Origin of the sequence: Pseudalkalibacillus sp. R45, from assembly GCF_052246725.1 — a bacterium.
In the GTDB taxonomy this organism is placed as follows: Bacteria; Bacillota; Bacilli; order Bacillales; family Fictibacillaceae; genus Pseudalkalibacillus.
Genome location: NZ_JBQQCL010000003.1, coordinates 171,334 through 348,298, shown reverse-complemented (window position 1 = coordinate 348,298; position 176,965 = coordinate 171,334). Strand labels below are relative to the sequence as shown.

The window sequence follows — 176,965 nt, the reverse complement described above, 5'->3', positions numbered from 1 at the left end:
TGTGGACGGGATAAGTGCTGAAAGCATCTAAGCATGAAGCCCCCCTCAAGATGAGATTTCCCATCGCGTCAAGCGAGTAAGATCCCTCAGAGATGATGAGGTTGATAGGTCTGGTGTGGAAGCGTGGCGACACGTGGAGCTGACAGATACTAATCGATCGAGGACTTAACCACAAAAGAAAAGCAAAGACGACTGTCCTGAAACGACAGGCACTGGAGTCATGACGAGGAGGCTGTTGCCGCCACAGGAATGACGAAGTGATTCAGAGTTTCAAGGAGTCGCAGCTGGACATCATTACATCGAAGACGTTTTCAAGAAACACATTATCTAGTTTTGAGGGAATAGTTTCCTTCAAAAGAGTCTGCGCCTGCGTTTTAATAGCAACGCTCTGTCGTATGCTTCCTCGGCGCAAGCTAACAAAGATGAATATTTAAGTAGTACAGCTTGGTGATAATGGCGAAGAGGCCACACCCGTTCCCATGCCGAACACGGAAGTTAAGCTCTTCAGCGCCAATGGTAATTGGGGGCTTCCCCCTGTGAGAGTAGGACATCGCCAGGCTGTAAAAAGGTGAAACGTACATTTATCTGTCGTTTCATCTTTTTTTATTGTTTTAAAAAGTTGAAACCATATTATGTATGCTAAGATTAAAGTACCAAAAATTCCCTAATGATGGTTTGGATGTATCCAAGAAGGTCTTGAAGAATGTATAGTTTTTTTGGGGTAGGAGGATGTCATGAGGTATAAAGCAAAGACACAGAGGGTATTTTTAGTATTTATGCTTGGTATAGCGATCCTATCTATATCAGTCTCAAATCTTGATTTATTTTTTTACTGTCAAATGACTTTCATTGTTTTTCTGTTAATAGCGTTAACGATAAATTATGAAATTGAAGTTAGAAAAGAGCGCATCTCTTATACGATACAACTTGCGAAGATCCAAATTTTCAAGAAAAGTATATTTGCTGACCAAGTAACTCAAATCAAATTTCAACGTTTTGGATGGAGTAAAAAAGGTACGATTCTAAAAGTTAGAAATTGGTTTGATATACGTATTGTGGGGTTAGAACCTGAATATATCTTTAAGGAATTAAATAGATTTGCTGAGGAAAATGGTACGTCAGTTAGTAAGTCTAAGGATTATCTTATTTTAGATAGAAAAATAGTTTCGTAGGCAGAACTATGAGTTTATTTAAGAAGGTGACCAAATGATCAACTATTCAGGAACGCCAAAATTAGAAACGGACCGATTAATCCTTAGAAGGATGGAACTCATAGATGTTCAGAGTGTTTTTGACCATTGGCTTTCAGACGAACGGGTAACTGACAATCGAGTCAAAGCAGCACACAAAACAATTTCAGAAACACTTGAGAGAGTGGCTAAGATTGTTAGTGAATATGTTAGTAATGAATTTTGTTACTGGGCTATTGAGCTGAAAGCTAGCGGTGAATTAATTGGTGAAATCGATTTATATGATTTTGACAAGACCACTGATAACTGTGAAGTAAGTTATTCTTTAGGATACAATTGGTGGAATCAGGGATATGGAACTGAAGCATTACGAGCGGTTGTCGAATTTAGCTTTAGACATATGAACATTCACAAAATATCCGCAGCACATAACATCGACAATCCAGCTTCTGGGAGGATTATGAGTAAAGTCGGGATGGAGCAAGAAGGTATAATCAGACACATGATTCGCAATTCCAAGAATCAATACAAGGACTGTGCTGTTTATGGGATTCTCCAAGAAGATTATCTTAAAAACACCAACAAGGCGAAATCATATATCCTTCAAATACATTGAAAAATTAATTTGTAACTACATGAGAGCACAAATGAAAAAGTTACAAGAGGACAGGTGTTTTGATGAAAAGGCTAGTAATTATTACAGTCGGTAAGATGCTAAAGCGTTAGAACAACAGTTGGACAACTCACTTGTGATTGATCAGGACAATCATGCGGAATTCATCAATACCCATTATAAAACCCTACTACCAAAAGATGGACCCAATACAATCAAATATGCCATTACTCAGACGATTATTGATTATGCTGTTAATCAGACTAACTTTCATCTCATTCTTTGCAACTCAAATCGTGCTCGTAATACTCGGTTAGCTCTGCTCGAACATTTTCATGATAAAGGATTTATCAGCCACCTCGTTAATTTTGATATTCCAGATCATGTTCTTCAAGCCCGAATTGCAAAAAGCCAGCGCAGTACAACGATATTCAGAAGTGCATCTACTTTTAAGGAAGTGCTTATTCGTCAACAGGCTGAGTCTTATAAGGAAGAAATAAAAATGCCAAAAGAGGGAGAAGCCGATCATTTATTTACCATCAAAAGTTCTGATGAAATGCATTTTGTTATTCGAAGAATTATTGATGTTGCTAATAATCTAAAAGGATCTTCTTCTCGTTGATGTTGCTGTATAAGCGAGTAAGGACTATAAGGAGCGGAAATCGTGAAAGATCTAAAGAGAGAATATCCAATACTTAAAGAGGACGAATATCATCGGAAAATAAAAAAGAAAAATAGGGGTCTGTTCATTGATACAATCAATGGTATTTTAAATTTTATACTTAAGTTGATTTTTAGATAGTTGAGGTGGTATTTGGTTTTCAAGAAATACATAAGCAGTTATAGGAAAGGAAGTACGAATGAAATTTTATATTGCATCAAGTTTTAAAAATATTGATAAAGTGCGTTACGTAAGTGAACAGTTAATCACCAAAGGATACATACAGACATTTGATTGGACAAAGCATGAAAAAGCTTCGACATTTGAAGAACTGAAACAAATTGGTGAAAAAGAAAAAGATGCTGTGATCGAATCTGATTTTATCGTGGTCATTTTACCAGCTGGGAAAGGGAGCCATATTGAATTAGGTATTGCCCTCGGACTTAACAAAAAAGTTATCCTTTTCTCTCCAAATAACGAAGTGTATGATTTTTCTGCCACCAGTACCTTTTATCATTTATCAGGCGTTATTCATTTTACTGGGACCATAGATGAGCTAGTGGCTTTTTTACATTTAAAGAAAGAATAAAATACTTTCTTCAATATAAGTACAACTAAGGCTCAGCCTTCGCCTAAGACTTGGCTTTGCCAAGTTTTCTTTAACGAAAAAGAAAAAAGTATGATTAATTAAAAGAAGCATTGCTTAAAAAGGAGTAATGCTTTTTCCTATTAAACGCTTTGTACAGAAGTGTATGATTAAAATGGAATTAAAATAATGAAGGCTTGGGGAGATGTTTTATGAAAATCAAAATAGATGATTTAACTGGAGCTGAAGTGTCTGAATTGGTGAACGGACATCTTCAGGGTATGACACTGCATTCTCCGCCAGAAAGCATTCATGCACTGAATCTTGAAGCATTGCAGCAACCAGAGGTTACATTCTGGAGCGTTTGGGAGGAAGATGTATTAGTTGGTTGCGGGGCTTTAAAAGAACTTGATGATAAACATGGCGAAGTCAAATCAATGCGAACTTCTTCATCACATCTAAGAAAGGGTGTTGCCAAACAACTCCTTGAACACATTATTGGAGAAGCCCAGCGACGGGGTTATCAGCGGTTGAGTTTGGAAACAGGTTCAATGGATGCTTTTGAACCAGCTAGAAAGCTATATAAGCGATTCGGTTTCGAATTTTGTAAGCCATTTTCGGATTATTTGGAGGACGCTAACAGTGTTTTTATGACCAAGGAACTTTGAGTTTACTTATTCTAAAATCATGAAAGGAAGTTTTGGAATGAAGATCATCGAAGGAAACAGATCCTTTAATTTAGATGAATTTCTTAAGAAACCTTTATTTGCTCATCTTTCTACTTTGTCACCGGAAGGACCTAGGGAATCACCTGTATGGTTCTATTGGGAAGATGAAAGAATTTATATTATCGGAACACCGTCTTCAGACAGCTTTCCAGGACGAATAGAAGAGAATCCAGAGTGTGCAATTGGAATAGTGGATCTCGACCATGTAACAGGTAAAGTATTGCACGCAGGGTTTCGTGGACGTGCGACGGTAGAGCCTTTTGATAAACGGATTGCAACACGCTTGCTAGAGCGTTATCTGGGACCTGAAGAAGAAAAATGGGATCCCAGGTTTCAGGGGTTGGGAAACAGTAATATTTTAATTAAATTTGTCCCTGAAACTGTGGTTGTACGAGACCAATCCTTCATCCCGAGTATATAAGGTTGCTCAGTTACATAAGAAGGAAGCCCAGGTGAGTAGTAATAACCTGGGTTCCATGGAGTTCCTTAATTTGTTTGATCTGCAAGTTTAACTAACACATGGGCCATATGTTGACGTTCTTCTTCATTAGCCACGTTCCATAGTTCATTCAGCACTTTTTCTTCACGATTTCGAGGCTCTTCGTGTTTCGCTAAGTAATCTGCGACGCGCTTTGCTCCTTTAGTCAATCCTTCTTCTCCAAGGCCAAGCTTTTCACCCCTGTGAACTTGATCTCCTAGATAATTTTTGAACGTTTCGAAGTTTTGCATGATGTCATCTTTTTTATCTTCGCTCATTTGAGCTGCTGCTTGTTTTGGATCTTTTTCAAACATATTGAAAGCCCTCCTTAAATGGTAGTACATACCTTTACCTTAAAAGAGAACTGTATAAACATCCTTAAAAGCAGCTTAGCCCCCTTCTTGGTATAGGTTCGGTATTTAAGTTCAAACTAAGGGAAAATAGTTTTGGAGGATTTCATAGTGGGAATTTTTAAACCCTTTCACGGACATGAAAAGCTGACCTCAGCTGAAATCGGTAAACTGTGGGTAACATATACAGGCAATACGATGGGGAAATGTGTACTTACTCATTTTATAAAGAATGTTGAGGATGAGGACATCAAGAAAGTTGTGGAGAAAGCGATCGATTTAAGTGAAGAATTCATTCAAAAGATAGAAGACATTTTTATTCCAGAGAATTTTCCGATTCCCGTTGGCTTTACGGAGAAAGATGTTAATCCAGATGCCCCAAGGTTATTTTCAGATCAGTTTTATCTTCATTATTTGAGGTATGTGTGTAAAGCTGGGCTTAGCATCTATTCGATTGCCATCCCTTTGATGTCGAGAAAGGATATAAGGGAATTTTTTACAGATTGTTCAACAAAAACAGCAAATCTTATAAGGGAAGTCAATGAAATACTGATAGCTAAAGGGTCTCTGGCAAAACCGGTTCCGATTCCCATACCTGAAGAAGTGGATTTTGTGGAGAAACACGATTATCTGAATGGCGTCATAGGGAATGTAAGGCCTCTACATGCATTAGAAATTACACACCTTTTCGATAATATCGATAATAATGTGACCAGTAAAGCATTATTGATTGGGTTTAGTCAGGTAGCAAATAGGAGACAGATTCGGCAATATTTATTAAGAGGGAAAAAGATCACCAACAAACATATCGTAGCCAATTCACAAAAGCTGAATAAAGATAATTTGCCTGCTCCGCCCCTGTTGGATCATCTCGTAACGACTTCTACTGTACCGACTTTTTCAGATAAACTTATGCTCGCCCACAAAATCGACATGTTTTCGATGAAAATACGATCTTGTGGCAATGCGATGTCCCTGAACGGAAGACGGGACTTAGGTGGAATGTATGCGAAGATGTTAACGGATATCTCCTTATATGTGGAGGACGGCGCTCAAATCATGATTAATCATGGATGGATGGAAAAGCCCCCTCAAGCGGTCGATCGTGATAAACTTAAAAATGCTGACCAACAATCCAAATCCTCGAAGTAATGAAAGGGCTTGTCTTCCAAGCCTTTTTATTATTTAAAGAAAAGTATAAAAATACTTTCTTCAATATAAGGGCAACTAAGGCTCAGCCTGCGCTAAAGCTTGGTAAAGCCCAAGTTTTCTTTATATGCAATCATGAAACTCCCAAAAGATTCCATGTATTTTTGAAATGGTTTAGCCACTTTCTCTTTTTTTCTACAATAATTTCATGCTATCCTTAGAGTTACAAAAATTGAAAGTTTGTGCTTGGAGGTTTCGCCGTGCTTGAAAATGGTTTGGTGCTTATTGCGATCATCTTGATCATCAATATCGTTTATGTGACGTTCTTTACTTTACGCATGATTTTGACGCTTAAAAATCAACGTTATCTGGCTGCAACAGTAAGTGTTTTTGAAGTCATCATTTATGTCATCGGTCTTGGCATTGTCCTTGAAAACTTGAACGAAATCGAGAACTTGATTGCGTATGCGGTCGGGTATGGAATCGGCGTTATTGTCGGGATGAAAATTGAGGATAAGCTGGCGTTAGGGTATATTACCGTTAACGTGATTACGAAGGAATTCGATTCAAACATTCCGAATGCACTTCGGGATAAAGGCTATGGGGTTACGAACTGGCTGGCGGATGGCCGGGAAGGTCCTCGTCTGATGATGGAAATTCTGACCTCGCGTAAATCAGAACATAATCTTTATAACAGTGTGAAGGACCTTGATCCGAAAGCGTTCATCATTTCGCATGAGCCTAAAGCATTCTATGGAGGGTTCTGGGTCAAGTCGATTCGGAGGTAAAGTCAAATGGATAAAAAGAAGCCGAAAAAGAAGAAGTTCGAAGTATTGGAAAACGAGAGCATAACAAGCTGTCTCGATCGGATGAAGGAAGAAGGCTACATGCCTGTCCGCCGGATGGAGGAGCCTGTTTTTCAGGAAAGTTCCCAGAATGGTAAAAAAGAAGTGGAAGTTTTGCGTCAAAGAGTGATTTTTGAAGGAAAATTACAGTAAAACCCGAACATTAAATATGAATATGAAACTATCGTTCGATTTTTCGTTGACATAGCTGTTTTTCCATTGTTACAATATAACTGGAATTAAGACTCTCATATAATCTTGGGAATAAGGCCCATAAGTTTCTACCCGGTGACCGTAAATCATTGGACTATGAGGGAAAGCGATAGGTATGCTCACGAAATGATAGATGACCGTGCGATGCCCAGGATTTTTTATGCTTTCTCATCATTAAAGAGAAACTTTCAGAATCCTTGGGCATTTTTTACGTTTTTAAAGAGTAATTCACTCCCTTTCAGCGGGAAGGATTTTATAACGACAATCAATTAAGGAAGGTTTGGTGATATGGATGAATCCAAAAATCGGCGTCATCATGGGAAGCACATCCGATTGGGAAACGATGAAACATACATGTGACATTTTAGATGAGTTGGAAATCCCTTATGAAAAGCAAGTGGTCTCAGCACACCGGACACCAGACCTTATGTTCCAATATGCAGAAGATGCAAGAGCACGTGGATTAAACGTCATCGTGGCAGGAGCTGGCGGAGCAGCGCACCTTCCTGGAATGGTCGCAGCAAAAACAACGTTGCCTGTCATCGGGGTGCCGGTCCAATCGAAAGCACTCAATGGCTTGGATTCGCTTTTATCGATTGTCCAGATGCCCGGCGGTGTCCCGGTTGCGACGGTGGCGATCGGAAAAGCAGGTGCGACCAACGCAGGACTTTTAGCAGCACAGATCATCGGTACGACTGATGAAGAGGTTGCGGCACGCTTACAAGCACGTCAGGAAAAGGTCCGTGAAAAAGTACTGGAAAGCAGTGGTGATTTGAAATGAGTCAACCAATCGTCCCTCCAAAAACGATCGGAATCCTTGGCGGGGGTCAGCTCGGCCGTATGATGGCGATCGCTGCAAAAGAGATGGGCTTCAAGGTAGCAACGGTCGATCCGACTGAAGGTTCTCCGTGCGGTTTGATCGCAGACATTGAAATCGTTGGAGATTACGCGAGTGAAGAGGCGCGAAACAAGCTTGCGGAAGTGAGCGACGTCATCACGTATGAATTTGAAAATGTCGATCTTACTACAGCCAGATGGCTTGAGGAGCATCATCATCTTCCACAGGGAAGCAATCTTTTGAAAGTTACACAGGATCGGGCAGAGGAAAAAGCGACGCTAGAAAAAATCGGTGTCCAGGTTGCCCCTTATGAACTGGTTAACCAGAAATCCGAGTTGGAAACGGCACTTGAGAACGTCGATTACCCGGCCATTTTAAAAACGACCCGGGGCGGATATGACGGAAAAGGGCAAGTTGTGCTCGACTCACCTGCCGACTTGAAAAAGGCGATAGAGCTTTTAGATGGTGGCATACCTTGCGTTCTTGAAAAGAAAATCAATTTTATAAAAGAGATCTCAGTGATCGTTTCACGAAATACAGCAGGAGATACCGAGACGTTCCCGGTTGCGGAAAACATTCATAAAGACAATATTTTATATCAGTCAATCGTGCCGGCACGGATTTCCGATGACAATATAGCAGAAGCAGAATCATTAGCAAGAAAGATTGCGGATGGACTTGATCTCGTCGGAACCCTTGCTGTCGAAATGTTCTTGACAGAAGACCATGGCATCTACATCAACGAACTTGCTCCAAGACCGCATAACTCTGGTCATTACACGATCGAGGGATGCATGGTATCCCAGTTTCAGCAGCATATCCGCGCAATTTGCGGCTGGAAGCTCGGCAAGCCGAATTTGGTAAAACCGAGCGTAATGGTGAACCTACTAGGGGAAGACGCGGCGAAAATTTTGGACATCGCACCGCTCTTTGATGATGTGCACCTTCATCTTTATGAGAAAAAGGAAATCAAGGATAAGCGGAAGATGGGGCATTTCACGATTATTGATGAAACATTGAATGAAGCAGTCGATAAAGCAGAAACAATAATGGAAAACTTGCAAAAACCACCAAAACATAAGCTGGAGGAAGTCAAATGATAGAACGTTATACAAGACCAGAAATGGGATCGATTTGGACAGAGGAAAACAAATTCAAAGCATGGCTTGAGGTTGAAATCCTTGCTTGTGAAGCATGGGCAGAGCTTGGTGATATTCCGAAAGAGGATGTCGTAAAGCTTCGCGAAAATGCATCCTTCGATGTGAACCGGATCCACGAAATCGAGGAACAGACACGCCATGATGTTGTTGCTTTTACAAGGGCAGTTTCAGAAACACTAGGTGAAGAACGCAAATGGGTCCATTATGGTCTGACTTCAACTGACGTCGTCGACACAGCACTCTCTTACATGATCAAACAAGCGAATGAAATCCTTTTACGAGATGTTGACAAGTTCATCGAGGTTTTAAAAGAGAAAGCGAAAGAACACAAATATACAGTAATGATGGGAAGAACGCACGGTGTTCACGCGGAACCGACGACCTTTGGCCTGAAGCTCGCACTCTGGTACGAAGAAATGAAGCGTAACAAGGAGCGTTTAGAGCAGGCGGTCGAAGGGATCCGTTTCGGAAAGCTCTCCGGTGCGGTCGGAACGTATGCGAACATCCCGCCGTTTGTTGAAGAGTATGTGTGTGAAAAACTTGGCTTGAACCTTGCGCCGGTTTCGACCCAAACATTGCAGCGTGACCGTCATGCACACTACATTTCAACACTGGCTCTGGTGGCGACTTCGGTTGAAAAATTCGCGACAGAGATCCGCGGATTGCAAAAGAGTGAAACGCGTGAAGTTGAGGAGTTTTTTGCAAAAGGGCAGAAAGGTTCATCAGCGATGCCGCATAAACGGAATCCGGTCGGATCTGAGAACATGACGGGTCTCGCACGCGTGATCCGAGGCCATATGGTGACAGCGATGGAGAATGTATCCCTCTGGCATGAGCGTGATATCTCGCACTCATCCGCTGAGCGGGTGATCATTCCAGACAGCACGAGCCTGTTGAATTACATGCTGAACCGCTTCTCGAACATCGTGAAAAACTTGACGGTGTTCCCTGAAAACATGAAGCGCAATATGACTCGGACATACGGTTTGATCTACTCGCAGCGTGTCTTGCTCTCTTTGATCGATAAAGGCATGAGCCGAGAAGAGGCATATGATCTTGTTCAGCCGAAAGCGATGGAGGCCTGGGAGAGAGGCATCCAGTTCCGCGAGCTGATCGAAGCGGAACAACGTGTTACGGAAATGCTTACACCTGATGAAATTGAGGATTGCTTCGACTATAACTACCATGTCCGTGAAGTGGACAATATCTTCAAACGTGTCGGGTTGGAATAATACTTCGATCCAGTAAGTTGTGATGATGTCGAGATTATACCACTACACGGTTTTTGATATTAAGAGGAGGAACCGAGATGGAAAAACAGGCTTTGCTGTATGAGGGGAAAGCGAAACGGATTTATCAGACGGACGATCCTGAACTCGTCTGGATCGAGTACAAAGATGAAGCCACGGCATTCAACGGCGAAAAGAAGACAACGATCACCGGAAAAGGAAAGCTGAACAATGAAATTTCCTCGCTTTTGTTCGAAATGCTGCATGAAGCGGGCATTGAATCGCATTTTGTGAAGAAGCTTTCCGAGACCGAACAGCTCGTGAAAAATGTCCAGATCATTCCGCTCGAAGTCGTCGTCCGGAATGTAGCAGCAGGTTCGCTTGCTAACCGCCTTGGAATGGAAGAGGGCGAACTTCTGCCGGAAACGATTGTCGAATTCTATTATAAGAACGATGACCTTGGCGATCCTCTGCTGACGCGCGATCACATTCGCGTGCTCGGTCTGGTCGAAGAGACGGAGCTTTCCCTGCTTCGCCAAAAAGGTCTTGCGGTCAATGAGGTTCTTGTCCCGTATTTTAAAAAGCTCAACATCGATCTTGTCGATTTCAAGCTGGAGTTCGGGATTGGATCTGACGGAGTAGTACTGCTTGCCGATGAAATTTCACCGGACACATGCCGGCTTTGGGATTCTGACACGAAGGAAAAACTCGATAAAGACGTGTTCCGCCGCGATCTCGGAAGTTTGACGGAGACATACGCGAAGCTGTTGGAACGATTGACTGTCGCGCGCTAAAGGACGTTTTGTAGTTCGAGAGGCATTTTTGTCGTTATTTTCTCGTTTTTGTAGTTTTTTTCTCATTTTTGTAGTTAAATCCGTATTTTTTGAAAAAAGACCTGAATTTTTGTAGTTCAAAAGTGATTTTTTCTTTCAGGCGTACGTGAGAGTTCACCAAGGCAGAAATTTTTCAATAATGAAGCTTTTTTCACGAAAAAAGCAACAGATTTTCATCAAATCTAAAGAAAACTCGGGGAGGCCGATTTCATGTATAACGTAAAAGTGTTTGTGACTTTGAAGGAGAGCGTTTTAGATCCACAGGGAGCTGCTGTGAAGGATTCACTTCACCGGCTTTCCTATCAATCCGTAGAGGATGTCCGGATCGGGAAGTACATTGAATTGACGCTGAAAAAAGAAGACGGGGACATGGACGCTCAAATCCGTGAAATCTGTGAAAAGCTGCTCGCGAACACAGTAATCGAAGACTTTACGTATGAAATCGAGGAGGTCGTCCCTCAATGAGATTCGCAGTCGTCGTTTTTCCAGGTTCCAACTGTGATGTCGATATGTATCACGCGGTCAAGGATGAGCTTGGCGAAGAAGTCGAATACGTCTGGCATGATGATGAGGAGCTGAGTTCGTTTGACGGAATCCTCATCCCAGGCGGATTCTCGTATGGAGATTACTTACGTGGCGGAGCTATTGCTCGTTTTTCGAACGTCATGAACTCGATCCATGAGGCGAACAAAGCTGGTAAACCGATTCTCGGTGTCTGCAACGGCTTCCAGATCCTGCTCGAAGCGGGGCTGCTCCCAGGCGCGATGCAGCGGAATGAGAAACTGAAATTCATCTGCCGTCAGGTCGAGCTTACCATCGAGAATAACGCAACAGTTTTTACAAGTCTCTATGAAAAAGATGAAAAGATTACGATTCCTGTCGCACATGGTGAAGGAAACTATTATTGCGATAAGGCAACGTATGAAAGATTAGTAGAAAACATGCAGATCGCATTCCGGTATGGCACGAATATCAACGGTTCAAGGCATGATATCGCAGGGATCACCAATGAAAAAGGGAACGTCCTCGGAATGATGCCGCACCCTGAGCGGGCAGTCGACCAACTGCTCGGCAGCAAAGACGGGCTGAAATTATTTCAATCAATCGTGAAAGCTTGGAGGGAAGCACATGTCTTATCCACATGAACCTACTGCACAAATGATCAAGGAACAGAAGCTCTATCAAGAGATGGGCTTGAACGATGAAGAGTTCGCGATGGTTGAATCGATCCTCGGAAGATCGCCGAACTACACCGAAACCGGGCTATTTTCGGTCATGTGGTCCGAGCATTGCAGCTACAAGAATTCAAAGCCTGTTTTGCGTAAGTTCCCGACAAACGGAAAGCGTGTCCTTCAAGGACCAGGTGAAGGCGCTGGAATCGTCGATATCGGGGACGATCAAGCGGTTGTTTTCAAAATTGAAAGCCATAACCACCCGTCTGCGATCGAGCCGTATCAAGGGGCTGCAACTGGAGTCGGCGGAATCATCCGTGACGTCTTTTCGATGGGTGCGCGTCCAGTAGCACTTCTTAACTCGCTCCGTTTCGGGGAGTTGAGCTCAGGCCGTGTGAAGTATTTGTTCGAAGAAGTTGTCGCAGGGATTGCAGGTTACGGAAACTGTATCGGAATTCCGACGGTCGGCGGTGAAGTCCAGTTCGACGCATCGTATGAAGGAAATCCGCTTGTGAACGCAATGTGTGTCGGTGTCATCGACCATAAGGATATCCAGAAAGGCCAGGCGAATGGAATCGGCAACTCAGTCATGTATGTCGGTGCCCGCACGGGTCGTGACGGGATCCATGGTGCGACGTTCGCATCTGAAGAATTGACCGATGCATCTGACGAAAAGCGTCCGGCAGTCCAGGTCGGCGATCCATTCATGGAGAAGCTTTTACTTGAAGCGTGCTTAGAACTTGTCCAATGTGATGCGCTTGTCGGAATCCAGGACATGGGAGCGGCGGGACTTACGTCGTCATCCAGTGAAATGGCGAGTAAATCAGGTGTCGGGATCGAAATGGATTTAGATCTCGTACCACAGCGTGAAACGAATATGACATCCTATGAGATGATGCTTTCCGAATCTCAAGAACGTATGTTGATCGTCGTGAAAAAAGGTCGCGAAGACGAAATCGTCAAGATTTTTGACAAGTGGGGCCTTGAAGCGGTGACGATCGGAAAAGTCATCGAGGAAAAAGAGCTTCGCCTCCTCCACAAAGGTGAAATCGTCGGAAACGTACCGGTCGACGCGCTAGCTGAGGAAGCACCGGTTTATCACAAGCCGAGTGCAGTTCCAGCGTATTATGAAGCGTTCCAAAAACAAGAAGCCTATGTACCGAACGTAGCTGATTATAAAGAAACATTGTTGAAGATGTTGGCTCAGCCGACGATTGCGAGCAAGTCCTGGGTGTTCGATCAGTATGATCATATGGTCCGCACGAGCACGGTCGTTTCACCAGGTTCAGATGCGGCTGTGGTCCGGATTCGCGGCACACGAAAAGCGCTGGCGATGACAACGGATTGTAACTCTCGCTATCTTTATCTCGATCCAGAGGTTGGTGGAAAAATCGCGGTTGCGGAAGCAGCGCGGAATATTGTCTGCTCAGGCGGTGAGCCGCTTGCGATCACTGACTGTCTGAACTTCGGAAATCCTGAAAAACCTGAAATCTTCTGGCAGCTCGAAAAAGCGGTCGATGGTATGAGTGAAGCGTGCCGTGCCCTTTCAACACCGGTCATCAGCGGGAATGTGTCGTTGTACAATGAAACGAACGGAGTGGCCGTTTATCCGACGCCGGTTGTCGGTATGGTCGGGCTTGTCCATGATCTTGATCATGTGACGACGCAATCATTTAAAGAGGCGGGCGACGTCATCTACATGATCGGGGAGACGAAGCCTGAGTTTTCCGGAAGTGAACTTCAGAAGGTGTTGGAAGGGAAGATCTTCGGAAAAGCTCCAGCGCTTGATATTGAAAAAGAAGCAAGCTATCAATCTCAGCTTTTAAAAGCGATCCAGGAAGGTGTCGTCCAATCTGCCCATGACGTAGCAGAAGGCGGCGTCGCGGTTGCAATTGCTGAGAGCATGATGGAAGGCAAGCTTGGGGCTTCGATCACGTTGACTGGAGAGGAAGTCGCGGCGTTATTCAGTGAGTCGCAATCTCGTTTCCTCGTATCGGTCGAACCGGAAAACGTCGAGAAGTTTGAAAAATTAGTAGATGCAACGGAAATTGGTGTTGTGCTTGATCGCCCGGCATTACGCATCGAATCAGAAAGTGGAAGTGAACTCATTTCAGCAACAAAAGAGGAGATTGAGACAGCTTGGAAAGGAGCTATTCCATGTTTGCTGACATCAAAGGTCTAAACGAAGAGTGCGGTGTGTTCGCCATCTGGGGTCACCAGGAGGCGGCTCAACTCACATATTACGGCTTGCACAGCCTCCAGCATCGTGGTCAGGAAGGCGCAGGGATCGCGGTGACAGACGGTGAAGTTGTAAAATTCCATAAAAACAGCGGGCTCGTAACGGAAGTGTTCAACCGTGGAGAGCTTTCTTCGCTGACCGGTAAAGCTTCGATCGGGCATGTGCGTTATTCGACGGCCGGCGGTTCGGAGTTTGCGAATGTCCAGCCGCTTGTCTTCCAATCCCAACGTGGCACTCTTGCGCTTGCCCATAACGGGAATCTTGTGAACGCGAACATGCTCAAGCAGCAGTTGGAAGCTCAGGGAAGTATTTTTCAAACAACTTCCGATACGGAGGTACTCGCGCATCTTATCAAGCGAAGCGGCCTTTTCAACTTACGTGATCAGGTGAAAAATGCCTTGTCTATGATCAAAGGGGCTTATGCGTTCGTGATCATGACAGAAGAAGGAATCATGGCGGCCCAGGATCCAAACGGCTTGCGTCCTCTTTCGTTAGGTAAAATCGGCGATGCTTACGTCGTCGCCTCGGAAACGTGTGCGTTTGATGTGATCGGAGCGGAGTATATCCGTGACGTCCGTCCGGGAGAGCTGTTGGTCATTAATGACGACGGTGTGGAGAGTGACACGTTCACTTCATCGACGAACCGCGCGATCTGTAGCATGGAGTACATTTATTTTTCCCGTCCAGACAGCCATATCGACGAAATCAACATCCATACCGCTCGTAAAAATCTCGGGAAGCGTTTGGCAGCTGAAGCTTTTGTTGAAGCGGACGTGGTCACAGGTGTTCCGGATTCAAGTATCTCAGCAGCAATCGGGTACGCCGAAGCAGCGGGGATTCCGTATGAGCTCGGGTTGATCAAGAACCGCTATGTCGGGCGTACGTTCATCCAGCCTTCCCAGGAGTTAAGGGAGCAGGGTGTGAAAATGAAGCTTTCGCCGGTGCGCGGAATTGTTGAAGGAAAGCGTGTTGTCATGGTCGATGACTCGATCGTTCGCGGTACGACAAGCCGTCGGATCGTGCAGATGCTTCGGGATGCTGGTGCGAAAGAAGTCCACGTGCGAATCAGTTCGCCGCCGATCGCACACCCATGCTATTACGGGATTGACATTTCGTCTAAAGAAGAGTTGATTGCCTCGAATTATTCGGTCGAAGAAATCCGAGAAATCATCGGTGCCGATACGCTTGAATACTTGAGCATCGATGGCATGATGGATGCGATCGGGCGCAACTCGAACGAGCAGAACTGCGGGCAATGCCTCGGCTGTTTTACAGGTAAATACCCGACAGAAATCTACCCAGACACCGTCCTGCCGCACGAAAAAGAACTCGTTTATAAATAATTTATCGTTAATGGACACAGGAGACCTTATTTGGCCAAAACAACAGGGTTTTACAAAGCTAACGGACACCAGAGACCTTATTTGATTAAATCCGATGAAAAAAAGCGGTACTTTACCCAAATAAGGGCGCTCATGTCCGTTAAGTTGTTCGATCGCTGCTTTTTGTCACAAATAACGGCGCTCATGTCCGTTAATCTTCAAATCGTTCAATAAGATCCGAATCTGATCAAAGGTCCAAGGAGGAAAAAGTATGGCACAAGCATATAAGCAAGCTGGAGTCGATGTTGAGGCAGGATACGAAGCTGTCAAACGCATGAAGAAGCATGTCAAAGACACGATGCGGCCGGAAGTTCTCGGCGGAATCGGTGCTTTTGGAGGCATGTTCGATCTATCCAAACTCAACGTCAAGGAACCTGTCCTCATTTCGGGGACGGACGGAGTCGGGACGAAGCTGATGCTCGCGTTCCAAATGGATAAGCACGATACGATCGGCATCGATGCTGTCGCGATGTGCGTCAATGACATCGTTGCACAGGGCGCGGAGCCGCTGTACTTTCTAGATTACATTGCTTGTGGAAAGCTTGAGCCTGAGAAAGTCGAACAGATCGTCAAAGGGATCTCCGAAGGCTGTAAGCAGGCTGGAGCCGCTCTGATCGGCGGAGAAACAGCTGAAATGCCTGGTATGTATGACCCTGAGGAGTATGATCTTGCCGGTTTTACAGTTGGTGTCGCAGAAAAATCGGAGCTCATCACCACTGAAAAAGTAAGCAAAGGCGACGCGCTGATTGGGATTGCGTCAAGCGGCATCCATAGCAACGGCTATTCGCTCGTCCGAAAAGTATTGCTTAAGCAGGCTGGTTACACACTTGATCAAACGTTTGATCAACTCGGAAAAACGCTTGGCGAAGAGCTTTTGACGCCGACGAAAATCTACGTGAAGCCTGTGCTTGAAGTTTTGAACAACTATGAAGTTTCAGGAATCGCCCACATAACAGGCGGTGGTTTCATCGAAAATGTGCCACGTATGCTGCCTGAAGAGCTTAGCGCGGAGGTAGATCTCGGTTCATGGCCTGTTCCTGAGATTTTTTCATTGCTTCAGAAGGAAGGCGGTTTGTCCTCAGACGACATGCTTGGAACCTTCAATATGGGAATCGGCATGGTGCTCGCGGTGAAACATGAGGACGCGGTCCAGGTGATTCGAACACTTGAGTCACAAGGCGAGTCAGCCTTTTTGATCGGCCGGGTAAAAGAAGGAACAGAAGGCATAACGTTTGGTGGAGGAGAATTGAAATGAAAGGCATCGCAGTATTTGCATCCGGTTCAGGCTCCAACTTTCAGGCGATTGTCGATGCTTGTGAATCAGGCAAACTCGATGCGAAGGTGAACCTGCTCGTCTGTGACCGTCCAGGTGCGAAAGCCATTGAACGTGCGGAGAAACATGGGATCCCGACGTTCGTTTTTAAAGCAAAAGAGTACCCGGATAAGGAAGCGTTCGAGACAGAGATTATAAAAAGTTTGAAGGAAGCGAAGATCGAGTTCATCGCATTGGCAGGCTATATGCGGCTGATCGGGCCGACGCTGCTTTCACAATTCGAGGGGAAGATGGTCAATATCCACCCTTCTTTATTGCCTGCTTTTCCAGGTAAAGACGCCATCGGACAAGTGATCGAGGCAGGCGTTTCGGAGACTGGTGTCACCGTCCACTACGTCGACAACGGAATGGACACGGGCCCCATCATAGAACAAGCCTCAGTTCCGGTTGACGCCAGTGATACAGCAGAAATTTTACAACAGAAAATCCATGAGATCGAACATGAATTATATCCGAGAGTCATCCAACACATCCTACACACATCCACGGAGAAAGGGGAGTTCGCATAATGCGCGCACTAGTGAGTGTTTCGAATAAAGAAGGGCTGATCCCGTTTGTCGAAGGTCTGATCGAACAGGGGATTGAAATCGTATCGACAGGCGGCACGAAACGGGCGATTGAAGAGGCTGGACTCAAGGTAACCGGGATTTCAGAGGTGACAGGTTTTCCTGAAATTCTTGACGGCCGTGTAAAAACGCTGCATCCGAACATTCATGGCGGTTTGCTTGCGGTTCGGGAAAATGCCGATCACCAGGCGCAAATCAATGAACATAACATCACACCAATCGATTTCGTCGTCGTCAATCTTTATCCGTTCAAAGAGACGATCTCGCGTGCGGATGTGACGTTCGAGGACGCGATTGAGAACATCGATATCGGCGGACCGAGCATGCTCCGTTCAGCTGCGAAAAACCACGCTTCCGTTACAGTCGCGGTTGATCCAGCTGACTACGGAACGATTTTAGAAGAGTTGAAGGCGAATGGTGCGGTGGCTGATGAAACGAAGCGTCGACTTGCCGCAAAGGTGTTCCGCCATACAGCCGCGTATGATGCACTGATTGCCCAGTACTTGACTGACATGACAGAAGAGGAGCACCCGGAATCCTACACGGTGACGTACACGAAAAAACAAGAACTGCGTTACGGAGAGAACCCGCATCAGAAGGCGGCCTTTTATGAGGTACCGATCGGAGACCCTTCAACGATTGCAAAAGCGAAGCAGCTCCACGGGAAGGAGCTTTCCTTCAACAACATCAATGATGCAGATGCGGCTCTGCAGATCATCCAGGAATTCGATGAGCCGGCAGTCGTAGCGATCAAACATACGAATCCTTGTGGTGTCGGTGTCGGAAAGACGTTGGCGGAAGCGTATCAGCTCGCGTATGAAGCGGACCCTGTTTCAATCTTTGGCGGAATCGTAGCGACGAACCAGGAAGTCGATGCAGAAACGGCTCAAAGGCTGAAGGAGATTTTCCTTGAGATCATCATCGCACCATCGTTCTCTGAAGAAGCGTTAGCAGTTTTGACGGAAAAGAAAAACCTGCGTCTTTTACAAGTTGAACCGAAAACGATTGCGACGCAAGTACAAAAACGGATCCAAACAGTGTCAGGTGGCGCATTGGTGCAACAGGAAGATCACTATGGGTTTGACAATGCTGACTTGAAAGTGGCGACTAAACGGGAGCCGACAGAAGCAGAGTGGGCGGATCTGAAGCTTGGCTGGCAAATCGTCAAGCATGTGAAGTCGAATGCGATCGTTCTTGCGAAAGGGAACCAGACGATCGGAGTAGGAGCAGGTCAGATGAACCGTGTTGGAGCGGCGAAAATCGCGCTCGAGCAGCAAGCGGGAGATAAGGTTACGGGCTCATCCCTGGCGTCAGATGCATTCTTTCCGATGAGCGATACGGTCGAGGCTGCAGCAAAAGCTGGTGTAACTGCGATCATCCAGCCAGGCGGTTCGATCCGTGACCAGGAATCGATTGATAAAGCGGATGAATACGGCATTACGATGGTCCTTACAGGTGTACGGCATTTCAAACATTAATCGAGGGGTGATTAGATGAACGTTCTGATCGTTGGAAAAGGTGGAAGAGAGCATGCGATTGCGTGGAAAATGGCACAGTCAGAGCGTGTGACGCAGGTATTTGTCGCACCTGGTAACGTCGGGATGGCTGATGTTGCGGAGTGTGTCGATCTTGCTGAATCGGATCAAGACGGATTGGTCCAGTTTGCAAAGGAAAAAGGCGTTGATTTGACTGTTGTCGGACCCGAACAGCCCTTGCTTGATGGACTTGTTGATCGTTTTGAAGCGGAAGGTCTGGCGGTTTTTGGACCGGCACGCACAGCTGCTCTGATCGAAGGAAGCAAGACGTATGCGAACGAATTGATGGAGAAATATGCAATTCCAACGGCTTTCTCAACTTCTTTCACTGATTATGAGGAAGCGAAGGCGTACTTAGCCGAAAAAGGGGCGCCGATCGTGATAAAAGCGGATGGTCTTGCGTCTGGGAAGGGTGTTGTCGTCGCGATGACGATGGCGGAAGCGGAAGAAGCGCTCCACAGCATGATGGTTGAAACGAAATTCGGTGAGGCGAGCAGAAAAGTCGTCATTGAGGAATTTTTAGAGGGTGAAGAATTCTCGTTAATGGCATTCGTGAAAGGGACGAAGGTACTGCCAATGGTTATTTCGCAGGATCACAAACGGGCATTTGACGGGGATCTCGGACCGAATACGGGCGGAATGGGCGCGTACTCTCCTGTACCGCACATTTCCGATAAAGTGGTTGAAGTTGCGATTGAAGAAATCCTCCAGCCAATGGCTGACGCGCTAGTAAAAGAGGGTGCGTCGTTTACGGGAATCTTGTATGCGGGACTGATGCTGACGGACCGCGGACCGAAAGTAATCGAATTCAATGCACGATTCGGTGATCCGGAAACACAGGTCGTACTTCCGCGCCTCGAAAGTGATCTGTTCGAAGTTATGACAGGCTTGTTGAATGGAGAGGATGTCGAGCTTGAGTGGTCTGCTGATGAATATGTCGGAGTCGTGTTGGCATCCGGCGGCTATCCGGGATCCTATGAAAAAGGTGTCGCGATCGATGGGCTGGAGACTGTTTCTGCGGATACTCTCACGTTTTTTGCAGGTGTAAAAGGGGACAGTGGACAGCTGGCGACAGACGGCGGACGGATTCTGCTGCTTGCTGCTAAATCTGAGAATCTGGCACGTGCGCAAACCGCCGTTTATCGCGAAATGGCGAAGGTGGAGTGTGTTGAAAGCTTTTACCGAAAGGACATCGGCTCAAAAGCGATCAAGGCTGTCTCCTCCTCCTGAAGATGAAAAACGTCAAAGCGATGATGCTTCCGACGATCATCGCAAGCACAAACATCATATCTGTCATGTATTCCATCAGTACATCAATATACTTCATGTAAAATCACCTCTTTTTATAAGGAAAGCTCCCAAACCGGGAGCTTTTTCATTTTTTATAGGCGTGGGCCGCGGTAATCCGGCCAGTTTGGAGTGTAATCCGGCGGGTTTGATGCATAATCCGGCGGAAATCACACACAATCCGGCCACTTTCAATCCGATTCCGGCCAAAGGTTACTTTTTACACCTTCACGCCTCAAAAAGGAGTGCTTCACCAATCAAAAAGAGTGCTTCACCAATCAAGAAGGATTGATCGGAGAGCCTTCTTTTGTCAAGGAGGCGAGGTCCATGTTCGTCAGCTTTTGACCGTTTTCATAAAGATCAGTCATAGGGCAATATTTTGTAATCCCTTCGCCAACCTTCATCGCACCAAGCATCATCGTGAGCAGATGACTTTGACGGTGCGGTTTACGACCCATTCTCGCTGCCGCATAAGCGACCATTGTCAAACCTACTGTAATTCGGATCAATGCATTCACTGTGCCTATGTTCTGTTTCATATTGTTCTCCTCCTTTTAATGGTTTTTCGGCTTTCCAGACTTTGCCGAGACACAGCTTTACTGCGTTATACTGTAGCGATTTTCCGGGTTATGGTATCATGGTGTACAGAAGATTCTAACAAATAGAAACCATACATACACCGAGGTGATGAAATGTCACAGCATTTAGTGAATTGGTCGAAGCAGCAGCTCCGTACCCATGTCCAAGTCATTCAGGGCGAACAACCGCCCACGCTTGTCTTAGAAAATGCTACATACTTGAACAACGTTTTGAAAAAATGGATCACGACAAACATATGGATTTATGAGGATCGGATCGTCTATGTTGGCAGTAAAATGCCGCAAAACAACACGGGATGCGAGGTGATCGATTGCGAAAACCGATATATCGTTCCAGGTTATATCGAACCTCATGTCCACCCATTTCAACTTTATAATCCCCAGACGTTCGCTTCTTATTCAGCAAAACGGGGGACGACGACGTTCATTTGCGACAATCTGATGCTTTTGCCATTAGAAAAAAAGAAAGCGCTTTCGTTCATGACGGATATCAATGAACTTCCCTATACGTTTTTCTGGTGGTGCCGTTATGATTCGCAGACAAAACTGCAGAATGAAGATGAGATTTTTTCTGAGGAGATGTTCGGTCAGGTCCTGGATCATCCATATACCTTGCAAGGTGGTGAATTGACGAACTGGCCGCAAGTGCTGAAAGGCGACGATAAAACGCTCCATTGGATGCAGGAGACGAAAAGGCGAGGGCTGAAAATCGAAAGCCACTTGCCAGGCGCCTCGGAACGGACTTTAGCAAAGCTGGCTGTGCTTGGGGCAGATTGTGACCATGAAGCGATGACCGGAGAGGAAGCGGTTCTCCGCATGTCGCTCGGCTATACGACTTCGCTGCGTTATTCGTCAATCCGTCCAGACTTGCCAGACATTTTAGAAGAGATGATTGCGCTTGGTGTCGAGAATTTTGACCGCGTGTTGATGACGACGGACGGCTCAACACCGAATTTCCATCGTGATGGAGTGACTGATGTAGTGCTCCGGATCGCTCTTGAAAAAGGGATCCCAGTAGAAGATGCGTATGCGATGGTTTCCTACAATATTGCGCGCCATTATGGGATCGACCATCAGTACGGAATGATTGCCCCTGGCCGGGTCGCGAACCTGAATATTTTAAAAGATCCGAAAGAGCCGACGCCAGAGGCTGTTTTATCGAAAGGAAAATGGGTCACAGAAGAACCGGAACCAGCCTTCAATTGGGCGGATTACGACATCAAGCCTTACAATCTTGATTGGTCGTTAAAGGTAGAGGACCTCGACGTCGTTTCACCAGCAGGGATTGATATGGTGAACTCGGTGATTACGAAGCCTTACAAAACTGAGCATGATTTTACAGTTGACGAACTTGCCCAAGATCATAATGAAAGCTTTTTTGCGTTGGTCGACCGGAATGGAAAGTGGCGGGTTAACGCGATGCTGAAAGGTTTCTCGACGGGCGTGTCAGGGTTTGTCAGCTCATATTCAAATAGCGCCGACATATTATTGATAGGAAAAAGCAAAAAAGATATGGTGACGGCATTCGAACGATTGAAAGAAATCGGCGGCGGGATCGTGCTTGTCGAGAAAGGTGAGGTCATATGTGAAATCCCGCTCACGCTGAATGGTGGCTGCTCCACAGAGCCGATGGAAACGGTCATGGACCAGCAGGATCAACTGGTGAAAGAACTGAAGGATCGGGGCTATACTTTTGTGGATCCGATCTACAGCCTGTTATTTTTTTCATCGACTCATTTGCCTTATATCCGTATCACGCCAAGCGGCATTGTTGATGTCTTGAAAAATGAGGTACTGTCCTTTCCTGTTGTAATGCGTTAAACTAGTAGTAGTTGACGAATGATAAACTGCAAATTTCTTTGTTACTCGGTTTTTCCGGTCCTCAAGTATTATTTATACGTTCCGGTCCTCAAAACCATCGTGCCTCGAACTTTTTGTTTCTAATTCGTCAACAGAAGATTAATCGATGTAGTTGAGAAATTATTAACTGCGAATATTCGACGCACAGGACGTGCTAGTACTGCCGTTGTCATAGGACATGACGTTTTTAGGCAGTGATTGTTACTTGGTTTTTGCGATCCTCAAGTAGGACAGTGAAGCTGCTATACTGCGAAGCAAAAACATTGTGCACCTGCGTCTGCATGGTGATCCTACCGAAGGAGGCTTCCTCGGTGCAAGGCAGTAATGATGTAATGCAAGTTAGTAGCCTTCCTCAAAACCAACGTGCCTCAATCTTTCGACGTACAGGACGTACTAGTGCCGGCGTTGTCATAGGACGTGACGTATTTAGCCGGTGTTGTTTCTAATTCCTCAACTGTTTAAAAGGATTTTTATATTATTCATCATTGTAGTCTTTGAGGACTTTTTATAGGGTTATCGGTCAAGGGTTGTTCTGAGAGGGAATCAGGGAAATACTAGGGGGAGTTTTACTAAATGAATAAAAAAAGGTTGTTTGTTGCGTGTTTCGTAGCATTGATCCTTATGCTTTCGGCGTGTAGTTCGAAGGAAACATCAAAGCCAAGTGATGACGCGGCTTCAAAAGACACTGGCATCGAGAAGAAGGAAGTGGACGACAAGCCGAGGTTTGCGTACACGTTTCCGCTTACAGGTAAAGGGACAGACGAGGCGCTGGCATCAAGAGCGGTAGCGGTCATGGTCAACAATGCACCAGAGGCAAGACCGCAGTCCGGTTTGCATAAAGCTGACATCGTCTATGAAGTTTTGGCGGAAGGGAAAATCACAAGATTGCTTGCCGTTTTCCAGAGTGAGGAGCCTGACGTGATCGGACCGGTCAGAAGTGCGCGTGATTACTACGTGAGACTCAGCAACGGATTCGATGCGATCTACATCCATCATGGTTGGAGTCCATCTGCAAAATCGATGCTGACCTCGGGGAACATCGACTCGCTGAATGGCTTGTATTACGATGGGACATTGTTCAAGCGTGCGAATTTCCGGAAAGCACCGCACAACTCGTATATCACCTACGAAAACATCTTGAAGGAATCCGAGAAAAAGAAGTTCGAATTACAGCAGGAGATTCCAGCGTTTTCATTTTTAAAAGAGGATGAAGTGACAGCAATTGAAGGGGATCCCGCAAGTACAGTGACTGTTTCATACGGTGATCATTATAAAGTTCACTACCGCTATCAATCGAAAAAAGGCACATACTTGCGATATGTGAACAATGAGCAAACTGTCGACAGGGAAACGGAAATACCGATCGAGCTTGAGAATGTGCTGGTCGTCGGTGCCAACCACCAGGTCATTGACAGTGCCGGTCGCCGTAACATCAATCTTGAAAGTGGCGGTGACGCAATTCTATTCCAACAAGGGAAGTCACAAGAGATAAATTGGAAGCATGAAAAAGGACGAATCATTCCAGTAAAAGATGGAGCAGAGGTTCCATTCGTACCAGGCAAGACATGGGTGAATCTGGTGCCTGCGTCAGACCTCGGTCCAAACGTAAGCTGGGAATAGTTTTGGAGGAGTGATTAAGGGATGCAAATTGATAAACTAAGAGGAAAAACATTGGATCAGCTTTTCGATGCGATTCTGACACTGAAAGACCGGGAAGAGTGCTATCGTTTCTTTGACGATCTAGCGACAATCAATGAGATCCAGTCGTTGGCACAGCGTCTGGAAGTGGCGCGTATGCTGCGTGAAGGCTATACGTATCATAAAATCGAAAAAGAAACGGGTGCAAGCACAGCCACGATCTCACGTGTGAAGCGCTGTCTCAACTACGGAAACGACACCTATGAAATGGCGCTCGAACGAGTCCATAACAAACCTGAATAAGATGAAAAGGGGCTGACTTTTGCGAGTCAGCCCTTCCTTATGGAAGAACGACAAAAATAAGAGATTTTCTTCAAAAATTTCGAAAAAGCTACAAAAGTAGCCTTGAGAACTACAAAAAATTGAAAATAACTACAAAAATGGAGAGATTAACAACAAACGCCGATTCAGCTCTGAACGTTTGTTTTTACCCGTACTCTTTTCTGTTATAATCCTTAGAGGAAGTGGTTACTTAGGAGGACAGCCTATGTTTGAATATAAAGAATGGAAGCACGTTTTCAAATTGGACCCGGACAAAGAAATCACCCCTGAAGCCCTGGATCAGATTTGTGAATCAGGGACAGATGCGGTGATTGTCGGCGGGAGTGACGGAGTGACGCTTGAAAATACGATCGATCTTCTATCTCGGATCCGCAAATACACCGTCCCTTGTGTGCTCGAGGTTTCGAACATCGAATCGATCACGCCGGGATTTGATTTTTATTTTGTGCCGAGTGTGCTCAACAGCAAGAACCCGGATTGGATCGTCGGTCTGCACCGGGAAGCGATCAAGGAATACGGCGAGCTCATCAATTGGAACGAGCTCGTGACCGAAGGCTATTGCATCGTGAACGGTGAATCGAAGGCCGCGCAAATTTCAGAGGCCGACACAGACTTGAACGCAGAGGACATCCTCGCATATGCACGGATTGCTGAGCATATGTTCCAGCTGCCGATTTTTTATCTCGAGTACAGCGGGACTTATGGTGATGTGGAAACAGTGAAAGATGTGAGCACGATCCTCGATAAGACACGTTTCTATTACGGCGGCGGTATCAAAAATGTGGAACAGGCTAGAGAGATGGCGCAATTTGCTGATACAATAGTCGTTGGAAACATCATTTATGAAGATTTGGAAGCAGCGATCAAAACGGTGAAAGTCGTTAAAGGATGAATTGTGTTTTCAGATTGCTTCGATTAGAATAAAATATAGGAACATACGTTTGTATAGGTGGTGGGAAATGTGCAACAAATTGTTGAACGGCTGCTCTCGGGGTTGAATCCTGAACAGAAGAAAGCGGTCAAGCATACAGAAGGCCCCCTCTTGATCATGGCTGGAGCGGGAAGTGGAAAGACGCGGGTTTTGACCCATCGGATCGCGTATTTGTTAGTTGAAAAAGGTGTTGCCCCGTGGAACATCCTTGCGATCACGTTTACGAATAAAGCAGCGCGAGAAATGCAATCGAGGGTTGCGACGATTACCGGTCCGGTTGCGGAAAGCATCTGGATTTCGACGTTCCACTCGATGTGCGTACGGATTTTAAGAAGGGATTCCGACCGGATCGGAATCAACCGCAACTTCACGATCCTTGATGCGACGGACCAACTGTCTGTCATCAAACAGGCGCTCAAAGACCTGAACCTTGATACGAAAAAGTTCGATGCGAGAGGAATCCTCGGAACGATCAGTTCAGCGAAAAACGAGCTGAAGACGGCGGCTGATTTCCAGAAGACAGCACAGGGAATGTATGAAGAAGTAGCGGCAGATGTTTATGAGGTGTACGAAAAGCAGCTTCGTAAAAACCATGCCCTCGACTTTGATGACTTGATCATGTCGACGATCAAGCTGTTTCAGCGTGTGCCAGAAGTGCTCGAGCATTATCAGCGCAAGTTCCAGTACATACACGTGGATGAGTATCAGGATACGAACCGCGCGCAATATGTGCTCGTAAACCTTTTGGCTGAACGGTACCGGAACCTTTGTGTCGTCGGGGACTCGGATCAATCGATCTATCGCTGGCGTGGAGCGGACATCGCGAATATCCTCTCGTTTGAGCAGGACTATGCGGATGCTGAAGTGATCTTGCTTGAGCAGAACTACCGCTCGACAAAACGGATCCTCCAGGCGGCAAACGAAGTGATCCAGAACAACACTGGACGGAAGCCGAAGAATCTTTGGACAGACAATACGGATGGGCAGAACATCAGTTACTACCAGGCCGACAGTGAGCATACGGAAAGCTATTTTATCGTCGGAAAAATCAAGGAAATGCTGCTAGGGGAGCGGAAGCCGTCGGATGTTGCAATCCTTTACCGGACGAATGCACAATCGCGTGTCATTGAGGAAGCGCTCGTCAAATCGAACATCGCTTACCAGATCGTCGGCGGTACGAAGTTCTACGATCGTAAGGAGATCAAGGATATCCTTGCGTATTTGCGTCTGATCGCCAATCCGGATGACGATATCAGTCTGAGCCGGATCATCAATGTGCCCAGACGAGGAATCGGGGCTTCGACACTCGATAAAATCGTCCAGCATGCCGCGATGCATGACCTTTCCATCATGGACGCGCTCGGTGAGGTCGAGCTGATGGGCTTGAGCGCCCGTTTCGTGAACGCGCTGACTGAATTCCGCGATCAAGTGATGAACTGGTCGAAAATGCAAGAATATCTTTCGGTCACTGAATTGACAGAAGAAGTTCTGGAGAAGACTGGTTATAAGGATGCTTTGAAAAAAGAGAAGACCATCGAGTCGCAGAGCCGGCTTGAGAACCTTGATGAATTCCTTTCCGTCACACAGGAGTTCGAAAAGCAGAATGAAGATAAAAGCTTGATTGCCTTCTTGACGGATCTTGCCCTGATCGCTGATATCGACAAGATGGACGATGATGAAGAGGACAAGAAGAAGGATGGCGTCGTATTGATGACGCTTCATTCGGCAAAGGGGCTTGAATTTCCTGTTGTCTTTTTGATGGGACTTGAAGAAGGTATCTTCCCGCATAGCCGTTCCCTTTTCGATGACGATGAGATGGAAGAGGAACGCCGTCTAGCTTATGTCGGGATTACCCGTGCGGAAGAAGAGTTGTTTTTAACGAATGCAAAAATGCGTACGCTATACGGGAAAACGACGATGAACGCACCTTCCCGTTTTATAAACGAGATTCCGGATGAGATTGTGGAATCATTGAATGAAGAGCAAGAAACATTGCCATGGCAGAAAACGTCTAATCAGATGCCGACTGCTGGCGCACCCCGCCAGTCACATCGGACGGCTCCTGCTCGTAAAAGCGGCGCATCGCTTGACTGGAGTGTCGGCGATAAAGCGAAGCATGGCAAATGGGGTGTCGGAACGGTCGTCAGCACGAAGGGTAAAGGCGATTCCCTTGAGCTCGATATCGCATTCCCGCAGCCGACTGGCATCAAGCGTTTGCTGGCGAAGTTCGCACCAATCGAAAAAGCATAGAACCTGATCAAGAAAAGAGGTAAAGTGATGACTGAGGAACAAGCGAAGGCCAAAATCGAAGAATTAAGCAATTTACTCAATCAATATAATTATGAATATCACGTTTTAGATAAGCCGTCCGTACCAGACGCGGAGTATGATCAGAAGCTTCATGAGCTGATCAAGCTTGAGCAGGAATTCCCACAGTTTCGTGCTGAGGATTCACCTACCCAGCGTGTTGGCGGAGACCCGTTGGATTCGTTCAAAAAGGTTGAGCACCGTACACCGATGCTGAGTCTTGGCAACGCGTTCAATGAGCAGGATCTCAGGGATTTTGATCGCCGAGTCCGTGATGGTGTCGGCGGGAGAATCCAATACGTATGTGAGCTTAAAATCGATGGTCTCGCGGTTTCGCTTCTCTATGAAAACGGCCGTTTTGTCCGTGGAGCAACCCGGGGTGACGGTACAATAGGAGAAGACATCACGAATAATTTAAAGACAATTCGTTCCATTCCACTTCGTTTGAAGGAAGACGCAACACTTGAAGTTCGGGGTGAAGCCTTCATGCCGAAACCCTCTTTTGAAAAATTGAACGAAGCCCGTGAGAAGGAAGGCGTCGAAGTGTTCGCGAACCCTCGAAACGCCGCGGCTGGTTCGTTGCGGCAGCTCGATCCGAAGATTGCATCACGCCGTAACCTCGATATTTTTGTTTATGGTGCAGGCAATTATGAAGGCCGGAATGTGGAGTCACACAGCGAAAGTCTTGATTACCTCGAGGAGCTTGGGTTCAAGACGAATCCGGAATGGAAACATTGCGAAACGATTGATGAAGTTATTGAATATGTGAATGGCTGGGTAGAGAGACGCCCTGATCTGAACTATGAAATTGATGGGATCGTTATCAAGGTCGATTCTCTTGACCAACAGGATGAGCTGGGTACGACGGTAAAAAGTCCGCGCTGGGCGGTGGCATACAAGTTCCCTGCCGAAGAGGTCGTTACAAGACTTGAGGACATTGAGCTGACGGTGGGACGGACAGGTGTCGTGACGCCGACTGCGATTTTGGAGCCGGTCCAGGTAGCAGGTACGACGGTAAAACGTGCCTCACTCCATAATGAAGATCTGATCCGTGAAAAGGACATCAAGATCGGGGACTATGTCATTGTAAAAAAAGCGGGAGATATCATCCCTGAAGTCGTGAACGTAATTGAAGAGAAGCGTACGGGTGAGGAGCAGGATTTTCACATGCCGACGCATTGTCCGGAATGTGAAAGCGAGCTTGTCCGAATTGAGGATGAAGTCGCATTACGCTGTATCAATCCGAAGTGTCCAGCCCAGATCCGTGAAGGATTGATCCACTTCGTTTCACGGAACGCAATGAATATCGATGGCCTGGGCGAAAAGGTCATCACCCAGCTGTTCAATGAAAATCTGATCAAAGACGTCGCTGATTTGTATGAGCTGAAGCGGGAAGAGCTGCTTCAGCTTGAACGGATGGGCGAGAAGTCTGTTGATAATCTTTTAAAAGCGATTGTAGCATCGAAAGACAATTCCCTTGAGAAGCTGGTGTTTGGTCTAGGGATCCGGAATGTTGGTGCGAAAGCAGCCCGGACATTGGCGGAGAACTTTGAGACGATGGAAAACCTGCAAAAGGCGACCCGAGAGGATATCACGTCGATTCATGAGTTCGGCGAGATCATTGCCGACTCTGTTGTGGTGTATTTTGAAAAACCTGAAGTAACACAATTATTGGATCATTTGCGCGAAGTAGGCGTGAACATGGAATATAAAGGGTTGAAGCGAAGCGAAACCGAAAACATCGATTCTCCGTTCAGCGGCAAGACGATCGTGTTGACGGGCAAATTGCTGCAACTCTCTCGGAATGAAGCGAAAGCAGAAATTGAAAAGCTTGGAGGCAAGGTGACAGGAAGCGTGAGCAAGAGCACCGACCTGGTCATTGCCGGTGAAGATGCAGGGTCGAAGCTTACAAAAGCGGAGAAGCTCGGTATCGAAGTCTGGAATGAAGACACTTTTGTCGGCCAGCTGAATGATTAAGGAGTGTGCAGTTTAGGGGATGTTTAAAAAGCTATTCGTGATACTCAGTGCCTCACTGATCCTTTTGTCCGGATGTATGCCCTTTGATAACCTGAAACGTGATGAAGTCGTGGAAGATGAAGCCAATGAAAATGAACAGGCGATTCCTCTGCGTAATATCAACACGACGGATGACAAGTATTATAAGTCGTTGAAAAATTATGAGCCTGGAGTGGCGCGTGGAGAAATTTCATACGGTGTCGATAATCGGATCGATGTCGATGAATTGGAAACAGGGTTGATGAGAATTTCAAAAGAGACGTTCTCAATCGATGATTATTATTTTCAGAATGGCCAATACTTGTCGAAGGCGACCATCCGGAACTGGTTGAAGCGTACCTCGGAAGAGCCAGGGCAATCCAGTGATAAATTCATTCAAAAGGGTTTGAATCCAGGGATTAATGAGAAAGCCTACAAGAATGCCTCTATAGATGAGAGGAAGGAAATGCTGAAGCAGAATCCGAAAATCCTCTCTTATATTTTGGAGCAGAACTATTTGCAGGACAGTGGGAAGGATTCTGTTAAAATTGCGGGTATTTCACTCGCCTTGTCCTTCCACTCGACCTATTATTTTACCGTTCAGGATGACCAGGGACGCTTGCACCGTGATGAGGTGAAGCTTAATGCCTCTGAAGTGAAAGAGTATGCACAAAAGACGGGTCAGGAAGTGATCAATCGTCTGCGGCAGCATCCTGAGCTTCAGGATGTACCGATTACCGTGGGACTATTCCATGAAGAGAAGCACGGTGCAGTCGTGCCGGGCAACTATTTTGCGAAAACGGTTGTGAAAGGCGGACAGACCAAAGCGAATTGGGAAAACGTCAATGAGAAGTACTACTTTTTCCCTTCTAGTGATGCGGAAGAAGATCACCGCGAGGACCATAACACGTTTATCCAATTTGAAGAGAAAATCAAAGAGTACTTCCCAAACTATATCGGGGTCGTCGGTAAAGCGTTGTACCGCAACGATCGGATTTCGAAGCTGACGATTGAAATCCCGATGCAGTTCAATGGTAAAGCGGAAGTGATTTCATTTACGCAATATGTGAATTACCTGGTGAAGCAATACTTCCCGGATGAGGTCGTCGAGGTCAACATCAAATCCTCGCTCGAACAGAACGAAAGCCTCATCGTATCCGACCCATCTAAAGAAGATTCAGTCGTTCACATCTACTAGAACTTAATTAATACTATGAAAATGACAAAACAGAATGGCCAATCTGCCATTCTGTTTTTTTGGACCTTTAAAACGGTGCCTGGTACACTTTCAGATCCCTTGGGAGAGAAGGGGTTTAGAATTGTTTTTGTATATTTGGTTAATAGGGCAGGGCGGAAATTGAGCGGACCACTTGAAGTAACTGGGTTTGATGCTGTATTTATAATCACTCGCACGAGTAAAAATGAATAGCTCGTGAATGAAATATTCTGACTATTGCTGGATGTTTGAAAGCATAATTTTCATAGTGTAGAATGAGGATGTAATTGAAAACTTTTGTATGCGTTTTCATTACTACTCTATTGCGATATTGGAGGGGTTCATTCTTATGGTAGTACCTTACAAACACGAGCCATTTACTGATTTTTCCGTGAAGGAGAATCGTGAAGCTTTTGAAGAGGCTTTGAAAAAAGTCGAGAACGAATTATTAGGTAAAGACTATGACCTGATCATCAATGGAGAGTATGTCTCTACAGATGACAAGATCGTATCGATCAATCCTGCGAATAAGGAAGAGGTCATCGGTCGTGTTTCCAAAGCGAACCAAGAGCTCGCTGAAAAGGCGATGCAATCAGCGGACACAGCTTTTGAAACTTGGCGCAAGGTAGATCCGGAAGAGCGTGCCAACGTATTATTCCGTGCTGCTGCAGAAATTCGCCGCCGTAAGCATGAATTCTCTGCTTTGATGGTAAAAGAAGCAGGTAAGCCGTGGAAGGAAGCGGACGCTGATACAGCTGAAGCGATTGATTTCCTAGAGTACTACGGACGTCAAATGCTTGAAATCAAGGACGGTAAACCGATCCAAAGTCGTTCGATCGAACACAACCAATACAAATACATTCCTTTAGGTGTTGGAATTACGATTTCTCCATGGAATTTCCCGTTTGCGATCATGGCTGGAACAACAGTTGCACCGATCGTCACTGGTAACACTGTCATTTTAAAACCAGCAAGTGCGACGCCGGTCGTTGCAGCATGGTTCGCGGATGTGATGCTTAAAGCTGGAACTCCAGCAGGCGTATTGAACTATCTTCCTGGAAGCGGTTCTGAAGTCGGTGACTATCTTGTCGATCACCCAAGAACTCGTTTCATCAGCTTCACAGGTTCCCGTGATGTTGGTACACGAATCTGGGAACGTGCGGCAAAAATTCAGGACGGCCAAAAATGGCTTAAGCGTGTAATCGTTGAAATGGGCGGTAAAGATACAGTCGTCGTCGATAAAGATGCTGACCTTGATCTCGCAGCTCAATCGATCGTCTTCTCAGCCTTCGGATTCGCTGGACAAAAATGTTCTGCCGGTTCCCGCGCAGTCGTTCATCAGGACATCTACGACGAAGTTCTTGAAAGAGCTGTCAAGCTTACCAAAGAGCTTAATGTCGGTGAACCTACTGACCACAACACGTACATGGGACCTGTCATCGACAAAGGCGCTTATGACAAGATCATGAGCTACATCGAGATCGGTAATGAAGAAGGCCGTCTTATGGCCGGTGGTGAAGGTGATGACTCTAAAGGATTCTTCATCCAGCCAACGATCTTCGCTGATCTCGATCCGAAAGCACGCCTCATGCAGGAAGAAATCTTCGGGCCAGTTGTCGCATTCAGTAAAGCGCGTGACTTTGACCACATGCTTGAAATTGCGAACAACACGGAGTATGGTCTGACTGGAGCACTTCTTACAAACGACCGTGATAAAATCAAGCGTGCGAAAGAAGACTTCCATGTTGGTAACCTATACTTCAACCGTGGATGTACAGGAGCAATCGTTGGATATCAACCATTTGGTGGATTCAACATGTCTGGAACAGACTCCAAAGCTGGAGGACCAGACTACCTCGTACAACACATGCAACCGAAGACAACATCAGAAGGACTATAAGAAAAATAGATTAAACCCCTGTCGGTCTGCGATAGGGGTTTTTCTGTTTACCCTAAGTATAAGCAAAGTTTATTTCTATTTTTCAGAAAAATGCTGAACAAACCAATTTAATGTTACATAATCCTATGTTATAATAATAATATGTAACATAGGGGGTGACGGCATGAAAACGGTTGAAGCGATTAAAGACGAAGAAAAGCTGCAAACGATGAAACGATATCTCAAGAACAAATCAACACGTGATTATTGCCTGTTCCTGCTTGGTATCAATACGGGCATTCGCATTCATGATCTTCTCCATATCAAAGTCAATGAACTCATGGATGAAGCAGGCAGCATGTTCACCTATCTCCAATCTAATCTATATAACGCCCCCCCTGTTTATTTGAACGATGCAGTGCTACTAGCATTACGTACATGTATCAATGAGCGAGACCTCAAACACTCGGATTTTTTATTCAAATCACGTAAAACGAACGAACCGATCAGCAGACAACAAGCGTATCGAATTATCAATGAAGCATCCAAACACGCAGGCATCACTGGTTCGATTGGAACCCATACTCTGCGCAAAACGTTCGGTTATCATGCCTATAAGAAAGGCATCGCCATCTCACTTATCCAAAAACGATTACAACATCATACTCCCTCTGACACACGCCAATATCTCGGATTGACCACTCAAGCACCTAAGAACCTACAACTGGATGTAAACCTTTAGGAGGGGTTGCACTTTGTTTGAAGATATTTTACACACAGATACCTTTATCTTATTGACGGCGATCCTCTTCATCGTCGGAGTCCTGACAACGAAGTTCTCGGATCGATTGGGCGTTCCTTCACTCGTCCTTTTCATGGCAGTTGGAATGATCATGGGGAGCGATGTATTGAACATCATTTATTTTGACAATGCCAGTACAGCGCAAATGATCGGCATATTCGCACTGATCATCATCCTTTTCGAGGGTGGACTTCAGACGAAATGGAATAAACTTCGACCAGTCATCATGCCATCCCTTTCACTCGCTACAGTCGGAGTGATCCTTACATCAGGCATTGTCGCGGTCTTTGCCAAGTTCATCCTTGGGTTGGGTTGGATGGAAGCAGCGCTATTTGGTGCCATTGTCGGCTCAACGGATGCTGCAGCAGTTTTCGCTGTTTTAAAAGGTCAGAACATCAATGATCGGGTGGGAACGACTTTGGAAGCAGAGTCGGGCTCCAACGATCCGATGGCGGTGTTCCTGACGATCGCTCTCATCGAACTCATTACTCTCCCTGACACGAATATTTTTACGTTGATCGGATCCTTTTTCGTCCAGATGGGCCTCGGGCTTCTCCTCGGGTATCTTTTTGGCAAATTGTCTGTCGCTGCTTTGAACCGTATCAATCTCGATTCAAGTGGACTTTATCCTTTATTCGCCATATCATTTGCATTGCTCACTTATGGAATTACAGCTTTCATGAACGGCAGCGGATTGCTTGCGGTATATGTCCTTGCCATCATCATCGGGAACCAGGAAATCGCCTACAGACATTCGATTTCTCGTTTTTCAGAAGGATTCGCCTGGATGATGCAGATCCTCATGTTTGTAATCCTTGGCTTGTTAGCATTTCCTGCAGAAGTATTTACATGGGACATTACGTGGAAAAGCTTGCTCATCTCTGCGATATTGATGCTTATCGCTCGGCCGATTGCGGTATATCTTTCAACACTGAATATGAAGTTCACGTATAAAGAACTGGCATTCCTGTCCTGGGCTGGGTTGAAGGGAGCCGTTCCGATTGTGCTGGCGACATTTCCCTTACTAGCAAACATTGAAAACAGCCATCTGATTTTTAATGTCGTGTTCTTCGTAGTCCTGACCAGCTGTCTGATCCAGGGTTCTACGATTACAAATGTCGCTGAAAAGCTTAATTTGACAGGACCTAAGAAATCAACCCCGATTCATTCAATTGAGCTGGTTTCTTTACAGAAGGCATCAGCTGAGATGATTGAGTATGAGATGGAGGATGATGCTGAAATAATTGGAAAACAGTTGGTGAACATTCCGTTTCCAGAGGGTTCCTTGATCAATGCCATCATAAGGGACGATAAACTGATTACGCCAACAGGGAATACTGTCATTCATGCCGGAGACTTTCTCTATATCCTTACTTCAAAAAAAGATAAGGAGAAGTTAAAAAAGTTATTGAAAGAAAAAAGACAGCTCCCTGCAAAAGAAGTCAGTGAAAATTCATCTTAACCACAAAAAAACCGTGATCCGCGTTATGGAATCCGGTTTTTTTGAACGTTGTGAAACTGGTTGGTCAATGGATATTCCTTTTCCTGAAACGCCCGCCTTTGACGTCATGGATGTCACCGACTGCTAAAAATGCTGTAGGATCGAGTTCCTCGACAATGCTCTTGAGTTTCGCTTCTTCCAGCCGGGTGATGACACAGAAGATAACCTTCTTCGCATCTCCGGTATAAGCACCTTCACCGTTCAAATATGTAACACCTCGACCTAGTCTGGCATTCAATGTTTCTGCAATCTCTTTATGCCGATCACTGATGATCCAGACAGATTTGGAAGACTCGAATCCTTCGATTGTGATATCGATCATTTTAAAAGCGATGAAGTAAGCAATCAAGGAATACATAGCGCGTTCCCAACCGAACACGAAACCTGCACTTCCTAGAATGAAAAGGTTGAAGAACATGACAACTTCACCGACGGAGAATGGTGTTGCTTTATTGAAAAGGATCGCGAGGATTTCAGTACCATCCAATGACCCGCCATACCGGATGACCAGCCCGACCCCAATTCCTAAAATGATCCCTCCGAAAACGGAAGCAAGTAATGGATCATCCGTCAGTACCGGAACGGGGTGTAACCATAAGGTGCATATGGAGAGAGTGGTGACACCGAACAATGTTGTGAGTGCGAAGGTTTTACCGATCTGCTTATAGCCTATGAAAAAGAATGGAAGATTCAATAAAAGCAGCAGATAGCCGAGTTTGATACCACTCAAGTGTGAGAGGATGATGGAGACTCCTACAATGCCTCCATCGATGATTTGATTTGGAACTAAGAAGATTTCTAACCCGATTGCAACAAGCAATGCCCCTAGTGGCACTAGAATGATCCGTTTTGCAAGCTGCGTTTTCGATAACTTTTTATGTTGAGTTTTTGTTTGTGGTTTTGGTTCAAACAGTCCGTCCAACAATTTTTCCCCCTTAACTTTTAAAAACGACTCCATTATTATTATACATGATAAAGAGCCCATTATATTCCGTTAACTAATTTGGGTTTTATAAATAATCGCTGGTTAAAAAGGCAAGATAAGAGGGTATTTCGTGTTGCAAACTCATTAAATGGTAAAAATATCCTTAAATTAATCTTCATAAATTTTTATGAATAGATATTATTATATACGGGTGAAAAGGCTTACATTTCCAAAATATACGTATAATTATACATAGTGATGCTTAGATTTTAATTATCACAATGTTCTAACATTTATATTGTGTTATGGTCTTTAATGGTGGCAACAAATGCGGGATATTTTGTAAGGCGCGAATGAATTATTTTTGCATAATACTTGCATAAGAAGTTACAGGAGGTGCTCTCGTGGAAGAATTCAGTCTATCAGCAGCAACATGGTTTTGGTTACTAGTACCTATGCCATTAGTCGTCATTTTATCTATCATATCGTACTTTGTTGAATCGAAAGGAGAGAATTAATTTAGATGGGTATTGATACGCCTACGTTAATAACATTTATTATTTATCTAGTAGTAATGCTTGCGATCGGGGTTATTTCCTATCGCTTGACAAGTAACTTATCAGATTACGTATTAGGAGGAAGAAGCCTCACGCCCGGAGTTGCAGCACTTAGTGCAGGTGCTTCGGATATGAGTGGTTGGCTCTTGCTTGGCTTGCCAGGGGCTGTATACGCTGGTGGTATGAGTGCTGCATGGATCGGGATCGGTCTATCAATCGGTGCATATTTGAACTGGCAATTTGTCGCAAAACGACTTCGTCAGTATACGGAAGTTTCGAACGATTCGATCACGATTCCGGATTACTTTGAAAATCGTTTCCGTGACAACTCGAAGGTTTTACGTGTAATTTCTGCAATTGTCATCCTATTTTTCTTTACCGTTTATACTGCCTCAGGGCTTGTAGGGGGAGCTAAACTATTCCAATCTTCGTTTGACATGTCATACACTATGGCATTATGGATTGGTGCAGCGGTCATCATCTCTTACACATTCTTAGGTGGATTTTTAGCAGTAAGTTGGACTGACTTCATTCAAGGGATCTTGATGTTCTTAGCCTTGATTATTGTTCCGATTGTTGCAATCCAAGAAGTTGGTGGCTGGAACGAAACAATCAATCAAGTCGGAGCCGTAGATCCTGGATTTGTTGACATCATGGCAGGTATGGGAGGAATTGCAGGATTCCTTGCAATCATCTCTAATCTTGCCTGGGGACTTGGTTACTTTGGACAACCCCATATCCTGACACGTTTCATGGCTGTCAGATCTTCAAGAGATATTCCGAAAGCTCGTATGATCGGAATGGGCTGGATGGTCATTTCCATGTTCGGTGCACTTCTCACTGGTCTTGCAGGTATTGCGTACTTTGCAGATAACCCGCTTGAAGGTGCAGCTTCGGAAACGGTATTCATCCTGTTCACTCAAGTCTTGTTCAATCCTTGGGTCTCAGGAATTTTGCTAGCTGCGATCCTGGCAGCGATCATGAGTACTGTCGACTCTCAACTGCTTGTATCTTCAAGTGCATTAGCGGAAGACTTTTACAAAGCGATCTTGCGTAAGGATGCGTCTGAAAAAGAGCTGGTATGGATCGGCCGTTTCGCCGTACTTGGAATTGCGTTGATTGCTGTATTCATCGCATCTGATTCAAACAGTAAAGTATTGGATCTCGTAAGTTATGCATGGGCAGGATTCGGTGCCGCATTCGGTCCAGTCGTCATCCTGTCACTATTCTGGAAGCGTATGACTCGTAACGGTGCGCTGACTGGAATCATTATCGGTGCAGTAACTGTTGTCGCTTGGAAGCTGCTTTCAACTCCACCAGAAGGAGCAGAACAAACAGAGGCAGTCATTCCATTCGCACTTTATGAAATCGTACCAGGATTCATCCTTGCAACGCTTGCAATCCTCATTGTAAGCATGATGGGCAAAGGACCAAAACAAGAAGTAAAAGAAGAATTCGTAGAAGCAGTGGAAGAATAAAATAGAGATTTAATTGGAAAACCAGCCTTGAAGGTTCACACCTTTTAGGCTGGTTTTTTATTTTTATTGTGTGCCTGACACCAAATGGGAAGCCTTGGCGCTGTTGGGTTTTGGATCGGTGCCAGGCACCATCTGCAATCCCTTGCCCCGCAACAGTTCGTAAAGTGTACCAGGCACCGAACTGGAAACCTTGGAACATTGGCTTCTTTTTCGGTGCCTGGTACAGTCTTCAGTTCAAATGTTGGAGCGGGTAACTTCGCCGTTCCGGAAGAGCTTCAGCAGGATCGTGCGGTTGGTTAGCAGTACTCCGAAGATGATGAGGAAAGCGCCTACGAACATAACCGGCGACAATGCTTCTTCTAGAAACACGTATCCTACGAATATTGCAATCATCGGGGAGATATATAGCCATGTCGCTGGGAAGACTGGATTCGTCTTTGAGATCAGCCAGTAATAGAGTCCGTGCCCTCCGATCGAACCAATCAGGATCAAATAGACGAGGGAGATCTGAGCGTCAGAATTGGCAATAAGTGAGGAGAAGCTTGGATCCTCGACAAAGAATGAAAATAGTGTTAGCATCACTCCTCCGTAAAACATCTGCACGCCGTTCATAAGAAACGGAGAAAAACGCTGCTCCGTCGCAAAGTACTGTTTGGAAAAGACTGATCCGAATCCGTATCCGACTTCTCCGATCAAGACGACGATACATCCGATCAGCCAAAGGTAGGTAAGAGATTCACTGAATCCTGGCATCGAGATGCACACAACACCGACAAGTGCAATCACCAACCCTACGACTTTTACAAAATCAAGTTCAGCTTCTTTCCGTTGTCTCTGGATCAGTAAGATCATCATAGGGCCTGACGCCGAGAGGACGGCTGCCAATCCAGAAGTGATGTATTGCTCTGCCCAATAGAGGGTCGAAAACGACATGAACGTAATACAGAAGCCGACTACAATCAGCTGTCTCGACATCAGTGCCTCGGCAACTCGGTGTTTTTTAAGCGCAAAATAACCTAAAACAAGCAAACCGGCAATAAAGAAGCGGACGCCGCCAGAAAGAATCGGAGTCGCACCTGCTTCGATCCCCACTTTTATAAACAGAAAAGTCGTCCCGAATATAACACAGACAAAAATGTAATTGATCAAAACCATATGATAACCTCCTTTTCAGTTAAGAGGAGTATAATGGAGCTAGTGTATAACAGTTTGACCGGACGTATAACAGTTGTGTTTGTAAACCTTACCATTTACGTTTTACTTAAAGAAAAAGGAGGGGCGGACTATGAAACTGGTCCTGCAGAAAGGTTTGGCGACACCAATCCATCAGCAAATCTATCATCAGCTTCTTAACCGGATCCAGACAAGAGTGATCACTGATGGAGAGAAGATGCCATCATTGCGGTTGTTGTCAAAAGAGCTGGGCGTCAATTATTTAACGATCAATAAAGTTTATCAGCGTTTGGAGGAGGAAGGGCATATTGAAATTCGCCAGGGGAAGGGTGCCTTTGTGAAAAGCTCGTCCGGACGTGTTTTCTTTCAACAATTGGAGAAGGAGCAGCGCTATTTTCCCCTCAATCTCAAACGTTCGCAATACTTGATGCAGCGTCAGAAATTCCATTACGATTTTTCAAAGGCAGTCGTATCGCCGGGTCTGCTCCCGAGTCATTTCCTTGCCCAACAGACAAAAGTGATTCTTGATCAAAACCCGATGATTTTGACGACATATGGACCGGTAGAAGGGGATGAAGAGCTGCGCCAAGAGGTTTCATCCTATCTCGAAGGCCAACTTGGGTATAAGCAGAATCCTGACGAAATCATTATCACGAGCGGAGTTCAGCAGGCAATCAATATCGTAGCTAACACGTTCCTTTCCCCGACGGATACGGTGGCGGTTGAAAGCCCTTGTTACGGGGCTGCTCTCGATACGTTCATGAACAGGGGGAATGCTATATTGCCGATCTCGATCGATCTTGCTGGAATGAGAACCGACCTTTTGGAAGAAGAGTGCAGGAAAAATCCTCCCAAGGTTGTATACGTAAACCCGACGTTCCATAATCCGACGGGGACATCCATGAGTGAAAAAAGGCGTAAAGAGTTGCTTGAGCTTGCTGAGAGGTATCATTTCATCATCATCGAGGACGATTCGTTCAATGAGATTTATTTCGAGGGTGTTCTCCCGCCGAAACCGATCAAATACTTCGATACGACAGGTCATTGCATCTTTTTAAAAGGATTCAGCAAAACGATGGCGCCTGGAATTCGCTTAGGGGCGCTCATTGCAGACCAGCGTCTATATGAGCAGGTCTTTATCGCGAAGGCATCCATCGATGTAGGAAGTCCGTTGTTGAATCAGAAAGCGATCTTACCGTTCATGAAGACAAAGCGGATGAAGGATCATCTTGAAAAATTACGGATCGCTCTGCAAATACGCCGAGATATGACCGCGGAGATTCTTGAGGTTTATCTGAAAGATCGAATCCGCTTTACGCTTCCGATGGGCGGCTTGAACCTGTGGCTAAAGCTTCCGGAGGAGTTAGATGTTCGTGAGTTGCAGAGGCAGGCGAATGACCAGTCGATCTCGTTCCTCCCAGGCAGTGTGTGCTATGCCACGAGCGAAGCGACTCAAGAAATCCGGCTCAGCTACTCAGGACTCACTGACCGTGAAAACACGGAAGGCATCACTAAACTCGCCGCCCTCATCACCGAGATGATGTAAAAAATGGTGTGCCTGACACCAAATGGGAAGCCTTGGCGCAGTTGACTTCTCAATCGGTGCCAGGCACCATTTCAAATCCCTTCCGCCGCAACAGTTCGTAAAGTGTACCTGGCACCGAACGGGAACCCTTGGTACCATTGGCTTCTTTTTCGGTGCCTGGTACAGTCCTTAATTACTGTCTTTAAAGCTTTAACGTGATTGTTGATATGAGCGGGTTCTTTTTGGTATCATCAGTATATTGCAATAGGTACGATTTTTTGGAGGTGGAAGAAGTGGCCCGAATTACGAAGGAAGAAGTAAAGCATGTTGCGAAGCTTGCGCGACTCGCGGTGACTGAGGAAGAAGCGGAAAAGTTCACGAGCCAGCTTGACGCGATCATCGGTTATGCGGAGCAACTTAAGGAATTGGATACAGATGATGTGGAACCGACAACCCACGTCCTTGATATGAAGAATGTCCTCCGTGAAGACGAGGCGAAGCCTTGGTTGACACGTGAGGAAGCACTCAAGAATACACCGGATACACAGAACGGACTTATCAAAGTTCCAGCTGTTTTAGAGTAGGGAGGGAGAAAACCGACGATGTCTTTATTTGAAAAGAAGATCTCAGAGCTGCATGAGCTCCTACATAAAAAGGAAATGAAGGTAAGCGAACTCGTTGACGCTTCCTTTTCAAGGATCAACGAAGTCGACGACAAAGTGAAAGCCTTCCTCACCCTTAATGAAGAAGGCGCGAGAGCACAAGCGAAATACCTCGATAGCAAAATGGGGACCGACGAAATGCGCGGACTCCTTTTCGGTCTGCCGATCGGCGTGAAAGATAACATCTCCACGAAAGACCTGCGTACGACTTGTGGAAGCAAGCTGCTCGCAAACTTCGAACCGGTTTTCGACGCAACGGTGGTTGAGCACTTGAAAAAAGCAGAAACGATCACTGTCGGAAAGCTGAACATGGACGAATTCGCAATGGGTTCATCCAACGAAAACTCAGGCTTTTTCCAAACACGTAACCCATGGAACACAGATTACGTGCCAGGCGGGTCAAGCGGTGGATCGGCAGCGGCGGTCGCAGCTGGAGAAGTCTTTTTCTCGCTTGGTTCAGATACAGGCGGATCGATCCGACAACCAGCGGCATTCTGTGGTGTCGTAGGACTCAAGCCGACTTATGGTCGTGTTTCCCGTTTCGGACTTGTCGCGTTCGCATCGTCGCTTGACCAAATCGGACCGATCACAACAACGGTCGAAGACAACGCGTTTTTATTCCAGGCGATCAGCGGTTATGACAAAATGGATTCCACATCCGCGAACGTCGAGAACAAAGACTACACAGCGGCACTCACTGGCGACGTCAAAGGCTTGAAAATCGCGGTGCCAAAGGAATACATCGGCGAAGGTGTAGACGAAGACGTCAAGAACCATGTCATGGATGCACTAAAAGTCCTCGAAGGCATGGGTGCTGAGTGGGAAGAGGTTTCACTCCCACACTCCAAATACGGTGTCGCGACTTATTACCTGCTGGCATCCTCTGAAGCGTCCTCCAACCTGGCGCGCTTTGACGGTGTCCGTTACGGTGTGCGCACAGAAAACGCGGACAACCTGCTTGAACTTTACAACCACACGCGAAGCGAAGGGTTCGGTGACGAAGTGAAACGCCGGATCATGCTTGGAACATTCGCCCTGAGCTCGGGCTTTTACGACGCGTATTATAAAAAGGCACAAAAGGTACGTACATTGATCAAGCAAGACTTCGACGAGGTCTTTGAAAAATACGATGTTATCCTTGGACCAACTGCACCGACAACAGCGTTCAAGATCGGTGCCAAAACGGATGATCCGCTCACGATGTACGCGAATGATATCCTGACGATCCCAGTCAACTTGGCTGGGGTGCCAGCGATCTCCGTCCCATGCGGACTTTCCAACGGACTGCCTGTCGGACTACAAATCATCGGAAAAGCGTTTGATGAGAATACGATCTACCGCGTTGCTCACGCTTACGAGCAAGCGACCGATCATCATCAAAACAAACCGCAATTGTAAGGGGGGACGAAAAGATGCATTTTGAAACGATAATCGGACTTGAGGTCCATGCTGAACTGAAAACGAACTCGAAGATTTTCTGTAGCTGCTCCACGGAATTCGGAGCGCCGCCGAACACGAACGTCTGCCCGATCTGTCTTGGACACCCAGGTGTTTTACCTGTCGTGAACAAGCAGGCGGTGGACTTCGCGATGCGTGCGGCAATGGCATTGAACTGTGAGATCACACGTGAAACGAAATTCGACCGTAAAAACTACTTCTATCCGGACAACCCGAAGGCGTACCAGATTTCACAATTTGATAAGCCGATCGGTGTCAACGGCTGGATTGAAATCGAAGTCGACGGCACGAAAAAGAAAATCGGCATCACACGCCTCCATATGGAAGAGGATGCGGGTAAATCGATGCATGCTGACGACGGAACGCATTCCCTCGTGGACTTGAACCGTCAAGGGACTCCGCTTGTCGAGATCGTATCCGAGCCCGACATCCGCACACCGGAAGAAGCGTATGCCTATCTTGAAAAATTGAAAGCGATCCTGCAATATACCGAAGTTTCTGATTGTAAAATGGAAGAAGGCTCGTTGCGTTGTGATGCAAACATCTCCCTCCGTCCAGTCGGACAAGAGGAATTCGGTACAAAGGCTGAGCTTAAGAACCTGAACTCATTTGCTAACGTCCAAAAAGGACTCGCACACGAAGAGGTTCGCCAGGAAAAAGTACTTCTAAGCGGTGGAGAAATCCTGCAAGAGACACGTCGTTTTGACGAACAGTCCAAGAAAACGATTCTCATGCGTGTAAAGGAAGGATCGGATGACTACCGCTACTTTCCGGAGCCGGATCTTGTCGGTCTTTCCATCGATCAGGAATGGATCGACCGTGTAAAATCAGAAATTCCAGAGCTACCGGATGCGCGTAAGCAGCGCTATATCGAAGAGCTGAAGCTTCCAGCGTATGATGCGAAGGTTTTAACACAGTCCAAGAAGATGTCAGATTTCTTTGAAGAAGTCTTGGAAAAAGGAGCAGACGCGAAAGCAGCTTCGAACTGGATGATGGGTGAAGTTTCCGCATACTTGAACGTAGAGTACAAGGAAATTGATGAAGTCGCCCTCACACCAGAAGGACTTGCGAAGATGATCGAACTGATCGAAAAAGGAACGATCTCTTCCAAGATTGCGAAGAAAGTCTTCAAAGAATTGATTGAGAAAGGCGGCGACCCAGAGGTCATCGTCAAGGAAAAAGGACTCGTGCAGATTTCGGATGAAGGCGAGCTTCGCGGCATCGTCACCCGAATTTTAGATGAGAACGAACAATCGATTATCGACTATAAAAACGGTAAGGATCGTGCGCTCGGATTCCTCGTCGGCCAAGTGATGAAGGCGACGAAAGGAAAAGCGAACCCGCCGATGGTCAACAAATTGATCGTCGAAGAAATCGAAAAGCGATAAGATTGGAGAAGCCCTTTACGGAGGGCTTCTTTTCAGGTTAGAAGGCAGCGGAGTGACGCATTTTAAAATGCACGACACGATTCAACTTTATCGCTACAAGATTCCTGAAAATCGCGACACCATCAGAAATTATCGCGACAGATTCCAAAAGAATCACGACATTACGCCCCAAATGGCCTCTTCGAAATTGTCACAGAGTATTGTTTTGCATTTTGGATTTAAGGTCACTATAATAAGATGGACGGTAAAATTAATAGGAAATATTTTACACAAATCATGATCGGAGCATTTGTCTCAATCGAACGCTCTGAACCTTATAGAATAAAATCAGGTGATCTATTATGAAACGAGCACGATTAATTTATAACCCGACATCGGGAAGAGAACAGGTCAAGCGCCAGCTGCCTTATATCCTTGAAAAATTGGAGAAGGCAGGCTACGAGACCTCGACTCACGCGACCTGTGCAGATGAAGGAGATGCGACAAGAGCTGCGAAACTAGCAGTTGAACGTGAATTCGACCTTGTCATTGCAGCAGGCGGGGATGGAACGATCTACGAAGCCATCAACGGTATCGCAGAGCTTCCGAACCGGCCGAAGATGGGTATCATCCCAGCAGGAACAACGAATGATTTTGCACGTGCCCTCGGCGTTCCTCGTACCATTGAGAAGGCGGTTGAGGTTTTATGTGATGGCATTGATATTCCAGTTGATATCGGCCGCGTCAACGGAAAATACTTCGTCAACATTGCCGGCGGCGGAAAGCTGACAGAGTTGACATATGCTGTTCCGAGTCAGATGAAAACGATGATCGGCCAGCTAGCGTATTATCTGAAGGGAATGGAGATGCTTCCTTCGATCCGTCCGACCAACGTCAAAATCGAATATGATGATAAAGTGTACGAAGGAGACGTCATGCTTTTCCTGGTTGCAAACACGAACTCGGTCGGAGGGTTTGAAAAACTTGCGCCACTCTCTGAATTCAATGACGGGTACTTCGACCTCATCATCTTGAAAAAAGCGAATCTGGCAGAGTTCATCCGAGTCGCGACTCTTGCGATCAAAGGTGATCATATCCGCGACGATCACGTCATTTATGAAAAGGCAAGGCGCATCAAGATCCATACCGATGAAAAAATGCAGCTGAACCTCGACGGGGAATACGGCGGCTTGCTTCCAGGCGAATTCGTAAACCTCAGGCACCACCTGCAGATGATCGTCCCGAAAGAACGATTCGAAACAGGAAAGTAAACGTAACTGAACCCGACCCGCAAAGTCGGGTTTGTTTTTTTATAGGGAGGGGGAACTTCATGAAAACGGAAAAGGAAAAGATGCTAGCAGGCGAAATGTATAAACCGGCAGACCCTGCACTTATCAAAGAACGGGAGAATGCCCGCAGATTGACGAGATTGGTCAATGAAACGACCGAGACTGAAACGGACAAGCGGGTCTCCCTTATAAAAGAACTGTTCGGATCGACCGGGGAGGAGATCTTTATCGAACCGAGCTTCCGATGTGATTACGGCTCGAACATCCATGCGGGAGAAAACTTTTTCGCGAACTTTGACTGTGTGATTTTAGACGTGTGCAAGGTGACGTTCGGAGACAATTGCATGCTCGCACCTGGCGTACATGTTTACACAGCGACACACCCGCTCGATCCTACAGAAAGGAACTCTGGCAGGGAATATGGAAAGCCGGTGACGTTCGGCGATAACGTCTGGATTGGGGGCGGTGCGATCATCAACCCCGGGTTGACGATTGGAGATAACGTCGTGATCGCTTCCGGTGCAGTTGTGACGAGGGATATACCAGATAATGTCGTAGTCGGCGGCAACCCTGCAAAAATCCTTAAGGAAATCGATGTTTAATTGCTTTTAAGCGATACTCAGTGTACCGGTTGGTCATACTAGTTCATGTATAGAACAACAAGGAGGTCCATTGGTATGGCGAAAAAAGAAAAACTCAATGAAGAAGCGGCATGGAACAACAACCTGGACGCCGCAACACTCAAGAACGATGTGGAACTGTCAGAAGAATTGCAGGATAAAAGAGTTGAAAAAGATGTGAATCCGAAGAGGATCAAGAGGAGCTGAATGGCACATGGACTGACCGTATAGCAGGTCGGTCTTTTTGCTTTAAGACTCCTTATTGTAGGGATAAAAACGGTTTTCAGAGGTAGTCTAAGAACAAAAAATCCAAGGCAGGTGAAAAAATAATGTTTAAGAAAAAACAACGTAAAATACAGACGTTAAATTTGACCATCATCGGCATGAGCTTCAGTGTTCTGCAAACCTTATGGCTTTATAGCAATATACGAGATATTAAAAACAGATTAAAGTAGTGGTAGGATTTTATGCCTGATTTTACACAGCCTGATTCAAACTCTTCAAAAAAGGATAGAGTAATAAAAGCATCAAAACTAGAGGAGGATCCACATGGCTGTTGAATCCATCAACTCACAAAATCACATTACATATTTTAACCGGAATATATGGTCGGGTTTCCTGTTCGGGCTTGGGCTCGTGGCTTTTATTGACGAAACGATTTTTCACCAACTGTTGCATTGGCACCATTTTTATGACAAAACAACGCTCTCTATGGGGCTGATTTCGGATGGTTTGTTCCATGCGTTCAGCTGGTTTGCCACAATTGGAGGTTTGTTCATGTTAGCCGATTTGAAGCGTCGCGGGGCCTTTGTTTTTAAAAGATGGTGGGGCGGAAGCATGCTGGGCGGCGGTGCATTTCAATTCTATGACGGAATCGTCCAGCACAAAATCATGAGGATCCACCAAATCCGGTACGTAGATAATGTGTACATTTATGACTGGGTTTGGAACATCATTGCGGTCATCATGATTATTGTCGGTGGAATGCTCATCAACCGGACGAGCAAGGAATACCGTAGAAAACTGGAAGGGACACAAGCGTGATGGAAGGGTCAATGCATCAAGAGACAGGAACGCAGCTTGTGTTGATGCTGCCGTTTTTGCTCATGATCGGCGCTTATATTTGGGCTGGAATGATAACGAATCGTCATTATAAAACGTGGCCGGTAACCCGTTATGTTTTCTGGGCAGTTGGAATTCTTTGTGCCGCATCGGCTGTTATCGGTCCCATCGCAAACAGAGCCCATGGGGATTTTACGATGCATATGACGGGGCATCTGTTGCTTGGAATGCTTGCGCCCCTCCTGATTGCGATTGCAGCACCAATCACGCTGATTTTAAGGACATTGAATGTAAAATGGTCGAGAAGGATTTCCCGTTTGTTGAAGAGCCGTTTCTTCCAGGTGGTAAGTGATCCAGTAGTTGCCACCCTGCTCAATGTAGGAGGACTGTGGCTTCTGTATACGACTGACCTCTATATGGCGATGCAACATAGCATTGCTTTGCATGTATTTGTGCATTTGCACGTATTTCTAGCGGGCTATATTTTCACAGTTTCGATGATTTATATCGATCCGACACCCCATCAGAGAAGCTACATCTATCGTGGTATCGTGCTGGTATTCGCCTTGGGAGGGCACGGGATCCTTTCGAAGTATATCTATGCTTATCCACCTGCAGGCATCCCTCAGGAGCAGGCGGAAGCGGGCGGAATGCTGATGTATTACGGTGGTGACGCAATCGATATCGTGCTAATCACGATTTTCTGTTACCAATGGTATAAAGCCTCAAGACCGCGGACCACCTCTACCTATCAACCGCAATATAACTAGAGAAATGTTGCCTTAAATTTGAGGCATGAACTTCGTGATGTCAGAAAACAACTTAAAGGTGCAATTGAATCCTAGAATTAAGTTAATAAAGTTGTACCAAGACAAATGTGCCCAGGCAAATGATCAAAAACCAGTAGAGCATGTCTCGCATAGATTTTCGATAAACCGCAAAGATAAGAGAAACTACCGCATAACCTCCTAAGAGTACAATCATCAGATACGACGCCACCTTTGAGTCTGTCTGCATGTAAATAAACAGGCAGATTGCATAAGCGATCAAGGTGGCTAGTGTTATGTAGGTTCCAAGCTTCACACGCTTCACACTACCCCTCCTAAAAAGATTCGTATTCTTCTGAGGTTTCCTCCTTTGGCTTTGAGTGGTAATAGACTCGCACGATCAACAGTATAAACAGGGAGATCCCCACAATCGTAACACCAAGCCCTCCATATCCCATTCCGGACCAGCCCTTTATGAAAGCGATACTGTATACAATCAACGTGGCGCCAAGCTGGAAAATGGTATAGGGCAGGATGTACCAGCGTAATTTTTTTGAAAAATAGATGACCAGCCAGCTGAAAATAATCCAACTGAAACTGATCAAGGTCAGTAATACGATATCGGTCATAACTGTATCCCCCTAGTCGCTTTTCGCTGTCAGTTTTTTCATATAAAAGGATAGGTTGAATGGAATGAGCGGTGCGAAAGCGATCCACCAAAGGCTGGGTGAACCGAGGAAATACAAGGCAGGCAATAGTAGTGAGACTCCGCTTACCATCATCCAGAAAGAATTCCGAGTCATCACGGAAAAAAGAAATAAGAACAACGATACGATGATGCAGCCCCAAAAGATCAAACCAACCCAATAAAAATCCATCAAAACCGCCTCCTATAATTGACATTATATACCTTCTTCAGAAACTTATCGATAGATGCATAGGGAATTAATTGGCGTAACTCGGGCAACCTTAAGGTGATTCATTTAAAAGAGGTGACTCGATGACGATTACAGAACTTTTCTTAAGATTAACCTTATCGTTTTTCGTATTATTTGTATTGACAAGAATTATGGGAAGAAAAGAAATCAGTCAATTGACGTTCCATAATTTCATTTCTGCAATTGCCATTGGAACGATCGCAGGATCTCTTGCAGTAAATTCAATGTTAAGCATACGAAATGGTCTCCTGGCTTTAGTTGGCTGGACAGTCTTTACATTACTATTAAGTCTTCTTGATCTCAAATCGAAAAAAGCCAGGAAGCTTTTGAGTGGAGATCCAGTCGTTGTAATTAAAAAGGGAAAAATCATGGAAAATTCCCTTAGGAAAACACAGTTAAGTATAGATGCACTCAATGTCATGTTACGGAAAAAAGGGGTCTTTACCCTTTCCGATGTGGATTTTGCTGTATTTGAAACAGATGGCACATTATCCGTCATGAAAAAAGGAAGTAAGCAACCCCTGACAAAGAGTGATATGAACATGTTACAACCGAGTAGGAGCAGTTCAGTCGGCACAGAGGTGGTGTCAGAAGGGAAAATCAATGAAAGCAATTTATCTAAACTGCACCTCGATAAAACTTGGCTCGGCCAAAAACTCCGGGAATCAGGTGTTCAGGAGATCTCTGAAGTCTTTTACGCTGAAGTCCAGCAAGACGAAACACTATACATCGATAAATACGATGACGTCATCCAATAAAACAATAGTGCCTGGCACCGATTTGAAACCCAGATGTACCAGGGGGTCTGAATAGGTGCCAGGCACTTTTTGTAATCCCTTGGGAGACAAGGACTTTTTTCCGGTGCCTGGTACAGAGAAGAGGACAGAGAATCTTTCGACAACATCCGTTGGAGTTCAATCAAGCGTTTGATTAAGCTAGTGAAACCTGTGCTCCAGAGCGTATTTTTATTTCAAACAAACGTTTGATCAAGAGGCAAAATCATATCCGAAAGTGTAAAATTACACCTTTACAACAAGGTTTGCACTGGTTTCAAACAAACATTTGATTAATGAGGTGAACCCCTTGCAATACACCAGAAGCGGATTTCAAACAAACGTTTGAACAATTATTTGGAAGGAATTTTCAGCTCATAGTTGAACTAGTTTAGCTGGGGGATGATAACATGAATGAATTTGTAGTCGATATACATGAATTTAGGGACCGTTCCTATAACATAGGTTATGAACAAGGCCGTTTACTGGATAAAAAGCAATTGTCCGTCTATGAAACTTTTACGAAAGAGTCAATGGATTTGGAAGAAGCAAAAACCGTTTTGAAAGCCTTCGCTCCTCATTTACTTGAGGAAATTCACGGTCTTGCTGACGGACTCAGCATTCCATATGACAAAGCGATGCGCTATTTCAGCGGATACGATATTCCAAAACTCCAGGCTATGGGATGTTCATCGATTGTCACGCAGGATTTTTTGGTCCGAAATTACGGTTTCTCACCACTGATTTACGATCACCAACTTGTATTTGCACGGTCTGAGGAAACCTACGGAAGTGTGGGATATTCGCTTCATTACATAGGCAGACACGAAGGCGTAAATGAACATGGGGTTGCCGCAGCACTTCACTTTGTTAATAATACCGACCAGGTTAAAGGTTTGATGTGCAGCACAATAATAAGGATTCTCGCAGATACTTGTAAAACAACCGACGATTGCATACAACTGTTGAAAGAACTGCCGCATGCATGCTCTTATAACTATTCTATCGGAGACCGTAAAGGAAGGCACGTAGTTGTCGAAGCATCACCAGACAAAATCGAAGTTCGTGAAGCGGAAGAGACGCTAATTTGTACCAATCATTTTCAAACCCCTTCTATGGAAGCTTACAACAGGAAACAACTTGGGCACTCGAAACAACGTTTAGAAGCGATGGTCTCAAAAAACGCTGATGGTATAGAGCTCTTCACCTGGTTCAGTGATCCTGCTTCAGAGATGTTCTTCCATGACTATGAACAGTTTTTCGGTACACTGCATACTTTTGGCTACTTCTTTAAAGAAGACAGATTCATCACTAGAGTGGCTAACGGCAAAGAAACATTAGAGATCAAACTAAATGACTGGATAAACGGAAAACCACTCCTATTAACCAAATTAACAGGAAGTGTACCTGGCACCGATTTCAAACGTTGATGTATCAAGGGTTTTGAATCGGTGCCAGGCACTTTTTGAAAACCCTTGGGGGACAAGGGCGAAATTATCGTGCCAGGCACCCAAAAAATTCATTTGAACTTTTTGAGGGGTTGGTGACTCTAAGGTGTAGTGGAGGAGGGGGAGAGCCTTTGGAGATTGAAAAGCTGGTGCGCAAAGCACAAAAAGGGGATAAAGAAGCGCTGTTACAGCTTGTCTTAGTAGAAAAAGATCAGTATTACAGATTAGCATATACCTATTTACGGCATGAAGAAGATGCGATGGATGCACTAGAAGACATGATCGTCATCCTTTATGAGAAAATAAACACGCTGAAAAAACGAGGTTCCTTTTATAGTTGGAGCAAAACCATCTTAGTGAACCGTTGCCGCGATATCCTGAGAAAGCGGAAAATGACGACGGTTATGGAAGAAATCGATGAACCATCCAACGCACACGAAGGTGAGCGAACCATTCATCAACTGGATGTCCAAAACCATTTAGGCAAATTAAGCATCGATCAACAAGAAGCGATACAGCTTCGTTACTGGCTAGATTACGACTATGAAACGATTGCAAAATTAACCAAAGTCCCAATCGGCACGGTGAAATCAAGAATTTCATTCGGACTGAAGAAGCTAAAGGAACTCCTTGGAGGTGAATACCTATGAGCAACCTGGAAGATAAGATGAAGGAAGACGGAAAAAACATTCAATCTATGAAAGCGCCGGAGGGTCTTGAAGATCGACTCCGAAATAGACTTGAGATGGAACCACCGAAAGAGCCCAAACGCTGGAAGCGGCCTTCACTCATCGCTGCCTCGCTCATGTTCATTCTCCTATTCACCTATCAATTTGACACGATGGCCTACTACGGTAAGAAAATTCTTGGCTTCGACCATGTGCTGACCGATTCCTTGAGTGATCTGAATGAACAAGGAAAAGGCCAAGTGATTGATAAAAGTGCTGAGCTTCCCAATGGCATTCAAGTCACTGTGGACGGACTCATGCTCGATGAGAATCGACTGATCGTCATGTACACCGTTGTTGATCCGAGAAAAAATATTGAACATAAGTTTTCGGATTTTAACATTAGGATGGAAGGTTTATTTGGACAGATCATTGAGACATCAGGTTTCGGCACTGTGAGTGAGGACAATACGAAGATGTCGTTCGTCCAGTCCTTTGAACCACCGAACCCGTTTGTGAAAAATATAGATTTCTACATCCGGATGGATCAAGAACCGTCTCAGGCGGCGACGATTTCGTTCGAGCTGGACCGTTCAAAAGCTTTGATAACGAAATACGACCTGAGAATGAAAGAGACACTCAAGACAGATACAGCGACCTATGAATTCGAAAAGTTGACGGCGACCCCAACACAAACGGTCATCAAAGGTAAAATTAACGTAAAGAACAAGAAAGTATGGAATGAAATGGGGATGGGACATCTGGCGTTTCAATATGTTTTGAAGGCAGACGATAAAACGATTCGACCACAAGGATCCGGCATGACGTCCGGCGTTGGCGGATACACTTTCGACTTGGAGTTCGATCCGCTGCCAGAGGATGTTGAAAACGTGACCCTCATACTTGAAAGAGATTTAAAGATCCATGACTCGAATGAAAAGATCAATCTTGGTGAGAAAAGCATCCAATTAGCAGGCGAAAACGTCACAATTGGAGAGGTCAATGTAAAAGAAGGAAAGACAGAAGTGCTCTTGAACACGCCTGAACACTTCAGTGTTCTTGAAGCTAAGCTAGAGGGGGTAGGGGGTTCTGCATCTCTTGAAACATCCTATGACAAATCGTTCGATAAAACAGAAGACGGTTTGGAAAAGCAGCACGTACTTGTTTTCGCCGGCAAAATAACGAAAGCTGACGTGTTGACGATCACCAAATACGTTACAGCAGAACCATCCGACAAAGCCATTCAAATTTCAGGCCGATAAAGCGATTTTCCTATTTTAACCACCGCTCAAAGGAATTCTATTGTCGATGTCGTAAGGTACCAACAGGAGAAACAACTAGAGGTTGAAAACATCAATACGTCCTGCAAAAAAATTTCAGGAGGAACTGAGATGAATAACACCTTATTGGAAGCAGTGAAAACATTGCTGACAGAAACGTTCGATGGTCCGAAAAAAAACGAAAGCTGGTACACGGAGGCGAAGCCAGGCAGTGGAATCTTCGGGACACTTGATAGGCTGTCGGCAGAGGAAGCGTCCATCCCGATTCAGGGAACGACGATTGCTGCTCAAACGGACCATACCCGTTATTACCTATGGGTGGCGAACACCTACATGAAAGGTGAAAAGCCCAACGCGAACTGGGAAGAATCATGGAAAATCACTTCTGTTGATCAGATGACATGGCAACGATTTAAAAACCAGCTTGATATGGAGTACAAAGCGTTATTAGAAAAAATCGAACGGCTGGATACCATAGATGAAGAGACTGCTAATGGACTTTGCGGTACATTGGCCCACTCCGCGTATCACCTCGGATCCATCCGACAAATGGTCAAAGTCATCAAAGTCCCAAGCGAAACCACAAAATAAAATACTATATTAGAAACACACTCTGTGCCAGGCACGACAATTTAACCCTTGGGTCCCAAGGGATTTAAATTGGTGCCTGGCACCGTTTTTTATACAGATGAAACTTTTGGCTTATTGGTTCGTAGGTAATAGTACTCGAAAAAGGCGGGAGAGATTTGCATGCAAGTGACGACGCAGCAGATTAAACAGATGTTAAAAGAAGATGAGCAGCTGCTCGCAACAAGGCGTTGCTCTTTGATCACCTATATATTTTCGTTCACACCAAGACCTGGGGTACTTGCTGCAACAACTGAACGGCTGATGTTCGTTGGCGATTATCTGATCCAGCCTGGTGAACTGGTTGAAACCTACAATTATACGACGATACAAAAGTTCCAACTGAAGAGCGGTCTTTTCAACAAGCGTTTTTCACTGAAGTTGAAAGGTGACCAGGTACAGTTCAAGTATCTATCAGACAGTCAACCTCAAGCTTTCATCGAATTGGTCAACGCGCAGCGGAAGCATATGATATAAGTTCAACATATGCTTGGAGCCAACAAAATTTAGCTGAAAATTCCTATAAAAAAGTGGATTAACCTTCCTCATTTCAGGGTATAGATACAAGACTTTGTAAAGGAGGAAGGGTTATGTCAACTCTACATACCTTAATCTTAAACTGTTCACTGAAAACGAAAGAGAACATCTCTCATACACAAGCATTGACCAATTATTCACTTGAAATTTTGCAGGATCACGACGTTTCCTTTGAAATGCTATGGCTTGCGGATTATAATATCGGTTACTCGACCAACGATGAACTTGGACTTGAAGATGATTGGCCACAGATTTTTGAAAAAGTGAAAGCTGCGGATATCGTCATTTTCGCGACACCGTTATGGATTGAAGAAAAGAGCAGTATTGCAGCACTTGTCATCGAACGGCTCTATGCAGAAAGCGACAACACGATCGAAAATGGCCCGGCACTATTCTACAATAAGGTAGGCGGTGTACTCATCACAGGAAATGAAATTGGTGCTAAACCTGCTGCCCAGTCGATCCTGTATGCACTCTCCCACATCGGATTTACGATTCCACCGAATGGTGACTCATATTGCATTTGCAACGATTGTGAATCTCCGGTCGATGCAACCGCGATCAAAAAAATGAGCAACAACCTCGTGTATTTCGCCGGGCTTTTGAAAGATTATCCGATCCCGGCTGAAGAAAGTCCGCTCGAGCAAATTTAGAGCAGTATAAGCTCCCGTTTTGGGGGCTTTTTTATACTGTAAGAAAGTATGAATTTTGCCAATGCCACAGGAAAATAGTTTGACTAGCTAAAATTAGAGGACAACTGTTCCTTTATTTGGGTGGAATACCCCCGAATTTTTCTAGTTTCAGGCAAATAAGGTCGCTGGTGTCCTCTAATATTTTCAAGATGGGGGATTTGAAGCTAATAAGGTCTCTGATGTCCTCTAATTTAATTAGTGAAAAATCATTGTACTTTACAGAAGGCACAACTTTCACCAAAGCTCGGCTTTGCCATATTTTCTTTTTATACTTGTAAAAAATCCCACCATCTAGTAAACTGTAGGTATTCTATTTGGAATGAAAGGATACAGGTCACCTTTATGCCAACATACACTTTGTAATGGAAAACATTTTGGATATGGACGCTCTGGAGGCGGTCTTTTTCAAGACTTGCTGAACGGGAGCAGTCTGTCGAAATCCCATTACAAAGGAACGTAACCTATATCTGCAGCATGCATGATACAGGGGTTCCCTTAAGGGTGCCTCTTTTTTGTTTGCTTAAAAACGTCATACTGCAAGACCTCCAAATAGAAGCGTTACGTTTCCTCACATCCAAAAAGAGGTGAAGGAAATGCAGAAGGTCCGATTGACCTGGAAGCTTCAAGAAACGAAGGACAATACCGTAGAAAGACATTGCAGCAATTGTGGCAAGACCGTCCGATTCACAGATACGATGATTCGCCGGCACAACGCGAACGGAAAGAATATCTACCGGTTCGCCATCTACAAGTGTGATAAGAACCACACCTGGAACAAAAAACTCGAAATCTATCAAGCGTACACCGATCACGCGAGAGTGGTGGAGGACCAGCAAGACCAATCCAGCGAGCTCACCACACTCAAGATAAATGACTACCAAACAAACGGTACTGATAAAATCACGATCAAGCTCTCAGACGTACAAGGAAGGTTCCGTCTCGATAAAATCATTGCCGACCAAATTGAAGACTGGAGCCGGACTGAAGTCACCCAACAGATTCAGGAAGGCAGAATCCTCCTCAATGATGAGCCAGCCAAGCCCTCCGCAAGGCTGAAAACAGCGGATCAAATAACAATCGATCTATAAAATAAACAAGCTCCCCAGCTTATCGCTAAGGGGAGCTTTTATGTGTTCTTTCTTTCCTTAGATACTTTCGAATAAACAGGAATATCAAACCATTTAACAACCAATTTCAGAACGCCTCGTCGACAAATCGGGACAGAAGGTACAAGGATATGTAGGTGATTCGGCATAGAATCATATTTTCAGGATGCTGAAAAAGTACTGTGTTCATAATAGATTCACAGGTTCTTACAAGATAGATGGTGATTCAACAAATTTTTTTAATGATAAAATTTTACATAATTCAAAATATTTTAAAATCAGGAGAGGATTGGTATGATGTCGAAGTTGTACTGGAAGAAAATCACGTACGCATTGTTGGCTTTCGTATTGCTATTCTCATTGGCTCCAGCTTCAGGGGTTGCAAAGAAAGACAATCCTGATGAATTGAAAGAATATGATGTCGGTACCCACGGGATGGTATCCACCTCACATACGCTGGCATCGAAAGTCGGAGCTGATGTATTAAAAAAGGGTGGGAACGCAATGGATGCGGCGATCGCGATCCAATTCGCGCTGAATGTCGTGGAACCGATGATGTCTGGAATCGGTGGCGGCGGCTTCATGATGGTTTATGATGCTGAAGCAGATGACGTCACGATCATCAACAGCCGCGAAAGAGCACCAGCCGGAGCCAAACCTGACATGTTCCTTGACGAAAATGGGAACATCATCCCATTTGGAGAACGCTCGAGACACGGTAATGCAGTAGGTGTGCCTGGTACCTTGAAAGGTTTAGAAACCGCTCATGAAAAATGGGGGACAAGACCGATGCAGCAATTGATCACCCCGGCGATCCACCTTGCAGATAAAGGCTTTGCGATCGATGAATATCTAGCGCGCATGATTGCATCGAATGAAGACAAGCTATCAGCCACTGCTGCCAAAGATGTCTTTTTACCAGAGGGCGATCCGCTTGAAGCAGGCGAGTGGCTTCAGCAAAAAGACCTTGCGAAAACATTGAAATTGATCCGTGCACATGGAACCGATGCCTTTTATAACGGGGAAATCGGGCATGCTCTTGCTGAGGTTGTACAGGATTTCGGTGGAAGCATGACGACTGAAGATCTTGCAAACTATGATGTGACAGAAGATGAACCGGTGTACGGTGATTATAAAAATTACGAGATTGCAAGTATGCCACCGCCAAGCTCAGGTGGTTTGACGCTCTTGCAAATGCTTAAGCTGTTGGAAGACTTCGATATCGGGCAATACGGTGAAAATTCCGTTGAAAAATACCACCTGTTATCGGAGGCGATGAAGGTCAGTTACGCGGATCGGGCAGCGTATATCGGGGATCCGGAGTTCGTCGATGTTCCGATGAATGGTATGCTCCATCCTGATTATATCGAGGAGAGACGGACGCTGATCGATCTAGACGAAGCGAACCAGAATGTCGAAGCCGGTGACCCATGGCAATATGAAGATGCTGACCCGGCGATGGAGGTCGTCGAGCAAGCGGATGATAAGGAAATGGGTGAGACGACCCACTTCACTGTCGCCGACAAATGGGGCAATGTCGTATCCTATACGACAACGATTGAACAGGTATTCGGTACGGGAATCATGATCCCAGGTTACGGCGTGATGCTGAATAATGAAATCACAGACTTCGATGCCCGCCCAGATGGAGCAAATGAAGTACAGCCGAACAAACGGCCGATGAGCAGCATGACACCGACGATGGTGCTTGAAGACGGTAAACCAGTCTTGACGCTCGGTTCACCTGGCGGACCACGGATCATCGTTTCCGTCCTGCAAGTATTCCTGAACCTGGTCGAGTATGACATGGGACTGAAAGAAGATCGAGGCACCGAGAATCTATAACTCGCATACTTCAGCCATGAACTGGGAAGAAGGCATTCCATCCGAAGTCCGTTCGGAACTAGCTGCGATGGGTCATAATATCGGATCCCGGCTGACGATCGGAAACGTCCAGAGTATCCAGATTGATTATGACAAAGGTCTGTTCTACGGGGCATCCGATTCCAGACGGATTGGAGCCGCTATTGGAATAAACAAGCCTGGAAAAGGTCATTCGAAATAACAAAAAACCAGCCATAAGCATTTAACGCTTGTGGCTGATTTTTTTCGCATTCTTTACGATCACATGCCGCATGGTCCGATAGATGGCACTTCCGCTGAAAAAGCCGATTGCATAGATGAGCCCGACTTGAAGCCCTTCTTGGGCAAAACCGATTGCGAACCCGACGGCTGCCATGAGCAAGGGGATATAGAGTAAACGCATTTCTGCCTCCTTACAAAAATAGGGATAGTATCTTTATATCCAAATCTTGTCCCAACAAGCCCTCGTTTAAGTATTGTTAAAAGATTCAGATTATTGTACACTGGTACTATCCGAATGAAAAGGAATGTGATGTGGATGCAGGTATACAAAGGTGGAGCTGCCGGACTGAACAGCGTCTTGTTCATCGGCAAAAACTATCGCGTAAAAGCAGTCAATCACAATGGAAAACTTGAAGCAAAAGTACAACCGCTACATAAGGGTGAAGGCAGGCTGGATACCTTCCTGAACAAAATTCCTTTTGTCAGAGGGCTCTGGTCGATCGTCAAAGCGATGATGAATGTGTACAAGCAGCTCGTCCTGGCGTTTGCGGCGCTACTTTTAGTAGGGAAAGCCTTGCCAGGTGGACAGGCAGGCAGCAGTGTGCTTTTAACGGAAAAAGAATGGCTCTTTTCAGTAGCAATGATCGCAATAGCGGGTCTGGTCATCCGGTTCACGAGCATTTCGAAGTATCATGCGGCTGAACATATGGTTGCGCATTGCGAGGACAAAAACCTCCCGTTGACCTATGAAAATGTTGCGAACCAGCCAAGAGTCCATCCGCGCTGCGGGACGAATCTTGTAGTGTTCATCGTGTTCAACACAATACTCCTTTCCTTTTTCATGGAGAGTATGCTCCTCAACATGCTGATTGCGTGGAGCATCGGCTATGAAATGTTCCGTATGAAGAGAAGCCGCTTGAAACCATTCTATAAGCTAGGCTCTTTCCTGCAACACTACTGTTTCACGAGCGAGCCTGAGGAAAAACACCTCAACATCGCAATCGAAAGCATGAACACGTTAAAAAGCGTAGAAGCATAATTTGAGCTCCCGGCAATATGGCCGGGGGCTTTTTTGCACTTAAAGAAAGTATAAAAATACTTTCTTCAATATCAGCGCAACTAAGGCTCAGGCTGCGACAATGGCTTGGCTTTGCCAAGTTTTCTTTAGGAATTTAAATTGGAATAAAATCATTCCAAGGAACGGTTGTAAAACGCTTTCAACTATTTTATACTTTCACTAAACCGATTTACTAAATCGGTTTAGTTTCCACAAAAAGTTAGATTAGGAGTTCTTATATGAAAAGGATCACGATAGCAGAAGTTGCAAAACATGCGGAAGTTTCCAAAAGTACAGTATCCCAATATTTGAATCAGCGTTATGACTATATGGGCGAAAAGACAAAAGAACGGATCAAGAAAGCGATCGAGGAGCTTGGGTACAGTCCCAATATCATGGCAAGGGGACTGAAACAAAAATCATCCACGACAATCGGCGTCATCGTCGCCAACATCTTGCACGTGTTCTCTACCCAGGTCATCCGGGCGATCGAGGATTTCTGTAATGAGAAAGGGTTCCATGTCATCGTCTGCAATGCGGATGATGATCCTGCAAAAGAAAAAAAGTATATCGAAATGCTCTGGGCAAAACAAGTTGACGGAATCATCGCATTTCCTACTGGAGGAAATGTTGATCTGTACAAAAAGTTGATTGATGCCCAGTATCCTGTCCTATTCATTGACCGGATCGTCCCTGGAATCTCGATCAATACGCTCCTCCTTGATAACGAGAAGGCGTCCTTGCTGGCTGTGGAGGAATTTGTGGAAAGAGGCTATGAGCGGATCGGGATTATCTCACCGCCACTCGGAAGAAATGTCACGCCAAGGGTGGAACGGGTCGAAGGGTATAAGAAAGCGTTGGAAAAACATGATAGGCCGGTCAATCCGGAATACATCATCAGCGGGGAAATCAACGACATGCAAGCAAAGATCGAAAAAATGATGAAACTCCCAGAACCGCCAGACGCGATATTCGCCGTTAATGACCGTACCTTATTCGAGGTGCTTGCCTATACGAAAAAGCATCGGATCAAGATACCGGGGGATCTGGCACTGATCAATGTCGATGATGTATCTTTTGCCAGCATATACAGTCCAGCTTTGTCGACAATCATACAACCCGCATTCGAAATGGGGAATAAGGCGGCAGAAATTCTCTTCAACCTGATCATCGACAAAGACAATGGGGATACAGAGATCTACCGTTTTGAACCACAACTGATCGTAAGGGAATCGTGTTGAACTACATAAGGGAAGGTGAGTGTAATGGAAAAGATCATCCAGACAGTTGCTTCAGAAGTACAGGAAGTGTTAGGAAGTGTGGACACCGATGAGGCCATCCGGCTTGCAGATGAATTGAATCAGGTGAAACGGATCTTTGTGGCGGGTACAGGACGTTCCGGTTTGATCGGCAAAGTATTCGCGATGCGGTTGATGCATAGCGGTTTTCCAATCTATGTCGTGGGAGAGACGATCACCCCGAGCATCGAAACCGGTGATCTATTGGTCCTCATCTCAGGTTCAGGGAGTACAGGTTCACTCGTGCAATACGCAGAAAAAGCCAAAGAGATTGATGCAAAGGTCGCTTTAGTGACGACCAATAAGGATTCGGCCATCGGGCGGATCAGTGATTTCTTGCTCACGATACCGGCAGCAACCAAGAAACGCCTTCCATCGGAGCCGGATACGATCCAGCCGCTGGGAAGCCAGTTTGATCAATCGGCTCACCTGTTATTGGATGCAATCGTCGTCTATCTCCTTGAGCAGCAACCGGCAGGGAAGAGCCATTCCAACTTAAACCAAAAACATGCAAACCTTGAGTAGACAGGGGGGATCCAATCCATCCCATTTACGATGAATTGAAAGCGGTCACAGTCTTGCGGACAAGCATTAAACGAAAAAAGACCTCATGTAATAAAAGCATATGACAATCTACAAATGGAGGTATACCAACATGAGCAAAATCAAATACGGCTTCATTTTTCTGATTATTGCAACGATTGCAATCCTTTCCGGTTGCAACACAGACGAAGCGGATCCAAATGGAGATGGGAAGATCAAAATCATTGCTGCCCATAACCAGACCTCTCCTGATAATCCGTTCCAGGTCGGTTTATTGAAATTTAAAGAGGTGGCCGAAAAGGAATCAAACGGATCGATTGAAGTCGAAGTCCATGCCGGTACGATCGGGACGGAGGAATCCCAGCTGGTTGAAAAACTTCAACTCGGTGCTGCAGATGTCGTGCTTGCATCACCTGGTTTCATGACCCAGACAGGGATAAGGGAAGTCGATCTATTTTCCGCACCATATTTGTTCAAAGACTATGACCATTGGTTGAAAACCGTTGATGGGGAAGTCGGAAAAGAAATGGCGGAAATCATCAATGAAAAATCCGATAATTCTTTTAAACTATTAGGCTATTGGACAGCGGGTGTCCGACATTATTACGGAAAGAAACCAATCGAATCAGTGGAAGATCTGAAAGGTGTTTCACTACGGACACAAACATCCGGGATCATTTCAGATTTCTGGAAGAAAACAGGAGCTATCCCATCCAATATAGCATGGGGCGAACTGTACCAGGGCTTGCAGCAGGATGTCGTCGATTCATCTGAAAACGCTTACCCGTTTTTCGTCCAGCAGGCTCACCATACGACTCCGAACGGAAAATATATATCGGAAACAGCCCACGATTATACGACAAGACTATTATTGATCAATGGTGAGAAATTCGATGACTACTCAAAGGAACATCAGGAAATCATCTTGCAGGCGGCAGAGGAATCGGTGAAGGCAGAACGTGAAGAGACCCTCAAACAGGATATCGAATATAAGGAAAAAGCAATCGAAGAAGGGGCGGTCGTCAACGAGATCGATCGAGAACCTTTCATCGAGATCGCCAAGCCGATATTGGATGACTTCGCTAAGGAAATCGAGGCAGAAGACCTATTGAAGAAAATCAGAGAACTAGAATAACAGCTTGGGAGGGAATTCTATGAAACGTTTCGTACAAGTTCTTGAGAGATTGCAAATGACAGTCGCCATCCTATTCTTATCTATTTTCTTTTTCGTCATCATGTTACAGATCATCACGAGGCATTTAGGCATTTCAATCATCTGGACAGAGGAGGTCGCCAATTATTCGTTCATTTGGGCGATCTTCATGGGAGCAGCGATCATGGTCAATCGCCGTGAGCATTTCAACTTTGATTTTATCCTGAAAAAATTGAAAGGGAAGCGGAAAACCTCTTTGAAAATCGTCAATGATCTGGTGCTCATCACGTTCAACGTATTCATCTTCCTATTAGGTGTCCAGGTCGCAGTCGAATTCTGGAATTATACATGGGCATCGATCCCTGATATGAAAATGGGGTATATATGGATGTCCGTTCCGATCATGGCTGGAACGATGATCATCTATTCCTTTTCCCATCTGATCGATCATGTCCAGGCAGCAAAAGTGGATCAAGTCCATACAGGAAAAGCGAAGGAGGTCAATGGATAATGGGATTTCTATTACTTGCACTCTTCATCGTCTTGATGTTGATCGGGGTTCCGATCGCATTCGTCATCGGTATTGTTGCATTAGTCGGGATTTCGGGCATTCCTTACACACCTGAAGCGACGGTTTCGATGAAAATGGTCAATGGCCTCGATTCGTTTGTCCTGTTGGCTGTTCCATTATTCATCCTTGCGGCCAATTTGATGAACTCTGGTAAAATATCCGAGAAGTTGATCAATCTTGCCCTCGCCATCGTCGGTCCGATCCGTGGCGGGCTGGCACACGCGAATATCCTCGTATCAATGATGTTTGCCGGGGTTTCGGGAGCATCACAGGCTGATACGGCTGGTGTCGGGAAAATTCTGATCCCGAGCATGCGGAATAAAGGTTATGAAAAAGAAACGGCTGTAGGTGTCACGTCCGCCTCGTCAACGATAGGTGTCGTCATTCCGCCAAGCATCCCGATGATCATCTTCGCTGGTCTGACCAATGCGTCTATCGGTGCATTATTTCTCGGTGGCATCGTGCCAGGGATCCTGATCGGGCTGGCGATGATGATCATGATGTACTTCATTGCTGTCAAACGGAATTATCCGAAAGCGGAACGGGTAGAATTCAAGCAATTTTTCCGGATGTTCGCTGAAGCATTTCCGGCATTATTAACACCCGTCATCATCATCGGCGGGATCATCTCAGGATTCTTCACAGCGACAGAGGCCGCAGCCATCGCGTCATTATATACACTGCTCGTCTGTATGTTTTACTATAAAACATTGAAACTGAAAGACTTGCCGAAGATTTTGATGGAGACGTTGGCATTAAGTTCCTTATCCCTGTTTGCATTGGCTGCTGCGAGTGCATTGGGAGAGCTGTTGAGCTATTACCGCCTAGGAACGATGGCACAGGAATTCTTTACGAACAATATCGGAGCAGAATGGTTGTTCATCCTGATCATCATCGCCTCCTTCCTGTTCATCGGAACGTTCATGGATGCGATTCCGGCAATGATTTTATTCGTTCCGGTCATCCTACCGACAGCCCTCGAGTTTGGCATCGACCCTGTCCACCTTGGGCTGATCGTCGTCATCACATTAGCCGTCGGTCTGATCACGCCGCCATATGGCTTGTGCCTTCTACTCGCAGCGAAGATTGGCGATATGTCCATTGAACGGTCGTTTGTCGCCGTCATTCCATATATTGCGATCATCCTTGTCGTATTACTGTTCATCGCGTTCTTCCCGGATATCGCATTCTTCATCCCTAAGATGGTGAATCCTGGATTGTTTTAATGGAGGACGGATAAATGACGATCAAGCCATACGTTATAACTGTTACAATGAAACTCGGTAAAATTGAACGAAAAGTGAGGTTTAATGATGAAACTGCAATTGGCATTGGACAGATTGACGAGGGACGAGTGCTTCCGGATCGTTGAAGAAACGAAGGAGAGCATTGATATCATAGAAGTCGGAACAGGTGTCATCAAAGAGTACGGAATGTCGATCGTACGGGAGATGCGGAACCGCTACCCAGATCATGTGATTCTTGCGGATATGAAGACCTGTGACGCGGGGAGGCACGAAGCGCACCAGGTGTTTGAAGCAGGTGCAGACATCGCGACGGTCATGGCCTTCTCTGCTGGCCAGACGATCACGGATACATTGAGGGTCGCAAACGAGGCAGGGAAACAGATCATGATCGATTTGCTGGAGGTTCATTCGAAGGAAAGGATTGCTGAGATTGAGCAGCTCGGCGTCCACCTCGTAAGCCTCCACATCGGCAAAGACAAGCAGACAGAGGGCGACTTCGATACCGAGTTGTTTTCATTGATCAAGGAATTCGATTTTGAAGTAGCCGTGGCAGGTGGTGTCAATCTCGATTCCCTGCCGTTGATCCTACAAGAAAAGCCGGATATCATCATCGTAGGCAGTGCGATCACCGGTTCCGATCAACCAAAGGAAACAGCCGCAAATATGAAAAAGATGATGTCTGACTATAGGGAGAGATAACTGTTAAGCAAGGGGGTACTGACGACCTCCTTGTTTTTGTTATTCGTCTTTCGGATGTGCTACAATCAGATAAGAATTTTACGAGCGGAAGAAGGAAAATCAGATGGCAAAACAAGCCTTACCAGTTCAAAAAAACGATATCGTCAACGTCACATTCGAAGACCTGTCCCATGATGGCGCGGGGGTCGCGAAAGTCGACGGCTACACGCTTTTCGTCCCAAGAGGCCTTCCTGGTGAAGAAGCGAAGGTCAAAGTCACCAAGACGAAGAAAGGCTTCGGGTTCGGAAAGCTTTTGGAAGTGACGAAAGAAAGCGAACACCGTACCACACCGCCATGCCCGATCTACAAGCAATGTGGCGGCTGTCAGCTACAACACCTTACATATGAAGGACAGCTCGAGTACAAACGCAAACAGGTGCAGGATGTCATGGAACGGATCGGCAAGCTGAAGGATGTCAACGTACTGCCTGTCTTAGGCATGGACGACCCGTGGCGCTATCGGAATAAAGCACAAGTCCCCGTCGGTGAGGAAGAGGGTGGACTGATCACAGGTTTCTATCAAAAAGGAAGCCATCGGATCATCGATATGAAGGAATGTCTGATCCAGCAGGAAGCGAATGACCTTGTCGTCCAGACGGTAAAAGAGATCGCGAACAACTATGGCATCCGGGCTTATGACGAACGCTCTCATAAAGGAACGCTCCGCCACGTCATTGCGAAGTACGGTCAAAACACCGGACAGATCATGGTCGTCCTCGTCACGAAAGGAAAAGAACTGCCGAACAAAAAGAATATCGTAGCTGATATCATCGATCAGATTCCGAATGTCAAATCAATCGTCCAAAACATCAATCCGAAAAAGACGAACGTCATTTTTGGAGACGAAACCCGTGTTCTGTGGGGAGACGAGTACATTTATGACACGATCGGCGACATCCAGTTCGCGATATCAGCCCGTTCCTTCTATCAAGTGAACCCAACACAGACGAAAGTGCTTTATGACAAAGCGCTGGAATACGCTCAGCTTGAAGGAAACGAAACGGTGATCGACGCATATTGCGGTATCGGTACGATCTCGCTGTTCCTCGCACAAAAAGCGAAGAAAGTGTACGGTGTCGAGATTGTTCCAGAAGCGATTGAGGATGCAAAACGGAATGCAGAACTGAATGGAATGACAAATGTAGAATTTGAAGTAGGGGAAGCAGAAACAATCATCCCAGCATGGAATGAACAAGGGATCAAAGCCGAGACACTTGTGGTCGACCCGCCGCGAAAAGGCTGTGATGAAACCCTGCTCAACACGATCCTCGATATGAAACCGAACAAGGTCGTCTATGTATCTTGCAACCCAGCAACACTGGCGAGGGATCTTGCTATTTTAGAGGATGGTGGGTATCAAACGATGCAGATCCAACCTGTTGATATGTTCCCGCATACGACGCATGTGGAGTGCGTAGTACAACTTATTTTAAAAGAAGGCAACTAAGCCTAATTAATGGGGACGTTGCCTTTTTTGTTTTTCGAAAAAGATATACGAAGTTGTAATGGATATGTAGATGAAGGTTACTATGTTTACCATTGAGTGTAAGATTTGAGGTATTAAATCCTTTAGAGATTCTGGTGAATGGGTTTTACTTTCGCACTCTTCAAACTTTTCTCTTAATACTCAACTTTGGACATTTTGGGTTCGGCTGTAAGGCAGTTGCGAAACTTATACTCTCATAACTGTAAGTGCCGTATTCCTTGGAGAATGAAGCCATTTTGTTTACTTTTCTTTCTTTATTTACAAAAAAGTAAATAGGTGAGAAGCAGTCTTGTATTTGAAGTTACTATAATAGGAAAGCAGCTCAGATAGAAAAATTCTATATCCTCTGCTTTTTTTGTTTGTGAAAATACCATACAGAACCAAATAAACATTTCGCTCTGTATCATAATTTTCCATAATTTATTAATGTACAGTGTTTTATAATCAGTTAGTAGTCATGATATAAGTGTAAAGGAATATTTTTTACCGGAATTTTGAAGTTGTATCGATAGTGAGAGGATTTGAGCTTAAAATGATAGATAATTTTTGGCGTGATTTACCGCGTCCATTTTTTGTACTTGCACCAATGGAAGATGTGACAGATGTTGTTTTTCGTCACGTAGTAAGTGAAGCCGGTCGGCCGGATGTATTTTTCACAGAGTTTACAAACTCGGATAGCTATTGTCATCCGGAGGGTATGAAAAGTGTGCGCGGCCGTTTGATGTTTACAGAAGATGAACAGCCAATGGTGGCACATATTTGGGGCGATAATCCCGAATATTTCCGTCAAATGAGTATTGGCATGGCAGAGATGGGATTTAAAGGCATCGATATTAATATGGGCTGTCCTGTACCGAATGTGGCATCGAGAGGGAAAGGGAGTGGCCTTATTCTGCGTCCGGACGTTGCGGCAGAACTTATTCAAGCAGCAAAAGCGGGGGGACTGCCTGTCAGCGTGAAAACACGACTTGGCTTCAAGGAGGTAAATGAATGGGAGGAGTGGCTTACGCATATTTTACAACAGGATATTGCGAACCTTTCTATTCATTTACGTACAAGAGAGGAAATGAGCCAAGTAGATGCGCATTGGGAACTTATTCCGGAAATCAAAAAATTACGTGACCGTATCGCACCAAATACGCTGCTAACAATAAATGGAGACATTCCTGACCGTCAAACCGGGCTGCAGCTTGCTGAACAATATGGTATTGATGGCGTAATGATCGGGCGGGGGATTTTTAAAAATCCTTTTGCTTTTGAAAAAGAGCCAAAAGAGCATAACAGTAAAGAATACCTTGATCTTTTACGACTCCAGCTTGAACTTCAGGATCAATATGCGGATGCAGTGCCGCGTTCAATCACAGGGCTTCATCGCTTTTTCAAAATCTATGTCAAAGGATTCCCTGGAGCTGCTGAATTACGAAATCAATTGATGAACACGAAATCAACAGATGATGTGCGTGCATTGCTTGATAACTTTGAAAAGAAAATTTATGGGACTGGACAGTGAAATGATGTAATTCTATATTTAAGATAAAATAAACAAACATTTACGAAAATGGTCAAAGTTAAAATAAAGAATTACGAAAAAAAGAGGGAGAAAGCGGGGCAAAAACCTGCTGACTCCTTCTTTTTATTAGGTTTGAGGAAAAGTTTGATCGTAAAACGATAAAATAAAGTTTTACGAAAAAATCGAGAAAAAGCGTGAAAAAAGCGAGTGGAAAAATCGAGAAAAACGGGATTTTTGATAAGAATTAATTTTAACTGGGAACGAAAGAATGCGGGTTTGTCGTAAGAGTTTATTTTATCTGTACATAGTAGAGTCACTCAGTCCCTGAATCCTATGAAGTATTTTTTTCACTAAATCTTAAATAGTCGTCATAACTCTAAAATAGTTGGCATAACTTGGAGAAGTGTTGCTTTTATTACTATTAAAGGGGAATGTTAATGCCTGATATTATGGTTAAGAAATTGGATATTAAACCGTTAATTGACAAATTAAACTCAGTTACCGTAGAAACCTATTTGACTAAAAGTAGAATGCAGCATCATAAAACAATTTTGGAGTCGTTCGGCATTAACAGTCTATCAGGACTTGGTAAGTTGACTATTAGTGGCAATGTCATTCCTCAGCCCGGATTAACAAAGCCGGATGCAAATGTTATGGAGAGGGAGACGTTATTTCAATCCGCTTTCAGTGCTACTAAAATTGTACGAGATTCATTGATTCTCGAACCAATTGGAGGTCGCGCTAAAGTACTTAAGGCGATTCCTTATCCTCAACAGATTACGGCACCACCGCTAAAACCTACTATTCCAGATCCAAGACCTATCAAATTTTTTCCTACACCTAACAGTCCGAGGATCCCAAAACAATTCCCATCACCTATAAAGCGGACAAATCAAACGTTTAACTTTATTCCGGCACCTGCACCTCCACCAACACCAACTTATAGAGCACACAGCACTACAACCTTTCCAATTGATGTAGCCTATTGGGTTGCCGAGGAAGTATACCTTGAAGATAACACGTCGGTAATTTTTAAATATCCGCAGAAGTATTTGATTATCTTAGCCGAAAAAATTACAGTCGGAAAAGGCGTGACTTTTACTTGGGAGCGTCCAAACATTCAACCACCTCCAAAACTGGCTAAGCTAAAGCAAGAGCAAGTTCAACCTATTTCTACTAAATTAGGCGGTGAAGATGTCAGGGGGGCAGACGGCCAAGCAGGGATTAAGGGAGAACCCGGATTTGATGGAGCCGATGCACCGGAATTAGAAGTGTGGGTACTGGATTTAATCGGACATCCGAGTTTTGATCTTCGAGGGCAAGATGGAACTCAGGGTGGTGACGGACAGGATGGGCAGGATGGCGGTCAAGGAGGGAAGGGAAGAGCTGGTATAGTAGAGGGCGTTTGGTGTAAGAGTGGCTCAGGTGCGGGTGGAAATGGCGGAAACGGTGGTACGGGCGGAAACGGCGGTGATGGCGGCGGAGGAGGTCATGGGGGTAAACTTTCGTTGTATGCTCCGCAATCCGTAATAATGAACTACTTGCAAGGGTTTTACATTACGGTAGATGGCGGCAAAGGCGGACATGGTGGGAACTCTGGAGGTCCGGGGGCGGGCGGACATGGTGGACCTGTAGGAGACACAGTAAAGGCGGCTCTCCAAACATGTGGACCGAATAATGGTAGAAGTGACGGTAAACCAGGAAAGCAAGGGTTATCAGGAAGCCCGGGTAATCCCGGAATCGACGGAGAGAGATATGCGGAACCGGTTAGCATGCAAGTAATCGAGGCTGATGAATTTCGGCGGAAGTTACTTGAACCTGCTATTTTCAACGTATCACCTGAATTTGCGGACTTTGACGAAATGGTATCGATCGATGGAAAACGTTTTACGAAAAACGATGTTGTCCTCGTCGAAGGCATTCCGGCGAAAACAACTGTATACAGCGATACGAAAATGCAGTTTACAGTTCCATCAGTTCAAGGTGGAAGACGTGCAGTGCAGGTGAAGCAAGAAGATAATTCTCTTTCAAACAAAGGGACGTTGTATGTAAAACCCACTCTGGTTGCAGCTTCAAAATCTCGGGTCGAACCGGGTACGAAAGTGCAACTCATAGGCACAGGCTTCGCTGAACGAATTATGGTTAAAGTAAACGATCAGAATATGCCCGACGTAAAGTATATAAGTCCAACACAGGTGGAGTTCACGCTTATTCGACCGGTAACGATTCAGGAGAACTCTACAGGAGAAATAATCCGGGTAAAAGTGATGTTGTCGGACGGTACCCCGTCAAACGAGATCGAACTCGTCTTAGAAACGTTCCAAATGCTCGTCCTTGGTGATTCGATTCAATGGGGTCAAGGGTTATTGGAGCACGAGAAGTTCCATTCGCTCGTAGCTTCCGCTGTTCAGGCGAGTAAAGGGGGCATCGGTTTCTATAAAGAAGTACTGGCACACTCAGGGGCAATCATAGGAGCAAATAATATAGAGTCCCATCTGGGTCTACCAGGAGAAGTACCTTCAAGCTTTCCAACAATACTGCAGCAAGTCGATTTGTTCACCGGTTCACCCGAATTTGTGGATCTTATCCTCTTGGATGGAGGATTTAATGATATCGGCATCAGTAATGTGTTAAATCCGTCGGGACCGGATTTAATGCAGCCGGCAAAAGTTATTTTCTTTGACGATATGAAGAAGTTGCTAGAAAAAGTGACGAGTAAATTCAAAAATGCAAAAATAATTGTAACAGGCTATTATCAGCCACTTTCTGAACAAAGTAACACGGCTGCGATTCTTGCGATATTAACTGCACTTGGGGTTAGTATTGGCGGTGTACCTGTAGCGATAGGTACTACCGTACTCGGAACTGTAGAAATTAACCAGATTATTAGTCGTTGCAAACAAATAATGGAACTGTCAAGAATGCACCTTAAAAATGCAGTCGATACAGTAAATGCAACACCGAATGGAAAGAATCGTATATTTTTTGCCGATCCAAACTTTGGTCCGTCCCACGCGGCTTTGACGAGTGATCCTTTCATTTATGGAATCAACCCAAATTTATCGCCAGAGGATGTGAATGTCGCACCTTTACGCTATGTCGATTGTGTTGCTTCTAAACCAGGTGGGACCTTTGATTTTGAATTGTGTCGCATCGCTTCGGTCGGCCACCCGAATCCGAAAGGCGCACAAGCTTACGCATCCGCTATAAAACCACTGCTATGATCTTGAGATTGTTAGAATAACATAGAAAAACGAAGGACTTGATTCCCGTACGTTGTTGGGGTCAGGTCCTTTTTTCCAAATTAATAGCTTAGTATTTCCTGATTCAATAAATTTATCACCTGATTTTACAATAGACGGTACTACAACGTCTGATTTACATAATCCGTAGAATTAATTCCAAAAACACTGTATGGTTTTTATCAGAGTACGACAAGAATGATAAAAGAGAGAAATATAAAAGCATCATTGAAGAATGTGGTTTTCAAGGGAGTTTCAAAACGGTTAGTATTTAACAGAGCTATTATTCTACAGCTTTTTTTACCGTCTCCAAACTGTCCGGTTATTGTCTAACTTTTTGCCTTAAGTGAAATTAACAGCTGCGTTAAACATGTGCAAATAAAAGAAGCACCTTACCTCATGCCTCTAATTCAGGCATCCAGGTAAGGTGTTTTTTCATCTTTTATTTAACGTTACGCATACATCTCCGATGATTTCTTAGCTTTCAGATCAAACCGATCTGCATTCATCACTTTCACCCATGCTGCTACGAAGTCGTGTACGAATTTTTCTTTGTTGTCGTTTTGTGCGTAGACTTCTGCGAGGGCACGGAGTTCTGAGTTTGATCCGAATACGAGGTCGACGCGTGTTGCTGTGCGTACGACCTTTCCTGTTTTGCGGTCGTGTCCTTCGTAATGGTTGTATCCTGCTGGCTTCCACTCGATATTCATGTCAAGCAGGTTCACGAAGAAGTCGTTTGTGAGTGTGCCGACACGGTCTGTGAATACACCGTGCTCTGTACCTTTGTAGTTTGTACCAAGCACACGCATACCGCCGATCAACACCGTCATTTCCGGTGCAGTAAGACCTAGCAGCTGAGCTTTATCGACTAATAGTTCCTCAGGGCTCAACGTGTATTCCTTTTTCTCATAGTTTCGGAAACCATCTGCCATCGGCTCTAATACATCAAAGCTTTCTGCATCTGTCTGCTCTTCAGTTGCATCACCGCGTCCAGGAGCAAATGGAACGGTCACGTCAAGACCTGCATCTTTTGCCGCTTTTTCGATGGCTGCACTCCCCCCAAGAACGATCAAATCAGCAAGACTTACTTTTTTATCAAGCTGGCTTTGGATCTCTTCATAGACTGAAAGTGCTTTTGTAAGATGTTCAGGCTCGTTCACTTCCCAATCCTTCTGTGGGGCAAGCCGGACGCGTGCACCATTTGCACCACCGCGCATGTCCGTTCCGCGATACGTGCTTGCAGAAGCCCATGCCGTTTTCACTAGCTCACTGACAGATAGGCCAGAAGCCAGGATTTTCGCTTTCAAGTCTGCGACTTCAGCATCGGTCAATTCATAATCAACAGTTGGAATCGGGTCCTGCCAGATTAGATCTTCATTTGGTACTTCAGGGCCAAGGTATCTTGATTTTGGACCCATGTCACGATGGAGCAGCTTGAACCAAGCACGTGCGAAAACATCTGCGAATTCATCCGGGTTCTGATGGAAACGACGTGAGATCTTCTCATAATCAGGGAACATACGCAACGCCATATCGGCTGTCGTCATGAACGTTGGAACTTTTACAGCTGGATCTTCTGCATCTGGTGCGAGATCTTCTTCTTTCGGGTTCACAGGTTTCCACTGATTTGCCCCTGCAGGACTCTTCGTCAATTCCCATTCATAGCCGAACAAAAGGTCATAATAACCGTTATCCCATTGTGTCGGATTCGCTGTCCATGCACCTTCGACACCACTCGTGATCGTGTCACGACCTATACCGCTTCCGTGGGTGCTCTTCCAGCCTAAGCCCTGGTCTTCGATATCAGCGGCTTCTGTTGCTGCGCCAACATGCGCTTCAGCATCACCTGCGCCGTGTGCTTTACCGAATGTGTGGCCACCGGCTATGAGCGCAACGGTCTCCTCATCATTCATTCCCATGCGGGCAAACGTTTCACGGATGTCGCGTCCACTTGCAACTGGATCCGGATTTCCGTTTGGACCTTCAGGGTTGACATAGATGAGACCCATCTGAACAGCAGCAAGCGGATTTTCCAGCTCGCGGTCGCCTGAGTAACGGTTGTCACCGAGCCATTCTGTCTCATTCCCCCAGTAGACATCTTCTTCCGGATGCCAGACATCTTCACGTCCGCCGCCGAAACCGAACGTCTTCAAGCCCATCGATTCAAGCGCGACATTACCGGATAGGACAAGCAAGTCTGCCCATGAAATCTTGTTCCCGTATTTTTGTTTGATCGGCCAAAGCAAGCGGCGCGCTTTATCAAGGTTCGCATTATCCGGCCAGCTGTTCAGCGGTGCAAAACGTTGTTGACCCGTGCTCCCGCCTCCGCGTCCGTCACCAGTACGGTATGTACCGGCTGCGTGCCAAGACATGCGGATAAAGAGTGGTCCGTAGTGTCCATAGTCTGCAGGCCACCAGTCCTGGCTGTCTGTCATCAGGTCATGAAGGTCCTGCTTCAGAGCATCGTAATCCAACTTTTGGAACTCTTCTGCATAATCAAAGTCTTCACCCAATGGATTCGTCTTCGTGTCATGCTGACGAAGAATGTTCAGGTTCAGCTGGTTCGGCCACCAGTCCTTATTGGTTGTCCCGACTTTTGTCGTCGTGACGGCACTTTCTTCCTTCAATTTTTCACCCGTAAAAGGGCACTGGCCAGCACCAGCTTTGCTGTCATGCATTTCGTTCTTGTCCATTAAGCATGCTCCTTTCTTTTATGTGTGAATCAAAAATTATAATCGCTCTTACATTATAATTATAATAAGAAATGGTAGAATATGAAAGTAAGATGAAAGAATTTTCAAAAAATTAATATAACAGCAACAATGGTAGAATCGGATTTACATAGGTTGAGAGGGTAAGGCTCCTTTTCCTAAATACTTTTTCTTGGACTAAAGGTCTGTCTGTTTGCTCTTAACTTCAGCTTGTGACAGGGATCGGCAATTCAAGAAGGGTTTGACCCTGGAAAACTCGAATAAGAAAAGATAAATGATTTGGAGGGATTGGATGTTCGAAGATATAAAGAAGATCATTGAAGAAGAAATTTCAGGAAAACAGGCGTTTCGATATGCAGATCGGATTGGGCAATATCACCGCATTCAAGCCTCTCCAGGGTATAGGGAAGCGGCCGGTGAAGTAATGAGATTATTACAACGTGAGGGCGTGGATGCTGAACGGATATCGTATCCAGCCAGATTTGGGGAACGGTTTTTATCACATTTTTCATTTAAAGAATGGAAGTGTGAAAGTGCAGAGCTCTGGATCGAAACGCCGCAACGGAAAAGGATTGCCAGATTCGAGGAGGAAGAGATCTCAGTTGTGCAAAGGAGCATTTCAACACCAGGAGAGGGATTAGAGGCTGAACTGGTTGTTATTGAAAATGCAGAAGAAGAGAGCAGTTATGACGGTCTGGATCTAGAAGGGAAAATTGCACTTGTAAGAGGAAACCAGTTTATCATTCATGCCTTAGCGGTTGAAAAATATAAATGTGCGGGATTGATATTTGATAATCTTGCCGAATTCAATCCGATCCGAACACGTTGGGATTTACCAGATACACGACAATACACCTCCTATTGGTGGCACCGTGAAAAGGAAGTGAAGTCCTTCGGATTTGTCGTATCACCAAGAATCGGTGAAGAACTTGGGAATCTAGCAAAAAAGCAAACTGTCCGATTGAAGGCAAAAGTGGAAGCTGAACTGGAAGACGGTCAATTTGAAAACATTGAATATTTCATTCCTGGGAAAAAAGAGCAGGAGATTTTACTTGTCAGCCACTTGTGTCATCCGTATCCAGGTGGACAAGATAACGCCTCGGGACCTGGTACATTGATGGAAGTGATGCGGACATTAACACGGTTGATCAAGGAAGGTAAATTGTCAAAACCAGAGCTTGGAATCAGATTCTTGATGATGCCAGAAATGACCGGAACGGCTGCCTATTTTCATCTGAACGAAGGGCGGATTCCGAATACAATCGCAGCGTTGAACCTGGATATGGTGGGGGCGGATCAAACGAAGGGAGGCGGTCCATTATGTGTTGAACAACCGCCAATGGCTGTGCCGACTTTTCTGGATAGGTTCGCCTACAATTTAGTAGAAGATACGTCAAATAACACTACTAATTTTACCGGCACTACGGATTATAGTACAGTGCACTATGTCAGTACCCGTTTTTCAGGCGGAAGTGATCATTATATAATTTCGGACCCCACAATCGGGATTCCGTGCCCAATGCTTATTCAATGGCCAGATAAGCATTACCATACGACATCGGACTCTACTAAAAATCTAGATGAAAACATGATGAAACTGATCGGTACGGTGACCGCCCTATATGGTTACGGTTTAGCAAATGGAGACGAGAGTGAGTGGATTTCGTATACCCTGCACCATATGGGTAAGATCGGTTCACATATGAATGATGCAAAAGAGTCACTGACGAAATCCAACCTATCCAAAAAGCAATTTCATGAAGCATTCTCGTTTTATGTTCAATATGAAGAGGAGACCTTATCTCAGCTCGACCAATATGCGAAGCTTCGTAACTTCAACGACCTGCAAGAGCAAATTGAACAGCTGAAAAATCTGATTGCAAAGCAAGCCGATATACTTTATGCAATAGGAGAGCGGCAATTTTCAGAGAAATCAGAGAAGAAGAAAGAATACGAATGGATCGACGCAATATATGAAAGGAATCATAAAGGTCCAGTCCGGCTGGTGGATGAAATCAGTGTCCTTTCTCTAGAGGAAAGATACCATTGGTTGAAAGAAGTGGAACCAGATATTCCGCTTGGCTATGCTGACTTTATTTTATATTGGATGGATGGGAAGCGAACAGTCCAGGAAGTGCTTGATTTAACGTATTATGAAACAGGTCAGTTCTTACCGGATTATGTAAAAGACCTTTTGGAACTCTATTTGAAACTCGATGTCATAAGTAAAGGTGGAGATGCCTACAATGACGATGGTAACAAGTCTAGACACGCCGACATTGCTGCTGGATTACGATAGACTTATAAAAAATATAAACGAAATCGCAAACTTTTCAGAGGAACATAACCTTTCTTATCGCCCGCATATAAAGACACATAAATCCATTGAAATCGCGAAGCTGCAGCTTCAAGCGGGAGCTGTCGGCATAACGACCGCTACAATTGTTGAAGCTGAAGCAATGGCTGCTGGTGGAATGGATGACATATTGATCGCCTATCCCATTTCCAGTCCGAACCAGATTGGTAGAATGATAAAGCTTTTACAACAAGGTGTTAAACTTAAAGTAGCATTAGATAGCACAGAGCAGTTAGCCTATTTACAAAAGGAACTTGATCATACACCATTCTCTCTAGAAGTATGGATCAAAGTGAATTCTGGGCTAAACCGATGTGGGGTTGAACCAGGAAAGGACGCTTTGGTATTAGCGAAGGAAGTTTTGTCGCACTCCAAGATCAGGTTGGGCGGTATTTTAACCCATGCCGGACATTCCTATGCTGCCTCAACCTATTCGGAAATTGAACAAATTGGAGTTCATGAAGGAAAGGCAGTCGTGGAAAGTGCCGAGAAATGTGAAAAAGACGGGATTCCAATACCAGTAAGAAGTGTCGGTTCCACCCCGACCTATAAAATTGCAGGAAAGGTACCTGGGATCACCGAAATCAGGCCCGGAAACGCTGTGTTTTTCGATGCAATTCAAGTAGGATTAGGTGTTGCAGATATTGAAAACTGTGCATTGACGGTATTGGCTTCTGTAATAGGTGTTTATCAAGATCGGATTGTATTTGATACAGGAAGCAAAACGCTTTGTTTGGATAAAGGCGCACACGGAAATGATACCGTGAAAGGATTCGGTCACATGATCGGCCATCCAGAAATTACGCTGGAACGGTTATCAGAAGAACATGGAATCGGGACATCCACACAACAGAGTTCCTTAAAATTGAATGATAAGGTTAGAATTATTCCGAACCATGCTTGTACAGTAGCAAATCAGTTTGAAGAATATATTTTACATCAAAATGGGAAGGTATTGGAAGCTTGGCAGGTTGATGGATAATTGGCCTGATAGGTATCCAAGAAAAGGATATCTTATTCAGGGCAAACAAGTACCAAAGTTCCCCTAGCTCAATATATGACTAATAAACACGACTCTCATTATGAAAGCCGTGTTTATTTTTTACATTTAAAGAAAGTATAAATACTTTCTTCAATATAAGGGCAATTAAGCCTTAGCGCAGGCTGTTTTTTTTGAGGTTACAACTCTAAAATATGTACAACGAAATTCAAAATTAATTGGATTAAGTAAATGACAATAGTATAATTATAACTTGACAATTAGTCAGGTAATGGTTGTCTTGATATATGAATCGTAGCATTTTATAAACAATAAGTACAACCAAGCCATAAAGATAAATTTTATTCAATATGAGGGGAATACATAATGGAGTCAAAAAAGGCATTACCAATACTTTTTCTTGTCATGTTCATGGTCATGGTCGGGTTCGGCATCATTATTCCGGTCTTGCCATTTCTCGCTGAAGAGGTGGGGGGAAGTCCGTTTGAACTTGGTCTATTGATGGCGGTTTATTCGATTATGCAATTACTCTTCGCTCCGATGTGGGGACGTATTTCAGATCGAATCGGCCGGAAGCCGGTCATGATGCTGGGGATAGCAGGATTAGCGATTTCATTTTTCATCATGGCGATGGCAGATTCGCTATGGGTTTTATTTGCCGCCCGGATTATTGGCGGTTTCCTATCTTCTGCAAATATGCCTACCACCATGGCTTATGCAGCGGATATCACAACGCCAGAGAACCGTGGAAAAGGAATGGGGATCATCGGAGCTGCAACCGGGCTCGGTTTCATTTTCGGACCGGCAATCGGCGGGGTATTTTCAAAAACCAGCCTTTCAATGCCCTTTTATGTGGCAGGAATTTCATCGGTCATCACATTGATTTTGGTGCTCCTATTAGTGAAAGAATCACTCCCTGCAGAGAAAAGAAACGAGTTTTCGAGGAAAAAGGAATCGGTCTGGAAGGCATTCGAAGGACCTCTTTCCATTCTGTTCATTTTACAATTGATCGTCACCCTTTCACTGGCTGGGCTTGAAGCGACGTTCGCCTATTTCGCAGCTGATAAGGCAGGAATCACCACGGTTCAACTTGGCTATATCTTCATGATCATGGGGCTGGGCAGTGCCATTGTGCAAGGAGGATTGGTCGGCCCGATGACAAAGCGGTTCGGTGAAGGGGCGGTCATTCGGGTAGGCATTACTGTCTCGGCGATTGGATTCGTTCTTATCCTGTTTTCACGTGATTTCTGGACAACGACCCTCTTCCTGACGATTTTCGGATTGGGGAATGGCGTGATCCGACCTGCGATTTCCGCCCTTCTTACCAAACGATCGGACACAGGATATGGCGGTGTCACAGGCTTACTCTCATCCTTTGATTCATTCGGCCGGATTGCAGGACCTCCTCTAGGTGGGTGGTTATTTTCGATTACAATCGGTCTTCCATTCATTGCAGGAGCCATCTTATCCATATTTGCGTTGCTCCTCTTCCAGGTTTATCGATTGCAATCGGGAAAAGTAAAAGAAACGGCATAAAGGATAAAGACCCTTGGCAGTCGGCAGAAACGTGTTACATGAGAGGTGCAAACAAGTAAATATCAAAGCAAAACGCACTGATTCATCATTTCAAGACGAATTCAAAGTGCGTTTTTTGTTGTTTTATCAATACTAACCTGAATTATTATTTCTTAATTCAATTTGAATCCACATCAGAGCTTTTGAATTTGCTTTTACGTATGGAAAAAATGATAAATAAAAGTGGTATGTAGCTATATATGAAATAGAAACCTATCTCTGAGGCGAATTTTCCTAGTGCATCTACTTTCAAACGGTCATCAATCAAGATACTGCTAAGCAATATTAATGACATGATCGTATATAATGATTTCCTTGGTTTAATTTTCGTTATTTTCTTTAGAATCCTCGTACAACACCAGATAGGAATACAGACGGCAGGAAGTATAACCAAAAGCCAGGTAAAGATAAAAATAAATTCAAACCGCATGATAAAAGGCATTTCAACAATCTTAGTCATTACCAATGTCGGCCATAATGTATGCTTAAGTTGACCTTGGCTAAAATAAACGAAGGTTAACAATGTAACCAAAAGATATAGGAAAGTTGTATAAGCTAATGCTCCGTGTGCCCATTTTGCAGATTTAGAAGGATACTTAATAAACGGGAAGTAAATCAACAAGGTCTCAAATCCAATATATATCAGGGAAGATGCTTTTGAGGATTGGGCTATTTCAAGGATTGAATGGTTAAAAACCGGCATTAGGTTTCTAAAATTAGCATATTGTAAAGGAAAATATAACGTTAGCAGAAGAAGAGAAGGTAAAACCACTCCCAGGAAGCTTATTCCCGTTAATGTTCGGAATCCTCCGGTAATGATGTAAATGATTAGACATACTAACCCTATGCTAAGCTCCCAGGTTTTGATCATTGGGAATACCCATACATGTATAGCTTCTATATAAGTACGAAATACGGTAAGAGCCAAAAGAAAAAAGTATCCAATAACAATAACCGATAAAAAATTCCCGATTTTATCACCAAACGAAATTTGGTGGATTTTTAACAAGTCTTTTGTGGGGTTACTAACCATTTTTAGTATCATCCATAATATAATATGAAGGCTTAGACCTGTGATAATAACCGAGATCCATGCATCATGCCCAGCATTTTCAAAAATCGTATTCTGAAAGCTCAGAAGACCAATTCCTGTTTGAGATGAGTGAATCAAAAAGAAGACAAAAAAAGTAGATACTAAATATTTTTCATTATTTTTTTGCTCCATTATCTACCCACTCCCGAGAAAGTTCATCTTTGTTTCAATTTCAAATTCTAAATTTGGGTATTGATCATTAAACCTATCTTGCGTCCAATCCCGCTTTTCACTTCTAACTAAATCTCCAAATCCCATTGGATCTACTTGTTCCTCTTTAAACTCTTCCAATAACTTTTCAATTTTTGTGGTTAATTCTTTTTCGATCATTGTAGATAATTTATCTACCTCTTCCTTTTTGGTAAGATCAAGGGACCCTGGGTAATCTTTAATAAGAGCAAACAAATCAAGTGTAATTTTCACCTTTGGCTCTTGACGAGTATTTTTAAGGTAGATTTTTCGTTTTCCATACATAATTTTTAAAGAGATTTTCTCTTTCTGTTCGCTGATGAATTCATAAGTACCACTCATATTTTTGTCTTTAATGATCTTAAAGAGGAACGTTTCTCTATCCTGCAGGCGCATCGCCAATTTGTCACCCTTAAAAATTCCTAAACCATCAACCATTATCTTTTCAGATTCATCAATGATTAAGAACGGTAAGTAAACATCTTGTCCAGTACCAAAATATTGATTTAATGCTGTATGAAGGTTCGTTTGCGGCGTATTCCCATATGTTATATTTTGTTCAATTACATCAGAGAGATAAAAAGGTGGTAATGTCATAGTAAGATTAAGGACTTCAGCAGCATCCTGCTCGGATATTGCCATTTTTGCATTGCTTGCTATGATTGGATCTCTGACAAGCGTACCAATTAAATCTTTAATGCTTTCTTTTGCAAAAGATTCACCCATTAATATTGTTCTTGTTTTTCCAATTTCAACAGGGTGTGGTACTTGTTGTGTAAACCTCGTAAATATTCCATTTGCAGTTTCGGATTCTGCTGTAAGAAGCTTTACTTGTGCCTCTGTTGGTATATCATAATGAACAGAGTAAGCGGCGCTCCCTTTTATTTTGTCACCTTCAAGATCATAGCCTAATGATTCAATCAGTTTTAAATCCTCGACTATTTTGTTTCTTGAACATCCTGTAATTAACAACAGGATGCATAGGATTTTTAAAAATTTCATCATGGCCCACAACCTCTTGAAAGAGAAATAAGTTATTCGTTATTATAGTCATCCTCGATGTCTTTATGCTTTTTGACATTGTACCTAAGCAACTTTAGAGGTCTAAGGAAGGTATAGCGTTTACCCGTGACGCTTAAGGAAGACCGAATAAAACTATCGTTTAAATCTTTGTACCTGAATGGGTATACAGGTGCCAAATAGGGTGTGCCAAGAGATTTCAACCTTATTAGATGGCACATGATAAAAGTAAGACCCAGGGTTACCCCAAAACCTCCCCATATTGCAGCTAAGAGAATAAGTGGGAATCTTAATGTCCGAATCGTATTAGTCATCTTGAAAGTAGGAGTAGTAAAAGAAGCAAGTGCTGAAAGAGCTACGATGATTAATAATATATTACTTGTTAGTGCAGCTTGGACAGCAGCTTGACCAATTACAATACCTCCGACAATTCCCAAAGTTTGGCCTACTTTTGTCGGAAGTCTGGCTCCTGCCTCTCTCAAGAGTTCTATTGCAATTTCTAAAAATAAAGCTTCCAGTATAGGAGGGAACGGGACATTTGCCCTTGACATGATCAACGGCATTAACAGATCTTCCGGAATGATAGCATAATGATGTGTTAATACTGCGACATATATTGGTGTTGCCAAAATTGAAAAGAGGACACCTATAAATCGTATTAATCGAAAGAAAGACCCTACTGACCAAGGTGAGTAATAATCCTCTGGTGATATAAAAAAATTAAATATACTTGTAGGTCCTGCGATAACATAAGGTGAACCGTCACTAATAACGATTACTTGTCCACTTAAAAGCATAAAGGTTGTACGATCCAAACGTTCTGTAGACATGAATAGTGGAAAAGGTGTATTTGAGTTATCAGTAATAATCTCATCTAGAACTGCACTATCGAATATAACATCCATATCTAAATCCTCAATACGTTGTCTCATGGTTTGAATGTGCTGTGGATTTGCAATTCCATCAATATATCCAATCATAACCCGAGTGTTTGAAAGAGATCCTTTAGTAAATTCTATAAAAACAAGATCGTCGGATGTAATTTTCCTTCTCAATAGTCTGAGGTTTGTATCAAGATCTTCGACAAAACCCACCTTTGGTCCGATTACACTATATTCATTTTCAGAATCATTAAAATCTCTATAACCTTTCGTTCCATTCGAAAGATTAACCAAAATACCTTTTTCGGGAGTTTTCGTTAAATGAATCAAAATGTAGCCTTTTGTAAGTTTGTTTATGAATGCTTTAGCATCGGAAGTGATTTCTCGATCTTCTATAGGTATGATATTCATCAAATCCGAAAGCTCTTCAAATTCCTTCTCTTCAGATTGAATATATGGAAGGAGATGATGTTGCATTTTCTTTTCATCAATAAGGCTCTTATAATAGGAAAAATATATGGGTGATCCATTGACGCTAGTAGTGGAAAATTGGTAGAAATCATCGGATTTAGAAACCTTATCAATCAAATCGTGTATTGAATTGTTTTTTTGTTTTTTGAAATTCCACAAGGAACCATCACCTCCCCATATGAAAACAATAAAGTATTATTCTTGGCTAGTTTACGTAATTTCTGGTGTTTTTATTTATTGTGTTCAATGAATACTCAAGCTGAATTGGACACATGAAAAGGGATTTGAAAAACATAGTGAAAAAACGTAAACGTCACATATACAATAAAATACACTCTTTTGGCGAATGATCATTTTGTAAATCAATCCCACCTGAGGGCTTTTCTGCTGACACTTACCTATTAGCAAGTTAATAATGGATATGGAAAATAGAAAAAACAAATCATAAATTTTAGCAATAAAGTTATTACAACAAAAAGAATATGTAGGGTTCAGCTATGATGACATATCTAAATAACTAGGCGTAACCAAGGCAAGTATTCATTATCATTTTGAAAAGAAGGAGGATTTAGGGATTGCCAGAACCGAACGAATTGACAAAAAGCTTGAATACTTTTTGTTATCAATTGAAAATTCATCGGTATCAGCAGAATAGAAGTTAAACACAATTCATTCAACAACAGGCTAGAAGGTTCGAGTGTATCAGTAAATTCGAACTTTCAATTCTCAAAGAAATTGTTGCAGAGGTGAAAAATGAAAAAAGCATAAATGATTTTGATGATATACAATCAGTGGCGGTATATTATCTAGCATCAAGGGAGACCAGTTTAACCGTTTCTTTTAAACCATAAAAACGGTTTATTTTATAAATGAATCTTACTTTCTAGTAAGTAAACCGAATATTTAATTTTACGTCGTTTTCAAGGTCCTTATAAGCAACTTGAATTTATCCCAATTTACCTTTAAAAGAAAATATCTGGTTTTACTTAATGAAACAAAAGTGAATAACTAAAAATCATCCTCGTTGGGATAGAATAGAGTTATATAAAAACAAAGGAGTACTGCCTTATGAGTCAAAGAATTGCCTACTATGATGTTGCCCCCGAGGCTATGAAAATTATGAAGGATATGGAGAAGTATACTAAATTAACGGGGATAGAACGTAAACTCCGTGAACTTATTAAAATTCGTGCTTCTCAAATTAACGGTTGTGCATTCTGTATCAACATGCATACATCCGACGCTCGAAAAATGGGCGAAACTGAACAACGTTTATATTGTATTAGTGCTTGGAGAGAGTGTACATTTTACAGAGATGCAGAAAAAGTAGCTTTAGAGTTGACTGAACATGTGACATTGATTCCGAATAAGCGTGTACCAGATGAATTATATAATCGGATACGGAAACACTTCAGTGAAAAAGAATATGTGGACCTTGTACTAATTATCAATCAAATCAATAGTTGGAATAGAATTTCTATTGCAATGGGGAATACAGCGACTTAAAAAAATAATTATTCTCAACGAACATCTTATGGGTGGTGTTAGAATTTTACTTCGCCTGCGATATACACTTGCCTGTTAGTAAGTTAATGATCTGGAAGACAGAAAAAACAAATCGTAGTTCATGCAATGAAGTTAACAAAAAAAGATTTGTTAGGTTCAGCAGAAGAGAAATTGCTGAAGGGTTTGTATGTACTGAAGTTTGTTCAACCGGGTGATTCTTATAGGATATGCAAAACTAAAATCAGAAGGTGTAAAATATGGGATTTTTAGAAAGAATATTTGGGAAATCAACAAAGGAGATGGATAATATGCCAAAGGTCAAATTAGCAGTAATCTTTTATAGCATGGGTGGAACAAACTTTCAATTGGCAAAATGGGCTGAAGAAGGAGCAAGAGAAGCGGGTGCAGATGTAAAAGTATTAAAAGTAGAAGAATTAGCACCAGAATCAATTATCGAGAGAAATGAAGCATGGAAGGCAACTGTAGAAGCCACAAAAGATGTACCAGTGGCAATATCTGATGACATCGAATGGGCAGATGCTATTATATTCAGTGTTCCTACACGTTTTGGAAATGTACCGTCACAAATGAAGCAATTCCTTGATATTCAAGGTGGCCTTTGGGCGAACGGTAAGACAATTAACAAGGTTGTAAGCGCGATGACCTCTGCACAAAATGCACACGGCGGCCAGGAAGCTACATTGTTATCATTATATACTTCTATGATGCACTGGGGGGCTATTATTGCCGCACCTGGATACACGGATCCAGTACTGTTTGGAGCAGGTGGAAATCCATATGGAACAAGCGTGACAGTCGATCAAAATGGTAAAATGGTCGATGATGTTGAGGGAGCTGTAAAACATCAAGCTAAACGTACAGTTACAGTTGCTGAATGGGTTAAAAATGGAAACCGATGATTGAACTTATATAGGCAGCGCCAATCATACGATTGGTGTTTTTTAGATCCATTTAACAGATAAATAAGGGGGGGAAGGTATCATGACTAAACATCAGATTTATACAATGGGTGTCGCAAGAGACTGTCCCCATTATATTTCGAAAGCAGAGAAAAAAGGGTGCATAATTGGTCAATCAGAAATGACTGGCTGACTTTATAATACGAAGGGGGCTTTAATCAGATAAAAGAATTAGGCTTAGAGGAGATTTTCCTCTAAGCCTTTTTGGATGTGAAGCAAACGATATGATTTGGTCCGTGTTTTTGCATTTTGCACCTTACAAGTGAACCCACTAAGTTGGCAGCCAGAGGTTTTCGTGGCCTATCGTAAATCCGATAAGCCTTTGTTGATGAAATTGTTGAGAATCTCGGCCATTTCTTTGGGTGTTTTATTCATTCCGTTTTCCAGCCACTTCTTGATCACATGAATGCTTCCACTCACAAAAAAGATGGTGATGTATTCAAAGGTTTCTTCGTCAACCTTATTTTCAATCATCAGGTTTTTGAATATGAATTGCTTTGTGATCATCATTCCCTTCTTTTGAAAGTGGATATCGCTGTTCTCACTCAAAAGGGTTTGGCATATCTCGTTTTTCTCCGCAATATACTCAAAGAGCTTTTCTGTCATCTGGTAGGCTTCTTCTTCTTTTGAAAAATTGTACTCATTAAATGTCGCCACCATATCCTCGATAAACGCTTCTTCGATGGATTCAAGCAGGTCGTATTGATCTGCATAATGAGCATAGAATGTAGACCGGTTGATGTCAGCAAGCTCACAAAGTTCTTTAATCGTAATACTGGAAATCTGTTTTTTCTTCAATAATGCCATCAGACTATCCTTCAAAACCATCCGTGTATATTTTTTCCGCCGATCCAATTTATCAGTCAATCGTTATCGATCCTTTCTACCGTTTTCATAAAAAGTTCAAGAAGTTATCCAACAAAGTATGGATTTGTGTCGTGAAACTGACGTAATCAACACAACTGTCTGTTGAATAACCAACACTGTGTTTAATATAATGATAAAGTGAAAATGCGTGAAACACAAGAGAGGTTCAAAAATGTCAAATATAGCAGCACGGATCATAAAACATAAGAAAGCAGTTGTCATTGCATTTGTTACGATTGCGGTCATCTCGTCGGTGGCGCAGTTTTTTGTTTCGGTCAATTATAATATGGTAGATTACTTGCCAGAAGATGCCGAATCGACGCAGGCGATGGCGATCATGGAAGAGGAGTTTACCGGTTCAGTTCCGGATACGAGAGTCATGTTGACGGATGTATCGATACCGGAAGCACTTGAATATAAAGAAAAGCTCTCAGCCATAGACGGTGTTTCAGATGTCATATGGCTGGATGATGTCGTCGATTTGAAGACGCCACTAGAGATGGCAGACGACGACACGGTAGAAAACTACTACAAAGATGGCAATGCCCTGTTATCAATCAGTGTCAACTCAGGGGATGAAGTGAAAGTGACCGATGCCATCTATAACCTGATTGGCGAAGATGGAGCGATTGCTGGGGAGGCCATCAATACGGCAAGTTCTCAAAAGATGGCGGGACAGGAATCAATGAACGCGGCGCTCTTATTAGTTCCTATGATCATTCTGATTCTGGTCATCTCGACGACTTCGTGGGCAGAGCCGTTGTTTTTCCTGACAGCGATCGGGGTTTCGGTCCTGATCAATTTAGGAACCAACATCTTCATCGGAGAGGTATCCTTTGTTACGCAGTCGGTTGCGCCGATTTTACAACTGGCCGTTTCACTCGATTATGCAGTGTTCCTGCTACATAGCTTTTCTGATTTTCGGAAGACCACCGACAGTCCAGAAGAAGCGATGCAGCTTGCGATGAAAAAGTCATTCCCGGCGATAACAGCAAGTGCCGCAACAACGTTTTTCGGGTTCATCGCGCTTACATTCATGAAGTTTGAAATTGGCTCTGATCTTGGGTTGAACCTGGTGAAGGGGATTCTCCTGAGTTTCATCAGTGTCATGGTCTTCTTGCCTGCGTTAACCCTCTTATTTTATAAATGGATGGATAAAACAAAGCATAAGAGCTTCGTTCCCGACTTCACCGGTTTTGGGAAAAAAGTGATCAAACTGAAAGTTCCAAGCTTGCTTTTTGTTTTTGCCATCCTCGTTCCTGCCTTTTTGGCTCAAAGCAACACAGCCTTTACGTATGGTTTTGGAGAAATGCCGGAAAATACGCGGTCGGGAAGTGATGCTGTATCGGTAGAAGAAGCTTTTGGGGAAACGACACCGATCGTTCTCTTAGTCCCTAAAGGAGATATGGCGAAAGAGAAGGAGCTTGTTGAAAATTTAGAAGGGCTCGACTATGTGACAAGTGTGATTGCGTACGTAAATATGGTGGGCGAGGCAATCCCGCCCGAATATCTCGATGAATCGGTCAGGGATGAATTTTACTCTGAAAACTACAGTCGTATCGTGATCAATACGAATCGAGGGACAGAAGGGGATATTCCTTTTTCGATTGTTGAAAAAGTTGAACATTTGGCTGCGGATTATTATGGCGATCAGGCTCACACACTGGGAGAAAGCGTTACGCTGTACGATATCAAAAATACCGTATCAAAGGACAATATCGTGGTGAACGTGTTGACGGTTGTGACGATTGCACTCGTACTGCTGATCACGTTCAAATCAATTTCTATGCCGGTGGTCCTGCTCTTGACGATCCAATCTTCTGTCTGGATCAACTTGTCGATTCCATATTTTACAGATACGCCGCTCGTGTTTGTTGGCTATCTGATCATCAGTACGGTTCAGCTTGCTGCAACGGTGGATTATGGGATTCTTTTTACAGAATCGTACCAGCACTGTCGCAAAGAAATGCCTGCTCGAAAAGCCACCGTGAAAACGTTGGATGAAAAGACATTCTCGATTTCCATTTCAGCAGCGATTTTATCCAGTGTCGGCTTCATTTTATGGATCACGTCTTCCAATCCGATAGTTGGCGCCATCGGACTATTGATGGGCAGAGGGGCGTTGCTGGCCTTTGTGATGGTCGTTCTGTTCCTGCCGGCGATGCTCGTTGTATTCGATAAAGCCATAAAGAAAACGACATATAAAACAAACTATTATGAGGAGAAATGATGATGAGATTAAAACAAATACTCTATATTGCGCTCGCCTTCATGATCGTCTTGCCTTCATTTCTTAATGGTACGGCTGCTGTGGCCGAAGCTGTAAAAACAGAAGGCAAAGTCAATTCGAAGGAAGAAGTGGTCTATGCAACGTTAACCGCCAATGGAGAGCTCGATAACATCTATGTCGTGAATACGATGGATGTGGCACGGGCTGGAGAAATCCTCGATCATGGGAAGTACAGCACCGTCAAGAATCTGACAGATTTATCAGAACTCGATCAAGAGGGGCAGACCGTCCGTTTGGATGCTCCAGAAGGTAAGTTCTATTATCAAGGAAACATGGATCAAGATACAGAAATTCCGTGGGATGTGAAGGTTTCTTATAAGTTGGATGGACGTGAAGTGGACACATCGGAGCTTGCAGGACAAAACGGCCATATCGAAATCAGCATCGATACGAAAGCGAATAAAGCTGTTGATCCCGTATTCTATGAAAACTACTTGTTGCAAGTTTCATTGAAGCTGCCGAATACCTATCAGAACATTGAAGCACCAGACGGAATGATTGCAAATGCCGGGAAAAATAAGCAGATTACGTTCACCGTCATGCCTGGAAAAGAAGAAAAACTCAGCGTAGAGGCGGATGTGAAGGACTTCGAATTCCAGGGAGTAGAGATCGCAGCTGTCCCATCGACTCTTCCAATCGATACATCGAAAATGGATACGATGACTGATGACATGTCGAAGTTATCCGATGCAATTGGAAAATTGAATGTCGGTGTTGCGGATCTTGTCGATGGTGTAGCCGAATTGAACAACGGAGCAGGCAGCCTTCGTGACGGTTCGGCAAAATATAAAAATGGCATGAACGAGCTGGATGGTTCATCTGCAAAACTTGTTGGATCCTCCAGTTCGATTGGAGACGCACTTAAAGAGATCAATAAAGCCCTTCCAGCGGATACCGGTGAAATGGATCTCTCGGGTCTGAAACAATTGCCGGACGGACTTCGACAATTGGCAGATGGACTGACGAAAGCAGCAAATGGTCTATCAACCTTACAAGAAAATTACTCAAAAGCCTATGATGCGTTGGATGGTACAATTGTTGAAATCCCTGCTGAACAGGTGACAAAGGAAGAAATCGCGGAATTGTATGCGAGCGGGGCCGATCCAGAAGTTGTTGATAAACTGGTCGATTCCTATAAAGCTTCCCAAAAAGTGAAAGGGACCTATTCCAATGTAAAAGGAGGCTTTGACGCTGTAGAGCCGACCCTGAACGAGGTCAGCGGTTCTGTGCGAGAGATGAGTGAGCAATTGAATTCGATCGCTGATGATCTGTCTGCTTCTCTTGAGGGGATGGATCTCAGCGGGCTTAGTGAATTGCAAAAAGGGTTAGCCACATTTTCTTCTAACTACAATGAGTTCCACTCCGGATTAGTGAGTTATACAAATGGGGTCAGTGAATTATCCAATTCATATGGCAAGCTGCATTCCGGAATCGTGGACTTGACAGGTGGAACAGGTGAATTAGAGGACGGCGTCGGCGAACTTCATAACGGAACAGAAGAATTGCATCAAGAAACGAAAGACTTGCCGGAAGGGATGCAAAAGGAAATCAACAAGATGATCTCAGAATATGATAAATCCGATTTCAACGCAGTATCATTCGTGTCATCCAAGAATGAGAAAGTCTCTTCCGTCCAATTCGTCATCAAAACCGAAAGCATCGAAAAACCAGAAAAAGAAAAGAAGAAAAAAGAACCCGAAGAAGAAAAAGGGTTCTGGGACAAATTGATGGCATTGTTTGAATAATGGGGACGGTTCTCGTGCTTCCTGAGCACGAGAACCGTTTTTTTTTTAGCTCAAAGTTTGATTGAATTTTAATCTGAGAAAAAAGAAGAACCCAAAGAAGAGAAAGGGTTCTGGGATAGATTAATGGCGTTGTCTGAATAAAGAAGGGGACATTAGTCTTAGAGATAGTGTTAAGTAGGGAGCATGAAAATGGCCCTGCTTCTTTAATGTATGATTGATAAACGATGATGAATTTTAATACTACCCTTTACATCTTTACAATCAATGTTCAAAATCGTTATTAGTGGCTATAAACCTGTAAACTTGATATAGTTTGTTCAAATATATTGGAGTGAAGAAGATGGTTGAGTTTTTTTCTACATTAAGTCCTTTTATGCAAGCTTTAATAGGGACTTTATTTACATGGGGGATGACAGCCTTAGGTGCTGCGTTGGTGTTTACAACCAGAACGATGAACCAAAAGTTGATGGATGGAATGCTTGGATTTGCAGGTGGCGTAATGATTGCAGCGAGCTTCTGGTCTTTACTATCCCCTGCGATTGATATGGCAGAGGAAAGTGCGTTGCCAGCCTGGGTCCCGGCCGCAATCGGGTTCATGCTTGGGAGTGTTTTTCTTTGGGGAGTCGATAAGGTGATTCCACACTTGCATCCCAACGCGAATATTGAGGAAGCTGAAGGCTTTCATCCTGATCGGAGAAGACGAAGCACACTATTAATTCTTGCGATCACTCTGCATAATATCCCAGAAGGCCTTGCCATTGGGGTGGCATTCGGTGCTGTTGCGGCTGGCTTTCCATCAGCCTCCTTAGCTGCCGCCGTGACGTTGGCGATCGGAATCGGTATTCAAAACTTTCCGGAAGGCACTGCAGTTTCTATGCCATTACGGAGAGAAGGGATGTCCCGAAGAAGGAGTTTTATGTACGGACAGTTTTCAGGGATGGTAGAGCCGATCTCTGCAATCATCGGCGTCCTTGCAGTAACGTTAATCGAACCCATTCTGCCGTTTGCTTTAAGCTTTGCTGCAGGCGCAATGATCTTTGTCGTAGCAGAGGAAGTCATCCCAGGGTCACAAGAAAATGGAAATAAGGATCTCGCATCCATGTGTTTGATGATCGGTTTTACCGTCATGATGGTTCTAGATGTTGCACTTGGATGATGGATGGGGACGGTTCTCGTGCTTCCTGAGCATGAGGACCGTCTTTTTTTATGAAGCTAGTAATTCCGTTTAATCCAGTGGATAAAATGTTGGAAATTTTTATCGTCTTTTTTGTAATGGGGATATGCGACTACAGTGGGACGTACTAAATGACCGTTTGCAATGTCCAATACTGTCAGGCTGCCACTTGACTTCTCATGTAAAACTGTACGTTCTGGAAGCATAGAAATCCCAAGGTTCTCTTTTACCATCTCTTTAACGGCACTAAGACTATCCAATTCCATGATCACATTTGGGAAAACGTCTTGCTTGGCTAAATAAAGATCCATTTGTTGCCTGAAAGGGGCTGAATCATTTCCGAAAGTGATCACCTCTTGGGACCCCCAATTTTCAAATCCGGGAAACCCATCTGCCCACTCATGCTCAGGTGAGGTCACCAAAACAATGCGGTCTTCTGGCAAAAACTCTTGTTGCAAGTCAGGATGATACACCTCTGCACCTAAAAAAGCGATATCGGCGGATCCTGATAAAACGGCTGATACACATTCGTTGAATGATGTTGATCGGGCATAGCATTTAAAATGTGGATTAACCTTTCGATAGTGACTGATCAATCGTGGTAATTCATAAGCGGCAAGTGCCTTTCCAGCCACCAGCGTCAGCGTCTGCTCATTCTCTTTTGAATCCTTGTAAGCTCTTATTTTCTCAACAACATCTATTGCGACAGGTAATAGGCGTTTTCCTTCTGCGGTCAACGTGACTCCAACCGATGCTCGAGTGAACAGAGGACTGCCAACAGATTTCTCTAGCTGTTTCAAACGGTTTGTTGCGGTCGATTGAGCCAAAAACATGGCATTTGCGGCTTTATTAATCGAGCCATGACGGGCAATTTGTAAAAACAACTCCAAGCTTACAGTGTCCATAGAGCGATCTCCTCCTCGTTATCCAAAAATCGGATAACATGCTATCCATATTCTATAACAAGATCTTCTCGATTTGAACTACACTTGAATGGATGTATGAATGATTCGTGGCGTGAAGATTACAATGGGGGAGATGACCAAAATGGACTATATGAAGATACTTGGTGTAATTGTAATGATCCATATCCTTACGATGAGTATACCTGGAATCAATTTTGTCGCCGTTACACAAACCTCGATCCGTTTCTCTAAAAGTAAGGGAATTGCAACAGCATTAGGAATTGCCACAGGCGCACTGATCTGGTCAAGTGCTGCAGCATTTGGCGTAGGCTTCCTTTTTGAAAAATATGAATGGACGTATAATTTCATAAGATGGCTGGGAGGGGCGTATATCCTCTATATTGGGGCTAAATTTTGGCTGAGCAAAGAACATCAGATCAAAAGCATCGATGAAAAAATCCAGTCGACAAATTTTTTCCGATCTTTCCTGTTCGGCTTAGTAACCAATCTATCAAATCCTAAATCTGTTCTCTTTTTTGGTAGTATCTTCACGACCGTATTGCCTCCTGGAATTGAACAATGGGTTCGTGTTGGAGCAGTCATTGCTATATTCTTGAATGTTGTTTGGTGGCATACAGCACTTGCTTTACTATTTTCGAGAAAGGTGATACAGAACGTCTATTTACGAAACAAAACGTTGATGAATAGATTAGCAGGTTCATTGTTTATTATTTTCGGAATACAGCTGTTTTTGTGATTGGGGACGGTTCTGCTGCTTCCGAAGCAGCAGAACCGTCCCCAGGCTTCCTTCGAAGCAGGAGAACCGTACCTATGCTTCTACTCCCCAAAAGCTTCTGGAAGCATCTTGAATCCTTCGATTTCTGCATCTTCTTCAATTTCGATCATGATGCAGCGTTTCCCTTTGTAATTGACCTGTCTAACGTATTCGAGGTCTTGTGGGCTGATGGAAATGTTCGCGACTTTTGTTTGGATTTTGATTGACTTTGATTTGTATTTCGGTACGACGCTGCTAGCTTTCAGTTCATGGGACTCGTTATCGGTGATTCTCTCGAAAGCGGCTTTTACTTTTTCAGAATCGACTTGTTCACCGCCACTTTGGTTCAAGACACGCTCCACGTTCTTGTAATCGAGCTTCGGTTCTTCATCTTCCTCGTTTTCTTCGACCATCGTATTAATTTCACGATAGACGTTCGCAAGGGTAGAGGGGGTAAGCTGGTCACCCATGACATCCCTCATCACTTCCTCAAACACTTCTTTATCCTCTTTCGCTGTAATCGTATGTTCACTGTTCAAGACTTCTTCTATGAATCTATGATCAGGTTCATTCGCTTTCCCAGAAGCGTATAAAACATGGTTCACATCTGATGCACCATTGGAGAAACAAGGGAAAAGAAATCCGGTCATCGGGGTGGCAAGGTCAATTACCGAGTCGACATCGATGTTGTATTTGAACTGCTTCTCGACATAGTCGAATACCAACTCTTTTTTCGACTCCTGTGTCTTGTTGATGCTGCAAAGGATGAAGGGGTGGGAGTAAACCGCGTCCCGTTCACTTTCCTCGGCTTCTTCATTCCGCTTTTTCATCGGCTTCAAATATTCCGCTTTAATGAAGGTGATGACGACATCCTTTTCATACGGATGGTCTTTGATCATTTTTTCAGTCATTTGAAGCATTTGATCCTTCCAATCCTCGACTTCGCTGCTCAGCAACCCTTTATGTAAAATGAGCTGACTGCTATTGTCTGCCTCGCGCTTGAATTTCAGTTCGAATAACTTTTCATCTATCTGTCCTGTGAGCAGCTTCTTGAAATTATGGATGAAAAGCTCCTGCTGATCCGTGTCCAGCATTTCAAAAGGTTGGCTCTGATGATGGTAAATATCTGTTGTTTCTTTCATGATATATACGTTAAAAATATCAGAGATCTTCAATAAATCATTATCCGCTTTCAATTGTCTGCGGAGACCCGCTATGTCTTTTTTATTCATCAATCGTACACTCCTATGCTGCATGTGTTGTGAGTTTCATAAAGAACGATTCTTCTATTTTAACATAGGGGTTGTGGTTAGATGGATGCAGATGTTGTTTGGGTCGCTAAGCTTGTTTCACAGCCGATTTTTTATGTTAAAATCAATCTAACAATCACTTGAAGGGACCCTGGACTATGAAACTCTCAAATTTTGAAGATTATATCGATGAAATTATTTTAGAACGTGGACTGAAGTATTTTGAAGGGGACCATATCGAAAGGATTCAAGAGATTGATGACAATCGTTATGTCATAGAGATTGTCGGTACTGACTTTTATAAAGTAGGTATTTCTCTGAATGAAGAAGAGGAGGTCATCAGTACTTTTTGCAGCTGTCCTTTTGATTTTGGACCGGTTTGTAAACATGAAGCAGCCGCCTTGTATGGGTTAAGAGAAATAAGGGAAAACAATCCTGCACCTAAGACTAAAAAGAAAGCTAAGCCTAAGGCTGAACCGAAGTCCAATAAAGAGCCGGACTTGAAATCGACACTCTCCAACCTTAAAAAAGATCAGTTGGTACAAGTGCTGATGGATCTTGCTGACGACCAGCCTGAACTTGAAAAGAAGCTGTTGTTCGAATTTGCTCCAGCAGAGGACGAAATCGCGCAAAGTAAAAAGCTGATAAGAGAATTCATCAATAAGGCGAAACACCGTGGTTTCATTCATTGGAACGATGCCGGCTATGCGCTTCAAGGAGCTAATGCAACACTCGACAAAGCTAATAAAAGGAAAGAATCAGGAGACACGGAAAGTGCAGTGATGCTGAGCTTGACGGTGCTCTCAATTACGATTGATATGCTTCAATATACAGATGATTCAAGCGGGGATGTAGGATACTGTATCCATGAAAGTAAAGAGATCATGGAGGATGCGATTGCTAAAGGAATCGATGAACTATCCGATAAGGAACAAACGAAACTTTTCAATACGCTCTTAAAGGCCGCACTCCAGAAACGGTATGATGGATGGTCAGATGAACGTGTCAGCTTATTAGGAAATTGCATCTATTTTGCCAGAGACCCTAAACGGCGGGAAAAACTTGAAAAGCAGTTGGATAGTCTTCTCCAACAATCTTCCGGTGATTCCTGGAGTTCAAATCATTTAAGCGAACAAGTGAAGCTAATGCAGTTAAGTTTAATCGAGCAATTTGACGGTGCCGATGCTGCCTATGCATTCATTACTGATAATTTCGAGTACCCCAAGCTAAGGGAAAGAGCGATCCTCCATCATTTAGAGGAAGAAAATTATCATCAAGTAATCGAACTTTGTAAAGAAGGTGAAAGTAGAGATTCCTTTTTTCGAGGGCTTGTTTTGAGATGGCAAAAATACCGTTTGGCGGCCTATGAAAAGTTAGGCGACACACCAAAAGTAAAGGAACTGACACGGAAGTTTGTACTCGGTGGGGAGTTCAACTATTACCTTGATTTGAAGAAGTGGTATCAAGCTGATGAGTTTGAACAGGTTCTAGAGGAGATCCTCGCAGCTTTTGAAAAAGAGCGGCACCCATCACAAACCTACGTAGACATCCTGAAAGAAGAGAAACTGTATGATAAGCTTCTTCACTACACAAAACAAAGACCGTGGGAAATCCAAACGCTCTACCCATACTTGATCGATGATTACTTTGAAGAAGTGAACGACATCTATCAACACTTCATCAAAACGGAAGCCGAACAAGCGACTGAACGGAAAAAATACAGGAAAGTCTGCAAGCTTATCAAACCATATAAAAAAGTCTTTGGCGAAACCAATACACGCAAGTTGATCAACGAGCTGGAACAGAAGTATCAAAGGCGACCTGCCTTCATGGAGGAGCTGGAGAAAATCAAATAATCATTTACCCCCCATCGGAAATTTCCTAACGGGTTCACTTGTGAGGTGCAAAACGCAAAAACACAGACCAAATCACAAGCTAAATCACATAACATTCGTTTAATGATTCACAGTATAATTCACACTAAAAGGCTTAGAGGAGAATCTCCTCTAAGCCCATTTCATTATATTACTTATTCCATTAAAGCCCCCGATTATTGAATACCTACTATTAGCTTGTTTTGTTGAAAAGTAGATACTTTGCAATTATTTTAATTCACTCCTAAGCAAATATACAAAATCAGGAGTTTTAGCTCGCCCATTTGGTATCACATAAGAGAGGGTAGGCTCCCAAGGCTCAACTTCTTTCATCTTAGTTGCCACACTGTCCTCTATAATTTACCGACGTTGCCAAAAAATCTATTTCACCCATATTTTCAGAAATACTACTTTTACTCTCGGTGTAAGTATCTATTTATATGTCACGAAAGATTTTATGGTTGCCCTATTTTTATTAGGTTTTATGATCATAGTAGCCAGGGTGGAACGTCTCCGCCAGTGGGGACTTGATCCCGCCATAAAACTGTTCGCCATCTACAAAATAACTCACTTTCCCCATTAAAGGAAGTTAGCTTTAGATATTCACCTCAATATTTTTGAATCATTATATTACCAACATCAGTTTGGTCGGATATATAAAATGTTGTTCATATTCGAAAGGAAGAATTACTGATTCATGAATAATCAAGAATTTTTTTGACACACTAAAAAAGAAATTGGATCTTTAGGTGGGATAAAATGAACGTAAATGAATTAGGTTTCCTTTGGTACTTACAATCAAGTTCAAACATGATCAATTTATTATTAAAATATCTTAGTGAAACTTCTGAGGATACTGATTTAAGGAATATTTTAAATGAAATATATGAAATCTCTACATATCAAGAACAAGAGGCTACTCAATTATTGTCTGAGGAAGGTTATAAAGATACACCGTTCTTCAGGGAAGATGATATATATAGTTCATCAATAAAGCTATTTTCAGACCAATTAATTCTAGAAATTTTAAAGCATATAACGGGTAATGGATTGCGAGCACTTGCTGCTCAATATGTTGAATTAACAGATTATAAAGTAAAAAGTTTTTATAAAAAACTACTTATTGATGTAATTCAATTAGATTTATCTTTATTAAAATTGCTTAATGATAAAGATTTATTACAAAATAATTCGTTCTCTTATAAAAAAGCAGATGAAAGGGATAGGAAACTATTCAAAGTTGCATCAACTCAGCAACGGCCACTTAATGCGGTAGAATTGGCAAATATGTTCAGTGCCCTTCAATGTAACAATGTTGGAATTGCTCTTTGTACCGGTTTTTCTGAAGTCGTAGAGGATAGGGACACAAAGAAATTTATACTAGAAGGGAAAAAGTTAGCATTTTATCAATCAGCCTCTTTATCTGATATCTATAGAGAAAATGGAATTCCAACTACAACTGGACTAGAGGCTCACGTTATTAAAGTAAAGGAATCACCTTTTTCAGATAAATTAATGGCAAATTTAATAATGTTCCTTAATCCAGTAAGTATAACAAATCTACAAAGTGCAGTGGTATCCAGTTATAAAAAGGATCACATAGATTCTTTAAAGGAACTAATCAAGATGATTGAAAACTACTCAGAGAAAGGGCTGAAGTTATTAATAAGGAAAAATTGGTTTAATGAACCACCTGTATCTAATTGGTCACATAAATAGAAACGTGGCAGGTACTATTCAAGAAATGGAAACTTCTCGGTAATACACGAATTCCATAAGCGACACCCACCGCGTCATGCCCCCAAAGTGAGCAGACGTCCAGCAAAGATCAAAGATGGATATTTGGAAATGGTTAAAAATTAGCAGCGTAAGAAATCATTTGTATTTTTTTCAAGCTAAAAAAGCATTATGGCTAAAACCCCTTCTATCGCATTCAGACAAGTCGCTCTAATAAAAGAATTAAAAAAGTTCTCAGATTACGGCTGATTATACTTATGAGTTTTCACGGAGAAATTGCCAATGCAAAAATATGCAAACTATCAGTGGTTGAATATTCGGATTTATTGTTGGAAAAATCTTGAATAAAATATCTTAAAAAACCATCACATTATTTTAAAGGATGGTTTTTTATATTGAATTTGCGTAAAATGGTATGTGAATTCATATGTTATTTAGCCACAAAAGTTTAGGGTAGTGTTGATATAACAATAGAAAACGAACTGTGAATTTCATTGTGAAATCCAGTGCGCTTCGCTTTGATATTTACTTGTTTGCACCTCTGAAGTTTTCCTATCCAGACGGAATAGACTATTTGTAACAACCATAAGAAGGATAGGGGTGGCATCATGTTTTCGGTTACCGAAATGCGTACATTCGAGTTGTTCTCTGTTCCGCATATCGCCGTGCTCTTGATGTTTGTGGCTGTATCCTTTTTCATGGTTCATTCCAGGGTCAAACTGAAACCTCACCAGTCGATCATCAAATGGATTTTGCTATGTATATTGGTAATCAGTGAAATCAGTGGCCATATATGGCTGGTTGCAACGGATCAATGGGAGTACGGCAGCATCCCGTTACACCTCTGCTCGATCAGTATCTTCATCGCAATCTATTTATTCTTCAAGCCTAGCAAAAGAGCATTCAACTTTCTATTCTTCACAGGTCTGATTCCGCCGATATTAAGCATAATAACACCAGAAGTATTTTATCAGTTTCCTCATTACCGTTTCCTTAAATATTTCCTTCATCATTCCGCCATCACATGGGCTGTGTTGTTTTTCATTGTATTTCAGGGGTATCGCGTACCAAGGAAAGCAATATGGACCGGCTTCATTACACTTAATGTAATTGCAATTCCTATTTTCTTCATCAATATTCTTCTTGGCACCAATTTCTTCTACTTAGCAAATCCTACAGAATCCCAAACCATTCTCTCTTTTTTCGGATCAGGCGTCATGTATTACATTAATCTTGAAATTGCAGCACTTGTCGTATTATTCATCTCGTATCTTCCGATGGAGTGGTTGTTGAAACGTGAGAAGGGCAGTGGCTGACGATAAAAAAGAAGGTTCTTTTGCTTCGTAATGAAGCATGAGAACCGTCCCCAATTCCCCCCAGTTCTAAAAGAACGAAAACAACGGTATACTTTTTAAGTACAAGCTAGATTAAAATAGGAGGTCAAAATGAACCAGCAAAACTATAAGAATCATAGAATGATTGATCCCTTGTACCATAGAGGAATCGGAATTCTCACTCTTGTTACACTGATTTTATCGCTCATCTTCATTGTCCAAAACCTCGGGAGCCAGATGCTGCTCAGCCTTGTCATCTTATCGATGCTCATTACAATCATTTTGATTGTTATAAAGCTAAGACTATATGTACTCAAACTCCAAGATCGAAGCATCCGAAACGAGGAGAACTTCCGCTATTATCGTATGACTGGGAATCTATTGGACTCAAAGCTCACCCATAAGCAAGTCATTGCGCTTCGGTTTGCTTCGGATGAAGAATATCCAGGTCTTGTGGCACGGGCACAGTCTGAGAACCTCTCACCAGATGAAATCAAAAAGGCAGTGCAAAATTGGCGTGCCGACCATCACCGTGTATAAGGAAATAAAAAGACGGTTCTTTTGCTTCGTTAGGAAGCAAGAGAACCGTCCCCAATTTAAATGATCCCTGTTGAATACAATAGCACAAGCGCAACGAGAACCGGAGAGATGAATCGTAAGGAGAAGATCCAAAGTTTACCCCAAACGCTGCCTTCACCAAATCCTCCAATTTCAAGCGATTTCTGTTTGCCAAGTGCCCATCCTGTAAACAGAGCGATACATAATCCACCTAATGGCAGAAGGATGTAAGAGGCTAAGAAGTCGACCGCATCGAAGAATACTTTACCAAAAATCGTGAATTCGCCCCATGCACCCAATGAAAGGGATGAAGGAATTCCGAATAAGAAAATGATCGTTCCAAGGATCCATGTTGCCTTTTTACGGGTCCATTCGAATTTCCGCATGAAGTATGCAACTGGAACTTCCAAAATCGAAATGGCGGAAGTCAGTGCTGCTACAGAAATCAGTAAGAAGAACAATACCGCAAAGAACTGACCGAATGGCATCAACTCAAACACAGCCGGAAGCGTGATGAAGATCAGTCCAGGTCCTGCCGCTGGATCCATCCCGAAGGCGAATACAGCTGGGAAGATCGCTAACCCCGCTAATAAAGCGAAGCCAGTATCCGCAATACTTACTCCCGTTGCCGCCGTAGGAAGGTTTACATTTTTCGGAACATAACTTCCATACGTGATCATCGTTCCCATACCCAAGCTTAAGGAGAAGAAGGCATGCCCTAAAGCGACGAGAACGGCCTCTCCACTCAGCGCTGAGAAATCTGGCGAGAAAAGAAATGCAATCCCTTCTCCTGCACCAGGAAGTGTGACTGAACGGATGACTAGGATGACTAAGAGAACACCCAGGGTAGGCATCAAGATTTTATTCCATTTCTCGATCCCTTCTTTAATTCCTCTCACAACGACAATGATGACGATCGCCATAAATAAAGTCTGCCATAATAGCGGACTCAGTGCGTTTCCGATGAATCCACCGAAATGATCTGCCATCTGTTCACCAGGAACAGCGAGAAGGTCTCCACTCATCGCTTTCGTCGTGTACGATAACGCCCAGCCTGCAACGACGCCATAGAACGATAGGATCAAGAATGCTGCCATGACCCCGAAAAGCCCTGTGACGAACCATGGCTTTCCAGGCGTCAGCTCCTGGAAGGAACCGACCGCATCCTTCTGCGTCTTCCGTCCAACTGCAAATTCGGCGAGCATGACGGGTACTCCGATCAAGGCGATACAAATCAAATAAACAATTATAAAGGCTGATCCACCATACTCCCCTGTAATGTAAGGGAACTTCCAAATGTTACCCAAGCCGATTGCAGAACCCATTGCTGCCAGCATGAACCCTGTACGCGATTTCCACTGCTCACGCGCTTGTTGCTCTAACCCTTGACTCATTTGACAATCCTCCTTTTTCTCTCTTCCTTAAATGTCAGAAAAATAACAAAATTTCTTCATTTATGGAAATAATATTATACAAGCACACAGACTATTCCTGCTTTAGAGGAAAAAAATAGTCGAAATTTGCGAGATGGACATCATCGCAGGACTATTGGGGACGGTTCTCGTGCTTCCTTTTTATTTTACCAAGACCGAATGTGTTGAAAGATAGGGGAAAATGGACGAAATTTGCGAGCGAGCCAACATCGCGTATAATGGAAATATCATCCTGAAAAGTCTATAAGGGTTTATTTTTTTACATATAACAATACAGCAGTAGGGGGGTTCCTTATGCAAATTGAAACTATGGTAGATGTAAAAGGTCTTGTGAAACGCTATGGCTCTTTTGTTGCGGTGAATGGGGTGGCATTTCAGGTTCATAAAGGAGAAGTTTTTGGTTTGCTTGGACCGAATGGGGCTGGGAAGACGACAACGATCGAAATGCTGGTTGGGCTGAGAAAGCCTGATGAAGGAACGGCGACACTAGCAGGCTATGATGTTCGAAAACAAGTGAATCAAGTCAAAGAAGTGATCGGTGTACAGCTCCAGTCCACCTCTTTATTTGAACTATTAAAAGTAGAAGAGATTCTGCACTTATATGCGAGCTTTTACCCAACTCATATGGATATCCCGCAATTGATCAGCGATATGCTTTTAACGGAAAAGCAGAATGATAGAATCAAAAGCCTCTCCGGGGGACAAAAGCAACGGTTGGCGATTGCGTTAGCCCTGATTCATGATCCGGAAATTGTTTTTCTTGATGAGCCCACAACTGGACTCGATCCGCAAGCTAGAAGAACGTTATGGGATATCGTTTTGCGTTTGAAGGAGCGGGGGAAAACGGTCATCCTCTCTACACATTATATGGATGAAGCCCATGTGCTCTGCGACCGGATCGGCATCATGGATCAGGGGGAATTGATTGCGCTCGACACACCTACCAATCTCGTGAAAAAATTGCAGTCAACGAGCACCGTCGAATTCCGGTTGACCAATCCTCCTGAGAAAAAGTGGTTCATGGAAATGGATGGCGTCGAAGAAGTATCCATCAAGGATACCTTTGTACAGCTCTATACGGACGACCTTCAGCTCGCGTTAACATCCTTAATCCAGGTATCTTCAGAACACAATTTGAATATTGAGGATCTGCAAACGCGGACTGCGACATTGGAAGATGTCTTCATACATATGACAGGAAGGAGCCTCAGAGAATCATGAGAGCATACTGGCAGTTAACGTTAGCGCAACTCCGTATTTTTGCCCGAAATAAGCAAGTCTTGTTCTTCACGTTACTCTTTCCGGTCATTTTGATGCTCGCCCTTGGTTCTTTTGTCGGTGGCGGAAATTCACTGTCTTTGACCGCTGGAATCGTTGACCTCGATCAAACGGATGGATCGAAAACGTTGAAAGAGTTGTTCGACACCAACGAAGGCATTGAGACCACTTCCTTTGAAAAAGTTCAAGCCGGAAAAGAAGCTGTCGAAAATGGGGATATCCAGCTGCTCATTGAAATCCCGAAAGGCTATGAAGCAAGCTTGAAGGAGAAGAATCAAGCCTTCTCGCTCCCAGTCTATTACAATGAGAAAAACCTTTCCGCCTCTGAGCTAGGGTTGACGGTCGTGAACGGGATCATTGATCAATATAGTAAAAAACTTGTCGACTATCAGCCTTTAGTGACCATTGAAAGGGTCGGACTCGAAGCACTTAACATCCGATACATCGATTTCCTAGTACCAGGGATCGTTGCGATGATGATCATGAACAACAACATGAATGGCGTCGCAGGGCAAATTTCAGCCTGGCGTGAACGTGGCATTTTACGAAGAATGCAGGGGACGAGATTGAAAGCCTCTACTTTTATCGCAGCCCAGATCACCGCGCGCCTACTCTTGAACGGGACGCAAGCCTTGCTCGTCGTTTTGATCGCAGACCTCATCTTCAATATCAATGTGGTCGGGTCATGGCTGGCGGTCATCTTTTTCATCACACTGGGAACACTCGCCTTCATGGCAGTCGGATTCATTATCGCAGGCATTGCGAAAAACCCGGAAAGTGCCGGTCCGATTGCTGGGTTTGCTTCTTTTCCGATGCTGTTCCTTGGGGGCGTATTCTTCCCGATCAGCAACATGCCCGACTGGATCCAACCGATCGTCAAAATCCTGCCGATCGCACATCTAAGCTCCGCATTACGGGAAACGATGAACATCGGAACCCCGATTTTCCAGCTAGGGATAGAAACCCTGATCCTAGGCGCATGGCTCATCGGAGGATTCGCACTCGCAAGCTACGTGTTCAAGTGGGAATAAGTTGGGGACGGTTCTCGTGCTTCCTGATCAAAGCACCCTTCTCCTTTTTCATTTTATGGATCCGAATGTGTTAGAGTAAGTGAAAACGGTAAAAGGAATACTATAGGACGAATATTCAAGTAAAGATTCGGGATAGATAAGACAAAAAAGAAGGAGAGATTGGTCATGGCAAAACAAGGCTGGAACCTGGACAATAGCTATGCACGCCTGCCAGAAGATCTATACTCAAAGATCGAACCATCACCTGTACGCGATCCAGAATTGGTCAAACTCAATGAATCATTAGCGGAAGAACTTGGGCTGAATGTTGAAGATCTTAAAAGTGAAGAGGGGGTAGCGGTCCTTGCTGGGAACGAAGCTCCTGAAGGCTCACAGCCGATTGCGCAAGCCTATGCAGGGCACCAATTCGGGAATTTTACAATGTTAGGTGACGGCCGGGCGATGTTGTATGGCGAGCAGATCACGCCTGATGGTGATCGTGTTGATATTCAGTTAAAAGGTTCAGGCAGAACACCATACTCCCGGGGGGGAGACGGTCGAGCTGCACTTGGACCGATGCTGCGCGAATATATCATCAGTGAAGCGATGCATGCGCTAGGGATTCCAAGCACCCGAAGTCTTGCCGTTGTGACAACCGGGGAACCGATCATCCGTGAAAAACAACTGCCTGGCGCCATCCTTACGCGCGTGGCGTCCAGTCATATTCGAGTTGGTACATTTCAATATGTGAGAGGAAGAGGAAACGAAGAAGACCTTCGGGCGCTCGCTGATTATACAATCGACCGCCATTACCCGTATCTAAAAGATAAAGGTGAGGATCGGTACCTGATCCTGTTGAAGGAAGTGATGAAGCGTCAGGCTGAATTGATCGCAAAATGGCAGCTCGTCGGCTTCATTCATGGGGTGATGAACACCGATAACATGGCGCTAAGCGGCGAGACGATCGACTATGGACCATGCGCGTTCATGGATACGTTCGATGCAGCAACTGTGTTCAGTTCAATCGATACCCAAGGTCGATATGCGTATCGTAATCAACCAGCGATCGGCGCATGGAATCTGGCACGGTTTGCAGAAACGCTACTGCCACTCCTTCACGAAGATCAGGATGAAGCAGTCAAACTTGCAGAAAAAGAGATCGGGAAATTTTCTGGTTTCTATAATGCCTATTGGATCTCTGGCATGCGAGGAAAACTCGGAATCTTCAACGAGGAAGCAGAGGATGAAACCTTATGTGAAGATCTTCTAAAACTCATGCAGGAACATAAAGCGGATTATACAAACACGTTCCGAGCATTGACGTTTGATAAGCTGGAGGATTCAGATCTGTATAAAACAGATGAATTCACCCAGTGGCAAAAACGCTGGCAGGAGAGACTTGAAAGACAGGAAGAATCGAAAGACCAGGCCCATCAACTAATGAAGGATAACAATCCAGCAGTCATTCCACGGAACCACCGAGTGGAAGAAGCACTGGAAGCAGCGGTCGAACGTGAAGACTACAACGTTATGGAGAAACTACTCGATGCATTATCAAATCCATACGCCCACACCCCAGAACAAGAAGAGTATTGCACATTACCGGAAACTGATAGGCCATATGTAACGTATTGTGGGACATGATGAATAAAAGTGGTTGCTGTTATTCTTATAAGAATAACTATATTGCCGCTGTAAAGGGTGATTAGTTTCCACCTCCTTCTTATTTATCAGGAATACAGAAGCATATAGAAAGATTAATTCAAAAATGGTTTCCTGTTATCTACAAGGGACCATTTTTTACTTATTACGATTTTCTATGTATTTGGATATTATTGCATTTGTGATAAGCACCAGCAAAATGTTTTGAATATTTTAAATATCTTTCAGCAAAATCCTGCCAATATATTATGTTTTAACAATGGATGTAAGAAATGGCTTCTCTTATGCATTCAAATCTTTACGTATACTCTAATTTTTCTGGTTCGTATTATGATTTGGAAGATAGACCCCTCGTGTTACCCGTTACTGGTCCTTTCCGATTTGATAGCTGTAACTTGCTGTCACTTGATAATAAGGCTTGTACAATATCCACATTCATTTCAGTAACCTTGCAAATTTTTTGTTTCTGTAATTGGATTAACTTTGTGCTTATAGAACAAGTACAGTATAGAATGACACTTTAACTCAATTCCCCAAGATGCCACCTTTTAGTTAGGTTGAGGACTATAACCATATGGTTACTTTTTAAAATATAAATCTATTTAAAAAGTAGCAAAAGTCCTTTAATCTATTTAAAATGTTATTTGTTATATAGTTCCGATTAATGTAATATTTAGTAAAAAGGAGGCTGTCATGTCGGTTCAATTAGAGGAAGTTATACATGATATACATAATGATAATCAAGACAGAGATGCTTTTCATTCAATTGTAGGATACTTCTACCAATTTGAATTGACTCTTTTACATATACTTACAGAAGGTACAGATGAAGATGCATTTGAAGAAGAACTGAGACCTGCAATATATAAAGTTGAAACTATCGAAGACTATGTTAAATACTTTGCTACAAATGAACGTAGTTACATTAGAGTTGCTCAAATTAAACATCATTCAAAAGGTGTTACCAATTCAAAGTACTATGATGCTGTACTATGGCTATATCTCAATTACCTTAAATTTTTAGAATTAAAAGTCGATAAGGAAGTATCATATAAAGCTGTTATTTTTCAATTTGATCCTAATGGAGAAAAAGATGTCCAAACGGTATTAAAGGCAGCATTTAATTCTTATGAGAACAAAAGAAAAAAAGAATTAGAAAAAATAAAAAAAGAAGGTAGTGGTAAGTCTCCGAAACATAATGTATGGGATAAAATTTCTGAAACTAAACTTGATTCTGAACAAAATAGAGATGGTTTCTTTAAAATTGCTAGCTTTAAAGCTACTAAAAGCCATAAAGAAATTTCTGATGAACTTAAATCCAAACTTTATTCGCTTTTTGGAGAATTAAAGAATGGATTTACACCAGAATTCTTGTATGGTGCAGCTATTACTAAACTTATTGAAGATGGACAAAAGGGTTTTGAATTAACTTTTGAGTCTCTTAAATCTTATTTCCAAGGAGACCCTTATGAAATGGATGATTTATACACTCAAAAGATAATTGATTTTATTTATTCTATTGCAGACTCTAATTTATCAGACATAGAAGTAGATATGGGTTTTGAAGATAGAGTGACTGAAAGCTATAGAATAATTTATAACGATGTTATAAAGCCTTTTTTAAAGAAAAAGTTAATTAAAAATGAACTTCGTAGCTCTTTCTTAAAGTCGATAACACCAAAAGAACTAAAAAAATTCTATCACAATGGTTCGGAAGAATTTATGGAGTTTCTTACATGTAGTAGCCCTATCGCCAATTTTCTCAGTAAGTTAGCAAAAATTCTATATTATCATCAGTTAGAAGAAAAAGAGATTGATAGTCTAGAAGACTGGTTCGAAATAAATGAAAAAGCATGGTTATTTAAATATCCTGCTGAAACAAGAGGAATTGGTGTTATTACTGGTGATATTTATGGTGAAAGCTTTTATGCTTGCTTACGACATTTGCTTCCTAGATTGAAGCAAAAAGGCATAAGACCAGATGTCTGGTATATGGGTCATAATGATCATGATTTTAATGCTTCTCAGAACTTAAATTATGAAATAGACATAACATTACCAAGAGAAGAACGAAAGCGACTAACATTCTGTGAAGTCGTAGATGATCATTTTCATGTGCAATGTATGGGGTGTCTATCCCAAAATAAATTTGAAAAAATATATCAAGTTCCAAATATTTTTGTAGATGGTTGTTTAATAAGGGGTGATAATAGTTGAAAATCGAAATCGTACTAGAATTTTTAAAATCAAATGGCTTTGAAGAAAAGAAATTTAATAGAGAATTCACTAAAAACAACTCCGAAGATATTTTACCATTTAATAACATATTCATTAATAGGAATGAAACGGAATTATACATTATCAAGGAGAAAAGTACTTATTTTACTCAAGAAGAAATAGAAACTTTTGAAAATAATATATTAGCTTTCATTCAACTTCTCCCTAATCGAAATCCATTAAAATATAATATTAATTTACTTTTGCTTTGTCCATTACATACTAAAGGTGCAGATAAGAGTATGGTGAATTTTCTTGTAGGACTAGAAAGGAATAAATATACGTGTAGAAAAATAGTTATGGATACAGCTATTTCTAACGATATGTTTATAAAAAATGAACTTTCCTTACTTCCCTCTTTCCCCATAAATATTGAATTAACTCCATATAAATCATTAAGGGAAAGTTTAGAGGAAGATGTAAAAACAGTTGTTAACCAGAAGTTATATAATGAGTTAATTAAATGGAATGAAGAATTGAATCTTGATACAGTTCTAAATCTCCTTGAATTAAGGGAGGAAAAATCTGATGAATAATGGTTTCTTTATAAAAGGTATAAAAATCCAGAATTTTAGAGGGTATGAACAGCAAGAGTTCACATTTTTTGATCAAAAAGAAAGTATGAGTGGTTTAATATTATTAGGAGGTCCAAATGGTTACGGGAAAACTTCATTATTAGATGCAATGGAGTGGTGTATGACTGGTACCATTCAAAGGATTGTCGAAGACTATGAAATTAGAAAAGAAAAAAATAAGAAGATGCAGAAATGTTTATTACGTCATAATGGTTCAAAAAAACAAGTAAGTGTAATTATGGATATTAGGTATCTAAATAATGATCTAAAATTAGAGAGGACTTTTTTAGGAGGTAATGAAAGTGATGGATTTTTTCCTGAAAACTCTATTTTTAAGGTTAATGGGGAAATCATCGAAAAGAAGCAAACAATTGATTTCTTATTAAATCAACCAATATCAAAAGAATTTTATGAACGATACACTAGTTCATATGAGAAAAACATAAGAGTGTATGAAAAAAGCAGGAATGATATCTATGATATGTTTGCAGCTTTCTTTGGGGGTACAAAGGAAGTAGAGACAATAATCAATAATTTGGATGGGTATCCTGGCAAAAAGAAAAGAAAAGGTTTAGTAGACGAATTAACTAATCAAATTTCAGAAGTATTTAAGACAGAATTTGATGTTGCAAAAAGTATGTATAATGATGCAGAGAAAAAACAAAAAGAATTAATTGTAGAAAGAAAAAATAGCGGTGATGTCTTAGTTAATATTAATGATTATCCAAAAGAAAAACTTTATGATCAAGAAGTATTTCCACAAGAAATATTAAATGATGATACACATTATCACGATAAAATAGATCGTATTAAGAAACAAATATTGCAACTTAAAGAATTGAAATATCTTAAAGAAAATGAATCTGTCTATGCGGAGTTAAACCCCTATCTAAATCAATTACATAATCAAAAACAACTACAAGATTTTAATAAACTGATTTATACTCCATTTAAACAATTTAGAGATGAAGTGTTAAGTGTACAGGGAAAAACAATAGAACGTTTAGAACAGGATATGTATATACACCACGGTAATAAAAGAGAGATTTTGGAATATAAGAATTCATCAAAAGTAGGGGTAGCAAAACTAAAATACATTGCTTCCAGTATTCTGGATAAAGACGATAGAGAATTTATTACTTTTTTAACGATGGATGAACATTTCTCGGATTTAGGAAAACTTGAAAACCAACTTGAAGGCTTTAAGAGTTCCGATGATGCAATTAATGCCCTAAGATCGTTAATAGATCATTCACAAGGATTCCACAAGCTACGCAGTGGGGGACAAGAAGAATGTCCTCTTTGCGGCAGTAAAGAATTATTTCCTATTCAAAGCAATGAACTTGTTATTAATGCTAGAGAAATTCTTGGGGAAGTAGATTCGAAAAGATCAAACCTCCAAAAATCGTACATCAAACAAAAAGAACAAATTAATGATACTTATAATCAATTTGTTAAGTATTTATTGAACTTAATTGATACAAAAATTAGCTCCATAAACAAATTATTAACGAATTTTGATAAGACGAAAAAATTAAAAAACGCTTGTACTTTATTTAAGCTAAACTTCAATGAATTAAATGAAGAAGTAATAAAAATTAAAAAACAGGAATTAGAACAGCAAATAATAGATAAAGATGATATTTATAGATTAGAGAATTCTTTATTAAACTTACTTGTAAATGATATTGGTGAACTTGATTTTGTTACTAGTGAATTTGGTGAAAATTTAATGAAACGTGATGAGTTTGTTTCTTTAAGTACTCAAGAGAAAATAGAATGTCTATTAAGGTTCAAAGAGTTGTTTAGAAATAAAAAAGAACAACTACCTGACGAGTTGACCATGGATAACATTGATGTTGAGAAAATAAATAAAAAGCTAACAATACTAGATGGAGTTGTACTAAGTCTTGTAAATGATAAAGTTATAAAAGAATCACAATATGATCTAGATAAGAAAGCTAAAGTGCTTAAACAAAAAGAAGTACTTCTCAAGAAAAAACAGAATAATTTAGAAGCTTTAAAAGAAATATCCCGAGAATTAAAGAAAAAAAGAAAAGAATGGGATAGACAGATGGTAGAAAAAATCCGTTTACCATTACAACAAATATATAGAAGGATAAACCGACATACTAATATAGAAGAAATTAATTTAATTATGGACGGAACAACAAAAACTAAAGCTAGTCTAATGGCAAGTATTAGTAATGAAGAAGTGTCGGCTACTAATATATTAAGTGCTGGTCAACTATCTGTTGTAGCTCTTTCAATTTTTTTAACAGTGGCAATGGGGCAAAAGAGAGGTGCTTTTAAGTGCTATTTTATGGATGATCCTATTCAAACAATGGATGATCTAAATATTCTTTCTTTTATTGATTTACTTCGTTCAGAACTTTCAAATAAAGAAAATAGATTTGTTGACCAACTATTTTTTACTACATGTGATGAAAATTTAGAAAATTTAATGATTCACAAAATGAAAAATTTTGGTGTTAACTTCTCACATATCCATTTTACTGGATATGGAGAATATGAAATGAGAACATAAAATTCAAGAAATGTATAAAAGATATCGTTGCTGAAATCAAACTTTAATATTGATTTTTTTATATTGCAATACAGCAAGACAAATTGATTCTGAAAGGGACTTTGAAACGGCCTTTCCTAAGTAAGGCAAATTATTATCATTTTTATGACTAATTATACAATGATATTTTTGATTTGAATAAATAATAACCATCTCTAAATTCTCTTGAATGACTCTTTTAGATAGGTCAATAGCATCGTGTAAATTTGATGTATAATGCCAATTACCAAGTTGGTAATGTTTATCATACCATTTTCTTCCTTCGATTGTAGAAAAGCACTCTAGGTTTAAAACAGTAGTACTTATTAAGAGGTTTCTTTCACGATTTGACATTTCGCTCCATTTATATTCCCTTTCCATGTGGCTCTCTCCTTTTATGTATAAAGGAGAGAATTCCCATCTCCTTATTTACTTATTTTTATGTAACCATAAGATAATTATTCCCCAACCTATTACTCTGGTATAATTACCAGTAATAGGTTTTTTCTTTTGGGGTGATTTTGTGTTTAAAGAGGGTTTGTATGAGAAGATTATTAATAAGAAGCTTAAGGAGAGTTTGACTGCTGTTGAACTTGAGACATTTGATATCGGTAAGGAACCGATCGATGTTGAAGAGGCGAGGAAAAAGCTGTCTGCTTATATTTCATACATAACGAGAAAGGCGTTGAAACTTGCTCGTGATCATGAAAGTGATGATAAGGAGGCATTGTTACGTCAGATCCGAGTGTGCAACGAAATCATTTATTACCTGAGTACATATGACCAGGAGTTTGAATCTCTTCAAATCGCTGAAGAAGGAGAGGTTCTCACTTCTATCTATTCAAAACTGAACACGATAAAGAGCTTGAAAAAGGACAAGCCAGTTCGCCCGGTTACGCCTTTATCTGAAAGCTCTCTTTTTACTGGTTCCAACTACGAACCGAATATGCTGAGTGAATTAAAGAAAGAAATACTAACCTCAAATGAGATCAATATGCTCGTTTCATTCATTAAATGGAGTGGTCTTCGCTGCATTATTGAAGAGCTTCGTGAATTTACGACTCGGAAAAATGGTGTGCTTTGCGTAATCACGACTTCTTACATGGAGGCGACTGATTACAAGGCGATTTTAGAGCTTAGCCAGCTTCCTAACACTGAAATAAAGATTTCCTATGATATTGAACGAACGCGTCTACATGCAAAGGCTTATATGTTCAAGCGGGATACTAGTTTTAGTACGGCTTATATCGGTTCCTCGAATCTTTCCAATCCAGCATTGACATCCGGTCTTGAATGGAACGTGAAAATTACAGAAAAAGACTCGTTCGATGTGATGAAGAAAGTGGATGCTACGTTTGAAACGTACTGGAATGATGAAGAGTTCGTAACGTTCAATCATGAAGATGAAAGTGATCGTAACCAGCTAAAAACCACGCTTAAAAAGTCAACTAGAGAAGAAACGCCACTTCATTTTTCTTTTGAAATCAAACCCTATCATTATCAGAAAGAAATATTAGAAAACCTTCAAGTCGAACGTGAGGTTTATAATCGGAATAAAAACCTCCTGGTTGCAGCAACCGGCGTAGGGAAGACTGTGATTTCTGCGTTCGACTTCAAGAGGTTTGTGAAACAGAATGGTCACCCACAGAGACTTTTGTTTATCGCACACCGTGAAGAAATTCTAAAACAAAGCAGAGATACATTCAGAGCCATTCTTCAAGACCTGAACTTCGGTGATCTCCTTGTGGGAAAAGAAAAGCCCGAAGAACTGGATCATCTATTCATCAGTATTCAGAGTTTCAATAGCACAAAGCTGTATGAAAAGACAACGCCTGATTATTATGATTTCATCATCGTGGATGAATTCCATCATGCAGCAGCAAATTCCTACAAAAAGCTTTTAGAATACTATCAACCGAAGATTTTACTTGGTATGACGGCTACACCAGAGCGGATGGACAGAAAGAGTGTATTAACATATTTTGATGACCGGATTGCCGCTGAGATGCGTTTGACAGAAGCGATTGATCGGAAACTCCTGAGCCCATTTCAATACTTCTGTGTGACAGATACAGAGGATCTTTCGAAGCTAAAATGGAGTCGCAAAGGTTATGACTTAAGAGAGCTAGAGAATGTGTACACGCATAACACGAGGCGCAGTTCGCAAATTTTGAAAAGCATCTATAAATACGTTACAGATATCGATGAGGTCAAAGGATTGGGTTTCTGTGTCGGAGTTGACCATGCAAAGTACATGGCCAATTTCTTTAATGAGCATGGAATTCCATCAATAGCCTTACATGGCGATTCCGATTCTGAGACAAGGCGTACTGCTAAACACCGGTTGTTATCGGGAGACATTCGGTTTATTTTTGTCGCTGATCTTTACAATGAGGGTGTCGACTTACCGGAGGTCAACACCGTTCTGTTCCTTCGCCCAACGGAAAGTTTAACTGTATTTCTTCAACAGTTGGGGAGAGGGTTACGGCTTGCAGAGGATAAAGAATGTCTTACAGTGCTCGATTTTATCGGCCAGGCTCACAAGGACTATAATTTTGAAGACAAGTTCCGAGCGTTGATGGGAAGAACGAAACATTCGGTCAAGCATTATGTAGAGAATGGGTTTTCCAATCTTCCGAAGGGCTCATTCATCCAGTTAGAAAAACAAGCGAAGGAATACATTTTAAGAAATATCAAGTCAACAGCAAACACTCGCGCCAACTTAGTTCAAAAGATGAAATACTTCAAAGAGGATACAGGTTTGGACCTTACGTTGGAAAATTTCTTGACCCATCATAACCTTTCCTTGTACGACTTTTATGGGAAAACCGGAGATCGTTCATTCTTTAGGATGAAGATCGAAGCGGGATTGTTGGAAGACCGGGTTGTTGAGGATGAAGTGAAAATCACAAAGCGGTTACCAAGTCTGTTTCATTTAAATTCTAAGAGACTTCTTACTTTTTACTTGAAATACCTAGATGGGTCTAAGGCAGAGGATAAGGAAGAGAAGTTGATGGTCAGCATGCTTTACTATTCCTTTTATAAAGTCTATCCAGAAAAAGAGAGATTTGGATCAATTGAGGAAGGTCTTCAACAAATCTTACAAACACCCGAAATAAAAGATGAGATCCGTTCAATTTTAACCTATAACTACAACCATCTTAAAGCGCTCGAAATCGAAAATGATTTTAGTTTTGAAAGTCCATTGGGCGTTCATAGCAAGTACTCCACTGCACAGATCATGGCTGCATTCGATTATTTTAATGAGGAGAAAAGTCCAGCCTTTCGCGAGGGTGCTAAACATTTTCAAGATAAGAATGTCGATATCCTCTTTATCACATTGAATAAGTCTGAGAAGGATTTTTCACCATCAACACTCTATGAAGATTATGCGATTAATGAACGGTTGTTCCATTGGCAGTCCCAGAGTACGGTTTCAGATACAAGTAAAACAGCTCAGCGTTACATACATCAAAGAGAAAACAACCATCAGATCGCACTGTTCATAAGAGAATACAAGAAGGAAAATGGCTACACTTCACCGTTTATATTCCTCGGAACCGCAGATTATGTACAACATTATGGAAGTAAGCCGATGAGTATAACATGGCGACTAAGACAAGAAATGCCGCCAATGTTAGTACCCAAAGCGAATAAGAATGTACTTTAAGTGAGGTGAAAAGAAGTGATTGTTTACGAGGCAACGAAGTCCGAATTCCTATCGGATGTTTTTGAAGACCAGCTTGTGCCGAACATTTGCAACAACTATAACACCAAAATCGGGAAGATCAATGAAAGTGAAGTTCGCTCCTGGGATAATTCAATGCAATATATGTACCGGGTCCTGATGGATAATGAGATTCCGAGTGATGCTGGAGTAGCGATTGAGTTTAAAATTCCGCATACGTCACGCAGAGTCGACTTTTTGATTTCGGGTAAGGAAGACACCACAAATTCAGTTGTAGTCGTAGAATTGAAGCAGTGGGAAAGTATTAAAAAGGTTGATAATAAAGAAGCAGTCGTGGAGACGTTGATCAATCGTGGAATCAGGGAAACAACCCACCCTTCATATCAAGCCTGGTCCTATGCTGCATTAATCAAAGATTATAATGAAAATGTACAAAATGAAAACATCGAGATTTATCCTTGTGCTTATCTCCATAACTACATTACTCCAGGTGTAAATGACCCTTTGACTGATGAAGTGTATCAGTACTATATCGACCAGGCTCCTATATTCATAAAAGGGAATGCCGGTAAATTACGTGATTTTATTAAGCGGTATATCAAGTTTGGTGACAACAAGGAAACCTTATATAAAATTGAGAGCGGTAGGATTCGACCTTCCAAGTCCCTTCAAGATTCCTTGAACAATATGTTGAAAGGTAATCAGGAATTCATCATGATTGATGATCAAAAGGTGGTCTATGAAACAGCCTTACAACTAGCTAAAGACGCTGTTCGGTCAAATAAGAAACATGTTCTTGTGGTCCAAGGTGGTCCTGGTACAGGGAAATCTGTACTTGCTATCAATTTGCTGGTTGAAATGACAAATCGTAGTTTAGTTTCACAATACGTTACGAAGAATGCTGCTCCAAGAAAAATTTATGCTAACAAGTTAAAGCAAGATTATCGCAAGGGGCATATCGATAACCTCTTTAAAGGCTCAGGAAGTTATGTGAATGCTCCTGAAAATGAATTTGATGTCCTAATTGTAGATGAAGCACACCGTTTAAATGAAAAATCTGGGATGTTTCAAAACCTTGGCGAAAATCAGATAAAAGAAATCATCAGTGCATCTAAACTATCAATCTTTTTTATCGATGAACGGCAACGGGTAACCTTAAAAGACGTTGGTAGTATCGGTATGATTGAAAAGTTTGCTATGGAACATGGTGCTCCTGTTACGAGAATGAATTTGGAATCTCAATTTCGATGTAATGGATCCGATGGGTATTTGGCGTGGATTGATGATGTTCTGCAAATCCGAGAGACAGCAAATGCAAACCACATCGCAAACAACTATGACTTCCGGATCTATTCTGATCCTAACGAGTTACGCTGTGAAATAGAAAAGTTAAATAGGGTGAAGAATAAATCAAGATTAGTAGCAGGATACTGTTGGGATTGGATTAAAGAAGGGAAAAGCAAATCAAATTATCATGATATTGTTTTACCGGAGCACGGATTCGGTATGAGCTGGAACCTTGATAGTTCGGAGACGTGGGCGATCGATCCAGAATCCGTGAATGAAGTCGGGTGTATCCATACGTGCCAGGGATTAGAGTTTGACTATGTAGGCGTGATTATTGGAGATGACCTTATCTATCGAGACCAAGAAATCAAAACCGACTATAACCAACGTGCTAAGACAGACAGTTCTCTCAAAGGAATTAAGAAAATGATGAAAGAAAATCCTGAGGAAGCTAAACGGTTAGCTGACGAAATTATTCGCAATACATACCGCACTCTGATGACCAGAGGACAAAAAGGATGCTTCGTATACTGTACGGATAAAGAACTGGAAAGGTATCTAGAAAAGCGGTTTACTGAAACCCAATTTGAATATAAAGAGAATGAATTCTTCAAGCCCGTAACAAGTGTTGCAGAAAATAATAGAGAATATTAAATGTTTAACCATCTCGCTGAGGTGTGGTCTTCTTCGAGACTACACTTTTTCTTTTATAAGCTGTTCAACAGCAGGGATATCAGCGGGTGCCCATACTAAGGACTTAAGATTATCTCTCTTAAGCCAAACGAGTTTAGAGTGTTCGGTTTCAACAGGATCTCCTTCAATAAGTCTTGCTTTCAGTGCAATTAAATTAATAATGAAAGAGTCATATTCATGTATGATCTCGTTAAATACTTCGGATGCTTTGATTTCACATGTTAACTCTTCTTTAATTTCCCTCTCTAACGCTGTTTGAAGATTTTCCCCTTCTTTTACTTTACCGCCAGGGAATTCCCACATATTTGGTATCGCCATTGTGGGTGAACGTAAAGCACATAGAATTTCTTCATTATCATTTTCAATAATGGCAGCAACTACTTTTACGGTTTTCTTCACTTTACCCCTTCCTTTCTCTACCCTCATGATAGCATAGCTTTAGAAGGGAATTTGTTCGAAATGATTCTTAGCTTGATCTAAGTACACTATCGATCTCTCTCTTCAATTCACTAAAATGAACTGAATAAAAATCTTTCTTTATGGTGGAGAGTGAATATTCTTTTGCTCTGGGTAATGTTCATTTAGAAACCTCGTAGAGACCACGTAAAATTCCCAATTATCCATGTCGAGAATATTGTAGTTTGTTTTGTCTTGATCGGTATAAACACAAAATACATAGCAGTCTGAATTTTTCTTTACTTCAGAACTCCAGTTGCCTGTAGCTGGATCCCAGGCTCTTGTTTTAGAAATACTGAAGGAAATGCTTGAAGGCTTCTTTTGGTACCATGATTGAATGTAAGCAGCCGACTTCACTTCAATAAAGTTTCCGTTGTACTCAAAGTCTGCCTTATCCCATTCAATTCGTGGTTTATCCGTTAATCCTAAAGAGTGACCAACTAAAAATTCGGCAAATATTCCTCGATTCCGGTTACTTAAAAGATCTGAGTACGCCCAGCGCCAAAACTCTGAAACAGAGGTCCTTGTTCCTTTTATCTGTTGGTCTTTTTCGATCTTAGAAGGCACTATATCCCTCCTTAAGGGTAGTATATTCGTCCATACCCTTATATTGAAATAAAAATCAATTATATCGTCGCCTTAAATTTGGACTAGCTGCATAATTAATTTGAATTCTAGTAGGTAAAGACTTAATTTATCCATTAAAACTAAAAGACTCTGAACTGTTCTAAAAATAGTTGAAAATAACTCAATAAACTATATTAATATGTCGATAGCTTGTTTGCTTACGGTTTTTTTATTAGAAAAATGTTGGAAAATAGTTATATTAATTTTCGTTTTAATATATTAAAATATAATTGTAGAAAATTATGGGAAGGGATGCAACATGAGGAAATTATTTAGTTTATTACTCACTATTATTTTAATTGTTTCAACCTCTGACTTTATATATGCTCATTCCGGTAGGACTGACAGTAGCGGAGGACACAATTGTTCAGAGAAATCTAAAGCTAAGGGTTTATGTACTGGTTACCATTATCATAATGGGGGAGGTAGTTCATCAGGAGGATCGTCCTCTGCAGGCACTTCTTCAACTCAATCCTCTGATAAAGACTGTTCAGATTTTGCAAGTTATGATGAAGTTGTAGAGTATTGGAACAAAAAGGGCTATTCCAAAACCAATGATCCTGAAAGACTTGATGGTTGGGGGAACACCGTAGATGATGGTATCCCTTGTGAGGTACCTAGCGGGTATGATACTTCAAAGATCAATGGTAGCCCTGAACAAATTGCCAAGCAAAATGCTGAAAAAGATAAAGCAAATGGAGAAGCTAAAGGGTTTGATATAGGTTATCAAGATGGATATAACGAAAAAGATGAGAACCCCACAACCTCTAAAGGATCAGATGCGTACAAAGAAGGCTTTAAGACAGGTTATATAAAAGGTTTTAAAGATGGAACTGGAAAAATCACCGGTTTAAAAGAACAAGCTGAAGAAGCAGGTTATAAATTAGGTCAAAAGACAGACAAAATTGATATTCCTACGAAATACAGCCAAAATGTTATCTTAAAAGCGACTTTTGAAAAGGGCTTTAAAGAAGCTGTATCAGAAAGAGTAAAAGAAAAAGAAGATGAATATAGAGAAAAAGGCTATAATAACGGGAAAAACGACACAGAACAAAATTTAAATGATTTAGAAGAAAATTACCTGAAAGCATATCAAGATGGTTACGAAAAAGGACAAAAAGAACTACGGGATGAATACTACAAAAAGGGTTATAATGATGCGTTTAAAATGCTTGATTATAAACAACCCAATTTTCTTAAAGAAAAATATACAAAATGGTATAAAGAAGGCTTTGAATCTAATAATGATGTAATTGAAATTCAAGATGAAGCATACGAGCTCGGTTTATCAGGCGAGAAGTTATATATACCTGAAAAGTATATTAAATCTGAAGAAATATTTAACCATTATTTTGAATTAGGAGCTATAGAATACCAAGAAGAACAAAGACAAGAGAATGCTCAAACCACAGTAGGAATGGGAGTTCTTTTAGCTGGATGGTTAGCTAGACGTTTTTATGTTGCTAAGAAAATGATTGCTTAAAGGGGGGATTTCATATGGGAATTTACCAGAAGGTGTGTTATAAAGTTGAGGACGTTTTTGTAAATATATTAACGAAAAAAGAAGATCCTAAATTAGTTAGAGAAAAAGTAACATCTTATCGTACTGAAAAAGAAAAAAAGAAAGCAATCAAAAAAGCTGAACTTGAAGAAAAGCGAGCTCATTACAAAAAGGAGCAAGAATTAAAAGAAGAACAGGAAAAACAAGAAGTACTAGCAATACTTTCAAAAGTGGTTGATATAAACCAACTCGAATATTCTCAGTATGAGTATCAGGAAGTAAAAAGAAATAAAGCTTATTTTGAATCAGTACTACAAAATATTTTTGAAAAAGATGAATATGGATTTACGTTTTTAGCTTGTGAATTTGATAAATCTAGTAAAAAAGAAACTAAAGGATACCTATTCGCTACAAATAAAAGGGTATGGTTTGTTGGAAATAAGTATAATAGTGATTTTCAACAAAAGTTCAGATATCAAACAATTAAAAATGTTCAATGGTTTAAAGATGGGTTACTTGAAAGAGGACTAAAAATGCAATATGGCGTTAAAAAGTTAGAATTTGATGAAATATTTGATTTTGAGCAAATGAAACGTTTTGGTGATTTAGTGCTTAATGAAGCAGCTAAATACTAATATATTAATAAAAAAAGATCTATTCTTAGCTGAATAGGTCTTTTTTTGTAGTATTTATATACATACTAAGGATAGAAATCTAAAAGATGTTAAAATAAAAGTTATTAAGATTTGCTGTACATGAAGGGTGGTGGGGTGTAGGTGAATTTACAGGAACGAGCTCATAAATACGAATACAAATTAAATGATACGGATGACCAGATCGTTGAGTTTATGCTGAGTCATCGGGATCAGGTGATTGAGATATCGATTCAGGCGTTGGCGAAGGAGTTGTTCACTGTTCCGAATACCATCACTAGGTTAACGAAGAAGCTTGGATATGATGGCTTCTCGCAGCTGAAGAATGAGCTGAAAGATGAACTGCGGTTGGAGAGCGAAGCGGAAGAGGGGACGATCCAATACAACATGAACCGGACACTGGAACTTGTCGATTATGATCTGATCCGGCAGGTGACGAAACAGATCCTCCAATCCCGCCACATCTACATTTTCGGTGTAGGGGATAACCTGCCATTCTGTGAGCTGTTCACTACCCACCTGAAAATCGGCGGGCAGACAGCGGAATACTTTTTACATCGGCATGATGCGATTTATGCCATCAACCATGCGGGAAAACAGGATGTGCTATTCTTGATCAGTATTTCCGGTGAGACGGATCAGATGATTGAGATGGCGGAACTCGCCAGGGAAAAAGGGGTTACGGTCATATCATTGACCCACTTTACCCGCAACCCACTCCAAGAGAAAGCGGATTACAAATTATTTTTTTATTCTCCAAAAAAGATGCTTGAAAACTACAATATTTCGGATAAAACACCGGTCATGATGGTGCTACAGCTGTTATCGAACGAATTATGGGAAAACGTGTAATGTGTGTATAAATACACATGTAACCGTTTTCTTTTTGTTTGTCTGTGTAAAAGTATGAAGAAATTAAGCGCTTCCTTTCCCTGTGCTACTATGAACACAATTTACTGAGCTAGTATGAAGGGAGAGCATACAGTGCGACTACAAACTCTTACGTCACCTGACTTGATCAGTACGGGACGATCCTTTGAAACGAAAGAGGAAGCGATCCGGTACCTGGTTCGACAGTTGGGTGAAGCCGGAAAATTGAACTCAGAAGAAGCGTTTTACCAGGCTGTGATGGAACGCGAAACGCAGTCCCCAACAGGTTTTGAAGGCGGACTCGCGATTCCGCACGGAAAGTCTGATGCGGTAAAAGAAGCGGCTTTTGCCGTAGCAACACTCCCGACTCCATTGGAGGATTGGGAGAGCATTGATGAAAACAACAAAGTCCAGTTGGTGATTTTGTTAGCGATACCAGATAATGAAGCTGGTTCAACCCACCTTTCCTTGCTTTCTGAATTTACAACGAGACTCGCAGATCCGTCTTATATGGCTGGTTTGGTGAATGCTAAGACGAACAAAGAGCTTTATCAGGCGTTGGATCAGAAGGATGAAGAAAAGCCAGTGGCGTCTGAATCTTTTAAACGGACAATCCTAGCCGTCACCGCTTGTCCTGCTGGCATCGCCCATACGTATATGGCGGCTGAATCGCTTATCCGTGCTGGGAATGAGTTAGGCGTGAAGGTTGTCGTTGAAAAACAAGGTGCGAACGGCATTGAAGACGCGCATTCGAAAGCGCAGATCCGAAAAGCGGATGCAGTCATTTTCGCTGCGGATGTTGCGGTGAAAAACCAGGAGCGTTTTGCTGGTTTACCGCGGGTTACAACGTCCGTCGCGGCTCCTCTTAAAAATGCAGAGGGGATCTTGAAGCAAGCGATTGAGAAGGCGGATAAAGCTGGCATCAATAATGCTCGACAAGAAGAAATCGATGACGCCTATGAAGAAGAACCTGAAAACAAACCGTTCAAGGTTGAAATCAAAGATTCGATTCTGACGGGGATTTCCTACATCATCCCGGTCATTGTCGCCGGCGGAATGACGCTAGCGTTTGCGGTCCTCATTTCACAGGCGTTCGGTCTGCAGGAACTCTATGAAACAGAAGGCTCCTGGCTCTGGCTGTTCAGAGAATTAGGCGGAACACTGCTCGGAACCTTGATGGTGCCGATTTTAGCAGCATATATGGCGTATTCAATCGGTGATAAACCTGCGCTTGGACCTGGTTTTGCAGCTGGTGTCTGTGCAAACTTAATTGGAAGTGGATTCCTCGGTGGTATGCTCGGTGGTTTCCTAGCCGGTTATATCATCAAGTTTTTGAAAAAGAACGTCCAAACCTCTGGAACGTTCTCAGGCTTTGTGAGCTTTTGGCTTTATCCCGTGTTAGGCACATTGTCCGTCGGTGCGATCATGCTGTTTGTCGTCGGCGAACCGCTCGCAGCACTCAATAGTGGTCTGATCAGCTGGCTTGAAGGCATGTCAGGCGCGAATGCGATCCTGCTTGGCGCAATCATCGGAGCGATGGTGTCCTTCGACCTCGGCGGACCGGTGAACAAAGCCGCTTATACATTCTGTATCGGTGCGATGGCGAGCGGAAACATCATACCGTATGCGGCATTTGCATCCGTTAAAATGGTTTCAGCCTTTGCTGTGACAGGTGCGACGATCATCGGAAAGAAATACTTCACCGAACCGGAGCAACAGGTCGGAAAGCAAACGTGGCTCTTAGGACTAGCAGGGATCACAGAAGGTGCGATCCCGTTCATGATCAATGATCCGTTACGTGTCATTCCATCGTTGATCGCAGGTTCTGCCGTGACAGGCGGTATCGTCGCTTTCTTCGATATTGGTTTGAATGTACCAGGAGCAGGGATCTTCTCACTCGCACTTCTTGAAGGTCCAGCCCTCGTTGTAGCGGCCGGTATCTGGTTGGGTGCAGCATTACTCGGCGCCTTCATCTCGATGGTGTTATTGATCATCACGCGGAAAAACAAATTGAAGAAACAGCCTGATACAAAGGAAGAACGTGAAGAAGCACAAATGCAAGCAGTCGCAAATTCATAAACAGAGGTAGGTTTTCACATTGAAACAAGTCCACATCGTGCCTCATATGCACTGGGATCGTGAATGGTATTTTTCCACCGAAGAATCACGGATCCTGCTCGTGAACAATATGGAAGAGATCATGGAACGTCTGGAGAATGACCCGGATTATCCGTACTATGTCCTGGATGGCCAGACGTCCATTTTAGAAGATTATTTTGCAGTAAAACCAGAAAACAAAGAACGGGTGAAGAAGCTCGTTCAGGAAGGGAAGCTGATCGTTGGACCGTGGTACACCCAGACCGATGAAATGGTCGTCGGTGGCGAGTCGATCGTCCGCAATCTGCTGTATGGACTCAAGGACACCAAAGAATTTGGAGATCCGATGATGATCGGCTATCTTCCGGATTCGTTCGGACAGTCGGCTCAGATGCCGCAGATCCTGAATGGTTTTGGCATTGAACGTAGCATGTTCTGGCGCGGGACATCTGAACGTCATGGGACAGACCGAACAGAGTTTTACTGGAAGTCGAATGACGGCTCGAAAGTCCTCGTCCAGCTCTTGCCGCTCGGGTATGCAATCGGGAAGTATCTGCCGGAAGAGGAGGACGCGTTGAAAGAGCGGATGGACAAGTATTTTGGTGTACTCGATAAAGGCGCGACTTCCGAGCATCTGCTTGTCCCGAACGGGCATGATCAGATGCCGATCCAGCAGAACATCTATCCGGTCATGGAAAAATTGAAAAAGCTCTACCCGGACCGTGACTTCTTTTTAAGCAAATTTGAAAATGTGTTTGACGCGATCGAGTCTGAGGACTTGCCTGAGATTGAAGGTGAATTCCTTGATGGAAAGTACATGCGTGTCCACCGCAGCATCTTTTCAACGCGGGCGGACATTAAAGCGGCCAACACCAGGGTCGAAAATAAGATTACGAATATCTTAGAACCGCTTGCGTCCATCGCCTATAAGCTCGGGTTTGAGTATCACCATGGTCTGCTCGAGCTGATCTGGAAAGAGATTATGAAGAACCATGCACATGACAGCATCGGCTGTTGTTGTTCGGATAAAGTCCATCAGGAAATCGCGAACCGGTTGTTCCTGGCTGAAGAGAAGACCGACCAGTTGATTGAATTTTATAAGCGGCAGATTGTTGATGCGATGGAAACAGACCGTGAAGATGATCGGTTGACGGTATTCAATCTTCTCCCATATGAACGGGAAGAGGTAATGACGACAGACGTGATTACGAAGAATGGCGCTTTCCGGTTGGTCGATGAACATGGTAAGGAGCAAGCGTTCGAGATGATCCATTCAGAAGAAATCGATCCAGGACTGATTGACCGCCAGATCGTCCACTACGGAAACTATGAAACTTTCATGAAGTATACGATTCAGTGGAAGGGGAACGTCCCGGCGATGGGTTACCGGACCCTGTTTGTCGTAAACGAAGAGCGTGAGATGATTAACTCGATTGAACAGAAAGATGTCGTGGATACCGAGTACTTCACGATTTCCGTCAATCCGAATGGAACGTTGAAAGTGCTCGATAAACGGACGGATCAGCACTTCGATCAGGTGCTTCTCCTTGAAAATGGAGGAGATGACGGTGACGAGTATGATTATTCACCACTCCCGGATGAAGAGCTTATCTATTCGGATTCGGTGGATGCCCATATCGGCATCGCGCAAAATGCGTATGAGGGAACGATTACGATCGACTATTCCTTTGACGTTCCGCAAGACCTGGAAAGCAGAAAGCGCGGGGCACTCGATAGTAAGGTGGATGTGTCTTTCCGCATCATGGTGTCGAATGACAAGCCGCGGATCGATGTATCGTGCGAGATGGACAACCAGGCGAAGGATCATCGTTTGCGCGCGTTCATTCCAACAGGCTTGCAATCTTCTTTTTCAGTATCAGACAACCAGTTCGGTTCGATCAAAAGACTGGTATATGATGAAGCGATGGATGTTTGGGAAGAGGAAAGCTGGAGTGAACGTCCGGACCCGATCTATCCGATGTTGAATTATGTCGGGCTCTCGAATGACGACTACGGGGTCAGTGTGCTGACGAATAGTGTCCGAGAATACGAGATTGTCGGGGAAGACTATGATACGATCGCGATCACGCTGTTCCGAAGTGTCGGGTATATCGGAAAAGCAGAAATGATCCGGAGACCAGGCAGACCATCAGGGATCAAAATGCCGACGCCAGACTCGCAAATGCTAGGGAAATTGAATCTCGAGTTTGCAATCCTTACGCATAAAGGGACGACGTTGGAAGCGAATGTAGGACGCGCGGCGAAAGAATACCTCACACCACTGCATGCATATAACAAGATTCCATACAACGCGATGAAGCTGAATGCTTCCAAGGTACGTACGCCGTTGAGTTATACGCTGCTTCAGGAAGAAGAGCCAAAAGCCGTCCTAAGCACGTTGAAAAAAGCAGAGAATAAAGATGCATTGGTAATGCGGATGTTCAATGCTAAAGAAGAGGACATCGCAACAGGTTACAAGGTGACAGAAGAAGTAAATCAAGCTGCTCTTGTCAATTTGAATGAAGAAGTGATAGATTCTCTTGGTGTAAAAAATAACAGGTTTAAAGTAGAACTTAAATCAAATCAGGTACGAACGGTTCGTATCAAATAATACAATTAAATAAGTAGTATAAATAGTTTCAGCATGAAAGATGATTTCGGTACTTACACGAGGTCATCTTTTTTATTTTTCTGAAAATTCTGTTGACAAGCTAATTTATATCCTTTAGACTCCTAAGTGTGGATTCACAATGCGAACTTAGTGTTCATAATGTGAACACAATTAGAAATGATTGTTGAGGTGTTGAGATGACTGAACAATCAAAAGGTACCGTGCAGTCTGTTGAACGAGCGATTGACCTTTTATATTGTTTTACATTAAACGAATATGAATTATCTTTAGCTGATTTTGTGAATAAAACTGGTCTGAATAGGACAACGGTATTCCGACTATTAAATTCCTTGAAGGATAAGGGAATGATTAGTCGGAATCAACACAATGGTTTGTACCGCTTAGGATTACCCTTAATTGGAATGGGGCAGATTGTCAGTGAGACCATTGATGTTCGACAGGAGGCCTTACCTGTATTAAAGCAATTATCTAAAGAGACAGGTGAGACAGTGAGTTTGAATATCATTCAAGCAAATCGCCGAGTGTGTGTCGAGAAGTCGGATGGCAGTGAAGATATTCGTCAATTCGTCCGGCTAGGCTATCCCTATCCTCTTGTTAGAGGAGCCTCTGGGAAAGCATTATTTGCTTTTTGTGAAGAAGAATTCATTGAGGAAGAGATTAGTACATGGGAAAGAGAAAATCAAAAAGTCATTGATAGAGATACCTACTACAAAGAACTTGAAACCATAAGAAAAAATAGATTGGCAATCAGTAAAAATGATAGAGTTTTCGGCGCATATTCAATTTCAGCTCCTATTTTCAATAATACTTATACACTTGTAGCTGGAATCTCGCTTTCAGGAATGTCAATAAAATTAACTGAAGAACTAGAGCTGAAATATGGAGAATTAATCAGAAATGCGGCATTAACGATATCTAAAAAAATGGGTTATTCTTTGACTGGAAATACAGGGGAAGGAGGAGATTGACATCGGTCAGACTGTAATAGAAAAAATTATTACGAATCATTCAGATCATCAGGTGAAAGAAGGAGAGATTGCGCTAGTAAAGATTGATGGGTGTATGGCCTCAGACACTACCGCTCCATTAGCAATCCAATCCTTCGAAAACATGGGAGGACAAAACGTATGGGATCCATCGAAGGTTTCATTAGTTATTGACCATGCATCGCCCGCTCCTAATCAACGAATTGCTGATTTACACTCAATGATGCGTGACTTCGCTTCTAAACAGAACATCCGTCTTTATGATGTTGGGGAAGGAATTTGTCACCAGCTTATGATTGAGAACAATCATGTAAAACCTGGAGATATATTCTTTGGTGCGGACTCCCACACCTGTACGTACGGAGCCTTAGGAGCCTTTTCAACTGGCGTAGGATCTACTGATTTAGCTGGGATTTGGCTGACAGGGAAGACCTGGGTGAAGGTTCCAACTACGATTCAAATCAGGTTGAATGGGACGTTGAAAACGGGTGTTACCACAAAGGATCTCATTCTCTATCTTGTTGGTAAGTTAGGTATTGAGGGAGCTACATATCAGGCGATAGAGTATACCGGAGAGGCGCTTCACGATTTAACACTGGCTAGTAGGATGACATTAGCCAATATGTCAATTGAGATGGGGGCAAAAGCAGGACTTGTAGATACCACTGGTTTAAAACTAGATCATAATTTTACCCCCATATACGCCGATCCGGATGCAGTTTATAGCAGAGTCATAGAAATAGATGTCTCAAATTTGGAGACTCAAATCTCAATCCCGCACTCACCTGACGATACCAAATCAATTTCGGAAGTTGAAGGCACTCCAATTCATCAGGCGTTTATCGGCAGCTGTACGAATGGAAGATTAGAAGATTTACATGCTGCAGCAGAAGTGTTGAAAGGGAAAAAGATACCTCCAGATGTTCGCCTTATCATTGCACCAGCTTCCAAGAAAGTTTTTGAAGATGCTTTGGATGACGGCACTGTAAAGATATTGACGAAAGCAGGTGCAACCTTTATTAGCTCTGGATGTGGACCTTGTGTAGGAACTCATCAGGGTATACCAGGTAAAGGAGATAATGTTATTTCATCATCTAATCGTAACTTCCAGGGTAGAATGGGCAACCCTTCGGCTAATATATACCTTGGGTCACCTGCTGTCGTGGCGGCTTCAGCGTTAAATGGTAAAATCACTAATCCTGATAAGCTAGTGGAAATGAGGTAACAACGTGAATCTTAAAGGATATGCTCATACTTACGGTGATCACATTGACACGGATCGAATTATACCTGGTAAATACACGAAAACTTTGGATTTGTCGCAATTAGCTGATCATGTACTAGAGGATCTTGACCCTTCATTCAGGGAAAAAGTACGTGAAGGAGACATTATTGTAGCAGGAGAGAATTTCGGATGCGGTTCTTCTCGTGAACAAGCTCCTTTAGCCTTGAAGGCAGCAGGGGTTTCAGCTGTAGTAGCACGTTCCTTTGCCAGAATTTTCTTTAGAAACGCGATTAATGTAGGTTTACCGGTCATAGAAGTACCAGATCACAATATTGAGACCGGAACTCTTCTTACGATCAATCTTTCTAAAGGGACAGTCATCAATGAGAATCAAAGAAATGAACTTCAGGGTACAAGCATGCCAATGGTGATGATAAGGATATTAGAATCTGGTGGATTGGTTTCATATCTAAAAAAACATGGTGATTATATCTTGTGAACAAATGAAAGCGTTAACAAATCGGGAGGGAACGGTTATGAAAAAACTATTATGGACGGCAGTAGTTTTGATTTTGGCAATGATTCTGACAGCCTGTGGGGGCAAACAGGCTAGTGACGACGTGGATGTGGCTGACTGGCCAGATAAAGAAATCACATTAGTGGTCCCTTATAGTGTAGGAGGATCAGCTGATAGGCAAGCTAGAGCACTTGCACCAATTTTAGAGAAAGAGCTTGATACATCCGTTGTTGTTGAAAATCGAGAAGGTGGGGGTGGAGCATCTGGAACGAATACGCATAAAAATGGAGATCCAGATGACGGGACACATATTGTGTACCAATCCCATCCACATTTTGAAGCTGGGATTGTAAGAGATGCGGGGTATGAATTTGAGGATTTTGATATTTTAGGAATAACCCATTCATCTCCGATCACCATATGGGTAGATAAGGACTCTGAGTACAAGACAATGGAAGATCTCCTCAAGGGTATCGAAGAAAATCCAGGTAAATTAAGCTATGCTATGATTTCTGGTTCGTGGTCTGATATTGCAGTCAAAATGATTACAGATAAATTGGATATGGATGTTAGAGCAGTACCATATGATGGTGGTGGACCTATGCGTACCGCATTGATGGGAGGAGAAGTAGACTTCATCGCTTCTGACATTGAAGGGACAATGGCAGGTGCAGGAGAAGATCTGCGACCGCTTGCTATCTATAGTGATGAACCATATGAACAAGCACCTGATGTGCCATTAATCAATACTGTATTGCAGGATATGGGACATGATATGGATTTACCAGCAGTATCAAATCGCCGGTTTATTCAAGTAAAGAAGGAATTCCAGGAAAATTATCCGGAACGTTGGGACAAACTCGAAACAGCTTTTGAAAAATCAGTTACAAGTGATGAGTTCAAGCAGTGGGGAGAAGAGCAGAGCATGGAGCTAAAATGGGTCCCTTCTGATGAAGCAACTGAAAGATTAAGCGAGACTGTAGAAGTAATATATGAATACAAGGAGTTGTTCCAATAATTCCTTGACGAAAGGAATCTTATGATGACTCACGAGCTGAAGAATATCTTATTTTTACTGGGGATCGGTTCATTTGCATTGTTCTATTTCCTGGATGTAAAAAACCTACCCGATCCTCAAGAAAAGAATTTGGTAACCATGCTTATCATTGGATTAGCGGTACTATTAACAATAGAAGCAAGTAGATCCATATATAAAGGAATACGGAAAAAAAACCAAGAGAAAATGTCTACCTTTAAAGGCTGGAGACTATGGATTAAAAACAAACAAATCATCCTTGTGTTCAGTTTAATTGGGTATGTAATCCTGGTGCCTATCATTGGTTTTTTTGTCACAACACTTGGTTTTGTCCTTTTAATGAATCTATTACTAGAGAATCGTAAATGGTGGGAGATGACAGTACTTCCTTTTGTTCTGTTGTTAATTGTTTATACAATGTTCGTTTGGCTACTGGGTGTCGACCTACCGCAAGGCTATTTCTTTTAATGTATTTTCACCCTATGTTGAGATTGAAGGCAGGTGAACCATTTGACACTAATCGATCTATCAGCATCAATTGAAGCTGTTAATATGCTTACTAGTGTAAATATTCTAGTTTATATTTTTTTAGGTTTGATTACAGGGGTCATTCTAGGTGCTATTCCAGGAGTCTCAGGTACTCTTGGGATAGCCTTGTTACTTCCCGTAACGTACCACATGGAACCTATCAGTGCCATTATGTTTTTGTCTGCTATCTTTACTGGTTCCGTTTATGCTGGTGGAGTAACAGCGATTATGCTAAACATACCAGGGGCTCCAGGTGCAGTGGCTACCACTTTGGATGGGTACCCACTGACTAGACAAGGAAGACAAAATGAGGCACTCGGAATGGGACTTATTTCCTCAGTAATTGGTTGCTTGTTTGGCTATATTCTTGTATTCCTGTTTTTGAAACCACTTGGGAGTTTTGTGTTGAACTTTCAAGCTCCAGAAATGATGATTCTAACTCTATTCGCTCTTTCAATCATAAGCACAATTCAAGGAGATGTAGTCAAGACTCTGATTTCGGGGTGCACGGGACTACTTTTAGGGACGATTGGATCTACAGTCTTTGGACGTCCACGCGGAACTTTCGGGATAATGGAATTATATGAGGGAATTGAAATCGTTCCTGCGTTAATGGGGTTGTTGGCAATCTCTGAATTGTTTTTCTTGGTACAGAGGAAATTCATTGTAGATGATGGCCAGAAGCTTCCGGAAAAAAGTTTTTCTGCAATTCTTAAAGGAATGGGGACTGTGATCAAACATAAGTTCAACGTTTTACGTTCCGGATTAATCGGCGTCTTTATAGGATTATTACCTGCTGCTGGTTCAACAGTTGCTTCCTTAGTCAGTTACTCTCAAGCCCAAGCCTTTTCCAAAAATAAATCTTCTTTCGGAAAAGGAAATCCTTCAGGCTTAATCGCTGCGGAGACCGCCAATAATGGATCCGAAGGTGGAGGTATGGCTACTATGCTGACATTCGGGATTCCTGGAGGGAGTGCAACAGCAGTATTAATGGCAGCTTTTATGATCCATGGTTTGACACCCGGCCCATACCTTGTAAGGGATCACATGGAATTAACTTATGCTGTCATTATCGGGAACTTCTTTCAAGGGATTTTGCTGCTTGGAGTTGGCCTTTTGTTCATTTGGTATTTTAGCAAAGTAGTTTTAGTTCCTACAAGGCTTTTAATTCCAATAGTAATGGTGTTTTCTATAGTAGGTGCTTTCTCAGTTCGTGGAGTTTATCTAGATGTAATCCTTACAGTAGGGTTTGCTTTACTTGCACTTGTGATGAGGAAACTTGAATATCCAATCATTGCATTATTGCTTGGCTTGATTTTGGGATCAACAATTGATGGGGAGCTTTCACGCACGATCGTGTTATATGAAGGAAGGTACCTGGAACTGCTGCAACGTCCAATCTTTATGGCTATGGCTATCTTAACTGTAATCCTATTTTTGTACCCAACCGTGCAAAGGTTTAGAAAAACAAGAGAATCAACTGATCAATAAATGAAGTCAGGGAAGTGAGTCATGTGATCATACTGCCCTTTATCATATTTGCAGTTTTTGCAATAATTGGTTCTCTGTGTGGCTATTATTTGAAAATTCCCATGGGCACAGTATTAGGAGCGACCGTAATGGTTGGGGTCGGGAAGTCATTACAGTTGATTGAATTTCAACCATCAAATTACCTGTCATTTTTAGTGCAAATCTCACTCGGTATTATGATAGGCCTTAGCTTTACAAAGCTCTCAAAAAAACAGTTAAGCAAACTCAATAAGAGTTTAGTGTTTGTGATGGTTGTCGTTATTATCATGACCGTAAGCACAGGATTTATTGTAAGCTATTTCAACTCTGTCACTGTTCCTGTAGCCGTATTATCCTCAGCGCCTGGGGGAATGGTTGAAATGGCTACAATGGCTGGAGCACTTGGATTAGAGGTGCCTGCGGTTATCTTTCTTCATTTTGTCCGCTTACTTATCGTGATGGTGATCTTTCCGCATATTATCGGAAGAATAACGAAAATTTCCGAGCCTGAAAGTCCTGCACTTAAGAAGAAAAGGCATAGTAACATGCAGAATGATATAAATAAAACTAAGATATCAAGTGGAAGACCGTATTTAAAATATATAGTCTTAATATTGGCTTCATTAGCTGCTGGATTGGTTGGATTCATCACAAAATTACCCCTGGGTCCGTTGTTAGGGGCAATGGCCCTTGTGATCGTTATTAATTTTAAAACTGAAATGTATTCTCCCTTGCCAATTCGTGTAAAAAGACTAATCCAAACCTTCATTGGTGGAAGTATTGGACTAACTTTCACATCAGAAACTTTTCAATTATTACAAAAGCTAGTGATGCCTGCGCTGCTGATTTCTTTATTAACCATTGTAAGTTCAGTGATCCTAGCTTTTATTCTAACTAAATGGTTGAAGGTAGATCAGATAACTTCTGTATGCGGGCTTGCACCTGCAGGCATGAGTGAAATGGTGTTGATTGCAGAGGAACGGAATGCTAATGTACCGACAGTTGTAACCATGCACTTATTTCGTATATTAACGATCGTTACAATTATTCCCTTCATTGTACAACAGTTAATTTAATACTGCTAAATTGGAAAGGAGTAATTCTATGATAGGAAACAATAGATTAAATGGTCCACTTGATGGTGTTCGAATCTTAGATCTCTCCACAATGATTGCGGCTCCTTATGGAGCGACCTTACTTGGTGATTTTGGGGCAGAGGTCATAAAAGTTGAAATGCCTGGAAAAGGGGACTCTCTACGAAGTATGGGTCCTTTTAAAGATGATGAGCCACTGCGGTGGCCTGGACTTGCTCGGAATAAAAAATCGTTGACGCTTGACCTTCACGCATCTGAAGGTCAAGAAATACTGAAGCACCTTGTGAAAAAGTCAGATGTGGTGATTGAAAATTTTCGTCCGGGCACGCTTGAAAAATGGAATCTCAGCTATGAGGTACTTAAGGAAGTGAACCCTGATATTATAATGATGCGCGTGACTGGTTATGGCCAAACGGGACCAAATAGCCATAAAGCTGGATTTGGTACACCAGCTACAGCATATAGTGGGTTTACATATTTGCATGGGTTTACAGACCGCCCGCCAATCAGTCCTTCCTTCTCCTTGCTTGATTATATCACTGGCGTATATGTGGCTTTCTCAGTATGTGCTGCGTTATATCACCGCGAAAAGGATACAGGAAGCGGCCAAATGATCGATATGGGCCTATATGAATCCGTCTTCCGTATGATGGAGTTCCTGGTGACTGATTATGACCAGAATGGAAACATCAAGGAACGTTCCCCTGGATTAAGTGGTCATTCGGCTCCTGCGGGCACGTTTCAAACAAAAGATGGACATTGGGTTGTAATTGTTACAAGCTCTGACAGTACATTTAATAGACTGGCTAAAGCAATGAATCGAGAAGATATGTTAGAGGATGAGAGGTTTTATACGAATTCTGTACGTCTAAAGCATTTCGATTTAACTAATAGTATTTTAGCTGATTGGGTCAAATCACTGACTCGACAGGAAGCACAAGAAATTCTGGACAAGTATGGAGTTCCAATAAGCCCGATTAATAGTATTAAAGACATCTTTGAAGATAAACATTACCAATCACGTGAAAATATAATTGAGGTGGACCATCCACGTCTTGGAAAAGTGAAAATGCCGGGCATTGTACCGAAATTTTCTGAGACACCAGGCAGCATCCAACGAATTGCGCCGGATCTCGGAGAGCATAACCAAGATGTACTTAGCACCCTTCTAAATTATAGTGAAGAAGATATTGCTTCGTTAAAAGAGAAAAACATCATATAAAGGAGGCGTTAAAAATCATATGACTCTCCCATCGAATGTTAATATTGCAGAAGTTTGTCCCAGGGATGGATTTCAGAGCCTACCCGAAAAAATTCCGCCTAATGAAAAAATCGTAATCATAAACCGTTTAATGGAATGTGGCTTCCCGCAAATGGAAGTTACTTCATTCGTCCACCCCAAAGCAGTTCCGCAAATGAGTGATGCACAGGAAGTTTTAAATGGAATCAATCGAAAGCAAGGAGTAACTCTTCGTGCACTTGTGCCTAATCTTAAGGGATTAGAGCGGGCAATCGCTTCAAACGTGGATAAAATAAAATTGATGCTCTCAGCTACAGATTCTCATAGTCTTTACAATGCCAATGCGACTACGATGGAAGCGATGGATAAGTTTATTCCTTTGGTGGAACGAGCCAAAGAAAGTGATACAAAGGTAACAGGTTCTATCTCTGTGGCATTTGGTTGCCCTTATGAAGGAGATGTCCCCATTGAACGTCACCTGAAAATTTGTCAGCGCTATCAAGAACTAGGGATTCATGAAATTTCTCTGGCAGATACTACTGGAATGGCTCACCCGGTACTCGTCAAAAAAGTGATTGCTAGTATAAGAGATTCATATCCTGAATTCCATTTTTCTTTACATCTTCATAATACGCGGGGTATGGCTTTTGCTAATGCAGTGGCAGGGCTTGAAGAAGGAATAATTGATTTTGACAGTTCCGTAGGGGGTCTTGGGGGGTGTCCGTACGCACCAAATGCAAGTGGAAATATAGCCTCTGAAGATTTAATACATGGATTTGAAGAAATGGGAGTTAAAACGGGAATAAATCTCGATGCGGTAATGGACGTAGCAAAGTATTTAGAAGATATTTTCCCAAAATATAGTGATAGTTTTTTATTGAAAGCAGGAAAGAGTAAATCCCTAGTAAAGGCTCCAGGTAAGCAAAAAAAAATCGGAGAAAATTAGACTGTGCAATATAAGGATTTATTCTTAGGGATAAGTCTTAACTAACCGCAAGTGATTTCACGATCATTTGCGGTTTTTTTACATACACGAGATCACTACTGGGTGAATATCATGCCTATAGAGTTTTCTGAAAAGAGGGGAAGAGAACATCTATGGCTTATCTCGATTACAAGTCTCCTTCTGCCCAGTATGCTTTTGATGTGAATACCAGTCCGTTGTTCAAAAAAGATAACCGGAACTTCATTAACATCTTGGGGATCCATCAACTGAATACATTGGAAAACGTGTCGTTACTGGACATTTTCATGAGTACAAACAATGTCGTCGAACCACATTGTCATCAAAACGCCGCAGAGCTTGTCTATTGTGTTTCTGGAGCGGCTGCTGTATCGATGTTGAATCCATATACGAAACGGATCCAAACGTATAGGATGGTGCACTTTATCGTTAAAGTGCACCTTTTAAATTTATTATTAATGTACTTAGGAATTAAACAGCAAGATAAGAAATGAATGTAATATTATTAACTTGCTAGAATGGTGGTGAAAGTTGGTGATTCATATGGAGAAAAAAACAATCGGATTATATGAAGCAGTTGCCTTGTATGTTGCGGCCATTTTAGGTTCAGGAGTCCTTTTTTTATCCGGTGTTACAGCTTCTATAGCAGGACCAGCGTCATTATTATCTTGGTTGATTGTTATCGTTATCAGTTTTCCACTGGCTTATTCATTTGCTTGTCTAGCACGTGAATTCCCAGATGCAGGAGGAGCAGCAACCTTCGTAAGAAAGTCATTTGGCAATCATATGGGTAATATTGTGGGATGGTTTTATTTTGTTACTGCTGCTGTTGGACAGACAATCGTTTCTTTAACAGGTGCTTTTTATATAAGCGATGCATTCGGGTTGTCTGATTTAGAAAACACATTTATAGCAATATTAATTCTTTTAATAGCAGGGATATCCAATTATTCTGGTGTAGAAGTTAGTGGTAAGGTAGCATTGATTCTCAGCTCTTGTCTACTAGGTTTATTACTGATAACAGTGATGGTTTCTTTACCTAAAGTTCAATTAGTTCATTTCACTCCATTTGTTCCAAATGGTTGGACTTCAATCGGGACAGCAATAACCGCGATTTTTTGGGCTTTTTTTGGATGGGAGGCAATTTGTAACCTTGCCAATAATTTTAAAAAACCAGAGAAGGATATTGTAAATAGTACCCTTGTCAGTGCAATTATTATTGGGGTACTATTCATAGCCTTAAGTATCGTTACCATTGGGACAGCAACATATGGATTTGTAGAAGGCGATCTATCTCCGATTGGTGTTATAATTGGAAATGAATTAGGAATGGGTGCAAAGGTGATTACAGCGGTTTTAGCTTTCCTAATTTGTACGGGTACTTCCAATGCATTTGTTGCGAGTTTAGCACAACTTGGATATTCATTAGGTAGAGATGGAGCATTCCCTAAAAAGTTATCCCAGTTACACTCGCCCACTCAGATTCCAAGACGAATGATTATATTTGTAATTTTCTTTGCTACAGCAGGTGTTATTACTACATCACTATTGTCGATGACATTCAATGATATTTTGTTTATTCCTACTTCACTCGGTATCCTTGTTTACATTTTGTCAATGGCAGCAGGTATAAAAATACTAAATAAAGGCTCATTGCCTTGGATTTGTTCATTCATAGCCTTAATCCTTTGTGTACTTGTCCTACCGTTTTTCAAACTATATATTTTTGTTCCAGTCATTGTTATTGGCTTATATATTGTCTACATGGTTCTTCAAAAACAAATTTTGTCCCAAAAAGGAAGGTTAACCCCTTATGGAGACACGAAAAAATCTTACGGCAGAAAAAATGTGGGAAGCCACAATAAACTGTGATGCAAACTATGATGGCAGTTTCTTCTATGCAGTGAAAACTACGGGAATATTTTGTCGCCCTTCATGTAAATCTAAGTCACCGAAGAGCGAAAACATTGTATTTTTCGAAAACGCTAACGATGCTTTAAGTGGTGGATTTCGGCCTTGTAAAAGATGTAGACCAAATCTTCAATCAGAGGACTATGATTCCCAAAAAGAGATCGTCGAAAAAGCAGTTAATATCATTCATCAGTATTACGATGAAAAAATACAATTAAAGGATTTAGCATATAAGGTCGGAGTAAGTCCATTTTATTTGAATCGTATTTTTAGGACCAAAACAGGAATAACTCCTCATATGTACATAGAGAAAATAAGAATACACAAGTCAATGACCTTGTTATCAACCACCTCATTAACCAGCACAGAAATAGCCTATAAGATAGGATATGACTCACTATCAAGTTTTTATAAGGCATTCAAAAGGGTTACCAACAGTTCCCCTAAAGAATATAGATTACATTATAGAAAATGAACAACAATTGGGAAATTGATGTTCAAGAAAAGGGGCACTTGCTGAATAAGCAACTGGATCCATACATACTCAAGAGTTAGACATTTATTATTTCTAAAATTAAGGAGTTTTAGTTAATAACATGAGTAATGTGTATTTTAGAGATATTGATAGTACTAATGAATGTATAGTTAGAAATATAAAAATTAACACCTGGACAAGAAAAATTTATTGAAACAGTAGATGAATGTCTAAAAGAAGCTGATACTTACCATGATTGGCATCCAGTAGCTATATATTATGATGACGAAATTATTGGATTTGCTATGTACGGTTCTTTTGGTCCTAATAAGGATACTTGGATTGATAGAATAATGGTAGATGAAAAATATCAAGGCAAAGGCTTAGGAAGAATTGCAATGATGGAACTTATTAATATAGTTTCGAAAAAATATGGGGTAAACGTTATATATTTAAGTATCAAGGAGGAAAATAGAATAGCTTATCGGTTATATAAGTATGGGATTTGAAATCATGAATGAGAGAGACCCAAATGGAGAACTCTTATTTAAGTATACAATTCTATAAAGAGTTGTCTTTTGATTTTGACTGCGAATAACTAAAAAAGGAACCCGATTGTCCCCTTTTGGAGGACACAAAGTATAAATCAATCATGAAAAAGCATGTGGAACGAAACCACATGTTTTTTTATTTGACGAAAAGATTTATTCTTGACAAGTGACACTATTCTGTTATACTATATACCAGTAGTTAGTATTACTAAATATCAGTAACACAAAATACCGGTGATACAGAGTACTTAAAAATAAAGAAAAATACTAACGGAGGAAAAAATGGAAAATTTCAGAGAAATGATGAAAGGGGTGCTTGAGGGTTGTGTGCTTGAGATCATCAGCCGTGGCGAAACTTACGGCTATGAAATCACTCAACAGCTGCGAGAACTTGGTTTCACTGATGTGGTTGAAGGCACAGTTTACACGATTACCATGCGGCTTGAGAAAAACAATCTGGTGGACATCAAGAAAAAGCCATCCACCATGGGACCGCCGAGAAAATTTTACACACTCAACGCAGCAGGTCGAGAGCATCTAGAAACTTTTTGGAGAAAATGGGAATTCGTCTCAAGCAAGGTTAACGAACTAAAAAACTAAAATAAATACAAAAGGAGAAGTAATATGAGTATTTTCGAAAAAATTATCGGAAGTTTGGATGACAAACGGGAATGGAAGGCGATGGAGGCGCGTGCCAAGGCACTTCCAAGTGAGTATCACAACGCTTACAAAGCGATCCAAAAGTATATGTGGACCACTGGTGGTCCCTCTGACTGGAAGGGTGTGAGTCGTATCTTTGGCGGCATTCTCGATCTTTTCGAGGAAGGTGCAGCGGAAGGCAAGAAAGTCACTGACCTCACGGGTGAGGACGTGGCCGATTTCTGCGACGAACTAGTGAAAGACGAGAAAACTTGGAAAAACAAGTATCGCACGAAGTTGAACGATACGATTGGTCGTGGCTAACGTCGAATTCCTAGTGGGTTTTGTGTGATTTGAATCATAGTATCGTGAAGCGATTGGGAAAAAAGTAAAAGCGATAGATAATACCGACTGAATAGCTGGTTACAAATGTGAATTGCCACATTCACTCACTATTCAGTTTTATTTTCAACCCGGTACTAAGTTATACAGATTATCAGTCAGACTAAGTAGAGGGATATAGGGCATCTAGCTCCGCAAGACGCTCGACCGGATCATTACTCCGTTTTGTCTGAAGGTGAACCCCCCTCGTTTATCAGACAAAGCTCCCTGAATTCCGGATCTCACAAGCGGTCTAGTTCCGCTTACTATAAGGAGGAAAAAGTATGAAAAATGCAGCGATTTCTGTAAAAAGGTTAAAAAAATCCTTTAAAGACCAGGAAGTCTTAAAGGGGGTGGATTTTGAGGTGGAGCGTGGCGAAATTTTCGCACTGCTGGGCTCAAATGGTGCGGGCAAGACGACGACGGTCAACATCCTCTCGACACTGATGAAGCCTGATGGCGGCGAAGCAGGTATTTGCGGTTTTAATGTCGAGAATCAACCGGATCACGTTCGCGAGAATATCAACCTGACAGGGCAGTTCTCAGCTTTAGACGGTATGCTCACCGGGCGGGAAAACCTATTGATGATCGCCAAGTTGCGGGGAGTTTCCAATCCCGCTCAAGTCGCTGACGATCTGCTTGCAAGATTCAGCTTGAACGATGCAGCCAACCGCCGAGCCGACAAGTATTCCGGTGGGATGAAGCGTCGGTTAGACATCGCCATGAGCCTAATCGGGACGCCACCAGTCATTTTTCTCGACGAACCGACGACAGGACTTGACCCCGAAGCGCGGATTGAAGTCTGGGATACCGTCAAGGAACTTGCTGGCGGCGGCACGACCATCTTGCTGACGACCCAGCACCTGGAGGAAGCTGAACAACTTGCGGACCGTATCGCCATCCTGCATGGCGGGAAAATCATCACAACCGGTACCATTACCGAACTCAAGGAGATGTTCCCGCCAGCGAAAATAGAGTACATCGAGAAGCAGCCGACATTGGAGGAAATTTTTCTCGCGATCATCGGCAAAAAAGGAGGAGATGTAAATGAAAAGTAAAACGGGTGTATTACTTGGACGTTTAATGCGCAACATCATTCGCAGCCCGGATACGATTATCACGGTGGCGATTACACCGATTATGCTGCTGTTGCTGTTTGTCTACGTATTTGGCGGCGCCATAGAGACAGGCACGGAAAACTACGTCAATTATTTATTGCCGGGAATCTTGCTGATCACTATCGCATCCGGCGTCGCTTACACTTCTTTGAGGCTGTTTACGGATGTAAAGAGTGGGCTGATGGCGCGCTTCATTACAATGCCCATCAAACGGTCATCCGTATTATGGGCTCACGTGTTGACCTCGCTTATTTCCAATGCGCTTACTGTTGTGGTGGTTATCCTAGTCGCGTTCTTGATAGGTTTCCGTTCCAGCGCTGATATTTTGGATTGGCTTGTGGTAGCTGGGATCCTCGGGCTGTTTACGCTAGCATTGACATGGCTGGCGGTCATTCCCGGATTGACAGCAGGGTCTATGGAAGGGGCGACAGCCTACTCGTACCCGCTGATTTTCCTGCCGTTTATCAGTTCGGCTTTTGTCCCCACCGAAACCATGCCTAAAATTGTCCGTGTGTTCGCTGAGAACCAGCCTGTGACTTCAATCGTGAATTCGATTCGTGCCCTCTTGTATGGAGGATCTGTTGGCAACGGGATCTGGACCGCGCTTGCCTGGTGCCTCGGCATCATGGTCATCGCTTACTTCTTCGCCAATAAAGAATTTAAACGCCAGTTAGGATAAGTACACCATTATGGAATTAGCACATCAATAGTCATTGCCGCTGCGATGAATTACCACATGGAAGGCTGCTTAAATGCCGGGGCAAACATCGATGAAACTATGGAAACCCTTAAAAATCGTGTGATTGCAAACCTACCTGTGAGGACTCGTCTTGTAATTTTGACTGCTAATGAAGATATTCTCCCTCAAATAAGAACTTGTCAAACTCAGCATGTCTCTTTTTCAATTTCGTTCATACACTTATGGTGGAGGCGATTTTATGGACGAGAGAAGAAGGGGCATGGCTGCGATTTTCACGGTTCTGTTCCTGCTATCTTTAAGCTTACATATCCAGTATCCAATCTTCACGCCTTATGCGGTTGCGCTTGGGGCGACGAGCTTCTTTGTGAGTATCATGATGAGTATGTCTTCCTTCGCGAACATGTGCGGGAACTTGATCGCTGGCCCGCTGATCGATTTTTTCGGGAAGAAGAAGTTCATTGTCGTGCCGCTGTTTTTATCGGGTTTATTGATGATGGCACATGGCGTTGCAGCGAATCCTGACGTGTTATTGGTTTTGCGTTTGTTCAATGGGCTTGTCCTTGCGTTCATGACTCCGGCTTGTTTTGCGCTGTTGTCCGGCTATGCGAAGAATAGCCATCAACAGGGGAAGTATATGGCGTTCAATGGGTTACTCATGACGATTGCACATATTCTTTCGCCGACGATCGGTGGGTATCTGGTTGAAATCGTTAATTATCAGGGTACCTATTTCCTTATTGGTGGATGTATTCTCATTACAGCCATTATCGCACTGTTGTACGTTAGGGAATTCGAACCGATCATCGTTCATAAAAAAGAGCAAACTGATAGCGGTGGGCTGAAGCTCGATCGGCATCTGTTGATGATCTATTTCGTAGCTTTCTCGTTGATGTACGCGCAAGGAACACTCGGGTATGAGCTACCGTTTTTGGTAGTGGAAAAAGGGATGTCGACGAGTGATGCCGGGAAGTTGTTCAGCTATATCGGGGTCGGGACGCTCGTCATCGTTTGTATGACGTGGATCAACCGGATTTCCGCGTTGCTGCGCACGGGGTTTGGCATGCTTGTGTTGGCTGCGTGCTTTTACCAGATGGTGGTGCCATTCACTCCACTTAGTCTCGGGCAGCTGTTGTTCGTCCTCGGAATCGGATTGGGGATCCTGTTCCCAGCCATCACAACATTGATTACGGAGAAAATCGATAAAACCAAACATGGTACAGCCTTTGGCATACTGTCTGCGGTTTTCTCATTAGGAATTATCGCAAGTTCACTTACAGCCGGTGCAGTTAGGGATTTTATTTCACCTTACTTCATCGCGTTTATCGTGGTTGGGGTGGCTATCACTATCATCGGGTGGCAGGGACTCGGCTATAAAGAAAAATCGATTGTGTCAAATTGAATGTATTAAAAGAGCTCCATGTTTGGTCATGGAGCTTTTACTCCGCTTTTTTCTTTCCAGATACAATGATGACTGGCGGGAACATGGAGAAATAAAATTGTGATTTCTCTACATCTGTCAAACCAGCCTTCGCCAAGATTGCTGGATATTCCTCCACATACATGAAATCCATGATCGCCACTAGGCCGTCCGGCTTTAGGACACGAGCGATTTCTTCCAGGGCTTTTTGCCTCTCATCTGGATCAGGTATCGTATGAATCGTAAGGCTGGAAGCGACAGCATCAAATGTTTCGTCTTCGAACGGCAGGTTGCGGGTATCAGCGGTTTGGACTTCAATACGGTCTTTGACATCTTCTGTCTCTGCGTTTTGCAAGGTGGTTTCAGGCGCATTTTTGTTCCGCTTATCACTCCAGTTGTCGATACCGATGACTTTCCCTCCAGATACTTGTTTGGCAAGTGAATTCATCAGGAAACCTCTACCACAACCCACATCTAGGACCGTATCGTCTTTTTTCAAATTTAACTTACCGAGCATATCAGAGACAACACGGCCTTGCCCTTTTTTGCTGCTCAATGTCATCCAGGTCGCCTCTCCATAGCTGATGATGGTGATGGCAAGGAAGATGAAGGCTACAATAGTCCATACGAGTCCATCTAATTGAAAAAGATAAACCGCCGCGATCAATAGGATGCTGCCAAGCACCCACATAATCTTGACCTCGCGAATTCCTTCGATCCCATAATTCCCTTTATTTGCGACAGCAAAGTTAGGTTTGGACATTACGTTTCGCCCCCTCAAAATCATGAATTGGTTAGTTCGAGTTTATCATAATTTCTAAGGGCTGCGCTTCTATAAAGCAGAGTGATAGCAGTCAGCGGAATCATAGTGTTAGAATAGATACATTACTACGCTAAAGAGGTGTTCTTTTTGAAGAAGATCAAGTTAGGGAACAGTGGCTTGGAAGTTGGCGAGATTTCATTAGGCTGTATGCGGATGAGTTCACTTTCTAAAGATGATGCAAGGCATGTGATTGAAAATGCGATGGAACATGGCGTTGATCTATTTGACCATGCCGATATTTACGGTGGCGGAGAATCGGAGTCCATCTTTGCAGATGCGATCGATATGAATCCTTCTGTCCGTGAAAAAATGGTCATCCAGACGAAATGCGCGATTCGTAAAGGGTTTTATGATTATTCGAAAGAACATATTCTGAGTTCAGTTGAAGGCAGCCTGAAGCGTTTGAAAACAGACTACATCGATATATTCCTGCTTCACCGCCCGGATGCCTTGATGGAGACGCAGGAAGTGGCGGAAGCGTTCAATGAGCTGAAGGAGAGCGGGAAAGTCCGTCATTTTGGTGTCAGTAACCACAATTCGATGCAGATCGAACTTTTAAAAAGGTCTCTGGATCAGGAGTTGATCGTTAACCAGATGCAGTTCAGTCTTATGCATACCCCGATGATCGATGCTGGAATCAATGTGAACATGCAAAATGAAGGTGCGGTCATGCGGGATGGTGGCATGCTGGAGTACAGCCGCTTGAACAATATGACGATCCAGGCGTGGTCTCCTTTCCAATACGGGATGATTGAAGGACCGTTCGTCGGGAATGACGACTACCCGGAAGTGAATGCGAAACTGCAGGAGATCGCTGAGAAATACGGTGTGACCGATTCTGCGATCGCGATTTCATGGATCCTGCGTCACCCAGCTAAAGTCCAGCCGGTTGTCGGAACAATGAACCCTCAGCGCATGGCGGATATCGCGAAAGCGTCCCATGTGGAACTTACACGAGAAGAATGGTACGAGCTTTATCGTGCGGCAGGGAATAACTTGCCTTAAAGCATGCTGAAAAATAACTCCTGGAACTAGGGGTTATTTTTATTGGCTGGGAGTAACATGAGTCTTTTATGAAATTATGCTATATTAGAGTTACGAATAGGGGGAATTATGAGATGGATCAAGATCAATTTTTACTGTATGATCAGAAAAATCCAATCGAATTACGAGCTGAAAGAATGGCGCTTTATCGTCAGGGCGAAATCATTGAAGCGATTAGTAAAGACAATGAAGTGTATTATCTGTTCTTCTATAAATATCAGTTCCTCACTGCGGTTAAATCCACTAGACTTCGACGTCTATCATTCATCCAACATGCTTTCGCGGATGGTATGGTCTTCAACGCTCCCCATCCGTTGATCAATAAATTTCTCGCGTCTAACCACCCCTGTAAAATCGTCAGCTATAAACTGTTATTGAATAAACTTGAAAAGAGCTATACCTCACAAGAAAAAGCATTCATCCTGACCTTCTTCGAATCATTCATTCCCAAAAAGCAATTGTTCAATGAAATCAAATCTGTTTTTTACCAATATAACCGCAATGGACAGACATTTCTTGGCTATCAAATCGTCCGGATCCTGATTGATTTTGCACCGGATCATAGTTTAGTTGAACAGCTGGCCACTGATATCAAGGTCGAGAAATATGCTGATCTGTATAGACGTGAATCCGATAAAATCCTTTCAAAGGATCCTATTTTTGCAGAAAAAGCACTCTATGCAAAGAAAGACTCAGATAAAAGCTTCCAACAACTCACAGATCGTCTCGAAAAAGATAACCGCTGGATTGATCTGGTCGCATTATTCAGTCATAAACTCACCAAAACCCCATCTGCGGAATTTTACCGCCCTCTTATCCGACTACTCGAACAACATTTCAATGAACAGGAAAAGATGTTCTTTTTAGAAACACTATCCGAAGAAATTACTGACTTCATTCCACTGCAGCACGATTTGTTCGTACACTATGTCCAACACCATAAAATTGAAGAAGTATCCCGAATGATGACGAACTATGACTTCGAACTCAGCAACTCCCAAATCGAGATTTTCGGAGATCTACTTGAACAACTGGATCTAAAAAAACATACATTTGAGCCTGAAATGCTTCATACGTTACTGAAGCCTATCTTGACTCAGTATCCTGATAAGGGTGAGACACTCCTAAAGAAATCCGTCGTTTCGTTGCTGAAATCGTATGATCTGGATTATATCGAAAACTGGCTGGAACCTTTTAAGGATATTCGGAATGATCTCGAAGTCGTTGGAAAAATCCATGTGATGGTAGAACTTCTTGATGATCCTGATCAAATGCAAGCGCTCGGCGAACTGTATTATGAATTCAGGGAGATGGATCAAGCGGTGGAATGCTTCAGCTGGGAGACAGAACTGAAACCTGATGATCCAAAACCGTTACAATGGCTTGCCAAAGCATATGGAGAGATGGGAATGCCACAGGAGTCAGAAGCTTACAGACAGATGTGCATCAACTTGCAAAAACTAGCTTGATTTCCGCTCTTAGGTTGTCGAAAAAAGAAAGCGGACTATAGTCCTTCTCAAGACGAGTTATGTCGCAAATGTGTTGTAGAACCTTTAAGGTTTTCCTCCATATTTGCGATTTTTTCATGTAAAATGAAATGAGATTAGAAAAATAAACCAAATTGGAGGTAATTATGTTAAGTGTACTTCAAAATTGGAAGGTAACCACAATTTCACTATTAGAAAAGTGAGGTTGTTTTTTATTAAGTTGAGAACGTGATTGCCGATAAAAACAATATAGAATATGTACTAAATATAAAATGTACGGTAGGTGATCATGATGAAACTTTTCTCAAATCTCTTTAAAAATAATGATGAAAAACAGCCGGAGAATTTAGTTAAGACCAATAATACTGAGAAGATTGCTGGTCGGAAAGGCGAACTGGGAGAATATAAGATTGATATTCAGCTTGACCAGCTTCCAAAGGATCATAAGTATTTAAGTGATATTCTTGTTAAAAATCCAAAAGCCAAATCAAGCTATTCACAAATCGACCATGTTGTCATTTCGCCTTATGGAATCTTTGTAATTGAAACAAAAAACTATCAAGGTACTGTTTATGGAGGTAAAGATAGGAAAACGTGGTCTGTGAATGGCAAGTTCAAGATGATGAACCCATTTATTCAAAATTACGGGCACATCGAAGCATTAAAGAACTATATAGAAGAAGATTTCCATCACTTATTCATATCGATGGTATCTTTCACAAAACGTTGTACGTTCAAAATGGATGAACTGGATTTTAGGAAAATAGCTTCTAATGAACTGCTAGTCTATGATGTCGAACTATTTGACTATATGCAGAGGAAGGATTCAGTCCTAAAAATCCAACATGAGGAGCCATTACTTACTAAAAATAATATAAGTAAGATATACCATATGATTACAGGAGCGAATATTACCGACCAATCAATAAGAGATCAACATGTGCATTCATTAAAAGCAGGAAAAGAGAAGGCAGGAGAAACTGATGTTAGAGAAAAATGTTGTATATGCCATAAACCAGTCTCTGAAAAAGTGAAAAGGTTTTGTTTGAACAACAAGAAGTTCAATGGGAAAATTTATTGTTTTGAACACCAGAAGCATAATAGCTTTTAAAAAAGAAAGAGACTGCAGTCCTCCTTCATACGATAAATGTCTCAAGTTGTGTAAACCAGTCCTAGTTATACTCTATAAATCTTTTGTTAGGTTAAGAATAGTTTCGATATAATAATATTCATATCTGACAAGCTGAAATCATTCAGAAAAAGCCCTTTTCTTTCAAAAACTGACTATAAAAGAAGAGTTACCAAGGAGGACTGACATGTTAAACCAACTGCTATCAGACTACAATTCTAGATTGAGTCATTCAGGAGTAAATGGAGAACGGCTTGCAAATCGCCTGGCGGAACTCTCTAAAATTGGCCATACTTCAGAGAACGGTTCGTATCGCCTTGGTTTTTCTGCAGAAGAGCGACAGGCGAAGGAACTCGTGAAAAAGTGGATGACCGAAGCGGGTCTCACCGTCAAAGAAGATGGAGCTGGCAACGTATTTGGGAGAAAAGAGGGAAGGCGCAATCTTCCTGCCATCTTATCTGGTTCCCATGTTGATAGCGTTCCTAATGGTGGTCATTTTGACGGACCGCTTGGTGTACTGTCTGCACTTGAAGTTGCACAAGCCTGGCAGGAAACAGGCTATGTACCTGAGCGTCCGTTTGAAGTCGTCATTTTTTCTGATGAGGAAGGATCCCGGTTCAATGGCGGATTGACCGGGAGTACAGCTTTTGTCGGAGAACTGGATCTCGAACGTCAGCGCACCATGACGGATAAAGATGGCTTGTCATTTGAACAAGTTCTCGCAAAGGACGGACTATCCATTGAAACCATTGCAGAGGCAAAGCGAAATGCTGAAGACGTCGCCATGTTCGTGGAAGTCCATATCGAGCAGGGGAAACGCCTTGAGAAAAATGATCTGCAGGTTGGAATCGTAACAGGAATCGCAGGTCCGGTCTGGCTTGAATTCACATTTGATGGGGAAGCAGGCCATGCTGGGAACACACCGATGACTGACCGAAGGGATGCGCTTGCTGCTGCCAGTGCTTTTATCGGAAAAGTCCAAGCATTGCCACGTACGGTTAGTGATTCAGCTGTCGCTACAGTTGGAAAACTCAATGTTCATCCGAACGGCGTCAATGTCATACCTGGGCAGGTGAAGCTCTATGTGGATGTCCGGGATATATTTGAAGAACCGCGGAATCAGCTCATAAATCAGATACTAGAGGCTGCCGAGGTTATTTCGGGTCAAACCGGTGTGGAGGTGACCTGGAAAGAGATGATACGAAAGCAACCGGTCCCAATCCGAAAAGATTTGCAGAATCTTTTCAGTAAAGCGGTAGAAGCAAATGGAATCGAACCATACTTTTTACCAAGCGGAGCAGGACATGATGCGATGATCGTCGGTAGACACATCCCAGCTGCGATGCTTTTTGTACGGAGTCAAGATGGAATCAGCCACAACCCGGCAGAATGGTCTTCTCTTAACGATTGTGTCCAAGGTGTACACGTATTGAAGACATTCCTTGAACGAAGTATGGATGAACAACCAGAATAGCGTGTCGAAAAAAGAAAGCGGACTATAGTCGTCCTCCAGACGAGTTATGTCGCAAATGTGTTGTAGAACATTCGGTGTTTTACTCCATATTTGCGATTTTTCATGTAAAATGGAAGAACATAGTAGTTGTAAAGGCATGTGATCAATATGAAAAGACATTTGGAGAAAAGGTTCGCATTTCTATATACAGGAGAGCTCACCTCGTTTCTTCTTTTCATTTTTCTCAGTTATTTCATCAATCGTACATATCCTGGTTTACACTTGTATTCGTTGTATTCTTTCTGGCTTTCATTTGGTCTGCTGGAATTTATCCTGCTGCAAGGCTCTTTATACTGGTACGTGAAGAGGAGGCAATTACAGACGATAGGAAGCCCAATCACTCCGCTTTCCCTCGTAAATAGACTCTATCATTTACAAAAATGGAACCTGTTTATCATTCTAGTAGGTCCCTTGATTTTTGTATGGGATGTTTTCATGTGGAACCCGCAGCTGCCGATTGGCGGACTGGCTCTTGCTTTGTTCCTGTATCTCTTTGCGATTGCGGAATATATCAACTACTTTCATATCCAGCTCTCGTATGATAATAAGGCAGACCTTCACTACTTGTTTACTAAGAAAAAATTGAAAAAGGCAAGTCTACGGCGTGATATCAAAAGGCTGAAGAACAGATCATGATGGGATTTTAATTTTTCGCCGGACGATTGATTCTGATATTTTCAGAATGTTTTGTATAATACACTTATGGAATAAATTTGAATGAGGGTGATGGTATGCATTTGGTTGCATTGGGGGCGCATTGTGGGGATGTGGAATTTCAGGCCGGAGCAATTGCCCATAAATATGCGAAGGCCGGTCATGAGGTGACGTTCGTCCATTTGACGGCTGGAGAGAAAGGGAACCCACCTGATATTTCAGTCGAGGCGTATCGTGACCATAAAATCCAGGAGTCGGAAAAAGCTGCAGCAATCCTGGGGGTGAAAACGATGACCCTCGATTACAAGGATGCGGAGTTGACGCTGAATGATGAGGTCATAACTCGGGTAGCGACGCTGATGCGTCAATTAAAGCCGGATATTGTGATCACCCATTGGGAAAACAGCATTCACCCTGATCACGCGCTATGTCCGAAAATCCTCCAGGCTGCCCAGTTGAAGGCGGCTATACCTGGTTTCGAACTGGATGGTTCGGACGCCCAGTTCTATCGGATTTTCCATAGTGAGAATTGGGAGGACATGGAGGGGTATGTGCCTGACATTTTTGTCGATGTTTCCGAGGAGTTCGATGTCTATCTTGAGGCGCTTTCACAGTATTGGTTCGTCATGAATTCCACCTCTTTCCGTTATTACGATTACTATAAGGCGTTAGGCACGATGAGAGGGTGTGTGAATCGTACAAAATATGCCCAGACACTTAAATACCCTACAGGTTTGAATGTCCGCAAAGGGCAATACATCCCAGGATTCGAATTGTAAGCCCATTTATACAATAAAGGAGTCGAGGACATGATTTCGTATCGACATTATCATGCTGGGGATGAAGTGAAGATCGTTGAGCTTTGGAACGAAAGCCTGCCGCTCGATCCGATTACATCTGAACGATTTAGGAATTTGGTTTTATTGGATGCGAATTTTGAACCGCAAGGACTGCGGGTTGGCTTTGATGGTGATCGTTTAGTAGGTTGTGTCTATGCAGTCAGGAGACTGCTTCCGATGCACGGGACAGACCTGGAACCTGATACTGGATGGATTCCGTTCTTTTTCGTGCATGTTGACTATCGGAAAGCTGGAGTCGGTGAAAAGCTGTTGGAGGAAGCAGAAGGTTTTTTAGCTGAAGAGGGGAGGAGTAATGTCTTTTTCGCATCCTACGCACCGAATTATATTCTGCCTGGGATTGATGAAGAGGCGTATCCTGAGGCTTATTCCTTTTTACAAAAGCTAGGGTTCGAAAAGCAATATACGGCGGTGGCGATGGATCGGAATTTGGTAGGTTACCGGATGCCTGATGATGTAGCGTCATTGAAAAAAGAGCGTGCAAGGGAAGATTATTTCTTTTCAAAGGCTGAAGATAAAGACCTCTATGAAGTGATCCAGTTTGCGAATGAGAAGTTCAACCCGGATTGGGGCAGGGCGATACGCGAAGGGATTTTACAAGGACTGCCGCTGAATCGGATTCTCGTTGCTCGCCACAAGGAACAAGTGGTTGGCTTTTGCATATATGGCGGTTATGAAGGGGTGCCTGATCGATTCGGTCCTTTCGGTGTCGATCCAGCGCAACAAGGAAAAGGCTTGGGGAAGATCCTCCTGCATGACTGCCTTGTTTCGATGCGTTCAGAAGGGCTCCACGGTGCGTGGTTTCTATGGACAGGTGAAAAAACCTCAGCCGGCCACCTCTATCGGAAAACGGGATTTGAAATCACCCGTCGTTTTTATGTGATGAAGAAAACAAATAACTCTTGAGATACAGGGGAAGTAAAAGGAGACTGATTCGATGAATGAAACAAGTGTTTTAACCCGAGCGTTCAAGCAAACTGACTATCAGCTTGCCGGTCATGGAAGCCGCAACATCCAGGTGCTTAAAGACGCTTTGGATGAAGTGGACAGCGATACGAATAGCGATATGTATGGCAAGGGGAAGGTCATTGAAGACTTCGAAGAAAAGATGGCCGAGTATCTTGGTAAAGAGCATGCTGTGTTTTTCCCGAGCGGTACGATGGCCCAGCAAATCGCTTTGAGAATCTGGTGTGATGAAAAAGGGCTGAAAAAAGTCGCCTATCATCCGTTATGTCACCTGGAAATCCATGAAGAAGACGGATTGAAAGAGCTGCATCATATTGATCCGATTTTATTAGCGGATGAAAACAGGATCATTGACCTGGAAGATGTGGTGAATATGGAAGATGAGATCTCGTGTTTATTGCTTGAATTGCCGCAGCGTGAAATCGGCGGTCAGCTGCCGGACTATGAAACTCTTGAAGCCATTTCCGCGCATTGTCGTGAGGAAGGCATCCGGTTGCATCTGGATGGGGCGAGGCTGTTTGAGATTCTTCCATACTATCAGAAGCCCGCTGCCGAAGTGTGTGCTCTTTTTGATAGTGTCTATGTTTCGTTTTACAAGGGAATCGGCGGGGTGGCGGGAGCGATCCTTGCAGGTGATGAAACTTTTACAGAAAAATCGAAAGTGTGGAAGAGAAGACATGGCGGTGATCTGATCAGCCTTTATCCATACATAATCAGTGCGGATCACTATTTTGAGGAACGGATCGGAAAAATGGGGCAGTATCATGAAGAAGCGAAGGAACTTGCCAGTTTGTTCAATCAGTGCCATGCTGTTGAGACAAAGCCTTATGAACCTGTCTCGAATATGTTCCATGTTCATTTTCATGTGTCGAAAGAAAAGCTTGAACCTATCCTGGTCGATCTTTATGAAACGACGGGGATCGGGTTGACCAGCAACTTAAGAGAGACGAGTAAGACTTCATGTTATTATGAAGTGAGCATCGGTGATCAGTATGAATACGTACCGAAAGACCAATTGAGAGACGTGTTTCAGCTACTGGATGAGAGGCTCTCGCGTTAATCAGATTTTGCATCAAAGGAGGGAACTTGCATGAAGAAATTGAGTCCGTATCATGAGCTTCGTTTGCTGTATGAAAAAGATATCCATGTGAATCATATATCTGAGGTTTTTGATATTTGCCATCCTCATGATGATGCACAAATGATCAAGGCACAGATGGAAGAAAAGGATTATGATGTGCTTGGAGTCGAAGAGGACGGAAGCGTCATTGGTTACGTGAAGCGAGAAGACTTGAAAGAGGGATTATGCAGACATTATATGACGACTTTTTCACCAAAAGAATTGGTTTCAGACTCGACTCCTTTGATCAAAATCCTCTTTTTATTCAAAGAAACCGAACGGATCTTTGTGTTGGAAGAAAACAGAGTGACGAGGCTCGTGACCAAAGCAGACCTTCAAAAGCCGCCCATCAGGATGCTGTTGTTCGGTATCATCACGTTGCTGGAGATGCATCTTTTGAGAGTGATCAATCATTACTTGCCGCAAAATGATTGGAAGCGGCATTTAAGTATCGATCGAATTCAAGAGGCTGAGCGGTTATATACGATACGAAGCGTGAAAAATGAAGCGATTGGCTTAAGCGATTGCTTACAGATTTGCGATAAAAGAGATATCATCTTGAATGAGGTTGAATTAAGGCAGCAATTGAAGTTCCCTTCGAAAACAAAGGGGAAAGATTATTTTAAAAGATTAGAAGGGTTGCGGAACAATCTGGCGCATGCCCAGGAACTCAATACAGAAGGCTCCTGGGAAGATATCATCTTGCTGATTGAAGAAACCGAAGCGATTTTAGAAACGTGTGAACAAATTGATCGGTGAAGGTGGATATCGTTGTTGAGTGTGATATCCGGATCTAAATGAAAAGGTTCAGGTCCAGGAAATGGACTTGGGCCATTTTTTTGATTGATCAGCGAGTATCTAATTCAATATTCTATTTTATTGTTCGATCTTCCCCATGCTTGAAAGGGTAAATTGTGTTGGTCCACTACTACTTGTTCCATTTTCATTTTTCGTATATTAATAGGCAAAGCAATTTCTTCATAGATGAATTGATCATCAAAACCTATTTGAGCGGCATCTTCCTTTGTGCATGCATAATACACCGCTTTCGGTCTTGCCCAATAGATGGCCCCAATACACATCGGGCAAGGTTCACAACTCGTATAGATCTCACAATCGGTCAATTGAAATTGTTTTAAGGAAGCACAAGCATTCCGAATCGCTTGTATTTCTGCGTGGGCAGTAGGATCATTGGACGAAGTTACTTCATTTACACCTTTACCGATCACTTTTCCATCCTTGACAATCAGGGCACCAAAAGGTCCTCCGTTGTTTTTTAAAACATTTTCATGAGCAAGCTGGAGTGCTTCTTTCATAAAAAGAATATTTGCCACTATAAACACCTCTCGTTTTGAGAAATCAATCCATTATTTATATTCAAAATTGGAGAAGAAGAGAAATTGTCTATGTGAAGAATAAACAGATAAATGATTTTATGTAGTTTTTGGGCAGTGATGAGAGACGAGATCAATAGCAAGAGGACGATAAGGAACATGACCATTAGTTGTGCGCCGTCGGAATGGATAGGTCTCTACTAAAACGAAAATCCGATGATAGACAACGACTGGTACCACGAAAATCGCCCAGAACAATATAGTGCTTTTATTCAAGATGCCACCTCCATAGCGAAAAGCGATATGCCACTTTTTCCCTTTCCATTATATACTCTAAGTTTCATAGATAACATGATAAAAGGGCTGACCTATAACATGCATTTCAAAATAGGTCAGCTTTTTTGTTTACACTGTAAGAAAATAAAAAAATTTCTTCAGTATAAGTGTAGCGCTCAGCAATCGCCATAGGCTTGGCTTTGCCAAGTTTTCTTAACATGGATTATTTATCAAGATAACTCCATTCTTGAAACTCCTTTATAGGCTTGTATTCAGTTCAATCCGCGAAATAAATCTGTGCCCCGTGGGGGTTATTATAGCTCCGAACATAGAACTCTGCCCTATTATTCGAACCATCGACAAAGCGGTTAAGATGGTTGAAGGAATGGGTGTCCCAGGCACCCTTAAATGTATATGACCCTACATAATCATCATTCCCTGAACCGGGATCATACTCCCATAGCTCAACTTTAGAAAGAATCCAGCTGTCTGACATAATCCTGAAAGATCCCCCGGTGGATTGAACATTCGGTGTATCCCACCAGTCATAGTACGAATTATAGTAGAAACTTCTCGGACCCAAGTTATCCCATTTCCCGTTACCAGCATTAAGCCCAGGGTCAGCGGCATCAACAGATGAAACAGGGATGGCCAGGGTAAAGGTCAGTGCAATGAAAAACAAACCGATTTTTTTCACAAATAGTTCCTCCTGAACGAATAATTATTGGTTTGACCGAAACTCAAGGCGTCCTACGAAATATCCCCTCCTTTTTTGTAACGTTGGGTTGAAATTGCTGTTCAACATGTTAACTAAGTATCTGATATTCATTTTTTTACTTTCGATTTACAGTATATCAGGAGTGGATAAAATGTAAATAAAAAACAACAAAAATTTTTTGCTGTTTTTTTAAAGATCTAAATCAGAACTAATTTGTACTGCTATAAGATTTAAATAAAAACTTTTGCTCATCCCTACGTTACTTGCATCTTCAATAAGTTTATTTCTGACAGACGCACCAAAAGATAAATCCATAAGCTCTTTATTGCTGGATTCGAAATTCCGGACTTTTATAGGTTTATTGAGAATATAATAGGCAAAAAGACTGTTCACTGATATAGAGTGGTCCTGGCAATAGGATATTATCTTACCTTTAAGGCTTTTGTCTAGCGTTGTTTGAACAACATCTTTTTCTGTAACAGGGAGTTCCTTTTCCTCTTCAGTAAACTCCTCCGGGAAAAATTCATGATAATGTCTTTGAAAATAATCACAAATAATATAACCAAAAAATTTCCTTATGGATAACCCATATCTCTCAATGTTCATCAATCTTTTTTTAAATATTTCATTAACTGTAATATTAGTAGAATGTGTCAAATCATCTATACGATTTTCCATCTTTTCTAAGTCTTCTTTACTAATTCCTTGCATCAATATATTCGATAAACCAAGCAAAACAACATTTCTTTTACTTGTCCCCATTCTAAGCGCTAACCGATCCAATAATTCATTTGTCTCTTTGTTTATTAAGATGGTTAATTTCAATCCCATGACACCCATTCCTAAATAATCTATATTTTCATCAATAAAAACAATACAAGAACCTGCCATTGACTGTTTCAACCAGATACCAGATTGTCTCGTTAATATCATTATATCCTTCTTTAGACTCATATTATAAATAATAGTAGTTTCAATTCCGGCATGTCAATTTGTCATATAAAACGTAGGTCCTGATTGTTCATTTGTTATCGGTACTTTCGAGTAACTCGTAGGTGATTGACGGCTGGTCTATGTCCTTTTTTAAATCGAGTAATTGAAAACGAACTATCTATATTACCACCAAAGAATACCCGCTGTTTACATATTTAACAATACTCAAATGATCATCCTGTGCACCGCCTTCGAGGGATAATCCAGCTTCTTCTACATCTTCTGCGACATCAAAAAATTCTGCACAATACTTGCATGCGCCTTGGATGATACCTAAACTTTTAATCGCTCTAAATACGGGATGAAAGATATGATCGGGTTCTTCGAGCCTTGGAATCCACTGCGGACCTAGTCCATCAAAGAAGATTTTCACCTCAAATCCTGCAAAATGTAACTGTTGCCCGTAGGTCAAAGCATGATAAACACGACCAACATCTTGTTCCCCAGCTTGAATGATGATCAAAAACTTTTCTGGCATTGTTCCTTCCCTCCTACAATGTTAATAGTCTTCGATCTTTTCTTAGAAAAACCCTTTTAAAGAACAGTGTAAAAGGAGTATAAAAGATGGGTGAGAATCCATCAAGCAACCATATGAACCAAACCTTGATCCACTATTTAGTATGATTTCGATTCTTAGGAGTAATGGAGCAAGGCGACAGTGCCAGGCACCATTTCAGATCCCTTGCACCGCAAGGACTTCTGATCGGTGCCAGGCACCGTTTCAAACTTCAACTGTCCCAAGGGTTCCGCTTCGGTGTCTGGCACTATCTCAGAACCGTTGGGGGAGAAGGGGAGAATTGTCGTGCCTGGTACAGAAGCCTCATGTCGAAATTGGGAAGCGGACTATAGTCTGTCTGCGCCCGATTGGTGTCATATTTGCTGTGGCTTTCTTTGATGCATTTCCTCGGAAATTGCGAGTTTTTTAGAGTAGAAACTATAAAACGACACGGTACGCTAGCGATTTACCATTCGATAAGATAGAATATTCAGTAAATACTTGTGTCATCCAAGGAGTTCATCATGCTGCAGAGACTACTGAATGTTTCCCTTCAAATCAAAATCCTCGGTTTGATCATCTTCCTGCTATTATTGGTGATCGGTCTGTTATCCTTCATTGTCGGTTACCTGGAAATGGAGGAGGATGTGGAACAGGCGGAGCGGATTGCGCTTCAGACTGCGCAGACCTTATCGTTTATGGGGACGATTCAGGATTCCGTCGAGCATGGAGGGTCATTCGAGGTGACGAATCCGATTGTGGAACGGATGCGGGATCAGGTTGATGCTTCCGCAATCCGTATAGAAAACCGGGAAGGTGAGCTTACCGGTTATGCGGGCGACATCATCACGAATCATTCTTCACCTCGTTCGGATCGTTACCGGTCCCTTGTTTTCGGGAGTAATTATGTCACGCGTACTGACAGTGATGGGGGCGAGGTCTTGAAAGGGATCGCCCCCATCATGATCGATTATGGAGACTACAAGAAAGTCGAAGGGACAGCGACTGTCATTTTTCATATGGATATCATTCAAAGCAAGATCGCCTCTGATATCAAAAAGATGCTGCTTGTTTCTGGCGTTGCCTTCATCGTCGGGATTGCTGGCAGTTTCTTTCTCGCGAAAAGCATCCGCAAAGATACGCATGGTCTTGAGCCCTATGAAATCGGAGCATTGTATCGGGAGCGTAACGCCATTCTCCAATCAGTAAAAGAAGGGATTTTATCCATCGATGAGCATGGAATCATCACGATGATGAACCATTCGGCACGCGAGCTTTTGGATATCAGTGAATCTGTAGAAGGGCAATCAGTGACTTCGGTCATCTCTTCTTCCAGCATGTTGGAGGTATTGGCTTCAAAGGAAACCATCAGTAATAAAGAACTCTACTATAATGATAAAATCGTCATCGTCAATACCCAGCCGATTATAGAAGATGGCGAGCAGGCAGGGATTGTTGCCAGTTTCAGAGATAAGACTGAAATCAAGAAAATGGTCGATGCCTTATCCGAAGTACGGCAATATTCTGAAGATCTGCGGGCTCAAGCCCATGAATTCACGAACAAGTTGTATGTCATTCTCGGAATGATCCAGCTTGGCAAACATACGGAAGCGATCGAATTGATTCAAGAAGAGGCTCAAATTCAAGAACAGCATAAAGAAGTTCTTTTGACGAATATCAAGGACGAGAAGGTACAGGCGATTTTGCTTGGAAAACTGGCGAAGGCTTCCGAGAAAAAGATCGATTTTATAATCGATGTTGAAAGTGCAATGCAGCCTCTTCCTGCTCATATCGGTTTTTCCCCGTTGATCGTCATACTCGGGAACCTGATCGACAACGCATTTGAAGCGGTAGCCGATCGCCCAATGAAAGAGGTATCGTTTTTCGTGACAGACATTGGGAATGACATCATTTTTGAAATCGCGGATAGCGGCAAAGGGATCAAGGGTGATGCAGAAGGAAACATCTTTCAGAAAGGGTATTCCGCGAAAGGGAAAAATCGAGGGTATGGTCTTGCGAACCTGAAAGAGGAAGTGGAGCTGCTCGATGGGATGATCGAATGGACGAACAGTCATGACGGAGGTGCAGTTTTTACCGTTATTTTACCGAAAACGATCAAGAAGACGAATACGATATAGATCATAGTTTGGGAGGGTGAAAGGTTCATGTTCAATGTCGTGATTGCAGAGGATGATTACCGTGTTGCCCAGATTCACGAGGAGTATCTGGCTGCGGTGGATGAAATGAAGTTGGTCGGAAAAGCGTTGAATGCGAAGGAAACGTTGCAGTTATTAGAGGAAAACCAGGTGGATCTGCTGCTGCTCGATGTGTATATGCCGGATCAGCTCGGGACCGATCTGTTGCATAAAATCAGAGTGGAGCATCCGGATGTCGATATCATGATGATCACAGCGGCAAAAGAGAAAGCGTTCCTGGAAAAGGCGATCCGTTACGGTGTCCAGCATTACTTGATCAAACCGATTACGATGGAACTATTTAAAGAAGCGATCGATACGTATAAAAAGAAGAAAGCAGTACTTGAGTCGACTTCGGAAGTGGATCAGGAGCTGCTTGATCGCGTTTTTGGACAAGGGGGTGGGAAAGAGCCTGAGAAATCGGACCTCCCGCCTGGGATCGATAGGATGACGTTGAAAAAAGTGAAAAAACTACTTGAAGACAACAAGGAAGGGATCACGTCAGAAAAGGCTGGCGAGGTCATGGGCGCATCGAGGACTACCGCGCGAAGGTACCTCGAGTATCTCGTCGGAATCGAACATGCCACAGTCGAGCAGGTCTATGGAATCGTCGGCCGGCCGGAACGAAGGTATTATGCTAAATAAGTAGATTAGGAGATCGTAAAGGTGCTGAAGCGGTACCTTTTTTTATACTTAAAGAAAGTAAAAGCAACTAAGGCTCAGCCTGCGTTAATGCTTGGCTGAACCAAGTTTTCTTTAAGTTAACGGACACCAGGGCCGTTATTTTAGGAAAAAACGCCTAATTAAAAGAGTTAACGGACACCAGAGACGTTATTTGATTGAAATCACCCTGAATCTGGGGAATTTGTCACAAATAAGGGCCCTCATGTCCGTTAACATTCTGGATCAAGCCAATTTGTTATAAATAACGTCTCTCATGTCTGTTAGTACTACTTTTCCTACTCGCCTACCTTACTTTTTCTTCACAGGGATCCAGATTTCACTCTTGAAAGTAGGTGAAGAGACGTCTTTATTCTCATTCCATAGTATTTCTGGTCCTTCGGTTTGTTCATAGTTCGAAGATGGGAACCATTCCGAATAGATGCGACCCCATATTTCCTGTAGTGTATCGGGAAACGGACCGATGGATTCGAAGACTGCCCAGGTCGAAGCTGGAACCTCCAAAGCTGTCAAGTCACCGGGGCAACCCTTGGTTGTCGCTGCTCCGATATAGTGATCAAGCTCTCCTTTTTCCTCCATTCGTCCTTCGGAAAAGTTCGTCGAAGCACTTAGCAGCCCTTTTGGCTCAACATTGGAAAGGTTCTTCAGGGTATCGATCATATCGCTGCCCAGGCTCTGCCACATACCTGCAATTTCTGGATTGACCCCTTTGAAAATGATTGGAACTCTTTTGTAGATGCCAACGATCCGGAAGGCCTCTTTTTCTTCAATACGGTAGTTCATTTCACTTCCTCCTTTGATGGTTAATTGGATGGTCATACGCGGATAGGATTTCAGTAAATGGCCATTCGTCCTCGCTTCTGATGGCGTGATGCCATGCAGATTTTGAAAAGCACGCGTAAAAGAATCGGGTGAGTTGTAACCATATTTCATTGCAATGTCGATGACTTTTGCTTTGCTGGTTTTAAGTTCGAATGCAGCAAGCGTAAGGCGTCTCCGGCGGATGTATTCTGATAAGGTAATCCCAGATAAAAAGGAAAACATCCTTTTAAAATGATATTCTGAGCAATAGGCACGTCTCGCAGCTTCTTTAAAGTCGATTTCATCCGCAAGGTTTTCTTCGATATAGGCGATGGCATCATTCAAGTTTTTCAGTGTATCCATCCTATGACCTCCTTCATCAATAGAGTAGCAGGATTAACGTCGGCCCATCCGACAATCCGTGCACAGATATGTAGGGTGGTTATTATTCAGTTTAGCATGAAATGACAGCGGTGAAGGCCGTGAACAAAATGCACAAAAAGAATTTTAAAGTTTTAAAAAACAATATTTTGAAAACGTTTACATTGAAAGTTTCAGAAGGTAGGATGGCTTTAATAAATTTTTTGTTAGGGGTGTATCGTTTATGAAAAAACTCTCGGTTTTATTGATTGCATTTTTGCTTTTATCAGCTTGTTCTGTGGGAGGTTCTGGCTCGAACAAAGAATTCCCGACGAAGAATCTTGAATTAGTTGCGCCTGCTTCGCCAGGTGGAGGATGGGATTTGACAGCCCGTTCCGTACAAAAAGCGTTACAGGATAATGATCTGGTCGATAAAAACATCAAAGTCGTAAACAAGCCAGGCGGTGGTGGAGAGACGGGTTGGAAGTATTTGAAGGCGAAGGATTCGCATCATTTGGCGATCAACTCTAGCCTGGTCTTGACGAATGATTTGCTCGGTCAAAGTGATTTGAGCTATAAGGATTTCACACCGATCGCGACATTAGCGACAGAGTGGCAATCACTTGCTGTGCCGCCAAATTCAAAGTACGAGTCTGCTTCAGAACTGATGGAGCAACTGAAAAAAGACCCGAACTCTATAAAAATCGGTGTCGGACCTGGGTTGGGGAATGATGACCATCTATCCATCGTCCAGGCTGCCACTGAATACGGAATTGATCCTGCAGAACTCGATTTCCTCGTTTATGAAGGGGGAGGAGATGTCGTTACGGCTCTATTAGGTGGACATGTTGATGCGGTTACGACTTCTCTATCCGAGGTGAAGGATCAACACCTTGCTGGAAAGCTGAAGATCCTTGCTGTTTCTTCTGAAAAGAGACTTGAAGATCTGGATGATGTGCCGACCTGGACGGAGGAAGGCGTGGACATGGTATTCCCGCACTGGCGTGGAATCATGGGACCACCGGATATGACGGAGGAAGAAATCGCGTATTGGGATAAAAAATTGAGCGAGATGGTCAAAACGGAAGACTGGAAAAAACTCTTGGATAATAACAACTGGGAAGGCTTCTATAAAGATAGCGAAGAAACGAAGAAGTTTTTGGAAGAGCAACATTCACTTTATAAGAAGCTCGTGACGGAATCAGGTTTGGTGAAGTAGGTGCGTGTCTGAACGTGTCGCCGGGTTCGGTTAACAACGGTGCGCATACGGTCCGATTTTTACTTGCCTTTGATATGGCCAAACCGAACGAAAAGGTGTTGACTCCATACGGTATCGCGGGTCAACACCTGATTTTTGACAGGAAAGCAACTTATGACTGAGGCAGTCACCAAAATAACACTCGAAAGGAGCGGACATACATGAAAGCGATCAAACTGGCGTTTCCTGCAGTTTTACTACTTATCAGCTGCACGTTTTTGATAGCATCTTTCAATGTGCCGAAAGCGAACCTTGGCAATCCGAACGGTCCACTTTATTTTCCGGTTGGACTGAGCGTGCTCATGCTGGTATTCAGCATCATCTATACGATTCAGGAGTTGAAAAAACTGAACCATGAAAATGTTCAAATACGAGAATTGATCGCAGGGCGTACCCCGAAGTTGATTGGAATCACGGTGCTGCTTGGAATCGGATACGCATTCATTTTTGAACGGATCGGTTTTCTATTTGCGACGATCCTGTTCCTTGGAGCGTTATTGTTTTTCATCAACGGAGTGAAGAAGTGGAAGGCGAACATCATTGTATCGATCTGCTTTTCCTTCATTTCATGGTACGCATTCAGTGAATTACTAGGGGTCAGTTTACCGTAGGAGGTGATTTTGTGGATATTAACAGCTTTTTGAATGGTTTCATGAATTCAGTGGAACCGATCAACATCTTGTGGGTGATCATTGGCGGTATTTTAGGGACGATTGTTGGGATGCTGCCTGGGCTTGGACCAGCAACTGCGGTCGCCGTCTTGATCCCGATCACCTTTGGAATGGACCCTGTCAGTGCGATCATCTTAATGGCAGCAATCTATTATGGCGCGATGTACGGTGGATCACGAAGCTCGATCCTGTTGAATACACCGGGTGACGGCTCGGCAATCGCCGCGACATTCGACGGCTATCCAATGGCACGAAAAGGACAAGCGGGACAGGCACTGGCGATTTCTGCTGTGGCTTCCTTCATCGGCGGTCTCATTGCGGTCGTCGGGTTTATTTTCCTTGCTGAGCCATTAGCGGATTTCGCCCTCAAGTTCGGGCCAGCGGAGTATTTTCTGCTCATGCTCCTCACCTTATCCGCCATCGTTTCACTTTCGCTCGGTAAAATGGTGAAAGGGTTCATCGCGATGCTGCTCGGACTCTTGCTCAGCACGATCGGGATCGATACCCAAACGGGCGTCTATCGTTTTACGATGGGCATTCCTCACTTAAGCGATGGGATCGATTTTCTGATCGTCATCATTGGTGTTTATGCGATCGGGGAAGTCCTATACAATTTCCTGACGATTGATAAGGAGAAAAAGGAAAAGAAGGAAGTCGGGAAAGTCTGGTTTACGAAGGAACAGTGGAAAAGATCGAAGTGGCCAATCCTGAGAAGTGGTCCGCTCGGGTTCATAGTCGGTGTCCTTCCGGGTGCAGGCGGTTCGATCGCCTCGATGATCAGTTATTCGACTGAAAAACAGCTTTCGAAAAAGCCGGAAGAGTTTGGCGACGGTGCAGTTGAAGGGTTGGCGGCACCGGAGTCAGCGAACAATGCGGCATCGGTCGGAGCAATGATTCCGCTCTTGACGATGGGGATTCCTGGATCAGGAACGACAGCTGTCATGCTTGGAGCCCTTATCATGCTTGGTTTACGTCCGGGACCTTTGCTATTTGAAAACCAGCCTGAGATTGCGTGGACGCTGGTCAACAGTATGTTCATCGGGAATATCGTCCTCGTGATCGTGAATATCCTTCTTGTCGGACTGTTGATCAAGATTTTGGATACACCAGCGAAGGTGCTTTATCCAATCATTGTCTTGCTGGCTTTCATCGGGACCTATACACTCAGCTACAATGTAATAGACTTTTTCTTGCTGCTGATCTTTGGTGTTTTCGGTCTCTTCATGAAGGTGTTCGATATTCCGATTGCGCCCCTTGTGCTCGCATTGATTGTTGGGGCTGAAATGGAGCAGAACTTCAGGAAAGCGGTACTATCCTCGGACGGGAATTTGAGTATTTTTATTTCAAATCCGATCTGTATCGGGTTGATCATATTGATTCTTTTATCACTTTTTTACCCGTTAGTCATCAAGGCTTTCAAGAAAAAAGCAGACAAAAACAATCTGGAAAAACGAGTTTCATAGCGTTAGAAACTTGGAGGAGGAGAGACGGATGTCCAATCATCCTGAAACAAATGTTGATGTAGTCGTCGTCGGCTCAGGGAATGCGGCATTGTGTGCTGCTATTTCTGCAAGGGCGAACAATGCCAACGTGCTGGTTTTGGAGCGCGCTCCTGAACATAAAAGAGGCGGGAATTCCTATTTTACAGATGGCGCAATCCGATGCGCCTACAATGATCTTGCTGATATTTTAAAACTAATGCCTGGTGTGACAGAGGAAGAAGCTGAGAGAATTGTCATGCCGGAATATTCGCCTTCGGATTATTATGATGATCTGATGCGGGTAAACAGCGACAAAAGTGATCCAGAGCTGGCAGGTCAGCTAGTCAACCGTTCTTATGAGACGATTAAGTGGCTGAAAGAGCAGGGCGTCAAGTTCGAGCTGAACTATGAAAACCAATCGTTTGAAAAAGAAGGGAAGTACCATTTCTGGGGCGGCCTTCCGGTCAAGACAGAGAACAAAGGAATCGGCTTGATGACGAGCCTCTTCAAGCGTGCAGAGGAACTCGGAATCGAAATCTGGTATGAAGCCCGCGCCAAAGAGCTGAAGAAAGAGGATGGACGGATTGCTTCGATTGTGGTCGAGAAAGACGGTCAATCCCTTGAAATCCAGACGACCAGCGTCGTTTTAGCCTGCGGAAGTTTCGAAGCGAACAAGCAGATGCGATCGGACCATATTGGAGATGAATGGCAGGCGGCGATTGTACGGGGTACGGAATATAACACGGGCGACGGGCTTTCGATGGCGCTGGCTGTCGGGGCAGAGAAGTTCGGCAATTGGGCTGGCTGCCACTCGATTGGGACCGATGCGAATGCGCCGAAGGTTGGTGACTTCACGAAACCAGGCGATATATTTAAAAAGCATTCCTATCCGCTGAGCATCATGCTGAATAAAGACGGTAATCGATTCGTCGATGAGGGGGCTGACTTCCGGAACTATACGTATGCGAAATACGGTCGTGAAATTTTGAAGCAGCCGGATCATGTCGCCTATCAGATCTATGATGCGCAGGTCCGTCCGATGCTTCGTAAAGAGTACGACCTTGAAGAAGCGACCTTTTATCAAACGGACCGTCTTGAAGATCTCGTCGAGAAGCTTCCGGTGGATAAGGAATCATTTTTAAAAACGATCGAAGAATATAATGAAGCAGTGCAGGACGGGGCGTATAATCCGACCGTAAAAGACGGAAAAGGAACAAATGGGATCACGCCTCCGAAAACGAACTGGGCGCTCCCGATTGAACAAGGACCGTTCTATGCGTTTCCGGTCACATGCGGAATCACATTCTCGTTCGGAGGACTCCGTGTCGGTCCGGACGGTGAGGTTCTAAGTGTTGATGGCGGGACGCTGGATGGATTGTTCGCTGCAGGAGAAATGGTCGGCGGGCTCTTTTATGAAAACTATCCGGGCGGATCTGGACTGATGTCGGGAGCGGTTTTTGGAAAATTGGCAGGAGCGTCTGCCGCAGATTACAGCAGAAAGAAAAATTCAGAAGTCACAAAATGAATGGAAGGGTTGTCCCAAGTAGTGTCAGACACCAGGGGACACCCTTTTTTTCACAAACTAGGAGTTTGTTATGGATAAGAAGGTAGTAGTTGGTTTACTTTCGCTCATTTTATATGTGGTCTTTTTTCTGCCTTTAATGCATTGGGATAATAAAGTACAGGCTGTTGTTACGTTGGTCATCATCCAAATGCTGTGGATCGGTAGGGTCTTTCCGCTAGCGTTCAGCTCGATTTGCTGCGTATTATCTTTGTAAATATCTTAGGGTTCCTGGCCATCATGATTCCACTCGCAATCACGATCGGTCAGGATATTCCGGATTTTTCACCGCTGGTCGTTGCGATGGCCGTCTTCTTGACCGGTGTACCCGGATTTTTGCTGATCACGCAATCGCCAGTCCATCTGATCAGTCATTCATACGGGTATTTCTCAGAAACTGACCTCCTCAAGGTAGGCATCCCCTCAGCCCTGCTATGGTTCATCGTCATCATGCTCTCTGTGCTGTTCTACTGGTGATGAATGTACCAGGCACCATCTCAAACCCCTTGCGCCGCAAGGACTTCTGATCGGTGCCAGGTACACTTTCAAACCTCAACTCCCCCAACGGTTCCCCTTCGGTGCCAGGCACCTTCACGGAACCGTTGGTGGAGAAGGGATAAATTGTCGTGCCTGGTACATTAGCGAAGAAGTAGTGGCGGCACCGAAACGATAACACCGATGCCAAATCTATTAAAATATTTCAAATCTAGTAAATGGGTCTATACCATTGTGGTTGCAGATTAATAGAATATAGTATTCCCCCGTAGAAAGGAGGGAATACGAATATGAGTTGTTCATGTTCTCAGTCTTTCTCGTGTTGCTCCTCCAAGCATTCCTGCTCTTGCTCCCGCTCTCATTCTCGTTCTTGTTCTAAATCTTGCTTTGACTTTTGTTCTTGTAAAATATTCAAAGATTTGAGAGTAGGACGTACGATCACAGTCTTTTTCGGTGGAACAACACTTACGTTACTGTTTTTGTGTTTTGATCCTAAGACGTGCTGTGTTACTGGTCAAGACACCTCTACCGGGAGTATCGTTACCTTCGATTGCCGTAAAGTAAGCTTTGTCGGCCAAGGAGGCAATTCCGTGTCGGTAACGTAAATAATTTTACCCCCTGATTCATAAGTTGGATCAGGGGTTTTTTATATAATGTAGCCATATAAAAAAGTTAAGCCAAATCAAATCATAGACCGTCTAATAGATAAAGATCATTTTAGAAATGAAGGTGAGTCAAATTATCGAATTGATAAATAAAGCGAAGGAAGGTAATGACCAAGCTTTCTTGGAGCTGTTTCAAAAATTTGAAGGTGACCTTTACCGAACAGCGTACCTACATGTCAAAAATCAGGAGGATGCACTGGATGTGGTACAAGAAACTGCTTATCGGTCATTCAAAAAAATCAATACACTGAAAAATCCACAGTATTTCAAAACATGGTTGATCAAAATCACCATGAGCTGTGCAATCGATCTGTTAAGGAAGAACCAGAAGGTAATCCATTTGAACCCCCAATACACGGAATTCATCCGTTCAAAGGATGAAGACATTCCATTGGCGATATCCCTCCAGGAAATGATTGAAACCTTAAATGAAAATGAAAAACAGATTGTCCTATTGAAATATTATTACGGTTATAAGTTAAATGAGATAGCCGATATCGTTGAAGCTCCACTTGGTACAGTGAAATCCGTTCTATACCGTGGACTGGATAAGCTGCGAAAAAAGGTGAATAGGGATGATGTATATGAGCAATAAATTCAAACATGAATTAGAAAAAATCGAAATTCCAAACGAACTACATAATCGGGCAAAAATAGGGGTAGAAAAAGCGAAAGCGGAAATGAGTTCAGCTGATGGTCATAATGAACAATGCAAAATAAAGAAAAGTTGGCACATTAGGAAAATCACCTATATATGTGCGGCAATAGTTCTGTTTTTCGGTTTGTTCATCGGTTCAGCATTCGTCTCACCGGTCATGGCGAAAATGGCGTCAAAACTTCCTTATCTAGGACAGCTATTCGAGTCTGAACCAATCACAAGTGAAATAGTAGAAGAATTAGAGAAAATGGATTATCCAATTATGGGAGTGGGGGTATCGTATCAAGGTAAAAAGGAAATCTGGGTACGAATAGAGGGTTCTCAAGACTATGTCGATGGAATTAAAGAAGAAGTTGAAAATTCTGTTCATGACATTCTGGGTACACGAAACTATGATGCATATACAATCAAGGTATCAAGGTATGAACCCATTAAAAACAAGAAAATAACAGAAGTTAGTGAAAGAGATAAAGCTGCTCAAGAAGCGATCTCTGAAATAAGTGAGGAATTAAAACAAAAAGATGTCAAATTCATGCATCATGGATATGGTTATAAGTCTCCAGATTCAAAAGAGATACGATTCACAATCAGTATACCTGATTCTGAGAAACGGGTTGATTTAATAGAAAAAACCTATGATGAGATATTAGCTTCAAGGGATATTGGCTTGTACACTGTTGAAATAGAGCGTGTCGATATGATGAAAAAGGAGCAAGAAGGAAGATGGTCTGAAATCCTTCATATCATTGGGGAGGAACTTCTTGGTAAAAAAGAATATAAAATCACCGGATTAGCCTTTTCTGTGTATCCGACACCAGAGATCATCTTCAAATCTTCTGTAAAAAGTACAGATCCTGAAGCAAAGGAATACGGAGAACGGATGGAAAAAATCATAGAAAAATCCTTTCAATCAGAAGAAATGCAAGCAAAGGTAAAGGGGGATGAGTATATAATAACCATCCGCAGTAAAGACAAAAAGAAGCTGAACTAGAAAAATTCCAATGTTTCATCTATATAACAAGTAGTTAATTTGCGGGTATTGGTGCCTAAGTCATTAGAAGCCTGCTCTAATGGTTTGGGCATTTTTGTTTCTAATAAAAGCTGTTCTCCAAAAGTTTGTTTCGAAATGAACATGCGATCTTGCAAAGAGTATCTGATACTTGTTGGTCGACCCTGTTTTAATGGGCAGTAGGGTAAAAGGAATGAGATAATCCAAATTGTGGTAAGATGATAAAAAACTGCTATAAGAATGGAAAGAGTGAATGCCATAATGTATGATCCTACGATATTCGATAATTTGAAAGTTGCGTTTGAAAACTATGTATATGATCTTGACAATGTAAGTGGTGAAGTATCCGTCAGCAATCGCAAAGATAAGCTTGAGATGGCAACGATGTCGAGGGCGTTCAGCCTCCAGTTCACCCTGTCGGATCAAAAGGATGTCACGGCAGAAATTTTCTTAGGTGCATCCCTGCAGGATCTAGCTGCGGAAATCCTGGAAACCTCAGGTGAAAATCCAGGGTGCACGTTGGTGGTCCGATTTTATAAGCAGGTAGATGACGTCGAGACTGAGTGCCGTCAGATTGAAGAGGGGATGCAAACGATCTGGAGCCAGCGGCCGCTTACCCAAACGATTTCCTTTGTGTATGGTCCGGGCCAACCTATTTTTATGAATAGAATCGAGGTCGGGTTCAACCGTAAAATCAATGAAGAACAAATTGAGGATATCCCGGCATTAGTCGATCATATTCTTGAAACCCTCGAGCAACTGAATAGCATGTGATGATAACACGACTTGAGTGACAGCTGCGAGAGGTCGTGTAAATTTAATTCCTACTATTACTATAAGATTTATATATTGTTTTTGCAGCGAATTACACGGGCACGTCCCTCAGCTTTACGGACATGCTTGCGATTGTGATTGTTGGAACGTTGGCTTCGGTCGGTACTGCGGAAACCATATTTGCACAATCGACCTCCCAATGGAAGTCGTAGCGCTATTGACTGCTGTCGACGCACTGGTCGGTATGGACTGCACTGCATTGAATGTAACTGAAGTTCTTGTCGGCACAACCTTATTGATCAAACAGAGAAACACAAAACGGAGAAATTACAGGTTAAGCTGTAGGGCTGTTTGGTTTTATTAAGATGGAAACGATTTTTACGTAGTAAAATCGTACCAAATTGCTCAAGATGGCCTTGAAATTGCTCAAGATACCCCTGAAATTGCTCAACATCACCCCGAAATTGTTCAAGATGGTCTCTCATGTCCGCTGAAATTCCAAAACAACACCCTTTTTGCTACAAATAAAGCATTCCTGTGATAAAGAAATTCGGAATTTGAACAAAAAAGAGTCCCCTCGGTATAGAACAGAGTGTCAATGCACTGACCTCGAAATTAGATACGCAAGGAGGACTCGACATGGCTAAAATAAAGAACACCTCTGATTTCGGAGGTGTTTTTCCTTTTACTTGAAGATGGAGGTTCAGCGGAAAGCTTGACTCTCCATTTAATTTAAATACAGGTTTCAATCGAGATTAGCGAGACCCCGTTGGAAAAAGCGAGCCAAACGAAACCAGTATAGAGATTTCTAAAATGATGGTCGTTTCCGCACGGGGATGATTTGTCCTCTTATTTCACCTTCTGGATGTTGTTCCGTATTAACATTGATATACATGAGCCCTTCATCCATAAGGAGGATCAAATCGCTCACATTTTCCACCCCTTCATCATTGCTGATGATGTTTTTATCTGTGATGGTGCCTGCGATAAGGCCGTTCTGAATGCCTGTACTGGCTTGTTCTTCAAAAGAAGTCAGTTCATCACCTTTTAATAAGACAGTTGCTTGACCATTTTGCCCGATTGCTCCGAAATGGATATGTGCTTGTACGAAATTACGGATGTCGTCCACCTTGAAAATGAACTTTATTTTGGTTTGTGAACCATTTACGACGAGTTTAGCCATCCCGTAAGCTTCTGAATCTATTGCAGGGACATGATTGTTACCGCTCAACCTAACGTTATACTTTTGCAAATTTACCACCTCCTGAATTGCAAGAGAAACTATATTATCGTATTCAGGGGGTAGACAGGTTGTATGGTCGAACGTACCGATTGTCCAAATGTTTGTCGAAGATTGGACACAGTCACATCCGCCCAGATCCTTCATATAATGTTAATAGGAATGAGCCCAGGGACAGGGAGGGTTATGGATGAAATTTACGGTACAGTATATCCCGCTGAACAAGATCAAACCGGATCTGTCAGTGAAAATTACTGAACAAATCAAGAAGCTGCAAAGCCTGATGTGGGACTGTATGTATATCTTAGTCGTGAAAAAGAACCGGGCTGACGGAACGTATACCCTTTTGAGCGGCCGCGAACGCTATGATCACTTGCGGAACGAAACACGAAATGTCTATGCACCATGTATTGTCGATGACAGTGATCCTTCGAAAGTGAAGGGGATTCTTTTGCGAATCCGGAACAAGCAGCCTCTGGACGATTTCCCATTGACTCCGAAAAGCTGGGCGATCGTCCGTACTTTTTTGAGAAAAGAACCGCGCTTTCACAAACTCTCACGCTACAAGCAAATCAAAGTCCTCCTTCTAGGCGCGAGATACAAACGTACCGTAATCCTCTCCATGCAAAACAGAGTGGAGCAGCTTTTAAAAGAGTAGGAAATACAGATAAATATTGGAAAAAAGTCCTACTATAAGTTGGTAGGACTTTTTTATTGAATTTGATGCGTTGGTGCACTAAAATGAAAAGACTTAATATTTCGAAAGAAGGCGCAACTTATGAAGCTCCGCATACAAATTCCTTTTTTTATGCTCGGATTGATCATTTTCAGCTATGGGATTTCCGTAGCGATCAAGGTGCAGCATTTAGGGATCCATCCATGGGATGTATTGAACATCGCGTTATTTGAAAAATTCGGACTTACGATCGGGACCTGGGCTGTCATTGTAGGTATGTTCCTGGTTGTCGTGTCCTATTTCTTAGACAAAAGCTACATCAATATCGGGACTTTCCTGAATGCATTGGCGGTAGGCCCGTTGGTCGATCTGTTCCTTTATCTCGAGATCTTTCCGCAATCATCAACTACTTTTACAGATGTCCTCGTTTTGTTTTTAGGTATTGTGCTGATGGGGATTGGCGGCGGGATGTATTCGGGAGCGAGGATCGGAGCTGGACCAAGGGATGGCTTCATGCTGTCGATCTCAGATAAGCTTGGGATGTCGATCAGCCGTGTTCGTATCATAGTAGAGAGCATCGCACTTCTGTTGGGGTGGCTCCTTGGTGGTCCTGTCTTCATTTTTACATTCGTCATCACCTTCATCCAGAGTCCGATCTACCAACGTGCATACCTGCAAACGAGCAGGTGGGTGGCAAAACTATCTGAACCGCTAAAACCGAAGAAGGATGTCCGTTCTGCTTAAAACATCAATGAAAGGGTGTATCAATCATCATGACTAAAACAGAGGAAATCGTTACATCATTGCTGAAGGCCCATGAGGAGAAAGAGCAGCTTTCTTCAATCGATACAGAAGGCTTTTCAACAGAAGAAGCGTTATATGAGGTTCAAGAGGAATTTATTCAGCGTTGGAGCGGTGACGAGGCTGATCCCGTAAAAGGGTATAAGATCAGTTTGACGAATAAAGGTCTGCAAAAGGTTTTTCATACTGATGCGCCTGTTTATGGTACTTTAACGGAGCAAAACGTGCTGAATGATGGTGTGTTAAGCAAAAAAGAGTTCTTCGACCCGCTAGTCGAAGCCGAGCTGATGTTCATGATAAAAGAGGATATTCCACCATCCGCGGATTCAGCAGAGATCCTTGAAAATTCGCTTATTGCACCTGGTTTTGAAATACCGGATTGCCGTATTGAAGATTGGTTTCCGAAAATCTCGATTGGTGAGTTGATCGCCGATAACGCAGTCACCGGTAAAGTGGTTGTGGGTGAACCGATAAAAGTGACACCTGCAATCCCGTTGGACAACCTCTCTGTCAAGGTTTATCACAATGGCGAAGAAGTGGCTGAAGGACCGTCTGCTTATGTGCTGGATAACCCATTGAATGCCGTTGTCTGGCTGAAAGAAATGTTAGCTTCACAAGGTAAAAGCTTGAAAAAAGGAATGACCATTTCTTCTGGCACCTTCTTCAGCCCATTTCCACTAGAGGTTGGAAAATACCGTGCCGTCTTTGATCATTTCGGTGAGGTCGAATTTGAAGTAGTAGATTAAGAGTAAAAGGTTTACTGGACAAGAATCCAATTTCTCTGGACATTTCGTGTGAACATGGCCTGCCTGGTTTAGGTAGGTCTTTTCGTCGTGCTGCCTCTTTTTTAAGGGTGCTAAATTTCCTCTTTATAAGTATAGAATATCTAGAAACTTTATCCTAATATATTGAAAACTAGTAAGTTATTAAAACTTTTTATCTAGTCCGTATCTATCAAATTACCTTGTATCCTCCAAAACTGATAGAAGTTATGCTTTACTAGGGGTACATAATAATGCAGGTACTTACATTATTTTGAAAAAATATCCACAGGGGAGGATACACAATGTTAAAGAAAAGATTATTAAAAACACTGGTGCCTATTGCGGCTATTACCTCACTTGTCATTGGTAGTTATGCAGCTACTTCTTCTGTTGAAGCAAAACCGGACAGGAAGAAATCTGAAATCAAGAACGTCATCTTTCTGATCGGGGATGGAATGGGACCTTCATATACCACGATGTACCGATACTTAAAGGATGATCAATCTACTAAAAACATGGAACCTACAGCGTTTGACCAATACTTAGTCGGCACGCAATCTACTTATTCATGGGATCCTTATTTTGATGGTGGAGAAGGCGATGTGAAAGAAAACATCCCGGACTCTGCAGCGACAGCGACCTCAATGGCTGCCGGAATCAAGACGTATAACGGTGCGATTTCTGTTGATATGGAAAAAGAAAATGTAAAAACGATCCTTGAGGAAGCGAAGGAACAGGGCAAAGCAACTGGACTAGTCGCCACTTCCCAAATCAATCATGCGACACCGGCTTCATTCGGTGCACATGATGAATCAAGGAATAACTACAACGCCATCGCAGATGATTATTATGATGAAATGATCGATGGCAAACATAAAGTCGATGTCATGCTAGGCGGAGGAACTTCTTATTTCGTTCGTGAAGACCGGAATCTAGCAGAAGAGTTCCAGGCAGATGGATACAGTTATGTAACGACGAAGGAAGATATGCTTAAGGATAATAATGATCAAATTCTAGGTCTCTTTGCACCAAAAGGCCTTGATAAAATGATCGACCGGGATGAAGAAACGCCTTCTTTAAGCGAAATGACGAACACCGCTCTTGGAAAATTGAAGGATGACAAAGACGGATTCTTCCTTATGGTGGAAGGAAGCCAGATCGACTGGGCGGGGCATGATAACGATGTCGTCAGTGCGATGAGTGAAATGGCTGATTTCGAAAAAGCGTTTGAAGATGCGATCGAATTTGCGAAAAAAGACAAGCATACCCTCGTGGTGGCAACTGCTGACCATTCTACTGGAGGACTTGCTATCGGACGCGGTGGAGAATACGTGTTCAACCCGGATGTAATCAAGGCTGCAGAACGCACGCCGGATTACATGGCTGCCGAAATCGCTGATGGTGCAGAAGTGGAAGAAGTGTTGAACGAATACTCAGGCCTTGACCTCACTGAAGAGGAAGTCAATTCGGTGAAAGATGCAGCACATGCCGATGAAAATGCCGCCATTGATGTCGTAAAAGTAGATGACGCAATCGAGCATATCTATGATGTCCGCTCTGGAACGGGCTGGACGACAAGTGGTCACACAGGTGTCGATGTGAACGTCTATGCCTATGGACCAAAGAAGTTCAAGTTCAGTGGCTTGAATGACAACACTGAAACAGGACAAACGTTATTCGAAGTACTGAAAGCGAAACATCCACATAAGAAACACTAGAATAGTAGATTGCATACACCCCGTTGTCTCGTTGGCAATGGGGTGACTATTGCACGCAGAACGATCAGGAGGACGAAAGACATGAAGCGTTTTTGGCTTTCGGTTTTCAGCGTGGGTCTTTTGCTGGCAGGTTGCTCAGAGGATGACGCTAAGACCGAATCACATGAAACACCGCCAGAGGAAAAAGCAGAAGCTGAGCAACAAAATGAGAAGAAAGAGAAGAAACGGGATGCCTTCATCGAAAGCCCGCAAGCGGTTGATGATCGAGATCTTACCGAGGTGGGGAAAACCCATCGGGACGAGGATGGCAAGGTGAAGCTTTTAGCTATTTCAACTCCTGGAGAACAAATTTCTGTAGGTCCTTTCAAGGTTACACTTGAGGAAGCGAAGTTGATGAACTATACACCATCGCCCGATCTAATCGACTTCTTTCATGGATTTACGAGTAAAGAATCCAACTTCAATTATGTAAAACTGAAAATCAAAGTGGAGAACACGTCAGATGAAACATTGAACTTCTCGCCTGTTTCCGTGTTGGAAACAAATGAAGGGGAGAAAAAAAGCTTTGAAGATGATTTTTATTTAGAAGAACTTTATGGTGATTTTGAGTCTGGTGAGATACGATTTGGACAGCTGGGTTTTATATTAGAAAAAACCGAAGCTGAAAACCTGGAGTCGATTGAAATCACGACAAGCGACGTTTTTAAAAACAAAGAAGCACTCCATAAAAGTGAAACATTCATGATCGAATTTTGATTAGGGTCCCTGAAACAGCTAGTGATACGCTGTTTCGGGGTTTTTTTGAATGGGAGGAATTGAACAGATTATCCTGTGAAATGAACAGAATAATGGTCTAAGTGAACAGAATAATCGGGAAAGTGAACAGATTAATTTGGATGTGAACAGAATAACGTGAGAAGTGAACACATTATTACGAAAAGCGAAAGTGAACAGAATAATCCAAGAAGTGAACAGATTATCCCGACAAGTGAACAGATTGTCTCCAGCGTGAAAGAAATTTGCCCTATGTCACCTCAGCCTGAGATTTTTCTCAGAAAAATCTTCACTCTTGAAACCAAACAGCCTGCATGAACGTAAAAAAACAAATGATAGAATCTGTAAAAAGGGGAGCGGGACATGAGGGGGCGTTATAAGGAAAAAAAGAAGGACAGCTGGGTACCAGATTTATTATTCGCGATACCGGAACTTATCATTTATCCAATAAAATGGCTGCTACGAGGTATCTTAACACTCATAAAGTTCTGGAACTAAAAGCGGGGATGATCATGATGAAAAGAATTCATATCATCGGCTCTGTCGGGAGCGGGAAAACAACCCTCGCTAAACACCTTTCAAACCGCTTGCAAATCCCGCACTATGAACTGGATAATGTCGTCTGGAGAAGGACGACTTCCGGTGATGTCAGAAGAACCGATCAGGAAAGGGATCAGCAGTTATGCGAAATCATCAGAACAGAACGATGGATCATAGAAGGTGCCCATCATACCTGGATCAAGGATAGTCTGCAGAACGCCGATCTCATCATTCTATTGGATACGCCTTATTCAAAACGGATCTACAGAATCATCAAAAGGTTCATTTTACAGAGGACCGGCCTAGAAAAAGCAAATTATAAACCGACTTTTAAAATCTTCCGGAAGATGTTCATCTGGAACGCAGCCTACCAAAACCAAAATAGACAGGAAATCCTTGAGCTATTAAGTACATATGATGAAAAATTGGTTAGTTTGCAAAATAATAATGAAATTGAAAAGCATTTGAATGGATTGGGGGAAGGCCATGCTGAAACAACATATTAAGTTAATCAAAATCCAAATTGGTATTATGATTCTTTTTACCTTATTGCTCGTCATAGACTATTTTCCCGACTTGCCTTTATTGAACGCCACCCCTAAATATGTGGTGATATTCGGCATTCTCGGTGTCATTCTCATCGGTTTGATTTTAGGCGTAACAATACATCATGACGATCGAATTACCCTCAAATGGCAAATCGGTATGATGTTTTACCTCCTTGGCTTGATCGCTGTTTTAACCTTACTGGGTGGGGAATCGTCAGTTGGGATTGCGTTTGATAACTATGCACTTTGGGTGGTAGTGGGAATTAGCAGTATTGAGATATTAAATCGTTGGCGAAAAATCAAGAGATCGGATAACGCAACTAAGAATGGATAGGAATGATCATTACATGAACGATACTATCCTGGGGAATATCGGCATTGCGACACTCGCTTCATAGGTATTGCACACTTTATTTTTAGTGGAAAATACCTGATGATGGTCGGGATCGTGTTCAGCCTGTGTTTTGTCATGGACTACATAAAAGAATTGCAGAGAAGGGCAAACATAGACAAGAAGATTAAAAGAGTCGGTTATATCAGCTATACGATCGCAGCGCTTGTTGGTTTTGTCGTCCTTCTCATCAATACGGATCTTTTAAAATAAATCTTCAAGAGGCTGCCCCTAAGGACAGCCTCTCTTATTTTTTCAATAACAAATACATGAAATATGGCGCTCCGATCAATGCAACCATGATTCCTGCGGGAATGCCGTTCGATCCGACTAAGTTTCGACCGATCGTATCTGCTAGCAGTAGCAGCCAACCGCCGATCAGAACAGCAATGGGTATAAACATTTGATGACGAGGACCCACCAAAGCTTTAGCAATATGAGGAGCCATCAATCCGACAAATGCAATACCTCCAGTTACGGAAACGGCTGCTGCGGCAAGGGCGATAGCTGTTAAAAGCAGGATGATCCGCTCTTTTTCTATGGAAACGCCAACACCTATTGCTACTGGTTCACTAACACCAAGGAGGTTCAATCGGTTAGCTTTATAGAGTGTAAAAGGGATGAGGATTATCAGCCATGGAAGGATTGCCCATATGAACGGCCAATCCGTCCCCCAAATGTTTCCTGCTAACCACTTTGCGATAAAATCAACTTTTTGACGTTCAGAAGATGAAATAAGAACGATCATGATTCCAGACATCGCCATTGAAAAACCGACACCGATCAATACTAATCGCACTGGTTGGAGGCCGGTCTTTTTATCGTAAGAGCACAGATAGAGCAGGAAACCTGTCAACAGGGCACCAATGAACGCCACAAGTGGTAGCATGTACACAAACGAACCAGCTTCAATCGGAAAAAACAAAAAGAAAATTGCGATCGCTACACCTGCCCCTGAATTGATACCGATGATACCAGGGTCAGCAAGGTCATTACGGGTGATTCCTTGTAAAATCGATCCAGATACAGCAAGGGCCATTCCAGCTAGTAACGTAATTAAAATTCGGGGCAAGCGTATATCAAATAAAATGAATTCTTCTTTAAACGTTCCCTGTCCTAGAATAGTAGGGAGCAGCCGGTCATAGGACAATGCAGCATACCCCGTACTAATACTGATAATGAATGTGATCAGAATCAGTATACTCAGTGACAAAATCGTTAATCTTTGTTTTCGAATCAATGCAGGATGGATCATGAGAATGCTTTCCCTCCTTTTCGAACTATGATAAGGAAGAAGGGGAGACCCATGATCGCGACAATTGCCGCTACCGGTGTTTCAAACGGAGCATTGATCGTACGTCCAAGGGTATCTGCAAGCAGCATGAACGCTGCGCCAAGAACCGCAGACATTGGCAAGATAGAACGATAATCCGTCCCGACGATAGCACGGACGATATGAGGAATCATCAATCCGATGAAGGCCATGTTTCCGACAAGGGCGACAGACGCTCCGGCCAATAAGATAATGACGACAAAAAGAATCGCTTTAATTTGTGTGATTTTCTGTCCAAGTCCGACTGCTACTTCTTCATTCAAACTGAGGATTGTCAATTGTCTTGAAAGCGTAAGGGAAATGAGTATGCCGAATACAATAAAAGGGAAAATGGCCTGTAACTGGCTCCAGGATGTTCCAACCAATCCACCGGCGGTCCACATCGAAACATCTTTAGAAATTTTAAAATAAATCCCTCCACCCTCAGCCACAGCAAAAAGGAATGCTGAAACAGCAGCTCCTGCCAAAACGATTCGAAATGGGGAAAAGCCGCCTTTCTTCATGGATCCAATACCGAAGACCATGATGGCACCGATCGCTGCACCGATGAAACAAGCGATCATAATTCCGAAATAATTAGCTGTCGGTATGAACACCATGGTGACAGCAAGAGCTGCATTCGCGCCAGCAGTCAACCCAAGCAAGCCGGGGTCTGCAAGCGGGTTCCGTGTCAATCCTTGCATGATCGCTCCAGATACAGAAAGTGCAGCACCTACAAGAATCGCTCCAATTTCACGCGGTAATCGTATTTCATTGATCATTAATGCTGCTTCATTTGTATTTTGGAAAGTCAGCGCCAGCCAGACATCCTTGATGGTCGTATCTGCCGCACCGAAAACCATGGAGGTCAAGAATGCACCGATGAATAGGAAAAGCACAAGTATGAATTTAGATATGAAAGTGATTGTTTTTGGCTGTTCATTCATATGTATCGC

Annotated in this window: 159 protein-coding genes, 2 rRNA genes, 4 pseudogenes and 1 riboswitch; of the genes and pseudogenes, 135 read left to right on the top strand and 30 right to left on the bottom strand. The window is 42.8% G+C overall.

Going from position 1 to position 176,965, the window contains the following annotated elements; genetic code table 11:
• The 8 genes and pseudogenes from ACTWQL_RS09300 to ACTWQL_RS09265 form a co-directional block, all read left to right on the top strand.
• Positions 1-173, top strand: a 23S ribosomal RNA gene (locus ACTWQL_RS09300); the annotation flags it as partial.
• A 270-nt stretch (positions 174-443) separates the two neighbouring features.
• Positions 444-559 (top strand): 5S ribosomal RNA (gene rrf / locus ACTWQL_RS09295).
• A gap of 175 nt (positions 560-734) precedes the next feature.
• On the top strand, positions 735-1,172 hold the full coding sequence (locus ACTWQL_RS09290; RefSeq protein ID WP_443142165.1) for a hypothetical protein: 438 nt from the start codon (positions 735-737) through the stop codon (positions 1,170-1,172).
• Positions 1,173-1,206: 34 nt separating this feature from the next.
• Positions 1,207-1,806 carry a GNAT family N-acetyltransferase gene (locus ACTWQL_RS09285; RefSeq protein ID WP_443142164.1) on the top strand — a complete coding sequence of 200 codons (600 nt, stop codon included), beginning with the start codon at positions 1,207-1,209 and terminating at the stop codon, positions 1,804-1,806.
• A 62-nt stretch (positions 1,807-1,868) separates the two neighbouring features.
• Positions 1,869-2,425, top strand: a pseudogene (locus ACTWQL_RS09280) (ATP-binding protein).
• Positions 2,426-2,663: 238 nt separating this feature from the next.
• Positions 2,664-3,053, top strand: a complete 390-nt coding sequence (locus ACTWQL_RS09275) for a group-specific protein (RefSeq protein WP_443142163.1) — start codon at positions 2,664-2,666, stop codon at positions 3,051-3,053.
• A 209-nt stretch (positions 3,054-3,262) separates the two neighbouring features.
• Positions 3,263-3,718: a GNAT family N-acetyltransferase gene (locus tag ACTWQL_RS09270; RefSeq protein ID WP_443142162.1), complete on the top strand. Its 456-nt coding sequence runs from the start codon at positions 3,263-3,265 to the stop codon at positions 3,716-3,718.
• A 37-nt stretch (positions 3,719-3,755) separates the two neighbouring features.
• On the top strand, positions 3,756-4,199 hold the full coding sequence (locus ACTWQL_RS09265) for a pyridoxamine 5'-phosphate oxidase family protein (protein ID WP_443142161.1): 444 nt from the start codon (positions 3,756-3,758) through the stop codon (positions 4,197-4,199).
• Positions 4,200-4,264: 65 nt separating this feature from the next.
• On the opposite strand, the gene ACTWQL_RS09260 is transcribed toward ACTWQL_RS09265, so the two are convergent.
• On the bottom strand, positions 4,265-4,570 hold the full coding sequence (locus ACTWQL_RS09260; RefSeq protein ID WP_443142160.1) for a DUF3243 domain-containing protein: 306 nt from the start codon (positions 4,568-4,570) through the stop codon (positions 4,265-4,267).
• 147 nt (positions 4,571-4,717) lie between these two features.
• Between ACTWQL_RS09260 and ACTWQL_RS09255 the strand changes: the two genes are divergently transcribed.
• The 15 genes from ACTWQL_RS09255 to purD all read left to right on the top strand — a co-directional run bounded on the left by ACTWQL_RS09255 (position 4,718) and on the right by purD (position 20,330).
• Positions 4,718-5,758 carry a DUF3231 family protein gene (locus ACTWQL_RS09255; protein WP_443142159.1) on the top strand — a complete coding sequence of 347 codons (1,041 nt, stop codon included), beginning with the start codon at positions 4,718-4,720 and terminating at the stop codon, positions 5,756-5,758.
• Between the two features lie 257 nt (positions 5,759-6,015).
• On the top strand, positions 6,016-6,543 hold the full coding sequence (locus tag ACTWQL_RS09250) for a DUF2179 domain-containing protein (protein ID WP_443142158.1): 528 nt from the start codon (positions 6,016-6,018) through the stop codon (positions 6,541-6,543).
• A 6-nt stretch (positions 6,544-6,549) separates the two neighbouring features.
• Positions 6,550-6,753 (top strand): NETI motif-containing protein, encoded by a 204-nt coding sequence (locus ACTWQL_RS09245; protein WP_443142157.1) that lies wholly within the window; start codon positions 6,550-6,552, stop codon positions 6,751-6,753.
• A gap of 75 nt (positions 6,754-6,828) precedes the next feature.
• A riboswitch (purine riboswitch) is annotated at positions 6,829-6,930 on the top strand.
• Positions 6,931-7,105: 175 nt separating this feature from the next.
• Positions 7,106-7,594 carry a 5-(carboxyamino)imidazole ribonucleotide mutase gene (purE, locus tag ACTWQL_RS09240; protein ID WP_443142156.1) on the top strand — a complete coding sequence of 163 codons (489 nt, stop codon included), beginning with the start codon at positions 7,106-7,108 and terminating at the stop codon, positions 7,592-7,594.
• Complete coding sequence (gene purK, locus ACTWQL_RS09235; protein ID WP_443142155.1) at positions 7,591-8,751, top strand: 5-(carboxyamino)imidazole ribonucleotide synthase; 1,161 nt, start codon at positions 7,591-7,593, stop codon at positions 8,749-8,751. The genes purE and purK overlap by 4 nt, the downstream gene beginning before the upstream one ends.
• Entirely contained in the window at positions 8,748-10,043 is a 1,296-nt protein-coding gene (purB, locus tag ACTWQL_RS09230) for an adenylosuccinate lyase (protein WP_443142154.1), read from the top strand. The genes purK and purB overlap by 4 nt, the downstream gene beginning before the upstream one ends.
• Before the next feature lie 77 nt (positions 10,044-10,120).
• Positions 10,121-10,834 carry a phosphoribosylaminoimidazolesuccinocarboxamide synthase gene (gene purC / locus ACTWQL_RS09225; protein ID WP_443142153.1) on the top strand — a complete coding sequence of 238 codons (714 nt, stop codon included), beginning with the start codon at positions 10,121-10,123 and terminating at the stop codon, positions 10,832-10,834.
• Positions 10,835-11,083: 249 nt separating this feature from the next.
• Entirely contained in the window at positions 11,084-11,338 is a 255-nt protein-coding gene (gene purS, locus ACTWQL_RS09220) for a phosphoribosylformylglycinamidine synthase subunit PurS (RefSeq protein WP_443142152.1), read from the top strand.
• A complete protein-coding gene (purQ, locus tag ACTWQL_RS09215; protein ID WP_443142151.1) occupies positions 11,335-12,018 on the top strand; it encodes a phosphoribosylformylglycinamidine synthase subunit PurQ in 684 nt (227 codons plus the stop codon). Before purS ends, purQ begins: the two co-directional genes overlap by 4 nt.
• Positions 12,002-14,227, top strand: a complete 2,226-nt coding sequence (purL, locus tag ACTWQL_RS09210; RefSeq protein ID WP_443142150.1) for a phosphoribosylformylglycinamidine synthase subunit PurL — start codon at positions 12,002-12,004, stop codon at positions 14,225-14,227. Before purQ ends, purL begins: the two co-directional genes overlap by 17 nt.
• Positions 14,203-15,627 carry an amidophosphoribosyltransferase gene (gene purF / locus ACTWQL_RS09205; RefSeq protein WP_443142149.1) on the top strand — a complete coding sequence of 475 codons (1,425 nt, stop codon included), beginning with the start codon at positions 14,203-14,205 and terminating at the stop codon, positions 15,625-15,627. The genes purL and purF overlap by 25 nt, the downstream gene beginning before the upstream one ends.
• 250 nt (positions 15,628-15,877) lie before the next feature.
• On the top strand, positions 15,878-16,921 hold the full coding sequence (gene purM, locus ACTWQL_RS09200; RefSeq protein ID WP_443142148.1) for a phosphoribosylformylglycinamidine cyclo-ligase: 1,044 nt from the start codon (positions 15,878-15,880) through the stop codon (positions 16,919-16,921).
• Entirely contained in the window at positions 16,918-17,508 is a 591-nt protein-coding gene (gene purN, locus ACTWQL_RS09195) for a phosphoribosylglycinamide formyltransferase (RefSeq protein ID WP_443142147.1), read from the top strand. The genes purM and purN overlap by 4 nt, the downstream gene beginning before the upstream one ends.
• Positions 17,508-19,043: a bifunctional phosphoribosylaminoimidazolecarboxamide formyltransferase/IMP cyclohydrolase gene (purH, locus tag ACTWQL_RS09190; RefSeq protein WP_443142146.1), complete on the top strand. Its 1,536-nt coding sequence runs from the start codon at positions 17,508-17,510 to the stop codon at positions 19,041-19,043. The genes purN and purH overlap by 1 nt, the downstream gene beginning before the upstream one ends.
• Positions 19,044-19,058: 15 nt before the next feature.
• Positions 19,059-20,330, top strand: coding sequence for a phosphoribosylamine--glycine ligase (gene purD, locus ACTWQL_RS09185; RefSeq protein WP_443142145.1), 1,272 nt, complete (start codon positions 19,059-19,061; stop codon positions 20,328-20,330).
• On the opposite strand, the gene ACTWQL_RS09180 is transcribed toward purD, so the two are convergent.
• Together ACTWQL_RS09180 and ACTWQL_RS09175 are read right to left on the bottom strand one after the other, a co-directional pair.
• The gene (locus ACTWQL_RS09180) at positions 20,308-20,427 is read right to left on the bottom strand and encodes an EYxxD motif small membrane protein (RefSeq protein WP_443142144.1); all 120 of its coding nucleotides are present in this window, start codon (positions 20,425-20,427) and stop codon (positions 20,308-20,310) included. The two genes, purD and ACTWQL_RS09180, sit on opposite strands and share 23 nt — an antisense overlap.
• A 238-nt stretch (positions 20,428-20,665) precedes the next feature.
• On the bottom strand, positions 20,666-20,926 hold the full coding sequence (locus ACTWQL_RS09175) for a YgaP family membrane protein (protein WP_443142143.1): 261 nt from the start codon (positions 20,924-20,926) through the stop codon (positions 20,666-20,668).
• A gap of 153 nt (positions 20,927-21,079) precedes the next feature.
• Between ACTWQL_RS09175 and ACTWQL_RS09170 the strand changes: the two genes are divergently transcribed.
• The 10 genes from ACTWQL_RS09170 (at position 21,080) to ACTWQL_RS09125 (ending at position 35,418) form a co-directional block, all read left to right on the top strand.
• Positions 21,080-22,807 (top strand): adenine deaminase C-terminal domain-containing protein, encoded by a 1,728-nt coding sequence (locus ACTWQL_RS09170; protein ID WP_443142142.1) that lies wholly within the window; start codon positions 21,080-21,082, stop codon positions 22,805-22,807.
• A gap of 612 nt (positions 22,808-23,419) precedes the next feature.
• A complete protein-coding gene (locus ACTWQL_RS09165) occupies positions 23,420-24,466 on the top strand; it encodes a DUF3048 domain-containing protein (RefSeq protein WP_443142141.1) in 1,047 nt (348 codons plus the stop codon).
• A 21-nt stretch (positions 24,467-24,487) separates the two neighbouring features.
• Positions 24,488-24,787 (top strand): YerC/YecD family TrpR-related protein, encoded by a 300-nt coding sequence (locus ACTWQL_RS09160; protein ID WP_443142140.1) that lies wholly within the window; start codon positions 24,488-24,490, stop codon positions 24,785-24,787.
• 244 nt (positions 24,788-25,031) lie between these two features.
• On the top strand, positions 25,032-25,718 hold the full coding sequence (locus ACTWQL_RS09155; protein WP_443142139.1) for a heptaprenylglyceryl phosphate synthase: 687 nt from the start codon (positions 25,032-25,034) through the stop codon (positions 25,716-25,718).
• Positions 25,719-25,787: 69 nt separating this feature from the next.
• Complete coding sequence (gene pcrA / locus ACTWQL_RS09150) at positions 25,788-28,007, top strand: DNA helicase PcrA (RefSeq protein ID WP_443142138.1); 2,220 nt, start codon at positions 25,788-25,790, stop codon at positions 28,005-28,007.
• Positions 28,008-28,034: 27 nt separating this feature from the next.
• Entirely contained in the window at positions 28,035-30,041 is a 2,007-nt protein-coding gene (gene ligA, locus ACTWQL_RS09145) for an NAD-dependent DNA ligase LigA (protein ID WP_443142137.1), read from the top strand.
• 19 nt (positions 30,042-30,060) lie between these two features.
• The gene (locus tag ACTWQL_RS09140; protein ID WP_443142136.1) at positions 30,061-31,257 is read left to right on the top strand and encodes a CamS family sex pheromone protein; all 1,197 of its coding nucleotides are present in this window, start codon (positions 30,061-30,063) and stop codon (positions 31,255-31,257) included.
• 367 nt (positions 31,258-31,624) lie between these two features.
• Complete coding sequence (gene pruA / locus ACTWQL_RS09135; RefSeq protein WP_443142135.1) at positions 31,625-33,175, top strand: L-glutamate gamma-semialdehyde dehydrogenase; 1,551 nt, start codon at positions 31,625-31,627, stop codon at positions 33,173-33,175.
• 163 nt (positions 33,176-33,338) lie between these two features.
• A complete protein-coding gene (locus ACTWQL_RS09130; protein WP_443142134.1) occupies positions 33,339-33,896 on the top strand; it encodes a tyrosine-type recombinase/integrase in 558 nt (185 codons plus the stop codon).
• A gap of 13 nt (positions 33,897-33,909) precedes the next feature.
• Entirely contained in the window at positions 33,910-35,418 is a 1,509-nt protein-coding gene (locus ACTWQL_RS09125; RefSeq protein WP_443142133.1) for a potassium/proton antiporter, read from the top strand.
• 64 nt (positions 35,419-35,482) lie between these two features.
• Here the strand turns inward: ACTWQL_RS09125 and ACTWQL_RS09120 are convergent, their stop codons facing one another.
• Positions 35,483-36,415, bottom strand: coding sequence for a YitT family protein (locus tag ACTWQL_RS09120; protein WP_443142132.1), 933 nt, complete (start codon positions 36,413-36,415; stop codon positions 35,483-35,485).
• Between the two features lie 490 nt (positions 36,416-36,905).
• On the opposite strand from ACTWQL_RS09120, the gene putP reads away from it, so the two are divergent.
• Complete coding sequence (putP, locus tag ACTWQL_RS09115) at positions 36,906-38,417, top strand: sodium/proline symporter PutP (RefSeq protein ID WP_443142131.1); 1,512 nt, start codon at positions 36,906-36,908, stop codon at positions 38,415-38,417.
• A gap of 234 nt (positions 38,418-38,651) precedes the next feature.
• On the opposite strand, the gene ACTWQL_RS09110 is transcribed toward putP, so the two are convergent.
• The gene (locus tag ACTWQL_RS09110; RefSeq protein WP_443142130.1) at positions 38,652-39,572 is read right to left on the bottom strand and encodes a DMT family transporter; all 921 of its coding nucleotides are present in this window, start codon (positions 39,570-39,572) and stop codon (positions 38,652-38,654) included.
• A gap of 130 nt (positions 39,573-39,702) precedes the next feature.
• Between ACTWQL_RS09110 and pdxR the strand changes: the two genes are divergently transcribed.
• The 9 genes from pdxR (at position 39,703) to ACTWQL_RS09065 (ending at position 48,343) form a co-directional block, all read left to right on the top strand.
• Positions 39,703-41,136 carry a MocR-like pyridoxine biosynthesis transcription factor PdxR gene (gene pdxR, locus ACTWQL_RS09105; RefSeq protein WP_443142129.1) on the top strand — a complete coding sequence of 478 codons (1,434 nt, stop codon included), beginning with the start codon at positions 39,703-39,705 and terminating at the stop codon, positions 41,134-41,136.
• A gap of 272 nt (positions 41,137-41,408) precedes the next feature.
• Complete coding sequence (gene gatC, locus ACTWQL_RS09100; protein WP_261134347.1) at positions 41,409-41,699, top strand: Asp-tRNA(Asn)/Glu-tRNA(Gln) amidotransferase subunit GatC; 291 nt, start codon at positions 41,409-41,411, stop codon at positions 41,697-41,699.
• 18 nt (positions 41,700-41,717) lie between these two features.
• Entirely contained in the window at positions 41,718-43,175 is a 1,458-nt protein-coding gene (gatA, locus tag ACTWQL_RS09095) for an Asp-tRNA(Asn)/Glu-tRNA(Gln) amidotransferase subunit GatA (RefSeq protein ID WP_443142128.1), read from the top strand.
• Between the two features lie 14 nt (positions 43,176-43,189).
• A complete protein-coding gene (gene gatB / locus ACTWQL_RS09090) occupies positions 43,190-44,623 on the top strand; it encodes an Asp-tRNA(Asn)/Glu-tRNA(Gln) amidotransferase subunit GatB (protein WP_443142127.1) in 1,434 nt (477 codons plus the stop codon).
• 341 nt (positions 44,624-44,964) lie between these two features.
• Positions 44,965-45,873, top strand: a complete 909-nt coding sequence (locus ACTWQL_RS09085; protein WP_443142126.1) for a diacylglycerol kinase — start codon at positions 44,965-44,967, stop codon at positions 45,871-45,873.
• Between the two features lie 59 nt (positions 45,874-45,932).
• Complete coding sequence (locus ACTWQL_RS09080; RefSeq protein WP_443142125.1) at positions 45,933-46,493, top strand: maltose acetyltransferase domain-containing protein; 561 nt, start codon at positions 45,933-45,935, stop codon at positions 46,491-46,493.
• A 75-nt stretch (positions 46,494-46,568) separates the two neighbouring features.
• Positions 46,569-46,718 (top strand): hypothetical protein, encoded by a 150-nt coding sequence (locus tag ACTWQL_RS09075; RefSeq protein ID WP_443142124.1) that lies wholly within the window; start codon positions 46,569-46,571, stop codon positions 46,716-46,718.
• A gap of 342 nt (positions 46,719-47,060) precedes the next feature.
• Positions 47,061-47,555, top strand: coding sequence for a DUF2243 domain-containing protein (locus ACTWQL_RS09070; protein ID WP_443142123.1), 495 nt, complete (start codon positions 47,061-47,063; stop codon positions 47,553-47,555).
• A complete protein-coding gene (locus ACTWQL_RS09065; protein ID WP_443142122.1) occupies positions 47,552-48,343 on the top strand; it encodes a cytochrome c oxidase assembly protein in 792 nt (263 codons plus the stop codon). Before ACTWQL_RS09070 ends, ACTWQL_RS09065 begins: the two co-directional genes overlap by 4 nt.
• Positions 48,344-48,425: 82 nt before the next feature.
• Here the strand turns inward: ACTWQL_RS09065 and ACTWQL_RS09060 are convergent, their stop codons facing one another.
• From ACTWQL_RS09060 to ACTWQL_RS09050, 3 genes are read right to left on the bottom strand one after another with little or no spacing between them, the layout of a single operon-like run.
• The gene (locus tag ACTWQL_RS09060) at positions 48,426-48,665 is read right to left on the bottom strand and encodes a hypothetical protein (RefSeq protein ID WP_443142121.1); all 240 of its coding nucleotides are present in this window, start codon (positions 48,663-48,665) and stop codon (positions 48,426-48,428) included.
• A 10-nt stretch (positions 48,666-48,675) separates the two neighbouring features.
• Positions 48,676-48,969 (bottom strand): hypothetical protein, encoded by a 294-nt coding sequence (locus ACTWQL_RS09055; RefSeq protein ID WP_443142120.1) that lies wholly within the window; start codon positions 48,967-48,969, stop codon positions 48,676-48,678.
• Between the two features lie 12 nt (positions 48,970-48,981).
• Positions 48,982-49,218 carry a hypothetical protein gene (locus ACTWQL_RS09050; RefSeq protein ID WP_443142119.1) on the bottom strand — a complete coding sequence of 79 codons (237 nt, stop codon included), beginning with the start codon at positions 49,216-49,218 and terminating at the stop codon, positions 48,982-48,984.
• Positions 49,219-49,340: 122 nt separating this feature from the next.
• Here ACTWQL_RS09050 and ACTWQL_RS09045 point away from each other — a divergent pair, with 122 nt between their 5' ends.
• The 9 genes and pseudogenes from ACTWQL_RS09045 to ggt all read left to right on the top strand — a co-directional run bounded on the left by ACTWQL_RS09045 (position 49,341) and on the right by ggt (position 58,474).
• Positions 49,341-50,036, top strand: a complete 696-nt coding sequence (locus ACTWQL_RS09045; protein ID WP_443142118.1) for a YetF domain-containing protein — start codon at positions 49,341-49,343, stop codon at positions 50,034-50,036.
• A gap of 425 nt (positions 50,037-50,461) precedes the next feature.
• Positions 50,462-51,481 carry a C45 family autoproteolytic acyltransferase/hydolase gene (locus ACTWQL_RS09040; RefSeq protein WP_443142117.1) on the top strand — a complete coding sequence of 340 codons (1,020 nt, stop codon included), beginning with the start codon at positions 50,462-50,464 and terminating at the stop codon, positions 51,479-51,481.
• A 149-nt stretch (positions 51,482-51,630) separates the two neighbouring features.
• Positions 51,631-52,149: an RNA polymerase sigma factor gene (locus ACTWQL_RS09035; protein WP_443142116.1), complete on the top strand. Its 519-nt coding sequence runs from the start codon at positions 51,631-51,633 to the stop codon at positions 52,147-52,149.
• On the top strand, positions 52,146-53,429 hold the full coding sequence (locus tag ACTWQL_RS09030; protein WP_443142115.1) for a DUF4179 domain-containing protein: 1,284 nt from the start codon (positions 52,146-52,148) through the stop codon (positions 53,427-53,429). The genes ACTWQL_RS09035 and ACTWQL_RS09030 overlap by 4 nt, the downstream gene beginning before the upstream one ends.
• A 129-nt stretch (positions 53,430-53,558) precedes the next feature.
• Positions 53,559-54,038: a hypothetical protein gene (locus ACTWQL_RS09025; protein ID WP_443142114.1), complete on the top strand. Its 480-nt coding sequence runs from the start codon at positions 53,559-53,561 to the stop codon at positions 54,036-54,038.
• A gap of 159 nt (positions 54,039-54,197) precedes the next feature.
• Complete coding sequence (locus ACTWQL_RS09020) at positions 54,198-54,551, top strand: PH domain-containing protein (protein WP_443142113.1); 354 nt, start codon at positions 54,198-54,200, stop codon at positions 54,549-54,551.
• 113 nt (positions 54,552-54,664) lie between these two features.
• Positions 54,665-55,264 carry a flavodoxin family protein gene (locus ACTWQL_RS09015; protein ID WP_443142112.1) on the top strand — a complete coding sequence of 200 codons (600 nt, stop codon included), beginning with the start codon at positions 54,665-54,667 and terminating at the stop codon, positions 55,262-55,264.
• Between the two features lie 632 nt (positions 55,265-55,896).
• Complete coding sequence (locus tag ACTWQL_RS09010; RefSeq protein ID WP_443142111.1) at positions 55,897-56,391, top strand: S4 domain-containing protein; 495 nt, start codon at positions 55,897-55,899, stop codon at positions 56,389-56,391.
• Positions 56,392-56,703: 312 nt separating this feature from the next.
• A pseudogene (gene ggt, locus ACTWQL_RS09005) lies at positions 56,704-58,474 on the top strand (gamma-glutamyltransferase).
• 21 nt (positions 58,475-58,495) lie between these two features.
• Here the strand turns inward: ggt and ACTWQL_RS09000 are convergent.
• Positions 58,496-58,675, bottom strand: coding sequence for a hypothetical protein (locus ACTWQL_RS09000; protein WP_221568327.1), 180 nt, complete (start codon positions 58,673-58,675; stop codon positions 58,496-58,498).
• Between the two features lie 135 nt (positions 58,676-58,810).
• Here ACTWQL_RS09000 and ACTWQL_RS08995 point away from each other — a divergent pair, with 135 nt between their 5' ends.
• The 10 genes from ACTWQL_RS08995 (at position 58,811) to ACTWQL_RS08950 (ending at position 71,321) form a co-directional block, all read left to right on the top strand.
• Entirely contained in the window at positions 58,811-59,533 is a 723-nt protein-coding gene (locus tag ACTWQL_RS08995) for a DUF1385 domain-containing protein (RefSeq protein WP_443142110.1), read from the top strand.
• A 257-nt stretch (positions 59,534-59,790) separates the two neighbouring features.
• A complete protein-coding gene (locus ACTWQL_RS08990; protein ID WP_443142109.1) occupies positions 59,791-60,792 on the top strand; it encodes a LacI family DNA-binding transcriptional regulator in 1,002 nt (333 codons plus the stop codon).
• Between the two features lie 24 nt (positions 60,793-60,816).
• The gene (gene hxlB, locus ACTWQL_RS08985; RefSeq protein ID WP_443142108.1) at positions 60,817-61,374 is read left to right on the top strand and encodes a 6-phospho-3-hexuloisomerase; all 558 of its coding nucleotides are present in this window, start codon (positions 60,817-60,819) and stop codon (positions 61,372-61,374) included.
• Positions 61,375-61,504: 130 nt separating this feature from the next.
• Positions 61,505-62,527: a TRAP transporter substrate-binding protein gene (locus tag ACTWQL_RS08980; RefSeq protein ID WP_443142107.1), complete on the top strand. Its 1,023-nt coding sequence runs from the start codon at positions 61,505-61,507 to the stop codon at positions 62,525-62,527.
• A 19-nt stretch (positions 62,528-62,546) separates the two neighbouring features.
• Positions 62,547-63,056 carry a TRAP transporter small permease gene (locus tag ACTWQL_RS08975; protein ID WP_443142106.1) on the top strand — a complete coding sequence of 170 codons (510 nt, stop codon included), beginning with the start codon at positions 62,547-62,549 and terminating at the stop codon, positions 63,054-63,056.
• Positions 63,056-64,342: a TRAP transporter large permease gene (locus tag ACTWQL_RS08970; RefSeq protein WP_443142105.1), complete on the top strand. Its 1,287-nt coding sequence runs from the start codon at positions 63,056-63,058 to the stop codon at positions 64,340-64,342. Before ACTWQL_RS08975 ends, ACTWQL_RS08970 begins: the two co-directional genes overlap by 1 nt.
• 87 nt (positions 64,343-64,429) lie before the next feature.
• A complete protein-coding gene (gene hxlA / locus ACTWQL_RS08965) occupies positions 64,430-65,062 on the top strand; it encodes a 3-hexulose-6-phosphate synthase (protein WP_443142104.1) in 633 nt (210 codons plus the stop codon).
• 103 nt (positions 65,063-65,165) lie between these two features.
• Positions 65,166-66,548: a 23S rRNA (uracil(1939)-C(5))-methyltransferase RlmD gene (gene rlmD, locus ACTWQL_RS08960; protein WP_443142103.1), complete on the top strand. Its 1,383-nt coding sequence runs from the start codon at positions 65,166-65,168 to the stop codon at positions 66,546-66,548.
• Between the two features lie 571 nt (positions 66,549-67,119).
• Positions 67,120-68,097 carry a tRNA dihydrouridine synthase gene (locus tag ACTWQL_RS08955; RefSeq protein WP_443142102.1) on the top strand — a complete coding sequence of 326 codons (978 nt, stop codon included), beginning with the start codon at positions 67,120-67,122 and terminating at the stop codon, positions 68,095-68,097.
• A gap of 437 nt (positions 68,098-68,534) precedes the next feature.
• Entirely contained in the window at positions 68,535-71,321 is a 2,787-nt protein-coding gene (locus ACTWQL_RS08950) for an IPT/TIG domain-containing protein (RefSeq protein ID WP_443142101.1), read from the top strand.
• Positions 71,322-71,791: 470 nt separating this feature from the next.
• Here ACTWQL_RS08950 and katG read toward each other — a convergent pair whose 3' ends face one another.
• The gene (gene katG, locus ACTWQL_RS08945) at positions 71,792-74,032 is read right to left on the bottom strand and encodes a catalase/peroxidase HPI (protein ID WP_443142100.1); all 2,241 of its coding nucleotides are present in this window, start codon (positions 74,030-74,032) and stop codon (positions 71,792-71,794) included.
• Between the two features lie 310 nt (positions 74,033-74,342).
• Here katG and ACTWQL_RS08940 point away from each other — a divergent pair, with 310 nt between their 5' ends.
• The 3 genes from ACTWQL_RS08940 to ACTWQL_RS08930 all read left to right on the top strand — a co-directional run bounded on the left by ACTWQL_RS08940 (position 74,343) and on the right by ACTWQL_RS08930 (position 78,942).
• Positions 74,343-76,349 (top strand): DUF4910 domain-containing protein, encoded by a 2,007-nt coding sequence (locus ACTWQL_RS08940; RefSeq protein ID WP_443142099.1) that lies wholly within the window; start codon positions 74,343-74,345, stop codon positions 76,347-76,349.
• Entirely contained in the window at positions 76,297-77,388 is a 1,092-nt protein-coding gene (locus tag ACTWQL_RS08935; protein WP_443142098.1) for a D-TA family PLP-dependent enzyme, read from the top strand. Before ACTWQL_RS08940 ends, ACTWQL_RS08935 begins: the two co-directional genes overlap by 53 nt.
• A gap of 384 nt (positions 77,389-77,772) precedes the next feature.
• Positions 77,773-78,942, top strand: coding sequence for an MFS transporter (locus ACTWQL_RS08930; protein ID WP_443142097.1), 1,170 nt, complete (start codon positions 77,773-77,775; stop codon positions 78,940-78,942).
• Positions 78,943-79,099: 157 nt separating this feature from the next.
• On the opposite strand, the gene ACTWQL_RS08925 is transcribed toward ACTWQL_RS08930, so the two are convergent.
• From ACTWQL_RS08925 to ACTWQL_RS08915, 3 genes are read right to left on the bottom strand one after another with little or no spacing between them, the layout of a single operon-like run.
• Positions 79,100-80,206, bottom strand: coding sequence for a GerAB/ArcD/ProY family transporter (locus ACTWQL_RS08925; RefSeq protein WP_443142096.1), 1,107 nt, complete (start codon positions 80,204-80,206; stop codon positions 79,100-79,102).
• A 3-nt stretch (positions 80,207-80,209) separates the two neighbouring features.
• On the bottom strand, positions 80,210-81,268 hold the full coding sequence (locus ACTWQL_RS08920; protein ID WP_443142095.1) for a Ger(x)C family spore germination protein: 1,059 nt from the start codon (positions 81,266-81,268) through the stop codon (positions 80,210-80,212).
• 29 nt (positions 81,269-81,297) lie between these two features.
• Positions 81,298-82,794 (bottom strand): spore germination protein, encoded by a 1,497-nt coding sequence (locus ACTWQL_RS08915; RefSeq protein WP_443142094.1) that lies wholly within the window; start codon positions 82,792-82,794, stop codon positions 81,298-81,300.
• A 909-nt stretch (positions 82,795-83,703) separates the two neighbouring features.
• Between ACTWQL_RS08915 and ACTWQL_RS08910 the strand changes: the two genes are divergently transcribed.
• Together ACTWQL_RS08910 and wrbA are read left to right on the top strand one after the other, a co-directional pair.
• Positions 83,704-84,141, top strand: a complete 438-nt coding sequence (locus ACTWQL_RS08910; RefSeq protein WP_443142093.1) for a carboxymuconolactone decarboxylase family protein — start codon at positions 83,704-83,706, stop codon at positions 84,139-84,141.
• A 308-nt stretch (positions 84,142-84,449) separates the two neighbouring features.
• A complete protein-coding gene (wrbA, locus tag ACTWQL_RS08905; protein WP_443142092.1) occupies positions 84,450-85,061 on the top strand; it encodes an NAD(P)H:quinone oxidoreductase in 612 nt (203 codons plus the stop codon).
• 360 nt (positions 85,062-85,421) lie between these two features.
• On the opposite strand, the gene ACTWQL_RS08900 is transcribed toward wrbA, so the two are convergent.
• Positions 85,422-85,988 carry a TetR/AcrR family transcriptional regulator gene (locus tag ACTWQL_RS08900; RefSeq protein WP_443142091.1) on the bottom strand — a complete coding sequence of 189 codons (567 nt, stop codon included), beginning with the start codon at positions 85,986-85,988 and terminating at the stop codon, positions 85,422-85,424.
• Positions 85,989-86,160: 172 nt separating this feature from the next.
• On the opposite strand from ACTWQL_RS08900, the gene ACTWQL_RS08895 reads away from it, so the two are divergent.
• From ACTWQL_RS08895 to ACTWQL_RS08885, 3 genes are all read left to right on the top strand, one after another.
• On the top strand, positions 86,161-88,218 hold the full coding sequence (locus tag ACTWQL_RS08895) for an efflux RND transporter permease subunit (RefSeq protein WP_443142090.1): 2,058 nt from the start codon (positions 86,161-86,163) through the stop codon (positions 88,216-88,218).
• 2 nt (positions 88,219-88,220) lie between these two features.
• Positions 88,221-90,023, top strand: a complete 1,803-nt coding sequence (locus tag ACTWQL_RS08890; protein WP_443142089.1) for a YhgE/Pip domain-containing protein — start codon at positions 88,221-88,223, stop codon at positions 90,021-90,023.
• 340 nt (positions 90,024-90,363) lie between these two features.
• A complete protein-coding gene (locus ACTWQL_RS08885) occupies positions 90,364-91,179 on the top strand; it encodes a ZIP family metal transporter (RefSeq protein ID WP_443142088.1) in 816 nt (271 codons plus the stop codon).
• A 56-nt stretch (positions 91,180-91,235) separates the two neighbouring features.
• Here the strand turns inward: ACTWQL_RS08885 and ACTWQL_RS08880 are convergent, their stop codons facing one another.
• Complete coding sequence (locus ACTWQL_RS08880) at positions 91,236-92,102, bottom strand: LysR family transcriptional regulator (protein ID WP_443142087.1); 867 nt, start codon at positions 92,100-92,102, stop codon at positions 91,236-91,238.
• Between the two features lie 142 nt (positions 92,103-92,244).
• Here ACTWQL_RS08880 and ACTWQL_RS08875 point away from each other — a divergent pair, with 142 nt between their 5' ends.
• Positions 92,245-92,859 (top strand): LysE family transporter, encoded by a 615-nt coding sequence (locus ACTWQL_RS08875; protein ID WP_443142086.1) that lies wholly within the window; start codon positions 92,245-92,247, stop codon positions 92,857-92,859.
• Between the two features lie 80 nt (positions 92,860-92,939).
• Here ACTWQL_RS08875 and ACTWQL_RS08870 read toward each other — a convergent pair whose 3' ends face one another.
• Positions 92,940-94,109: a DUF4317 domain-containing protein gene (locus ACTWQL_RS08870; protein WP_443142085.1), complete on the bottom strand. Its 1,170-nt coding sequence runs from the start codon at positions 94,107-94,109 to the stop codon at positions 92,940-92,942.
• Positions 94,110-94,285: 176 nt separating this feature from the next.
• On the opposite strand from ACTWQL_RS08870, the gene ACTWQL_RS08865 reads away from it, so the two are divergent.
• The 4 genes from ACTWQL_RS08865 (at position 94,286) to ACTWQL_RS08850 (ending at position 99,612) form a co-directional block, all read left to right on the top strand.
• Positions 94,286-95,983: an SWIM zinc finger family protein gene (locus ACTWQL_RS08865; RefSeq protein WP_443142084.1), complete on the top strand. Its 1,698-nt coding sequence runs from the start codon at positions 94,286-94,288 to the stop codon at positions 95,981-95,983.
• A 777-nt stretch (positions 95,984-96,760) separates the two neighbouring features.
• The gene (locus ACTWQL_RS08860; protein WP_443142083.1) at positions 96,761-97,720 is read left to right on the top strand and encodes a DUF3231 family protein; all 960 of its coding nucleotides are present in this window, start codon (positions 96,761-96,763) and stop codon (positions 97,718-97,720) included.
• A 626-nt stretch (positions 97,721-98,346) separates the two neighbouring features.
• Positions 98,347-99,054: a YwaF family protein gene (locus tag ACTWQL_RS08855; RefSeq protein WP_443142082.1), complete on the top strand. Its 708-nt coding sequence runs from the start codon at positions 98,347-98,349 to the stop codon at positions 99,052-99,054.
• A 129-nt stretch (positions 99,055-99,183) separates the two neighbouring features.
• Entirely contained in the window at positions 99,184-99,612 is a 429-nt protein-coding gene (locus tag ACTWQL_RS08850) for a DUF6526 family protein (RefSeq protein ID WP_443142081.1), read from the top strand.
• 56 nt (positions 99,613-99,668) lie between these two features.
• On the opposite strand, the gene ACTWQL_RS08845 is transcribed toward ACTWQL_RS08850, so the two are convergent.
• On the bottom strand, positions 99,669-101,024 hold the full coding sequence (locus tag ACTWQL_RS08845) for a sodium-dependent transporter (protein WP_443142080.1): 1,356 nt from the start codon (positions 101,022-101,024) through the stop codon (positions 99,669-99,671).
• A gap of 333 nt (positions 101,025-101,357) precedes the next feature.
• Between ACTWQL_RS08845 and ACTWQL_RS08840 the strand changes: the two genes are divergently transcribed.
• The 6 genes from ACTWQL_RS08840 to ACTWQL_RS08815 all read left to right on the top strand — a co-directional run bounded on the left by ACTWQL_RS08840 (position 101,358) and on the right by ACTWQL_RS08815 (position 110,413).
• Positions 101,358-102,284, top strand: coding sequence for an ABC transporter ATP-binding protein (locus tag ACTWQL_RS08840; protein ID WP_443142079.1), 927 nt, complete (start codon positions 101,358-101,360; stop codon positions 102,282-102,284).
• A complete protein-coding gene (locus ACTWQL_RS08835) occupies positions 102,281-103,372 on the top strand; it encodes an ABC transporter permease (protein ID WP_443142078.1) in 1,092 nt (363 codons plus the stop codon). The genes ACTWQL_RS08840 and ACTWQL_RS08835 overlap by 4 nt, the downstream gene beginning before the upstream one ends.
• A 165-nt stretch (positions 103,373-103,537) precedes the next feature.
• Positions 103,538-104,995 (top strand): protein adenylyltransferase SelO, encoded by a 1,458-nt coding sequence (locus tag ACTWQL_RS08830; RefSeq protein WP_443142077.1) that lies wholly within the window; start codon positions 103,538-103,540, stop codon positions 104,993-104,995.
• A 711-nt stretch (positions 104,996-105,706) separates the two neighbouring features.
• On the top strand, positions 105,707-107,230 hold the full coding sequence (locus ACTWQL_RS08825; RefSeq protein WP_443142076.1) for a hypothetical protein: 1,524 nt from the start codon (positions 105,707-105,709) through the stop codon (positions 107,228-107,230).
• Positions 107,227-107,826 (top strand): ABC-three component system middle component 1, encoded by a 600-nt coding sequence (locus ACTWQL_RS08820; protein ID WP_443142075.1) that lies wholly within the window; start codon positions 107,227-107,229, stop codon positions 107,824-107,826. The genes ACTWQL_RS08825 and ACTWQL_RS08820 overlap by 4 nt, the downstream gene beginning before the upstream one ends.
• Entirely contained in the window at positions 107,819-110,413 is a 2,595-nt protein-coding gene (locus ACTWQL_RS08815) for an AAA family ATPase (RefSeq protein WP_443142074.1), read from the top strand. Before ACTWQL_RS08820 ends, ACTWQL_RS08815 begins: the two co-directional genes overlap by 8 nt.
• 36 nt (positions 110,414-110,449) lie before the next feature.
• On the opposite strand, the gene ACTWQL_RS08810 is transcribed toward ACTWQL_RS08815, so the two are convergent.
• Positions 110,450-110,812 carry a hypothetical protein gene (locus ACTWQL_RS08810; protein ID WP_443142073.1) on the bottom strand — a complete coding sequence of 121 codons (363 nt, stop codon included), beginning with the start codon at positions 110,810-110,812 and terminating at the stop codon, positions 110,450-110,452.
• A gap of 142 nt (positions 110,813-110,954) precedes the next feature.
• Between ACTWQL_RS08810 and ACTWQL_RS08805 the strand changes: the two genes are divergently transcribed.
• Both ACTWQL_RS08805 and ACTWQL_RS08800 read left to right on the top strand, forming a co-directional pair.
• Positions 110,955-114,101, top strand: a complete 3,147-nt coding sequence (locus ACTWQL_RS08805; RefSeq protein WP_443142072.1) for a DUF3427 domain-containing protein — start codon at positions 110,955-110,957, stop codon at positions 114,099-114,101.
• A 15-nt stretch (positions 114,102-114,116) separates the two neighbouring features.
• Positions 114,117-116,060: a DNA/RNA helicase domain-containing protein gene (locus ACTWQL_RS08800; RefSeq protein ID WP_443142071.1), complete on the top strand. Its 1,944-nt coding sequence runs from the start codon at positions 114,117-114,119 to the stop codon at positions 116,058-116,060.
• A 39-nt stretch (positions 116,061-116,099) separates the two neighbouring features.
• Here the strand turns inward: ACTWQL_RS08800 and ACTWQL_RS08795 are convergent, their stop codons facing one another.
• Both ACTWQL_RS08795 and ACTWQL_RS08790 read right to left on the bottom strand, forming a co-directional pair.
• Positions 116,100-116,498, bottom strand: coding sequence for a (deoxy)nucleoside triphosphate pyrophosphohydrolase (locus ACTWQL_RS08795; RefSeq protein WP_443142070.1), 399 nt, complete (start codon positions 116,496-116,498; stop codon positions 116,100-116,102).
• Between the two features lie 138 nt (positions 116,499-116,636).
• A complete protein-coding gene (locus tag ACTWQL_RS08790; protein ID WP_443142069.1) occupies positions 116,637-117,122 on the bottom strand; it encodes a hypothetical protein in 486 nt (161 codons plus the stop codon).
• 319 nt (positions 117,123-117,441) lie between these two features.
• Between ACTWQL_RS08790 and ACTWQL_RS08785 the strand changes: the two genes are divergently transcribed.
• The 23 genes and pseudogenes from ACTWQL_RS08785 to ACTWQL_RS08675 all read left to right on the top strand — a co-directional run bounded on the left by ACTWQL_RS08785 (position 117,442) and on the right by ACTWQL_RS08675 (position 141,208).
• Positions 117,442-118,665: a YHYH domain-containing protein gene (locus tag ACTWQL_RS08785; RefSeq protein ID WP_443142068.1), complete on the top strand. Its 1,224-nt coding sequence runs from the start codon at positions 117,442-117,444 to the stop codon at positions 118,663-118,665.
• Between the two features lie 14 nt (positions 118,666-118,679).
• The gene (locus tag ACTWQL_RS08780; RefSeq protein ID WP_443142067.1) at positions 118,680-119,318 is read left to right on the top strand and encodes a PH domain-containing protein; all 639 of its coding nucleotides are present in this window, start codon (positions 118,680-118,682) and stop codon (positions 119,316-119,318) included.
• A gap of 141 nt (positions 119,319-119,459) precedes the next feature.
• Positions 119,460-120,188, top strand: a complete 729-nt coding sequence (locus ACTWQL_RS08775) for a MurR/RpiR family transcriptional regulator (protein WP_443142066.1) — start codon at positions 119,460-119,462, stop codon at positions 120,186-120,188.
• A gap of 132 nt (positions 120,189-120,320) precedes the next feature.
• The gene (gene mngA, locus ACTWQL_RS08770) at positions 120,321-122,285 is read left to right on the top strand and encodes a PTS 2-O-a-mannosyl-D-glycerate transporter subunit IIABC (protein WP_443142065.1); all 1,965 of its coding nucleotides are present in this window, start codon (positions 120,321-120,323) and stop codon (positions 122,283-122,285) included.
• A 19-nt stretch (positions 122,286-122,304) separates the two neighbouring features.
• Positions 122,305-124,914: a mannosylglycerate hydrolase gene (gene mngB / locus ACTWQL_RS08765; protein WP_443142064.1), complete on the top strand. Its 2,610-nt coding sequence runs from the start codon at positions 122,305-122,307 to the stop codon at positions 124,912-124,914.
• A 197-nt stretch (positions 124,915-125,111) separates the two neighbouring features.
• On the top strand, positions 125,112-125,903 hold the full coding sequence (locus ACTWQL_RS08760; protein WP_443142063.1) for an IclR family transcriptional regulator: 792 nt from the start codon (positions 125,112-125,114) through the stop codon (positions 125,901-125,903).
• Positions 125,875-127,146, top strand: coding sequence for a 3-isopropylmalate dehydratase large subunit (locus ACTWQL_RS08755; protein ID WP_443142180.1), 1,272 nt, complete (start codon positions 125,875-125,877; stop codon positions 127,144-127,146). Before ACTWQL_RS08760 ends, ACTWQL_RS08755 begins: the two co-directional genes overlap by 29 nt.
• Before the next feature lie 4 nt (positions 127,147-127,150).
• Positions 127,151-127,645 (top strand): 3-isopropylmalate dehydratase small subunit, encoded by a 495-nt coding sequence (locus tag ACTWQL_RS08750; protein ID WP_443142062.1) that lies wholly within the window; start codon positions 127,151-127,153, stop codon positions 127,643-127,645.
• A 37-nt stretch (positions 127,646-127,682) separates the two neighbouring features.
• Positions 127,683-128,681, top strand: a complete 999-nt coding sequence (locus ACTWQL_RS08745; RefSeq protein WP_443142061.1) for a Bug family tripartite tricarboxylate transporter substrate binding protein — start codon at positions 127,683-127,685, stop codon at positions 128,679-128,681.
• Between the two features lie 24 nt (positions 128,682-128,705).
• Complete coding sequence (locus ACTWQL_RS08740; RefSeq protein WP_443142060.1) at positions 128,706-129,167, top strand: tripartite tricarboxylate transporter TctB family protein; 462 nt, start codon at positions 128,706-128,708, stop codon at positions 129,165-129,167.
• A 42-nt stretch (positions 129,168-129,209) separates the two neighbouring features.
• Positions 129,210-130,718 (top strand): tripartite tricarboxylate transporter permease, encoded by a 1,509-nt coding sequence (locus ACTWQL_RS08735; RefSeq protein ID WP_443142059.1) that lies wholly within the window; start codon positions 129,210-129,212, stop codon positions 130,716-130,718.
• A gap of 14 nt (positions 130,719-130,732) precedes the next feature.
• A complete protein-coding gene (locus tag ACTWQL_RS08730; RefSeq protein ID WP_443142058.1) occupies positions 130,733-131,812 on the top strand; it encodes an AbrB family transcriptional regulator in 1,080 nt (359 codons plus the stop codon).
• Between the two features lie 28 nt (positions 131,813-131,840).
• Entirely contained in the window at positions 131,841-133,052 is a 1,212-nt protein-coding gene (locus tag ACTWQL_RS08725) for a CaiB/BaiF CoA transferase family protein (protein WP_443142057.1), read from the top strand.
• Positions 133,053-133,071: 19 nt separating this feature from the next.
• A complete protein-coding gene (locus ACTWQL_RS08720) occupies positions 133,072-134,016 on the top strand; it encodes a hydroxymethylglutaryl-CoA lyase (RefSeq protein WP_443142056.1) in 945 nt (314 codons plus the stop codon).
• A gap of 152 nt (positions 134,017-134,168) precedes the next feature.
• Positions 134,169-134,444: pseudogene (locus ACTWQL_RS08715) on the top strand (cupin domain-containing protein); the annotation flags it as partial.
• Positions 134,445-134,577: 133 nt separating this feature from the next.
• Positions 134,578-135,906 carry an APC family permease gene (locus ACTWQL_RS08710; RefSeq protein WP_443142055.1) on the top strand — a complete coding sequence of 443 codons (1,329 nt, stop codon included), beginning with the start codon at positions 134,578-134,580 and terminating at the stop codon, positions 135,904-135,906.
• Positions 135,848-136,420 carry a bifunctional transcriptional activator/DNA repair enzyme AdaA gene (locus ACTWQL_RS08705; RefSeq protein WP_443142054.1) on the top strand — a complete coding sequence of 191 codons (573 nt, stop codon included), beginning with the start codon at positions 135,848-135,850 and terminating at the stop codon, positions 136,418-136,420. The genes ACTWQL_RS08710 and ACTWQL_RS08705 overlap by 59 nt, the downstream gene beginning before the upstream one ends.
• 121 nt (positions 136,421-136,541) lie before the next feature.
• Positions 136,542-136,987, top strand: a pseudogene (locus tag ACTWQL_RS08700) (GNAT family N-acetyltransferase).
• A 266-nt stretch (positions 136,988-137,253) separates the two neighbouring features.
• On the top strand, positions 137,254-137,571 hold the full coding sequence (locus ACTWQL_RS08695; protein WP_443142053.1) for a PadR family transcriptional regulator: 318 nt from the start codon (positions 137,254-137,256) through the stop codon (positions 137,569-137,571).
• A gap of 24 nt (positions 137,572-137,595) precedes the next feature.
• Positions 137,596-137,934 (top strand): DUF1048 domain-containing protein, encoded by a 339-nt coding sequence (locus ACTWQL_RS08690; protein ID WP_443142052.1) that lies wholly within the window; start codon positions 137,596-137,598, stop codon positions 137,932-137,934.
• A gap of 341 nt (positions 137,935-138,275) precedes the next feature.
• Complete coding sequence (locus ACTWQL_RS08685) at positions 138,276-139,049, top strand: ABC transporter ATP-binding protein (RefSeq protein ID WP_443142051.1); 774 nt, start codon at positions 138,276-138,278, stop codon at positions 139,047-139,049.
• Positions 139,039-139,788, top strand: coding sequence for an ABC transporter permease (locus ACTWQL_RS08680; RefSeq protein WP_443142050.1), 750 nt, complete (start codon positions 139,039-139,041; stop codon positions 139,786-139,788). The genes ACTWQL_RS08685 and ACTWQL_RS08680 overlap by 11 nt, the downstream gene beginning before the upstream one ends.
• 259 nt (positions 139,789-140,047) lie before the next feature.
• Entirely contained in the window at positions 140,048-141,208 is a 1,161-nt protein-coding gene (locus ACTWQL_RS08675; protein WP_443142049.1) for an MFS transporter, read from the top strand.
• A gap of 37 nt (positions 141,209-141,245) precedes the next feature.
• Here ACTWQL_RS08675 and ACTWQL_RS08670 read toward each other — a convergent pair whose 3' ends face one another.
• Complete coding sequence (locus tag ACTWQL_RS08670) at positions 141,246-141,989, bottom strand: class I SAM-dependent methyltransferase (protein WP_443142048.1); 744 nt, start codon at positions 141,987-141,989, stop codon at positions 141,246-141,248.
• 147 nt (positions 141,990-142,136) lie between these two features.
• Here ACTWQL_RS08670 and ACTWQL_RS08665 point away from each other — a divergent pair, with 147 nt between their 5' ends.
• The 9 genes from ACTWQL_RS08665 (at position 142,137) to ACTWQL_RS08625 (ending at position 151,578) form a co-directional block, all read left to right on the top strand.
• Positions 142,137-143,054 (top strand): aldo/keto reductase, encoded by a 918-nt coding sequence (locus ACTWQL_RS08665; protein ID WP_443142047.1) that lies wholly within the window; start codon positions 142,137-142,139, stop codon positions 143,052-143,054.
• Positions 143,055-143,167: 113 nt separating this feature from the next.
• Positions 143,168-144,562, top strand: coding sequence for a hypothetical protein (locus ACTWQL_RS08660; RefSeq protein ID WP_443142046.1), 1,395 nt, complete (start codon positions 143,168-143,170; stop codon positions 144,560-144,562).
• A 310-nt stretch (positions 144,563-144,872) separates the two neighbouring features.
• Positions 144,873-145,691 carry a nuclease-related domain-containing protein gene (locus tag ACTWQL_RS08655; RefSeq protein ID WP_443142045.1) on the top strand — a complete coding sequence of 273 codons (819 nt, stop codon included), beginning with the start codon at positions 144,873-144,875 and terminating at the stop codon, positions 145,689-145,691.
• Between the two features lie 205 nt (positions 145,692-145,896).
• Complete coding sequence (locus tag ACTWQL_RS08650; protein WP_443142044.1) at positions 145,897-147,183, top strand: Zn-dependent hydrolase; 1,287 nt, start codon at positions 145,897-145,899, stop codon at positions 147,181-147,183.
• A 147-nt stretch (positions 147,184-147,330) separates the two neighbouring features.
• Positions 147,331-147,858 (top strand): general stress protein, encoded by a 528-nt coding sequence (locus ACTWQL_RS08645; protein ID WP_443142043.1) that lies wholly within the window; start codon positions 147,331-147,333, stop codon positions 147,856-147,858.
• 95 nt (positions 147,859-147,953) lie between these two features.
• Entirely contained in the window at positions 147,954-148,655 is a 702-nt protein-coding gene (locus ACTWQL_RS08640; RefSeq protein ID WP_443142042.1) for a PIG-L deacetylase family protein, read from the top strand.
• A gap of 30 nt (positions 148,656-148,685) precedes the next feature.
• Positions 148,686-149,639, top strand: coding sequence for a GNAT family N-acetyltransferase (locus tag ACTWQL_RS08635; protein ID WP_443142041.1), 954 nt, complete (start codon positions 148,686-148,688; stop codon positions 149,637-149,639).
• A 31-nt stretch (positions 149,640-149,670) separates the two neighbouring features.
• Positions 149,671-150,759: a threonine aldolase family protein gene (locus tag ACTWQL_RS08630; protein WP_443142040.1), complete on the top strand. Its 1,089-nt coding sequence runs from the start codon at positions 149,671-149,673 to the stop codon at positions 150,757-150,759.
• A gap of 30 nt (positions 150,760-150,789) precedes the next feature.
• Positions 150,790-151,578 (top strand): hypothetical protein, encoded by a 789-nt coding sequence (locus ACTWQL_RS08625; RefSeq protein ID WP_443142039.1) that lies wholly within the window; start codon positions 150,790-150,792, stop codon positions 151,576-151,578.
• Positions 151,579-151,682: 104 nt separating this feature from the next.
• Here ACTWQL_RS08625 and ACTWQL_RS08620 read toward each other — a convergent pair whose 3' ends face one another.
• The 5 genes from ACTWQL_RS08620 to ACTWQL_RS08600 form a co-directional block, all read right to left on the bottom strand.
• Positions 151,683-152,135, bottom strand: coding sequence for a nucleoside deaminase (locus tag ACTWQL_RS08620; protein WP_443142179.1), 453 nt, complete (start codon positions 152,133-152,135; stop codon positions 151,683-151,685).
• 117 nt (positions 152,136-152,252) lie between these two features.
• Positions 152,253-152,429: a hypothetical protein gene (locus tag ACTWQL_RS08615; RefSeq protein ID WP_443142038.1), complete on the bottom strand. Its 177-nt coding sequence runs from the start codon at positions 152,427-152,429 to the stop codon at positions 152,253-152,255.
• Positions 152,430-152,706: 277 nt separating this feature from the next.
• The gene (locus ACTWQL_RS08610; protein ID WP_443142037.1) at positions 152,707-153,126 is read right to left on the bottom strand and encodes a hypothetical protein; all 420 of its coding nucleotides are present in this window, start codon (positions 153,124-153,126) and stop codon (positions 152,707-152,709) included.
• Positions 153,127-153,336: 210 nt separating this feature from the next.
• On the bottom strand, positions 153,337-154,080 hold the full coding sequence (locus tag ACTWQL_RS08605) for a hypothetical protein (RefSeq protein ID WP_443142036.1): 744 nt from the start codon (positions 154,078-154,080) through the stop codon (positions 153,337-153,339).
• A 178-nt stretch (positions 154,081-154,258) separates the two neighbouring features.
• A complete protein-coding gene (locus ACTWQL_RS08600) occupies positions 154,259-154,618 on the bottom strand; it encodes a hypothetical protein (protein ID WP_443142035.1) in 360 nt (119 codons plus the stop codon).
• Positions 154,619-155,160: 542 nt separating this feature from the next.
• Here ACTWQL_RS08600 and ACTWQL_RS08595 point away from each other — a divergent pair.
• Together ACTWQL_RS08595 and ACTWQL_RS08590 are read left to right on the top strand one after the other, a co-directional pair.
• On the top strand, positions 155,161-156,774 hold the full coding sequence (locus tag ACTWQL_RS08595) for a sensor histidine kinase (RefSeq protein ID WP_443142034.1): 1,614 nt from the start codon (positions 155,161-155,163) through the stop codon (positions 156,772-156,774).
• Between the two features lie 27 nt (positions 156,775-156,801).
• Positions 156,802-157,476 carry a response regulator gene (locus tag ACTWQL_RS08590; RefSeq protein WP_443142033.1) on the top strand — a complete coding sequence of 225 codons (675 nt, stop codon included), beginning with the start codon at positions 156,802-156,804 and terminating at the stop codon, positions 157,474-157,476.
• A 327-nt stretch (positions 157,477-157,803) separates the two neighbouring features.
• On the opposite strand, the gene ACTWQL_RS08585 is transcribed toward ACTWQL_RS08590, so the two are convergent.
• Entirely contained in the window at positions 157,804-158,676 is an 873-nt protein-coding gene (locus tag ACTWQL_RS08585; RefSeq protein WP_443142032.1) for an AraC family transcriptional regulator, read from the bottom strand.
• 241 nt (positions 158,677-158,917) lie between these two features.
• On the opposite strand from ACTWQL_RS08585, the gene ACTWQL_RS08580 reads away from it, so the two are divergent.
• From ACTWQL_RS08580 to ACTWQL_RS08535, 10 genes are all read left to right on the top strand, one after another.
• On the top strand, positions 158,918-159,892 hold the full coding sequence (locus ACTWQL_RS08580) for a tripartite tricarboxylate transporter substrate binding protein (protein WP_443142031.1): 975 nt from the start codon (positions 158,918-158,920) through the stop codon (positions 159,890-159,892).
• A gap of 200 nt (positions 159,893-160,092) precedes the next feature.
• Entirely contained in the window at positions 160,093-160,542 is a 450-nt protein-coding gene (locus ACTWQL_RS08575) for a tripartite tricarboxylate transporter TctB family protein (RefSeq protein WP_443142030.1), read from the top strand.
• A 41-nt stretch (positions 160,543-160,583) separates the two neighbouring features.
• A complete protein-coding gene (locus ACTWQL_RS08570; protein WP_443142178.1) occupies positions 160,584-162,065 on the top strand; it encodes a tripartite tricarboxylate transporter permease in 1,482 nt (493 codons plus the stop codon).
• 28 nt (positions 162,066-162,093) lie between these two features.
• Positions 162,094-163,608 (top strand): FAD-dependent tricarballylate dehydrogenase TcuA, encoded by a 1,515-nt coding sequence (gene tcuA, locus ACTWQL_RS08565; protein ID WP_443142029.1) that lies wholly within the window; start codon positions 162,094-162,096, stop codon positions 163,606-163,608.
• 70 nt (positions 163,609-163,678) lie between these two features.
• Positions 163,679-163,861, top strand: a complete 183-nt coding sequence (locus ACTWQL_RS08560) for a hypothetical protein (RefSeq protein WP_443142028.1) — start codon at positions 163,679-163,681, stop codon at positions 163,859-163,861.
• 23 nt (positions 163,862-163,884) lie between these two features.
• The gene (locus tag ACTWQL_RS08555) at positions 163,885-164,121 is read left to right on the top strand and encodes a hypothetical protein (RefSeq protein ID WP_443142027.1); all 237 of its coding nucleotides are present in this window, start codon (positions 163,885-163,887) and stop codon (positions 164,119-164,121) included.
• 741 nt (positions 164,122-164,862) lie between these two features.
• Complete coding sequence (locus tag ACTWQL_RS08550) at positions 164,863-165,399, top strand: sigma-70 family RNA polymerase sigma factor (protein WP_443142026.1); 537 nt, start codon at positions 164,863-164,865, stop codon at positions 165,397-165,399.
• Positions 165,389-166,453, top strand: coding sequence for a DUF4030 domain-containing protein (locus ACTWQL_RS08545; RefSeq protein WP_443142025.1), 1,065 nt, complete (start codon positions 165,389-165,391; stop codon positions 166,451-166,453). Before ACTWQL_RS08550 ends, ACTWQL_RS08545 begins: the two co-directional genes overlap by 11 nt.
• Positions 166,454-166,732: 279 nt before the next feature.
• Positions 166,733-167,245 (top strand): hypothetical protein, encoded by a 513-nt coding sequence (locus ACTWQL_RS08540; RefSeq protein WP_443142024.1) that lies wholly within the window; start codon positions 166,733-166,735, stop codon positions 167,243-167,245.
• Positions 167,246-167,444: 199 nt separating this feature from the next.
• Positions 167,445-167,609: a hypothetical protein gene (locus tag ACTWQL_RS08535; protein WP_443142023.1), complete on the top strand. Its 165-nt coding sequence runs from the start codon at positions 167,445-167,447 to the stop codon at positions 167,607-167,609.
• A gap of 444 nt (positions 167,610-168,053) precedes the next feature.
• Here the strand turns inward: ACTWQL_RS08535 and ACTWQL_RS08530 are convergent, their stop codons facing one another.
• Complete coding sequence (locus ACTWQL_RS08530; RefSeq protein WP_443142177.1) at positions 168,054-168,506, bottom strand: CHRD domain-containing protein; 453 nt, start codon at positions 168,504-168,506, stop codon at positions 168,054-168,056.
• A gap of 169 nt (positions 168,507-168,675) precedes the next feature.
• On the opposite strand from ACTWQL_RS08530, the gene ACTWQL_RS08525 reads away from it, so the two are divergent.
• The 8 genes from ACTWQL_RS08525 (at position 168,676) to ACTWQL_RS08490 (ending at position 174,910) form a co-directional block, all read left to right on the top strand.
• On the top strand, positions 168,676-169,143 hold the full coding sequence (locus tag ACTWQL_RS08525) for a hypothetical protein (RefSeq protein WP_443142022.1): 468 nt from the start codon (positions 168,676-168,678) through the stop codon (positions 169,141-169,143).
• A gap of 120 nt (positions 169,144-169,263) precedes the next feature.
• Positions 169,264-169,905, top strand: coding sequence for a YczE/YyaS/YitT family protein (locus ACTWQL_RS08520; protein WP_443142021.1), 642 nt, complete (start codon positions 169,264-169,266; stop codon positions 169,903-169,905).
• Between the two features lie 29 nt (positions 169,906-169,934).
• Positions 169,935-170,708 carry a 2-keto-4-pentenoate hydratase gene (locus ACTWQL_RS08515; RefSeq protein ID WP_443142020.1) on the top strand — a complete coding sequence of 258 codons (774 nt, stop codon included), beginning with the start codon at positions 169,935-169,937 and terminating at the stop codon, positions 170,706-170,708.
• A 320-nt stretch (positions 170,709-171,028) separates the two neighbouring features.
• Positions 171,029-172,444 carry an alkaline phosphatase gene (locus ACTWQL_RS08510; protein ID WP_443142019.1) on the top strand — a complete coding sequence of 472 codons (1,416 nt, stop codon included), beginning with the start codon at positions 171,029-171,031 and terminating at the stop codon, positions 172,442-172,444.
• Between the two features lie 81 nt (positions 172,445-172,525).
• Entirely contained in the window at positions 172,526-173,200 is a 675-nt protein-coding gene (locus ACTWQL_RS08505; protein ID WP_443142018.1) for a hypothetical protein, read from the top strand.
• Positions 173,201-173,733: 533 nt separating this feature from the next.
• Positions 173,734-174,264: an AAA family ATPase gene (locus ACTWQL_RS08500; protein WP_443142176.1), complete on the top strand. Its 531-nt coding sequence runs from the start codon at positions 173,734-173,736 to the stop codon at positions 174,262-174,264.
• Entirely contained in the window at positions 174,245-174,640 is a 396-nt protein-coding gene (locus tag ACTWQL_RS08495; protein ID WP_443142017.1) for a hypothetical protein, read from the top strand. Before ACTWQL_RS08500 ends, ACTWQL_RS08495 begins: the two co-directional genes overlap by 20 nt.
• Before the next feature lie 99 nt (positions 174,641-174,739).
• Positions 174,740-174,910 carry a hypothetical protein gene (locus tag ACTWQL_RS08490; protein ID WP_443142016.1) on the top strand — a complete coding sequence of 57 codons (171 nt, stop codon included), beginning with the start codon at positions 174,740-174,742 and terminating at the stop codon, positions 174,908-174,910.
• Between the two features lie 34 nt (positions 174,911-174,944).
• Here ACTWQL_RS08490 and ACTWQL_RS08485 read toward each other — a convergent pair whose 3' ends face one another.
• Positions 174,945-175,952: a FecCD family ABC transporter permease gene (locus ACTWQL_RS08485; protein ID WP_443142015.1), complete on the bottom strand. Its 1,008-nt coding sequence runs from the start codon at positions 175,950-175,952 to the stop codon at positions 174,945-174,947.
• Entirely contained in the window at positions 175,949-176,956 is a 1,008-nt protein-coding gene (locus ACTWQL_RS08480; RefSeq protein WP_443142014.1) for a FecCD family ABC transporter permease, read from the bottom strand. Before ACTWQL_RS08480 ends, ACTWQL_RS08485 begins: the two co-directional genes overlap by 4 nt.
• Between the last annotated feature and the right edge of the window lie 9 nt (positions 176,957-176,965).

What these genes read in the sequence shown, in the direction of transcription:
- ACTWQL_RS09275 (WP_443142163.1), top strand. Translation starts at nt 2,664, where the DNA reads ATGAAATTTTATATTGCATCAAGTTTTAAAAATATTGATAAAGTGCGT.
- ACTWQL_RS09160 (WP_443142140.1), top strand. Translation starts at nt 24,488, where the DNA reads ATGCAAATTGATAAACTAAGAGGAAAAACATTGGATCAGCTTTTCGAT.
- ACTWQL_RS08910 (WP_443142093.1), top strand. Translation starts at nt 83,704, where the DNA reads ATGAGTCAAAGAATTGCCTACTATGATGTTGCCCCCGAGGCTATGAAA.
- hxlB (WP_443142108.1), top strand. Translation starts at nt 60,817, where the DNA reads ATGGAAAAGATCATCCAGACAGTTGCTTCAGAAGTACAGGAAGTGTTA.
- purM (WP_443142148.1), top strand. Translation starts at nt 15,878, where the DNA reads ATGGCACAAGCATATAAGCAAGCTGGAGTCGATGTTGAGGCAGGATAC.
- ACTWQL_RS08555 (WP_443142027.1), top strand. Translation starts at nt 163,885, where the DNA reads ATGATTCCACTCGCAATCACGATCGGTCAGGATATTCCGGATTTTTCA.
- ACTWQL_RS08620 (WP_443142179.1), bottom strand. Translation starts at nt 152,135, where the DNA reads ATGAAAGAAGCACTCCAGCTTGCTCATGAAAATGTTTTAAAAAACAAC.
- ACTWQL_RS08605 (WP_443142036.1), bottom strand. Translation starts at nt 154,080, where the DNA reads ATGATATTAACGAGACAATCTGGTATCTGGTTGAAACAGTCAATGGCA.
- ACTWQL_RS08520 (WP_443142021.1), top strand. Translation starts at nt 169,264, where the DNA reads ATGAAGCTCCGCATACAAATTCCTTTTTTTATGCTCGGATTGATCATT.
- ACTWQL_RS09120 (WP_443142132.1), bottom strand. Translation starts at nt 36,415, where the DNA reads ATGGAGTCGTTTTTAAAAGTTAAGGGGGAAAAATTGTTGGACGGACTG.
- ACTWQL_RS08695 (WP_443142053.1), top strand. Translation starts at nt 137,254, where the DNA reads ATGGAAAATTTCAGAGAAATGATGAAAGGGGTGCTTGAGGGTTGTGTG.
- ACTWQL_RS08760 (WP_443142063.1), top strand. Translation starts at nt 125,112, where the DNA reads ATGACTGAACAATCAAAAGGTACCGTGCAGTCTGTTGAACGAGCGATT.
- ACTWQL_RS08515 (WP_443142020.1), top strand. Translation starts at nt 169,935, where the DNA reads ATGACTAAAACAGAGGAAATCGTTACATCATTGCTGAAGGCCCATGAG.
- ACTWQL_RS08490 (WP_443142016.1), top strand. Translation starts at nt 174,740, where the DNA reads ATGATGGTCGGGATCGTGTTCAGCCTGTGTTTTGTCATGGACTACATA.
- ACTWQL_RS09140 (WP_443142136.1), top strand. Translation starts at nt 30,061, where the DNA reads ATGTTTAAAAAGCTATTCGTGATACTCAGTGCCTCACTGATCCTTTTG.
- ACTWQL_RS08745 (WP_443142061.1), top strand. Translation starts at nt 127,683, where the DNA reads ATGAAAAAACTATTATGGACGGCAGTAGTTTTGATTTTGGCAATGATT.
- ACTWQL_RS09265 (WP_443142161.1), top strand. Translation starts at nt 3,756, where the DNA reads ATGAAGATCATCGAAGGAAACAGATCCTTTAATTTAGATGAATTTCTT.
- ACTWQL_RS08680 (WP_443142050.1), top strand. Translation starts at nt 139,039, where the DNA reads ATGAAAAGTAAAACGGGTGTATTACTTGGACGTTTAATGCGCAACATC.
- ACTWQL_RS08865 (WP_443142084.1), top strand. Translation starts at nt 94,286, where the DNA reads ATGAAACTCTCAAATTTTGAAGATTATATCGATGAAATTATTTTAGAA.
- ACTWQL_RS08825 (WP_443142076.1), top strand. Translation starts at nt 105,707, where the DNA reads ATGTCGGTTCAATTAGAGGAAGTTATACATGATATACATAATGATAAT.
- ACTWQL_RS08590 (WP_443142033.1), top strand. Translation starts at nt 156,802, where the DNA reads ATGTTCAATGTCGTGATTGCAGAGGATGATTACCGTGTTGCCCAGATT.
- ACTWQL_RS08570 (WP_443142178.1), top strand. Translation starts at nt 160,584, where the DNA reads ATGAATTCAGTGGAACCGATCAACATCTTGTGGGTGATCATTGGCGGT.
- ACTWQL_RS08710 (WP_443142055.1), top strand. Translation starts at nt 134,578, where the DNA reads ATGGAGAAAAAAACAATCGGATTATATGAAGCAGTTGCCTTGTATGTT.
- ACTWQL_RS08925 (WP_443142096.1), bottom strand. Translation starts at nt 80,206, where the DNA reads ATGGAGCAAAAAAATAATGAAAAATATTTAGTATCTACTTTTTTTGTC.
- hxlA (WP_443142104.1), top strand. Translation starts at nt 64,430, where the DNA reads ATGAAACTGCAATTGGCATTGGACAGATTGACGAGGGACGAGTGCTTC.
- ACTWQL_RS08635 (WP_443142041.1), top strand. Translation starts at nt 148,686, where the DNA reads ATGATTTCGTATCGACATTATCATGCTGGGGATGAAGTGAAGATCGTT.
- ACTWQL_RS08690 (WP_443142052.1), top strand. Translation starts at nt 137,596, where the DNA reads ATGAGTATTTTCGAAAAAATTATCGGAAGTTTGGATGACAAACGGGAA.
- ACTWQL_RS08655 (WP_443142045.1), top strand. Translation starts at nt 144,873, where the DNA reads ATGAAACTTTTCTCAAATCTCTTTAAAAATAATGATGAAAAACAGCCG.
- ACTWQL_RS09290 (WP_443142165.1), top strand. Translation starts at nt 735, where the DNA reads ATGAGGTATAAAGCAAAGACACAGAGGGTATTTTTAGTATTTATGCTT.
- gatB (WP_443142127.1), top strand. Translation starts at nt 43,190, where the DNA reads ATGCATTTTGAAACGATAATCGGACTTGAGGTCCATGCTGAACTGAAA.
- ACTWQL_RS08740 (WP_443142060.1), top strand. Translation starts at nt 128,706, where the DNA reads ATGACTCACGAGCTGAAGAATATCTTATTTTTACTGGGGATCGGTTCA.
- gatA (WP_443142128.1), top strand. Translation starts at nt 41,718, where the DNA reads ATGTCTTTATTTGAAAAGAAGATCTCAGAGCTGCATGAGCTCCTACAT.
- ACTWQL_RS09110 (WP_443142130.1), bottom strand. Translation starts at nt 39,572, where the DNA reads ATGGTTTTGATCAATTACATTTTTGTCTGTGTTATATTCGGGACGACT.
- ACTWQL_RS08600 (WP_443142035.1), bottom strand. Translation starts at nt 154,618, where the DNA reads ATGCCAGAAAAGTTTTTGATCATCATTCAAGCTGGGGAACAAGATGTT.
- ACTWQL_RS08895 (WP_443142090.1), top strand. Translation starts at nt 86,161, where the DNA reads ATGTCAAATATAGCAGCACGGATCATAAAACATAAGAAAGCAGTTGTC.
- ACTWQL_RS08950 (WP_443142101.1), top strand. Translation starts at nt 68,535, where the DNA reads ATGCCTGATATTATGGTTAAGAAATTGGATATTAAACCGTTAATTGAC.
- ACTWQL_RS09245 (WP_443142157.1), top strand. Translation starts at nt 6,550, where the DNA reads ATGGATAAAAAGAAGCCGAAAAAGAAGAAGTTCGAAGTATTGGAAAAC.
- ACTWQL_RS09085 (WP_443142126.1), top strand. Translation starts at nt 44,965, where the DNA reads ATGAAACGAGCACGATTAATTTATAACCCGACATCGGGAAGAGAACAG.
- ACTWQL_RS08640 (WP_443142042.1), top strand. Translation starts at nt 147,954, where the DNA reads ATGCATTTGGTTGCATTGGGGGCGCATTGTGGGGATGTGGAATTTCAG.
- purE (WP_443142156.1), top strand. Translation starts at nt 7,106, where the DNA reads ATGAATCCAAAAATCGGCGTCATCATGGGAAGCACATCCGATTGGGAA.
- purH (WP_443142146.1), top strand. Translation starts at nt 17,508, where the DNA reads ATGCGCGCACTAGTGAGTGTTTCGAATAAAGAAGGGCTGATCCCGTTT.
- ACTWQL_RS08880 (WP_443142087.1), bottom strand. Translation starts at nt 92,102, where the DNA reads ATGGACACTGTAAGCTTGGAGTTGTTTTTACAAATTGCCCGTCATGGC.
- ACTWQL_RS08660 (WP_443142046.1), top strand. Translation starts at nt 143,168, where the DNA reads ATGGATCAAGATCAATTTTTACTGTATGATCAGAAAAATCCAATCGAA.
- ACTWQL_RS08890 (WP_443142089.1), top strand. Translation starts at nt 88,221, where the DNA reads ATGAGATTAAAACAAATACTCTATATTGCGCTCGCCTTCATGATCGTC.
- ACTWQL_RS08725 (WP_443142057.1), top strand. Translation starts at nt 131,841, where the DNA reads ATGATAGGAAACAATAGATTAAATGGTCCACTTGATGGTGTTCGAATC.
- purS (WP_443142152.1), top strand. Translation starts at nt 11,084, where the DNA reads ATGTATAACGTAAAAGTGTTTGTGACTTTGAAGGAGAGCGTTTTAGAT.
- ACTWQL_RS08845 (WP_443142080.1), bottom strand. Translation starts at nt 101,024, where the DNA reads ATGAGTCAAGGGTTAGAGCAACAAGCGCGTGAGCAGTGGAAATCGCGT.
- purK (WP_443142155.1), top strand. Translation starts at nt 7,591, where the DNA reads ATGAGTCAACCAATCGTCCCTCCAAAAACGATCGGAATCCTTGGCGGG.
- wrbA (WP_443142092.1), top strand. Translation starts at nt 84,450, where the DNA reads ATGCCAAAGGTCAAATTAGCAGTAATCTTTTATAGCATGGGTGGAACA.
- ACTWQL_RS08510 (WP_443142019.1), top strand. Translation starts at nt 171,029, where the DNA reads ATGTTAAAGAAAAGATTATTAAAAACACTGGTGCCTATTGCGGCTATT.
- ACTWQL_RS08885 (WP_443142088.1), top strand. Translation starts at nt 90,364, where the DNA reads ATGGTTGAGTTTTTTTCTACATTAAGTCCTTTTATGCAAGCTTTAATA.
- ACTWQL_RS08595 (WP_443142034.1), top strand. Translation starts at nt 155,161, where the DNA reads ATGCTGCAGAGACTACTGAATGTTTCCCTTCAAATCAAAATCCTCGGT.
- ACTWQL_RS08835 (WP_443142078.1), top strand. Translation starts at nt 102,281, where the DNA reads ATGAGAGCATACTGGCAGTTAACGTTAGCGCAACTCCGTATTTTTGCC.
- ACTWQL_RS08645 (WP_443142043.1), top strand. Translation starts at nt 147,331, where the DNA reads ATGAAAAGACATTTGGAGAAAAGGTTCGCATTTCTATATACAGGAGAG.
- pdxR (WP_443142129.1), top strand. Translation starts at nt 39,703, where the DNA reads ATGAAACTGGTCCTGCAGAAAGGTTTGGCGACACCAATCCATCAGCAA.
- ACTWQL_RS09040 (WP_443142117.1), top strand. Translation starts at nt 50,462, where the DNA reads ATGAATGAATTTGTAGTCGATATACATGAATTTAGGGACCGTTCCTAT.
- purC (WP_443142153.1), top strand. Translation starts at nt 10,121, where the DNA reads ATGGAAAAACAGGCTTTGCTGTATGAGGGGAAAGCGAAACGGATTTAT.
- ACTWQL_RS09010 (WP_443142111.1), top strand. Translation starts at nt 55,897, where the DNA reads ATGCAGAAGGTCCGATTGACCTGGAAGCTTCAAGAAACGAAGGACAAT.
- ACTWQL_RS08935 (WP_443142098.1), top strand. Translation starts at nt 76,297, where the DNA reads ATGACGATGGTAACAAGTCTAGACACGCCGACATTGCTGCTGGATTAC.
- ACTWQL_RS08505 (WP_443142018.1), top strand. Translation starts at nt 172,526, where the DNA reads ATGAAGCGTTTTTGGCTTTCGGTTTTCAGCGTGGGTCTTTTGCTGGCA.
- ACTWQL_RS08830 (WP_443142077.1), top strand. Translation starts at nt 103,538, where the DNA reads ATGGCAAAACAAGGCTGGAACCTGGACAATAGCTATGCACGCCTGCCA.
- ACTWQL_RS09075 (WP_443142124.1), top strand. Translation starts at nt 46,569, where the DNA reads ATGGCGAAAAAAGAAAAACTCAATGAAGAAGCGGCATGGAACAACAAC.
- ligA (WP_443142137.1), top strand. Translation starts at nt 28,035, where the DNA reads ATGACTGAGGAACAAGCGAAGGCCAAAATCGAAGAATTAAGCAATTTA.
- ACTWQL_RS08630 (WP_443142040.1), top strand. Translation starts at nt 149,671, where the DNA reads ATGAATGAAACAAGTGTTTTAACCCGAGCGTTCAAGCAAACTGACTAT.
- ACTWQL_RS08975 (WP_443142106.1), top strand. Translation starts at nt 62,547, where the DNA reads ATGAAACGTTTCGTACAAGTTCTTGAGAGATTGCAAATGACAGTCGCC.
- ACTWQL_RS09080 (WP_443142125.1), top strand. Translation starts at nt 45,933, where the DNA reads ATGAAAACGGAAAAGGAAAAGATGCTAGCAGGCGAAATGTATAAACCG.
- ACTWQL_RS08495 (WP_443142017.1), top strand. Translation starts at nt 174,245, where the DNA reads ATGCTGAAACAACATATTAAGTTAATCAAAATCCAAATTGGTATTATG.
- ACTWQL_RS08940 (WP_443142099.1), top strand. Translation starts at nt 74,343, where the DNA reads ATGTTCGAAGATATAAAGAAGATCATTGAAGAAGAAATTTCAGGAAAA.
- ACTWQL_RS09070 (WP_443142123.1), top strand. Translation starts at nt 47,061, where the DNA reads ATGGCTGTTGAATCCATCAACTCACAAAATCACATTACATATTTTAAC.
- ACTWQL_RS09180 (WP_443142144.1), bottom strand. Translation starts at nt 20,427, where the DNA reads ATGAAGTATATTGATGTACTGATGGAATACATGACAGATATGATGTTT.
- ACTWQL_RS08875 (WP_443142086.1), top strand. Translation starts at nt 92,245, where the DNA reads ATGGACTATATGAAGATACTTGGTGTAATTGTAATGATCCATATCCTT.
- ACTWQL_RS08920 (WP_443142095.1), bottom strand. Translation starts at nt 81,268, where the DNA reads ATGATGAAATTTTTAAAAATCCTATGCATCCTGTTGTTAATTACAGGA.
- ACTWQL_RS08930 (WP_443142097.1), top strand. Translation starts at nt 77,773, where the DNA reads ATGGAGTCAAAAAAGGCATTACCAATACTTTTTCTTGTCATGTTCATG.
- pruA (WP_443142135.1), top strand. Translation starts at nt 31,625, where the DNA reads ATGGTAGTACCTTACAAACACGAGCCATTTACTGATTTTTCCGTGAAG.
- ACTWQL_RS08485 (WP_443142015.1), bottom strand. Translation starts at nt 175,952, where the DNA reads ATGATCCATCCTGCATTGATTCGAAAACAAAGATTAACGATTTTGTCA.
- ACTWQL_RS08870 (WP_443142085.1), bottom strand. Translation starts at nt 94,109, where the DNA reads ATGAATAAAAAAGACATAGCGGGTCTCCGCAGACAATTGAAAGCGGAT.
- ACTWQL_RS08990 (WP_443142109.1), top strand. Translation starts at nt 59,791, where the DNA reads ATGAAAAGGATCACGATAGCAGAAGTTGCAAAACATGCGGAAGTTTCC.
- ACTWQL_RS09155 (WP_443142139.1), top strand. Translation starts at nt 25,032, where the DNA reads ATGTTTGAATATAAAGAATGGAAGCACGTTTTCAAATTGGACCCGGAC.
- ACTWQL_RS09020 (WP_443142113.1), top strand. Translation starts at nt 54,198, where the DNA reads ATGCAAGTGACGACGCAGCAGATTAAACAGATGTTAAAAGAAGATGAG.
- ACTWQL_RS08780 (WP_443142067.1), top strand. Translation starts at nt 118,680, where the DNA reads ATGGGAATTTACCAGAAGGTGTGTTATAAAGTTGAGGACGTTTTTGTA.
- ACTWQL_RS08685 (WP_443142051.1), top strand. Translation starts at nt 138,276, where the DNA reads ATGAAAAATGCAGCGATTTCTGTAAAAAGGTTAAAAAAATCCTTTAAA.
- ACTWQL_RS09055 (WP_443142120.1), bottom strand. Translation starts at nt 48,969, where the DNA reads ATGACCGATATCGTATTACTGACCTTGATCAGTTTCAGTTGGATTATT.
- ACTWQL_RS09285 (WP_443142164.1), top strand. Translation starts at nt 1,207, where the DNA reads ATGATCAACTATTCAGGAACGCCAAAATTAGAAACGGACCGATTAATC.
- purL (WP_443142150.1), top strand. Translation starts at nt 12,002, where the DNA reads ATGTCTTATCCACATGAACCTACTGCACAAATGATCAAGGAACAGAAG.
- ACTWQL_RS09270 (WP_443142162.1), top strand. Translation starts at nt 3,263, where the DNA reads ATGAAAATCAAAATAGATGATTTAACTGGAGCTGAAGTGTCTGAATTG.
- ACTWQL_RS09165 (WP_443142141.1), top strand. Translation starts at nt 23,420, where the DNA reads ATGAATAAAAAAAGGTTGTTTGTTGCGTGTTTCGTAGCATTGATCCTT.
- ACTWQL_RS08480 (WP_443142014.1), bottom strand. Translation starts at nt 176,956, where the DNA reads ATGAATGAACAGCCAAAAACAATCACTTTCATATCTAAATTCATACTT.
- ACTWQL_RS09170 (WP_443142142.1), top strand. Translation starts at nt 21,080, where the DNA reads ATGTCACAGCATTTAGTGAATTGGTCGAAGCAGCAGCTCCGTACCCAT.
- ACTWQL_RS08535 (WP_443142023.1), top strand. Translation starts at nt 167,445, where the DNA reads ATGGAAGTCGTAGCGCTATTGACTGCTGTCGACGCACTGGTCGGTATG.
- tcuA (WP_443142029.1), top strand. Translation starts at nt 162,094, where the DNA reads ATGTCCAATCATCCTGAAACAAATGTTGATGTAGTCGTCGTCGGCTCA.
- ACTWQL_RS09050 (WP_443142119.1), bottom strand. Translation starts at nt 49,218, where the DNA reads ATGGATTTTTATTGGGTTGGTTTGATCTTTTGGGGCTGCATCATCGTA.
- ACTWQL_RS08850 (WP_443142081.1), top strand. Translation starts at nt 99,184, where the DNA reads ATGAACCAGCAAAACTATAAGAATCATAGAATGATTGATCCCTTGTAC.
- ACTWQL_RS08550 (WP_443142026.1), top strand. Translation starts at nt 164,863, where the DNA reads ATGAAGGTGAGTCAAATTATCGAATTGATAAATAAAGCGAAGGAAGGT.
- ACTWQL_RS08675 (WP_443142049.1), top strand. Translation starts at nt 140,048, where the DNA reads ATGGACGAGAGAAGAAGGGGCATGGCTGCGATTTTCACGGTTCTGTTC.
- ACTWQL_RS08855 (WP_443142082.1), top strand. Translation starts at nt 98,347, where the DNA reads ATGTTTTCGGTTACCGAAATGCGTACATTCGAGTTGTTCTCTGTTCCG.
- ACTWQL_RS08785 (WP_443142068.1), top strand. Translation starts at nt 117,442, where the DNA reads ATGAGGAAATTATTTAGTTTATTACTCACTATTATTTTAATTGTTTCA.
- purF (WP_443142149.1), top strand. Translation starts at nt 14,203, where the DNA reads ATGTTTGCTGACATCAAAGGTCTAAACGAAGAGTGCGGTGTGTTCGCC.
- katG (WP_443142100.1), bottom strand. Translation starts at nt 74,032, where the DNA reads ATGGACAAGAACGAAATGCATGACAGCAAAGCTGGTGCTGGCCAGTGC.
- ACTWQL_RS09000 (WP_221568327.1), bottom strand. Translation starts at nt 58,675, where the DNA reads ATGCGTTTACTCTATATCCCCTTGCTCATGGCAGCCGTCGGGTTCGCA.
- ACTWQL_RS08815 (WP_443142074.1), top strand. Translation starts at nt 107,819, where the DNA reads ATGAATAATGGTTTCTTTATAAAAGGTATAAAAATCCAGAATTTTAGA.
- ACTWQL_RS08500 (WP_443142176.1), top strand. Translation starts at nt 173,734, where the DNA reads ATGAAAAGAATTCATATCATCGGCTCTGTCGGGAGCGGGAAAACAACC.
- ACTWQL_RS08810 (WP_443142073.1), bottom strand. Translation starts at nt 110,812, where the DNA reads ATGGAAAGGGAATATAAATGGAGCGAAATGTCAAATCGTGAAAGAAAC.
- putP (WP_443142131.1), top strand. Translation starts at nt 36,906, where the DNA reads ATGGGTATTGATACGCCTACGTTAATAACATTTATTATTTATCTAGTA.
- ACTWQL_RS08560 (WP_443142028.1), top strand. Translation starts at nt 163,679, where the DNA reads ATGGATAAGAAGGTAGTAGTTGGTTTACTTTCGCTCATTTTATATGTG.
- ACTWQL_RS08860 (WP_443142083.1), top strand. Translation starts at nt 96,761, where the DNA reads ATGAACGTAAATGAATTAGGTTTCCTTTGGTACTTACAATCAAGTTCA.
- ACTWQL_RS08650 (WP_443142044.1), top strand. Translation starts at nt 145,897, where the DNA reads ATGTTAAACCAACTGCTATCAGACTACAATTCTAGATTGAGTCATTCA.
- ACTWQL_RS08720 (WP_443142056.1), top strand. Translation starts at nt 133,072, where the DNA reads ATGACTCTCCCATCGAATGTTAATATTGCAGAAGTTTGTCCCAGGGAT.
- ACTWQL_RS08840 (WP_443142079.1), top strand. Translation starts at nt 101,358, where the DNA reads ATGCAAATTGAAACTATGGTAGATGTAAAAGGTCTTGTGAAACGCTAT.
- purN (WP_443142147.1), top strand. Translation starts at nt 16,918, where the DNA reads ATGAAAGGCATCGCAGTATTTGCATCCGGTTCAGGCTCCAACTTTCAG.
- ACTWQL_RS09260 (WP_443142160.1), bottom strand. Translation starts at nt 4,570, where the DNA reads ATGTTTGAAAAAGATCCAAAACAAGCAGCAGCTCAAATGAGCGAAGAT.
- ACTWQL_RS08980 (WP_443142107.1), top strand. Translation starts at nt 61,505, where the DNA reads ATGAGCAAAATCAAATACGGCTTCATTTTTCTGATTATTGCAACGATT.
- ACTWQL_RS09015 (WP_443142112.1), top strand. Translation starts at nt 54,665, where the DNA reads ATGTCAACTCTACATACCTTAATCTTAAACTGTTCACTGAAAACGAAA.
- ACTWQL_RS08995 (WP_443142110.1), top strand. Translation starts at nt 58,811, where the DNA reads ATGCAGGTATACAAAGGTGGAGCTGCCGGACTGAACAGCGTCTTGTTC.
- ACTWQL_RS08585 (WP_443142032.1), bottom strand. Translation starts at nt 158,676, where the DNA reads ATGGATACACTGAAAAACTTGAATGATGCCATCGCCTATATCGAAGAA.
- ACTWQL_RS09130 (WP_443142134.1), top strand. Translation starts at nt 33,339, where the DNA reads ATGAAAACGGTTGAAGCGATTAAAGACGAAGAAAAGCTGCAAACGATG.
- ACTWQL_RS08625 (WP_443142039.1), top strand. Translation starts at nt 150,790, where the DNA reads ATGAAGAAATTGAGTCCGTATCATGAGCTTCGTTTGCTGTATGAAAAA.
- ACTWQL_RS08670 (WP_443142048.1), bottom strand. Translation starts at nt 141,989, where the DNA reads ATGTCCAAACCTAACTTTGCTGTCGCAAATAAAGGGAATTATGGGATC.
- purQ (WP_443142151.1), top strand. Translation starts at nt 11,335, where the DNA reads ATGAGATTCGCAGTCGTCGTTTTTCCAGGTTCCAACTGTGATGTCGAT.
- ACTWQL_RS08540 (WP_443142024.1), top strand. Translation starts at nt 166,733, where the DNA reads ATGTATGATCCTACGATATTCGATAATTTGAAAGTTGCGTTTGAAAAC.
- purB (WP_443142154.1), top strand. Translation starts at nt 8,748, where the DNA reads ATGATAGAACGTTATACAAGACCAGAAATGGGATCGATTTGGACAGAG.
- ACTWQL_RS09175 (WP_443142143.1), bottom strand. Translation starts at nt 20,926, where the DNA reads ATGAAACAGAACATAGGCACAGTGAATGCATTGATCCGAATTACAGTA.
- rlmD (WP_443142103.1), top strand. Translation starts at nt 65,166, where the DNA reads ATGGCAAAACAAGCCTTACCAGTTCAAAAAAACGATATCGTCAACGTC.
- ACTWQL_RS08580 (WP_443142031.1), top strand. Translation starts at nt 158,918, where the DNA reads ATGAAAAAACTCTCGGTTTTATTGATTGCATTTTTGCTTTTATCAGCT.
- ACTWQL_RS08545 (WP_443142025.1), top strand. Translation starts at nt 165,389, where the DNA reads ATGAGCAATAAATTCAAACATGAATTAGAAAAAATCGAAATTCCAAAC.
- ACTWQL_RS09025 (WP_443142114.1), top strand. Translation starts at nt 53,559, where the DNA reads ATGAATAACACCTTATTGGAAGCAGTGAAAACATTGCTGACAGAAACG.
- ACTWQL_RS08705 (WP_443142054.1), top strand. Translation starts at nt 135,848, where the DNA reads ATGGAGACACGAAAAAATCTTACGGCAGAAAAAATGTGGGAAGCCACA.
- ACTWQL_RS09045 (WP_443142118.1), top strand. Translation starts at nt 49,341, where the DNA reads ATGACGATTACAGAACTTTTCTTAAGATTAACCTTATCGTTTTTCGTA.
- ACTWQL_RS08575 (WP_443142030.1), top strand. Translation starts at nt 160,093, where the DNA reads ATGAAAGCGATCAAACTGGCGTTTCCTGCAGTTTTACTACTTATCAGC.
- ACTWQL_RS08970 (WP_443142105.1), top strand. Translation starts at nt 63,056, where the DNA reads ATGGGATTTCTATTACTTGCACTCTTCATCGTCTTGATGTTGATCGGG.
- ACTWQL_RS08525 (WP_443142022.1), top strand. Translation starts at nt 168,676, where the DNA reads ATGAAATTTACGGTACAGTATATCCCGCTGAACAAGATCAAACCGGAT.
- ACTWQL_RS08955 (WP_443142102.1), top strand. Translation starts at nt 67,120, where the DNA reads ATGATAGATAATTTTTGGCGTGATTTACCGCGTCCATTTTTTGTACTT.
- ACTWQL_RS09030 (WP_443142115.1), top strand. Translation starts at nt 52,146, where the DNA reads ATGAGCAACCTGGAAGATAAGATGAAGGAAGACGGAAAAAACATTCAA.
- purD (WP_443142145.1), top strand. Translation starts at nt 19,059, where the DNA reads ATGAACGTTCTGATCGTTGGAAAAGGTGGAAGAGAGCATGCGATTGCG.